The following is a 204,590-nucleotide window of genomic DNA, read 5'->3' on the forward strand; positions in this document are numbered from 1 at the left end:
AATCACCTTGTAAGCGTTCAACATTTTGACCAGAGATTCCGCGTTGTAAAATAGGCATTTGAGACATTTTGATTTCTCCTTGTGAGTTATATTTGTTAATAGCGGTAGTAGTTTGAGAATTATGCAATCTATTAAGAGTAAAAACTGAAAATCAAGTGAGAGATTTTTCAGTTTTCATGACAAGCGGGTTGATATTATCAACCCGCTTTTAGGGGAAAATTTAGGTTAAGCTAAAGTAGCGCCTAACTGTCTTCCGGTTTGGGGGCCGACTACTCCATCTACTGTTAAATTGTGGTCTTGTTGAAATTTTTTGACTGCATTTTCAGTGACTTCATCAAATAAACCGTTGACGGGAATTTGATATCCTAATCTAGATAAATCACCTTGTAAGCGTTCAACATTTTGTCCAGAGATTCCGCGTTGTAAAATAGGCATTTGAGACATTTTGATTTCTCCTGGTGAGTTATATCTGTTAATAGCGGTAGCAGTTTGAGAATTATGCAGGGGATGAAGTGGAAATTTGCACAAGCAGAGAAATTACAGCAGATTTAATTTGAGTGAGGTAGACTCGTAGCGGGCAAGATGCCCGCACCACAAGAGCTATATGATTAATTTGTGTACCTTATATACCTGCACTCTGCTGTAATTTGTTGATGGTTGGTAGATCCCACTCCACATATAGGTTTGTTAAACCCCGGAATACCATTGTGGGGATATAGTTAAATTCTTGATTGGGTTGGAGTCGCAGATTTAGCAGCCTTTGAGACAGGGTTTCTAAAGCGATTCGCCCTTCTCGCAGCGCTAAGTTGGAACCGATACAGCGATGGACTCCGTAGCCAAACGCTAGATGGTTGGGTGTGGTGTGCTGGAATCGTTCAATTTCCAAGCGATCGCTTTCACTGTATTTGGCTGGATCGCGGTTAGCCGCAGCATACATCAAAAATATCCGCGTGCCTTTTGCTAGCTGCATTCCGGCTATTTCTACCTCTTGGGTAGTGGTGCGACTCATGGCGGGTACAGGCGCTTCATACCTGAGTATTTCTTCTAAAGCAACTGGTATCATTGAGGGGCGATCGCCTAAAACTTGCCATAATTGAGGACGTTCTAACAAGTGTTTTAAGGCATTGCCAATTAAATGGGAAGTTGTTTTATGTCCCGCTTGGATCAATCCCGTTAAAATTCTCACCAACTCTGGCATGGTTAAGTTAGAGGTGATGACATGACTAATCAAATCATCCCCTGGTGTTTTGCGTCGTTCCTCAATTAGTCCCGCCACAAAATACTGCATCGATACCATACTACGCGCACATTCTACCTGTTCATCTGGTGTCAGTGGCGATGAAATTAAGGCGTTCATGTCGTAGCACCACTTCTTAATCTCTGCCATCCTGTCTAAAGGAATACCGTACATGGTGAGGATGGCTTCTAAAGCTAGCGGGTAAGCAAATTGGGCGATGATGTCTGTGTTGCCATTATGGATAAAATCGTCTATTAATCGATTAGCGATCGCGCGAATGGAATCTTCCATTGCTTCCAACCTTTCGGGAGCAAACACTTTCATAAAAGGCGCACGCAAGCGTTTGTGTTCTTCGCCATCGCTATCCACTAAATCTCGCACTAAGGGGAAGCCTTGACGCAGCACTTCAAATACCTGGGGCGTAAATTCAACAATTGGACTCAGGGTATCCGCAGAAGAAAACCGATTTGGGTCTTTTAAAACGGCTATGATGTCATCATAACGAGTTAAAACATAGCCGTTTAATAAAGGGCTGAAAAATATCGGTTCCTCTTGTTGCGCACGTTGATAAAAAGCATAGGGATTGTCTAATTGTGGTTTAACAAAAGGTTGAAATTCTGCGCCCAAATGGGGACATTTTTTTGATTGTGTAGGATACTGTGCAGTCATACTTTTAATTAATTCGTAATTCGTAATTTGTAATTCGTAATTATTGGTGCAATACCACACCAAATTATTAAATTGCGTGCTTTTAGGGATTTCCAAAAAATAAATTACTACTACTTGTGGGGTGGGCGTCTCGCCCGCCCTTGGACATGGGCGGACAAGATGTCCACCCCACAAGAAAAATTGTATGTTTTTTTAGTTGGAAGTTCCTTATTTGAAGCCTTTACCAATGACAAATGACCAATGACAAATGACATTAACTTTGACAATCAATGGTGAAGGGGTTACCTTCTGGATCGGCACCTTCAGCAATTTGTAAACCTGGGGAAGGTGAACGAATTGGACTTAATTTGACACCGCGATCGCTTAGTTCTTTGTAAGCAATTTGAATATCGTTAACGTGAAATGCTAACTTGGGTCTATCTTTACCATGTTGGGCTGCTAAATTGCCGTGTAGTACCAAAGTACATTCGCCTGTGGCAAACTCTACCCATTGTTTATCACTGCGTCCAGGTATCGAGAGGGAGGATTTAACCTCAAGCCCTAAGCGATCGCGGTAAAATTGCACCTGTGTGTCTATATCTTTGACATAGAGGATGGTTTTGGTTAATCCTTTGATCAAACTCATCTCACACCCCCACAGATTTTGTAAAGGTCACAGGTAAATGGTTCGGCCCGTGAAAAATAATATTATTTGCCCAATCGATGTTTTCACTGGCGAGGCGGAGTTCCGGTAAACGGTTGAGCAAGACATTAATGGCAATTTGACCTTCGGCGCGGGCTAGGGTAGAACCAAGACAATAGTGAATCCCACCGCCAAAACCGCAATGCTTGATGTCTTCACGTTGGATATCAAAAACTTCGGGATTCTTGAACTGGGCGGGATCGCGGTTAGCAGAACCAAGCATTATACCAAGGCTGTCGCCCCGTTTAATTAATTGACCGCCGATTTCAATGTCTGCGTATGCCCAACGGGTAATCATTTGAATGGGGGTATCGTAGCGGATGATCTCTTCAATGGCGTTGGGTGCTAATTCGGGATGCGATCGCAATAATTTATAAGCTTGTGGGTTTTGCAGTAAAGCTATGACACCCTTGGCGATTAGGTTAACTGTGGTTTCATGTCCTGCGGTTAGCAGATGGGTACAAGTAGCAACAATTTCTTCATCTGTGAGTTTATCGCTTTCATCAGCAGCTTTGACTAAGTTAGAAATCAAATCTTCCTGGGGATTGGCGCGTCTGTCTGCAATGATGGGCTTGAAGTAGTCAATAAATTCTTGGCTGGCTTTTTCTGCTTTTTCGTAAACTTCTGGGGGTGGTTTCAAACGTGAGGCGCTAGCATTTTGTAAGGCGAGTGCCCATTGACGGAATAGCGGGTGATCGTGGGGATTAGCACCCAACATTGTCGCAATCACCATAATTGGCAGGGGAAAGGCGTATTCTTCCACCAAATCCATCTCACCACGGGCGTGAACTTTATCTAGCAGACTGTCTGCAATTTCATAGACTACTGGACGCAGATTTTCCACTACCTTGGGGGTGAATGCTTTGGCTACCAAGGATTTGAGCCTTGTGTGATCGGGTGGTTCCCGGAAAACTATCCACTTGCTCACCATTGTTAAGAAGGTCTGATAAGCTGTTGGCACCGGGGTAGTTTCTACGTCCTCACGTTTAATGAATTCCCGCCCAAATCTGCGGTCTTCCATAACTTTCATCACATCTTCGTAACGGAAGACGTACCAAGCACCAGATAAGTTAGGGTTTGAGGAAACTCCCCAATGCACTGGGTCTTGCTCTCTGTAAAGACGGTAATATGTATAGGGGTCTGAGGTGACTTTAGGCAGAAATGGATTTAATCTCTCTATGGTTGCAATAGTCATTTTTTGAATTTCCAAATAAATTTGTGGTAGTTAGAGGGCAGTCAACAGTCAACAGTCAACAGTCAACAATAGTTGCAATGGATACCGCAACTTAGATAACATTGCTGACATTTGCTCGCGTCCAGAATTGAAAGCCTTGGCTACAGAGGGTCTGGATTCTAGACGTTTGACGTAATTTCTTAGGTTGGGCAGATGTTGGTAGCTATAGAGCATACGTAGATAGGCGAGGGTAGGAGCTGCGGCACAATCAGCTAAGGAAAACTCTTCTCCCGCGAGCCATGTACGGTTTGCTAGTCGCTGATCGAGGAGTGCGATCGCACTTTCTAATAACCGCTTAGGTTTTACTAATTCCTTACCGCCTCTTTCTTGTTCTGGACGTTGGCTATCGGCAAATAACGCCTCTCTACCAGTGTTGATATATACATCAACTATGCGTTCCAGCATCCGCACTTCTAAACTTAATTGTTGGTCGAGGGGAATCAGACGGGGTAATTCGTGAAAGTAGTTGTCTAGGTATTCAATAATGACGCTAGCTTCAAAAATGACTTCATTATCATTAACCAGCGTAGGGATTTTACCAAAGGGGTTGACTTGCAGATAGCGATCGCGCGCTACGGGGTCAAATAGATTTACCGGAATTGGTATAAAGTCTGCACCTTTCTCATAGAGAGCAATTAAAACTCGCTGTGAGTAGGATGAAGCAGGAGCATAGTAAAGCTGCATATTTACAAACATCCTTGTTTACTTACTCTATTACTTAGCGGTAGGTAAAACAGGTTTATGCAATTTTGCTCCGCGTACTCGATCAATTAACATTCCCGCATCTGCTGGTAAAGCGTCTCCTCTCCAAGCGACATGTCCATCAGGACGCACTAAAACAAAGTTACGCTCATAAAGCTTGGCAATTTCTGGGTTATCGATTTGCTGGGTTGTCAACGGTACGTTTCTTTCTTGGCAAGCCTGTTCTAATTTTGCAACTTCTTGTGGCTGGGAGTCAAAAGACATCAGCACAAATCCATGACCAAATAAATCTAAGGTAGATAACCCCGGTTTTAACCAAGCGTGGGGTGCGCGACAACCAGGGTAAGTACTTTGCTCCCATTGAAAAGGATCGTTGCTGGGGGGTGTGCCATCGGGGATAATAATCGGGGATTCGTAGCAGAAACCAAAGTGAACCCCAGGCGCGTCAAACTCGCGTTTTACACCACTGCGTTCCATACCTTCCGCCATTTCCTGGCGAATCTGCGCCCCTGCGGGAGAGTCGGTCATGATAACTGGGGGAATACTGCGTTTTTGCGTGCGTTCTAAGTTAGCATTCGCCTGTTCTAAATTGCGGACAGCGATGGGACGGCGTTCGATTTCATAGGTGTCAAGTAAGCGATCGCCAGCCCAGCCTTTGATTGTAGCAGCCAGTTTCCAGCCTAAATCAACCGCATCAGCGATACCTGTGTTCATCCCAAAACCGCCAGAAGGTGAAAGTGTATGGGCGCTGTCACCCACAAAGAAGATATTTCCGGCGCGGAAATTATCTGCAACGCGATGGGTTAAACGCCAGGGTTGATTAGAAATAATTTCAAATGGGGTATCAATTGATATCGCTGCGCGGATTGCTTCTTCCGCATCCCGCACTTGACCGTCTGCTTGTGGCTTTAAAATCAGGCGATATAAAGAATGTCCATCTACTGCTCGTAGTGGTTCTTGGATGATGGGATTGACCAGAAAATAAACCATTGCATGGTTTTTTCCCATCTGCGCCGCTAATTCAGGTGCTTTAAAGACGACACTTTGAAAAATTTGGGTGGCGTGGAAGGTAGGCGCATCAACACCGCAGGCTTTACGTATAGGACTACGCGCCCCATCGCAAGCTACCATGTAACGAGCGTGGATAATCTCTGTGTCTCCTGTTTCTACGTTTTTCACTTGGGCAACGATACCTGCGTTTGTTTGCTCAAAGCTTTCTAAGGAAGACAAAAAGCGAATTGTTCCCTGAGGCTCTTTACCTAAGAAATTCTGAAATACTGGAGCAAACCAATCTTGGGGACATACTTGTTCTGGTTCTGGGGTATATTCAGGGAGAGTGCGATCGCGATAGGAGGGAAAATGAACTCGGTATATTTCATGACCGCCTACAGATGTTACCCAGGCAATATCTAGAGTATGATCGGCAGGCCAGCCAGCGTTACGTATTTGCTGGGAAATGCCCCAACGGCGGCAAAATTCCATTGATCGCGGCCCGACTGTGCTGACTTTGGGGTCGGTGACAATGCCGTCTGTTTGTTCGATGAGTAAGCAATTTATACCTTGATAGCGTAATTCTACTGCCATTGCTAGACCCACAGGGCCGCCGCCGACTATTAGCACATCAGTTTCAATGTTGTTGTTTTTCATAGGTTTTCCTAAGTTTTTGAGGGGTGAGATAACGAACCACGAAGGCGCGAAGTACACAAAGGAAGAGGAAAAGAAGTAAAATTGGCAACCTGCTTCGCCCGCGATTTCACTTGGCCTTTAACTAATACGGTTCAGTCATTCAGGTAATTTTTTTAATACCATTTCTCTGTAACGATGCACTTAATATTTATAAATGAACCGCCAAGTACGCCAAGAACGCCAAGAAAGAGAGAAGGAATCAGAAGAGTGCAAGTTTATAGAGAATTGGTATAAGGAACCGCAGAGACGCAGAGGGCACAGAGAGAAGAAAGGAAGTTTAAATCTTCGTTCGTTGATTAATGCAGTAAAGATTGGGGGTTATTCGCCAGGTTTTCAAAAAATTTGGCGTAGTAATCAAACATTTCATAGACTGTACTGTGAATAACTTCGCATTCTCTGGCTTTTTGCCCCAAGCGCTCAAATCTGCGGGAGATTGCATTCATTGCTACTTCGGGTACGGGGATGTAAGCGGGTGTGTCAATCTCAAAAGATGGGCCTGCGGTTTTACCTCGTTTACCAGAGGGCATACTCATTAATAATTCTCCTAGGGGACGCATCATCCCTGTCATGACATCAATTCCTGCATTCATTAATTTGGAACGCCGTAAACTACCTGTAGGCATGAAGCCAAAGTGCTGCACCATTAACTGCATCATGAGAAAATAGCTTTCGTTAAATATTTCCATGACGGCGCGGGTTTGGGGAACGGTAACGACATTACTGTTATAATCTCGCTGATTTAGGCAAGGATTACGCAAACTTGGGTAAGAAGGATTCCAAGCTCTTTTGCGTTCAGTTTTGGTGTCATTTATCTGTTCTTGCGCGAGCGCATCTGCCAAACGGCTGAATTGTTGATAGTGCGAGCGCTCAAATTTTGGTGATTTTTGCTCACATCCTTCTCCTTGTTCGACAATTAGATCTATGGCAAATAAGGCGCTATTGAGATCGTCTACTTGTAATTGGTAGTCTGGATGGGTTTTATTAAAATCGTCACGTAAAAATAAGCGATGTTCGCCACCTACACGCCCTTTTTTGACTACAAATAAATCGGGGATATTCTCTAGTCCTTGGCGAATCTGGCGATACAGTTCGCTTAAGGAACCATAACCATGTAAGCTGTCAATTGTGCGATCGCTTGATGCTGGTTCGTTAGCCAAGTTTTCTTCTAAGAAGTCGGGCATTTCTAAGCGCATAAAACGCTGTAGAGATGTAGGATTGAGTGGTTCTAGTGCTAGGTCTACATCAATGGGGAATCTTTGGTTAAGTTTACTAAAGTCGGGGACGGCTGGGTAAAAAGGTTCGCCAATCGCCATCAATATATTGTTAACCATCAAAAAGTGAATCATTTCCTCGCGGGAAATTTCGATTAATACTCCCCGCATTCCGTAATTCCGTACTTCTTTCCCATCACCACAGGCTAAATGTAGCTGTTCTTGTGTCCACAATCCCCGGCGTACATATTCTTCGCCTGTAACGTAGTTGGGGATGGAATATCCAGCATAGATATATTGCAGCATCACAGCTACTTCTAACTCGGCTGCTTGTTTTAAAGCACTTACCAATTCTGCGCGAGTTTGAATAGTGCGTTGGCTATGCTTTGGTTCGGGAATCGCTGGGGGAACATAACCGACTCGCTGCTGATTTTGCAGAAATTTCCGTAACAGTGTGGTTTTAGCTTGGGACATATCGCGGCTGGGTGGCATATAGTAGGTTTTATATTTGTTCTTCGGATCGGACATTTGCCACATTAATCGCGCATAGGTTTCGACTTTGCACTTGTCAGCCAGACTGAAGACATCTACTTTCATAAACGAGAAACATAACTCGTAGTAAGCCAGAACGTGTTTGTAAATCAGGTTAAAATCTACAGCTTCAGTGGGAATTTCATCTAAGTGCCAATCGTTACTTAATACGCGCACGGCAAAAAAGCCAGCACCTGACCAAAAGCCAAGTTTATTGTCATTGTCGTAAGCTATTTCCGCAGCATCTACGTGATTAATATCACCAGGAAACTCATCAGGTTGGGTAGATAGCAATACCTTTGCAGTTCCCGCGATCGCACCCCGTAGAGTCACCCAACCGCGCCCTGTAGCATCAGTAGAAATGACAGATTTAGGCGCAAAATCTCCTGGTTTCTCCCGCTTACCCGGCTTGAAATGGACAATTGCCATTTCTGAGGGGTGGGGAAAGTGGAAAGTGGAGTCTAAATTAGTGCGATCGCGCAGTTGGGGAAATGCTCTCGGATTATAGAACTGGCTGAGATAAACAGACTCAACCGCCGCCGGACATCCCCGCACAAAAGACCGTACCTCTAACTCAACTGCGTGGTCTTCACCAGTTTTTAAATTAGGATGTTCAATAAACAAACAAGCGTCATCTATCTGAAGATTGATTTCTTGTTCTTTAACGAGAATTTGCCGTTCTCCGTTAACATCTGTACCGATGATGCACAAACCTTGCTGTTCTATCTCATCGCGCAGATTCTCAAACAATTCCGCTAAAGGTACATCTACAATCCCACTTGTCAATTGATAGGCTGGAAGCTGATAAGTATCCTTCAATATCCGCCCAATCAGCCGTTGACTACCAACTGTACGCACCTCCAAATCGCCCAAGTCAAGCTTGCAACCAATCGCATGGGTAGGCCCTGGCCCTGGCTTGGCAGCACGCCCTACACAAGGTACTGCCGTTATCATGTTTAAACTAATACCTTGTGAACTTACTTGCAGCGTCAAATTAGAAAGCCCTCTTCCTTCCTCTCTGCCCTCTGCCTCCTGCACACTGAGCGAAGTCGAAGTGTGCCCTCTGCCTTCTTCATCAGAAATCAACAACCGCCCATGAGGATAACTACTGAGTTCATCTTTACACCACAACCCGATAGTTCCGTGCAGTTCCCAAAAACTTGGTGAATCCGGTTGCACTGGTGCGGACATATTGCTGATGCTAAACTGCACTACCAGTCCCAAAACATCATTGCGGTTCATCGCTTCCCGTAACATGGTTACCGTTGGTGACTGGGCGACTTCTTCACCCCATAACCAATCCTCAGCATCTTTGGGAATAGCAAACTGATAAACTGCTGCTCGTTTAAATTCCTGATTGAGGCAATGTTCTGGCAATTCGCGGATATAATCAAAGTTCTGCCACCGGGCTAACTGCATACCTGCGATAGGTGCAGAAAGCATATTTGGGACTTCGTGGGAAGCGCCTTGGCGACCAAAGGTCAACTGACCTAACATAATTGTGTTAGTCCAGTTAGAAGCTGGATCGCATTCAAAGAAACGGGCGCGGTTGAAAGTAGTTTTCACATAATCATTGTAATGACCCCACAAATCAACACTGCGTCCCACCACTGGATCTTGTCGATCAATTTTTCCAAACTCGCGCTGTGTGCTGACAATTTGTGCTTCTATCGAAAAATGACCGTTTCCGCCGAAATTCCAACCCGTAGCGCTGCTAAAAGCACCATTTTCATCTAATTGTCCTTCGGCGTTAAATCGCGTACCTAAGTTGTAGAGGTATTCGTGATACTCAGATACAGGGCGGTTAAGGTCAACAGGTTTACCATTCATGTAAACAGTATTGCTGCTAACATCTACTTGTCCGTTTTTGTGTCCTGTAGGCGCATGGATACGGGCGAAACCTTGGAAATGAAGCCGGGGAAAATCTAGAATACTCATTATTCAAAAACGCTTTGATGAATGACTTGAATAGAAAGTTACAAAATAAGGAAAGACTTTATAATTGCTGGCGAGTTTAAGCTTTAGAAGTTGTTAATTGCTGTAGAGACTTTTCGGTTTCGTTCTTCAAGGAGTACTTTGTTGCTGTGATCAAAGCAGGTTTGGAGGAAACGATATCATAAATTGCTTCCAGTGCAGACTCAATGGAACCTTGTAGCCAAGCGGGATATCGAGAACAATGTTCACCAGCAAAGAACAGAGTATTTTGGGGTCTAGCAGCTTCTAGATAATTGATGCTGTAGTTAGCTTCGTCGGACATATCATCCTTCCAGTGTACAGTGCAACCACCATCACTCCACTTGTAATTACCCCAGGCAATGGAAGCCACATCTGCAACCATACCCGATGATTGCAGTTCTGGATGAACTTGGCTGACAACGTTTTTAACATAGCTGTGACGTTGTTCTTCAGACATATTTCCTAAGCGATCGGCATCGTCACCGATAGTGTAGCTAGCTAACATTACACTACCACTATTGGGGTTAAAGTTTACAGAAGGATAATATGTTTGGCGCACACCGTCACCACTGAAGGAAGCACCACCATTAATACCTTGCTGTTGCCAAAAAGCTTCCTTTGTATGAAATGCAACTTTAGTTGCTGGGCAATATATTGTATTTTGAATCGAATCTAATTTTCTTTCATCGAATCCGCTTAACTCCATTTTCCGCAGGATAGAGAAAGGAATAGTACAGAGTACATAGTCACAACGGCGGGTGTATCTTTGTCCATTTTCTAACCAATCAATTTCTGTATAATCTTCATGGACGCGGATCGCAACGATTTGTTGATTGCACTTAATTGGCGCTTTAATCGATTGAACTAAACGTTGAATTAGTTGATCCATACCGCCTTTTAATTGCAATAAATCATGGCTAGTTTCCACTAAAATATCACTGAGGAACATATCAACGGCTTTGCTACAACGAGCGCGAAAACCAGGGTTGTCTTTAATAAAGGATTGCAGGTCAATATTTTCGCCGTCTTCGCTAAAATAAGGTTCTAAATCTAGCCGTTCCAACTCATCCATTAAGTGTGACTGCAAATCTTGTTCTAAGCTTTCACGCAAATTTCCAGGGGAGATAGTATCAACAATGGTTTTGAGCCAAGCAGCAAACAGTCGAGTTTTTTCACTGTAACGGCTATCAGTAAAAATTCCTTGATAGCGTTCTTGGAGAATGCGGGGTGCATCTTTCATGCGGAAAATTTTTCCTTGGATATTCATGAAAGCGTTTTGTTCTTCAAAGACTGTGACAAATTTGCACAGCTTGTCACTCAATCCCAATTTATGTACATAGTGTAGTGTGTGTTGATGTGCGCTAGGTATACGCATTGCTCCGAGTTCTGCATAGGGAGCATCAGGTTCATTACCAAAGCGGTGTGTCCAAATTCTACCGCCAATGCGTGGGCTAGCTTCCATAATATCGACTTCATGACCCATGCGTTCTAATTCATAAGCTGCAACTAAACCTGCAATTCCAGCACCCAGAATGGTGATGCGCTTACCTTTTTGAAAGTTGCTTAGTTGGCTCATTTCTAGAATTGTGGTGGTGTCCATTTTTCAATACCTCGTTAAAGTTTTAAGATGGGATAAGATTTAATAAGAAATATTGTGTTTTGGTTTAAAAAGCTGTCAATTAAGCTTGTGAGTTGCTTTACCGCAGCGTTTCAACCGCCTCTGTTATTTGATAGCGATCGCCTAATTTGGTTTATGCAATCCGCCAGAAAAAATCTGGAAAAACGCCTAAAATGCTTATGGGGTAAGCAATTTAGCTTATAGCTGGCAAATAGGTGCTAAGAGAAAGCCAGCAATGTTAATAAAAGTAAAGTAAACTCAAGCTCTCTGCGCTTGTACTTCTGCCTATATGCACAGAAAACTACTTAAACCACATCTATTTTGAGAACCATAGTTTTAAAAGTAGTGGGAGCATCTTGCTCCCTGGGCTTCTTCGCGGGCAAGATGCCCGCACTACTCCATGTTTCAAAATGGACGAGGTTGATATAACGTAGAGCGATCGCTTACTCCTGATTTTAGGAATGCATAACTTCTCTTCTCCTGCTGGTAGTGAAGAAATAGTTCACCATTGCAACACCCAGGAGACAGCAAAAAATGGTTCCCTTATCAAAAAAATTACCAAGTAAAGCTGCTAACAAAAAAATTGATAGTAATTTATTCCTAATAGTTTGTATATCTTTAATTGCCACAAGTGGCATATTTAGCATTAATCCTGTAGTGCCAAATATAGCTACAGGTCTTAATACTTCACCTCAAGAAATCGGGCTAATCATGACAGCTTTTTTATTACCTACTACATTAGGTAGCCCGATTGGCGGTGCTTTAGCTGACCGTTTTGGTAGAAAGAAAATTCTGATTCCTTCATTAATACTATTTGGAATTGGGGGAGTTTTATGTGCTTTAGCAACTAATTTCCGCAGCTTAGTAGAATGGCGATTCCTCACAGGGATTGGTGCTGCTAGTTTAGAGTCGGTAGAACTGACTATTATTAGTGATTTATATAGCGGTAAAATGCTTACTGCGGCAATGGGATTTAATTCGGCGATGATTGGCGTTGCTGCTACAATTTATCCTTTGATTGGTGGGGCATTAGCTGCTTTAAATTGGCGATATACATTTTTATTATCAGTATTAGCTTTGCCATTGGCATTATTAATTGGCACAAAATTACAGCTACCAACTCAACAAAAGACTACTGAAACTTTAGATTGGAAAAGCTATCTCAAAACTACGTGGATAAATCTCAAGAATCCGCAAGTTATTGGATTACTATTTACAGTATTTTCCATGTTCATCATTGAGTTAGGTGCTTTCTATATATATCTTCCAATCTACGCAGGTAAATTTTTAAATGCTGCTGGTGCCCAAATTGGATTACTTCTTTCTACTGACTCAATTGCTTTTGCTTTAGCCGCTTCACAACTGGGACTTTTAGTCCGTTGGTTTTCAGAAAAAACCTTAATTGTTGCTGGTTTTGTAATCGGTGCATTGTCGTTGTTGATGATTCCTGCAATTCATAACGTTTGGTTGTTGCTGATTCCCTGCGTTATCGCTGGTGCATCTCAAGCCTTGGTTTTACCACCTCTGCAATCAATGTTAGCCGCGATCGCTCCTGAAGGTTATCGGGCTGGATTTATGGCGCTGAATGTTACTGTTCAATCATTAGGAAGAGCATTAGGCCCTTTATTTGGCGGTATTACCTTCGCCGCTTGGGGAATCGCCGGAGTATTTTATGCCAATGTCGCGCTTTCTTTAATTACAGTTGTAGTGTTTAGTTTGCTCCTGAGAAAAAGCAACTCAAAACCCTCTAACCCCTAAATTTGTAAAATTGATAATTTCAGCTTCAAAGACATTTTACCCCACCCCTCAATCCCCTCCCCGTTTACGGGGAGGGGACGTTTTGCGTTAGCAAAGCTGGGGTGGGGTAAGGCGGATCGTGATGGTAAGTGAGAGAATTGGCTCATCTCTGTTCCTTGGCGTTCTTTGCGTTTTTGGCGGTTCGTTTATTAATATTAAGATTTTTTGTAGTGATGGCTCTCTAGCCCGCTTTCTTGATATTAGGGAGCAAGATGCTCCCACTACAAATTTATTTGGAGCAAAATTGAGATTCTCTCCTTTCACTGCATAAACTATCGCTACCTACTTCTATATAAATTTATCAAGCGAAAAACTATTCCAAAGCGTACAAATACATTAACCACAACCACAAATATTTTAGGAGAATAAGAAAATGATAGTAGTAATGAAAACCCACACCCCAGCCGCAGAAATTGAAAGTTTAATTCAAGAATTCCGCAGTTGGAATCTCACACCAGAAACCATTGAAAGTAACAACAAAGTAGTGATTGGTTTGGTAGGAGATACTGCTAGTCTAAATATCGAACAAGTTCAACAGCTAAGTCCTTTTGTTGAGCAGGTTTTACGAGTCAAGCATCCCTTTAAACGCGCTAGTTTAGAATTCCGTCATGGAGAATATAGCGAAGTAGCTGTACCAACTCCCAATGGAGTCGTAACTTTTGGTCAAAATCATCCTTTAGTAATTGTCGCTGGCCCCTGTTCTGTAGAAAATGAAGACATGATTGTGGAAATAGCGCAGGTAGTTAAAGCTACAGGTGCGCAATTCCTTAGAGGTGGAGCCTATAAACCGCGTACCTCTCCTTATGCTTTCCAAGGACATGGAGAAAGCGCCCTATCCCTGTTAGCAAAAGCCCGTGAAGTTACAGGTTTAGGAATTATTACCGAAGTTATGGATACAGCTGATTTGGAGAAAGTTGCAGAAGTTGCAGATGTAGTGCAAATCGGTGCGCGTAATATGCAGAATTTCTCCCTATTAAAGAAAGCTGGTGCTACAGGTAAACCAATTTTGCTCAAGCGGGGCTTGTCTGCAACCATTGAAGAATGGTTAATGGCGGCAGAATATATTTTAGCTAGTGGTAATCCTAATGTGATTTTGTGCGAACGTGGCATTCGCAGCTTTGACCAAAAATATACCAGAAATACTCTAGATTTATCTGTAATCCCTGTATTGCGCAAGTTAACCCATTTGCCAATCATGATTGACCCCAGCCATGCTACTGGCTACTCAGAATATGTTCCCACAATGGTCAAAGCTGCGATCGCAGCTGGTACAGATTCTTTAATGATTGAAACTCACCCCAACCCCAAAAAAGCATTGTCTGATGGGACTCAATCTCTCACTCCTGGGGAATTTGTGGAACTAATCCAGGAAATTACTCCCTTGGTACAATTCTTTGGTCGTGGTCATCAATCAGACTTGACAACAACATTTACTGCTAAAGTTCCTTCTACTGTCAATGCATAAATTCAATTGGTTGATGTCTATTTAATTTCAGCTAGTAAACATTAACCAGATTCAGGTGGCTGTTGATGGTATTGGAAGCGATCGCCACCTCTACCATCAATTAGCCAAATATTCCGTATTATTTTGTAAATAAAACTCGTCAGAGGTAAGCATTTATGTATTTTGAAACAGGTTCCTATACAACTCAAGGCGGTATATTTATCTCCCGTTCCGTCACTAATACTTCCATCCACACGGCAATTGAAGAAGTTTTGATGCGTCTCGATTCCCAACGGGGAGGATTACTGACAAGTAGCTATGAATACCCAGGTCGTTACAAACGTTGGGCTATGGGTTTTGTCAATCCACCCTTAGAAATTGCGACACGCGATCGCAGTTTTACAATTACCGCCCACAATGAGCGAGGTAAGGTACTGTTAGATTATTTAGCAGAACTTCTGCGCGATCGCCCATATCTTGAAACTGTCACTCAAGAAAATAATTGTATCATCGGCTCTGTTCAACCAACCCAAAGCTTATTTTCCGAAGAAGAACGCAGTAGACAACCATCTGTTTTCAGTGTGATTCGCGAGATATTATCTGCCTTCGACAGTCAGGAAGATGAACACTTAGGACTTTATGGTGCATTTGGCTATGACTTAGTTTTTCAATTTGAGCAAATGCAAAAGCGGCTGGAACGTTCCTCAGACCAAAGAGATTTGGTACTATATCTACCTGATGAATTATTTGTAGTTGACTACCATCTACAACAAGCATTTCGTTTGCAGTATGATTTCGTCACTAAAAATAGTAGCACCAGAGATTTACCCCGCAAAGGTGAAGTTATAGATTACCGAGGTCAGCGTTTGAGTGTAACTCAAAATTCCGACCATGCACCAGGTGAATATGAGCAACAGGTAACAAAAGCACTTGATTACTTCCGTCGTGGCGATTTATTTGAAGTTGTACCCAGTCAAAGCTTTTTTCAAGCCTGTGAAAAATCTCCCACCGAACTTTTCCGCACCCTCAAAGAAATTAATCCCAGTCCCTACGGATTTATCTTTAATTTAGGCGGAGAGTATATCATCGGCGCTTCTCCAGAAATGTTTGTCCGCGTAGATGGCAGACGTGTAGAAACTTGCCCCATCAGTGGTACAATACGCCGAGGAAAAGATGCAATTGATGATGCGGCACAAATCCAAAAGTTGCTAAATTCGCGCAAAGATGAATCTGAACTAACCATGTGTACCGATGTAGACCGCAACGATAAATCGCGGATTTGTGAACCGGGTTCAGTGCAAGTTATTGGTCGTCGCCAAATCGAATTGTACAGTCATCTAATCCATACAGTAGATCATGTAGAAGGTTTATTAAGACCAGAATTTGATGCTTTAGATGCATTTTTGACTCATTTGTGGGCAGTTACAGTCACAGGCGCACCAAAACGTTCCGCCATGCAGTTTTTGGAACAAAACGAACACAGTCCCAGACGTTGGTATGGTGGAGCTGTAGGATATTTAAGTTTCAAAGGCAATTTAAATACTGGCTTAATTCTCAGAACAATCCGACTGAAAGACTCAGTTGCACAAGTGCGAGTCGGTGCAACAGTTCTTTATGATTCAGAACCAGAAGCAGAAGCCCAAGAAACCTTGACAAAGGCGGCTGCACTTTTCCAAACACTTTTCCGAGTCAATTCCCAGAATGCAGATTTAGCCAAAACATCAAAACTTGAGGCGCAACCAGCAAATACAGCAGCAGGTAAGCGTGTTTTACTAATTGATTATGAAGACTCATTTGTTCATACCTTAGCCAACTACATCCGTCAAACTGGTGCTACAGTCACAACACTAAGACATGGTTTTGCAGAATCAGTCTTTGATACCGAAAAACCAGACTTGGTTGTCTTATCTCCCGGCCCTGGTAAACCCAGTGATTTTGGCATTGCAGAGACAATTCAAACTTGCAAAAAGCGACACATTCCTTTATTTGGCGTATGTTTGGGATTACAGGGAATTGTCGAAGCCCACGGCGGAAAATTAGGAATTCTCGATTATCCTCAACATGGTAAAGTATCTCGTGTTTCGGTTGTAGATCGAGATTCTGTAACTTTTAAAAAGTTACCAGAATCCTTTGCAGTTGGTCGATATCACTCCTTATATGCATTACCCCAATACCTACCTTCAGAACTAAAAATTACAGCCATGTCCGAAGATGGCGTAATTATGGGCATTGAGCATAAATCCCTACCAATTGCCGCCGTGCAATTCCATCCAGAATCCATCATGACTTTAGCAGGAGGCGTTGGTTTAGAAATGATTAAAAATGTAGTTTTTGCATTTACAAATTTACCTGCTTTCTCAGTTGTGGCAAATTAAAAACTACAGAATTTACACACTTATACCAATTCTCTGTGAACTTGAGCTTAATCATTACTCTTTTTTACTTGGCGTACTTGGCGTACTTGGCGGTTCGTTTCATCAATAAAAAGCTCATCTTCATAGAGAATTAGTATTAGATCCCCCAACCGACTTAAAAAAGGCGGCTAGGGGGATATAGGTCAATACGGTTCAGTTAGGACTAAAACACTGTTATCACGGTCAATTTTTTAATGAACCGCCAAGACGCCAAGGACGCAGAGAGAAGAAGAAATAGAAGGAAGTATTGCTTAACTGAACTGTATTGGGATATAGCTTTCACACTGCCATGCATAAGTACTTATACTAAGTTGCTATCAAAAATAGTATATAGTATCTGTCATTGCGACCAGAACGCAGTAGAGGGAAGCAATCTCATTAATCTCAAGCTACTACAACAGACCGCAACTTAGTATTAATCAAATAATCCTCCAAGCAAAATGCTAAATTATCATTCTCAACCCACACAAACAACTACAAAATATAGCAACTCGCGTCATATTCTCGATGAAATTGTTGAGTATAAACAACAAGAAGTTGCCCAAAGAAAGGAAAAATTACCTTTAGCAGATTTAAAACTTAAGCTAAATTTTGCACCTAATCCGCGAGATTTCCGCAACGCCCTCAGAGAAAATTCTCGTAAACCTAGCATCATTGCAGAAGTCAAGAAAGCCTCACCTAGTAAAGGTGTGATTCGTGCTGACTTTGAGCCTGTAAAAATAGCCCAAGCATATGAGCAAGGTGGTGCGAGTTGTATCTCTGTTTTGACCGATGAAAAATTTTTCCAGGGCAGTTTTGAAAACTTGCGGATTATTAGAAATAATGTCTCACGGCCACTACTTTGCAAAGAGTTTATTATAGACCCTTATCAAATTTATCTAGCAAGAGTTAATGGAGCAGATGCTATATTACTAATTGCGGCAATTCTATCAAATGAAACTCTGAAATATTTTCTACAAATTGCTCGTGATTTAGGCATGGTTGCCTTAATAGAAGTACATACTTTAGCAGAGCTTGACCGAGTATTAGAGTTAGATAATGTGGAATTAATTGGCATTAATAACCGCAATTTGCAAGATTTTAGCCTTGATTTAAAAACAACTCAACATCTGTTAGAAGAACGGCGACAGCAGTTAAGCAGCTTAGATATTACAGTTGTCAGTGAATCAGGTTTATACACATCTGCTGATTTAAATTTTGTTGCCCAAGCCGGTGCTGAAGCTGTGTTGATTGGCGAATCTTTAGTTAAGCAAGCTGATTTAGTCCAAGCTATTAAGCAACTCTTGATAAATTAATAATAGAAGCAAGGCAGAAGGCATAATTGGGAGCATCCAAAATGTGTAAATTTATTTTTTGTAGTCATGGCTCTCTAGGGCGCTGATTTGACATTAGGGAGCAAGATGCTCCCACTACAAATTTATCGCGCTCTTGCTATCAGTTGTAGGGGCGGGTTTACAGATATCCTCCTTAATTAAGGATGATCTAAATAAACCCGCCCCTACATATAAAACAGAACTTACGCAAAAATTGCCAAAAAGCTTAATTTATTGAACCGCCAAGACGCCAAGAACGCCTTCGCGTAGCGTCTCCCCTTGGGAGAAGAATTCGTAGAGTGTGCGTAAGTCCTATAAAACTCCACCCATCAAGGGAAGGAGTTTTATATTTACTTCTGCCTCCTGCCATCTGCCTCCTACCTTCTTCTCAAATTCTGCATTTTTTATTCTTCCTTTCCCCTATATAAAAATAGTTAACCTTTACTTACTAGTTACTCAATATGACATCTATTTCTCAACAATTTGAAGTTTTACGTGCAAAAAATCAATGTGCTTTGATTCCTTTTTTAACAGCTGGCGATCCTGATTTAGAAAATACAGCTGAAGCCCTAAGAGTTTTAGATGCAAGCGGTGCAGATTTTATTGAATTAGGAGTTCCTTATTCCGATCCGTTGGCTGACGGGCCGATTATTCAAGCGGCTGCTACCCGCGCCCTAAAACAAGGAACTCGTTTGATTCATGTTTTAGAAATGGTACAGTCAGTGACTCGTAGTTTGCGATCGCCTATTATCCTCTTTACTTACTACAACCCTATTTTAAATATGGGTGTGCAATCATTCCTTGAGCGGGTTGCAATCTCTGGGGTTAAGGGGTTAGTTGTACCCGATTTACCTCTAGAAGAGGCAGGTAAATTACTACAAATTGCCGATTCTGTGGGAGTTGAAGTCACATTGTTAGTCACTCCTAATAGTTCGCCAGAACGCATTCAAGCGATCGCGCAGCAATCCCAAGGATTTATTTACCTAGTGAGTGTCACAGGTGTGACAGGTATACGTCAAGAGGTACAAACTCGTGTTAAAGATGTAATTAATCAAATCCGTAATGTCACAGATAAACCAATTGGCGTTGGATTTGGTATTTCTAGCCCAGAACAAGCCCTGCAACTAAAAGAATGGGGTGCAGATGCAGTCATAGTTGGTAGTGCCTTTGTACAAAGATTGTCAGATAATACACCTTACCGAGGTTTACGCGCTATTCGCGATTTCTGTAGCGATTTGAAAGTATCTATAGGGGCTAGAGGCTAGTGGCTAGGGATTAGGAAAACAAAAATCTATTACCCAACCTTTTAACAGTCAACCGTCAACCGTCAACCGTCAACAATTAACGAGATTAATCATGTTAACCAACACACAAAACACTAATATTTCTACTTCACAACTCAACAAGCAACCTGATGCTTTAGGTCGCTTTGGTCAATTCGGTGGTAAGTATGTTCCAGAAACATTAATGCCTGCATTAAGCGAGTTAGAATCAGCGTTTTACAAGTATCGTGATGATGTGAATTTCCAAACTGAACTGCAAAATCTCCTCCGTGATTATGTAGGACGCGCAACCCCTCTTTACTTTGCAGAACGCTTAACTCAGCACTACGCCCGTCCAGATGGCAGCAACCCGCAAATTTACTTAAAGCGTGAAGATTTAAATCACACAGGCGCACACAAAATAAATAATGCTCTGGCGCAGGTTTTACTGGCAAAGCGCATGGGTAAAAAAAGAATTATTGCGGAAACAGGAGCCGGTCAACATGGTGTAGCAACGGCAACAGTCTGCGCTCGTTTTGGTCTGGAATGCGTGATTTATATGGGCATTCACGACATGGAACGACAAGCTTTAAATGTGTTTCGGATGCGCTTAATGGGTGCAGAAGTCCGTCCTGTGGTAGCGGGAACAGGAACCCTCAAAGACGCTACCTCGGAAGCAATTCGGGATTGGGTAACAAATGTGGAAACAACCCACTATATTCTCGGTTCAGTGGCTGGCCCCCATCCCTATCCGATGATGGTGCGAGAGTTTCAAGGGATAATTGGCAAGGAAACTCGCGCTCAAGCACAGGAAAAATGGGGCGGACTACCAGATATTCTCCTGGCTTGTGTAGGTGGAGGTTCCAATGCGATCGGGCTTTTCCATGAGTTTATCGATGAATCTTCTGTGCGCTTGATTGGTATTGAGGCGGCGGGTGAAGGTATTGATACTCAAAAACACGCAGCGACTCTCACAAAAGGACGAGTGGGAGTTTTACACGGTGCAATGAGTTACGTGTTGCAAGATGAGGATGGACAGATTATTGAGGCGCACTCAATCAGTGCGGGATTAGATTATCCTGGTGTCGGCCCAGAACACAGTTATTTGAAGGAAATTGGACGTGCTGAATACTACAGCATCAGCGATGCAGAGGCGCTGGCGGGATTTCAACGTCTATCCCAACTTGAAGGAATTATTCCGGCGCTGGAAACATCTCATGCGATCGCTTTTTTAGATCGGCTTTGTCCCCAACTCACTGGTAGTCCCCGCATTATTATCAACTGTTCCGGACGGGGTGACAAAGATGTGCAAACAGTTGCCAAATTTTTCCCCCCTGCATAAATCAATCATCATCTCCGCTAAATAGTCAATATAGGCGTTGCATCAATGCGGGATGAATTAACGGTTAAACCATGATTGAGCAACGCCTCAAGATCAATTACTTAGGAAGCTATCACAATGATTAACAATGATTTTCTCACAAATGATTGGCATGTAGTCGCAAGTTCTCAAGACTTGCAACCAGGAAAAATCCTCAAAGTTCGTCTGCTTGGTCAAGATGTGATACTTTGGCGTAATGGCAACCAAGCTGTGGCTTGGGAAGACAGATGTCCTCACCGGGGTGCTAGTCTCGCACGGGGATGGGTTGAGAACGATACTGTTGTTTGTCCTTATCACGGTCTTGCTTTCAACGGTGAAGGTAAATGTTCCCACGTTCCCGCTCATCCAGACCAACCACCACCAACCCGCTCTAAGGCTTGTATGAAAACATACCACATTCAAGAGCGTTATGGCATGATCTGGGTTTGTTTGGGGACACCACAGCAAGATGTTCCTGGCTTTGAAGAATGGGATGATCCAAACTATAACAAGTTCTTCTTTAATGCTGCTCTCTATCGTTCTAGCGCTCCCCGCGCTTTAGAAAACTTCATAGATGTCAACCACGTACCCTTTGTACACAATGGTACTTTAGGTAACCCAGAGTATGCAAAGACCAGTAGCTATAAAGTAGAGGTGAAAGAAGATGGTATTCACATCCACGAGGCTGGTGCTTGGCAAACTGATCTGAAAATGACTGGAGAGGGAAATACCGATCGCGCCAATTTCCATATCTTGCGTCCCTTGACTGTATGCTTGCGTCGGGGAACAGAATCTGAACGCATGATCATCTTTTTTACCGTCACTCCTACAGATGAAGAAGAGTGCTTTGCTTGGCGGTGGATGTTCTTAAATTATCCGGTTCCAGAGCAAGAATTTAAGGATTTCACCCAAACAATTATTCAACAAGATGTAGAAGCTGTAGAATCCCAAAAACCCCTACGTTTACCACTAGACTTGCAAGCGGAATATCATTTACCAAGCGATCGCGCTACTGTTACTTACCGCAAATGGCTCAAACATTTGAATGTAAATTTTGGCACCATCGCCGCATGATATCCCAGAAATTACACCAAATTAGAGCTAAGTAACAAGAAAATCTGTTCTTTTATGTTTTAATTTCTGTCTATCTCGTGTTAGCTAATTCGTGGTAAGATTTTCAGCTAAGTTTAATTGCATAAAAATGTCGCCTAAATGGAGACAATCAGCTACTGGTTTAACTATGTTTACCTGAGAGTTTTGCATTTAAAAAGCTTGACCAACTAAGTTTAAAAAATATCCAAGTCTAATTTTTAACGCTAAAAATAGCCAGGTGTGAGGGAAAATGCTGAAGAAAGTTGTTAATATCAAGACTGACCAAAAATTGCCGGGTAATATTGTCAAAAGTGTAAGTTCTTTAAGCTTATTACTGCTATTAACTTATCCAGCAAGGGCACAAAATGCACCAGAGTCTTTCCCAGAATTAGAAATAGCAGAAAGTACATCTGGAATGAGCCAAGTGACAAATGTCAGTCAGCTGAGTGATATTTTACCTACCGATTGGGCATTCACAGCATTGCAATCCTTGGTGGAACGCTATGGTTGCATAGCTGGATATCCTAATTCTACCTTTCGCGGGAATCGGGCTATGACCCGTTATGAGTTTGCAGCCGGACTCAATGCTTGCTTACAACGGGTGAATGAACTGATTGCAACAGCAACTACAGATTTGGTCAAAAAAGAAGACTTGGCGACTTTGCAAAAGCTACAGGAGGATTTTGGCGCTGAATTAGCAACTTTGCGCGGTCGGGTTGATACTCTAGAAGTACGTACAGCTGAATTAGAAGCCCATCAATTCTCCACAACTACCAAACTTGGTGGTCAGGTCATTATTTCTGTGAATACTGGGGGGTTTAGTGGCGATCGCATTATTGACCCTAATGGTCGAGTACTTGCTACCTCTAACCCCAATCCTACAGTATTGTATCGAGCCGGAATTGATTTAAACACCAGTTTCCACGGAACCGACTTACTAAAAATTCGTCTGGAAGGTGCAACTGGTGTGATAGACAATGGTCGTCCCGATGGTGGTAGAGACAATGCAGCCGGAGTCCTAGAGCCGTTTTTTGGTAGTGTTACCGACTACTCAGTCAAGCCGCCTACGGTGGGGACATTCGATATCGGCAGACTAGTTTACACTTTTAGACCCATTTCAGACCTTGCAGTTTCTATCGGCCCGGATATTCGCACCACGGATTATGTTGACCGTAACAGTTACGCTAATCTCAGCTTTTTGGACTTTAGCACTCAGGCGTTTGCAAATAATTATATCCTTTTCCCTGTTGACGGCCCTGCGGCTGGGGCTGCAATTGACTGGAAGCCAGGAAACGGAGCATTTGCGGTGCGGGCGTTATATGCTGCTGGAGACCCCGCTAACCCTGGTAGAAGCGGAGTAAATATCAGCACTGCAAGATTTACTCCCTTACTGTATCCCAGCGATTTTGCCCCCACTGCTCAGAGCGATCGCGGTTTATTTGGCGATACCTATCAAGGTACAGTGGAATTAGAATATTCACCCTCTAGGAATTTTGCCCTGCGCCTACAATACAGTGGTGGTGAAGTATTTGCTAAACGCTTTGATGTCATTGGGGCAAATGTGGAACTCACACTCAGCCAAAGGTTTGGTATTTTTGGACGCTACGGTTACGGTAGCTATAATGACACCGCCTTTGGGGACATTAAACCCAATTATTGGATGGCAGGGATTGCGGTACGAGATTTGTTTACACGGGGTGCTTTAGCTGGAATTGCCGTTGGTCAGCCATTTATTGTCAATCAAATTGGTGATTCTACTCAGACTAATTACGAGGCGTTTTATAATTACCCATTTAGCCGGAATATCCAAATTACACCCACAATTCAAGTAATTGATCATGCGGGGAATCAAGGAAGCAACGGCACAATTTTTACAGGCACACTCCGTACAGTCTTTTCTTTTTAGGAGTAAATGTCACAAGCACACATTTAGGAAATTCCAAATGAAAAAATGGCATTGCTGAATAAAGGGATGAAAATTCAAAATTTGATTTTTCAAACTCTTACTCTCTGCGCCTCTGCGCCTCTGCGTGAGACAAAAATCATCCCATCAATCAGCAACGCCGAAAAAATATTCCAATCATTAACAACTTACCAAACCCGCAACTCGTAGGGGCGAGGGTTACCCAGTGGTGTCAACTTAACGCAAAACCCAGCTACCGCAAGGAACTGAAGTTCCTTGCTAATAGCCAAAGTCATCTAAAGATGACTAGTGGTTCATCGCATTAATTCTGTGGGGTAAGTTTCTTCTTATTTTCTCTTCCTTTGTGTACTTCGTGTCTACCCTGCGGGAACGACTTCGTCGAATGCGGTTCGTTTTGTACCCCTCGAAATTTTTGCGACAGACTACTAGATATCCTCAAAATCTTGAGTCTACTTCAGTAGACTTTGGCTATTAGCCTTGGAATTCATTCCAAGGCGGGTGACTCGATCAAGGATAATTAGTAACGATACTCAATAGCTGTCACAAAGTTACCATCTACACAGATTTTTTTAACGCAGCCATTAAGTATTGCTCTTTTATCTTGAGGATTCAGTCCTTGCCAGTAATTTTTATTAGCAAAAGCCTTAATAATACGTTCTTTAGCAATCAACGATTCTCTAGATATATTATTAATTGTTCCCAGTGCGATCGCTATTTGTTCTTTGATGTCATTTTTAATTTGTTCTATTGCCGAACTTGGTGGTAAAATTTCTAAATTATTCAACGATGCCCGCAGAGTTTTCACTTCTGGCGGTTCTTCTATTATCGGTGGTTTATCTGCTTCTACCAAGTTAGCTAATCGTTCAGCTTCTTGTGATAATAAATCTGCCACTTGAATATCTAATTTTTTTGAAGAAATCATATCTTTATGATTACAATTACCAGCTTTATACAAGCGACACTGATAATAGTAAATAGCTTGCCCATGCTTATCTACTCGTTTTGCATGGCGCGTCATGGAACCTCCGCAATGAGCGCATTTAATTAAATTAGAAAATGGGTTAACTTCATTATCTTCTCTAGAAGCCCATCGATTATGACGATTACCGCGAATAATTTGTTTTATTTGTTCGTGTTCGGCACAGGTAATAATGGCTTCATCATCATGGGTTCCCCATTTTACCTTCCACTCATCAAAATGTTTGCGCTTTCCTTTAGATTTCACATAAGTATCAAAAGGCAAACCCCCTGCATAAACAGGATTAACTAATAATGCTTTTAAACCGGGAATTGACCATCTTAACCCAGACCAAGGATAACGCAAAGGGTGATTAGCTTTAGCTGGTATAAAGACAAATTTATCTAAGTCTTCATCGCTGATAATTCGTGTAGATTTTTCTGTTTTATTCCAATCAAAAGCTTTTGTTTCTATGCCAAAATCTGAGTGCAATTTACGCACCGTAGCTGCAACGGAACCGCATTCAAAAAAAGTATTAAAAATATATCTAGCTACATCTGATACAGTTAATTCTCTTCGCCCTGCTAACAAGCAAACGCAGGGAGAATTATCCCGTACATATTTATCGTTGTGGATGCGGTATCCTAATGGTGCAACGCGGTGACTTTTTCCTTGGGTAACTCGATGACGGCGTTCGCTTTTTAATCTCTCCGTTACCATTCTCACTTCAAATTTAGCAGCAGCGAGCAACATATCAATGGTTAATTCTCCACCCAAACTGTCTGGATCGACTCCTTGATCTAAAGCTATAAGCTTAATTCCCTTGGAGCGTAATACCTCTAACAATGAATAAAATAAACGGGATGATGAACCAATGCGATCGATGCGGGTAAATTGCAGAGATATTACCTTACCTTTTGCAGATGTCTTCAAGTCATTAATTAATTGTTGTAACCCTTCCCTAACTTCCGTTGTCCGTGACTGAATATCCCAGTAAACTTTGGCACATCCAGCATTTTGCAAGCGTTCTATTTGTTTACGCAACGCACCTTTATCTGTTTGCTGCTCCTCACCGCTAACCCTTGCGTAACCCCAACTTTCCATAACAGCGCATAGACACAACCTTTATTATATTTGATAGTGAATACTTCTATTCTCAGAAATTCTCTGAGCAGTTACAAAAGCGTCAACCCCAGGTGAACTATGAGGGATAAAATATAAAGGATGAAGTATTGAATCTAGAATTCCACGGAAAAATAAGGCAGAGATGCTCAAACTGCCTGTGAAAGACTAGCTTGATACTTCACCTTTCTCCCTTCATCTTTCATCTTTGATAATTCATAATTCCTAAATTAAAGCCAATGCAAAGCAACTGCATTTATCTCGATAATAATGCCACTACAAAGGTAGATCCAGAAGTTGTAGAGCTGATATTGCCCTACTTAACGGAATATTACGGCAATCCCTCTAGTATGCATACCTTTGGCGGACAACTAGCCAAAGCCGTGAAAACAGCAAGAGAACAACTTGCAGCCCTTCTGGGAGCAGATGAGTCAGAAATTGTCTACACTAGTTGCGGTACTGAAGGTGATAATGCAGCAATTCGCGCTGCACTGTTGGCACAACCAGACAAACGCCACATTATTACAACTCAAGTTGAACACCCAGCAGTACTGAATGTCTGCAAACAATTAGAAACCCAAGGTTACAGTGTTACCTATCTTTCAGTAAATCGTCAGGGACAATTGGATCTCAATGAGCTAGAAGCTTCCTTGACAGGTAACACAGCTTTGGTAACCACGATGTATGCCAATAACGAAACTGGCGTGGTTTTCCCCATCGAGCAAATTGGCTTACGTGCCAAAGAATATGGCGCTTTATTTCACGTTGATGCGGTGCAAGCAGTGGGCAAAATCCCCCTGAATATGAAGAATAGCACCGTAGATATGCTGACTCTTTCTGGTCATAAAATACATGCACCTAAAGGTATCGGTGCTTTGTATATAAGACGCGGTGTGAGATTCCGTCCCTTCTTAATTGGTGGACATCAAGAACGCGGGCGGCGTGCCGGAACAGAGAACGTTCCAGGGATTGTTGCTCTCGGTAAAGCTGCCGAACTGGAAATGTTACATTTAGAAGAAGCGACTAAGAGAGAAAGAAGGCTGCGCGATCGCCTAGAACAAACCTTACTCGCTCAAATCCCTGACTGTGAAGTTAACGGCGATACAACACAGAGATTGCCCAACACCACCAACATTGGCTTCAAATACATTGAAGGCGAAGCCATTCTGCTACTACTCAACAAATACGGTATCTGTGCCTCATCCGGTTCAGCTTGTACATCTGGCTCTTTGGAACCTTCCCACGTATTGCGGGCAATGGGCTTACCCTACACCACTTTACATGGTTCCATCCGCTTTAGCCTCTGTCGCTACACCACAGAAGCCGAAATCGATCAAGTAATTGCGGTTATGCCAGAAATTGTCGAACGTTTGCGTGCCCTTTCACCCTTCAAAAATGATGAAGCTGGCTGGCTGCAAGCGCAAGAACAAACATTGGCTCATCGTTAGAGGCTAGGGATTAGGGATTAGGGAAGGGAGACAATTAACTGTTAACTGTTGACTGTTGACTGTTGCCCCATGCCCCATGCCCCATGCCCAATGCCCCATTCCAAAATCCAAACTCTAAAATCCTAAATCGGCTATGTGGGACTACACAGATAAAGTATTAGAATTGTTTTACAATCCCAAGAATCAGGGAGTCATCGAAGAAGCTGAAGAAACTGGGGTGAAGGTAGCGACTGGGGAAGTAGGTAGCATTGCTTGTGGTGATGCTTTAAGACTACACCTGAAAGTTGAAGTCGCTAGCGATAAGATTCTTGATGCCCGCTTTCAAACCTTTGGCTGCACAAGTGCGATCGCATCTTCCAGCGCTTTAACCGAAATGATTAAGGGTTTAACTTTAGATGAAGCCCTCAATGTATCGAATAAAGACATTGCAGAATATCTGGGCGGATTGCCAGAAGCAAAAATGCACTGCTCTGTCATGGGACAAGAAGCCCTAGAAGCAGCTATATATAACTATCGTGGCATTCCCTTGGCGGCTCATGATGACGATGATGAAGGCGCATTAATTTGTAGCTGCTTTGGTATCAGCGAATCCAGAATTCGGCGCGTGATTTTGGAAAATAACCTCACTGATGCGGAACAGGTAACAAATTATGTGAAAGCTGGTGGCGGATGCGGTTCCTGTTTGGCGAATATTGATGATATTATTAAAGAAGTTCAGCAAGAAGCCGCAACACCTGCAATCAACAACTACGGCGTGAAAGTTGCAACCGATATTGCTACTGGTAAACAATCACAACTCGGACTCACAAATGTGCAGAAAATTGCACTGATTCAAAAGGTCTTAGATGAAGAAGTCAGACCCGTTCTGATTGCTGATGGTGGAGATGTTGAACTTTACGATGTTGACGGCGATCGCGTCAAGGTTCTGCTTCAAGGAGCATGTGGTTCTTGTTCTAGCAGCACAGCAACTCTCAAAATTGCCATAGAAGCCAGATTGCAGGATCGTGTCAGCAAGAACCTGATAGTTGAAGCCGTCGAGCCACTGCTATAAAGCTTTACGCACCACACAAATACACCTAATGTGCAAGACTCAAAGAAACAGAAAGTAGGATTTGACCGAGACAATTCACTTCGCATCAATGAATTAAATCCTACCCACAACAGACAGCTTAAGCACATAGGCAAGTATTCAACGCCTAATTGCGATTTCCATAATCCAACTCGCTTCAAAGGAATGAGGATATGAGCGCACTGTACGAAAAAATTGGTGGACAAGCCACTCTCGATAAAGTAGTTGCAGATTTGCACAAACGCATCCAAGCAGACAGCAGCGTGAATACTTTCTTCGCTAAGACAGATATGGCGAAGCAACGCGGTCACTTTGTTGCATTCGTAGCTCAGTTACTGGAAGGGCCCAAGCAATATGCAGGCCGCCCAATGGACAAAACCCATACTGGTATGAACATCCAGCCCCAACACTTTGATGTGGTTGCTAAACACCTCAGTGATGCAATGGCAGCCAATGGAGTATCTGCTGATGATATCAGCGCTGCAATGGCTCGCGTCTCCAATGTCAAAGGCGCTATTTTGAACAAGTAATTTGGACTTGATGATTGATTGTTGACGAAGAGATTCAGTCAAGTTCTACCAGGTGTTTCTATCTGAATCATAAGTATTTGTAAAGTGCGTAATTACCTTTGTTAATAGTCATTTCATGGCTATTAACAAAGAATAAAAGAAAAAAAATTTAATTTGACCGAGGAACATAGTACATGTCTTTACAACCGATAGTTTTTGCTGTGGAGCGATCGCCCCCGGCGACGTTCTACACAAACTCACTCCGAGCTTCAACGGGCGTGAGACCCAACAGACCAAAGCAAAAGACCCACCAACCAACCAATTGCAGGAAACACGAACCATGACTGACGAAAATATTAGACAGATAGCTTTCTACGGTAAAGGTGGTATCGGTAAATCTACCACCTCCCAAAACACCCTTGCAGCTATGGCAGAAATGGGTCAGCGCATCATGATTGTGGGTTGTGACCCTAAGGCTGACTCCACCCGTTTGATGCTCCATGCTAAAGCTCAAACCACAGTTCTTCACTTGGCTGCTGAACGTGGTGCAGTTGAAGACTTGGAACTCGAAGAAGTAATGCTGACCGGTTTCCGTGGTGTTAAGTGCGTAGAATCTGGTGGTCCAGAACCCGGTGTAGGTTGTGCCGGTCGTGGTATCATCACCGCTATTAACTTCTTGGAAGAAAACGGTGCTTACCAAGACCTAGACTTCGTATCTTACGACGTATTAGGTGACGTTGTATGCGGTGGTTTCGCTATGCCTATTCGTGAAGGTAAAGCACAAGAAATCTACATCGTTACATCTGGTGAAATGATGGCGATGTACGCTGCTAACAACATCGCTCGCGGTATTTTGAAATATGCTCACTCTGGTGGTGTGCGCTTGGGTGGTTTGATTTGTAACAGCCGTAAAACTGACCGGGAACACGAACTTATCGAAACCTTGGCAAAACGGTTGAACACCCAAATGATTCACTTCGTACCTCGCGACAACATCGTTCAACACGCTGAATTGCGTCGGATGACTGTTAACGAGTACGCTCCTGACAGCAACCAGTCTCAAGAATACCGCGCATTAGCTAAGAAGATCATCAACAACACCAACCTCACCATTCCAACACCAATCGAAATGGATGAATTAGAAGCACTGTTGATCGAATACGGTATCCTTGACGACGATTCTAAGCACGCAGATATCATCGGTAAGCCCGCAGAAGCTTCCGCTAAGTAAGCTCAGTAAGCAAAGTTTTAGGAAAAGGGAATACCTACATCACTTCCCTTTTACCTTTGATCTAATTTCTATCCCCCACGGGGACGAAGAGTCCCCAACCCCATAGGGGAAATCCCCTACCCTGACTATCCCGGTTCCTTAGGAGCAAGAGAGACTAGAAATGACTCCTCCAGAAAACAAGAATATCGTTGACGAAAGAAAAGAACTAATTAAAGAAGTTCTCCAAGCCTATCCCGAAAAAGCAGCTAAAAAACGGGAAAAGCACTTAAATGTATACGAAGAAGGTAAGTCTGACTGCGGCGTTAAGTCTAACATCAAATCTTTACCTGGTGTAATGACCGCTCGTGGTTGTGCTTATGCAGGTTCAAAAGGTGTGGTTTGGGGCCCTATTAAGGACATGATCCACATCAGCCACGGGCCTGTAGGTTGCGGTTACTGGTCTTGGTCTGGTCGTCGTAACTACTACATTGGTACAACTGGTGTTGATACCTTTGGTACCATGCACTTCACCTCCGACTTCCAAGAAAGAGACATCGTTTTCGGTGGTGACAAAAAACTCTTAAAGTTGATTCAAGAACTAGAAGTACTGTTCCCCCTCAGCCGTGGTGTTTCTATTCAATCTGAATGTCCCATCGGTTTGATTGGGGATGACATCGAAGCCGTAGCTAAGAAAGCAGCTAAAGAAATCAACAAGCCTGTTATTCCTGTACGTTGCGAAGGCTTCCGTGGTGTGTCTCAGTCTTTGGGTCACCACATCGCTAACGACCAAATTCGTGACTGGGTATTCCCCAGAGCCGACCAAGCCAAGAAAGACGGTACACTGCCTTTCGATTCTACTCCTTATGACGTAGCTATTATTGGTGACTACAACATCGGTGGTGATGCTTGGGCTAGCCGGATTCTGTTAGAAGAATTAGGCTTGCGTGTAGTTGCTCAGTGGTCTGGTGACGGCGCGTTATGATTAACAAGAACGCCGTGCAAACCAAGCCAAAACACTCAAGGATTGCGGGCGCGATCGCATAACTAATAATATTAATGATGATTTTTAACGAGTTTGCAGGGCAGACACACACTTTTAGCCGATACCTGGGCGACCCAATTTCCAACAATGTGGCGGAGTATAACGCATTAAGTGAAAAAATCAGGTTTGTTATTCCGGTTTCACAACGTTGCTAATTTTCGATAAATTATTGAATGTACTCACAATTACAGTCATGCATATTGAAAAGCTGCACATTCAAAATTTTAGAGGATTGCAGGAAATTATCCTAAACTTTCCTCAAAGCAACGAATCGGTATTTATTGGTATAAACGGTGCAGGCAAGTCTTCGATTTTAGATTGTATGGCGATAATGTTAGCTCAATTTGTAGCTAGACTCCGCAATAGTAAAAAATTAGAAGTGAGGTTTACAGAAAATGATATAAATGTTAATTCTAATTCTACTGATAATACTATAACAATTTTAACAGGACAGGGAGAAAAGTTATCTTGGAAGATGCTGCAAGAACGTGTATATACACAAGATAAAAGTAACTATGATGATATTACTTATTATATTAAACGCCTACAAGAGAATTTAAAATCTCATCCTGATTTCAATTTACCAGTAATGGTTTATTATCAAACCCATAGAATGGTTTTGAAAAATCCGTATACTTTTAAAAATAAGGGCAGCCAGAAAACTAAGAAAGAACTGTATCATCAATTGTATGCTTACGAAAAAGCTTTTTCTACAGGGGTCAACGACTTCCAGGATTTTTTTGATTGGTTTAAAGAAGAGGAAGATTATGAAAATGAAATTAGATTAAGAGATAATCGTAATTATAGAAACCCTAAATTAGAGATTGTCAGAAGAGCTATTACAAATTTCTTAGAGAGATTTTCTAGCAGTCATTTTTCGGATTTACGAGTAGTAAGGTCAACAACAAACCGAGATTTTTATTCTGACCAAGTTCCCAGTCAACCTTCATTGACTATTACAAAAAATCGTCAAGATTTAAGGTTAGAGCAACTATCTGATGGTGAAAAGATGTTATTAATGATAGTCACCGACTTAGCAAGGCGATTGGCAATTGCTAACCCAAGTTCTAATGATGCGTTATCAGGAGAAGGAATAGTTTTAATTGATGAAATAGACTTGCATTTACATCCCCAGTGGCAGAGGACTGTAATTCGCAGTTTGACACAAACATTTCCTAATTGTCAATTTATTGTGACTACTCATTCGCCGCAGGTATTGAGTGGAGTCAGAAGAGAAAATGTATTTATTTTAGAAAATTCTCAGTTAGTCGAGAATACACCCTATACCTATGGCAAAGATAGTAACTCAATTTTATATGAATTAATGAATGTAAAAGAAAGACCAAATGAAGTACAACAGCAGATAAATCACTGTTTTCAATTAATAGATGATGGTCGCTTAGAAGCAGCTAAATCGGCTTTAAAGGAATTATCTAATTTACTTGGTGAGAATGATTCAGAAGTAGTTCGTGCTAATACACTTATTGGTTTTTTAGAAGATTAGATAATTACAAATATGAAGCGTATTATCAAGGGTAGGGAACCTCAATCATTACTTGAGCATCGCCTTAAATCTTTTGCTGATTATGATAATTATTCTGAAAAAGATGAATTACGCGAATCTTTACTAACCGAGCAAGGACATATTTGCTGCTATTGTATGCAACGTATTAGTGCTGACAGAATGAAAATTGAACATTGGCAATCACAAGATGAATATGAAGAACTTCAATTAGATTACAATAATTTGCTTGGTGCTTGTGAAGGTGGTCAAGGTTCGCCAAGTCACTTGCAACATTGTGATACAAAGAAGGGTAATACAGAAATTACTATTAATCCTCTTGATAATCATAGAAATTGTGAAGATTTAATTAAATATTTAGGTAATGGAAAAATTGCTTCTGATGATGTGACTATAAATAATGATTTAAATCAAGTTTTAAATCTCAATATGCAAACTTTAGTTAATAATAGGAAAGAAGTTTTAGAACTTGTACTTAAACAGCTAAAAAGTCAATATCCCAAGGGAGATTGGACAGAAGCAATTTTAAATAGAAAAATTCAACAGTGGAGTGATAGACAAAATGACGGTAAATATAAACCTTATTGTCAAATAGTTATTTATCATTTAAGAAAGAAATTATCTAGTATAAGTCGGCGGAAGTAAAATAACCATGATCGGTAGCCCAAAAGCTTAAAATCAACATTTTTCACATGGAATTAAGTTGATAAATTATTGTATTAAGCTCTAAGCAAAAGTGCAGCAAGAGAAACTTTCAAGCTTGTAGGCTTGATACCTTCCGAAGCAATTAAATTTAAAATATCAGTATCTTGTACTAGGCTAACAACAAAGGTAGCATCATCTAGTTTTGATTTCTCTCCATCTGTATATTCGCGTAGAAGTTTTTGTACACCCTTAGTTTCTTTCCAGGTATTTAATTTTTTGAAAGTATTCCTAACGTTTGTCCTATCCAGTCCTGAAGGGAAACTATCAAGCATACTAACTCGGCGTTGGATGCGAGTAATCCGTTCTGAGGTAATATTAATATTTTCTAATGTTTCAGGTTGTGCTAGTTCCGCAGAACGTTGTTTTTTAAGAGTTACTAGCTGGTTATAAAGTTTTTGTAGTTCTGACAGTAGATATTTACTAGAAAATACGTCTCCTGCTTCTGGAGTTTTAAAGGCGTTTGCTATGGCTAGTCCATATCCATCTCGTTCTCCTGTTTGGTCATTCCAGTAAACAGTTTGTTTTTGTTGGGGAATTGGTTCGCCATTCGGGCCAAAATATTCCACAGTTAAGGCTACTAATCCTGTAGGTTCGGATTTTTCTCCTGTACGCCGTCCCAAAGCAATGGGTTTGGCTTGATAATCTTCTCCCAGTTTTTCAATTAATTTGCTGAGTTCTTCGCTATGCAGGATTTCGTTTTGGGTGTAAAGGTCGCGGTTAGTTTCCTGTTTTTGATAAGTTTCTTCTTGCAGGTTTCCTTGTTCCATACGTCTAGCTTTAACTAGGCTGTTAAGAAAATCAATGTATCCTGGGAGAACTTCATCATCAAATAGGGTATCGCCGTAAATAGAAGCGCCTAGTGTATCGACACTAGAAATACTGGGTATTTCTCCATCTGCACTCACAATATCTCCTACGAGTTTTTTATTCAGGTTGCTTAAACGGCTGGCTTGTCTTAATAGTTGGCTTTCGCTGTTGGCATAGTAAATAGAAATATTCTGACATTTGTGTTGTTTAGGTCTATCAATGCGACCAATCCGTTGCTCTAAAATCATGGGATTCCAGGGGAGGTCGATGTTGATTAAATAATCTGCATCTTGAAGATTTTGACCAACTGAGAGGGTTTCTGAACCGATTAGAATGGCAATTTCTTCTTCTTGGTTTGGTCTTTCTGTAGCATTTTTACAAGTAGCTGCTGGGGCAAATAACCGAAATATTTGTTGTCGCTTTAAACCAGTTTTTTGGCTGCTTCCTCGAAGGATATTGTAAGGAGTAACTTGCAGTTGTTGCTCGGAATTATTGGGATAATATCTTTTAGTAGAACCAATAGCCATACCGATACCTTTAGTTGCTATTTCTACATCAGCAGCCATGTAACGGTAATAGTCAATTACTGTATCTGAGAAGGTGGAAATTAGCAGTACTTTATGACCCAGGCTAACTAATTGGCGTACTTTTTGGGTAACTTGTTCTCGTTTATGGTCTTTGACAAATTCATCTGCTAACAAATTTTGAATCTGTTGTAATTGATTTAAATCGCCCGCACAATCAGCCAGCATTCTGTTATGAATAGCTTGAGCTTCTTGAGAATTATTGCGGAGGGCATCGGTAGCAATATCTATGGAACGACGCAGTTGTTGCCGTTTTTGTTGTTGTTCTGCGCTATTTTCTTCGTTTTCATCCTCCTCTTCTTCTTCATAATCTTCATCCCAAATTTCACGGTCATCTATGTCTAAAAAATCAATATCAATTTTCTTGTCTGATTCAAAACCGTAGTGCAATAATAGAAATTCCTTTAAGCCATCTGCGTCGGGGGAAACAGCTTCTAACTGTTCTTGCATTTTGCGAATGCGATCGCCAAAATTTTTGATTGTGCGGCGCAAAGCGTACATACTGGATTCAGCCCGTTGCAGGAAAAAGCGGCGTTGGTTGCGTAACAGGCTGCGTTGTTCTACTCTGCCGCGTAGGTAACGAATTGGATCTGCAAAGGGAATAAATAAACTGGTTTCAAATTGGGTAAATATCTGATCAAGGGCTTGTTCAGTGCTGGTTTCAAATTCTACAGGTAACCATTCTGCTACCCGCTTGGCATATAAATTGAGGTCGGGGGTGGCATCTCGCAGCATCTGTCGGGTGCGCTGGAGAAATAGTTCTCGGTAGGTGCGGCGAAAAATATCAGTATCGTCAGTAAAGTTTTCTACTCCTGTTTCCCGGTTTTGGAACCACAAGGCGACTTCTGGGGGAAAACCTAAATCGTTAAAACCTTGTGGACGACTGAGAAAGGGGGAAAGGATGTTATAAATATCTTCTCTGCGGTTATTCCAAGGGGTAGCTGTGAGGAGTAAAAAATAACGTTGTCGTTTGGCTTTGAGGTCTTTTTCTCGAATTTCTAAACAGATTTTGTGGATGCGGTTTTTGTAGTTGCGGATGCCTTCGTGTGCTTCGTCAATAATTACTAAATCAGCGCCACCGTAGCGATTAAAGTCCGCTAGGAAGTTATTTCCTTTGCGGCTCATCAGGTTTTTGTTGTACAACTCATAATCACCACTGTTAAAGCCCAATTCAGCCATTTCTCTTTCCCAGTTGGGGAACAGTTTTTTGGCAGCAATGATAGCAATTCTGGCTTGACTGTGTTGTTCTCGATATAACCGAGTCACGGCGGCTGCTAACCGTGTTTTCCCTAATCCCACGGCATCTGCACAAACGGTAACACCAAAATCCTGCATTACCCTTAAACAGTGTTGCGCTCCAGATTTTTGATGTTCAAACAGGGTTTCTTGGTTAACGAATTGGTCAAGTTGGTCGCTGCGTTCTACACGGAACTGGCGGGGGCGCTGTTGCGCTAACCAGTATAAAAAGTCTTCGGGAGTGCCGTTTTGTCCTTGGAGAATTATTTCTACAGACTGCTGAAAACCAGCAATTTCTGTAAAATCGGGTATTGTTTGAGATGAAGTAACGGTAACGGGTTTATTGGGTGTGGTGTTATAAATCCCAGTACTGGTTTTAACTTTAAATTCCTTGAGGGGAGTCGGTGGGTGGTCAGGGTCTACTTCTACTTGACCAATGATGCGTTCTGGCTGCTGGCTGGTGATGATGACTTTGACCAATTCATCATCAGGGACGGTGATATCTTCTACTTTGTCTAAATTTTGACCAGATATTTCTACTGGGGTGGTTTCTCCAGGGGGAATTTCATCAGGGGTAATGGACTCAATAACGGGTTGGCGAAGCTTGGTGCGGCGTTCTTTTTCTAGTAGTACCTGTTGCAAAAACTCTGGGGATAAGTCAAAGCTGGTGCTTTGTTGCCATTCGGTGTCAAACTGTTGGATACTTTCGCTAATGGTTTCCGCATCCATATTTGATTCCCAAGAGTAAAGAAATGTCACGCTTTCGGCGTTGCGGGAATGGGCGGCGCGGGTAAAGTTATCTGAACCTTCGTGGAGGATGTGGTTATCGAGTATGTCGCTAAGGATACCTGTTTTTTTGTGGTAAATGGCGTGAGTGGGTTCCATTTTTACCAGCTTGATGTAGAGGAACCCCAGGCGGACTAACTCTGCTAAGATTTCTGTACCTGTAAAGGCGTTTTCTTCTAACCCTTGGAGAAATTCTGCTAAGGTGCGATGGGCAAACTGGATGCGGTAGTTGGGGTCATGTAGTTTTTCTAACTCAGCAATATCTGTTTGTTTAGTAAAACCTTGCCAGTCCATGAGCAGGCGAATTTGACCTTCTGTTTGCACAATGGCAGCAAGGGGTTCTTGATATAGCTTGAGAATACCACTGTCAAAGTATGCGGTGGAGCGGCGGTAAATTTGGCTACGTTCTAAAATGTTGCTGATGAAAGTATTGTATTTATCTAGTTCCGCAGGTAGGTTAAATTTGCGACGGCGACCTTTGATTTCTTGGAAGCTACCTGCGAGTAAAGTTTTTTCTTTGGTGACGCTTTCTTGGTTGAGGAATTTTTCAATTATCCTGAGGCGGCTGGTTCTCAAGAGGGCGACACTAGGTAAATCTCCGGCTATGCGGGGAGTATATTCAAATACTTTTGCTTTTTTAAGGTCAATCCGTAGCAGTTTGTGAGTGGCGTTTTTACCGCCGATACCCAAGAAGGAAACGATGTTATGTAAGAAATTGTCAGCATCACGGTGCTTGAAGATAAGCCAATATTGATTGTCAACGCCTTTGATGGGGCTACCCTGAACCAGGAAATAGGGACGTTGTTTGCGAATTAATTCTTGGATGACGGCTTCTAGCACGGTGATAGCTTAATATACGATATATTGTTTCCTCACTTTTCACTTTACCCCTTGATTGGGAAAATAGAAGCTGTTTGAAATACTGACAGCAGATGGTGTGACTACTCAATCGGGAAGCCAGGTATGGCTTCGTCAATTTGTGCCATTAGTTCTATGGTTTCTTTTAGTGCTACAACTATGCGTTGATAGTGTTGAATGTCTTCATTGCTTAATTGTCTACCTTGGCGATCTTTGAGCCATTTTTGACATACTTGATAACCGCCTACGTAGAAGTTCCAGATATTTTCTGGAATTCCAGTAAATTTGTCTCCTTTTTTGTTGATTACTACTTCGTTTTGGTTAATAAATTGAGGATATCTTGCATCAACTAGGCGATTACCTGTATTTTCTATAAATTCAGTAATTAAATTATTTAATTTGTGTGATTTCATTAAATGTAATACTACTAATTCTTCGCCATAAGTTGCTAGTTGGCGGAAAAGTTTATCATCACTGGTGAGAGGTACACGGGGAAAGTCTATTTTGAGGAATTCAGCGTAGCGGGTGCGGTAGGTTGGGGAATGGAAAATGGCGTAGATGTAATAAAAGATGGCTTCTGGTGTGGGGGTATAGCCGAGTTTTGAGGTGATGGTGTTGAGAAATTCGGGGGAAAGATTGGGGCGAGTAGGTTCTTCTAATTCTTTTGGGTTGTTTGGGTTGGGGTGGAGGTAGAGAGGAAAGTGAAAACTATTATTTGATGTTTTTGGAGACATTAAAATTTTTTCTGATATAAGGTTAGTGACTTGTATATGGGCAAATTGTTCACCCTTAGTCATTCTGCTTGTAAGAAGAGCAATATTATCTACTAACATATGTCGCATTACATCACCACGCGGAGTACAGTGAAAGCCCCTTGATTTTCCCGTGTAGTAAGTATAGCGAACATCAAAAGGACGATATAAAATTGGAACTATTTTGTTTTCATCTATATCCGTTCTACGGATATCAGCTTGAGCAAAATTTACTTTCCAGTCTCTTTTATCTTCACCTAATTTATATTTATCTCGTGCATTCTCAACTGGAATATTTACAAAATCTTGAACTATAGTAAACATATCTTTTGAATTCCACTGAATAGCAAAATGGTCGCGTGCGGTAACAATTCCTGTGGAATTTAAAGGAAATATATCTGTTATCTTCCATCCTAATTCGTACTCTACTCGTAAGTCTATATCCTGAGGTACAAAAAGGTAAAAAGGTGAATTACAGTTCAGTGTCTTCCATTGAGTTGTAGTAATATTATTTTGAGAAAGCCAATAGTACTTTCCACCAGAAAGTAAAGCTCCATTTGCTGTATTTTCGTATTCTTTGCGTGTACCCCATAAATGGTTATGAAATATCTTGTTATCTATTTTTTTTATGGGGTTTTTGATGTATATACTTATAGAAACTCCTTGTTGAATATCAAAAATATTTTTATCCACTGAACCGTCTGGTGCGCTATTTTCTTTTTTACTATTACCATGTCAGATCTAAAATATAAATACTATTAAAAGTTTCTTTTAAACTTTGACGCATACCTCTACAGGTTGCATTATCTAGATAGCTATGATTAGAAATAAAGGATAAAATTCCATATCCTGTCTGTTCAATGCGCCATTGTGCAAACCTAATAAACTTAATGTAATCATCTTGTAAACTTCTTGGGTTATGTTCTCTTAGTGATTGACCATCTACTTTATAATAATCCTTAACTAAATTACTAATCCATTCACCTGTATTTTTTGATTCATAAGAATAGGGAGGATTACCAATCACAACCATAATTTTCTTCGCCTTTTTGATTTCTAAAGCAGCTTCTCCTTCGGCTGCAATGAACTCCTCAAAAGGTATCTCTGGCTTATTGGGCAAGGTTTGCTCTAAAGAGTTTGTTAAATATACTTGTAAGCGTTTTGTATCAAAAATATAACCAGTCTCTTCTAAGAAAAGCCCTAATTTAAGATGAGCAATAGCATAGGGAGCCATTAACAACTCAAAACCAAATATTCTTGGCAACAAACGTTCGCTTACATAACCCGACCACGACTTATCAACTAACCCCTCTGTCAACGCATTTGGTGACTCTTGAAACCGTTGATAAATTAACTGACAAATCCATAATAAAAATGTACCTGTTCCACAAGCTGGGTCAAGAATCATTACCTCTGGATCAGCAAAACCCAATGGTTTATTAAACTTATCTTTCAACAACTCATCAACCGACCGCACCATATATGAAACCACAGGTTCCGGTGTATAGTAAACTCCTAGAAGCTCTCGAAGTTGAGGTTTATACGCTGCTAAAAAATCCTCATAAAACCGAATAACAATATCTTCGCGGTTCATCTTCTGCCGAAAATCTAACAGAATCGCATCCATTTTTGCAGCCCGCAGAATACTAAACACTTCCGAAATTGCATTGATTAATTCTTCTCCTAACTCTGACTCTTCACGCTGCGATACATCCTCAAATAAACGGCGCAAAAACGGGTTAGTTTCGGGTAAGTATTGCCAAGCATCCTCTCGATCAAAATAAGTTTCCTTATCTTGAGCTTGCCTTTCATCTTTTACATAACTAAATACCCTAGCTGTAAATAACGCATAGGAAATTGTCTGGGCATAAATATCCGCAAAACTATAATCTTTTTCTTTATTCGATGTTAGTTTTAGAGTAGGCAATAACTCCCGTTTAAAACTTACAAACAGCTTGCGTAAATATCCGTCCTCATTTTCTGCGTTATAAACCTGGGGAATTGCTTTTTCTATGCGACGGGTAACTTTGGCAAGTTCTCGCGCCAATTCTTGAGATGTTTCCGCAGCTTCGTAAAATACCCACTCCACTAAGGGAATTAAATCTGATGCTTTAATAGCTATGGGTAGTAGTCCTTGTTCTAAACGGCTCAAACGTCCTAGTAGTTCTTGCTCATTCCAAGCAAAAGTCTGGATTTGTCGTTGGCGTAGTCCCCCTTCTGTAGGTAATATTAACGCTACCCTGCCTGTGCGCTCTTGTTCAGGTAGAAGTATATACATCACAGGTTTATCTGGGTTAACTCTGCTAAGGTAATGCTCATAAATTCCTGGTGGTTGCTCTTTTGATGTCAAAAATGTAACAATTTGTTGCTGCGTCGCTTCATTCAGTTCTGGGTAAAAACCCACAGCAATGGGTAGGGTATCTGCTGCTTGCAACTTATCCGCACCAGGACGCAAATACCAAAACCGCGAACCTTCCGGATCACGTTGCTTGACTGGGTATGCTAACATCCGCCGCAACGCCTCGATGCGATTTGACTCTGTACCAGTCATGACGGCTTGCAGCTGTTCGATGTTAGGCATAATAAGTATAAATCCTTAATAACTTTTTAAATTAACTAACGGTGTCTGGGCAATTTTAACTATTTTGGGGTGAAGATAGCAAAATGGTTAGGGCGCTCGTGTTAAAAAAAGTTGACTTTTTTTAATTACAAACCTTGGAAAATATTTTCTAAGGTGAATGCTCCTATTTCTTGTTTTGGGGTAGGGCGATGCCTACGGCAACCTTGCAGAACGCTAGCTGTAGTAAGTGGGCGATCGCCTTTGTTATTTACCACTTGGCGCGTCCTAGACCGGAATCCAGGGATTTGTATAAAGCCTTCGCAGATATACCTATTGAGGAATTGCAAAAATAGTCAAAGCACCGTTACATTCGATGCGGGGCGATCGCCTAACTGTGGTGATGCCGTCATTCTCAGCTTCCGTCGTCGCTATCTGATCGCTAGTATGTGGACATGAACCTGAGAAAAATTTTTCTAGGGTCAGACGATTGCCCCTCAGTGCTGTCAGCTTAACTGTGCGATCGCGTACTCGCGTGCCGCAGGTATCGTCCCTAGTTCTGAGGGTCAACCTGTGTGAGTTGTAGTGTTCTATTCATTATTTGCTGAAAAAATCTGTTGAGCAGTTAAATTCAACTCTGGAAATGTAGGTGATTCTATGCGGTCTGTACCTCTAAATTGCTTGCCTTGATATTCACCCTCATCACTTAAAGAGTAAATTGTGATTGTTGGCTGTTTGGGGTTGCCTATTAACACCTTACTACCCAAAGCTAAATAATCCACAATCCAATATTCTTTTATACCCATTTCTTCATAATCGGCAAACTTTTTGTGATAATCATCACGCCAGTTAGTACTAACTACTTCAACCACTAATGGTATTGATTCTGGTTGAGTTAAGATAGACTCTTCTTGCCAGCGGGGTTCGTTTCCTAAATTGGATAGATTCATTACAAGAATATCTGGGAAGTATCCAGATTGTTTATTTTCAGCCTGTACTAGTGCCTTATTCGATATACCATACTTAAGCTTAAGACTGTGACATTCGACCATTATAATCATTACTAAAAAAGCAATAATTTCTTCATGCTTTCCTTTTGGTTGTGGCATTTGAATAATTGCTCCATCATACAATTCATAGTGAATATTTTCTGGTTGTGTTTTTAAAAATTCTACAAATTCATCGAATGTGACTAGTTTTTGTATTGCTTGAGTCATTTGGGCAAACCTCCAGCTTCTAATATTTTGGCGATTGATTCAGCATCGAAACAGTTTAAAAAGCATACGCTTTGACATTCGATGCGGGGCGGTTGTCCTGCGTTGGTCATAATACCTCCTATCCAATTTCAAACTCAATGATTTGACTGACAGACTTTAGCCCAAAGTATTTTGCCAGAGCGACCAGCGTTGAACTGTCAATTCTAGAAACCTGATTCCTGTACAACCTGCCAATAGTGCCAGGAGATAGCCCTGTTTCTTCGGCAAGTCGAAGCTGGCTGATTCCTTGTGAATCCATTAAATCTTTGATTTTGCAATGCACTGTTAAATCGTTCTTCATTTTCAATACTTGAAGCTTGTATATTAATAAAGTAACTCACTAGTAGATTAACTCATCAGTATATCCGATTAATACGCCTTTCTCTTATAAGATATCTGTTACTTCCTTACTAATCTATTAGTGGATTAGTAGGCTACAGTAGAGAGGTCAGGTAAACAACGTCAATCAACGCAAAACGCCAAGACGGATTTCCTTAAGAGGGTTGTTGCAAGGGCTGTTACCTACACCACAGGTTATTCACTAACCACGCACATCTGCATTAAGTGATCGCACATCTGCGATCGCTGTGGTGTTTTGTGCCTGAACCTTGAAAACTGAATTACGTAATTTAACGAAAGCAAGTTGTTTCAGATTTGTTTCATAACCTGTTTCATGTTGCGTGTTTCAACGGTTGTATCAGTGTTTCAGGGTCGTGAAACAGAATGAAACGCCATTAAGCGCGTGAAACATGAAGCGTGAAACGGCGCTTTAAAAGCATTAAGCAAGTACTTAATTCAGATAAATAACGTAAACGAAGGAGGTAATTTTGAGCGAGTCTAATGGACTAGCCACGATTGAATCTATAGATGATTTGATAAACGTTGGCGACGCGGCGGTACTTGAGGATGCGCCACAACAAAAGCGTACCAGAGGTAAGAATCAGAAGCGGGTCAAAGTGTCGCGCTTGAAGATTGATGCAGGCAATGGTCGCATTAAGTTTCTAGCAGATGGTTATTTCGATGCCATTCGGTCTGTCATCTCGCAGGTTTCTAGCCCACAGAGTATGCTTGGGGCATTCGATTGGGACAGTAAAAGTTGGCTGGTTGGTGCAGATGCTGAGATTATCAACAATTCAAAGCAGCGCATTGAAGTTGGGACAACGCCTGGAGCGAAAGTCAAATATTTTCCGCACATGGTTCTGGGCGCGATCGCATCCCATCCAACTTTTCTAGATGGAGCAACAAGATTTAATGGCGATCGCACACGTAAGCACTTATCAATTGATATTGATTGCTTGGCTCTGGCTCGTGGTGAGGAACTGTTCAACAATCTCCAGAAAGTCAAAGAGTTCTCAAAGGATGGCATCACTTATCAGACGGAATGGCGGTACTTTATAGCTCATCCTGAAGGTTACGGCGGCGCGATCGCAGCCCACAAACTGATAAAGGAGAAAGACCCAAAAACCAGACAGTTTTACATATTGGACATTGGCAACGGCACAATCACCCTGACACCCTATAACTGCTTTGGCAGTAAACCATTAGCGGGTATACCACGCTCTGGCAGTGGCGGCGGTGTGATTGCAATTGTTGATAAGTTCTCTGAAACTGCCAACACGGGTGACCATGAAACCATCTATCTTGACCAGCTACGCAAAGCCCTAGAACGCTCCAAAGTTGTTGGAGATAAATACCAAGCAATTGTGGCAGGCTCTCGCAACGACTTGGGTGCTAGTCTAGCGACCGCATTACAGGACTGGAAAGACAAGCATCCAGCCACCAGGAAAGTACTTAGAGAGGTTGATGATGTTTTGCTAGATGGTGATTATGTCTTCTGCTGCGGCGGAGGCTTTGAAATACCGCCCATAGAGGACTTTGTTAAGTCGCAGTTCCCTAATAGCGATCGCCTGATTGTATTACCAAACCCTGGAACCATTAGCTTACTTGGATTAAAGGAGGAAAACTCATGAAAGCAGAACGAATTTCTTACCATGTCCCTGGTGATTTAGTACCAATTATTCGGGCGCTTGCAGACCGCGATGGTACACCACCTAGTAAATGGTTGGGCGAACTCATCCGCAAGGAAGTCAGACAACAACGCCAGAAGCTAGTTAACGTTACGTTACGGCAACCGGAGGCAAGTCATGGGAATTGATAGAGCATTGTATTTAGACCAGGCTTCTAGAGCGGATGCGCTCAATACACTCTTAGCGATCGCAGAGCAGTTACAAAGCTTCAAATCCCACTATCCGCAAGTATTCCGGTATCTGTGCGAAGCGGGAAGAGAGGGTGCTGATTTTACCCTAGCAGACGCATCTAACGCATTGGCTTGGGCTTCTAACTTCTTGGAGAAAGGTAAATAATGCGGCAACTAATTTTCGTTTACGACCACTCAGAGCTATCGCAGCACAAGGTTTATCAAATCAACGGGACACTCTACCGCTATACGGGCAAGTGTCCTTGGGCAAGAATAGACCACCCTCAATGGTGCTTTGAACCACTAGCAGGGCAGCGCAAAAACATGACTTTGAAACTCAACCAGACCAAAGTTAAGCGGGTTATCTATGAAGTACCGGGGATGGTTGCAAGTCGCAAAGCTGAAGTGGTAGGCGAGGCGATTCAGCAAAGTTTGTTTTAAGGGGCAGCGATCGCCAAGTTGTCAGAAAAAGCGATCGCACCCATAGGTTGCATCTACGCCGCACGTAAATACACAACATATTGGATTTTAACAATGTCTAAACCAGTTGGATTTTTTAGTTTGTCTGCGGACAACAAGTTAATTGCAGAGATGACTGAGACTTGGGGCGAGGATTTATCCGGGATGGCTGAGAATGATTGCCTCTGGTTAATTGGTCGTATTGCCCATGAACTTTGGCTTGGCAGCGATTCTAACGAACCAATAACCGAGAATGCAGAAGCGGTAGTGGATAGGTTGCACGAGCTTAAGTCTTGGGAAAAAGTAGCGCTGATTCGGGCGCTGATTCAAGAAGCATAGGAGTTAATGTGAGCAGAACGGACAAATATATTGCTCCATTCCTTGCTGGCGGGGCGGGGATGCTTTTTTTGGTATCCCCTCTATTCATCAATCTGGGCTACAAGATGCCAGCTTACATGGCATCTCAGGAACTACAGAGCCAGCAGGAACGAGAAAGGCAAGAGCTAGCTGAACGAAAAAAGACCAGCGACAAACTCTCACAGACGGGGTTAGTACGGACTGGGGCGACGTTGACCCTAAGCGACTATCTAGACGACCCGGTGAGGCTCCCACGACTCAAAAAAACAACACTAAACCGATACGCCACAAAGCAGGCATGGGTTTACGATGCCGCCGACTTTTGTATTGGTCGGATTGTTAAAGGGCGGTTTATCTCGAAGTACACATCACAGACAGCTTGTAAGGACGCACCTAACGATGGCAATTAAGAAACCAGAATCACCAAAACAGTCAGAGTCAGAGCAAGCGCCGTCAGCATCAAAAGGTAGAAAGACATTATTAGAAACGCTAGTGGACTGGACGCTCAAGGTCGCACTATTCCCTTTTAGCTTGGTGACAATTATCTTCCATCAGATGCTTACACCTGGGGCGACGGGCAGCACATTTCTAGGGAAATTGATGTTTATATTCCTTGTAGTACTTTCATCTGATGGGTATTGGCAAATTCTATTCCAAGGCTCCCCTTTATTTCCCTGGTATGAGAACCAGTGGACTGGTTGGGGCTGGTTGCCTGGGATGGCTCTGAGCCTGACTCCGCCCAGCTTTTCGGCACACGCGGGACTACTCGCAAACCCATTGTTTTACATCTGCGTCGGGATTTCGTTTGTTATCCAAAGCTTTCAATCGGCAGCATTCAATGGCTCAAAGTTCGCTAACGCAGACAAGAAGGTAATCGGTCTTATCGCCGTCGCCCTCTGGACGTTTGACTTTATTTTGACGATCGCCTCTCGTAACCCTTGGGGATTTGAAGACCCAGGCGTTGTCCTTCAATGCATTATGTTTAACGTTTTCACTATCTTCTGCGCGGAACTAGGGCGCTGGGGTGAAAAGGTTCTCTCAGGCAAATAAAGCGCGGTTCATAACCTGAGAAAAATTTTTCTCAGGTTGAAGTCAAAAGGCAAATATAGCGATCGCGGGTCGCATCTACCACACCCCACAACCACCTACTAGTCTGTCAATTTTGTTTTGAGGAATTTTTGGTAGTGCGGGCATCTTGCCCGCGTGAGCGAGACGCTCACACGACTGTCCCTCATTTCAACCCTGACAGACTACTACCTTAAAAAACGTATGCAAAATAATAATAACAATCGCCCAGTAAAACTGATAACACGCGAAACCGCAGCCATTATCAGCCAGTATCCTGAAATTGAATTCTTAGAAGCCGGACACACAGCAGAATGGTTGGCTGAGAGAAAAGACCAATTACTCGAACTCGCCCATGAAGAAAAAATAGGCAGTAGCCTAGCTAAGACCGCAGGGATTGCCACTGTAATCGTTGGCGCAATCTTTCACGCAACATCACCCCTTGCCCCAGTTGGCTTGTTATTGGGTGCTACAGGTTACATTTGGGCGCAAATCCAAGATACATCCAGTACTGGGACTTTTAACCCTTTCCCATTTATCCGAGGCGGACTGCTTAATGTGGTAGGCAGTATGGGAAATTCTGAGGCAAGAAAAGAATTCCTTGATGGTTACGACGAATTTGAGCAGTTAAAGCTGTATTTGCACCCTGCGGAAAGGCAAGAATACATCATGCTGCGAGAATGCATGACAACGATTACAGAGTGTCTAAACCAGCTTGAATCAGGTAAGCGGTTTTACGCCTACCGATGGCTGAAAGAGCAATACAGCCTACATGGTAAATTTCCTGCCTTTGAGACAACACAGAGCCATGTTGCTCAGGTGCAATACGTTAGCAGCAAGATTGACCATGAGAGAGTAATTCAGATTGAATCGGCAGGACAGCCTGCGATGCCTCCGGCAACCTTGCGGAACGCCCCACTACCCCAAGCTGAGATTACAGAGCCAATCCAGCAACAGCTATCGCCTGTTTCTATCAACCGCGAACTACCGCTAGACCAAAGAGCAAAAGCAGTGGTCAATCGCTTGATTGAGGGCGGCTTCAAGATTGATGAGTGCTTAGGCTCTCAGGTTGTGGTTATTTGTGGTACTCAGCGCGGCGGTAAAGGTACTCTAGCCGCAATCCTAGCCACACTATCAAAAGCACTAGATTCTAGCCTTGATACTCAATATTTCACGGCGGGCGTTGATGTTTACCCGTTTGCCTGCAACCTCACATCTGCTTTGAGTTTCCCTAACAGAGACTCAGACGCAGCTGATAAGTCGGTAGCTGATGAGTTGTTGCTGTTTCTCAGGAAGTTAGATGGGGCTGAACCATACACCAATCAGAACCTACTTTTGGTCATTGATGAAGCCACTCGGTTACTTTCACTCCTAGAGGAAGGCGATCGCACTTGGGCAATTCAATATTTACTCAACCGCTTTGCTAAGTGCGGGGGCACGCTAATCCTTGTCCTTCACGCCTCTAACCTATCCTCTATAGCAGGCAAAGCGACGGCGGGACTGGCTGACACTTTTAAGCAGTCAGTTAGCTTTATTGGCTGTGTAGCCCAATCCGTGAAGGTTTCAGGACTGAGAAAGATTAATGTTGCCAGTGGTGCTTACTTCAAGGCTAATCCTAATAACTTTGGTGAGCCTGTCGCCGGCGGGGAGTTGGGGGTGATGCCAGAATGGTTGAAGACTGAGAATCACCCAGGAAATGGTCAGCCAGACCCAGCGCGATCGCTTCTAGGCTTATTCCCGGAGTTGGTACAACAGCACAAAGCCGCACCCAATTCGGTGATTAACCAACTGGAGGGCTATTTCTCCCTCGCACCCCATGAAGACATCGAACCCCAGGAAGCGGTGGTTGTGGATTTTGAGCAAATTATGTTGATCATCAAGGGTGCTGTTAGCTTTCCTGTCACATTTGATGCAATCAGAAACTCGCGGAAGTGGGGGAAAGAAAAGCCAAGTGTTCGTTATCTGCGCGAAGCCTTAGCCGCCCTGGTGCAAGCAGAAAAGCTGGTTGGTAACGAAAAGGATGGCTATGCGCTCACTCATTGACTAAATCTGCGATCGCATTCAACCCTAGAAAAAATTTTCCAGGGTCGCCGCATCGAAATGTGACTAAATCTGCGATCGCATTCAACCTGAGAAAAAATTTTCCAAGGTCGCAATTTTAGCGATGCCTCCGGCAACCTTGCAGAACGCCCCGCATCGAAATCAGCGTTGAATTTAACCTTAGTAAACCTTAGAAAAATTTTTCTCAGTCCGCAATTTTGAAAACACTTATTAGGAGTTTTTACTACATCATAATGAAAATATATAAGCCGTATTTCACAAGAGTTTCGGGTTTTATAAAAATCCTTTCAAAATCCAATTTTTTGTTTATTGTTTACTCAAGGCTGTCGCCGTGATGTAAGCGAATAAGTAGCGTTTTTTGGAAAAACTATTGCTTTATTCATTGCGAATGTGCTTAGCTATATAAGTAGTATTTTCTACTAACAAAGATACGCTTCAGTTAGCGCGATCACTAAAAAAAAAGGGGCTTCACATCACTGCTAAAGCCCAACAAAAACAAAAAATCATATCAATTTTAACAGAAATATGGGATTGCTCAACGCCTTACGGCATCACAGGTTTAACGAGTTCCATATGTAACCAAGGCTTTGGCAGTGATGTGACTCTCCTTATCTTTCCCTTAAGGAGATCAAAATGACTTCTACACAGAATTATAGTGAATATTACCAAAAAGCGCAATATCTGATTTCAGGATTGGATCATCTTCCTAAAGATTGGGCATTAACCCCAGTGAATGGCAGCAAGCGCCCGTATCGATCCAACTGGCAGAGTGAGAAGCCATTGTCTAGGGAGGCGATCGCTCACAAAATCCAGGATGGGGATTACGAAGATTTTGAAGACAAAAAAACTGGGCAGATAAAGCAGCACTTTTGCAAGGCTAAGGGTTATGGCATCCGCACAGGTGAGATATCGGGAGGGATTTTAGCCATCGATGTGGATGGTCAAAATGCCGAACCGATACTGTTAGAGCTAGCATCGGGAGATCTGCCAGATACAGTAACTTTTAGCTCTGGCAAGCCTGGACGGAGACAAATGCTTTACTATGTTCCACCCCAATATTGGGGTGTAGTAAAACCTTTTAAGCTGCCTACAGGAATCAAGGGCGAAGACGGCAAAGAAGAGCAACTTGAATTTCGCTGGAACGGACAGCAAAGTGTACTACCGCCATCAGTACACCCGGAAACTGGGCAATATCATTGGGTGCGATCGCCACAAGAAATTGGAATTGCCAACTGCCCGATGTGGTTACTCGATCTAATGATTGAGCGTCATCAAGCAGCGAATACACCCAGAGTTGCCGCACCCACGCCAACACAAGCACAGGCTATTACTGGAAGCCCACCATTAGAGATATACCTGGGTAGAGACGATCGCAGTTTAGTAGAAAGCGGAACAGGCAACGGCGCTCGTAATGATGCAGCCCAGAAACTTAGCCTGAATTTAGTAGCCACTGCCCGACGGCTAGACGAATTGAGTCTCCCCTATAGCGGCACACCCCGACAGCTATACGACGATTTTTGCTCCCGATGCACCCCACCTCTTGGATCTGATGTTCGCGGCGAAGCTCTTGGGTGGTGGAAAAATGCTGAGGCGATCGCCAAACACCCATCTTTGGATGATGAAAAGTTGCTCTGTTGCTACGAAGCATGGTTAAAGAAGCAGCAGCCGCGCTTATCTCAGAAGGCTAGCAATCAGTTGAATGACCAACCATTAGAAAATACCGCAGATGAAGCCCAACGATTAACTTTGGATGTAAAGCGTTGGAACGCAGAACAAGACCCAGCCAGACGAGCCACCATTCTAAGAGAGTTGAGAAAACAGGGCTATGCTCGGAACGAAGTACAGGAAATAGCCTCCTATTTGGACAGAGGAACCCGAACAGCACAGGCAAAATTACTAACCCCGGAAGAGTTTATGAATTTTGTCCCCGATGGACTAACCTGGTTATTCCCCGGTTTATTACCTGCAAGCGGCGTAACGGTGCTTGGTGGCTCTCCTGGCGCAGGTAAATCACTACTCGCATACGACTGTGCAGCAGCTTTTTTATTTGGTGAATCGTTCTTGGGTGAGGAACCCGCCAAAACAGGGAAAGTTTTATTTGCTCTGTCTGACGAGCCAGAAACGTTTGTCCAGGACAAACTAATTAATCGAGGTTTCTATGCGAGTAAAAACTGGCGAATTCTACATAACTGGGATGAAAGCCAGTGGTTGGCTTTTGAAATGGCCTTAGAAGATTTTCACCCCGACCTGGTAGTTATTGATTCCTTTGCCTCTATTCATCGCAACCAATCTTTTGATGAAAACTCCAGCCAAGCAAAATTAACCATTATGAAGCTGGACGATACCCTAAGACGGTATAACGCTGCTGGCTTGCTAATTCACCACTCCAACAAGAACAAGGAGCAGAAAGGTGTTGACAAGTTGCGTGGCTCTACTGCGATCGCAGCTGCTGCAAGTATGGTTTGGTTGCTTACGGGCGAACCTCAAGCAGAAGTAAAACAGTTCAGCACCCCAAAGGTACGAGGAACCGCGCCCGTTAACTTCAATATCTCTCTAGCCTCGGAGACAGGTAGATATAAATTAGTTTCTGGCAATGAAGAGATGGAAACAACCAAGCCCGTTATCCAAAGGCTTAAGGCTTACTTTGAAAGGATTGGGTGCGATCGCAGGCTTGAAGTAGAAGAAATTCAAGATGCTATTGGTGGTAGCAGGGATTCACTTTGGAAAGCATTATCCAGGTTGTGTACTCAGGGAGTGCTGGTCAAAGCTCCAAGTAAATCAGACCCACGTCGTAAAGTTTACTATTTATCGCATAACTATACTGTGGCTAAAAAGAGTACCCCCCTTCTCCCCCCTACCAACGATCTAAGCTTGTCCAGTATATTGGCTGAAACCCTTACTGGGCAAGGTTTAGATATACTGGACAAAAAACTGGACAACTTTTCTGAGAATACCCCTCAAAATGAGCCTCAAATCCATGCACAGCATAAAACACAGCCATTATACTGGACAAATTCTCAAAATCACCAAGAAGAAAGCTTGTCCAGTATAATGGCTGAAATCGAAGCGCAGCAAAGCATAGAGCAAAAACACTGGACAAAAACACTGGACAGCGAAAATGAGCTTGTCCAGTGTGTCAAAACCATACAGGATAATGCCTCCAACAAAAACACTGGACAAATACCCCAGATAGAGGGGGGGGGAGGGGTTGTCCAGTATTTCTGAGGAGGTGATTCAAAACACTGGTACGGAAGAGATAGAACTAGGCTTGCTTAGAGGGTGCGATGTTGTTTTTAAGGTAGGCGATCGCGTGACGATATCCGACCGCTATCATACCCGCTTCAATCAAATAGGAGAAGTCAGCAAAGTGGTATCAGATGAACTGTTTCGAGTCGCCTGGACAGATGGATGCGACAACCTCTACGAACTTGGCAAACTATCCGCGATCTAGCTGATACAGAAAAATTTTGATTTTTGATTAACCTTGAAATATCGCTTCAGGAGAGAAAAATGTCTAGGGAAGAATTTTTAAAGCGTCTGAGAAAGCTGGCGATCGCCTACTATGACCTTCACCATCCAAATTCTATAGATGCAACGTTGCCCGAATCATCCACAAATACCACCTCAACGAATGACCTGAATGCTTGTTGTAAATCGCCATCATCAAGCGAATCCCAGAAAGTTGCCTGAGAATATGACCAGGCTAGTTTAAGCCTGTCAGTGTCGATTGCAAGGGCAGATTTTAGCCGTATTTCCTCGGCTTCTATCTGGCTTTGGATGTCCCGCACAGCTGCGACAATGGCAGGATTATTTGAGTTAAGTGCCTCAAGTCCTGCTAGTTGGTGCTTGAGGTCGATCAATGCTTCCGACTCTTCTGGGCTGCGATCGCTTACATTAGATTGCTCGGTAATTTCCTTTGACTTTTGGGTGATTCGTTCTATCACCTGTTTAGTTAAGGTAGTTAACCTTGCGTTGGTTTTGTTTGGACAAAAATGAACGTTTTGAGCGTGCCTAGCACATCTTATCCAGTGTGTTTCCCCAGATTTGTATCTGGAGATAACGCGATACATTCCGCCGCCACAGTGGGTACACCGCAACAAACCTTTCAACGGGTAATCCTTCTCTTTCTTAAGAGATAATCGCGGTTTGGTTTTGGCATTGCGCTTAATTTGGCTGACTTCTACCTCGGTTGCGATCGCTTGATGAGTGTTGCGGGTGATTTGGGGTGGACGGGGATTGCGAGGATTACGGCGATATTCCATCTCTGTGAAATATCGCGTATGACCGAGGATTGCAGGATTGTTTACCCAATGGCGCAGCCCCGAAAGGGAAAATTCGATGCCATACTCCTCAAAAAGTAGCTTCGACACCGCCCCATAGCTGTACCCCTCTAGCAGCAAATCGACTATCTTCCTAGCTATGGAGAAGTTGACTTCATGCGGTTCTAGTTTGTGATCGCTGTTGAGCTTGTACCCAAAACAAGCTTTCTGCAACTTGCCTTGCGATCTAAAATAATTCATCCCGTGTCGGGTGCGTTCCGACAACAGCCGACTTTCAAAGTCCGCTAATGATGCCATCTGGCTTGCGGAAAACCGCCCAAACGATGAACTAACATCAATGGGTGCGTCTAGAATCCGCAGTGTGATTCCACATTCAGTGAACAGTTGAATAGTCCTCATTACGTCGATATCACTGCGTCCCAACCTGTCAATACGGGTGATAATGACTTCTCTGACCTTCGCCTCTTGAATCAACTTCAAAAGCTTGTTGAATTCCTTTCTTTTGCTTGAACGCCCAGACTCCACATCCACCAACACCACTTCAGCGCCAGCGTCCTCTAGTCGCTTTACTTGCTGCTTCAATGCGTCATACTCTAGTGATTGTTCCACTGTGGACACGCGGGCATAACCGTAAATCATAGCGATCGCATTCAAGCACAACCGTTAATCATACCTCACCTTCGTGGTCTGGTGATGGCACCATCAACGAAATGATGCTGACACCAAACGTAAAAATTAACCTCATCCACTGCTACCGGTCGATGAACTACATCAGCCGTCACATGGAAGAGAAGTATGGTATTCCCTGGTTAGAATACAACTTCTTTGGGCCTACTAAGATTGCTGAATCCTTACGGGAAATCGCTTCTAAGTTTGACTCTAAGATTCAAGAAAACGCTGAGAAGATCATCGCTAAGTACCAGCCCACAATGGATGCGATTATTAAGAAATATCGCCCCCGTTTGGAAGGTAAGACCGTCGCTATGATGGTTGGTGGTCTACGTCCTCGCCACGTTGTACCCGCTTTCTACGACCTAGGTATGAAGATGATTGGTACTGGTTATGAGTTCGCTCATAACGACGACTACAAACGTACCACTCACTACATTGACAACGGCACCATCGTTTATGACGACGTTACCGCTTACGAATTTGAAGAGTTTGTTAAAGCACTCAAGCCAGATTTGATTGCTTCTGGTGTGAAAGAGAAGTACGTTTTCCAAAAGATGGGTCTTCCTTTCCGTCAAATGCACTCTTGGGATTACTCCGAACCTAGCAATTGTCCTTAGGACTCTCGATTCTAACAGGTTTTTTAGCGGTGAGAGAAAAAAGTGTCTATTTCTAGCCTAAATTTAATTTACAGCGTTATCTACTAACAACCTTTTTTGATGCTTGAGACAATATAACCCTTATTCTGTCTGGTTTTGAGATTTTGGCTGGCATGAGTTTTAAATTAAAACTGTTAATTTAAAAACTAATTTAAATGACATTTTTTAGATTAAATAGTATCGAATTATTTTTATAATATATGATAAATCAGTAAGGCATTTTAGTAAGATTAAGGAGCAATAGTTTTGGTTAAGAAAGTTACTATCACTATTGATGATGACATTCTTGCTTTTATAGACCGCAAGGCTGCGTCAGTTGGAGATACGCCTAACCGCAGCAGCTATATAAACTCTGTTTTAGCAAAACACCGTCGTACTGTTTTGGAAGCAGAAATGATCGCAGCGCTCAAAGAAGATGCCAAAAATCCTGAATATCAAGCAGAGATAGCAGCTTGGGATTCTGTTGCGGGAGATGGTATTGAATAATGCCAAACGGTATTTTAGCTTATCGACGCGGGGAAATTCGCTGGGTAAAACTTGATCCTACAGTGGGTGCAGAAGCTCAAAAAACACGTTCTTGTCTAATAGTTCAAAATGATGTAATGAATCAATATGGTTCTTTAACTATTGTGATGCCATTTCGACCGGGAACGAAAAATGCTCCTTATGTAGTAAACGTTAAAGCTACAACAAACAATGGTTTAGACCAAGACCGTTATATTGATGTTGCACAAATTCGCAGTGTTGACAATAGTCGGGTATTGGGGTTGATCGGAATTTTGGAAAATGAATATTGGGAAATAATTCGTGCGGCGTTAGATATAGTCTTGAATTTTGAATGAAACGTGTTTGCTTTCGCCAATAATGTTGAAGATATCATTGCTCTCATGCAAAAAGAGTTTTGAAAAAGGTCGTCATATTTCAGGCATTATGTGAAATGCGATCGCTAAGTAAATTTAGTGATCGCTCTTAGAACTTGCAATCCTACCATGTTTTTTTGCGGTGGGAGAAAAAGCGTCTATTTCTAGCCTAAATTTAATTTATAGCGTTATCTACTCACAACCTTTTTTGATGATTGAGACGATATAACCCTTATTCTGTCAGGTTTTGAGATTTGGCTGGCATGAGTTTCAAATTAACACTGTTAAGTTAAAAACTAATTTCAATAACATTTTTTAGATTAAAATTATAGAGCGCCCTGCCTAGAAATACCTTTTATCCAAAACTTTTTTTGTACTCCATTTGTAAAGGTAAGCAGCAGAAATTAACCAAAGCCAAGAAAATCTTAGAAGAAAAATATCATATGTTAGTCTTGGTGTTCTTAAATCCGAAAGGGTTTGCTTATAACTGGTAATAAAAAATATATAGATTGCAAAAATCACTACAATTGGTAAAATTGATAGCACAAGTATACCAAAATCTCTAATAACTAGAGTTTTAAATTTTGGTAGACAAAGCCATTGTGGTGGATTTGACCATAGAAGATTAAGCAAAAATTTATATGCTTTTGTAAGGATTAAAAACCATATTAGAGCAAATAATAATGCAATTACAGAAGCTATAAAGAAGAAAATTACACCATCACTACCTGTGAAGGCTAGAAGACCACCTAGAATAGAGTAGCGCCAGAATTCAAATGCAACAGCTACAGTTGCACCAAAGTATGCTGGTATTGCTAATTTAATAGCCATCATCCATGATCTTGGATAAGGTAGCCAAGCAGGAAACCAATTTTGATTGTTCATAAGCTAAATTCCAGTTTTAAGTTTTCGATAGAATTGATAATTTTTATTGTGCTTAAGTTTGGATAGGTGTCATTTGTACAAAGTATTTACTTCTGTTTAATGATCTATATCTATAGTCTTAAACTTGGATTATGTGTATATCAACATCTCTTGTATAACTTTGCATTTGTTTTCTAGCATCGAAACTTATACGGAAAACTCACGCATTTAGCATAATTAGAATTATCAGTATCTATAACTAGATACAAAAAATTTAGGATTAGATATTAGCTACTTATTTTCGCCTATGGTAAAACAGCCAATAAAACCAAATACACTCAGCGAAAATTTATTGTTTCATTTGCATATTTCAGAGATTATGAGAAATGCGATCGCTAAATTTCAGGTTGGTGTTATTTAAGTTACGAATCCCTAATCTCAACGGCTCAAGGGATTTTTATTCTGCGCTACTGAAATGATAGTTTGCTGAATTCTCTTTAACCTTGTTTCTGGACGTTTAGCACTCTCAATCCACGAAAGAATATTTTTCTTGGATGATTTACTCAAAGCTTCAAAATACTGACTGGCTGTTTCATTAGCTGTTAATGCTAGTTTTAAATCTGCGGGAATTGTTAATGCTTCAATCGCATCTAAGCTGCTCCATGAACCATTTTCTTTTGCAGCTTCAATCTTTTTTAGTCCTGCTTCAGTCATCAAATTTTGGGTGATGAGTTCTTCGATATATTGCTTGTTTAATTTTGACCAAACACTTTTTGGTTTACGGGGTGTAAATATTTGCATATAACGTTCTGTATCTATAGTTTTGACTTTACTATCAATCCAGCCAAAACATAAGGCTTCTTTTACGGCTTCGCTATATTTAACGCTTGGTTTGCCACTTTTGACTTTGTAGTATATCAGCCACACACCTATAGAACTATGATGATTTCTCTGTAACCATTCTCGCCATTCTTGACGGTCTTTGGCATAAACGGTTTCTAGTTGATTATCAAATGTTGCCATAGCGGAAAATTTAAAATAATTATATATGTATTATATTATTTTCAGTAATTTGGCGATCGCACTCAAAAAATGATTGAATTGCCTTGCTGCCGAATTCGATCGTAATCAGCTAAATTTGGCTTGTACGTAACAGTTCGGCATAGGCTATCGCTGTATCTTTCATATATTGGTATTCTTCTTTAATTTTTTTGTACTGATTATCAATAGCCCAGCCATTATCGGGAAGTAAATGTGGATCGTAGCCAGCAATTTGTCTACCAATCAACATTTCTCTAATAAATCCTATGTAAACTTGTTGTAATTCTTCAGCTTTATCTAGCAAACTTTCAATTTGAGATAATGCCCTTTGATACATTCCCTGTTGACTTGCATAAAACTCTGAAGTTGCTACTAAATCCAGCAATTCGTTGGTTTTAATCCACTGCTTTTTTAAATTTAAAATTTCTGGCTCAACAAAGTTAAGATGTTCTTTGATTAAAAAGGCTATTTCTTGTGCTGCTTTAAGGTTAACTCTACCTTGAGCATCTATTTTTTCTAAAGTTGGCATACGGATAGATGCAAGATTATGCCAAGAGTAAATGTACTCAATGCCATCTGATGTCAGTTTTGGAAAAACAACTCTAATTCTCTGCTTTTCATTTACATCAAAAAAAATACCTAATTTACCTAAAGGTAAGTTGGGATAACGAGCATTTGCGCCATCAACTTCTACAACTAAATTACTTTGAATTTGGGCTATCTTTTTCTGGGAATAGAAGAAAATCCAATATCTTACTGCTAAAAGCAATATAATAAAAATTATAATCAATTCCACGTTTGTAACCACTATCAACAGTTTTACTTAAAGTCTAGCATTTTACATTGCTTAAACTTAGTAGCTGGAAAAAATATGTATAATATCTATTATTGACTCATCAGCTTGAGGAATTGCACATCCATAAGCGGGTACTTCTGGATTACGTCTAGATGAAGATTAACTAGTGAAACTTAGGGGTAGCAGGTTTCTCTCATCTGACAAAGATGCTCAAATTGCCTTGATGAGAAATGCGATCGCATAAATATGCATCAACATAAAGTGTGATAATAAACTTTTTATGAACCTTCGTTAAATTGTTCCTGATTGTTAAGACTTATAAGCTCTAAATGGGAAGACTGAAATTTAATAGCAACTCTCATAACACTATTCGAGATTCAACTTCCCGTCATGCAAACTCCATATTCCTCAGAACTGGCAATTCAACCACTCCACCAAGAAAATATTAACCTGAAACTGATTGTAGAAGGGATTGCATCCCAGGTTGGGGAAGCTTTCTTCCAAGCTTGTGCCCATTACTTAGCTGAAGTATTACAAATTCAGTATGCATTGATTGCAGAGTTTGTTGATGAGACTCAGCCACGCGCTAAAGTTTTGGCATTTTGGACAGGAGAAAACTTTGGCCCCAATTTTGAATACGATTTGGCGGGAACTCCTTGTGGTGTTCTTTATGAACAAGGTTTGCAGATTTATCCTCAATGCATCCAACAAGCGTTTCCAGAAGATGCAGACTTAGTTATGTTGAATGCTGAGAGCTATTTAGGTGTTCCGATTTTAAATCCTGAAGGAAAGCCTCTCGGACATATTGCAGGTTTGCATACTAAACCATTGGAACGCAGTTACGAAGAACAAGAATCGATTTTAAAAATCTTTGCGGCGCGTTCAGCAGCAGAAATTGAGCGACAGCTAGCAGAAAACGCTCTGAAACGACAAAATATTTACTTGCAACAAACTCTCAAAGAGTTGAAAAAAACCCAAGCACAACTAATTCAAGCAGAAAGAATGTCTAGTTTGGGACATCTGGTTGCAGGTATTGCTCATGAAATCAATAATCCTATTGGTTTTATTTATAGCAATATTGCTCATACTAAAGACTCTATCAATATTTTGTTAGAACTAATTGAGGAGTATCAATCAGAATATCCTCATCCATCTAGCACACTGCAAGCAAAAATTGAAGAGGCGGAAATAGACTATTTAAAGAAAGATGTTTCCAAGATGCTAAATTCTATGGAAGCAGGAAGCGATCGCATTCGCAATATTGTCTTGAGTTTACGCAATTTCTCTCGGTTGGATGAATCTAGCAAGAAAGCGATAGATATACATGAAGGCATAGAAAGTACTTTATTAATTTTGCAACATCGATTACAAGCTAATCAGAATTTTCCGCCAATTCAGGTGATTAAAGAATATCAACCACTTCCCGAAGTTAACTGCTATGCAAGTCAACTTAATCAAGTATTGATGAATATTTTGAATAATGCTATTGATGCTTTACGTTCTGATTCTCACCCCATTAACCAGCCAATGATTCATATTAAAACGGAGTTGTTTGTTGAAAATAGTGCTGTGAGAATTTCGATTATTGATAATGGTATAGGTATGGATGAAGCAACATTAGCTCACATTTTCGATCCATTTTTTAGCACAAAACCTGTAGGTTCTGGTACTGGGTTAGGACTTTCTATCAGCTATCAAATCATAGTTGAGCAACATGGGGGAAAATTAAATTGTCTTTCTACACCGGGAGCAGGTGCTAAATTTCAGATTGAAATACCGATGCAATTGTCTTAAGCATTTAGCTATACCTTTGTTGCTTGTTGCATTCACAAATATTAGGGGCATACATTTATACATCTATATGCCCCTATAGCAATCCTAAATCATTTATGAAATTTGCTAACTCTCAGTTTTTTCTCTGAACCTTGGCGTACTTGGCGTCTTGGCGGTTCATCAAAAAAATATTTTCACAACTCAGATAGGATTGCTATATCAGCCTATCTATCACAAATATGATACTTTTTTCGGTAGCGCTTCAGCCTAAATAGAGAGGGATTGCCAAATCATTTTCAATATAATTTTGCAGACATTGAAATTATGTAGGCAATCTTTTGCAGATAGTTTGTGATTAAACTGACAGCTTTTAATATTAAAGTCTTAGCAGCAGTATTCATGGTCATGGATCATGTTTACTCTGTGTTATTGCCAAATTTAGTCATCTTGCACTATATTGGGCGCTTGAGTTTTCCTCTGTTTGCATGGCTGGTGGCTGAAGGCGAAAAACACACCCGAAATATATACCGCTATGGTAGTAGGTTGTTGATTGCAGCTATCATCTCTCAACCAATCTATATTATTCTTTTTAGAAAGTCATTCCTCAATATTCTGTTTACGCTGCTGATTGGATTAATAATGTTGCGTCTAGTTAGGCGTTATCCGCGATTATTGCAGCAAGTTCCTGTGGTGGGATTATGTGCATTGATCGCGGAAATTTTCCGTTGTGAATATGGAGCATACGGAATTGGTGTCATTTTCTTAATGTCTCTCACCGATAAACTCAAGCCCACAATATGGGCGCTTTACTGGTGTATTCTGCATTTTGTTGCATTCGTCGCTTCTGGGAATTCTCTGGCGCAAAATTTGGCAATTTTTGCAGGTATTATTGTCTTTGAATTCAATGGTAAGCAAGGGCTAAGGGCTAGATGGTTTTATGCATTCTACCCAGGACATTTATTGATATTAGGTTTAATTAGACATTTTATATTTTCTACATAGAAATAATTCTATATACAGGATATTGCAGGTAAATTAGGTAGGCGCTTCGGGGCATGGCAGTGCCAGTGCCCCTACAATCAACGATAATCTGTACTCAACTCTCAACTAAATTAATTTGGCAACATTACGGCCATTGCTTTCTCTAATGCTTTGGGATCTTGGAGTAATTGGGCTGCCATTTGCAGAGAGTAAAGTAGTGATATTTTTGGCGTTTAATCTGGATAAGCTAAACCAGTACGAGGATCGCGGATATATAATCCTAGTGTTAAACTGCGAATTACTTCATCCCAAATTGGTGTTAATTCTTCTGCTTGATCTGCCCAATAATCGAATGTAATTAAACATTGAATATTTGAGCCTAAACCAATACAAGTCCGGGAAAAAGCGTCTCTGGGTTCGGCTTGGGTATCGATAAATTTAATTTCCGTCCAAACAATTTTTGCAGTTTGGCGCTTGACGGTAATAATTTCTCCCCTTTCAATGACGTTGCGGCTGTCATCTTCCATGATTTTGCGCAAGGTGGCTTTGAGAGGAAACATACTCCAATCATTAGGCGGGAGTTGATTAAAAGATACTTCTAGACAGCAATCATCATTAGGTGGTTTTTTGTCCATGAACTTGAAAGATTTTTCTTGTGGCTCAAAAACCCAATTTTGGGGTACATTGAAGCGAACAGCGCCGCGATTGGCTACAAAGATTTTGTAGCCTGATGGCGATTCCCAACGATGATCGGGTTTGAGTTCAAGGGTTTCTTTAATCCACTGGAGATTGCTTTTCTTGCGCTTTGTCATAGGAAGTTTGCATATCTGCTCAAGACGGCGATCGCTCATTTTGATTATGGTATCAAATCCTCAGCTATTCCGCTTTGAAACTAGCCAGAGGAAATTTAGCGGCTGAATTTCTTACTTTTGGATAGATGACATCTCGAACTTCTGGATGAGACCAAGTGTTTTTGATTTGTGCGACCTTACATAGGTAAGCATAAAGACTCAAGATTAATAAACAAAGAACTATGCCCGATCAAACATTTAGAAAAAACATTCCAGAAGTTGACCCGACAGAGATTGAAGATGCTCGCACTGCGATCGCGGATGGAAATCGCTCGTTCCTAGAGAAAGTGATGGTGAGAAGCGGATTTGCGGATCTTTATGATGCTAGAGACTTTAGCGAAGTCGTATTTCGCGTGATGCGGGACTTGATGACAACAGAAGCCAGCGATCGCGTAGAATCTGAATTGCACACAGAAGCAGTACCTACAGATGAGAAAGCACTCCAGTTTGAAGTAGCTGAACTATGGAAAGATACTAATCCTATTGTGGGATTTTTAAGCCGGGTTCGTCCACCTTGGCAAGGCCCTGGTATCTTCAAAATAGATTCCGATCGCTTTTTATTCCGAGTTGCTAATGAAAGCGGAATGCCGCGAACAGTTGAGCGAGAGCAAGCAGTAAAAGCAGTATTTTCGGCAACTAAAGACGAACTTTCCCCAGAACGAATTGAGGAAATTGCTAGCTGGTTACCCGATCGCATCCGTGAACTTTGGGAACAAGCTTAATTAGCAGTAGGCAAAATGAAGTCTGTTTGTAGATGCGATCGCAAACATAAAACGTATTTTAGGTAAATGCAGTACGCTGTAAGGGTATGGCAGTGCCCATTTGTGTCAACTTAAGCTAAAAATATCCTCTGTCTGAGCTTTGTCACCCGCCTGAGAATGAATTCTCAGGCTAATAACCCAAGTCTACTGAAGTAGACTCAAGTTTTTGAGGATATTTAGTCATCTTGAGATGACTTTGACTATTAGCAAGGAACTTCAGTTCCTTGCGGTAGACGGGTTTCACGTTAATTTGACACCAATGGGCAGTTCCATGCCTCTACAATCAACGATAATCTGTACTGTTTTATTTCTCTTGAAGATGTTTGCGGAAAAACCCTGTCAACTCTCGCCAAGCATCTTCAGCCGCTACGGGATTGTAGGAATAACGCTCATTACAGAAAAACCCATGATCGGCGTCAGGATATACTTTAATACTGTATTCTTTACCGAGTTCTTGTAACCGAGACTCAACTTGCTGGATGCGATCGCTCGGAATAAATGGATCGACACCGCCAAAAAATAAGTAAATTGGCACTGTAATATTTTTTGCTTCTACCAACCACTCATCAAGAACCATACCGTAAAAAGGAGCCGCCGCCGCAATCTCTGATGATAAATAACAAGCGGTGAAAAAACTCAAACCCCCACCTAAGCAAAAGCCAGTCATGCCAACCTTATCGGGATACACATCAGCGAGTGATTTTACATAAGTCAACGCTGCTTGTATATCTTCTTTCATGGGTTTACCAAAATCGAGACGATACATCATCGCCATTGCTGACTCAACTTCATCGTAAGCAAATTTGTTATTAGGTAACTCCCGATAGTACAAATCTGGCGCGAGAACTACGTAACCTTCTTTGGCGATTCGCATTGCTATGTCGCGAATGTGCGATGTTAAACCAAATGCTTCCATTAACAAAATAACGGCTGGCTGGCGTTTACCTTCAGCATGGGTACAGAACCAAGCCGGCATTTCTCCGGTGGGTGTAGGAATTATTACTTCGGTTTGTTCGATTTGCACCTGATTACCTCTGCTGCGGTGAGAACAGTTAGGGAATGTATCTATTGTGACTGTTTTTATAGAGAAGTGCGATCGCCTTAACACTTCACAAGCATCATCTAGATTGCTATCTAACCTAACTTATTCCCAGTCTTCATACTTTAAACTATCGATCCGACTAAATTCACGGGTATTGTGGGTGACAAGAATTAGGTCATTTGCTAAAGCGATCGCCGCAATTAGTAAATCATTTCCCCCAATTGGAGTACCCAAAGTATTTAGACGAGCGCGAATATCTCCAGCTATTTTTGCAGCTTGAAGATCCAATGGTAAAACAGCAAATTCTGCAAAGAAATTTTCTAGATGAGTGATATTTCTATTAACATTTGCACTTTTGTAAGCGCCATAATACAGTTCACTATAAACAACAGTACACAGGTAAATATCTTGAGCCGGAATTGAGAGAAGTTTCTGGGTAACAGGTGAATTTGCTGAATTGAGAATTTGGATACATGCATTAGTATCTAGGAGGTAGGCCATTGAATTTCCTCCCGTTCCTCAAAAGCAAGCTGCTCTGGACGTTCAAGTGGTTCACCTTCCCAACTACCTACTACTTCAGCAACAAACCTGTGCGAGTATCCTAATTCTTGGGGTGTTTTGCTTGCAGACTGTGAGGCTTCTTGAATCACAGGTTGAAAGACAATCACCACATCTAACTCTTGGTTAACAATTTCTGGCGGTAGCTGAACTTGTAGAATTCCGTCATTACCAATATATGTCCTAACCTTAATACTTTCCATAATCCGATCTGCTAACCAGAACCTGATATTCCTATGATATCTAAGCATTGTCAGCAAGTGAAGTGCGATCGCTCTTTTGTAAAAATGCGATCGCACTCCTCATTTTCATAGAAATCAGTATCTATTCAATCACCAACTCTGTAGAGCGTAGGGTGTGTTGTCGCGCAGCGCAACGCACCGCATTAATCATCAACATTTAGCTTTCCCAATTAAAACTGCATTAAATATGGGCACCCTAAAAACATACTTCACCCCTCACAACCATGCCCAACTACCGCAGATGTAAAATTTCCGGTGGTACTTACTTTATCACCCAAGTTACCTACCAACGCCAACCCTGGCTTTGCTCCGATACGGGACGTAATGCTCTCCGCACCGCCCTTCAACATGTTCGGCAGAATTACCCATTATCCATTGATGCCTTTGTTCTCTTACCAGATCACTTTCATACCTTATGGACTCTACCAGCAGGAGATAGTAACATATCAATGCGAATGCTGTTGATCAAACGCTTTGTTACCAAATATTACGGACATCAGTTAGGACTTGATTTTGCTATCTCCCGTTCACGAGAAAAGCGCAAAGAAAGCAACCTATGGCAACGCCGTTTCTGGGAGCATCACATAAGAGATGATGGTGATTTTGCTAATCATTGCGATTATATTCATTACAATCCTGTAAAGCACCAGCTTTGTGAGTCACCTCAACAATGGGCATTTTCAAGCATTCACCGTTTTATCCAGCAGCAAATTTACCCCTTAGATTGGGGTAGCAGTGGTGAGATTCAGCTTGCGTCGGATATTTGGGATGTTTGAGATAATGGGGTGGTGCGTTGCGCTACGCGACAACACACCCTACGTAAGAAATGCGATCGCACTATAGTTTTACAACGTAGATAACACACAGAGTAATAGCATGATGCCCTACATTCAAAGCACGCTCCATCTCTTCAGTAGAAGAGGACAAGGAACTATAATATTCAGGCTTTGGTACTAAATGCCGATGATGGTGAATGACTCTAAAGTAATCTGGTGCGCGTTCTTGATCTTTTTCTCGACCTTTAGGAAATGGAACTTTATTTTCTAATTCGTAATCACTCCAATTAATTTGTAAGGTTGTTTCGATGGCAGGAACTTCACCGTAAAATCTTCCCCAACCTCCATAGCCAGATGGTGGATGATTATATTGTTTTAGATACTCCATGAATTGTTTTTCATCATCTACTAGTGCAATCTGGCATAAAACAGACATAATTTCACCTTTTTACTATAGTTTAATGTAGGGTGTGTTGTCGCGTAGCGCAACGCACCGCCTCAATTTTATCAACACATTTAACTCCGCTTATAAACTAACTCCATCTTCAACTTCTCAATTTCCAACTTCAATTTTTCATTCTCCATCTTTAACTTTGCATTCTCTTCTCTAATCAATTCAACTTCATCCCGTTTACTCAAAGCTTGATTAATAGCCAACTTCCGCATATCCAGCGAGAACCAACGCTGATAAGTTTGGGTATGCACTTGTACACTATGCCCTAAATTATCTGCCGCCGCTTTAATTGGTATGCCTAAAATATGCGCTCTAATTGCCCATGCATGGCGTAAATCGTAGGGCTTAAAATCTAAGCCAATTTTCCGAAACCACCAACTAACTCTTTGGGTTAAAGCTGTGATTTCTGCATGGTTATTTTTATCTTTTTTACTAATCGCCGTTGCCAGCATTTCTAAATACTTTGGGTTTCTTAAATCAAATTCTGCAATCCATTGTTTATGTAAAGGTAAAGCTTGCCTTTCCCCAGTCTTACAATCTTTATGGACTTTCCAGCTTAAATCTATATTTTCTTGACTCAACCACCAATCAATATCAGGATTAATAAATAATTCTCGCGGACGTAAACCAAAAACTGCTAACATACCATAAGCCCAGCGCCAAAGCTGCCAGCTATCTTTCACATCTTGGTTTACTTGATTACCTCTAGTATGCAGATACTCTGCAAACTTGGCAATTCCTGTGGCTATTTCCCCATCTGTGGGTATGTTGCGAGAATTGCGATCGGGCATTTTAGAATATTTAGATAAATCAATTTCGATTTTAAATGTTTGGCAAAATGCCGCTATAGCTCTAGCTGCATTATATTTAGCCCATTCTTTCTCAATTTTTTCAATGGCATTTATCAAATTTTCCGCCGTGGCGATATCTTGAGAATCAGTAAATCTTTGTGTTCTTGAAAAGTAATAAAAAAATGTATGCTCGCTTTTAGTAGTGCGTTTATGAGTTTTAAAATACTCATCTTCAAATTTAGCTAATAATTTTCCTACAGTTTGAAAATCTTTTTTAATCGCCTCAGTACCTAAATATTTATCATTCCATTCAAAAGTTTTGCGAGCAATTAATTTACCTAATTCATAAGCTTCTTCTTCCGCCGTTTTTAATCCATCTAAGTTGGCGGGAATATTTAAACTAATATTATATTGCTTTCTCCCAGTGCCATTTTTATCTGTATCCCCCGGTTTAATTGGTAACGTCGCCCGTAATTGCAGACTTCCATTAGATTCGCGAATTGTTACCTTTGTCTTTGCAGACTTCAAACGCAGATTTACCTTCTCTAACTCTTGCAAGACTTTTGTTCTCATGTGTTCTCTTTGCTGCTGTGCTTGCAGACTTGAGCCGAAAAAACTGCCATCGGTAGACGAAACTGGCTCTAAGTCAGCAAAAGCTTGTTGATATTTGTCTTGACCCTCTGAATTTTAGATTTTAAATTTTGGATTTTGGATTATTCCTTGTTTCAAGCACCCGTGGACGAAACAAATCTAAAATCCTCAATCTCAAATCCTCAAGCTGCAACCCAAGAGTGGCTGCATTCAATCTAAAATCTAAAATCCAAAATCTAAAATTGTTTGACCCTGGTTATGCATTGCGGTATCTTTAGCCTAGATTTAGCCTAAAAATAAATGTGTTCTGGGCGAACAATGTTTGAAACTGACATTGATTGCAGCGAACATTAGGCTACTGAAAGTCATTGAAGCATAAAAAGGATTACTCCGGCCCTTATCACGGTTATGACGGATTTGCTATCTTCGCTCGTGATATGGATTTGGCACTCAACAGCCCAACCTGGGGTTTAATTGGTGCTCCTTGGAGCAAGAAAGCTGGAGCTAAGGCTAAAGCTACCGTTTAAGGACATGGAATCGAGAGATTAACAGGGGCCTGGGGCTTAAAACCCCAGGGGGGAATTGGGAATCCAAGATTCAAAACTAAAAATTAAAATGGAAATTTTGGTTTTGCATTTTGAGTTTTGATTAATATTCCCGCTCCCCACCTGCAACTCTCGTGACTCAATCCGCTAGAAATCCTCATCTTTGACCAGTCAGTCACGAATTCAGTCAGCTTGGAGATCCAGAAATGCCTCAGAATCCAGATAAAATTCAAGACCACGTAGAGCTATTCCACCAACCGGAGTACAAACAACTTTTCCAAAACAAGAAAGAGTTTGAAAACGGTCACGATCCCGCAGAAGTAGAAAGAGTTGCGGAATGGACAAAAAGCTGGGATTATCGTGAAAAGAACTTCGCTCGTGAAGCTTTAACAGTTAACCCTGCTAAAGGTTGCCAACCTTTAGGCGCTATGTTCGCTGCGGTTGGTTTTGAAGGTACTTTACCTTTCGTTCAAGGTTCTCAAGGTTGCGTGGCTTACTTCCGTACCCACTTAACCCGTCACTACAAAGAACCATTCTCTGGTGTGTCTTCTTCCATGACTGAAGATGCAGCCGTGTTCGGTGGTTTGCAAAACATGATTGATGGCTTGGCAAACTCTTACACTCTGTACAAGCCCAAGATGATTGCAGTCTGCACCACCTGTATGGCTGAGGTTATCGGGGATGACTTACAAGCGTTTATTAACAACGCTAAGAGCGCTGGTTCAGTTCCTCAAGATTTCCCAGTTCCTTACGCTCACACTCCTAGCTTTGTTGGTTCCCACATCACTGGTTACGACAACATGATGAAGGGAATTCTCTCTACCTTAACCGCAGGTAAGAAGAAATCCACCAGCAATGGCAAAATCAACTTCATCTCTGGTTTTGACACCTACGTTGGTAACCTCCGGGAAGTAAAACGTATTGCTTCTCTGTTCGGTATCGACTACACCATTCTTTCTGACAACAGCGATTATTTGGATGCACCTAACACTGGTGAATTCGATATGTACCCAGGTGGTACTAAGTTAGAAGATGCAGCAGATGCAATTAACGCTAAGGCTACAGTTGTGCTGCAAGCTCATTCTACTCCTAAGACCCGTGATTACATCGCTAAAGAATGGAAGCAAGATGTAGTTGTTTCTCGTCCTTGGGGCATTAAAGCTACTGATGAGTTCCTAATCAAACTCAGCGAACTGACTGGTAAACCCATTCCTGAAGAGCTAGAAATCGAACGCGGTCGTGCAGTTGATGCTATGACTGACTCCCATGCTTGGGTTCACGGTAAGCGCTTCGCTATCTACGGCGATCCTGATTTGGTTTACAGTGTTGTTGGCTTCATGTTGGAATTGGGTGCTGAACCCGTTCACATTTTGGTTCACAACTCCAACGATGTATTTGAAAAAGAACTGCAAGCATTGCTAGATTCTAGCCCCTTCGGTAAGGAAGCTAAAATTTGGGCAGGTAAAGACTTGTGGCACTTACGTTCTCTAATGCGTTGGCTATCAGGCTAATTATAAGTTATGAGGCGCGATCGCAATTAGCGTCACAAAATCTAGTAACAAGTATTATTTATAACATTTTAACTTCAGCTTTAACCTAAGCGACTTGCATATCTTCTTGAATCAGCATATCTTCAAAGGCGCTCATAACTCTGGTGTGAAACCGTTGACGGTGTTTGAGTTTCCACACAGGTTGGACAATTTCTAATTTGTTATGACATTTTTTTTGTCTGTTAATAATTTGTACGGCGTGTAAGGTTCCTAATTGTAATTCTTTTTTCACCATTGATTCGGGAATTGCGGCTGCACCTACGCCGCTTTCAACCACAGATTTTACCATTTCGCTAGTATTGAGGTTGAGGACAACATCTAAGTTACTGGGTTCAATTCCCCAACTTTCTAAGGCGTGATGAAATATTTGCTGTGCGCCGGAACCAGACTCGCGCATTACCCAACCGGTATTAAATAATTCCTCTAGATAAACTTCATTACGCCCATACCAAGGGTGAGATTTACCGATAACAATTTGCAGGCGATCGCGTCCTATTTCTGCTTTCTCTAAAGATTGCTGTAATGATGGTTTAATATCTCCCGTAACTAAACCTAAATCATAGATACCAACAGCAGTTCCTTCACAAATTTCTTCCGCATTACCTAACTTACAATTAATAAAAATACCAGGATATAATTGCTTAAATTGACTAATTTTTTCTGGTAGCCAATAGTTGCCAACAGTGAGGCTTGCACCTATTTTTAACTCTCCACGTTGTAAATTATTTAACTCTTTTAAGCCGCGTTTGGTTAACTCTACATGGTCAAGAATCTTTTGCGCTTCACGCTGTAATAATTTACCTGCATCTGTGATTTCTATATGACGGCCAATGCGATGAAATAACCGCACACCATATTCTGTCTCTAAGCTTTGGATCGCCGCACTCACTGCTGGCTGAGTAATGTAAAGTGTTTCCGCAGCACGAGTAAAGTGCAACATTTCCGCTACGGCTAAAAAAATTCGCAACTGTTCCAGCGTCATTGGGGCTATGTGCAGCTTGGTTAGTTTTTTAATTACCTGAAAAGCATTATACGCTAAATTTAGCGGATAACTGTAGTTAGTTGTATATGTTCGTGATATGGTTATTATGGTTATATGTATGAGCTGCACAACCATAAATTCAGTCTATGAATTTAACAAAAAAGACTGTTTGCTTTGAATTGGAAGGAGTTATAGACTGAAACTATGCTTATACACAAGATTTAAACGCAATTTTCAATGTGAGGTGTTATACAGCGAGTAGGGTAACTCCGAAAAATAAATTATTCCGCTTCAAGTTGTTGACTGTTAACTGTTGACTGTTGACTGTTATCAGGGAATATTTTTTACTGGGAAGTCCGTAGGCGCATTTTAGCCAGTTAGTTGAAGATTTAAATGTGATGAAGACAGAAGCAAAAGAATTGGCACAAAAGATTGTAGAAAAAAAGAAATATAGATCGGATAGGGTGCGGGATCATTTGGCAAATGAACGTACTTATTTAGCCTGGATGCGAAGTGGGATTGCGCTCATGGGTTTTGGGGTGTTAATTGTCCGCTTGCGGATTATTCGTCCGCCTTTAGCACCGCAACCGCCTGGTAGTGGTTGGAAGTTGGGTTTAGCCTTTGCGTTGGTTGGCGTGTTAACAGTGTTACTTTCAACTCAGCATTATTTCGCAGTTCGTCGCGATATTGACGAGGATACTTATCAACCTCCAGACCGTTGGATATTGCTTGCTAGCTTGGCTGTAGTTCTTCTCGGTGGTGGTGTACTCTATTATGTGTTCACTGTGCCTCTAGATTATTTGAATAGTTTTATACTGGAGTGATGGATTTTATTGATCGTTAACTCTACAGACAATTTATGCTTTTACTTTTTTTGCTCCCTGTGGCTGCGCTGAGGGAGCAAATTTTGCTTTTGGCGAGACATCAATATACAGCAGATTTCAGGTAAATGAGGTACGCGCTTCGGGGCATGGCAGTGCCAGTGCCCCTACAATCAACGATATAATCTGTACTTCACCAACTGGCAATCTGCTGTATTCTAGAGGGCAAGGTAATGCCCATTGGTGTCAACTTCAGATAAAAATAGCCTCTGTACAAGCGTCACCCGCCTTGGAATGAATTCCAAGGCTAATAGCCAAAGTCTACTGAAGTAGACTCAAGATTTTGAGGATATTTAGTCATCTTGAGATGACTTTGGCTATTAGCAAGGAACTGAAGTTCCTTGTGGTAAACGGGGTTCACGCTAAGTTTATCGCATTCTTTTTTTCAAATTTGTATAAATACTATTTGTCTATCGGATTACAGTGGTTTAGTACTTGCGGTTTTGCGATGGATGTGACATACTCAAAAAAATAAGCCCATTAATCGACCGATTTACCGTATTTTAAAATCAAGCTTTTAGTTGGAGATGCTATCAGCACCTCTATTGATTGTGGTGTAAGGAATTAATTATGCTCAAAGATGCACAAGGACTGATTGTCACGACAGATTCAGCCAAAGCGATCGCGGCTATTAATAATTTTATCGAGCAAGCGCTTGGCTATGGCAGAGATGCAGAAACAGCGATTTTGCAAGCTATTGCAGCCGATCCCACTTGTGCATTAGCTCACGCTTATGCAGCAGCTTATTATTTGAGTCAAGAAAATAGTCAAGCTTGGAAGCAAGCACAACCATATCTGCAAGCTGCACAACAATATTTAGCTCAGACAACGACGAGAGAAAAGTTATATGTGCAGGCTATTTTAGCTTGGGCAAATCAGCAGATTGATGTGGCGATCGCAATTCACGAAGAAATCACTGATAAATTTCCCCGCGATTTAATCTCGGTACAACAGGGACAATATCATTATTTTTACATAGGCGATAAAGATAAATTATTACAAATTGCGCAGAAGGTTTTACCAAGTAATTTAGAACAGCATTATTTATATGGGATGGTGGCGTTTGGTTTAGAACAATGTCACCAACTGGATGCAGCAGAAAAAATAGCGCGTCAAGCGATCGCTCTTAATAAATACGATCCTTGGGCGCATCATGCGATCGCTCATGTAATGGAAACTCAGGGAAGAGTTAATGAGGGTATAGCTTGGATGGAGGCTTTTGCAGATACCTGGGAAAACTGCAACTCTATGCTTTACACTCATAACTGGTGGCATATTGCACTGTATTATTTAGAGCAAAAAAACTACCAAAAAGTACTTAAGCTTTACGATACTCATATTTGGGAACGTGCAAACAAACAATCGCCTAAAGACCAAGTAGGGGCAATTTCATTGTTATTGCGTTTAGAATTACGCCGGGTAAATGTGAGCGATCGCTGGCAAGATATGAGTAATTATCTTGACAACCGCATTGGCGAACATGCATTACCATTTCAAGACTTGCATTATGTCTACGCCTTTGCCAAAGCTGGATATCATCAACGAGCAAATCAGATGTTAGAGAGTATGCAACACCATGCTTTGACTATCAATCCTTTCCTCCGAAGAGGTTGGTTAGAGGTAGCAATCCCCGCAGCTAGAGGAATGGTAGCTCATGCTCAAGGTGATTTCTATAGAACAGTTGTAGAACTCAAGCCTGTATTGTCGCGCCTCCAGGAAATTGGCGGTAGTCATGCACAGCGAGTATTGTTTGAGCAAGTTTATCAAGATGCTCTATTTTTGGCACAACAGCAGAATCGGATTTACGGGATTACAGCTTAATGGAAAGTAACAAAATTTACATGCTTTTGGTCTATCGCATTACAGCTATTTTCAGGTAAATAGACCACGCTGTAGGGGCACGGCACCGACAATCTTTTGGTACATACAATAATTTGACTAGTGCCGTGCCCCTACGACAGATCTGGTTTAAATAGGTGAAAACTGCTGTAATTTTGAAGGTTAAAAAACGAACCGCAAAGACACTAAGGGCACAAAGGAAGAGAAATCAAGAAGAGTTCACCGCATATACAGCGTATTTCAGGTAAATGAGGTACACAGGTAGGGGCATGTCAGTGCCATGCCCTTACAATTATCTATACTTCCAGCGTGAAATTTTATATTTAAGACAAGCTTACACAAGCGCGGGTACGGTAAATTTGGTTAAGTATTTGATAATCTTCTAATTCAACCGCAGCAAAACGCTTAACTCCAAATTCTGCCATGATTGCTTGCAACTCTGCATCAGGTTGGAGTAATGCTAACCGCATTTGTTCAATTACAGCAATACCTAAACGCTGTGCTACTACTAACGGTGGCATAGGAGAAGGGCCTAAAACATCCACCACACGCAAATGCTGTGATAATTCCGGAGAATTTTCTAATTCCTGTTCTAATACCACGCTGTCAATCGCTGCACAATCTGCTAATCCCTCTACTACCCAGCGAATTGAACGCTGATGAAAGCCAGATTGTATAGTCTTACCAAAGAAATTTTCCGGATCTGTTTCTTGAAGTAAGCGATGACAGAGTAAATTGTAACCACTGTTAGAACCTGCATCGTTATAGCAAAATGTTTTACCCGATAAATCTGCAAACTTCTGGATATGACTACGAGCGTTGACAATCACATCTGCATAGTAAATCGGCAAGTTGTGATAGCGTGATGATGTCATCACAGGTGCAACTAATGTCTGCAATTGGTGAGAGACTATTTGACTATAGCGAATTAGTGGTAAGCCACAAATAAAAGCTAGGTCTATTTGGTCTTGAAATAACTTTGGATCTTCTAAGGGATCGATTTGGCTTTGCTGTAGTTGGGTTTCTAGTGGTAAAATCCGACTTAAATAAGCTGCGATCGCTTGATAAAATCCGAACCAATTAGGCGCTAGGTAAGATACAATTCGTAACCTTTTATCTATATTCATTTTTTTCGACAACAGGATGATGCTGAGATAATTGGGTTAACTTCTTAGCAGAAACATAGATGTATAAAAAACCCAAACTGCCAAAGGTTAGCATCATCATACCCAAAACTGTTGTATACCCTTTAGTATGCCACCATAGCCTTTGTAACAAGGCTGCGATCGCTAGTGGTTTCTTTGAGAATAAAGGGCGATTTACTGTTTGATTGTCTGGGATACTGATGTTTTGGGCTAATGCCATTTCGCTGTCTTCCTTGAATGCAAAAATAAAATACTCTAAGTCGATAGATTTAATGTACATTATAAACTATATCAGCCCAATGCCAGAATTCAAAATTCCCTAATTCGAGTAAGCTAAGGCTGAAAATTCCCTGTAACAATCCCAAAAGCCCTATGACTCGTAGTAAAACCCTGCATCTATCCAACGAACTTTATGAGTATCTGTTGTCTATTTCTTTGCGCGAACCAGAATTACTCTTCAAGCTGCGGGAAGAGACAGCGCGTCATCCCAGAGCAAATATGCAGGTAGCGCCGGAACAAGGACAGTTTCTCGGTTTTTTAGTTAAGCTGATTGGCGCAAAGAAAACTCTGGAGTTAGGAGTTTTCACAGGTTATAGTTCTTTAAGCGTTGCTTTGGCGTTACCAGCTGACGGTAAAATCATTGCTTGTGATGTGAGTGAAGAATTTACCGATATTGCTCGGCGTTATTGGCAAGCAGCTGGTGTAGTAGATAAAATCGACCTGCGATTAGCTCCAGCGACGGAGACTTTGGATAAATTATTATCAGCAGGTGAAGCAGAAACCTTTGATTTTGCCTTTATTGATGCCGATAAGGAAAACTATTATGCTTATTACGAAAGAGTGTTACAGTTAATTAGACCAGGTGGATTAATTGCTGTTGATAACGTACTCTGGTCTGGACGAGCAGCAAACGCAGATGTGCAAGACTCTGCTACTAATGCGATTCGAGAGTTTAATCAAAAACTGCATCAAGATGAGCGGATAGATTTAAGCTTGATTTCCATAGCCGATGGATTGACTTTAGCAATTAAGCGTTGATGAATCATGACAAATAAATTAGACGGCAAAGTTGCAATTATTACCGGGGCTTCTTCCGGTATTGGCGAAGCTACAGCCATAGCGCTTGCAAATGAAGGTGCAACAGTGGTATTGGCGGCGCGTAGAGGCGATCGCTTAAATGCACTGGCAGAAAAAATTGCTACCACTGGTGGTAAAGCTCTACCCATTATTACTGATGTTACAGATGAAGCTCAAGTACAGAATTTAGTCCACAAGACAAAAACAGAATTTGGGCGGATAGATATCCTGGTGAATAATGCAGGGATTGCGGCTGTCGGTGCTATTGATGGGGGAAATACCGCAGATTGGAAGGATATGATTAATCTCAATTTATTGGGATTGCTTTATGTTACCCATGCCGTCTTACCAATTTTAAAAGCTCAAGGTGCGGGGCATATCGTAAATATTTCATCGGTAGCTGGGCGCACGGCAAGAGCGGGAGTTGGTGTATATAACGCTACTAAATGGGGCGTGAACGGTTTTTCAGAAGCCTTGCGCCAAGAAGTTTACCAGGATAATATCCGCGTAACCATTATTGAACCTGGTTTAGTGAATACGGAAATTAACGATCGCATTTCCGATCCTATAGCCAAACAAAACATCGAAGAACGCCGTCGTTCGCTGACGCCTTTAGAAAGTGAAGATATTGCGGCCGCGATCGCTTATGCTGTGACACAACCGCCACGTGTCAACGTGAATGAGATTCTGATTCGCCCAACATTGCAATATTGGTAAATTTTTCAGTAATAAAGGAAAAAGGAAATTTTACTTACTAGTAATTCCTAATTCCTTTTTGGATTTTTTTAACTGCTTCCACACTGTTTTAATCTGCTCGTAAGCTTCCTCTGGTGAAAGTTTACCGTTGGTTTCGAGGCTGGAGATATAACCAACTTTGTGTGAAAATTCTTGGAGATTGGCATTAAATACCAAATTCTCTGGTTTTACTTGCCCATAGTAACGGCTACGAGGATAGGTAAATTTATCTTTGTTGATGCGGTTTGATTCTGTCATGGGATGTACTTAGTATTAATCTCGACGGAAAAATAGTAGCAAGTCTTAAATTTCCTGACATTGCTACTTTCACTAAATGAGGTAGTACAGTTGAGTATTGAGTAATCAGTGAATTTCCCGGCACCGACAATCTTTTGGTACATACAATAATTTTACTGGTGCCGTGCCCCTATTACTACGACAGATGTGGTTCAAATAGGTGAAAACGACTGTAAGTTAAAAATACCTCTGTCTTAGCTTTGTCGCCCGCCTTTCGACTTCGCTCAAGGCTCATAGTCCAAGTCTACTGAAGTAGACTCAAGATTTTGAGGATATTTAGTCATCTTGAGATGACTTTGGCTATGAGCAAGGAACTTCAGTTCCTTGCGGTAAGCGGGTTTCACGTTAAGTTGACACCAATGGGCATTGCCATGCCCTCCATAATATATTGATGTGTCGCTTTAGTCCGCAAATCAGGAGTGAAATCCTGACTACAAAATTGCCTGATGCGCGATCGCCTGAGGTGGTTTGTAGCTCAATAAAGACTCCTGAAATTCTTCTCTACTTATGGCTGATTGCTCTTGCGTTTGTCTGGCTGCTGCTTCGGCTTCTGTTTCGTAATAGCGCATCTCACCTATGGCACTACGGGTTTGAATGCTTTGGGTACGGGGAATGCGGCGCTGTTCGTAGTTAGTTAAGGCTGCTGGTAAACTCGATGCTTGAGATAAGGAGTATGCTAGTTCATAAGCATCTTCAAACGTGCTATTTGCGCCTTGTCCTAAAGCCGGAGCCATTGGATGAGCTGCATCACCTAATAAGGTGACTCTTCCTTGACTCCAGGAATTAATTGGTAACCGATCGCAAATCGGCCCTTCTAAAATTCGCTCTGCTGGTGTGGCTTCGACTAATGCGCGTAATGATTCTCCCCAATCGGTTATGTAAGAGAGAATCCGTGATTTTACAGCAGCTGGATTTTCCGAAAGACTATTATCTAATGATAAGCGACGATACAACCAGGCAATATGACCGTCACCAACATTTAACAGGTACATAAAATCTCGATTCCCTTTAACAAAACCGAGTTCGCTGGGATTTAGCACCTGTTGATTGCATTTAATCACAGCACGCCAAGACATGCTTTCTAAATAGCGTGGTTTGCCATCTTGAATTAAAACTTCGCGAATGACAGAATTGATGCCATCAGCACCAATCAATAAGTCTGCACTTACCACAGAACCATTATCAAAATATATTTCTACGCCACTGTCATTTTGTTGAAAACCAAGACAACGATGATTAAGATGAATGATATCAGCTGGTAATTGAGAAGCAAGCACTTGCTGTAAACGCCACCACCATACAGTTACTAATGGCTGACCGTATTTATCTTGATACCTGCTGGCTGGATTAGTGCGAATTGTTTCCCCTTGGTTGTTTTTCAAAACGGTTGTAATTACTTCACAGCCTGAATCTTTAATTAATGTGACGAGTTCAGGTGCGATCGCTTGGAGAAAGTTCAAGCCATTGGGAAGTAAACCCAATCCACCGCCTACAGGACGGAAATCTTGTGCTTTTTCGTATACTTGGACGTTGTACCCTAATTTGCGGAGTGCTACAGCTACAGCTAATCCCCCAAGCCCAGCACCAATAATTGCAACTTTTTGCACCAGTGGTTTTGATGTTTGCTCAAGCTGAGTTTTTTCTTGTGCGCTTGCAGGTGGATGCATAATTTATTTCCGTACCTTTGCTAAAACAAGATATTTCTCTGACTCTAATCATTTGTTGTATTCTAGAGCAACTGACAACTGTACAGATGTGATTAATTGCGTCTGTGATAACTGACACGAAGAGATAATCTGCATGAGTGGGTGCTATACATATCTACTGTCGTTTAATTCCACCGTTAACGTCATGATATGGGGGTTTGTATGCGAGTAAATGCGATCGCCATGACTTTGGTAATGTCACTGGCTGGGGCGCAGGTTGTCTATGGGCAAAATCCTGACATCACCAGTGAAGCCTTTATGAAGGCGGCGCTAGTGGTAAGAGCATTTGATTACTTTGCTAGCCAATGTCAGCAAGGTAGCGGCTTTACTGCTGGAGATGCGGCTAAAGTTCAAGCTTGGGAAAAAGCCAACGGTGTCGCCCAAATCCGCGCGCGTTTACCGGAATTCGATAAATACCCTACTCAAAAACAACAACTAGACACAGCTTTAGAAGCAATTATTAAACCAGTTACCAGTCAACGCGCCAATGTAGATGTTTGTACTATAGCTGTATCCCTGTCACAATTACCCGATGCTCAATTTGCTAAGGTATCGCCGCAAATCATCTCAGCAGGAAGTAAACCACCGAAAACGCCGAAAAAAGCTCCGCAACAAGCTGCGAAAAAACCTGAAGCTGTTACTTCCTCAGGAGATAACGAAATTGTTAAGCAGATTGATAGCTTTGGCTTCAATTCCCGGACAAAAATGGGTATTGGTGGCTTTTTAACTACTGATATTTATCCTGTAGTGCTATTTCGTAACGGTGAGGCTTTAACTAATGTGGAAGGGCTAGCTTTTAGCGGTGGAATTGCAGCCCACAAACGTGCTAACCCAGATGAATGGACTCGTTGGCGGCGTCAAGGTGGCAAAATAGAACTAGCAAACAAAGGCGAGTGGAAAGCTTTACCTTTTTCTAAGACATATCCTAAATTACCAGATAATTTCAAACTTAACGGCTTATTTCGCTCACTTTCCGGTACAGGAAACGTAGCGATTGGCGGTAGTGATTCCGTGGTAGCATGGCAACAATATCGCTTTTTCCCCGATGGACGAGTGATACGCGGTCAAGGTGCAGGTGCAAGTAACGAATCAGTTGCTATCAACAGTGTCGCACCAAATCAGCGCGGTACTTATCGCGTTCAGGGGTTAACACTGTACATTACTTACGATGATAAATCTAGCGAGCGGCGCATTCTCATTACAGATCCGCAAGATCCCAAGAGTGTGATTTGGCTGGATGGGGTTAGCTATGTACAACGCAAGCAGTGATTCAATTTTGGATTTTAGATTTTGGATTTTGGATTCACCCCATGTATTAATAATCTATGGATGTGTCGCCAAAATTATTTGAATTTTTGAAGCGATCGCAATACTGCTCGGTTAAGCTCAAAAACCTTAACCCGCGTAGGTTGGGGAGCCACTGCGTTGGACGGGTTTCCCGGCTTGAAGCAAGTGGCGTTTGAGGAACGAAACCCAACATTTGGGTAGCTCTGTTGGGTTTCGCAGAGCCTCAACCCAACCTACAATTTTCCTTAACCGAGCAGTATTGGAAGCGATCGCATTTTCCCTGACGGAAATGAAAACTTGCTTTAAATCTATTCCCCTCACGGGGATGGAAAATGAACTATATAGGTAAGGGCACAATATATTGTGCCCTTAATGTACTCAGCAGTTTTTACAACCCATACTGTTTAAACCAAGCTTGCAAGCGGTTCCAACCGTCTTTTGCTTCTTTTTCGCGGTAGGAAGGGCGATAATCTGCATAAAAGGCATGGGGTGCATCGGGGTAGACGATAATTTGCGATTTGCTACTGCTAGACTTTAAGCGATCGCGCATTTGCTCTACTGTATCTAAAGTAATGCCTGTATCCTTACCGCCATACAATCCGAGTACGGGAACTGTTAGCTTTGCAGCAATATCTACAGGATGCTGAGGTTGCAGTTCTGTTGCATTACCTACTAGTCTGCCATACCAAGCTACACCAGCTTTTACTTGGGGATTATGTGCTGCATATAACCAAGTAATTCGCCCACCCCAGCAAAAACCCGTAATTCCCACTCTCTGGGCGTTTCCCTGAGCAGATTTTGCCGCCCAAGCTACAGTGGCATCTAAATCAGATAGTACCTGAACATCGGGGACTTTGGCTACTATCGGGCGAATTTCGTCAATATTGCTTAATTTTGACACATCACCCTGACGGACAAATAATTCAGGTGCGATCGCTAAATATCCCAACTTAGCAAAGCGGCGGGTAATATCTTGAATATGCTCGTGTACGCCAAAGATTTCTTGAATCACCAGCACAATCGGGAAATTCTCCCCTGTTGCTGGCTGCGCTCTATAAGCGGGAATTTCTCCATCTGCTACAGGAATTTTCACCGCACCTGCGACTAATCCTTGAGAATCGGTGGTGATGACTTTCGCTGTCACAGGCTGTACTGCTAACGCAAAGCCTGTAGCAAGGCTAGCAGTTGCGATAAAGTTGCGACGTGTTATTTCTTTGATCATCTTTATGCCTTCAGCTATCCAGGTTTGATTTTATGATGTCAGGGGTAGAAACTAGGGCTAAGTGTTAGGGATGAGCAGCTAGTCAAGGTGATGTTTCACAGTTTTGTGCTGTTGAAACAAATACAACCTTGCTTAGTTACACTAACTATTAGTTTTACATAAATTTACATATTCAGATATAGCTCAGATATACGTCAAAATTTTGAGCCTACTTTAGTAGACTTGAGCTTTGGCTGTGAAAATTCATTCTCAGGGGTTTCTAAGCTACAAAATTTTAATTATTGTGGTAATAATATTGAGAAGCGCTTTGTTGCGGTGATAAAAGTTTATCTATAGATTCTTCCTTCAGAGAAAAATACCCGATCGAAGCAAAATCTTGTAGCGCGATCGCTTTTCCACAAACTGCACTTTCAGCGTAGATACTTAGGGGTATACCCCCACCACAGTGAAGGCGACAAACAATAAAAGCTATTAAATGAACAAAATTAAGCGGGCTTAAGCTTAATTTAAGTGAGAAATTTCCTGTTGTCTTTGAATGCGTAACATTTGCAGGTTGTAGATACAATCATCAACTAGCCTGTCATCATGCAAATTTTCAGCAATTTTGTTTAAATAATATTCAATTTCTAAAACATATAAGCCATTCGCTGAATATTTGAGCCTTTCACGCATCAAATCTACCCATAATACTGTTTCTTGTTGTTTTTTACTCATAAAATGTTTCTCTTTTATTTAGCCAATAGATTGTTGACTACTAATTTCATAAATTAAATAATATCTGCTGCTTCAGTAAAAGGTGTACGTATTTTTACCATAAAAAATTATTAAAGTGTATAATCTATTTAAACATATCTTGGCTAAAAGCGCTTTTAAATTGCTAATGTGTTTTTTATTAAAATATTTGTTAACAAAAAATTAAGATATAAAAAAGATATGTGATTGATTTAAAAATTTAAAAAATCATGAGTAACGCAGAGCATAACCCTGCTATATCCATAGGAATTGTCATATTTCCTAATATAACGCAGTTAGATTTTACCGGGCCTTATGAAGTTTTTGCGAAATTACCAAATACAAAGTTATACCTACTAGCAGAAACTCTAGAACCAATCCCAAGCGATCGCGGTTTGAGATTTTTACCTGACACAACCTTTGCGCAATCCCCACATGTGGATGTGTTATTTATCCCTGGCGGGCCGGGTATTGATGCCAAACTAGAAGTTTTATACCAATTAAAAAAAAGAATACAACAGTAGGGGCATGGCAGTGCCATACCCCTATGTGTGTACCTCATTTACCTGAAATATGCTGTATCATCCCAGTTTGTCATTGGTCAATCAAAATACCATTCCAAATGCCACAAAAGCCTAGAAAATAAGTCTTTTGACTTTTGACTTTTAACTTTTGACTTTTAACTTTCACTCTAGTAGAAGGTTGATGATCGTAAACCAGAAGGCAAAGCCTAAAAGCAGCATCCCAAAAAGCTTATATCTTCCCCACGGGTAGCCGTACAAGTCGTCATAGTAATGAATAAAAGTTTCTGGCATGGCTAGCAGTTCATCGGCTAGCTGTTTTATTTTTCTAATCATTTTCAAACCATTCCGGGTGTTTATCTTTGTACCATCGCTGACAACCAGCCCACCACTTATAAGCACACCACCAACCATGATCTTTAATGTTGCGGTCAACTTCTAGGCAATCTTCATGCACGGTGTAAGGCAATGGTTCAGCTAATGCATATCCCCAACAGGCCCAATACCAAGCCCATTTTTTAGGCTTGCAGAACTTATTAAAGGTTACTTCTAAAGATTCCTCGTACCTTGTCCACGGCATAGGCTGGGCTTCATAAAATCCCCTAGATTCCCATGTTTGTTGCTCCCAGTGGAAGCCGTAGAAATTAACAGAGATACCCCTAGAACTGCTGGTTAGTGGTAGCACTTCAGCTTGTACTTGTGAATTAGGGTCATGCCAGCCAAAAACGCGATCGCTTTCATCGTAGAGACTGCCAACTGTGAGGCGATTAATCCATAGTTCAAGCCGGCTGTTATCTAAATGTACCAGCCGGAAGAATCGCACAATATTTAATGCTGTTTCTCTGGTGGTTTCAACCCCATACTTTTTACCCCATTCGTTAAGCTTGCGGGTGATAGTTCCCTTGAGCGCTGATAATTTTCTCATGGGTAAACTGCCGTTGATGTAGTTATCAAGCATAGTGGTAAATTTCTCAATTTCAGCATCGGGTATCATTTCACCAACTCCCGAAACAATAATCTTGCAGCATTAGCTGCAACTTTCATCCTCACCAGCTTGACCGGGCGACCGGCTGCTTTTTCTTTGTCGAGCAGTTCCCCCAATTTTTCACCAATCGAATTATTCAAGCGCGATCGCTTCACCTCAATTCTGGTAAATACCCACTGCCAGAAAGCTTTACGGCATAGGTCGCTACCGCCAATAATTTTAGATTTTTTCATGTCCCCGGATGACTCCGAACTGGGAGCCAACCCTAAAGCTTTTTGAAATCGCCGTAATGATAAATGCCGTTTGGTAGGCTTTTTGGAATTCCTTCCCGGTCGGATTCTGACTTCCGGCTGACCATCAATATCTAGGAAGGCTTCCATCGGGTAAATTTGGCTTAAAATAATCGCCTCAAGTCGCAAGCCGAAACCAAAACGCGCAAATGCAGCACGATAACGGTTAAACCGTGCATCTTCAAGCAATACCCGCAACTCTTCCTCAATGTTGAATTCTTCAGTTTGTAGATCACAAATCCTTGCGGCGTGGTGGCGAACTGTTGCAGTTATCCCCAGCCCCGCAGTCATCTTGTAAAGCAAATCATATTTTTTTGACTCGCGTAAACCTGCAAGCCAACCCCACAGCAAGGGCACATCACCAGATGCACCGCGAACTGAATTTACTAGTGCAACTTCTGGAAACTGCCACGCTAAATCCTGGCGCAAGCGGTTGATGATTGGCGACTGCACCCGGTTAAGGTGTGACAAGCGTAATACAAGTTCCCGAATCCTGACAATTGTTTCATCCCTGATTTGTACAAATCGTTTGGGATTGTTGAAATATTCCAGGTAGTAGCAAGCCAGTGCTAACGCATCCGCATCGTCATCTTTATCAGGTAATGCCAGATGCGCAGCGCGGTATGATCGTAATTCTTTATGCCCAACTAAACGCACTTCTACGCCTGCACGGGCTAGGTGAGTACCCCATAATTTAGAATAATTATTTCCCGTTGGTTCCATGACGGCGACATCTGCACCCAGTTCTAGCAACTGCTTAATTCCGGCAACAGTAGCGGGAATTTTTAAAAACTGATATTCGTAATAGAACTGGCGTACATCATCCGGTATTTCTGTTAATAGACATGCCGAAACCGAGGACTTGCTAATATCAAGCCCTAACACTTTAATCATTGCGTTTCCTCTAGGTGGTCGATTATCCCTAATGTCAATGCCTGCGAATCACCCGTAAGCCCTAACAGCTTTCTTCACTCTCAAGGCAATGCCGCAGGCTGCAACCTGCGGCGACATAGGGAGGATACAGGATATTTGGCAGTAACCGAGCTTATGAAAGTTAGAAAGCCTAAAAGCTTGATTCTCAGTGAAAGCCCTAAGTTGCTGCTGATATCTGGCGATTTGATTTGGACTCAGACCGCGACGCGATCGCAACGCGCGATCGCGTTTCGCCAGTGAGTTAGGCTGGCTCATCAGGCGTCGGATTCCTCCGAGTAATAATCAGAAAGATCCTCTTCCATAATTTGTTCTAGTTCGTTTAAAGCAGGCTCTAAAATTTCTCTGAGTTTTTCATCAATTTGGCTGTCTGCTTTTTCAACTTTGGCTATCAGGTTTAAACCCCTATCCATTTGACTTTTAATAGCCAGCAGTGAATTCCAAATTTGGTAGTAGTCCCACGATGGATCGGGTTGGGGAATGTTTTCTAAATTAGTCATGGTTAAAACGGGATTTCACTGTCAATTGAAACGCCATGCTTGGAAAGAAAAGCTTTTGCTTTTTCCCAATTATCTTTAGCTATGGCTAAGTTATGGGTTACGGTTCTTAAATCAGACTCCGCTTGATATTTTTCGTTGTTGAGTCGCTCGATTTTCTTTTGTAAATCATCAGCTCTTAGCCCTAGCTGACTATCTACAAAAGCGGCTGCAAGCTCCATCACTTCACGCGGATCATCTTCAGGTTCTACTATTAACTCAACTTTTGCACTTTTCCCTCCTTCGTTGTACAGCTTGACTGAGCGCTCATAAGTTATGGTGTTAAATTTCATAGCCAAAATGTGATAATTTTTACTTTGTGCAGAAATCAAATATCTGATTTAAGAAATGCGATCGCGTTTCCTTCCTTCTCAACGCGATCGCATTTTGATTAATTCCCGAATTCCCTCCTCAGCCGTTGCAAAAGCTGTACCCCGTCGTCATAGCGCTTCCCGGTGTAACCCAACAGTTCAGTGACGATCGCGCTGTCCGATTTGTCAGCCCCAAAACGCTGAATCATCCGCCAAATTAGCCGCGATTCCGTTGGGCTAGAATCCCCGAAACCCTCATCAGAAGCGGGTTTTGGCGATTGTTTTGGCGGTTTTTCAGTCGCGATCGCGTTTTGCGTCGATGGTTGCAGCATGGTTGAACCATAACGCTGTGTAGCTGCTTTCATGTCCCGGTATGGGGGCAGTCTAAGCGGTTGGTCATCAAGTAAAGCGTGAGACTTGTCGAGTTTTAACCACTCAACAAGCTGGTTATTTTTCAAGCTTTTTGCATGGGCTTGAGCTTTTTTACCAAGCCTGATTCTAAAGAAAGCGTCGGCTAAATCGCTTTTACCCTCAAGTCCCCAGGCTGCAACCCGGTCGTACTGAGAAAGTAGTACAGTGAAGCGTTTCGCCTTTCTTCCCCTCCTGGCGTGACGTTCTAACCATTCGCCGGCGCTGGGAACTTTTGCGGCGAGTTCTGGGTATTCTTCGGCGATGATTACTCGCTCAGTACCCAACAAAGCACCGTCTCCTTTCTCGGTTCTGAGCTTGAGTTGATTGCTTAAATCTTCCAAATCGAAAGCCATGCCTTGTTCAATCGCTGGCCAGTCTTCACCTTTGCCGATGACCTCAAGCCCCTGCCAATCTTCCGGCGTACCTTCGCACTCGTATACTTTGACACTTCCGCCTACGGTATAGGCTAGATATTGCGCTAGAGTTGACTTTCCCGTGCCCATTTCACCAATGATCATCACCTGCTTACCTTCGATAGCTGCGATGATATCGGTGATGATTTCCAACGGTTCCTCGATGACAGTGGCGCTTGCTTCAATAATTTGGGTCATGGGTACACCTGCATAAGGTAAAGCATCGTAGACTTTGAGCAGGTGTTTCACTCCAGACTCAAACCAATCACATAAAACTACCCCTAGCTTCAGGGCGTTTCGGCTAACAACTACGGAAAAAATTGCAGTTGAGAAAATAACTCGACCAATTCCCCAAGCACAGTAACGCATTAGCGTCTTGGCATTGGGTAGCTTCATTTCTACCCAGGTTGCAGTTGTGGCAGTTTTGGGAGCGCTGGGGACTTTCACCTCAATCCAGTCATTGCCGACCATGCCCATATTCCACCTCAATTTTTAAGTAAAACGGTTCATTGGCTGGTTTAAACAGAGCAATAGTGGCGAAAATTAGCGAGAGCGAGAGCAAGAGCAGTATTAGAATTTGGTTCATTCGCCCCGCTCCCGTCGTGCCTTCCAAGTTTCAGGGTATGTTTTGCGGCTGAGTTCTTTTGCTGCTTGCTGTACTTCTGGCGGCTGCTTTTTAAGTTCTTCACTGATAGCTTTTGCAGCTTCTAGCCACAGGTTTTTATCTTCATTCATCCGCCAATCCTCCGGTACATGAAGGAGTTAGAGGCGAAACCCTCACCAGCTACTAGTTCTTCCTCTGGGGTATCGGCGATGATGTCAGCCCAGCCGGTTTGGTCATTGTTGCGAATGTTGCTTTCGGCAATTTTCCCCAGTCCGGGACGGGCTGATTCAAATTCGCTGATAACTTTTTGTTCTTTGGGTGTTAACTGTCTGGCGTTAGTCATGGTACATTTTTATTCAAAGTTATTGATTGTCCTTGTCGGTTCTGGATTGAACAAGGGTATTGGTAATTTGCGAGATGCGAAAGCAGCGCCCGGAACCAACCATTAAGACTTTGCGATCCGACAATCGCACAGCCTTAGAGCGCGAAACTTTTAGCATTGGAAAGGAGCCGTCAGCAGCCAAGCTGAAGGCTTCATAGTTTTCTAGCGATGACCACTCAACGGGGGTTCTATCTACAAGTCCACTAAAAGCGACTGTAGACATATCACTGGCAGACAATGCACTGGGTAAAGATGGTAAATGACGCTTTGGTTTGTCGGTTTTACCCCTAGTATTGCTGTTGTTAGAACTGTCTTTGGTGCCATTTCTTGGCGTGTCTGTTATATCCATAGTCTGCTTATGCTGTTGCTTTGCTTGGGTCTTAAGGGGTCTTAAGGCTCATTTTTGTTGAGCCTGAAAATCTTGAAAGGCTTTATGTGCTTAAGTTTCGGTTGATTACCTCTGTTAAAATCGACTTGATTGAACGCGATCGCACTTTGGTATTCTGTGCAGTCGCTTTTTATTGGTCATTTCCAGGAGCATTGAACATGACAGAATCCTCGAAAATCTCATCTGCTAATTGCGCCGCTAAATAAAGCTGTTCTTCTTCAGAAAGCGCATCAGTAGAGAGAATAAGGTTCAAAGGGATATCGCTAAATCCCATTTCCTTGTGCTGATAAGCAATGCTAGTTTGCTCACGTGCCGCTAGGTAGATGAGGGTTTGAAATCCCAAAACCTGAGAGTGTTCAAGTTTTTGGGCAAATTCCAAAATATCAGCGCCGGCGCTTGGTATCTGGTCTATTAGTTGTTGCTGGATGTCAGCAATGTTTTGTTTGGTGAGTTTAATGATTTCGTTGGTCATTGGTCATTGGTTATTAGTTATTGGTCATTCACTCGCTAGCAGGTCTTTCCACTACAGGCTGCTATCTCTGGCGGGTTTGGAGTGAAGCGCCAGCGTACCTCTGGCGCAAAAAAGGTGCATTTTAAATGGTATTAGCGTTGTAAATGGACTTTATACGTCTAACTTTTCCTCCATCTAAGGTTTACGGTTGCCTTGCTCCCACTCGCTAGCAGGTCTTTGCATTGTCCAGGCTGCTATCTCTGGCGGGTTTGGTGTTGGGTGTTGGGCTGCATCAGGTCGGGTAACGGTGCAACGTGCAAGAACGTTGCAAGGTTTTGTCATACACAACTAGTCAATGGTTTTGTACAACAAAATTATTCCGTAATACAATATGTTGGGGATGACGTTGTGGTTTTAAAGTTAGATGGCAAGGCCGAAGAAACTAGCGGAAGACGCGATGATAGTCTCAGTTCGCATGAGCCGAGAGGACTGGGAGAATTTCGAGGTTGTGGCTCAAGCAATGGGCTACAGCAAAGCGGATGTACTCAGGATGGTAGTGCAAGGCAAAATCCCCCTAGGGCACATGCCCTCAAACGAAATCCGACTTCTGGGAAAATCCTCCAGCGTCTCAAACTAATTGAGGCTAAATACTCTGGCTATGTTGACAACCATCAGAAACAGCTTGAGGCGCAATTACAGGAAACCAAAAGTCATAAATTAGAACTTGCACAAGAGATAGCCGAATTAGAGCAAGATATTTACAACCTAATTTCAGACTCTTCTGTTAAAGAATAAGCCGTCACGCGCAAGGTGTGACGGCTTTCTATTGGGCATTAACAAGTAGTTAATAGCCTGATTCCTAGTGTTCAGAAATATTAAAAAGTCCTCGATTTCAAGGACTTTGACGACCAAATCATAGGAGATATTATGACACAAAACATAGCTAAAAACATTAACCTTGAGGTGGAAAAATGACTCAAGGTATCTATCAATTCCCCTCTGAACAATTAAATTTTCAGCCAACTAACGACCGTTTACCGCCATGCAACATAGAAGCAGAAGAAGTATTATTAGGTGGTATATTATTAGACCCAAACGCTATTTACCTCATAAAGGATAGATTAAGACCAGAACACTTTTATATCAGTGCCCATAAAGACATCTATCAAGCTTGTTTAAGGCTTTGTAAGAATGATAGACCAACTGATTTATTGACTGTTACTAACTGGTTGCAAGACCATGACATTCTTACCCGGATAGGCGGTAGAAATAAGCTTGCTACTGTAGTAGATAGAACAGTTAGCGCAGTTAACATAGATAGTTTAGCCGCTTTAATAATTGAAAAAGCTGTTCTCCGCGACTTAATTCGCACAGGTAATGAAATCATCAAACTAGGCTATTCTACCGAGTTAGAATTGCCTGAAATTCGCTCAATAGCAGGGGAAAAGATACGCTCAGTTATTGAGATGCCAATTGCCCCTAGTAAAGATGATTACCAACAATGGAAACACGATAGATTACTTGATGAACTAACCACAATTTATACAACTTGTACACAACCGTCTTTAAAACTATTAAAACTTAAAGACCTGGCTAACGAACATCATTTATCAATCAATTTCCTAGAACTTTTATACCTTAAAAGTCTCACCGCACAGTGTACGAAATTACTCACTTACAAGGAGTTGAAAGAATTAGCAGGTTCCACGGTTAGGGAATGGTTACTTAATGGCTTAGTTCCCAAAGCAACAACTATTTTGTTAGCGGCTGATGGCGGTATAGGTAAAACCAAACTTACCTATGGAATTGGCAAAGTAATCATCCAAGGTACTCAGTTTGGTAAATTCACCGCCACAGGTGAAAAGCGCAAGATTCTTTACTATCAAGGAGATGAAAGCCCCGGCGACATGGTGCAAGCCCTGGAGTCACTAGGCTACTCAGAAGATGATATTGATAAGCATGTTCGCGTTCGCTTTGGCTGGAGCGCTGAGAATATGCCAGTGCTAATCCAGGACTTGAAAGAATTTCAACCAGACTTTGTTGTTATCGACTCGCTATCAACTGCTAACAAATACTCGGTTTACCAAGAATCACAAATGGAATACGCTCGCCCCATTTTGGAGATGACCGGGCTAGCAATCCAGTACAACACCACATTTTTAATTATTCACCACACCAATCGGGAAGGTGGAGTACGCGGGACAACTGCCATCAGAAACGCGGTTAGCGAAGTCTGGACATTAGCCAAAGACAACAGCCAGTCAGCCACACCTTATGACCGGCTACTGACAATCGACAAATCACGATCGCGTTCCTCCGGTAAAAAATACCGCCTGATGTTCAACCCTGAAGACCTCAGTTTCACATTCCTGGGAGAAGACGTTGATCAGTTTGTCGCCTCAGAGCAGTCAGCCAAAGACGCGCTTTTAGATTTCTTCAAAGCTAACCGCAATGTCAAGTACACATCTAAGGAATTAGCTCACCGGCTAGGTTACTCAGACGGACACACTCGCAGCAGCTTGTCCGCTTTGTCCGCAGATGGGCTTATCAGCGCCGAGCGTCGCCTCGGTCACGCAACCAACTATTATCTAGCTTGGGAGAATGGCAACGATCACCCCGACGATCACCCCAGTAATCGACTTGAAATCCTTGCCAGGACTGAAACAGAAGCTAATTCTGCACCCTGTATCATAGAAAACTCGATCACCCTCGATCACCCCACGATCACCCCCGACGATCACCCCATCGACCTAGACGCAGCAAGCGATACAGCCGAAGGTGATCGTCTAAGTACAGAAAAAACGCTTTTTGAAAAAGTTGAGCCAGAAAAAAATAATCTGAATTTTCCACCTTCAGCCGATCACCTTCGCCCAGAACCCTCACCAGATAACAACTCTAGGGGTGATCGCGGGGGTGATCGTGAGGTGATCGTGCAGTCGCCACCTACAACCGACGAACTACCCATGATTGAAGAAAAAGCTGCTTACTGGAGTAAGTCTTTGGGATGCAAAGTAGAGATTTTTAATATTGTTGATGCTTTAGGCACTGTAGGCGCGAAAGCAGGGAAACGTTGGGTAACTCTAAACTTTGCGGACTTAAGATGCTGTGAAGAATCCCCTAGACACAATTTCTCTGTCACGGATCAAGTAGTCATTCTCTGTGGAAAACATCAAGATAAACTCGCTGTTATCTCCTCGATTGGTTCTGCTGGCATCTTTTTAAATTGCGAAGGGAAGTTGATCAAGAAGGCTTTCTTCCCACATCAGCTAGCCAAGATGTAAAAGTCCGGCATTATAACCCAGCACTTTGCTTGTCGCAAATTGCGTGATAAGCTTCGGCCGAATATGGTCTGGTACAGGAATGAGGATTTTTGTACTCCCATCAGTCGGCTGGGTTGTCTGGTGATTCCCCAGCCTTCCCCAAACCCAGTACATCAGGCTTATCTTTCACCAATTGCCTAAACTTCCGCAACTCATCCCAGGCACGGGTGTTAATGTCGAGTTCTTTCGAGTGCTGGTTTGGGTGGTGCTTGGTACGCTTGTACTCAATGTATTTTTCTATGACTTCAAGAATTAAGGAAGCATCCCCCGCTCGCTGAGGGACATCCACTAACTTGTCATTAGGTGCATCTATGGATTTAGCATACTCCATTACCTTAAATTCTAAGGCAATGGGAATTCTGACTAGTTTAGTTTTTCCACTGTTCCAACCAGATGACCAGCTTGTTTTTCTACGTCCACCCTTGCTCATGTCGATGCCTCTATTGCCTGTTACAAGGCAATAATACAAGGCTCTATTGCCTGTTACAAGGCAAAAAAAATGCGATCGCGTTTCTTGGGAATCAATCAGGGTGCATCAGCAAGAAGTGCGATCGCGGCAGTTGAAATTTGAGCTTTGCGTTATGGGTCAATCCTAATCGATGCTTGGTAGATTTCCTCGACTTCATCCCATGCCAAGTTAGCTAAATTTTCTAAGGCCATGGCCAAATCAAAGGGATGATCGTATTCTCCAGCCTGGAGCCGACCAAAGAAAATTTCAATTTGTAGAAAAAGTAATTTGGCGTTCATAAAGTCGCGATCGCCCCCCTCACCTCATCAATATCAATGTCAATGTAAGGGTCAAGCCCTTTGTTATCCCGATGTCCAGTGATTTTGCGAATCACCGATTTATCAAGTCCATTTTTCCGCAGCTTGTTTACCAGACTCCGGCGGGTAGTGTGAGTTGATATCCCCTTAGTCCCCATGCCCGCCCGGTCAGATGCTCGCTTGAGTATGTCATAAGCATTTCGCCAGGTGATCGGCTTGGTTCCACACCGCGAAGGAAAAAGCCAGACACTATTATCAGGTTCAAAATTAGCCAGCGATTCTCTCAGGTTCTCATGTACCGGGATTTCCACCGTATCCGCAGTTCCATCTGGTCGATGCTTGCGGATAATTCCCGGAAAAACCAGAGTTTGCTTGGGATGTCCCTTTTCGTCGTAAACATCGCTGACCTTCAGCTGAATGAGTGCCCCCCATCGCTCGCCAGTGTACCAGGCCAAATCCAACAGTAATTTATATTTATCCGTCCGGACTTGTTTACGAATTTTTACGAAATCACTATCAGAAATAACCGCAGCTTTTCCGCGTCTGTTATTTTTAGGCATAAGAACTAGGATTTTGATGTTCCGCTTTTACCTAAAAAGAAGGTGAAAGCGGAATTTTGTAAAAATTGGATATTAATAAATATCTGCTCAATCCTAATCGGGGCAATACTTACACGCCATCAGCGTATATACCACTTCTACATAAAACTGGAAGATTGCATATATTTTGAATGCTGCATAAAACGGAGGAAAGTAATTAAAAATTCTCCCCGCTATGACAGCTTTAAATATTTCTACTCACATTCCCAGCCAAATCGATACATTAGAAAAATTGGTAGTTTGGGGCAGTCTTGCATTAGCGAATATCAACCCTGATTTGACAGCTATCGAAGGAGTAGGATACACAGAGCGCGTCTCACAAGCTGGCATCTTTTACGTCCAGGCTGACAACAAATACCGCGCATTACTTCGCAATTCTATTCAAATGTCGCCTGATTATTTAGCTGGCGGCGCGAAATTGTGGACATACGCTCAACCGCTAAGTAATACAGCTATTCCGGCTATCTTCATTGCAAACTAATGACTGAGTTTGAAAGTCCTCAGTTTCGCTCAAACAATTGGTCACAGGCTGATTTGGCTCAAAGCCTCGCCACACAGCGCCCTGTGTCAGCCCAGCCGATTAACATTCCTTTAGGGAGACTTCCGCCAAATCCAGGCGGCCCGCCACGCATGAGCGAACTTGAGCGTTCCGTCGCGCTCCAGGAGCAAGCGTCCAGAGATGCTGAATTTAAAGCCCAGCGTCAAAAAGAACAAGCCAGGATGGAGGAGGTTTACAAGCGTGAGCAGGCTCAACGGGACGCTTTAAGAAACCGCACCCCATCGGCTGAACCGCCAACGCCCAGAATTACCGATCGCAATCCGTCCTGGGAACAGCCCACGCCGACAACAAAATTACCAACTCAACCGGGAACCCCAAACCCTGCCAGCCTTCCACCAACTACGAACACAAGCGGCGCTAGACCATCGGCTAAAACTTCACCCACTGCACACCCAGCGCCGGCGGTACTAGTTAAAGAGCTACCACCCCCAATTGCAAAACCTCCTACCAGTTTTCCTAGTTCACTGCCCAAACCAGCAGCCGGAATTTATGGCGGCGCTGCCATTGGTGCGGGAATCGATGCAGGATTTAGGATCATTGCCGGTCAACCCCCCGCGCAAGTGGGATTTGGTGCAGGCGGTAGCTTTGCGGGTAGTGTCGCAGGTGCATTAGTTGGTTCCGCTTTTGGCCCGGCTGGTACTTTTGTTGGTGGTCTTATCGGTGGTTATGTTGGTGGTCTTATTGGCGATGCAATTTATAATGCTGCATTCCCACCACCTGCAACCCTACCGCAACAAGGATACTCCGGCAAGGTTGAACCAAATTACGGTATTAGTCCTGTTGGCTATCAAATTTTTTATTCGGTGACTAATGCTAATGGAGCAACGCAAGATTTATATGCTCATGTTTGGGGGCCACTAGGAGCAATCACGATTATTGGTAATTCTGTTTTTATAAAATGTCACGGGCCATACCTTCAAGGAAATCCAGCCGAATTTAAGCCAAACCAGGAGGATTTTTTACTCTACGGTGGTGGAGCTAATATCGTCGATTTTCAATTAACCAAAATTCAACGGCTCGACGGCTTAACCGACCCAACCGGACAACCTCAACCCATACCCTCAGATAATCGTAGCCCTAATTCTTACTTTCACCCAGGTAACCAAACATACTCACCCCCACGAGCCGAACCCCAAAGCAAACCAAACCCAGCCCCTAATAATTACGGTGTTGGCGGGATTAGTCCTGGCGGAAGTCCCAGAGGCGATCGCTATGACTGGATGCCGCATGGATTCCCCGCCCCCAGCCAAAACCCAAACCCTAATACAACGCCTAGTAATTTAGGTGGTGAGATGCCTGGAACTAGCCCCAGTCCATCGCCAAACCCCAGTGGCAGCCCATCATCTAGCGGCAATCCAGGCCCAAGCCCTAACGGTGGCGATCAGTCATTCCCATCCGCCAAGCCTGGAAACTTTGGCGACAGCAATGCGCAGCCGGTGCCATTGGGTAGCGGTGGCACGATCACGATCAGCGGCCCGGCAGCAAAAACACCAAGCGGATTACCTGAAACGAGAAAGAAGGAACCAACATCAGACGGGAATTCACCAGCGCCAAAAAATCAAGACCCAACAAAACCAATTGCCCAAATACCACCATTAATCATCCCTGGCGCATCAACGCCAAAACCACTCAGTAAGGATGAAACTAAAACGGCAGTTTGTGAATTAACCGCGCCTGATGCCTGCTTGGGTCAACCATTAAATAATATTCAAAATACAAACCAGTCAAATAGTAACAAGCTTGATTTATTAAATGCTTCTTTAAATAGCCTGGATTTAGCGGGACTTGCGAAACTAAATGCTGATTTAGCAGAAATTAAAGCAAGATTGATGAAAGTCGATATTACAACGACGACAAACTTAGCCGTGACTGAAGTTGTTGATGTAAAAATGGGAGGAAAACTAAAAAATGGACTAAGTGGAGCTTTGCTAGCTGTCACCAACAATCAAATTACGCATACGATTATCAACTACATCACGCTTGTTGCAACTTTTCATAATGCAATGATGTTGTCAAACAACATTGCACAAACACTATTTGGGGCGATAGATAACGTATTAAAGTTTATGGGCATTACGGTCAGCGATGCTAATGGAGAACCAAGCAACATCGGTAGTCAAGTAAATGAATGGTCAGCCAACTTTTTTAAAAGTTTGTTTGGCGCTGAAAATTATACCGCCATGACAGAAACTTTCGCAAAAGCTAACAGAATCTATCAAGCAACCGCTAATTTGTTAAATAGCATTCAATCAATTGGGCATTCAATTCTCGGTGCATTAGAAGTTGTTGGTTCTTGGGTTGCCAGTATCGGGAACGCTTTACGTAAGTTTGGTGAAGTTGCTGACAATGCTTATCGATGGATGAACCCAACACCCAATTTCCAGAACAAATTCTTTACTACCTTAGAAAATGTTGAAAATGTTGTTTCTCAAATAGAATCAGTGACATCTGAAGTTTTGAGTGTTCAAGAAACTGTTGCGCAAATAGGCGAACAAAAAGAGCAATTTATCAAAGCATTGGGTGAAGAAGAAAGTTCAAAACAAGGAGCCGAACCGCCAGAAGCAGCAAAAGTAAAAGCTAACGCCGACGCTTCAAAACGAGTCAGTGCCACAGGCTTACAAATTTCTGATACTGACAAGGAGGCTGATGACTAATGGCATTACCTGAAGGCTTCAGCGAATGGGAAAACCTTCAAGATTTAGTAAGGCTAGAGCATAACAAATCAGTCCGAGCATTTTTTAAAAACCAACCTGATGATGATATCTCCACACCCAAAAGGAGACTAAAGCATACTTGTTTAATGAAAGATACCGACACAGCCACAATGACATTAATGCGCATGTGGCTATTTGAGGTAACAGTAGGGCGATTGCAAAGCGTGCAGACTCCGGTATATGGTATCCCTTGGTTTGATGTGCAATCTGAACGCACATTTAAACCACAAATAAAACTATATTTTCTAGAGCCTTATAATTTCAGCATTCACGATAATGGAACACCACAAGCTGAAGGTGAAATTACTTTCAGACTGATGGATGAAACTAGCGAAACTATCAATAGAACCAAGGCAGAATTATTAGCTAGAAATATTAAAAATGTATTCGCTACACCTATCTTTACCTGGAATAAAGGCAAGTTCAAATTTACCTACACAGATAAAAATCGCGGCTATGAATTGAAGTTATTAGTAACTAATAAAGCTGAAGGCGAACGAATTACAAAAGCAGTGCTTGACGTTCAAAACCACCCATTTGACCGCGATTATGTTCAATACATCGACAATGATCGCGTTTATTCAACAAACCCCGGTACTCATCGCGTTTACGGTCGTACAGTCAAGAAATTTGTAAGAAGGCGAACGGCTGATGTTAAATTCCGATACGCTCAGTTACTCATTTGGGGACAGCAAAACCCCATTAACTTGGTATCTACCAGTGGAACCCGCCTCAAAAGTGTAATCGAGCGGGTTTAATCCCAAACGCGAACAAAATTTGACGGACAACATATATGTTATCCGGCTACAAAAATTGATGTCTAACCCTTGCTAGAACTGAATTACAAGAATCTCATTTAATCACTTCATAAAATATATGGGACGCAAAAAAAGCGTTAAAGAGCTTGAACTTCAATTGCAGTACGCACGCAACAAAGCGGCGTATACTCGACCACAAAGGGAAGAAAACGCGACAACCCAACGTAGACCCAAGACACCCGTAAAATATGCGGTTCTTTCCCCGCTTGCTGAAGCTGATTCAGCTTTTACTATTCAAGCCTCTGCGGCTGGGTTGCAATTTTTCGGTGGTATTACGGCGCTAGGATTAGCCGCCGCAGGGACAGATCCAGCAAAGCCAAGAGGATTTTACCCAGCGATGATCAAAGCGATGGTTTCTGATTCGTCCCCTACATTACTTCGGGCGACAGCTTCTAAACGTCCTTACATGCGATATGCTCGCGGTAGTCGTGACAGTAACGTTCAAAATACCTTCTCTGCTCCTGTTACGGCAGATACTCCATCCAACTTAGACACAAGAGTTAAGGGATTGTTTACGGCAATCAAGCCTAACCTTGGAGGTAATTACGGTAGAGCTTGGTTTGAAGCAGAAATTTACCCATTATCTACTAGCGGCTAATAATGGACATTTCAACCCCCGTCATTTGGTATCCCGGACAGTCTGAGGCAGAATTTAAGGCTGAACTTGATTTAATGCTATTTCGAGCTAGAGCCACCAGCGACATGCTCAACGGCACATTAGACACTGATGTTTTCCTAGATATTCTTGACGGTCAAGGTTTTGATGTTTTTGACTTGGCTGAGAATTGCTGGACAATCCCCCTGGTAGCATGACCATCAATTTAAACCTGACTGGTGTCGGGGTTTGGGAGCTTACTTACTTTCAAAGGCACGTAGGCGATGCTTTAAATCGTCGCTTGCGTCGCCCGTTTATCGAATTTATCGAGCTACCCTACCTCACCGACAAACATATTTTTTTAGTCGGTGCATCTTACCTTGATAAACCGCCCACATGGTCAAGGGCTGGTTATTTATACCAACAAGTTGACGGAATTCATGTTGATGACACCGTTGTTTTTGAGGGATTGGGGCGAGTTCCTACAACCGAAATTGACAATAGCCGATTTTTAATCCGGCTCAATACGGTGCAGTTAATCAGGTTCCCTGTGGTCAGTGAAACCTTTAGATTACGTTTTGAGCCGCTTCCTTGGATTCCTCAGATTACCCTTGCAGTTTGGGAGTATGTAGGCGAAGAAATCGATTCCACTGAAGAATTAATTCAGTCTGTTAGAGCGAAACTAGAAACTATTGAATTCAAAATTGATAACTTATGACATCTTTTAGCTACTCAGCACTAAGCGAAAAACTCGCAGCCGGTTCTATTGAATTTGTAGGAAATAACCAAGTAAAGCTGAATTTAAATCAGGTGACTGGTGATAATTTAACATTAGAATCATCTGTTGTTGAAGGTACGGTTAAATTCTTGACTGGATTAGCTAATTTAACCGAACAAATTAACGCTGTCTTGGTAGAACAAAACATGCCAGCAATTCAGTTTGTCACTCAGTCATTAACCGGAACACCAGCACAACCTGAATATGAATTTACTGTGAGAGTTAGCGTTAATACTGCTCAGTTCATCGAAAATCTTAAAGACCCTACTGAATAATGATTAACAACGTTTCTAGTATTGAATCTGCACCAAGTTTTAATACTTGCATCAATGCAGATAAATCATTAACTAAAGATGTAGCAGCAATCGTAATTAACGCAAACCCGGCTAGACGCTATGCAGCTTTTATTAATAATTCCAATGTTGATATTACCTTGATTCTTGGGGAGAGTAATCAAGGCAGTATTGGTAAAGGTATTGTTTTAAAACCTCGTGGGGGTAGCTACGAAATTGACGCCAATAATCTTTATGTGGGTAGAGTTTGCGCTATCTCTGCGGCGGCTGTCAAATTATCTTATGTGGAGTGTAGTTAATGGGGCTTTATAATCCTTCTGTCTCAACGGTTGTTGAATCAACTAGTTCTACTTCAACTCCCACCAGTGTTAATAGTTCCGCTTCCAGTGTGACAATTTTAGAAGCTAATGTTACTAGAAAAGGTGCGACAATTTGGAATAACAGTACTGCCACTTTATATATTGAATTTGGCGCGACTGCTTCAGCCAGTGCTTTTACTGCTAAATTGTTGGCTGGTGGATATTACGAAGTGCCATTTAATTACACTGGTGTAATTAGCGGGATTTGGTCAGCCGCTAATGGTGCAGCATTGGTAAGGGAGCTAACATAATGCCATTGTTTAATAACTCGATATCGTCAAACAAAATAATTCATTTAGTAGATTCTCGCCCCAGTGGAACAAATGGAGGCGGAACAGCTAGCGGTTGGAACGATAGAGTTATTAATAGCATTAGAAAAGATGATACTGGACTAGTCACGTTAAGCAATAATCAATTTGTATTGCCTGCGGGTAATTATTCGATAAGTGCTGTAGCTAGTTTTTATAAAAGCTACGAAACAAAGTTAAGGCTTTTTAATAATACAGATTCTTCGACGCTTTTAGTAGGACTAAATTCTTACATAGGAAATTTAGATAGCGGATTAATTGCATTGCTTGATGGTGTTTTTGAAATAACAGCGAATCAATCTTTGTCGATTCAATACCGAGCCAATAATACCAATATGGCCACTATCGGGGTTGGCGCAGCCGCAGGCTTTGGCGTTGAAGAAATTTATCTAAGCGCTAGTTTGCAAAAGCTAGATTGATTTTATGAATATTCAAACATCTATATCTCTCATAGCCTTATTACTGGCGATTGGGGGAAATATTACTTGGCTTTTCTTTACTTACGGGAACTCAGAAAAGCGTAAACTGGCAGCCGAGCGCGATTTCAATCACTTACGCAACAATCAGCAAAGCATTTCAGATGGCATTGCTCATGGCTTTGATGACATTGAGCATAAGCTAGACGCGATCGCTCGTGACTTGCTGGAAATCAGAATTTGGATCATGCGTAACGTCAAGCAGCCAGAATAATTTTTTAGCAACTCGATGCGAAAGAATTTGCGATTGCAATTAGCAGCGCTACCCACATCATGCCGATACCTACCCAAAAAGTCCAGTGCTGATTCATTTGTATGTTGTGTTTGTTTGAACCAGTCTAACTGTTCTGGGGATTCTCAGTAGCGTTACTATTGGTTTTCCGGTTCGGGTAATTGTCCATAATCTGGCATATTATCGCCTAGTTGGCGGATGGCTGGGTATTGGTATGCAATTATTGCTGCTAAAAAGACAAAAAACCCAACTATGACAAATAGTAGCCCAATACCGCGACCAGGCCCAGAACCAATTAACTGTCCCACTAATTCTCTCGACCAAGGGCCATTAAAAGCCATCAATGGCTCGAATACATAGTCAGCCAGAGGGCCTGCAAAAATCGCCGCTAGGGGAACAGCAGATCCGGATATAGCACCTATCAATGCAAAGACTCTTCCTTGGACATGTTCCTCCACTTTTGTCTGGAAGATAACTTGTATACTCGCACTAATAAAAGGTGAAGTCAGGAAGAACAATAAAGTAGCGATCGCCATTTGGATGATGGAGGGGCGAAACCCAGCCAGCGCAATCCACAACCCACTCAAGGACATCGCAATCAAAATTGGGTTAATTAAGTTCTGCCAATTATGCTTCCAACTGCTGATCGCAATACCCCCCACAATCATACCAATACCGCTCATAAAGGTGATTTTTCCTAAGTCAGCTGGCGTAGACACACAAAGTATCAGGGGATAAACCAATACACTCACGAATCCAACTAAGAATTGGTAAATAGTAAAGAGAATCAAAAAGCTTGATAGTCCGGGACGCTCTAACAAATAAGTCCAACCATAGACCATTTTTTGCCAGAATGAGACAGCAGGAGCATCTCGATCGACATCAGCAGTCTGACTAATTTCACCAAATCGCACCAACAGCAGGGTAACAATAGCAACCAGTAATGTTGACAAGTTGATCGAGAGAATCCCTTTGATTCCCACAATTTCTAACATAGTTCCAGCAATTAACGGTGAGATGATTTGCTGAATACCGATGCCTAGTTGCAACATACCACTGACTCGTGGTAAATCTTCTGGTGCGACTAAAGAGGTTATAGAAGCCTTATAGGCAGGTGCATGGAAAGTACTAATAATAGATATCAAAATATTGTTGAGGTAGATTTGCCAAATTTCCAGCTTCCCTATGCTGACTATCAATATCAGACTTAGGGTACACATTCCTGTACAAATATGACTAATAATCATTGTCCAGCGACGATCCCAAAGATCTACCAATGTTCCGGCTATGGGGGAAATCAAGATCGTCGGAATTGTCAAACTAATTGTCAGGAAAGCGAATTGGGTAGCAGAGCCAGTTTGCTTAAATACTGAGATATCTAAAGCAAACCCAGTCATCCATAACCCAATCATGGCAAATAGTTGTCCTAACCAAATAAATGAAAAAATACGCATTTTTTCTCTAAATTTAGAATTTTAACGTCAACTTGTATTATATTGATACTTGCTTAGTCAATCCTGGTATTACTACTTAATTTATAGCAATGCAGATAACTCAAATAATCATACCTTGGTCGGTATATAAGAATGAAGCGGGCGATCGCTTATTTAGGATAATCGAGTATTCTTAAATACAATTGTCATTTTTATTATAGGTCATATAGTAGCATTCATGGGGCTGGAATTTGAGGCTTTGACTTTTTCCTTGGGCAATCTCCACAGCAGGATATATAGAAAAAAGTTATATAAATCCTGCAAATTAGACAAATTTAGACAATATCCAAATGAATCGATTTAACTGCAAAGCAGTCCAACAGTTTTGGGCGATCGCTAAACTTTATTGGTTAAGTAGCGAAAAATTTAATGTATTAGCTTTGTTCACAATACTGGGAGTACTATTATTCGCTAATACCCAGGTTAAGGTGTTATTAAATACTATCCAGGGAGATTTAATTTCTGCCCTGGCTGCTCAAGATCGTACTAGATTTTGGCAAGGAATACTAATGGCCTTTGGGGGGATTATCTTCTTTGGCTTCCTCAACTCTGGTTATAGCTATTTGCGGGAGAGAATAGGACTTTATTGGCGAAAATGGCTCACCCATTATTTACTCAATCAATATTTCCGCGATCGCAATTTTTACGACCTCAGTAACTTCCACAAAGATATTGATAACCCAGACCAACGGATTGCTGAAGATGTCGCTAATTTCTGCCAACAATCTATGCAGTTTTTAGTTAATATTATTGAATCTATATTTGTGGTTTTGGCTTTTAGCATCATTCTTTGGTCTATTTCAGCTAATTTAGTTATAGCTCTGGTTATCTATTCCATATTAGCCTACACAATTACTATTGTTCTTTATGGCAGAAAATTAACCCAATTAAATATTGAACAGCTAAAAAAAGAAGCTAACTTTCGTTTTGGTTTAATCCGCATTAGAGAAAATGCCGAATCTATTGCCTTTTATAATGGCGTCTCCCAAGAATCTCATAAAATTAAATTTCTCTTTGCGCAGGTATATAGAAATTTTCAGAGGTTGATATTATGGTCAGAAATCTACTTAAATATCTTTAAAAATCAATTTGGTTATCTGACTTTAATTATTCCTGCCTTGATTTTAGGCAACCAAATTATCTCTGGAGAAATTGAAGTAGGAAAAGTTACAGAAGCAAGCGGTGCTTTTGGACAAGTAGCTTTTTCTGTCAATTTGATTATGTATCAGTTTGAAAAATTCACTAAATTTGCTGCTTCCATTAACCGTCTCTATGTATTTTCGGAATATTTTAATCAGCCCATAAAACAAATAGATGGTACCAGAAATATTGATATAGTTAACGACAGTCGTTTAGCTTTTGAAAACCTGACAGTCCAGACACCTAATTATCAAAAAAATCTGGTGAAAAATCTCTCTTTATCCCTAGAACCAGGCCAGGGATTATTAATTATGGGAGATAGCGGTTGTGGAAAAAGTTCTTTATTGCGTGCTTTAGCTGGTTTATGGAATTCGGGAACTGGTGTAATTGTCCGTCCTAAATTAGAAGAAATGCTGTTTTTACCCCAGCGTCCTTACATGATTTTAGGGACTTTACGGGAGCAGTTAATTTATCCTAACGACCAGATTGATATCAGCGATCAAGAATTGGAGAAAGTTCTTTCTCTAGTCAATTTATCAGACTTAGGAACCAGATTTGGTGGTTTGGATGTAGAGCAAGATTGGAGTGATATTTTATCTTTGGGAGAACAACAAAGGCTAGCCTTTGCGCGGTTGTTAGTTACCAAACCTAAATATGCTATTTTAGACGAAGCTACGAGTGCTTTAGATGTCAACAACGAAGAACATCTTTATAGTCTTTTAGTAGATACAGGGACAACTTTTATTAGTGTTGGTCATCGTCCTAGTCTTCAGAAATATCATCAAGTAATTTTCAATCTTTAACTAATCAAAATAGCAAGGTATTTTTATGGGGCGCGTAATTTTTATGAACGTTTCAGCAGCAGGACATGTAATTCCTACCTTGGGATTGATGACTGAATTGATTAATCGAGGCGAAGAGGTAATTTATTATGAAGCTCCGCCTTTTCAGCAAGAAATAGAGAATTTGGGAGCCTCTTTTCGTTGCTATCCGCCAATAAATCCGGAAACAGCGCCACCAGCTGAAAATGAAATGTCTTTAGTACCTTCCCTGACTTGGTGCGCTCACCAAATGCTCCCAGCACTTTTAGAATCAGTGGCTGCTGAAAAGCCAGATTACATTATTCATGACTCCCTCTGTCTCTGGGGAAGATTGGTGGCGCAATTACTGCATATTCCTGCTGTTAATTCTATTGCTACGGCTGCTTTTACTCCCCAAACTTTCTATGAATGTCAATGGTTAAGAAAGAAACTCCCAGTGTTTTTAAAACAGGCGGCTGCGGGGATGAAACACTATCGCCAATATCAAAGAAAACTTCGAGAAACTTATGGTGTACCGCCAATAAAATTTGTGGATACATTTACGAATATTGAACCACTCAACATTTGTTATTTACCGCCAGAATTACAACCTTATAGCGATAAATTTGACGAACGGTTTCATTTTGTTGGCCCTTGTAATCCGGTGCGCGCTAGGGAATATGATTTCCCTTTAGAAAAATTGCAAAAAGACAAGCTCATCTTAATTTCCTTTGGCAATATTCATGACCCTGGTTTACCATTTTACCGCAGTTGTATTCAGGCTTTTGGTAACACCGATGCTCAGGTAATTATGGTATTAAGTCCGGCTATGGATATCACGCTTTTAGGCGATATTCCCGACAACTTTATCATTCGACCTACAGGTACTGTTCCGCAATTACAAATTTTAGAGCGTGCTAGTTTATTTATTATGCATGGAGCCGGTGGTGGAACTAGGGAAGCTGCTTGGTATTCAGTACCAATGATTGCAGTTCCACAAACTTATGAGCAAGAAATTATTTCCCGGCGGATTGAAGAGCAGGGTGCAGGAATTATGATGATGTTAGAAGATGTAACTGTGAAAAATTTACAACAGACAGCACAGCAAATTTTTAATGATAATTCTTTCCGCGTTAATAGTGGTCGTTTGGGTGATGCTTGTCGTGCTGCTGGTGGAGTTAAACGCGCAGTGGATGAAATTTGGCGATATGTGTATGAAACGAACTCTTGACAGTAATTAGAATATCTGTGTTAGAGGATGCTTTAAAACTTTTGACTGTGGGATATACAAGTGTGATATCCTATCTTAATCAACATTTTTTAAAGTGTAAACTATATAATATCTTGAAAAATTGGGAATTTTCTCATGAGTTTGGTAATGGGGATTGTCACTACAAGTAAACCAAAAAATATTAAATAATTAACATAATCAGGATAAGCTTGTTCGGGAAACAAGCGAATAATTATCAATATAAAGAATATATGTAAACAATAAATACCCAAAGAGAAATCAGATATTAATTTAATTATCCAAGGAGGTGAAGATGTGATTTTGAAAGAGATTAAAGTAATTAACCAAGAACAAAGAACTAAAGATACTCTAGAATAAATTGGTAACCCTTCTTTGTTAGCAACACCCCATCCCCATATTATCGGCTGGTTGAAATATTGCCACTCAATGAATAAAAAAGAGAAATATAAAGTTATTAAAGACCAGATTTGTGGATTATTAAGATTGTAATTAGAGTCGATTGGCTTTTGTGATAAAGATTTACTAATTAAGAAAGAAGAAAATATGTAAGGTATAAAATTAAGAGGATTAAACACCACAGTTAACCCAGAAAATTCTTCACCAAGTGATATTTGGATTAAAGGTAAAACAAAAACAATTGTACAAGAGAATATTAAAAACACATAAGATATTACTTCAGAATTTATTTGATTGTCTTTTTGATTGCTTTCTAGGTAAGAAACAAATAACTCTGCTAAAGCAGTTAGGAAAAATAATGAAAAGAAAAAATAAAAACTTGCTGAATTTCCATCGGTTAAAATAAAGACTAGAAGATTATGAATACTGATTTGACTATTGATTACATCTTTAATAGAAATAAAATATTTTTTATGAAAATCCAATGTCAAAGAAAATAGCTGAGAAAATAAACCCCAAAAAATATAAAGTTTAAACAGTTTCAACAAGCTTTTTTTATAAAAATAATCTGGCTGTTTTTCTCTCTTCAAAAAAAACAAAATCAAAGATATTTGAAAAAACAGGGGAACAGCTAAATCAAATAAGTTAAAAATCAGCAAGCTATGTATTCTTTGATATTGATCAAATATACAACTTATGTTGCTATGTAATGCAATTACAAAAAGACAACTTATAGCTCTTAGATAATCAAAAGCGTGAATTTTTTCTAAATTGGTGTTAGATGAGTTCATAAAACTAGGACTGATGCTGATAATTTCCCTCGAAGAAGGGGTGAGGGAATGTCAAACCTTACCTGTGAGTAAAGAGCGAAAGAACCAGTAGGGTTCTACAACTATACCGAATAACACTCTAATTATCTGGTCTTTCTTAGGCAACCAGGAAGTAGTCATGTGGTGTATAGTATAAGTCTCTATAAAATCCTCCATAGTGATAGAGGATGAAATAGCGTATGGCATCAAGATGTTGAATGTCATGGGGATAAGCATCAAATATGGGAAGAAACCAGGAATAATTTGACTCCATAAATTCTCTAGCTTTGGCTTCATCCCAAAATTGGTGTTCCCAATGAGGATGATTTTGCAAAACTGTTTGATGATAACAACGATATTTTTCAGGTACTACTACTTTTACCTGTGCAAGATAAAATTACCATTAACTACTTCAAGGTGAAAGTTATTAAACCCCTGCAAAATTCTTAATAGTATGCCAAATCAGACGAGGTATCTGTGATACCAATCGTCTTCCATTTGGTTTCAAATACTCTTTAAAATTAGTTTTCCACCAGAAGTTAATAGCAATATTTAGCTGATCGAGAGAGTAAACTTGGTGCCACCAAAAAGCTGGAATAAAAAGCATTTCACCAGGCTCCAGCATACAGTCTATGTATTTTGCTTTTTGAAATTTAGGAAATTTATCTCTGTCAATTTGGTCAATATTTAATTGGCTCATGTGTGGTATTTTTGAATGTGCGGGAAAAGGATATAGTAGAGAAGTTTGTTTTGGTTCAAACAGCAAAACCCGCTTTCGACCACGCAACTGACATAAAAAGTTTTCTGACATATCATAATGTAATGGTGATATATTACCACCAGTACCTATCCACAGATTTGCAATAATGAATAATTTTTGCTCAATATAATCTGGAACTTCAATATCTGGAAGTAGTTCGGGAAAGCTGGTCTTAATTGAACTTTGCTGGAGATAATAGTATTCGTTTGTTGTTTTTTTTTGGACAATCCAATCTGTGAAATCAGTAAATTTCATTTTTTTACTAGTTATAGTAAATTGAGCTTGTGGATCAAAAGTAAATATTTTATTTGGGGAAATATTGACATTAATTTCTTTATTACCTACAAGATTATTTAAATAATCAACTGACCATAAAGAATATGATTTCCAATCAGTTAATTTGCCAGTAATAATCACTGGTTTTCTTGAAGAAAAAATTTTTTTCCTAAACTCATATACTGTAGGTTTATGAATACGTTCAATTTGATTGATTGATTTTGTATCAAAATTATGTTGTACATTTATAGCCATAATTTTTACCTGTAAGTAGGTATGTATTCTACTCGATAAGTATTGAATTTAATAACTTTAACTTTTTATTAAAGTAATATTCTTTTTGATAAAATGCACATAAAATAATTAAAGCACACCTTTGAGCAAAGAGCGAAAGAACCAGTAGGGTTCGACAATTACACCAAATAAAACTCTAATTATTTGGTCTTTTTTGGGCAACCAAGAAGTAGTCATGTGGTGTATGGTATAAGTTTCTGAGTTAGGTTGACTTTTGAAGATTTTACCGTTAAGTTCCATTGGTGCGCCTGGTTCAAAAATGTATCCTGGACACACAAGTACAGTTGAATTTTTATCAAAGTTACCAGCGACTACGCAATCATTTAACATAATCGGCCCGGTGCTGTAGCCCACATACAAGGGCATGGTTTTATTATCTAAATTATGTTGACGTTTTTCTAATTCTGCAAATACTTTCAACCATAGGGGATGGTTGGGGACACTACCCATAATCGCATTACTAAATCCCACCAATTTGGATAATACTAATTCAAAATCTGCTAATAAATCATCCAGAGGTTTGAGACATTCAACATCCATATCAAGATAAAATCCGCCATAGTGATAGAGGATAAAATAACGGATAGCATCACGACGTTGAATATCATGGGGATAAGCATCAAATATAGGAAGAAACCAGGAATAATTTGATTCCATAAATTTTCTGGCTTTGGCTTCATCCCAAAATTGATATTCCCAATGCTGATGATTTTGCAAAACTGTTTGCTGATAACGACGGTAATTTTTGGGGATTGCGGCTTCTCCTAGAAAAAAAATCTGATGGATGATTTTGGGAATTTTGCTCATGGTTTGGTGATGGGTAATTGGGAATGGGGAATTAATTCCCTATTCCCTGGTTAGCAGTTGTTTACTTTGATGATTCTTGCATTGCTTGGCGGAGGCTTAAAGGACGCATATCAGTCCAGACTTCTTCGATATAGGCTAAACATTCGGTTTTAGTACCTTCTTTGCCTACTGCTTTCCATCCTAATGGTAATTCTTGTTTCCATTGCGGCCAAATTGAATATTGTTCTTCATGATTGACGACTACAAGATATATAGTTTCGTCGTTTTGTTCGTTGTTAGCCATGATTTTTTAGTCTCCTTTATAGGTTTACAAACGGTAATTTTAATTAACTAAAATGCCGTCATCACTTAAGTTTACAGAACGGCGTTGACGAGTTGCTTTGCGGATTTCGCTGGTGGTTTGCACCTTTGGCGAACTGCCTAGTAAAAGCGCGATCGCTTCTGGGGTACGATGGGTGAATAGTTGCGGTAGGGGAAATTCGCTGTCATAGGTTTGACGCAGACGGATGGCTAGTTGTGTGACTAACAGGGAATCTCCGCCAATTTCAAAGAAGTCATCGTTGACTCCTACCCGTTCTAAGTTTAATAAACTCGCCATTAATCCACAAATGGTGGCTTCTTGGTCGGTTCTGGGTGCAATGTAAGGTTTACTGCTTGCATTCCCATTGGGTAATGGTAAGGCTTTTTGGTCTAGTTTACCGTTTACCGTTAAGGGAATGGTTGCTAGTGGCACAAAGGCGGCGGGAATCATATAATCTGGAAGTTTGCTTTTTAAATACTCTGGTAATACCGTTGTCAAATCTGACTCTGTGTTAGAGGTAAAATAAGCAACTATTTTTTTATCCCCATTAGGAAATTTACGCAAGAGGACAAAGGCTTCTTTGACTTGGGGGTGAGTGTTGAGAACGGTGCTAATTTCCCCAGTTTCGATGCGGAAACCGCGTATTTTCACTTGTCGGTCGGCGCGTCCGAGATATTCTAGTTCACCGTCTGGGAGACGCCGCCCTATGTCACCACTGCGGTATAGACGGCTACCTAAAGTTTTAGCAAAGGGGTCAGGAATAAATCTTTCTGCACTCAGACGAGGTTGATGGAGATAACCCCGCGTCACTCCCGCACCACCAATATAGATTTCCCCAGGAGTTCCCACGGGGGTTGGTTCTAGATTCTCATCTAATATATATAGATGTAAATCGGGGATGGGTTGACCGATAACGCTTCCGCGATTGGCGCTGATATCTGTCTGGGTAATCGGTCTATAGGTGACGTGAACGGTGGTTTCGGTGATACCGTACATATTAATCAATTTTGGTTGTGCGTCGCCATATAACTCAAACCAAGGTTGTAGGCTTGATAGTTCTAAGGCTTCTCCTCCAAAGATTACGTAGCGTAAAGGTAGTTTTAGCTGCTCTTGACTCGCTGCTTGAATTAATTGTCGGAAGGCTGATGGTGTTTGATTTAATACGGTGACTTGCTGATTTTCCAGTAGTTGTAAAAAGTCTTTTGGTGAGCGACTTGTCCAGTAGGGGACTACAACTACTCGGCCACCATATAATAAAGCTCCCCACAGTTCCCACACAGAAAAGTCAAACGCATAGGAGTGGAATAAAGTCCATACATCTTCGCTGTTAAATGCAAACCAAGATTCCGTGGCTTTGAGCAGCCGCATCACATTTGCGTGGGTGACAATACAGCCTTTGGGTTTGCCTGTGGAACCACTTGTATAAATTACATAGGCGGGATGTTCTGGTAATATCTGCACTACTAAAGCATCGGCGCTGTAATTTTCTAGTTGGGTGGCAATATTTTCCAGAATGATGATTTTGGTATCAGATTGGGGAATCTGGGATATTACTGATTGCTCGGTTAAGAGTAAAACAACGCCGCTATCTTGTAAGAGAAATTCTATGCGATCGCTTGGGTAACTGGGGTCAATGGGAACGTAAGCACCGCCGGCTTTGAGGATGGCTAAAATGGCAACGATTAATTGTTCGGAACGCTCTAAACACAGTCCTACTAAGCTTTCTGCACCTACACCTTGACTTTGGAGGTAATGGGCGAGACGATTGGCGCGGGTTTCTAATTCGCCAAAGGTGAGGGTGGTTTCTTGCCAAACCAGGGCGATTTTATCTGTATATTCTGCTACTGCTTGGCTAAAGGCAGAGATGAGGGTATCACCAGAGGGGAAGGTAGCAGGATTGCTGTTAGCAGCTTGGAGTAAGTTTTGCCGTTCTGTGGATGAAAGGAGCGATCGCCTGTGGTAAGGTGTGTGGGGATGGGTGGCGACATCTGTCAAAGCGGCTTGATAATATTGGCTATATTGCTCAACCTGTGCAGCCGTAAACTGTTCCACATCATAAATTAAATTCAATTGCAAAGCGCTGCTTCCGGGAACTAAACAAAATTCTACCAAGAAGGGAAAGTCTGTTTCTTCAAAAATATCAACGTTCTGAACTGATATTTGCGGTAAATTCAGCAACCCTTCGTATACGTGGAAATGCACATAGTTAAATCCGACTTCAAACAAGGGACGCTTATCAATCAAGCGTTGCATTTCGGCTAGGGGAAAGTTGCGATGAGGAAGCATGTCACTTTCCGCACGGAATACTGATTGAATTAATTCTAGCCAGGTTCCCGATGTTAAATCCATGCGGAAGGGAATGGTATTGACGAATAATCCTAACAAGTTTTGGCTGTCGAGGGTTTCCAATCTTCCATTGCTGACGTTACCAGTAACAACTTCTTTTTGTCCAGTTATAAAGGAGATAACGCGCAAATGCACGGCTAAAAGTGCTGTTTTTAGAGGAACGCCAGCTTTTTTGGCTAATTGGCGAATTTTATCGCTTAATTGTGCGTCTATATTAATAGACAAGCGCTTTAGTTGACGTTGTCGAGAAGTTGTCTGGGATTTCTGGATATTCAGACGGGGGAGGGTGGTAACTTCTAAATTACTCAGATATTGTTGCCAAAATTCTCGCATTTGTGGAGATGCGATCGCTTGTTGTTCTTGGGCGATAAAATCTTTGTAATTAATCTCCGGTATTGTCAAAGTCGGCAGGGTTTCTGAGCCTAAATACTGCACATAACGCTGTAACAGTTGGGTTAACAACGTCGCGACACTCCAACCATCGAGAATCACATGGTGAAAACTAAAGCTAAAGCTGAGTTCAGCATCAGCGAGTCGGTGAATTTGGAACCGGAATAAGGGGGGTTTGGTAATATCAAAGGCGCGATTTTTTTCTGATTCAATCCATTCTGCCACTTTTTGACGGGCGTTTGCTGCCAAATTCCGCAAATCGACAATCGTTAAAGGTAATTCTACTTGGGTGTGAACAATTTGGATCGGAGTGCTGTATCCTGTCCAATGGAAGGAAGTCCGCAATACTGGATGAGCATCACAAATATCCGCGATCGCTTTTTTCCAGGCTACTTCAGAATATCTCAGATGTAAATCAAAGGTGAAAATTTGATGGAAAATTGCCGATTCGGGATGCATTTCTGTGTGATAAAGCATTCCTGCCTGTAAACTCGAAAGGGGATAAGCATCGGCTGCATCTTTTGGTAAGCTTTGTCTATCTGCTGCTGATAGTAAGTTAACTGTCGGATTGTCACTAATATTAGTATGAGATACAGCAACTACTGCTTTTTTCGTAGCTAATTGACGCACCGTCGCTGATTCATAAAGTTCTCGCGCCGAAATTGCAAAACCGGCTTTTTTAGCTTTGGCGATGACTTGTAAAGCTAAAATAGAATCGCCACCAATATCAAAGAAATTATCGTCAATCCCGACTTTTTCTATCCCCAAAGTAGCAGCGACAATTGCACATAAAGTTTCTTCATCGGCGTTACGGGCGGCTATATAATTTTCTTCTACCCTTAATAAATTCCAATCTGGAGCGGGTAAGGCTTTATTGTCAATTTTCCCGTTAACATTGAGGGGGAAAGCATCTAAACTCACATAAGCTGCGGGTATCATGTAATCAGGTAGCTTAGTTTTTAAATGCTGACGCAATTCATTAGCTGTGGGGTTAGTTTCCCCAGGAACATAATAAGCAACTAAGCGATTTTCGGCTTCCCATTCATCAGTGACAATCACCGCTTCCCGCACTTGAGAATGGGATGTTAGCGCTGCTTGAATTTCTCCTAATTCAATCCGAAACCCGCGAATTTTAACTTGTTGATCTATCCTTCCTAAATATTCTAAATCGCCGTTGCCTAATCTCCGCCCTAAATCACCACTACGGTAAATTCTTCCACTACCAAAAGGATTAGCTAAAAACCTTTCTGCTGTTAATGCGGGACGATTTAAATAACCGCTAGTCACTCCAGCACCAGCTACGTAAATTTCTCCTGGTAAACCATCAGCAACTGGTTGTAATTTGTCATCAAGTAAATATATCTGTAAGTCAGGAATTTCTCTACCGATAACACTAGCATTTCCTGTCAAATCTTGGAGAGAAATCGGGCGATAAGTTACATGAACGGTAGTTTCTGTAATCCCGTACATATTAATTAAACGCGGGTTTTTATCGCCGTACTTTTCTAACCAAGGACGTAAAGTGGGAAAATCTAAAGCTTCACCACCAAAAATGATATAACGTAACGCCAATTTTCCTACACTCGCTTCATCCGCGCGAATTAGTTGATAGAAAGCGGAAGGAGTTTGATTGAGAACAGTTACCCGTTCGGTGGTGAGGAATTCGCGGAAACTTTCTGGCGTTCTGCTTAACCAGAAAGGTACAATAATTACCTTACCGCCGTAAAGTAAAGCACCCCACAATTCCCACACAGAAAAGTCAAAAGCAAAGGAGTGAAACAGCGTCCAAATATCTTTGTCGTTAAAGCCAAACCAAGGTTCTGTGGAACGCATTAACCGGATGGCGTTTCTATGGGTGACGATACAACCTTTAGGCGTACCAGTGGAACCGCTAGTGTAAATAATATAAGCAGGAAATTCCGGTTTAATGACAACTTCTGGCGCTGTATCTGGTTGATTAATTAGTTCCTGTTCTAGAGATGGAAGAGTGAAACCTAAAATTTCTTTGTTGGTTAATGCTGATAAAATTCCTGGTTCAGCAATCAATGCAGAAATTCCGCTATCTTCGAGAATTAATTGCAGACGGGTAGCGGGAGAGTGAGGATCTATAGGTACATAAGCTGCACCTATTTTCAGAATTCCTAAAATAGCAATTACTATATTTTCTGAACGTTCTAAACATATCCCTACGCGCGTTCCCGGTTGAACTCCTTGACTGATTAAATAATTCGCCAAGCGGTTGGCTTTGCTATTTAATTCAGCATAGGTGAGGGTATTTTTATTAAATTTAACTGCTGGGTTTTCTGGATATGTAGCGGCGGTAGTTGCAAAGGCTGAAACTAATGTTTCATCGCTGGAAATATCCAGATAATTTTCTGGTTGAATAATGTTATAATCATTATTTTCTTGCGATTTAGCAACCAGACTAGAAATTGGCTTTTCTAATCTTTCTATGGCAGTAGTAAACAAATTTTGAAAATCTGTCACTATATTGCTGACTGTTTCAGCATCTAAATAGGAAAGATTATAATCAAAATCGATTTTAATATCGCTGTTTTCGGCGTATTCCCGGACATAAATAATCAGTGGGACTTTTTGTTGTCCACTGTACAAAGGTACGCAGCTTGTTTGACTATCAGCAAAACATTCGTTGTAATCGTGTCTTTCGTAGGATAAATAAACTTCAAATAAATGTTCTTTACTATTTAATTGTAAACCTGCTAGCCGCTTCATTTCTCCTAGAGGGAAGCGTTGGTGGCGATAATCTTGACGCAATAAAGAACGGATATTATCTAATAGTTGGTGAACTGTTTCATGGCTATTTACTGGTACGCGGAAAGGAATCGTACTGACAAATAAGCCAATAGCATCCTTAAAGCTTTTCTTATTGCGATTGAGGAGAGATAAACCCACAGTTAAATCTGGCTTTTGGTAGCGTTTAGTTAAACAAACGGCGATTAAGCCTAAGATAAAATGAAACGCATTCGATTGGATTGATTGACATAAAGTATTTACCCGATTATACTGCTCGCGAGGAATATAAATTGCTTGGCGATCGCCTGTTAATCCTGCGGCTTTAATTTGGGGGAAAACTTGGGGAGAAATACCAGCTAGACGCTGTTTCCAATAATCGCGATCGCGCGGATAATTTCGTGATATTAAATACTCTGATTCTTCCTGAAGATATTCAGTTAAATAACAATCTTGTTCGGTTTGGGTATCAACTCCATCGTGAATAATTTGGTTGTAAGTTTTAATTACTTCCCGGAAAAAGATAGAAGTTCCCCAACCATCGGTAATTGCATGATGATATTTCGCAAAAATGATATGTTTTTGGTTACTGGTGCGAATTAATTGAAAATCCACCAGTGGGTTATGTTCGCCAAAGCTAAAAGGTTGAGTAAATTCTTTATTTATATAATCTTCAGCAGCTTTTTCGCTGTTTTCATAACTAGAGAAATCAACTAATTTTACTGCTGCGTCATTGTGCGGGGCAATAATTTGTAAAGGCTTTCCTTCTAATTCGTAAATTCGCGTCCGTAAACCGGGATGACAGCGAATTACCTGATTCATGGCATAATTAAAAATTTCAATATCAAATGCACCCAAAACTGTTACAGTCGCACCGATATTCAAATGGGAACCTTCCAACCACATCATTTGGTCAATATAGATTTCCCGTTGGTTTATAGATAAGGGTAATATACTATTCACTGGTGAAAAATTCCTGAAATAAATTAACTTGATTGCTGATAAAAATCAGGTAAATTTGCTATTTTGTACTGCTGATACTAATTCTCTAGGAAGTTGAGCTTATTTATTAGACTTCTTGGATAAATATTTTGGCGTTGTTCAGTATTCATTTGAAAATCTCACGCAGAGGAGGCAGCGCGTTGCGGGGGTTCCCCCCGTTATAGCGACTGCCGTTACGCAGAGACGCAGAGAAGAACGCGGAAATTAGGAGTTTTTCAAGAGGGTTAATAAAAAGCTCATCTTCATAGAGAACTGGTATTAATTGAATGTATCGTCAACTCACAATAACCTGCCTAAAACAAATGTTAACGGTGGTAGTTTAATGCGGATACCACCTTCTACAATATTTAACACTCCACCCGCAGTAGTGAGGAGCATATCTACACCAGAAAAATCGCCATACCAATTAGGAATTTTAAACGCTTCTTCACATACTAGGTTTTTACCTAAATTCATCGCCACTAGCAGTGGTTTAGCATGATTGCGATCGTGAATTAGTACACACCATAATCCATGATGTCTAGAGCATAATAAGGTGCGGGTTCCATGTTGAATTAGGGGATTTTGGTTCCTAATTGCGGCTAGTTGTTTAATGAGAATAAAAGTTGGATGATTTTTATTATATGGGGCAAAATTTTTGCGGTTAATGGGGCCAAATTGCCAAACACAAGCAGGGTTTTCAAACATATCTTCTCGCACATAGCAATCATGACCAATCCATTCGCCTGTATCTGGTTTTTGATGCAACCCTAAAGCACCAGAAAATTCTTGCTCTGTTCCTTGATAAATAGATGGTATTTGCGGCCCTAAAATCAAGCAGGCTAATCCAAAATGTAGGCGAATTCTCGCTTCATCGGGATTTTCTAGCCGACTCCAAAATTGATGGAAAATTCTCGTTGTGTCCTGATTATCCAGGAACATAATATTATTTTGCCAACCAGCATGATATGATTGTAATGGTGCGAGAAAGCCACAAAAATAATCTGCTAATCCGCCTAAACAACTACCATCATTGAAGGAATGTTTGATGGCATAGTAGGTAGGATAATCAATTAAATTGGTGAATTTGGCGTTATTGTATTCGATGACTTCTTCATGAGTACTTCCTGCATGTTCAGCTATTTGTAAAAACTGCTTTTTCCCTAAATAACTAGCATATCTTGATATTTCTGCCACACAAGGCTCCCAAAAATCCAGACCAATGTGACGGGCTGAATCGTAACGAAAACCATCAATATCTGTTTCTGCAATCCAATATTTGAGGTGTTGAATTAATAATTCACGGACATAACTTGTTTCAGTGCGCCAATCTTCCAGAAAACCAAATAGTCTTTGATTGACCATATCGGTGTATTCTGGCCCGTGGAACAGACAGGTATTGCGTGCTTCTATGGGATAAGGCATGACCGCAGAATCATCGCCTTGTACATACTTAAACTCACCCCCCACCGGGCCGCCATACTCTTCCCAATTGATACTATCTGCAAGATGATTGTTAACAACGTCTAAAATGACAGCAATATCCGATTCATGAGCTTTTTTCACCAGTTCCCGCAGACATTCAATGGTACCTAGACGCGGATCGACCATTAACAAATGAATGGGATGATAGCCATGATAGCCGTCGGGCGCATTCACATAGACAGGGCTGAGAATAATAGCGCGAATTCCCAATGATTTTATATAATCTATCTGCTCAATCACACCGCGAATTGTCCCACCATGACTTGCATAGGGTGATGTGGGATCGTAGTTAACTGCACTCATCCCCGCACGACTGTTATCTGCTGCGCGTGCAAATCGATCGATGATGATCGAGTAAAATAAACGCGCTCCCCAATCATTAGGACTAGATGTCATGGCTAACTTAGGTTTAGGCCCGTAAAGAGGCCGATCGCTCGCATAGCCCAAAAACTCAGAGGGGATTTCCGCCATTGAACGGGGTGCTTCATCGCAGACAAATAAAAACTGCGATCGCTCGCTGGTATGTTCAGTACCATTAATATCTACATAACCTAATCTGTAGCGATAACCTCCCCCATTGATGATTTGGGGGAGGTTGACTGAGAATATTTTGTAGCCGTTTTCGTTGACGCTTTCAGTTTCTGTATTGATGCGATCTACATCGCAATATCCTTGACCATCATTTAACTCATAGATTATCTGACCATAATCAGGATTTTTAGATAAGTGAACGCCAAATTTAATCGAGATTTTTTCGTTAGTTTTAAACACCCAATTATAAGGGGCAATTGTCGGGTCTAGATGTACTTCACAGTATTCATCAAAATAGCGCATATGGCATTCCTATGAGTTAAAGATGGTACGCTGGTAAACAATTTATTTTCAGTGAAGTTATTAATATTGAGGTTGCTGATTAATAGTATGGATTTAATTTATTGTTTGGCAGAAAAATTGTTAATGCTTTTTTTGCACACATAATTAAATACCATTTTTTTACTGAATTTCGCTACAAAATTGTCTATTTTAGACTTATACAAATGCCAGAAATCACCAATAATTATCAGCAATTTTTGGGTTGCAAAGTATCATTATTCATTTTTATTAGCAACCACAACCATATCAATTAAATGCATTTTCTTTAAAGTTTCATTTTGATTCACTTGGTGTTCTATATCTAATATCTCGGCGACACTTTCTATTGGTTTGATTGGTCTATAGAGACGGGCTTGAATTTGGGGATATTCAATATATGTACCGACATTCATAGTTTTATGAGTATAAAATTCAGAATGGTAGGCTTCCCATTGCTTGATAGCAAATAGCGGTTGATTAGGAAGTTGATAATATGCTGATTCTGATTTGAATTCTTCGGGGAATGTCTCTTGCAAGCTGGGATTAAATGGATTAGCCAGGATGGTTTGTAACAGATCAAAAGGTAGATAACGAATGCCTAAGCCTGCATTAGGGCCACCTTGACAAATTTCGGCAAATTCTGACCGTGTAATCAGAATATTTTGATGATCGAACTCCTTTGTGAGACGAACGTGATAGAGAGTAGGAGATTTGCAAGCAAATATTACTAAAGAGCCATTGGGTTTGAGAAAGTTATAAAAAGCAGCAATACTTTCTTGAATAATGTCTAAAGAAATATGCTCAAAAATGTGGGAGCAAACGATGAGGTCAAATTTTCCATATTGCCCAATTGCGGGACTTTGCATAACATCATTCAAAAGATGGACTTTATCACTTTTGACTGGTGATGTATAGGCTGCTTGCAGTAAATTCTCATATTCTTGAGTTTGCCAAAAACCGTCATCTTTTAATTTTTCTAATAATTCTTCATCTGAGTTAAGTAGACAATTGGCTACCACAGAAGCGTGCAAAAATCTCTTGCGATCGGGTTCAACTAAAACAATCTTTTTAGCTTGCCAAAACCGAGGCAGTAATCTTCCTAGTCCACATCCAGCATCAAGAATGACTGCATCAGGGGTAATCAAGTCTTGAATATTGTTAGCCCAAACTTCCCGATCTCTAGTTTTCCAAGCTTGATGAGCTATATCTGTCACCCACTGGTAGGGATCAACTGTGTCGTAGACTGTAGCAGTAACTTTTGCCATGATATATACCTCTATTAAACTCAAAGGAAATTAAAACAAAACAGCTGGCAATTCTACTAGGAAAAACGTAGTTGAAACAAATGCATCAGATACTCTAAATATTGTCGCCAAGTAACCTTACTTGCTCCTTCTTGACGTTCAACAAAAACATAGCCGACTTCAGCGATTTGATTGATTGCACCTCGCTTTAGTACTTCAATCAAAATTTTGTAGCCAAGGGGATTCATTAACTTTTGCGCGATCGCATCTCGACGCACTAAGAAATAACCACTCATGGGATCACAAACACGGCTGAGAACACTGGGTAAAATCAGCAATCCCAAAAATTGTGCCCCCCGTGACAAAAACCGCCGATGTATTTGCCAATCACTGGTTCCACCGCCGGGAACATGACGACTAGCAACAGCTAAATCTGCATCTTGGGCGATCGCGTCTAATAGCTTGAGTAACACCTCTGGCGGATGTTGTAAATCACCATCAATTACCCCTAGTATTTGCCCATTAGCTACCTGCCAACCTCGAATTACCGCCGTAGACAAGCCTCGTTCTTCCTGACGACGCATCACACGCAGGTAAGGATAATCTCTGGTTAGTTGCTGGGCAATTTCCCAAGTGCGATCGGGACTGTCATCATCAATCACAATCAATTCGTAATTATTTGGTAAGGCTTCATCAAGCAAATAGCTCAACACATGAACCACTGCCAAGATGTTCTTACTTTCGTTATAGGTGGGGATAATTAGCGAGAGATAAACTGGCTCATGGCTTTGTGTAATTTCGGAAAATAAAGGAATTTTCAGTGCGCCTGTAGGCACTGGTATCAGAGCTTTCGGTTTATTAGCAATCATGATTCAGTTGTTTATTTAATTTGCCAGTTCCACCTCAAATTGATGCCAAAATTCCAGAATGTAACACAAATAATTGCTACTAATTTTGCCATATATTCATTCATTGTAAATTTATTAACTAAAAAATTTACAATTGCCACATTTACTAGCATACCCACTAAACAAATTAGGTTGAATTTGGCAAATCTTTGGAGTTTTTGAGTAACTAAATTTTTTGGCGTTGAGACATCGCCAAACGTCCACCTATCGTTCCAGATAAAATTATTGATGATTGCTAACTCTGTGGAAATCATTGCACCTGTAATTAAAGATAAACCTAATAAACCATGCAGAAAATAAAACCCTCCTAAATCTATAAATACGCCACTAAAACCCACGATAGCGAAACGCATCAGCCGACTAATCAACACCCATAAACGAGGTAAACTCAGTGGGTTCATGAGTTCATAAATTTCGCCATTATTCATGACAATTATTTTCGCCTGTCATTATCACTCCATCAAAAATAACATTTGTGCTATCCAAGATATTGCTTATAACTACTCAATTTTTGCAAATTCCCACAAACCTCCTGGTGGCGGATTCAATACTCTGATTACTTTTAAATCATATTGCTTATCCTGCTCTATTTGATGAAATAAACTACTATTGTTGTACATAAAAACAATCTGATTATCATCTTGCTTAATGGGTAGCATATCATCATCAGCCCTTGGCAACAAAAGAAGTTTTGGTAAATAATTACTTAAGGCTAAGATTGCTCCTAAATTAATAGGACTGTTATTAGTTACCAATAAAGGTTTATCTAATTTTTTAATGAATTCAGATGTTTCTTTAATCAATGTGCTGCTCGATTGTATCCACCAATTACTAGTCTGAAAAAAACTGACATCAGAAATCAAACCGCCTATTAATAATACCACGATCATCAATTGGCTAATTTTCTGCATCCAAGTTTTTTCTTGAAAAATGTAGAAAGCTACAACATAAGCTACAAGAATTTCTAGGCTGATACATAAAGGTAACTGGTAGCGAATTTGAATCGAGCGGATACCGCCAGTAAATAGGTCAGATGCAATCAATAACATACCAGGAATCAGACCTAATAAAAAAACTAGTATGACTGGTTTATTCAGAGAATTCCTGAAAAATAAATATACTAGATAAGTGATTAAAATTAAACTAAATATTAATTCAGAGATAGTATAAATTACAGGCCCTTCCAGTTCCAAGCTACTCGACAATCCTAGAGATAAACTTAAATTAATATCGAAAAATGTCCGGGTCAATCGAATCAGAAAAATACTGATTAGCTCAAAAGGATTATTTATCCATTTGATTGCATACCCTGAAGTTAACGATATTGCTGTGTGAAGATGATTTATAATCACATTCAGCCAGGGCAAAAAGATTAAAAAAGCGACAATCGTCGCTAGAAGATAATTGATTAGGGTTTTGTGGAAGCGAAACCGTTGGTGAATAATTATATAAATACCATGAGCTATCATTATCAAAATTGTGAATAAATGACTGTATAAACCCAAGGCTAATGTCAGGCTATAAATAGCCCAATTAGTTTTATTTTCTTTTCTGATAGCTCGCAACAAAGCTGCACTAGATACTATAAGTTCTAACATCCATAAACTGTATTGACGGGCTTCTTGAGCAAAGTAAAGCTGCAAGGGAGAAACAGCAATTAAAGCCATCGCCACCCATCCCACAATTGCCGAATCAAACAATTCTAAACACAGCCAATATATACTAGGAAATATTAAGATACTGATAATTGCTGATAAACTTCTCACCCCAGTAGGTGAATCTCCAAATACTTGCGCCCATAATCTCACCAAGACGTAATATAGAGGAGGATGTTGGGGGTCTGAGGTAATTAAGTAATTGACTGTATCAGCCACACCCCGCTCTGGATTGATGTGTTGATATTTGCTAAATGTAGTAATAGAAATTGTGCCTTTACTATCAGCAGCTTCCTGTTGTAACTCGGCTACTGTGTATCCAGAGATTGCTACAGATGTCCAATTTTCATCACCGCAATAGATTTTTTGTCCTAAATTGGTAAAGCGAAAGAAAATGCTTAATCCAATGAGGATTATTACTAAAATTTTTAACCAAGTTGGCGGACTGGTTTTGATGACTAATTGCGGTTGGTTCATTTTCGGCTTTTGAGATTCATTTGTTTCTAGACACTAACGGTTTTTTTTGAAGCGATCGCTATGCAGTCTTTCTTCCACCAGTGTTACGCGCACGGGAATTTTGTAAGACTCTAGTTTGTCTTGACAAAATGCTCGTAGTCTGGTGCGAAAATCCCGCAAGGATTCATCTGTAGTCAGTCGAATCTTAGCAGTAACTATATTTCCAGTAATCGAATTTGCTTCACCCTTGACGGACACTTCTAAAACACCTTCCATCCCTTGTACAACACTCTCCACCTCTGCTGGATAGACTTTCTGTCCACCAACGTTAATTAATTCGGATTTACGTCCGAGGATTCTCAGCCACTCACCGTCAACTTCCACTACATCTCCAGTCATGTACCAACCATCTAAAGTAAAAGGCGCTGGAGCGTTCAAGTAGCCTAGCATGGCACTTTTGGCTTTAATTTCCAGCATTCCGTTAACGATGCGGGTTTCATATCCTTCCCCACCTACCTTGAACCAAAGAGAATCAGACGATCGCGATTTTGAGCGCATGATACCGAGTTCGGTGAGTCCGTAGGTTTGATGAAAGCGGATGTGGGGAAAAAGCTGGTTTAAGCTGTTGAGGACGCTTTGTGGCATGACTTCTGTTCCATAGGTAACAATTTCTAAGGAAGACAGATCGTATTGCTGATGGACACCACTCAAAAGCAGGAGTGTGAGAAAGGTGGGTGAGGTAGGTAGTAGCTGTACTCGATGCTTGGCGATCGCAGCTGCTACGGTTTCTGGAGAGCGATCCAAGGGGATAACAGCACATCCTCCATTGGCCAGAACATGCAACAGGGTATTGATCCCGCCAATATGGTCAAATAGTAAAAATAGCAGTGTCCTCTGTGCAGGTCGTAGAGTTTGGAACTTTTCTTGGATCAAGACAAAATCATGGATGGCAGCTTTGCTCTTACCTGTAGAACCGGAGCTGAAAATGATCAATCCTGGATGTTGGCGATCGCGCAATTGACACAGTAGCTGATGTGTGGCTTGAGTTCCCGTTTGTTCAATCTTCACATCATCTTCTGCATCTATTTTGACGATCCATTCTACTTCCGCTATTTGGCGCAACTCAGCTCGACTTGTTTTCATCTCTGCTGTTAATAGTGCTACCACGCAATTACGTTGAAGTAACGATAATAACAAGGCAACAGCATTGGGTGAAAAATCTGCTTCCAAGGCGACAACTGCACCTTTGGGTATCATTTGTTCCTCTAAACTTTCCTGCCAAAATTTGACTAGTTCTCTCAGTTCACCATACAACAGTGAGCGATCGCGCCAGATCAGTGCCTCAGCATCTTTACTTTGATCAAACCTCTCTAGCAGAAATTCGATAGCCATTAGACACCCCCGCAGACAGTAGCATTATTAATACAATTGACTATATAATTAGTTAATGTGCCTACAGTAGCCAATGGATTGGTGCTGCTTGGCGTAATTTCGGTAATTGTGTTAGTTAAATTAATTGTGATGCCTAACTCTACCTCAACATCTTGCTCAATCGTTACGAGCAATGAGGTAAGTCCCAATGAATCAATAAATCCACCCCCTGCTAGAATATTAGCAGCCTGACCTTGTTCAATTTGGATACGACCCCAACCTTGTGCAGTTACTTCTGCAATACAGGCTAGGACAATCTCCTGAACAGCTTCCTTGAGATCAGCGCGTTCTTGCATTTAAGATTTCCCTCACTTTGGATTTGCTTAACCAATCCTGGATTTGACAGTGGAACTCGTGTTCACGCTTAATCGTCCCAGCCAAAAAATTGATAAATTTCTGAATTTGCTCATCTTTGACGGCAGATTTTTTGCGGACAAGAGTGAGAAATATTCTATAAACCTCTTCCCATAAATCAATGATCGCTAGCATTTGATCAACAATTTCTGAGAGAGGAAAATTGAATTGTTGATTCATATCATCGAGCAAATCGCGAAGACAATAGCGACTCCAACGCATATCAAAGAGACATTTTCCCAAGGATTGGGGAATTTCTCCTGTAGTGGAGTAGTAGGAACTAAAAGCTTCATAGATATAATTGCTCAGAGCCACACCTGACAAATAAATCCTACCGGGTCTAGTTCTTGTCCGTCCTTCCAAAAAGGCATTATTGACCCGATTCAGGATATTAATTGCTATACGATCTAGCTTTTCGTTTTGATAATTGGCGGCAAATGTGACGTTGATCATACCGTAGCTAACAAGCATGGAAAAGCCTCTAGCTTTAGTAAATACCTCAAACTGGATATTACCGCGCCAAAATTCTGCTAATGATTCCAGGGAAATAGTACCAAAAAATTTGTTTGGTATAGGGTCATAAAGTAAAACTTCGTCACCTCCTATTCCAATCACAGATATATAGTGATCGGCAATCTGAAAATTACCACCTAAAGCCGAAGTATTGCGAGGTTGGAGATAATTGGGATTGTGGAAGTCTGGACTGTATGGCAGTTCGTAGGTAGTTCCAGAAATAATTACGGGTTCATTACGTTGGATACGGTTGCTGATTTGAGCCAGTCCTTCCTCAACAGAAGATACACTTGCGATCGTTAACTCAAATAAGTCCATTTCCTGTTTAAATAGCTTCTCCCTACTAATGATGACTGGATTCGGCACTACATCAGCCGTTTCTACACTAAAGACAGGAACACTCCAAAACTCGGAATTAGCTACGATACTGAGCATACTTTTACCAGTCTTTTGACACAAATGCAAATCCACTAACGGGTAGTGACACTGGTAATAAGGAGGAACTTCCAGCCTCAGTTCTGATGTAAGGGTGATTTGCTCCATATCATTTTTTCTACTTTGATACAATCTTCAAGTTACCAACTAAAACTTAGACCAGCGTTCAATTTTATACTCTATTTCTGTATTATCCTGTGCTTGTAACAACCGCAGTGGTATCGGTGAACCGTCTTTTTGTCGCTCAAAGTTACGCATCCCACAGCTAAAAACATCTCTTAAGGCGAAACCTCGTGGTAAAGTATATTTGCCTTCATAAGTATTTACACTGCTTCGCTGTAAAGGTAATGTGCCAAAATATATCTGCTCAACCTCTGGGGTATGTTCTGGAACATGGGCGCGTAGGTGAACTTGCACTTGATCGGGAAGACTGGATACCACTGTGTAACTCCGTGATGTTTCTAACCCTTGAGAAAAGAAAAAGACTTTGTTAGTACCTAGAGAAAGTCCAGTCATTCGGTTCCCCTGTTCTACAGTAATCATCTCTGGTGGCTCAACATAGTAATTACCAGTGAGAGCGGTGCATCGCAAGCCGGTGTCATACTCCACAATGGGATTAACTGTTAATGGTTTGCTTCCTAGCCCTAGAATGTTCTCACCTTGTAGTTCTAAGGAAACTGGCTGACCTTTTTTACCAAAAAAAAGTAGCAGTGGGTTCTTTAGACGGTTACGCCAGTAGGTTTCATGATGAGCTGCATCGGGTTCCAGGTAGTAAAAAAGCTCCGTGTTAGGCACAAAACCTTCAGTTAACAATACATCAACCAATTCTTTCACAGCAAAGGTATGAATTCCTTCGGCATCGCCAACATCAATCCAGAGCATAAACTCTGGTTTACGCATCGGCCAGGAATACAACCAAGTATTAGTATCAATGCTACGGACAGCAGGTGAGATCATCCCTACTTTGCCAAAAACATCGGGGTTGCGTTCTGCAATGTTATAGCTGACAGTTGCACCAGAACAAGCGCCGATCATAGCAGTGTGAGAGCGATCGCTTAAAGTTCTAAAATTTCTATCTATAAACGGCTTCACCTCTTGGACAATAAAGCTTTCGTAGGTATTACCTGTCAGTGGTTGATTTTTATAGAAGCCTCCATAGTGCCAGTAATCAGATACTACAGTAGCAGGGTCAGCCCCAATCCCGACAACAATCATTTCATCAATTAAATCAGCATCAAGTAGCTGCTCAATTGTTTCATGCACCCGCCAAGATTCACCATCTAATTTTTGTGGTTCAAACAGGTGCTGTCCATAGTGCATATAAAGGACAGGATAACGCTGTGTAGAATTATCTGTATAACTGGGGGGTAGATAGAGATATAACTTGCGGTTACCAGCTAAAATCTTTGATTGTAATGCAATTTTTTCTATCTTTCCTCTAGTTGCTTTTTTAATGTTTTGCTGACAGTATATGTTCATAAATCATTGATAATTTCTTGATTATTAATTATTACTTCTGGATTAGTCACTTCATTAATATTATTCCAGGCAAAATAACTGTACAAACTGATAGATACCACTAACATCAGCAGACCTGCTATAATCATTAAAAAACCAATTCCTCTACCGGAACCTGTTTCAATTAATTTGCCAATACTATTAGCAAGAATGCCATCAGGTTCTAGCATCGGTTCTAAAATTTTGTCTGTGAGTGGACTAGCACCGAGATTACCAAAAGCGGCTGCTAAACCTGTGACAGTATAGAATAGTCCTAACGCTCTTCCTTGAACGCTAGGGTTCAGGCTATTTTGCCAAATTGTATTATTAATACTGAGAATAATCGGCAGGGTAAAAAACGATATAGTTATCCCCAATGTGATGATGGGAATAGAGGGTTTTATCCCAGCAATTATTAAACCTAAGCCATTTAAAGCCGCAAATATAAATAGAGAAGAAAGATATTTTTTTCCTCCTCCCCAAATACTCATAAACATACTACCAGCCGCCATCCCACAACCAGCAATTGACATGACGCTGCCAAATGTTGTGGCGGTAGAAAAGGATAATATCAAGGGATTAATCAAAACTGTAATCATGCCATTCACAAAAGAATTAATGCTCATGAATGCCATGATAATCATTAAAAATAGCCGGGAAGAAATGTTTTCCCAGCCGTAAATAATGTCCTTAATAATAGCAGTCAATCCTCTGGTTGATAGTACGCTAGGTTCTGGTTGAGGAATATCAATGATTAATAATGTCACCAGTCCAATAAAATAGCTACAAAAATCAATTAGTAACAAGCCTTGGAGTTGGAAATTAACAATGATTAAACCTGCTAAAACTGGTGCAGCTAATTGTCCTACTGCGGAACTAAAAAGTATCAAACCATTGGCTCTTCCCATTTGATTACTAGGAACCATCATCGGTAAAGCGGCGGCTTTGGCTGTCATTTGAAAAGAACCGCAGACTGAGGTGAAAAATGCAGCTACATAGGTATGCCAGAGTTGTAAATTATCAGTTAGTAGCAGTAAGGCAAGTGATAATGTAACTAGAGATGCACCGATTTCACTAAAAATAATTGTCCATTTGCGGTTCCATTTATCTACTAATGCACCCACAAAGGGAGTGATTAATACACCAGGTAAGGTAGTAAAAAATAAAACCAAGCTTAACTGGGCTACGGCGTGGGTATTTTGATAAACCCAGATACTCAAGCCAAATCCTGTTAGGCGCGTACCAATTTCCGATAGGGACTGTCCGAGCCAGAAAAGAGTAAAGGTGCGGAGTTCACGAATTAATTCAACTAGTTGATTTACATATTTCATGATGCTGATTTGGTGTTAATTTATCAGACCAAGCGGCAACGATCTCGGAAAATATATATTCTAAGTTTTTAGTTATAGACCAATTAGGATAATGATTTTTGATTTTGTCTAAGTTACTATAATAACATTTGTGATCCCCTTGCCTGTGTTCATCTCTATACACAAAAATCATTTTTTTATTCGTCAGGGAAGATACAATATCAAATGCTTCTAAAATTGAACAGGTATTATCTTTACCACCTCCTAAGTTATAAACCTCTCCGCAGCGAGGTGACTTGATAAATTCATCTATCAAACGGGCTACATCAAAAGAATGAATGTTATCTCTTACTTGCTTACCTTGATAGCCAAATATTTGATAAGTGCGACCTTCTAAGTTACATTTGACTAAATAGCTGAGAAAGCCGTGTAATTCTACGCCAGAATGATTAGGCCCGGTTAAACAGCCACCGCGCAAGCAGCAAGTTTGTAGCCCAAAATAACGCCCATATTCTTGCACCATAATATCCGCAGCAACTTTAGAAGCACCAAAAACAGAATGTTTTGATTGGTCAATGGAAAAGGATTCTGGTATACCATGCTGATAGGTAGGTTCGGCATAATCCCACCGGGTTGCTAACTCGATCATGGGGATTTGATTGGGCGCATCTCCATATACTTTATTGGTAGACATATGGATAAAAGGCGCTTCTGGAGCAAATTGACGAGTCGCTTCTAAAAGATTAAGCGTTCCTACAGCATTGGTTTCAAAATCATCAAAGGGAATTGAAGCGGCTAAATCGTGGCTGGGTTGGGCTGCTGTATGCACGATCGCATCTGGTTTGAGGCTATAAATTATGTCTAAAATTGCGGCGCGATCGCGTATATCTATTTCGTGATGTACAAAGCCTTTAATTTGCGATTCTAAGCGTTTTTGATTCCAGCGTGTATCGCCTTGCGCGCCAAAAAAAACTGCTCTTTGGTTATTATCAATACCATGAATAAACCAACCTTGATTAGCAAAATATTGGCAAACTTCCGAACCGATTAATCCTGATGATCCAGTAACAAGTAATTTTTTCATTTTTGTCATTTGTCAGTGGTCAGTGGTCAGTGGTCAGTGGTCATTTGTCATTTGTCATTTGTCATTTGTCGTTATTTTCCCAAATAATTAGGTGGATGTTTATATTAAATGGGGATTTATTAGTTAGCTATTCATCTGAACAGTCAACCGTCAACCGTCAACCGTCAACCCTATTTTCTAGCTAAACTATTAATTAAGCTTTCGCTTGGCTTCTAGAAGTTTGGCTTTTTCTTCTGGTGTCATTTGTTTTAGGCGTAAAAAGGCTTTAGCGATTTTTTCAGTACGTCCTGATTCCGGTTCTTTTACTAATAGAAGTTGTGCCATTTTTTCAATTGTTACCGTGTCAAAAAGTTCGCGTAATTCCAAATCAATTAAGAAGATTTTTCTGATGCGTGCATGAACTTGCGCCGCTAACAGAGAATGTCCGCCGAGTTGGAAAAAGTTGTCTGTGACTCCGACTTTCTCAACTGGTAAAATTTCTTGCCAAATATAGGTTAATGCTTCTTCAATGGGATTTCTTGGTGCTAGATATTCTTGGCGATAATCTGATTGATTTGGTAATGGTAATGCACGCCGATCGATTTTATTATTCGGTGTTAAAGGCATGGCATCCAGAAATACCCAGGCGGCAGGTAACATATAATCGGGTAGTTTTGCTAAGATATGCGATCGCAGATTTTCTTCAGTCGGTGCTGCGATTTCTGATTTCACAACTAAATAGGCAACTAGTGTTTTACCGACAGTATCATCAATGGCTTGGACAATAGCTTGCGCGATCGCTGGATGAGTTTCTAAAATGGTTTCGATTTCGCCTAATTCGATGCGATAACCGCGAATTTTGACTTGGTAATCGCTGCGTCCCAAAAATTCAATTTCACCATTTCCTAGCCAGCGCGCTAAATCACCGGTACGATATAGTCTCTCACCTGGGTTTGTAGCAAAAGGATTGGGGACAAATCTATCTGCGGTTAAATCTGGTCTTTGGCGATAACCCCTTGCTAATCCAATTCCGCCAATGAACAATTCACCGACAATCCCTTGAGGAACGGGATTACCAGCCTTATCTAAAATATAAATTGAGGTGTTATCAATTGCCCGACCAATAGAAAGCGCATCTTCTGGTTGCTGAATTTGCTTAACGGTAGACCAAATTGTGGTTTCTGTCGGCCCGTAAACATTCCACAGTTCCACCTGCGATTTGAGAAGAGTAGCTGCTAACTCTACGGGTATGGCTTCCCCACCGCAGAGAATGCAGAAATTATCCTGTGGTTCCCAACCTGCCGTTAACAGTAATCGCCAAGTGCTAGGGGTGGCTTGCATGATGGTGGCTTGGGATGTTTGCAATAGTTGAGCTAGCTTAAAGCCATCTTTGGTGGTTTCTTTGTCAGCGATGACTAATTTAGCACCAGTAATTAAAGGTAAGAATAACTCTAATCCGGCAATGTCAAAGGAGATTGTAGTTACTGCTACTAGGGTATCCGCAGATGTCAGGTTGAGTTTGGCTTGGAAACTGAGGAGGAAATTGACTACAGATTCATGGTGAATTTGTACTCCCTTGGGTTTGCCAGTGGAACCGGAAGTATAGATAACATAGGCTAAATGATTGTTATCCACAACCGCCAGAGGCGCTGTATCTGGTTGGGAAGATAGATCATCTAACAACAAAACTTTTGCTGATGAATCTGGTATTTGAGTAGCAATTTTAGCTTCGGTAATAATTGCCGTTACCCCACTGTCTGCCAGCATCCAAGAAAGGCGATCGCGGGGGAAGGTAGGATCTAGTGGTAGGTATGCTGCACCTGCTTTCATAATACCTAACAGGGCGACGGGCAAACCTGCATGACGTTCTAAACATACCGCTACCAAAGTTTCCCGCGTTATGCCTAGTTGCAATAGTGCATTGGCGACTTGGTTAGATTGGCGTTCTATATCTGCGTAGGTGAGGTCAGGAAAAATTGCGATCGCATCGGGAGTTTGAGCGGCTTGTTGGCTGAATAATTGATGTATGGGGGTAATCGGTAGTTGGGAATGGGTGATTGGCTGGGGTAAATTACCAATTTCGGCGTTGCTGATTGGTGGGATGATTTTTGTCTCACGCAGAGGCGCAGAGGCGCAGAGAGTAAGAGTTTGAGAAATCAAATTTTTAATTTTCATCCCTTTATTCAGCAATGCCGCAATTTCCTGTGGAGACAATAAGCCAATGTCACCGATAAATTGGGGATTTGCTGTGGCAATACTGGTTAATATCTGCGCAAAATTCTGTATGATTTGTTGCCTTTCTTCCTTGCTGCCGATGTCCTGTCCAAAAGCAATTTTTAGCGTTAAGTCATCTCCTGGTAAGGCGTAAAGGCTGATGGGGTAATGATTTTTCTCTAGAGATTCTACAGAATGAATTGCCAATTCCCCTGGATGATTACGCAGACTTTCGGAGACTGGGTAATTTTCATATACCACAATCGATGCAAATAACGGTTCTCCCCTGGGAATGTCACTCCAGGCTTGAATATCTACTAAGCGAGTGAAAGAATATTGATTGATTGCTGATAAGCGATCGCGTAGTGAGTTTAACCATTGTCCAAAAGGTGTGGCTGCATCTAATTTCAGGCGCAAGGGTAGGGTATTAATAAATAAACCCACCATTTCTGCAAAGCCGGATAATTCAGTGGCGCGTCCTGACACGGTGACACCAAAAATTACTTCCTCGCTACCGCTATATCGACTCAACAGAATACCCCAAGCTGCTTGAATTAAAGTGCTTAATGTTACTTGCTGTTTTTGGGCAAAGGTTTTGAGTTGGCTGTAAATTTCTTGGGGGATGGCGGTTTGTAAGGTTTGGTAATCTTCGCTTGAGTTGTTTTTTATACCTAAATTTGTGGCTTCTCGAACACCGCTTAATTCTTCTCGCCAGAAAGAGACTGCGGAACGAGAATCTTGTTTTTGTAACCAAGCGATAAAATCGCGGTAAATCGGCGGTTGGGGTAAAGTTGGAGGTTGAGTATTAGCTTGGTAAAATGCGATCGCATCTTGAAAAACTAGCGGTAATGACCAGCCATCTAACAACAAATGATGGTGAGTCCACAAGAAACGCCATTTTTCTGTTTCGGTTCTCACTAAAGTCATCCGCATCAGTGGCGCTGTTTCTGGCGATATCTTTTGTTGGCGGTCTGTTTTGACTAATAATGACCATTTCTCGGCTATTTCTTCAGCATTAAATTCACACCAATCTGCATAAACAAAAGGTAAATTTACATGGCGGTGAATGCGCTGTAATGGTCGGGGTAAATCTTGCCAAACAAAGGAAGCGCGTAAACTTTGATGGCGGTTAATACAAGCTTCCCAAGCATTTTTAAAAGTGTCAACATCGAGAATTCCTGCTATTTCCCCACTCACCTGTTGTAGGTAAACATCTTTATCTGATTCGTAATTGCTATGGAAAAGTATTCCCTCTTGCACAGGGGACAGAGGATAAATATCTTCGACATCGATATTTCCGGCTAAAGCTATAGTTAATTGTTCTCCATTGATTCCAGCTAGGGGAAAATCTGCGGGGGTAAAACTATATGCTTGCTGGCGGCTATTTGCTAACAGTAGCTGTAAATGCTTGGCGAAACTATCTGCTAAATGATGTATCGTTGCTTCTCGATGCAAGGCTTTGCTAAAACCAAAACGGATTTGTAATTTTCCGTTAGCAATTAAACTAGTAATTTCTAGTTGAAAAGCACGCCGATTTTCTGGGTGTCGGGATAGTCCTACATCTTCAGTCGCTGGGGTAAAGGGTGCAGTTGGGGAAATATTTTCATCAAACTGTCCCAAATAATTAAATAGGATACCTTCAGGAATTGGTGGTAAAGTAAAGGCGAATTCTGGGTTTTGTGTCAGGATACCGTATGCAAAGCCATTATTGGGTAAGTTCCGCAACTGTTGTTTAATGCTGGCTAAGTTCGCGAAAATATCGCCTTTGTTTTCTAATTTGACGGGGAAGAGAGATGTAAACCAGCCGACAGCATCAGAAATATCAATTGCGGTAAAATCGCTTTCTCTACCGTGACTTTCGAGGGCAATTAAGATGTTTGCTTCTCCTGTCCATTCTGTAACTGCTGATAGTAAAGCAGTCAAAAGAACTTCTTGAATTCTGACTTTGTGGGTGCGGGGTAATTCATACAACAGGCTTGCAGTTTCTTCTTGACTGAAATTGCACTCTATTTGACTAGCAGAAATTTCTGTGTTGTTGGCGATGTTATCGGGAAAGTCTACAGGAAGTTGCGGATTATCAATATATTGCTGTTTCCAGAAATTAACTTCTTCTTCCCATGTCGAATTTTCTGTTAGATGATGTAGGTGTTGAGTCCACTGTGGGAAGCCGATGCTATGGCTAGCTAAGGAAATTTCTTGTTGTTGTTGTAAAGCATTACAAGCTGTAGCTAAATCTTGTAAAATGACGCGCCAGGAAATACCGTCAACGATGAGGTGATGAATAATTAGTAATAGCTTATCGCTGGTATGTTCATCAGTTTGGAAATAAACAGCAGAAAATAGAGGCCCGGTAGCTAAATTTAGTTGAGCTTGAAATTGGTTGGCTGTGGTTTGCAGTTGGGTTGATAATTCTGTTGGCGTAACAGCAGTAAAATCAACAATATTAAAATTTAAAATTCGGCTATCATCGTCTAACTTTTGTATCCATCCGGTTGCAGTTTGCTGGAAGCGCAGACGGAAAGCTGGGTGAATTTTGGCAAGATAATTTAAAGCAGTTTCACATTGGCTGGCATTAATTTCTGATTTGATATCTAAAAGTATTGCCTGATTCCAATGTTCGGGATGGGGTAAGTTTTGGTTGAAGAACCATTTTTGAATGGGAGTAAGGGGGATTTCGCTACCTACAGGCAAAGTTAAAGCATTGGGAATTTTATTTGATGTTTTTACCTGTGCTGCTAACGCCTCAATTTGGGGGTTTTTAAACAAATCTTGGGGCGTAAAATAAAAACCTGCATCCCGTGCTTTGGCAATAATTTGTAAAGCGAGAATTGAGTCTCCGCCTAATTCAAAAAAGTTATCAGCAATCCCTACTTGAGATACTTGTAATACTTGCTGCCAAAGTTGAGTTAGTATCTCTTCAATTTCCGTGCGTGGGGCGATATATTGTTGATGGGTAACAATATTTTCTTCATCAGGAATTGGTAAAGCGTTGAGATTAATTTTGCCATTGGGTAGCAAAGGCCAAACATCAAGACTAACAAACAGCGAAGGCATCATATAATCGGGGAGTAACTCCGATAAATGCGATCGCAATAATGTTTGCCAATTTGTGGGAGGTGTTTGCAGTTGTAAATATGCAACTAGTCGTTGGGGTTTATCGTTAATTGCAATAGCTTTCGTGACAGCGCGCACTACCCAAGCAGGTTGTTCCAAAGCGGCGACAACTTCCCCTGTTTCGATGCGGAAACCCCGGATTTTCACCTGTTGATCGACACGTCCCAAGAACTCGATTCTACCATCAGGTAAATAACGCGCGCGATCGCCTGTGCGATACATCCGACTACCAGGATTTTCTGCAAAGGGGTCGGGTATAAAGCGTTCGGCGGTGATTCCTGGTGCATAGGCGTATCCCCTAGCTAATTGATAACCAGCAATATATAATTCTCCCGGCGTGCCAATGGGTACAGGCTGCATCAGGGAATTTAGGATATATAAATCTGCATGATTGACTGGTTGACCGATGGGAATCGTATCAGTAATTTCATTTAGTTGACATTGGTGAAATGCTACATCAATTGTTGTTTCCGCCGGGCCGTAAAGATTCACCAAAGGAATCGCTAAAAGTTGTGCAAACTCATCCCAAACCCGTTTTTTCAGTGCTTCACCACCACTAAAAACTAACCGCAGAGATGAACATTCAGCAAATCCCGGTTCGCCTAACAGCATTTCTAACAGACTCGGCACCAATTGTAGCAGAGTCACTTTTTCTTGTTGAATAGTATTGACCAAATACGCCGGGTCTTGATGACCTCCCGGTTGCGCCATTACCAACTTAGCACCCACCATCAAAGGAGTCCAAAATTCCCACACAGAAGCATCAAAACTAAATGGTGTTTTTTGCAAAACGACATCCTGAGAAGTTACGCCAAAGGTTGCTAAAAACCAAGCTTGATGATGTGCTAAAGCCTGATGGGAAATGGTAATTCCTTTTGGTCTTCCTGTGGAACCAGAAGTGAAGATAATATATGCCAGATTTTCATTGAAAACAGCAATTTCTAAATTTGCAACAGATTGAACTGCAATTTTTTCTTGATAAATATCAACACAGATAATTTGACAATTATCAGCTACGAAATCAGAGAAAATTGCTAAATCAGAACGAGATAACAGCAGTTTAATTTGCGCATCTGCTAACATTGACTGAACCCGCGCCAATGGGTAATGGGGGTCAATGGGGACATAACAACCACCAGCTTTGAGAACCGCCAACATAGCACAAACCATGTCAAAGGAACGTTCTAAACAAATACCTACAGGTTGTTCTGCACTAATACCCCATTCAAGTAAGAATCTTGCTAGTTGATTCGCCTTTTGGTTGAGTTGGCTATATGTCCAACTTTCTCCATCACAAATAACTGCGATCGCCTCCGGATTTGCTGCTGCTTGTTGAGCTACAATTTCATGTACTGGGGTAACTGCTAATGGGTAATTTTCTCCCCATCTCCCTTGGACTGAGCGAAGTCGAAGTCCCATTTCTCCGTGAGGATTAGCAATTAAAGCATTGATACTATTTTGATAGTAATTACCAATATTTAAGATTTGCGCCTCTGCAAATTCTTGGCGGTCGTATGTAATATTAAAGGAAATATTGTCACCACCGACTTCTTCATTCCAAGTTACAGCCAAAGGAATACTCGATTCATCCAAAGATTCGGCTTTAATTAACTCCACATCTCGCCAATTGAGCAAGCCTTGATAAACGTGGAAATGGACAAAATTAAAGGATGTTTCATAGAGACTTTGCGACCGATGTAAACGCTGAATTTCTGCCAAAGGAAAGCGACGATAAGGCATTAATTCTTGTTCAGCTTGCCAAGTTTGTTTAATTAAGTCAACCCAAGAACCGCGCGGTAATGATAAGCGTAACGGTATTGTATTTAAGAATAGACCTAAAACGCGATCGCTATCAGTTTCTGTAGGTCTACCATTACTTACCAAACCTGTGACAATTTCGCTTTCTCCAGAGTAAACACTGAGAACTTGCAGATGAACCGCTAGCAATAATGTTTTTAAAGGTACGCCTAACTGCTTGGCTAAGACTTTTACAGCTTGAGAAATATTGGCGGGTAAAGTAATATCAAATTTACCCATTCTTGACCCTGCATAAACCACACCCGGCCAGCGCGGAAGTTGAGTCAAGGGAATTTCTGCTAGTTGATTTTGCCAAAATTCGCGCTGTTTAACATCAGCTAAAGCCTGCTGTTCTAAAGCGATAAAGCGAGAATATTCTAAAGCTGGTGCTGGGGGAAGTGCAGGTATACCCCTATTCATCAGATGGAGATATAAGCCTGTGAATTCTGATAAGAAATTGGCTAAACTCCAGCCATCCATGATGGCATGATGTAAAGTAAAACTGGCTTGTATCACGTTTTCATCCAGCAGATGAATATGAAAACGTATCAATGGCGCTTGTTTATAATCAAAGCGATTTGCCCGTTCTTGAATAATAAATTCTTGGATATAATCATCCTGTGCTGTTGCTGATAAAGCTGTTAAATCGGTAAAAATGATTTGGCTGTGTACTTCTTGAAAAACCACTTGAATTGGCTGAGAGAATTCTGCTAAATAAAATGCTGTTCTTAAAACTCGATGTCTGGCGAACATTTGGTTATAAGCAGCTTCCCAAATGCCTAAATCAAAAGGTATACGAATCCGAAAACTAAAAACATCATGGTAAGTTGTCGAAGCTTCCGAATATTCACCATGAAATAACATCCCGGCTTGGAGTTGTCCCACAGGATAAGCATCTTCAGCCCCATCTGCTAATTTTTCTCGGTCTTGGGGTGCAATTAAAGCAAAAGGTTGGATATCAAGATGCTGATTATCTGTGGCTGTAGCTGTTGTTAAAAATTCTGCTAAATCTGATAGTGTTGGATGAGCAAAAATTTGCTCTAATTTTAAGTTTAATCCCTGGGTTTGGGCGAGGGAAACTACGCGAATACTGCGGATAGAATCGCCACCCAAGACAAAATAATTATCAAATCTACCTACCTGATTTACCCCTAAGACTTGTTGCCAGATATTAGCTAAAATTTCCTCTGTTTCTGTAGCGGGAGGAACAAAAGCAACTGCGAGATTTTCTCTATTTATTTCTGGCTTGGGTAAAGCTTTTCTATCGACTTTACCGTTAGGTGTGAGGGGAAATTTATCTAAATAAACAATCTGCGCAGGTACCATGTAATCAGGTAGTTGCTGTTGCAAATAATTTCGCAGAGTTTCAATTGTCGGTTGCTGTCCAGGGATACAAACTATATAAGCAATCAACCGCTTTTGATTGGTTTCTGTATCAACATCTACTACAATTATGGCTTCTTGAACTTGGGGAAACTGAGAAATCGCCGTTTCAATTTCGCCAATTTCGATGCGGAAGCCACGAATTTTTACTTGGTCATCTATGCGTCCAAGATATTCTAAATCGCCGTGAGGAAGAAAGCGACCTAAATCGCCGGTACGATATAAACGCGATGGATATTTTCCGGAAATATCTGCAAAATAATCCTGTACAAATCTTTGTGCGGTTAATTCCGGTCGATTCAGATAACCACGCGCCACCCCTGCGCCACCAACATACATTTCCCCAATTACTCCGGTGGGGAGAGGATTTCCATCAGGGTCAAGGATATATAGTTGTAAATCAGGGATGGGTTGACCAATTAAACTACCAGATGCATTGTTTATATCTTCTTGATTAATTGGTCTATAGGTGACATGGACGGTAGTTTCTGTAATTCCGTACATATTCACTAAGCGGGTTTGCTGTTCCCCATAACGTTCAAACCAAGGACGCAGACTGGGGAGGTTTAAAGCTTCGCCGCCAAAAATAATGTAACGTAAACGAGAAAGGTTACAGTTAATCTCTCTACAAGCTAGTAATTGTGCAAAAGCTGAGGGAGTTTGATTGAGGACGGTGACTTTTTCAGCTTGCAGTAATTGTAGGAAAGTTTGCGGGTTACGGCTAACGCAATAAGGAACGATAACTAACCTTCCGCCATAAAGTAACGCACCCCAAATTTCCCAAACAGAAAAATCAAAGGCGAAGGAATGAAAAAATGTCCAAACATCCTGTTGATTAAATGCAAACCAATGTTGGGTACTGCGAAATAGACGAGTAACGTTATGTTGGGTAACTAATACACCTTTGGGTTTACCTGTGGAACCAGATGTATAAATAATATAAGCGCCTGATTCTGGGTTAAGATTTTCTATTATTAAGGGCGCGTTGCTTTCAGTTAAATATGGTGCATCTACTGCATCTAAACATATTTTCTGGGTCGATTCTGGAAGCTGAGAACTAATAGCAGTTGTGGTGAGAATTAATTCGGCTTCACAATCAGATATAGTAAATTCTATTCTGTCACGGGGATAAGCTGGGTCTATGGGAACATATACGCCACCCACTTTCACTACACCCAGCATAGCAATAATTAATTCTGGAGAACGTTCCAGACAAATTACCACTCGTTTATCTGTAGTAATCCCTTGTTTTTGTAAATATCGAGCGATGCGATTAGACTTTTCATCTAATTCTTGATATGTAAAATTTTCTTGTTCAAAAGTCAGCGCAATTTGTTCGGGATATTTGCTGACAATTTCTGCAAAGATTTCTTGGAGAGTTGCTTTAGGTTCTAATTGCTGCGGTTTGACTTTTGGTAAGCGATAACCGGGGGGAAGTAAGGATAAAGACTGTAGAGAGGCTTGAGGGTTATTTGCCATATTAATCAGCAAATTAGCAAATTGCTCAAGCAGTAATTCCATAGTTACTGCATCAAACCGAGATGCATTGTAACTTAATTTCAGAGATAGCCCATCCCCAGGAACTACCACTAAAGTTAAAGGATAATGGGTGGTTTCAAAAAAGAAAGATTCGGAAACATTCAACCCGAAATCAGCAGCTTTTAAAGATTTATCAACAGGAAAGTTTTCAAAAGCTAGCAAACTTTCAAACATTGGTTGTCCGCGCGGAACATCACTCCAGCCTTGAATATCTGACAGGCTGGAATGTTCAAATTGACGAATGAAAGCGGCGCGAGATTGCAGGTTTTGTAACCAAGTATCAAGGGTTTCTGTACCAGAAATGATCACACGAAATGGTAAGGTATTGATAAAGGGGCCAATCATCCCTTCTACCCCTGGTAATTCTGGGGGTCTTCCGGCTACTGTAATGCCATAAACTATGTCTTGATTGCGGCTATAACGGTTAAGTAAGATTGCCCAAGCACCTTGAATAACTGTGTTCAGGGTAACGCTACAATTTTGAGCTAATTTTTGTAATAATGCTGTAACTTCTGGCGATAGTAACTGTTGAATTTCTCCACTAATAAAAGCATTACTATGCTTGGTTTTAGACATCATTAATAGGGGCGTTGCACTAGCAAATCCCGCCATATATTCTCGCCAAAATGTTTCACCATCTTGGGGGTTTTTCTGTTTTAACAAAGCTATAAAATCACCATAAGGACGGATATTTGGTAGAGATATGTCGATATTTTCTTTAGCTGCTTTGTGCAACATTAAGAATTCGCGTAGGAGGATCGGCCATGACCAACCATCTAAAATTATATGGTGGTGACTCCAAACTAAATGCCAGGATTCTTCCCCTAGACGAATTAAGGTTACCCGCATCAATGGCGGACGATTTAAAATAAAGCCTTGTTTTTTATCTGTTTCAAGAAATTCAGCGAGGCGGGTTTTTTGGGCTGAGTTACTCAGTCCGCGCCAATCTTGTTCAGCAATATTAAATACCAGATTCCGAAAGACGATTTGTACTGGTTCGGTTTGTCCTTTGGTAACAATAGCAGTTCTTAAAATTGGATGTCTATCTACTAGGGTTTGCCATGCTTGGCGGACTGCAATTACAGAAACTTTACCTTCTAACCGACAATGAAATTGCTCGAAATAAACGCCTGATTCTGGTTCATAGAGGGAATGAAATAATAACCCTTTTTGTAGCGGTGTCAGGGGAAAAATATTCTCAATTTTATCTTTAAGTTGCATATCATTATCCTTTAGTGAAGGAAATAAAAGTTACTCTAAGTCGTCTAAAATGGCATCTAATTCGGTTTCTGATAATTCCACTAAATTAAAATCGCTAGCACTATAAAATGCTGCGTTGGTAGATGTAGAATCTGTGAGATAGGCACGCAGATTTTTTTGATAAATTTCGGCGATCGCCTGGATAGTTTGTTGATAATGTATATTACGGCTATAAGACCAATCTATTTGCAATTGTTCGGCTTGAATCCGCGCATTAATTTCTAAAATATGGGGACGTTGTTGTTTAGCAAATAATCCTGTTCCTAATGATACATTACTAATATTGAATAAACCATTGCTTTTACCTATGCTATCTGTCTGTCCGAGATAATTGAAACTAATATCGGGTTTTTGGGCGTTAATTAAGGTTGGTTCTTGACGCAGATAACGTAATATGCCAAAACTAATACCATGATGGGGAATAGTTCTGATTTGGGTTTTTATTTCTTTGAGTAACAAATCTGGTTCTGCATTAACAGTAGGTTGTTTGAGCAAAATTGGATATAAAGATGTAAACCAGCCAACTGTACGAGAAAGGTCTAATTTTTCAATAATTTCTTCTCTCCCATGTCCTTCTAAATCGAGTAGCCAAGCATCAGATTGATAAGCCTCGGTGAGAGTTTTAAGTAATGCAGCTAGCATGATTTCTGGGACGCTAGCATGATAGTTTGTAGTTGCTTGTTTGAGTAAGAAATTTGTTTCGGCTGGGGTAAATTGGCAAGATATCACAACTGTACTATCTACTGTGTTGCTATCCGGGTTGACTGGATAATCAACTGGTAATTTCCCTACAGGAGTTGATAGAATATTTTGCCAAAAGGGAATATCTTGGATAATTTCGGTTGAGTTAGCCAAGTTTTGCAACGATGTAGTCCATTGTCGATAGGAGGATGTTTTGGGAGGTAGGGAAATAGGCTGTTTTGCGATCGCTTGTTGATAAGCTTGATTTAAATCTGCAAGCAGAATCCGCCAGGATACTCCGTCTACCACCAAATGATGTGCGAAAAGTATCAGGACGTTGCCATATGCAGCAAGGTTTGTGGCATATAGCACCCGTAGTAAGGGAGATTGCTCTAATTGAAAACTTCCGTGTTGAGCTTCGACAATTGCTGCAAACGCTTCTGACTGTGTATCTGGTAGATGGTTACTAAAATCTGCAATTTGCAAGTCCAGATTAATGGACTCTGTATAATATTGTTCCCATTGTCCCAGATTTTCCGTAAATGTCAACCGGAAAACATCATGATGCTGCACTAGAGATTGTAAAGCTAGATTTAGCGCCTCTATATTTAAGGTTTCATCAATACTCAAGGCTACAGCTTGGTTCCAGTGGTGGGGATGGGGGAATTTTTGCGCAAAAAACCAATGTTGAATCGGCGATAGAGGAACTACTCCCGTTAATGGTTCGATAACTGCTACTTGCTGTTGTATGGGTTTCGCCCTAGCTGCGATTCGAGAGAGAGTTTGGGCTTCAAAAATGTCTTTGGGGCTAATCTCCCAACCCACGGCGCGGGCGCGAGATACTATTTGCAAGCTAATTATCGAGTCTCCCCCTAACTCAAAGAAATTATCTTGGGGATTTACCGTTTCTAATCCCAGAACTTCGAGCCAAATTTGGGCAAATATCTCTTCTGTTTCCGTTTTGGGTATAGCTGGAGTGGTGATTAATTCTGGTGCGGGTAGGGCTTGGCGATCAATTTTACCATTGGGGGTGAGAGGCCAAGCTGTGAGTAACACTACCCCATTAGGAACCATATAAGCTGGTAAGACTGTGGTTAAATAATCTCGTAATTCGTTGCTGGTGGGTGGGTTTTCTGCAGGGATGAGGGCGTAAGCTATGAGGCGTTTGCGCCCTGGTAAGTCTTGACGCACCATGACTACTGCACTATCTACCTTGGGGTGTTTGGTTAAAGCAGCTTCGATTTCGCCTAATTCAATCCGATAACCGTTGAGTTTGACTTGAGAATCTTGGCGTCCTAAAAAGCGGATGTTTCCTTGTAAATCATATACGCCGCGATCGCCTGTTTTGTAAAGTCGCGCCCCCGGTTGGCTAGCAAAGGGATGGGGAATAAAGGCGGCGGCGGTTAAATCGGCGCGATGTAAGTAACCCCGTGCCAAACTGATACCGCCAATATAAATTTCTCCGGTGACACCAGGGGCGACTGGTTGCAAAAATGAGTCTAGCAGGTAAATTTCCACATTGGCGATCGCTTTACCTATACTTGGTTCGCCTAGTAACTGGGTACAATTCATTAAGCTGGCGCACACCGTCGCTTCTGTGGGGCCATAAGCGTTAAAGCAGCTGCGGTTTTCTGTTCCCCAACGCCGGAATAAATCCCCTGAAGCTGCTTCCCCAGCCATAATTAAGGTTTGCAATTGGGGTAAATCTGTTGGTGCAATAGCAGCTACCAGGGAGGGGGGAAGGGTAATATGGGTGATGTTTGCAGCAGTTAATTTTGCCCACAATGCAGGCGATGGGGTGCGGTTGGCGGCGTCTTGCAGATATAAACTAGCGCCGCTACCCAAAGCCATAAATATTTCGGAAATCGCCGCATCAAAATTTAAAGAAGCAAATTGATAAACCCGACTCGCAGCTGTGACTCCAAAACTCTCAGTTTGCGCTTGTACGAGATTTTGTATCCCTGCGTGAGTGACGAGAACGCCTTTAGGTTTTCCTGTGGAACCAGATGTATATATAATGTAGGCGAGATTTTCTGGTCTAACTTTTAAGTTAGGACGAGTAGCACCCTCTGGGATAGTGAGCGAAGTCGAACTATCATTTAACAAGATAACTCGCACATCTTCAGCAAATAATCCCGATGGCGGCGTTTCATTGCTGAGAATCACAGTAGTTTGGCTATTTTCTACCATAAATTGCGATCGCGCTTTTGGATAGGAGCGATCAAGGGGGAGAAACGCCGCACCTGCTTTCAACACGGCTAAGAGGGCAATAATATAGTCAATTGAAGGGTCAAAATATAACCCGACAATCGACTCATAGCCAATACCTGCATTAATTAGAGTAGCTGCTAATTGATTGGCTCGTTGTTCTAATTCACCATAGGTAATTGTCTTGTCGTCAGCAACTAACGCCACTGCTTGAGGATGTAAATCCGCTTGAACTTCAAATAACTGGTGTGCTGTGCGGAAATCTCCCCAATGAATAAGATTACCTTTAGCTGTGTGAATAATGCGATCGCGTTCTGGCTGTGATATACCTGCAATTTCCCCTAACACCTGATTTGGGTGTTGTGCTAGGTTTAGCATCAGATTGCGCAGGCGTTCTAACAAAATATTTGCGGCTGTGGCTGACAAAAATTCTGTTTGGTAGTTGAGTTTTAATAACAGTCCGCCATCGGGTATTACGCCTACTGTTAACGGGTAATTAGTTCTTTCATAAAACTCGATGTCATCAACTTGAAAATCTTGACGCTGTTCTTTTAAACTTTGGTCAACGGGGTAATTTTCAAAGACTAAAATACTCTCAAATAATGATTCACCCGCCGCTAAAGAAATTTGTTTTTGAATATCTGTGAGTTTACTATATTCATATTCCCGCATCTGTACGTGATGCTGTTGAATATTTTCTAGCCAATTCGCCACAGTTACAGATGCATTCAACCGGACTCGCATCGGTAAGGTATTAATAAATAACCCTACCATATTTTCAACTTCTACCAGTTCTGGCGGTCTTCCAGAAACAGTTACCCCAAATACTACATCCTCACCTGCACCATGTTTTTGCAAACATAATGCCCAAGCACCTTGGGCAATAGTATTGATGGTTAATCTTTGGCTTTGTGCCATCTTTTGCAATTGAGCAAATTCAGATGCATTTAGGCGTAATTCGACTTCCGCATAAGCAGGTAAATTTGTGCTTAATTCTGTTGTTTCTAATTGCCAAGATAGACGAGTTGGTGTAGAAATTCCCGCCAATGTTGAGCGCCAAAATTCCTGAGCTTCATGCAGATTGCGCTGTTGTAACCACTGAATATAATAGCGATAAGGGGGAATTGGTGGTAAGGAATGGGGAACTTGTTGACAAGTTGATTGATAAATATCCAGTACTTCTTTAAATATGACTGGTAGCGACCAACCATCAAGAATAATGTGATGATGACTCCATACCCATTGCCAGGTATAATTATCGAAGCGCATCATCATAAACCGCATTAAAGTCGGCTGACTCAAATCAAATCCAATTTGGCGATCGCTAATTAAATATCCTTGTAATTTATCTTTTTGTTGTAGCGTTGATAAATTCCGCCAATCTTGTTCTATAATCGAAAATTCTCCAGCTTTACTGACAATTTGTAAAGGCTGGTCTTGGTTATCCCAAATAAACGCACTGCGCAGCGTGGGATGTCGTTCTACAACTGTTTGCCAAGCAAAGTTAAAATTATCGATATCAAATTTACCGCTAATTTTACCTGTAACCTGTTCAAAATAAATCCCATCTTCCAGGTTATAAATACTGTGGAATAACATTCCCTCCTGTAAAGGCGACAGGGGATAAATATCTTCTAAATTAGGATATTGAGCTTGGAGAATATCTAATTTAGCTTGCTCAATTCGCACCAAGGGAAAATCTGATGGTGTATATCCACCCACACCAATTGCTTGACAATGGCTGAGGATTTCTCTGAGATTTTCATGAAAACATTCCGCCCATGCAGCAATTGTTATTTCTTGGTGTAAGTTAGCACTATATAACCAATCAACGCGCAATTCTCCGGCAACCACAATACTATTAATATCAATAATATGTGGGCGTAAGCCTTGAGCGTCCCTTGTCGGTTCTATATCTTCATTTAATAAGCGGAATAACTGATTTTTACCGCTTTCATTGCGTACTTGACCCAAATAATTAAAACTGATTTGCCCTGTAGTTGGCAATGTTTCTTGATTAATATATCTTAATAAACCATAGCCAAAACCCCGTCGAGGAACAGCACGGAATTGTTCTTTAACAGTTTTAATTAAGTTCTCAATCTCTAAATTACTCTTAGCTAATTCCAACCGCAGAGGATACAGGGTAGTAAACCAACCCAAAGTCCGTGTAATATCTAAATCTGCCGATAATTCTTCCCTACCATGCCCTTCCATCATAATTTGCAGGGTGGAATTTTGGGTAATTTGGCTCAAGGTTTGCGCTAAAGCTGCGAGTAATAATTCTTGGGGTTGGGTGCGATAAGCTTTATTTGCTTGGGTAAGAAATTGCTGGGTTTGTTCTTTGGTTAATTGCAGAGAAACTTTTTTAACAGATGCTTCTACATTTTCGCTAACAGATGAGGGAAAATCTAGAGGTAATTTCGCCGTTTCTCCTGTGACAGTCTCCAGCCAAAATTGTCTTTCTGCTTCTATTGTGGTGGATTGCGCAAAATTGTTTAAAAATTGACTCCACTGTTGAAAAGATGTAGTAATTGGTGAGAGTTCATTCCCACTAATGACTTCAACTAAATCTTGTAATAAAATCCGCCAAGAAACGCCATCAACAATTAAGTGATGGATAACTATTAATAACCGGGGTTGGCGATGTTCTCCCAAATTAAACCACATTGCACCAGCTAAAGGCCCGTCATGCAAATTTAAAGATTTTTGCAGACGTTCCCCAGCTAATTGCATCGCCGCATTTTGTGCTAATTCTGTGTAAGACGATAAATCAATTACTTCCCAAGAAAAAGCGGCATGTTTATCGGTGTAAAATTGCCGCCAACTATCATTTTCTTCTGTAAATCGTAATCGAAAACTATCGTGATGGGAGGAAATAATTTGAATAGCTGCGGCGACTGTTTCCGGTTGTAACGATTGGTTAACTTCTAAAAGAATAGCTTGATTCCAATGGTGCGGGTTAGGAAGATTCAGGTCAAAAAACCATTTTTGAATCGGAGTTAGCAGCACCTCACCTACAGCTTTACTAGCAGCTAAAGCTGGGGCGTACATCATTTGTGCTACCCTAGCTAGGCGTTGCACTGTTTGTTCTTGAAAGATTTCTTTAGGGGTTAATATCCAACCTTGGCGGCGAATTTCTGTAACGACTTTCAAAGCCAAGATAGAATCACCACCTAAATCAAAGAAATTATCTTCAATTCCTATCCCATCTAAACCTAAAACTTTCTGCCAAACGTAACAAATTACCTTTTCTGCATCAGTTTGTGGCGGTGTAAATTTACGTTTAGTCGCGGCTTGATTCCAATCGGGAATCGGTAAAGCTTGCCGATTAATTTTACCTTGAGCCGTTAAGGGCATAGCATCAATAAACATGAATGCCGCCGGGATCATATAATCAGGCAATTGCTGTTTTAATGCTGTCCTTAACTCATTTTGATCGGTTTGTTCCTTGGCTACTACATAAGCTACTAAACGCTTATCTTCTGAAGTTGGAGAATAAACAATAACCGTAGCTTCTGCGACTTGGGGAAGTGCGGTTAAAGCTGCTGCAATTTCTCCTAATTCAATGCGAAAACCGCGTACTTTTACTTGTAAATCCCGTCTTCCTAAATATTCAATATCGCCATTAGATAACCTTCTGGCTAAATCTCCAGTACGATAGAGTCTCGCACCTGGTTCTTGGCTGTAGGGGTTGGGAATAAATCTTTGTGCGGTGAGTGTCGGACGGTTAAGATATCCTCTAGAGACACCCATCCCACCTACATAAATTTCACCGGCAACGCCCACAGGTGCAGGTTCTAGGGCATCATCTAATATATATATAGATAAATCGGGGATTTGCACGCCAATAACGCTACCGCGATTTTGCTCAATATCCTCTTTGAATATCGGACGATAGGTAACATGTACGGTGGTTTCTGTAATTCCGTACATATTAATTAAACGCGGTGAGTTATCCCCATATTTGGCTATCCAAGGTTTGAGGCTTTGTAATTCTAATGCTTCCCCACCAAAAATAATTGCCCGTAAGCTTAATTTATCTGCAAATTCTCCATCAACGCGGATCAGTTGACGAAAAGCTGATGGCGTTTGATTGAGGATGGTAACGCTTTCTTGTTGTAACAATTGGCGAAAAGCTTCGGGAGAACGACTGGCTAAATAGGGAACTACAACTAGTTTCCCTCCATATAATAAAGCTCCCCAAATTTCCCACACAGAAAAGTCAAAAGCGAAAGAATGAAATAACGTCCAAACGTCGTTTTCATTAAAGTCAAACCATGCTTGTGTATTCCCCATCAATCTGACTACATTGTGATGGGTGACTAAACAGCCTTTGGGTTGTCCGGTGGAACCACTGGTGTAAATAATATACGCTGCTTGTTGGGGAATAATTTCTGCATTTACGGTAATATCTGCGGTCAATTTTATGTTGTCAATGACCAAGATTTCCCCTAAATTAACTGGTAGCTGAGACAGTAAATTTTCTGTGGTTAATATCAGGCTAATACCACTATCTTCAGCGATGAAACTTAGCCTTTCTAGGGGATATTGGGGATCTAAAGGTACATAAGTCCCGCCAGCTTTTAAAACTGCTAGTAACGAAATTACTAACGCTGCACTGCGTTCTTGAAAAATCCCTACTCTTGTTTCTCTCCCGACGCCTTTTTGTTGTAAAATCGCCGCTAATTGCTGAGAACGTTCATCTAGTTGCTGATAAGTTAATTGTTCTTCAGCGCTGCTAATAGCAATGTTATCGGGATATTTACGGGCGCTATGAATAAACAGTTCAACTAAGTTTGTCGGTTGCCATTTAGCAGTTTCTTTACTTGCACCTAAAACTAAAAGTTCTTGACGTTCCGCGTTTGTTAACATCGGTAAAGCGTTAATGTTAACATCCGGGCGATTCACAACATTAATTAACAGTTGTTGATAATGCGTTAATAACCTTTGGGCTGTTTCTGAGGCGAACAAGTCGGTGTTATATTCCAGTGCAACTTGCCATCCCGATTCAAAGGGTTCTAACATCAAACTCAAATCAAACTTAGCACCACCATTATCTATATATATAGGTGTCGCCGTTAGTCCTGGTAATTGAATTTCGCCGATGGGTGCATTTTGTAAGACGAAGAGAGTTTGAAAAATCGGCGAACGGCTAGGATCTCGTTGAATTTGCAGTTTCTCTATTAATAGTTCTAAAGGCACATCTTGATTAGCGTAAGCTGCTACACAAGTTTGGCGGATGCTGCGGAGAAATTCCCTAAATGTGGGTTGCCCGGAAAGGTCACCACGTAAAGCTATACTGTTAACGAAACAACCGATGAGATGAGCAATTTCACTCTGTTGGCGATTAGCGATCGCACTGCCAACAATAATATCAGTTTGACCAGAATAACGAAATAATAAAACTTGATAAACTGCTAATGCCACCATAAAAAAGGTAGCACCTTCGGCTTTTCCTAATGCTTCTAACGCAGATGTGAGAGATGGTGACAGAGGTTCTCGCAACACTGCACCAGAAAAAGTTTGAGTAGCTGGACGTAGTTTATCTAAAGGTAAATCTAAAATTGGTAAAGGTGCTACAAGGTTATTTGACCAATTAGTTAATTGTTGTTGAATAGGCTGGGTTTTTAACCAATTTAATTGCCATTCAGCATAATCTCCATATTGAATTGGCAATTCTGGTAAAGCGACTTTTTTACCAGTAACAAATGCACGATAAAATTCTGTTAATTCTTGAACAAATATACCCAAAGACCAACCATCACTAATAATATGATGCAAATTCACTAACAGAATATGCTCTTGTGGGGATATCTCATATAAAACTACCCTCATCAATGGCCCGGTGACAAGGTTGAAGGGAATTTGCGCTTCCGTTTCTAAAATACTGTGAATATTATCTGCTGGTAAATCGAGAATCTTTGGCTCTAAAAAAAATTCCTGTTCGCTGTGGATTAGTTGAACAGGTTCACCATTTTCTATCGCAAAAGTTGTCCTGAGAATCTCATGGCGATCAATAATTTGCCTACAGGATTTCTCTAAAGCTACTTGCTCAAGATTACCAACTAAGCGTAAAGCAATCGGAATATTATAGGCAATATTGCCAGGATTTAAGATTTCCTGATACCATATCTGCCTTTGCGCTAAAGACAGAGGCAATACATAAACTTCCATAGATTCCAGTATATTTAATTACTTGGAGACTGATTCGGTTTGAGATAAAATCTTTAACCAATACTCTTCATCAATTTCTTGATTACTGGTTAATGGTTCATTAATGGTAGATGCAGGTCTGGTAAAGTCTATTAATAAGACAATTCTTGTTTGCTCGGATTTATTCCAAGCTTCATGTTCAAATGTATCATCAAAAATTAAGCATTTACCTTCCTGCCAACTTCGAGTTTCTTTATCTACCCTAATTGCACAGTTATCGGGCACAATTACCCCCAAGTGACAGCGCAGTACAGCTTGAGTTGCGCCAAAATGCGGCCCGATATAAGTACCAGGAGCTAAAGAAGAAAACCCTGCTGTGAGCATACCAGGGATTCCTTCCACTAACTTCGTTGTTTCTGGACATAATCGACAATTTTCGGCGATTTTTTGCCCAAAGGCATAAAGTCCAAAAACTTCCCAGCCTTGGTTGTAAATATTTTTTTCTGGCCAATCAATAAAGTTTTTAGGTTGTAACTGCTCTAATTCTTGACGCACAGTTAACCAATTGGCCTCTAAAGCTGTTGCAAATTCAAAGTCACTAGCTGGAAAAAACATTATTTTATTAAATAAATTACTAAAGTGTGTTGTTGAATTTTTTATGAATTTGGAATTGATCGTGAGCAGTATATCATGCTTTCAAGCTGATGTATAAAGTAAATCTTGCGTTACAAAAATTTTTGCTCGCCAGCTATGCTAGAATTTCGTCACAACTAACACCTGATTTTGCAAGCTTTTCATGTGACATATATTGTTGATGGTACAAATGTATTAACAACAATATGTATCACCGTTTACAATTAACATCAAAAATTCTCAATTTGCAATTGCTAGCAATTTAAAAAATTAATATGAAACTAGAAAATGTGAGTGCGATCGTTACTGGTTCTGCTAGTGGAATTGGTCGTTGTATCGCTTTAGAATTAGCGCGTGTAGGCGCACAAGTTATAGGTGGCGATTTGGATGTGGATGGCTTGAAAGAACTAGAAACAGAAAGTCTAGAACTACCAGGAAAAATTTATGGAATTCATTTAGATGTAGCTAATGAAACTTCGGTAAAAGATTTTATTACCCAAGCTTTTGAAAAGATTGAAAATATTAATACATTAGTAAATAATGCTGGTATTCTCCGTGATGGGTTACTAGTTACACGCGATGAAGAAGGTTGGCTACGGAAATTACCCACAGCCCAATGGAAGCGAGTGATTGATGTCAACTTAACCGGTGCTTTTTTGATGGCGCGAGAATTTGCAGCTGCGGCGATAGAGAGAAACATTAACCCCAGTTTGATTGTCAATATTTCCTCTGTTACCAGATCGGGTAATCCCGGACAGTCGAATTATAGTGCTTCTAAGGCAGGACTAGATGCAGATACACGCACATGGGCTTTAGAGTTAGCGCCTTTTGGATTTCGGGTAGCAGGTATCGCCCCAGGATTAACTAATACTCCCATTCTCAGCCGGGTATCTCCTGAAGCTTTAGCCCAAATGACAGCAGAAATACCACTAGGGCGCATAGCTGAACCTTATGAAATCTGGCAAGCTATGCGTTTTATTATTGAATGTGACTATTTTACTGGTAGCGTCATTGATGTAGATGGTGGTGCGCGATTTTAATCTGCAAAAAGAATCTCAAAAAATTGGATATTTCCCCAGTAATTATGATTGTGCTTGACAAAAATATGAATACAGGGAGAATATTAATGATGTTAATATAAAGCTGGAAAAAAATATCTTTTCCGGCGATTTTGATAGATATTAGGAAAGTGTAATAGCTCCTCCGATAAAACTTAGGACTTACGCAACCTCTACGAATTTTTCTCCCAAGGGGAGACGCTGCGCGTTGGCGGAAGCCTCTCGCAGAAAAGGCAGTGCAATAAATTAAGGTTTCTGGTAATTTTTGCCTAAGTCCTGAAACTAATTGAGTTAGATGGTAAGTGAGTTTTATATGCCAAAAGTTAGTATTATCACTCCCTGTTACAATGCTGAAAAATTTATTGGTAAAGCCATAGAAAGTGTGCGTAGTCAAAGCTTTACTGATTGGGAATATATTATTGTAGATGATGGCAGTACCGATAATTCTGCTGAAGTAATTGCATCATATACGGCGATAGAACCAAGATTACAGTTAATCAGACAGTCTAATAGTGGTATGGCTGTGACACGAAACAATGGTTTTCAAGCTAGTTCCCGTGAATCTGAATATATATTGTTTTTTGATGCTGATGATTGTCTAGAACCACAGATGTTGGAGGTAATGGTGAAATATCTCAACCAGTATCCTCAAGTTGGTGTTACTTACTGTGATTTCTATAATATCGACGAAAATGATCAGCCGATCAATACAGTTTATTGTCCGAGATTAGTTCCCTCTTTATTCGGTTTAAAAACCTTACCCTATGATACTCCTGAAACACCTTTAGTAGCTATTGCTGCTGGCTTAGGCGGAGGACTAGACGGACGTTGTGTTTTTCGTCGTCGTATATATGAACAAACATCTGGATGGGATGAACAATTGGGGAGGAATGGTGGACACATCCTGGACATTTTAGCTCAATGTGCCTTAGTAAGCGAAATACATTTTATTCCCCATAAATTACATCAGTATCGCCTACATAATACTAGTCAACTACATAGAACCGGCAATTTTAAAGAGCAGGCTCAACAAGTTCTGAATAAGTGGAAAGAGGGGAAATGGTTGACGCCAGATCAAAAAGCTAAAGTAGCGGAAGTTATTTGGTTCTATGAAAAAAGGTTAATTCCTTTTGTGAATATATTATCAGTCAATAGCTTAATCAGAACTGGGCAGATATTACCAGCTTTTAAATTGTGTTTTCAAGCTGCCCAAAGGTATTTTATGTCATTTTTAACTCGCCCAATTTAGGATAAATATATTAGATATTTTTATGATGAACTATTCAGATATTAACGATATTGAACTTTTAGAATTATTGCTAGAAGCAGATGGAATCAAACAGGATACAGAACAGTTTCTGATTCCTCGTCGCAGTCTTCAGGAAGCGCCATTATCTTTCCAACAAAGGCGTTTATGGTTTTTATATGAATTAGAACCGACATCTTCGGCTTATAATATTTGTTCTGTATTCAGTCTGCAAGGGTTACTCAATGTTGAGGCTTTACAGCAAGCTTTTCGCGAATTGCAACAAAGACATGAAAGCTTGCGTACCACATTTACGAATATTGATGGCGAAGCTAGACAAATAATTCACCCCAATTATCTTACAGAAATTAGTTTAGAAGATTGGAGCGATGCCTGCGGCGACCAAAGGTATCGCTCTCTTACAGAAACTGAACCAGAAATTTCTCATATAGGACGTTCGGAAGCTGATTATACTTTTGATTTAGCCACAGGGCCTCTCATTCGTGCGCGACTTTTTCGCCTGACACCACAGCGATATATTCTCACCCTCACCCTACATCATATTATTGCTGATGCTTGGTCTATTGGTGTAATTTTACAAGAACTTGCTATTTTGTATCAACTGGCAATTCGAGGAGATAAAACCGGAATTGCCGAGTTAAAAATTCAATATGCAGACTATGCTGTATGGCAACAAGAAAAATTCAATCCTTTAACTTTAGCCAATAGCCTGAATTATTGGGAAAAACAATTATCAGAATTACCTGTATTGCAATTCCCTATTGATTTTTCTCGTCCTCGTTTACAAACATTTCGCGGCGATTTAGTCAAATTTGAATTACCAAATTCTCTCAGCAAAAACCTGCGCACCTTCAGTCAAAAATCAGGTGCGACTTTGTTTATGACGCTGATGGCTGGGTTTCAAGCGCTGTTGTCTCGTTACACGGGACAAGAGGATATACCCGTAGGAACTTCTATCGCTAATCGTCCGGGATTTGATGCGGAAAAACTCATTGGTTTTTTCGTCAATATGTTAGTTATTCGTACTGATTTAAGCGATGCACCAAGTTTTCGCACTCTAGTAAATCGAGTCAGAACAACGGTTTTAGAAGCTTTTGAACATACAGAAGTTCCTTTTGAAACCTTAGTTGAACGCCTCAATATTGAACGCGATACTAGTCGTAATCCTTTATTTCAAATTGCCTTTACTTTATTAAATGCACCTAAACCAAATTTTGGCATAGATGATTTAGAAATTTCTATATTAGCTAATCAAGAAGCAGCGCGTTTCGATTTAGAATTATTTATTACTGAAAGCGCAGATAGTTTACATGGGGTTTTCTCCTATAATATTGATTTATTCAAACGAGAAACAGTAGAAAGATTTGCTCGTCATTTTTGTCAACTGCTCGAAAGTTTAGTGACGCAACCAGATACACCTGTAAGTCGGTTATCTTTCTTGCTTCCAGAAGAATTAGCGCCATTAGTACCCGTTCAACCACAGCAAACTTTTTCTGTCACATCTTGTTTACATGAAGTTTTTAGTCAACAGGTAAAATCACGTCCGCAGCAAACAGCGCTGATTTTTGAAAAAACAAATCTTACCTATGAACAATTAAATCATCGCGCCAATCAATTAGCCCATCATTTAATTAATCTTGGTGTCAAACCAGAATCGCGGGTAGGGTTGTGGTTGTCTCGTTCTTTAGATTTATTGGTGGCTATTTTAGCTATCTTGAAAGCTGGGGGTGTGTACGTTCCCTTCGATCCTGACTATCCAAGCGATCGCATTGCTTATATGCTGGAAGATAGTCAAGTGGCAGTTTTGCTTACCCATAGCCAGTTTCAAGCACAAATTCCCCCCCACCAAGCCACAACTATCTTTATCGATAACTGCGAGGTTGAACTAGCAACACAACCAACCACCGCACCAGAGGTTTTAGTTCATCCCGATAACGCTGCTTACATTATTTACACCAGTGGTTCCACAGGAAAACCGAAAGGAGTAGTCGTTACCCATCGTCATGTTGTGCGGTTAATGTTGGCGACGGAAAAATGGTTTAAATTTAACCCTAAAGATATTTGGACTCTGTTTCATTCCTGCGCCTTTGATTTCTCTGTTTGGGAAATTTGGGGCGCTCTTTTTTTTGGTGGTACTTTAATTATTGTACCTTATTTAGTCAGTCGTTCTCCAGAAGAATTTTATAATTTACTTTGCGATCGCAAAGTCACAGTTTTAAACCAAACTCCCTCAGCTTTTCGCCAATTAATGCAAGCTGAAGCATCACTGGGGAGAGAAGGAGAATTAGAATTACGCTATGTGATATTTGGTGGGGAAGCTCTGGATTTAGCCAGCTTAGAACCTTGGTTTGAACGCCACGATGAAGAGTTTCCTTTGCTAGTAAATATGTATGGGATTACGGAAACTACAGTTCATGTTACTTACCGTCCTATTCGGTTACGGGATGTTAAACAACGTCGGGGAAGTTTAATTGGTAAACCCATTCCTGACCTTTCTTTATATATTTTAGATCGTCATTGTCAACCCGTGCCTATTGGTGTTGTTGGGGAAATGTATGTTGGTGGTGCGGGTGTGACTCGCGGTTATTTTCACCGTCCCCAATTAACCGCCGAACGGATGATTCCCAATCCTTTTAATCATACAAAATTAGAACGTCTGTATAAAACTGGTGATTTAGCTCGCTTCCTGGATAACGGTGAAATTGAATATATCGGACGCAACGATCATCAAGTCAAAATTCGGGGTTTTCGCATAGAATTAGGCGAAATTGCAGCAGTAATTAAACGTCATCCAGGGGTAAAAGATGTTTTAGTGATAGTCCGGGAAACGAGCCAGGAAGATATGAGAATAGCCGCTTATATCGTGGCGAAGAATCAAGTTTGCCAACAAGATTTAACCAAAGAACAAACCCAAGAATGGCAATATACTTTTAACGAAACTTATCAGGGTGGTGACACAGAAACCGATCCAGCATTTAATATTGTCGGTTGGAATAGTAGTTACGATAACCAACCGATTCCCGCCGTGCAAATGCGTCAATGGTTAGATAATACCCTGGAGCGAATCCAAGCACTGCAACCTCAAAGGGTATTAGAAATTGGTTGTGGTACAGGAATGATTTTGTTGAATATCGCACCGCAAGTTGAGGCTTATTGGGGAACTGATTTTTCTCAAGCAGCGATTAACCGCTTAACAAATATTCTCCAAAATCAATCTTTATCTCACGTGCGCTTGTTCTCTAGAGAAGCGATTAATTTTGCAGATATTCCCACTGCTTACTTTGATACAATTATTATTAACTCTGTTGCTCAATATTTCCCATCACTGGAATATTTACAGCAAGTAATTGCTGGGGCTTTACAATTATTAGCACCGGGCGGTAGTTTATTTATTGGGGATAACCGCAGCTTACCGCTGCTCAATTATTTCCATAGCAGCATTGGCTTGTTTCAAGCAGCAGATAATATAGATAGAGAGAATTTTAAAATTCAAGTTAATCGCCTAGCAGCAGCCGAAAGCGAGTTAGTCATCGATCCTAGTTTCTTTGTTAATTTAACTCAAGCTTTCCCCGATGTCGCCGCAGTTGAAGTTCATCTCAAAGCCGAAAATAATCATAATGAATTAACCAAATATCGTTATGATGCGATTTTGCACAAATCAGGCGCAGAACAAGGTGATATTGTTGAAGCTGTTTGGCAAGATTGGGAAACTGCAAATCTCCACTTAGATGATTTACGAGATAAAATTAGCGCAGTAGGTGCAATTGGTTGGCGTGGTATTCCCAATGCACGGTTAATTAAAGATGCAGCTATTTGGCAATGGTTGCAAGGTAATAATAGTAATATTAGTAGTCAGAATATTGGAGAATTACGCGAATTTATTCATCAACTCGATTTAGCATCAGCAATTGATCCAGTAGATTTATATACTCTGGCGCAAGCAATCGGTTGTGAAGTAACTATCAGCTATTCTCCAGATTTAAATCATGAATATTTTGATGTTTGTTTCTACCCGAAAACAAACGATAAACGCCGTTCGCCAGTCATGCCAATTAGTCATAAAATAGGACATCAAGTTGCTAATTATTACGCCATTAATCCTCTGAAAGCACGTTTGGCGAAAACCTTAATTTCTCAATTAAAAGCACAGGCGCGGGAAGAATTACCAGAATATATGCGTCCCGCTTCTTTTGTATTGCTAGAAAGCTTTCCCCTGACTCCCAGTGGGAAGCTAGATAGACGCGCCTTACCAGCACCGGATAGAGAACAAGAAATTACCAGAGAATCTTTTGTTCAACCGACAACACCCACCCAAACAAAACTATGTCACATTTGGAGTGATGTTTTGGGAATTGAACAAATTGGTATCGCTGATGATTTCTTTCATTTAGGAGGACATTCACTATTAGCAACTAAATTAGTTTCGCGAATTCGGGAAGAATTTAATTTAGCTTTACCATTGCGGACAGTTTTTGAATATTCCACCATTGCAGGTTTAGCAACAGAAATTGAACGCCTAGCTGAAAATACTAATATTAGTAATGCAGCTTTAGATATTATCCCTCAAATTAGCGATCGCCAAAATTTCCCCCTTTCTTTCTCGCAATCTCGACTGTGGTTTTTAGATTTATTAGAACCCAATAATCCCGCTTACAACATCGCCGTAGCATTTCGCTTAGATGGAAAGTTAAATCGCCCAGCCTTACAGCAGAGTTTACAAACTATAATTCAACGCCACGAAGTATTACGCACCACTTTTGAAAGTGTAGATGGTGTTCCCATTCAAGTTATTCACCCTGCTTATTCAGTCCCCTTAATCGTCACCGAACTACAGCCAACAGAACAACTTCAAGAATTAATTAGCCAAGCCATTACCACTCCCTTCAATCTGCGCAGTCTACCTTTACTTCGCGTTCATCTCTATCAATTAGCCGCAGATGTTCATGTTTTTGTTTTAGTCATCCATCATATTATTGCTGATGGTTGGTCGCTGGGATTAATGATTGAGGAATTATCCTTATCTTATACAGCATTTTGTCGCCAAGAAACAGCCAAATTACAGCCTCTACCTATACAATATGCAGATTTTGCCCATTGGCAACGCACAACTTTTGAGCAAACCCAACTACCAGCACAACTAGCTTACTGGAAACAAAAACTCACTGGGAAAATAGAGGTTTTAGAATTACCTACAGATTATCCCCGTCCAGCGATCGCGCGTTATCAAGGCAGTGCAGTATCCTTTACAATCAATAGGGAAACATCCACAGCATTACAAAAGTTATGCGAATCTCAAGGTGCTACTTTATTCATGGGTTTATTAGGGGTATTTAGCACCCTATTAATGCGTTATTCCGGAAAAACAGATTTATTAATTGGGACACCAATTGCTAACCGCAACCGCAAACAAGTTGAATCATTAATTGGCTTTTTTGTCAATACTTTAGTAATTAACACTAACTTAAGCGGCAATCCTGATTTTATCAATTTACTATTACGCATTAAAGAAGAAACCCTAGAAGCTTACGCTTATCAAGATGTACCTTTTGAAAGAATAGTTGAAGAAATTCAGCCAGAAAGAAATCTCAGTCATCATCCCTTATTCCAGGTGATGTTTGTCTTGCAAAATGCACCAATGGGTAAACTAGAATTACCCGATTTACAATTAACTCCCTGGGAAACAGAACAGGTAACAGCAAAGTTTGATTTAACTTTGTTGATGACAGAAACAGAACAAGGAATTCAAGGACAATGGGAATATAGAAGCGATTTATTTGAAGTCACAACCATTAAGAGGATGGTAGGACATTTCCAAACTTTGCTGGAAGCTATTGTAGCTAATCCCCAACAGTGCATTACTGCACTACCTCTATTAACATCAACTGAGCAAAATCAGCTATTAGTAAATTGGCAAAATAATCAAGTTGATTATCCTCAAGATATATCTCTCCATCAATTATTTGAAATTCAGGTCAAGAAAACACCGGATGCAATAGCAGTATTATTTGAAAATCAATATTTAACTTATGACGAGTTAAATCAACGCGCCAATCAATTAGCCAATTACCTCCAAAATTTAGGAGTTAAACCAGAGGTAGTAGTAGGCATTTGTCTTGAACGCTCTCTAGAAATGGTAGTAGGATTATTAGGGATTTTGAAAGCTGGTGGTGCTTATCTTCCCATCGATTCAGCTTATCCCCAAGAACGCATCAATTTCATGTTAGCAGATGGGCAGATATCTATATTATTAACCCAAGAACAACTACTAGCAAAATTGAACCTGCAAAATCATGCACAGATGATTTGTTTAGATAGAGACTGGGAAATTATTGCTCAACAAAGTATAGATAACCCAGTTAGCGGGACAATAGCAGATAATTTAGCATATATCATTTATACGTCTGGTTCTACAGGTAAGCCTAAGGGGGTGATGATTAATCACCGTGCTATTTGCAATCACATGTTATGGATGCAAACAACCTTTGCTTTCCAAGAAACAGACATAGTAATACAAAAAACTCCCTTTAGTTTTGATGCTTCAATTTGGGAGTTTTACGCACCTTTATTAGTGGGTGGAAAGTTAATCATTGCTAAACCTGGCGGTCATCAAGATGTTAGTTATTTGCTGGAAGTTATCAACCAACAACAAGTAACTATTGTGCAACTTGTGCCATCATTGCTGCAAATGCTTTTAGAACAAGAGGGAATTGAAAAATGTAATTCTCTTAAACATATCTTCTGCGGTGGTGAAACTTTATCTTTAGTACTGCAAAAAAAATTATTGAGCCGACTAAATGTGAATCTGTATAATCTTTATGGCCCAACTGAGGCTTGTATTGATGCTACTTTCTGGACTTGTCAAGCCGAAATAAATCAAAAGAATGTCCCTATAGGTAGAGCAATTCACAATACAAAAACTTATATTCTTGATTCTAATTTGCAACCAGTACCGATTGGTATTCCTGGAGAATTACACATCGGCGGTGCTGGACTAGCCAGGGGATATTTCAACCGTCCAGAATTGACTGCTGACAAATTTATTGCTAACCCTTTCAATTCTGTAAAATCAGAGCGTCTGTATAAAACAGGTGACTTAGTTCGCTATCTTCCCGACGGTAATATTGAATTTTTAGGACGCATTGATAACCAAGTTAAAATTCGCGGTTTCCGCATTGAACTAGGAGAAATTGAAGAAATATTAAATCAGCATACAGATGTAGTTAATGCAGTGCTAATTACTAATGTAGATGCAGTAGGAAGTCAAAATTTAGTTGCATACATTGTCCCTGCGACTGAGCAACTTACCTCAGTAAATCAGCTACGGACTTTCCTAAAGGAAAAACTGCCAGATTACATGGTGCCAGCTAACTTTGTCATTATAGATTCTTTACCTTTAACACCTAATGGCAAGGTTGATAGAAAAGCCCTAGCTTCACTGAATCTAAAAACAAATATCCCAGCCAACAACCAAATTTTACCAAGAACGCCATTAGAATATAAATTAGTAGAAATTTGGGAAGAAATTCTCCAAGTTAACCCTATTGGCGTCACTGAAAATTTCTTTGATTTAGGCGGCCATTCTTTATTAGCGATTCGGTTAATCGCAGCAATTGAAAACCGCTTAGATTGTAATCTACCTGTTGTTGCTTTATTCCGAGAAGGTACAATTGAGAAGATAGCAGCCTTAATAGAGCAAGAGCGGACAACCAGCGATTTAGATGTTTTAGTTCCTCTCCAAACCAAGGGAAATTTACCTCCCTTATTTCTCATGCATCAAGCCGGTGGTTATGCTCTTTCCTACTCTTTACTGGCGCAAACTTTAGGTCAAGAACGCCCAGTTTATGGACTACAAGCACACGGTTTAGATGGGAAACAACCGCCGTTAGCAACTGTCGAAGCAATGGCTGCTAGTTACATCAAAGCGATTCGCGCCATCCAACCTTCTGGCCCTTATTTATTAGGCGGTCATTCTTTGGGAGGATTAATTGCATTTGAAATTACGTCTCAACTAGAAGCTATGGGTGAACAGGTAGAAAATCTACTAATTATTGATACCCATCCCCCATTACCGACATTAGAAATTGAAACTTCTTTAGAAGATGATGCGGCTATTCTTTGCTTCATTGTTGAGCAAATAGCCATTCATTTCAACACAAATATCAATATTTCCTACGAAGAATTATCCAGCCGCAACCAAGCCGAACAATTTCAATATGTACTGCAAATTTTACAGCAATCTGAACTTGTTCCCCCGGATTCAGGAGTAAATTTAATTACTGGGTTAATTAACGTTTACAAAGCTAATGTACAAGCAAGTCTGCGTTATCAACCGCAAACTATTAAAACTGCTATTTCACTGTTTAAAACTGCATCATTGGCAGAGCAATTTCCTGATGATCCTACTGTAGGTTGGGCGAATTTAACCCAGGAGCAGGTGTCTGTTTGTTCTTTACCTGGCGAACATCAAACGATTTTGAAAAATCCGCATCTGCAAAAATTGGCAGCAGAAATTACAGCAGTTTTAAGTAGGTTGCGTTGCTGAGTGAGAATATGAATTTAGTCTCACGCAGAGGCGCAGAGGTAAGCCAGTGCGTTGGGCGGCTCTACCGACTTGAAGCAACTGGCGCGCAGAGAGTAAGAGTTTAAAACAAGTGCAGTCAGCTTTTTCTCGCACGACTGACATATTGACCGTGAATATTCACCATATAGGGAACTATGTATGTCAGCGCTGCAGAAATCCAGCGTTCTCTACTTATTTGGCCTTTGATAGTCGCCGCTCCGTGATTGAGTGTAAACCAATACGGTTCAGTTAAGGATAAATGTAGGTTGGGTTGAACGAAGTGAAACCCAACAAATCGCCGAAAATGTTGGGTTTCGTTCCTCAACCCAACCTACGTAGTTTATGGTTTTTGGCGCTAACTGAACTGTATTGGAGTATAAACAAGATAGAACCTACAACTATAGCAGTCTTAAATGCTGTAGGCATCAAATCTTTATCTACAAGACTCAAACAATATTCTCTTAAAGCTTTCATCCGCTAATTATTTATTGAGTGAACTACCTACACCCATTTAGTTTGCATATTAAATTTTATCAGTCTCTTATGGCGTAGGTATCTTGTCTACTTTGATAAGGGACTTCCAAATAAAAAAATATACAACTATTTATTGTGGGGTGGGCGTCTCGCCCGCCCATAGTCAAAGGCGGGCAAGATGCCCACCCCACAAGATTGGATAATTTATTTCTTGGAAGTCCCTAATACAATTTAAATTTGCCTACGTAACTGCCTAATCTTTTAATACTCTCTTCTGTCCTCCACAGATGAGTCAATCTTATATCATAAATGACATCTGCTCTAGGATTAATACTCAGAGTTTAGCTAGTACTTTTATCTTTGGTAAACAATGTAAATCATCGATTAATATAATCTAAACTTATTAAAAGCATTTTTATTTTGCTAAATTTAATAATTTGCTAATTTAGCTGCTTAAAAGCTGCTAAATTATCGATTTTGATTAACTTTAATGAAAAAATAATTTAAAAGTATTTACTTAATATAAGTACATTTTCATAAAAGTGTTGCTGATTAAATGATAAATTATTGCGTAAATATAACACTGTCAAAGGAGATTATCAAAAGAAAAGCCAATATTTAGACCTTAATGCCAATATTCCCATTTGGAAAATCGTGCGGTCTAGTTCTGCTGCTCCGACTTTCTTTCCTCCCTTTTCTGTTTACAGTTAAGGTTCCCAAAGATAATTATCATTCTTCAGAAGAATTTATCGACAAAGAATGCGAGTTTATAGATGGTGGAGTAGGTACATACAATAATTCATCGTTGCGGTTGTTTCTCGAAGCAGTTCAAACTGATTATGGTACTGCTTGGCCATCGGGAGCAGATAAGCTTTTGCTCGTTTCTATTGGTACAGGATATAGTTACGCTGACATAGAGTTTGGCGAAGCGAAAAAGAAAAATAATGCTCAATGGGCTGGATATGTAGCCAACGATTTAATGTATGAAGCAAATTTGCAACAAAATCAACTTGTGAAGTTAATTAGCAAGCAGATATCTATGAATAATTCTAAGCTTACGAAAGATAGAGATTCATATAAAATTGTACCCGAAAACCAGGAATTAATGACCTACTGCCGTTTTACAACCTCTATGACAGTAGAGCGATTTAAATCCTTAACAGAAGCACAAAAGTTGCAACTCAAAGATGAAAATGGTAATCCAATTCCGGCTGATGCAATTACAAATGATCTTGTCAATAAGTTAGAAAAAATGGATTGTGTAGACCAGATGGATAACTTGAGTGCTATCGGTCAAGCAATTGCTAACGAGCAGTTCGATATCAAATTATTTCAAGGGTTCTTAGAGCAGAATTCTACTCAACCACAGCCTTCAGTATCTCTGAATTAATCTTTGTCATACGCGCCGATTACTGGATTATATGGTGGATAACTTTCCATACACATTAATAAAATAGGTGTTGCTAAATTGGTTAATGAATTGTCGGTAATTTGAACTCCAAATTCATCCATATTTATGCGACAATACAGTTCAGTTAGTGCCAAAAATCTTAATCTGTGTAGGTTGGGTTGAGGAACGAAACCCAACATTTCCATCGGTTTGTTGGGTTTCACTTCGTTCAACCCAACCTACAATTATCCTTAACTGAACCGTATTGATTTATGCGATGCCAGAAAATATTTGTTTTCGCCATTGAGTTAGTTTAATGGCGATTTTTTTATCCAAAATTAAATCATACATCCAGATATTCTAGGGGGCATGGCAATGCCATGCCCCTACACATTTGTTACATTTTTCTAGATTGGTATTACTATATTTTTTACTAACAATGTGTGTGGATATTGCCTAGCGTAATTGATTGCTTTAATACATGATGTATTTGGTGTCATTTTTTTAGCGATCGCTCTTCGTAATCAGCATAAATACCTCTGCCTTTATAGCGGTTTTTATCATTAATTAATCTGGCAAATTTTAATACATAAAAAAAGCTTACGGCTAACAGATTTTTTTAATTTCTTCGCTATGTTTAAGGTAATGATGGAGCCGCTACAAATGACACGATATGAAACACTCGCTGAATTGGTCGCCCGCACTGTGATTGAATTTGAGCAACGGGAACTAGAACGTCAAAATGCTCAGGTGCATCAGGTAAAGCCAGAGAAAAAAGTTACTAAGCAGCGTAAATCGAAAAAAGTTGCTTAGTGTAAATATAGTAGTTCAACTCCTGTTACTAGGTTGCCATCTACCACGATTTTTTTGATACATCCTTTAAGTAAAGTTTGTTTATCTTCTGGTTCTAATTGTTGCCAATATCTGTCATTAGAGAAGGCAGAAATAATCCGTTCTTTAGCGATTAAATATTGTTTCGATGTGTTATTTGTCATTGCTAAAGCTGTGGCTATTTGCATTCTCATATCTTCTTTGGCTTTTTCAATGGCGGGGTTTGATGGTAATGCTTCTAAGGTGTTTAAAGAAGTACGGAGTGTTTTAATTTCTGCTGATTCTTCAGTATTATCAACTTTTTGTTCTACTAATCCTGCTAACTTTTCTGCTTCGCGAACTAGATGATGAATTACTTGTTTTTCTAATTCATCGGAAGCAATCATGCGTCCGTTTTGACAAGCATTAGTTCGGTAAAAACTACATTGATAATGATGGCGAATAAAACCTTGGCGTTTTACTAATTTTTTGCACTGACGGCTATAAGCAGCACCACAATGAGCGCATTTGACTAAGTTGGCAAATGGGTTAATATGTTTTTGTTCGGTAGCCCAGCGATTATTGCGATTCTCTCGGATTGTGGCTTTGATACGTTCGTGTTCTTCGCGGGTAATAATCGCTTCTTCTTCATGGGTTCCCCAGGTGACTTCCCATTCATCGAAGGGTTTGCGGTGTCCTTTGGGACGAACCATAATATTGTACAGTGTTCCCCCTGCATAGATAGGGTTAACCAGTATCGAGCGTAACCCAGAAACAGACCATTTCAAGCCGGTGTGGGGATAACGCAGATTTAATGCGCCGCTACGGGATTTATTGATATTTTCTAGCAGGATTTCCTCATTTTCTGTGAGGATATTTATTTTGCTATCTGTGGCTTTGGGGACTGCGTTGGCTTGAATCCCGAAAGTATCGTGAAGGACTTTTACGGTTTGGGAGACTGTACCGACTGTAAAAAAGGTATCAAAGACAAATCGCATTAATTGCGATCGCGTAAATTCTCGCTTACCAGCAAGCAAGCAAACGCAAGGACGTTCATCGCGTTTGTACTTATCATCCTCCACAATATACCCCAATGGGGCATTCCAGTGAGGTTTTTTATTTTCTTTGCGGGTGTCGCGTTCTTTTTTGACTCGCATCGCCAGCATTTTCACCTCATACTTTGATGCTGCTAGTCTGACATCAATAGTTAACTCACCACCAATACTTGATAAATCAAATGGTTCATCTAGGGCGGATGGTTGTATACCTTTCTTTTTTAACGCATCCATCAATCGATAAAATGTCATTGATGAAGATGTTAACCGGTCGATGCGAATAAATAACAGCTTGGCTACTTTCCCCGGTGCAGATGCATTAATATCTTCAATTAACTGTAACAGTCCTTTGCGGCGATCGCTCGTCCGGCTTTCTACGTCATAATATATCTGCGTTGCACCAGCATCCCGCAATCGTCGCATCTGCTTAATTAACGCGCCTTTATCTTCTGCTTGTTCATCTGTGGAAACCCGCGCATAACCCCAAACATCCATATATCAAACCTTTGCAGCGTTAGTTTAATTTTACCTGATAGTCAGCGCATTAGTTCTCTGTTGTTCACCGAACCAGTTGATTTGTTAATCGGTAACTCCTACGGTAAGTACCTATGGCGCGATTGCAAGGTACCCTTAGTCAGAATCGGCTATCCTATCATGGATCGTCACCACTTGCACCGCTACAGCACCATCGGTTACCAAGGTGTAATTAACCTCCTCAACTGGGTTGTTAATACAATCTTCGAGGACATCGATCAACGTACTAACATTCCTTCTAAGACCGATATTTCCTACGACTTAGTTCGTTAGAAATTACAGTCACTCGCGGCATATTTTAAAAGTAAAAAGTAACAAGAAATATCTTTTACTTTTTACTTTTTCCTGTAACTGAGGTATTGATTATGGCAAGTATAACTCACAATCACCCTCATCCTCATCCAAATTACCATCCACCTAACTATAAAGGCTCTGGTTCTTTTGATATTCTTAAGCCTTTGCGTCGTCTGGTAGATGGTATTAAAGTAAAGAATGCTAATTTTGCTCATTTAATTTGTCGCGTCATTCCCTGCTGTTGCCCGTTTGAGCGCGACATTAATTTATTTGGGCATACTTATCATATTCCAGCACTGTGCAAATTTAATCCTTTGTATGACGAGGTAATTAGTTTGCGTTTGCGGGCTTTATCTTTTCTGAGCGATGAATGTGGCGAGGATGTGACGCAATACATTTGTTAGACCTGAGACATTAATCAATACCCATTACCTATTACCATTTAGTCATTAGTCAGAGACGCGATGAATCGCGTCTGTACAGTTGTCATTAGTTATTAGTTATTAGTTATTCAAAGTACAACGACGAATGACAACAGACAATACTCAGATAATAATTCACACCAATTCTACTAAATTCAGCAATATCTTAATTTTGAATTTTGAATTTTGAATTTTGAATTGGTACCCACCTGCCATCCAGCAAGAGAAGAGAGATGAAAATCACCCAAGGCAAAATCAACGAGCTGCTTAGTGAGTCAGGATGCGAACATAATCAGCACAAACAGAGCGAAAAGAAAAATAAATCTTGTACCCAACAGGCACAACCGGGAGCAGCTCAAGGCGGTTGCGCGTTTGATGGGGCGATGATTGCTCTGGTACCCATTACGGATGCTGCTCATTTAGTCCACGGGCCGATCGCCTGCGCTGGTAATTCCTGGGGTAGTCGTGGTAGTCTCTCTTCAGGCCCCATGCTTTACAAAACGGGGTTTACCACTGACTTAACTGAAAATGATGTCATCTTTGGTGGCGAGAAGAAACTCTATAAAGCGATCGCGGAAATACATAAACGCTATAATCCAGCAGCTATCTTTGTTTACGCTACCTGCGTCACCGCTTTGATTGGCGATGATATGGATGCTGTATGCAAAACTGCGGCGGAAAAATTAGGAACTCCCGTGATTCCGGTGATTGCTCCCGGATTTATTGGCAGTAAAAACCTGGGTAACCGCTTTGGTGGCGAAGCTTTGTTGGAATATGTAGTAGGTACAGCAGAACCATAGCACTTACAACAACACCTTTTATGATATGATTTTGGGACTGATTTAGATAAATTCCCATGAGAGTTTACGGTTACGCCCGCGTGAGTACGCAAGAACAAGCTGAGGAGTTTGACGCATTAAATCAGCAAATAGCGAGATTAAAAGCGGCGGGTGCAACGGAAGTTTTAATAGATATAGAATCGGGACGCAATGATGGGAGAAAACAGTATAACGAGTTGCTGAAGTTGGCGCAGCACAATCAAGTTGAGGAGATTATTATCACTCGTGTGGATCGCTTAGGGCGCAGTGTAATTGCGATTCATAAAGCGATTGATATTTTCGTTAAGCATAACGTCAATCTGCGGATATTGGATGCACCGGTTGACCCAAATTCGCCCTTTGGCTGGTTTAGTATTAATCAAATGTCTGGTTTGGCGGAATTTGAATCGCGGCTGTTATCTCAGAGGATTAAGCATGGTAATAATTATTTTCGCCAGCAATTAAAGTATTGTGTACCGCCCTTTGGCTATAGTAAAGACGAAAATCAGCGATTAACGCCGAATTATCAGATTCACGAGAAATCGGGGAAAACTTATTTTGAGCTAGCGAAGATAATTATTGATTTAACGCTGTCGATGCGATCGCTTAAGGATGTCTGCAATTATATTTACCAGGAATATGAGGTAGTGTTTAGCGTCGCCGGGTTGCGCGATTGGGTGAAAAATCCCGCATTACAGGGACATACAGCTTATTTTGTCAAAAAAAAGCCAGGTGTAAATCGGGAACCTATTATTAACTTCAACACTCACCCGGCTTTAATTACCGCAGATACTGTAGCTGCAATTCAAAATAAGTTATTAGCAAATAAAAAGTATCGCAGTTCCGCCACATCTACCCGTGGTGAATATCCACTGGCAGGTTTAATTAAATGCGTTCATTGTGGCGGAAGTATGTATCGCAACTTTTCCCGCCATAAAACCAAAGTTGAGTATATACGCTGTGTTAACTACAACAAACCAGGTAAGTATCATTGCGATAATTCTAAATGTACGCGATTGCGGGAAATCATCGCCCAGACGATCGCGGCTTTATGTGACAATGCACCCAATTTAATTAACTATTTACAAAGCCAGTCAACCACAATGGAGGTAATCAACACCAAAGAAATTGAAAACTTAACCAACGAATTATCTGTTCTGCGGGGGTTACGCAGTTCTAACCCAAATATCATTGAAGCGATCGCCAAAATTGAGGTAACAATTAGCACCCTATCAACGCCCACAAGAATAGTTGATAAGGATGCTTTTGAGAATGCTAAACGGAAAATTGCGATCGCATCTCAGGCGACATTTTGGGAATCTTTGGATGATTCTGAATTGCGATCGGCTTTAGCTGAGTTTGTCGAGAAAGTTGAAGTAGATTCATCAGGAGCGATCGCGCCTAAGTTTAAATTACCATTAACCCTATCTTCAATGCGTCCGTAGGTGTTAACAAATTCTTCCGGAGACATATCTCCAACATTCAAGTCCCCGTAGTATCTTGCATAAGCTTCCAGTAATTTATCCTCAATCATTTTTAGGACTTTTTGAGAATGTGTTGAAGTCATAAAACATTCTGTAGCGCTATTTTTAGCTTATTTGTTATACAGAATTTTTCTGTTAATAGCGAACGACTTAAGAATATTAACAATTCAAAATTCAAAATTCAAAATTAAAGAAGATTTCAGTATATGTAGGGTGTGTTGTCGCGTAGCGCAACGCACCAATGTGTCATAATAATTAGAGGTGCGCTAGTCTACCACCATACAAATCATATATTCAAAACTTACGTAAAGGTCATGAATAACTTATACTAATTATATGTGAAGTTGCGCTATATCGCCCTCACCCTAGAAGGGTGGGGCTAAACAAACAAAGCCCACATAAGTGGGCTAATTAAGCGCATATTCATTGATAAATGGTATTAAACCCTGACAAATAACTAATGACAAATGACGAATGACAAATGACAACTTATAATTCTCCCTGAATAATTTGCGTCAATTCATTACGGCTGCGATTTGCTTCGTTCCAAAAAGCAAACCAAAATATAATCAACATTAATATCGGCATTCCTAAAAATATTATTGGCATTCCGTTAGGCATAGAACCTAACAAACTGATAGGAATTGCTGCACTATACCAAAAGAAAAACCAAAATCCTAAAAACGCCATGACGAAAGGATGTAGGCTCATTTTTATATGTACTTCTGTTTGATAAGATGATTCGACTTGAAAGCGTCCTTTAATGACTGGTAAAAACGAGTTGCGATAGTGAATAATCCGCGTAATTTGAAAACCTTGCTCAGAAACAGTTCCTTGATAAGGTGCGTGTTCTCTAGAGAATCTATATAATTTCGGTGCTTCAACTTTTGCATTTAATCGTTGCAAAACCACAGATAGTGGTTGAGGTACGACAATCGTAAAGCTATCGTAGGGTAGTGAACTACCTACACTCCCCTGACGGGTGAGTGTAGGCTTCCCAAATCATTGGGGATTGCCTCAGACTTGGTGGATTTTTTACGTCCAGAAGTCTTTGGTCTTACATCCCCTCCTTGGGCAGAAGTGCTAGTTCCTAACACTCTTACGAGTTCGCCAGTTACTTCACTTGGGGAAACCCCAAGACCGTACTGGCTCACCAAAAGTCGCAAAGCTTCATGTTTTATGTTGATCGCAGCATTGATGTCTCTATCATGCTGCTTTTGGCAGTGTGATTAAGACTGATAAATAAATTTAAAAAACCCTGAGTTTTGCCTCAGGGTTTCGGTCTATCGCAAGATTTACTAAATGCTAGCTTTAAATGTGGTTGCCAGCGATGATTTATATCAATTATTATGGATAAATCTCCGGTAGTTATATAGGGTAAAACTACCCAATTACTACCCAGTTACTACCCAATTTTTCTGATGTAACGCTTTAGTAAAGCCTTGATATTTTCAGTAATATTACTAAACATAGATTTACATGCTTTGTCACAACACTCGACAGTTATAAAATAGCCACTCTGCGATCTCTGCGTACTCTGCGGTTTAAAACTATTTAATTGAACCACAGAGACGCAGAGGACACGGAGATTCAGAAGTTTTAAGAACAACAATATTTATCGTGATTGCGATCGCTCTTTTTAACCCTCTTTAATCACTTTCACCAAATAAAAATCTCAAACCGCTTATTTTTCAAGGCTTTTACCAATGTAGCTGTAGGTTGGGTTGAGGAACGAAACCCAACGCGAAAACTTTGGTATTGTTGGGTTTCACTCCGTTCAACCCAACCTACATTTATTTTTCTTTTCCTTGAGCGTTAGTCATTTCTTGTTTAGCCAATGTATTGTTTTAATCCCCTTGCGGGGTAATTGGTTGCGGAAACTTCGAGGTGCATGAGGTGAGCGATCGCCTCAAGTTCGAGTTTCAATCCCCTTGCGGGGTAATTGGTTGCGGAAACTTGGCGTGGGGTGAAAGTTTGTGAGAGGCGATCGCCTGTTTCAATCCCCTTGCGGGGTAATTGGTTGCGGAAACTTAGAAGCCGCTAGGGAAGAAATCGGTCAACGTTAGTTTCAATCCCCTTGCGGGGTAATTGGTTGCGGAAACCTTGGCTAGATTCATCTAATCAAAGCTCTTTGATTTGTTTCAATCCCCTTGCGGGGTAATTGGTTGCGGAAACTCCCGTTGTTCCTATTGAACCCGCGCCAGTAGTGGGTTTCAATCCCCTTGCGGGGTAATTGGTTGCGGAAACAATAAGCTGCAAACCAGAACCAGGGGGAATAACAAGTTTCAATCCCCTTGCGGGGTAATTGGTTGCGGAAACTAAACCGTGTTTATCGCACTGAACGCGGAATTATTGTTTCAATCCCCTTGCGGGGTAATTGGTTGCGGAAACACCACAGCGATAAGCTTGTCCAGTACGCATATCGCTAGTTTCAATCCCCTTGCGGGGTAATTGGTTGCGGAAACTATCTTAAAAATCATCCACACCCGCCCCAGGATGAGCGTTTCAATCCCCTTGCGGGGTAATTGGTTGCGGAAACTGCTGGGTATTGAAACCTAACCACAGCAAGCATCCTGAGAAGCATTTTGGCAGATCGAAAATTTTAATCGTTTTCAGCCTACCTTATTGCAAATAATTTGCATCTTCTCCAATTCTCGAAACGCTGTAACTATTTACTTGTCAAGGTTCTGGCGATTTTGGCAGAACCTATAGGGTTTTTGCCCCCGCTTCGATTTGCCAAACATCAAGTTAATACATTCATCATAATACTACTGACATATCTTGTCTAGCCTGTTTGACGAATTTATCCAAAGCCTAGCTTAACTTAAAAGTACAACTTGACGGTTAACATAATTGTAGTGGCGTGCTACGCTACTACGTATCTTTTCCACAATCAGATAATAGCCATAATTGTGATGATAGCTACAAAAAAGACACTGATGACAGCCGTTTTATTTTTTAGCTCTTGCTTGCTTGTATCGGAAACTAAAGCAATTGCAGATATGGGCGTTTTTCCGCAAGAACAAAGAGAAATACCCGTAAGCGGATATTTTTTGAATGAGGCACAGCGTAGATGTAATAATGGCAACAATAACTTCTGCAATAGAATCCAACATCTAACAAACGAGCAACAACAGCACATTCGTCAACAAGAAAACGCCAGAAATATTCCTTATATTAGCCTTTGTCAGCTTAACAAACCGCAATTACACCCATTGCCATCCCAGCCGCAAATATCGCAAATAACGCAAATACCATGCTTACCAAAATAATCACAGCTTTTTTACCTGATTAAACATTAAGCTTGTGGGCATAGGAAAACCACCAATGCCCAATGCCCAATGCCCAATGCCCCTAACTATGTTTATTCTGACACATCTTCGAGGCTAGCAATAGTACTTTTACGGACGCGATCGCGCTTGCGCACACCACCAGCCATTGCATACTCTTCACTATCTTTGCCATATTTCACAGCAACCCCCAGCAGCATCCTTTCACACAAAGCACTCAAGGTTTTTTCTAGTCTTTTAATCTCCATTCTCATACCATGAATCCTAGCCAGATTAGTGTTATGAGTCATCAGCTTATTACCTAAATCATCAATTTGTTGACGCAGATTTTCCAAGCTCAGAGAATTACCAAAATCGAGATTGGCGTCAATTGTTTGAAGTCCCCATACTCTGAGTTGAGCTTTTTTGAGAATGCGAGATGAACGGCTTTGACGCATATATGTACTCCTAATGAATATTCTTGTGTTAGCTTGTCTTAAACAAGCCGGATTTTGGCTCAGGGAAAATCACATAAATTTCATTTTTTTCACGAAATTTAGGTAAATAACTCTGTAATTATACGTAAAATAAAGTTATCTAAAAACAATTGATTGAGTAATTGCGATCGCTCTTCTGTAATCCCAACCTCACCCCACAAAGGTGGGATTGGTAACGATAGCCCAAGGCTTACAGCCTGCGGGCGTTATTTTTAGTCCTTCAACTGCATAACTCTTCATTTCCCAGAAGTATATGTAATGGAAACACCGATAAACTCAGCAGCAACATATTCAGCAAATTCTTATGTCCGGACAAAATTTATTTAATGTAACAAAAAAAACTCAAAACATCCTCAGATGCTCAATCAGCACAGCAATAGCATTAGGACTATTAGTAAGTATACCCACACAACTAAAGGCACAAGCCCAACTGCCACTATCAGCACAACAATCAGCAGCCTTAGCCGAAGCTGAAGAACTAAATCAACAAGCAGTAAAATTGTATCGTCAAGGCAAATATGGTGAAGCCATCCCCCTTGCAGAAAAAGCCTTAGCAATTCGAGAGAAGATATTAGGTAAAGAACATCCACTAGTCGCACAAGGCTTAAACAACTTAGCAGCACTTTACCAGTCACAGGGAAATAATGCCAAAGCCGAATCCCTTTATCTGCGTTCCCTCGCAATTCAGGAGAAAGTACTGGGTACAGAACATCCCAAATTAGCTAATAGTCTCAACAATTTAGCAGCACTTTACCGAGAACAGGGGAATTATGCCAAAGCCGAACCGCTTTACCTCCGCTCTCTAGCAATTTACGAGAAAGTAGGTGTTAAAGAACATCCCGATTTAGCTAATAGCCTCAACAATTTAGCAGAACTTTACCGAGAACAGGGAAATTATGCCAAAGCCGAACCGCTTTACCTCCGCTCTCTGGCTATGTATGAGAAATTACTGGGTAAAGAACATCCCAATGTCGCAATTAGCTTGAACAATTTAGCTCTACTGTACCAGTCACAGGGGAATTATGCCAAAGCTGAACCGCTTTACCTCCGCTCTCTGGCTATGTATGAGAAATTACTGGGTAAAGAACATCCCAATTTAGCAACTAGCCTCAACAATTTAGCAGAACTTTATCGCTTACAGGGTAGTTATGCGAAAGCCGAACCGCTTTACCTCCGTTCTCTGGCTATTTTCGAGAAAGTACTGGGTAAAGAACATGCCTATGTTGCACTTAGCTTAAACAATTTAGCTCTAATTTACAGATTACAAGGGAAATATGCCAAAGCCGAACCCTTATACCTCCGCTCTCTGACTATTTTAGAAAAAGTCGTAGGTAAAGAACATCCCGATGTCGCACTCAGTTTAAACAATTTGGCAGAATTCTATCGCTTACAGGGAAGTTATACCAAAGCCGAACCGCTTTATCTGCGTTCTCTAGCCATTCGGGAGAAGACACTGGGTAAAGAACATCCCGATGTCGCCCAAAGCTTGAACAACTTAGCAGAATTTTATCGATTACAGGGAAATTATACCAAAGCCGAACCGCTTTATCTGCGTTCTCTAGCCATTCGGGAGAAGACACTGGGTAAAGAACATCCCAATGTCGCCACTAGCTTGAATAATTTAGCAGGTTTTTATTGGACGCAAGGTGATATCAATCGCACTACCGATTTTCTCACTCGCGGATTGGCAATTGAAGAACAAAATTTACAACTCATCTATGCTGTAGGTTCGGAACAAAGAAAACAAAACTACGCTCAACAGTTTAGTGTAACGACTGACGCTGTTGTTGCTCTAGCGCTGCAACAATCTACTAAAAACCCTACATTAGCCAAACTCGCCCTGACTACTGTACTGCGGCGTAAAGGAAGGGTACTAGATGCAATGACTGACACAGTGCAGACATTACGCAGCCAGTTAGCAAACAACCCCCAAACCAAAAAGCTGTTTGATGATTGGTTGAACGTGCAGCAAGAATTAGCTGCTCTAGTATACCGCGGCCAGGGGCAAGAGAAGTTTGCAGTTTATCAAGCCCAAATTAGACAACTAGAAGCCGAAAAAGAACGCCTAGAAGAACAAGTCAGTGCTAAAAGCGCCGAATTTCGCCAAGCCACTCAACCAGTAGAATTAGCCGCCATCCAAGCTCAAATTCCCCCAGATGCAGCTATGGTAGAAATTGTCCAATATCAGCCATACAATCCCAAAGCGAAACAAGACAGCGAAAAATGGGGTAAACCTCGTTATGCAGCAGTAGTGTTACGTGCTGCGGGGGAGCCGAAGTGGGTTGATTTGGGTGATGCTGCAACTATCGATCAATCTGTTGCTAATTTCCGTCAAGTTTTGGTTTATGCTCCCGCATCCAGTCAAGAAAGTAACAATAATTCCCCAGAACGGGGGGGAATTATACCCGAAGCAGTGGATGGCAAAACTTCTGTATCCCGCCTGCAAACAGCCGCCCGCGCCTTATATGAGCACGTTATGGCTCCCATTCGTCCCCTGTTAGGCGATGCGCGTCACCTGTTGCTTTCACCAGATGGACAGTTAAACTTGATACCTTTTGAAGCCCTAAAGGATGAGCAAAATCAATATCTCGTCCAACGTTACGCTTTCTCTTACCTCACCACTGGGCGAGACTTACTCAACTTGCAAACTACAGCCAAAGCCGCCGCAAATCCTGTAGTCTTGGCAGATATCGACTACGAACAACAAGATACCACCGTTGCAGCAGTTGCAGCTAAATCCCGTAGTTCGTCAAATCAACGTTCTATTGACTTTGCTAATTTAACAGTTAGCCGATTGACAGCAACTTTAGCCGAAGGACAACAAATTCAAAAAATTATTCCTCAGACAAATATTTTATTAGGAAAACAAGCCACAGAAGCAGCTATTAAACAATTAAACGCACCCAGAATTTTACATTTAGCTACTCACGGCTTTTTCTTACCAGATAAAACAGTACCAACCCGAAACAATAATGTTAATCAGCAATTAGAAACAGCCCCAGCTTTGAATTTAGAAAATCCCTTATTACGTTCTGGTTTAGCTTTGGCTGGTTTTAATAACCGTCAACAAAAAAATGATACAGAAGATGGCGTACTGACAGCTTTAGAAGTTGCAGGTTTAAATTTACGGGGTACAGAATTAGTAGTTTTATCTGCTTGTGAAACTGGGCTTGGTGATGTGAAAATAGGCGGCGGTGTTTACGGCTTGCGGCGTGCTTTGGTAATTGCAGGTTCTCAAAGTCAACTGCTAAGTTTATGGCAAGTAGCTGATGATGGGACTAAAGATTTAATGGTGAAATATTATGAGAAATTACAAACGGGTAAGGGTAGACATGAAGCGTTGCGCGAGGTGCAATTAGAGTTACTCAATAATCCCCAATATCAACATCCTTATTATTGGGCGAGTTTTATTCCTGCTGGTAATTGGCGTGCTATGAAGTAAGAATTATTCATAGGGGTATAAGAGGATGTTTTAAAAGTCCTGTCGTTGGTAGCAAAAAGTTTTAGATCCCCCTAAATCCACGCCACTTGCTTCAAGTCGGGAAACCCGCCCAACGCAGTGGCTCCCCTTAAAAAGGGGGACTTTGATTGTATTTCCCCCTTTTTAAGGGGGGTAGGGGGGATCGATTAGTATGAAGATACAGCCAAAAACTTTTCAAACAACCTCTAAGGCTGTACTCAGGGTGCGTTGACTGAGCGCAGCCGCAGGGCGATATTTTTTGCATACAGCGAATTACAAGTTGGTGAGATACAGATAATCGTTGATTGTAGGGGCATTGGCACTGCCATGCCCCAAAGCGCTGTATCTGTGGAAATGCGATCGCCTGTCTTGCTTTTCCTCTACCGCAGAGATAAACTCGTATAAATTACTGCTCAAGCTAATTGCAACTATCAAAGCAATTTTAAATTTTTTGTGTTGTACCAAGCGTTGCTGTGAACCGGAATATACAACACCTTATGATATTAACTTAATCGGCGAGTACAACATCGCCGGCGAAATGTGGGGAGTAACGCCACTGTTGGAAAAATTGGGTATCCGCGTCTTATCAAAAATCACAGGTGATGCTCGTTATCAAGAAATAACACACGCTCACCGCGCCAAGCTAAATGTGATGATTTGCTCGCGTGCATTGCTGAACATGGCGAGAAAAATGGAGGAACGTTACGGCATTCCTTACATTGAAGAGTCTTTTTACGGCATCGATGACATGAACCGTTGTCTGCGAAATATTGCCGCTAAATTGGGAGATCCCGATTTACAAGAGCGTACAGAAAAGCTGATTGCTGAAGAAACAGCCGCTTTAGATATCGCTCTGGCTCCCTATCGCGCCCGTCTCAAAGGCAAGCGCGTTGTCTTATATACAGGCGGTGTTAAAAGTTGGTCAATTATTTCCGCAGCTAAAGACTTGGGTATCGAAGTAGTCGCCACCAGCACCCGCAAGAGTACTGAAGAAGACAAAGCAAAAATTCGGAAATTACTCGGCACAGAAGGCATTATGCTAGAAAAAGGCAATGCCAAAGAATTGCTGCAACTGGTAAAAGATACCAACGCCGACATGTTAATTGCTGGGGGACGTAACCAATATACCGCCCTCAAAGCCCGGATTCCCTTCCTCGATATTAACCAAGAACGTCACCATCCCTATGCAGGTTATGTAGGCATGGTAGAAATGGCACGGGAATTGTATGAAGCTCTCTACAGCCCAATTTGGGAACAAATTCGCAAGCCCGCACCTTGGGATGTGGTTGAGACATCTACTGTGCTGACTGAAGTATTGGAAGGGTAAAAAGGCAAGGGAGACAAGGAGGACAAGGGAGACAAGGAGGACAAAGTAAGTAGAAAATGCTGCCCCCTGCCCCCTGCCCCCTGCCCAATGCCCAATGCCCCATGCCCAATGCCCCCTGCCCCATGCCCCATGCCCCTACTAAAACTTGGTATTATTAAATGGCGATCGTTACTACTCCCAACAAACCAGTTACAGTTAATCCGCTAAAGCAAAGTCAAGCTTTGGGTGCATCTCTAGCTTTTTTGGGATTAAAGGGGATGATTCCCTTATTTCACGGTTCTCAAGGTTGTACTGCTTTTGCCAAAGTTGTATTAGTGCGGCATTTTCGGGAAGCAATTCCCCTAGCAACTACAGCCATGACCGAAGTAACTACCATCTTAGGTGGTGAGGAAAACGTCGAACAAGCAATTCTCACCTTGGTAGAAAAATCCCAGCCGGAAATTATCGGTTTATGTAGCACAGGGTTAACGGAAACTCGCGGCGATGACATCGAACGTTTCCTTAAAGAAATTCGCGATCGCCATCCAGAATTAGATAAGCTACCGATTATATTTGCACCCACACCCGATTTTAAAGGTGCTTTGCAAGATGGCTATGCAGTAGCAGTAGAAAGCATCGTTAGAGAAATTCCCCGCCCTTGTGCTACTAAAATTGAACAAGTCACCATCTTGGCGGGTTCATCTTTTACACCAGGGGACATCCAAGAAATTAAAGAAATGGTAACTAGCTTTGGCTTAGTTCCCATTGTTGTCCCCGACTTAAGCGTTTCCTTAGATGGACATTTAGAAGATTCCTACAGCGCCATTACAGCTAGCGGGACAACATTAGCTCAACTCCGGGAAGTAGGCGGTTCCGCCTTCACCATCGCCTTGGGTGAAAGTATGCGCGGTGCAGCGCGGATTCTCCAAGACAGATTTGGGATTCCCTATGAAGTCTTTGGACAACTCACAGGCTTAGAACCTGTAGATGAGTTTCTTCACGCTTTAGCAGTTCTTAGCGGTAACAGCGTCCCGGAAAAATATCGTCGCCAGCGTCGCCAATTGCAAGACGCAATGTTAGATACTCACTTTTATTTTGGTGCCAAACGAGTATCCTTAGCTTTAGAACCAGATTTATTGTGGTCAACAGTTCATTTTCTGCAATCGATGGGAGCGCAAATTCATGGGGCGGTGACAACTACGCGATCGCCTTTATTAGAAAAACTCCCCATCAAAAGCGTCACCATTGGCGATTTAGAAGACTTTGAGGAACTAGCCACAGGCTCAGACTTGTTAATTGGCAATTCTAACGTGGTTGCGATCGCTAAACGTCTATCCATTCCCCTCTATCGCCTCGGCATCCCCATTTACGATCGCCTTGGTAACGGTCAGTTTACCAAAGTCGGCTACCGAGGCACAATGGAAGCTCTATTTGGCATGGGCAACCTGTTTTTAGAAGCAGAAGAAGAGAGAGTAAAAAACTTCCACGGAGATTGGTAATAGTTAAGAGTCAATAGTCAATAGTCAATGGTCAATGGTCAATAGTTGATATGTACGACATTGAACTTTTAACTCTTGTACAGACGCGATTCATCGCGTCTCTGATATCTGACAAAGGACAAATAAAATGAAAATTGCCTTTACGACAAGTGACCGAATTCATGTTAATGCTCACTTCGGATGGGCAAGACAAATTGAGGTTTATGAAGTCTCAGACGAAGGATCTACATTTGTTGAGACATTAACCTTTGACGGCGACCTCAAAGAAGATGGTAACGAAGATAAAATCACCCCAAAACTAGAAGCGCTAGGTGATTGCACCATTGTTTATGTATTAGCAATTGGTGGTAGCGCTGCTGCTCGTTTAATCAAAAAAGGTGTCACCCCAATTAAAGCGCGATCGGAAGAAGAAGAAATCGCCGAAGTATTAACTAAATTAGTGCAAACACTCAAAGGTAACCCCCCACCTTGGTTGCGGAAAGCATTAAAGCAGAAAGACACAAGCTTTGCCGATGAATTAGAGAATGAAGCAACAGTATGACCTTAGATAATAGCGTTAACGGTACCGCCAGCACTACCGTATCCAACTCACCATTCCTGAAGACAATCGTCCAACAAATCCGGGGTCAAGATACCTATGGAACCTATCGGAATTGGGCAGATGATTTAATTCTTAAACCTTACGTAGTTAGCAAACAAAAGAAACGGGAAATCCCCCTAGATGGTGAAGTAGACCCCCTCACCAAAGCCCGAATTATGGCATTTTATCGAGCCGTAGCCGCTTGTATTGAAAAAGAAACCGGTTTAATTTCCCAAGTCGTAGTTGACTTAAGCCATGAGGGATTTGGCTGGGTACTGGTATTTTCCGGTCGCCTTTTGTTAGTAGCCAGAACCTTAAGAGATGCTCATCGCTTTGGCTTTGATTCCTTAGAAAAAGTCGCCGAAGAAGGAGCCAAGCTAATAGAAAAAGGCATCGATTTAGCAAAACGCTTCCCCGAAGTTGGCAAGCTTTAATTAATTAGTCAATAGTCAGTGGTCAATGGTCAATAGTCGATGGTCAATAATATCAAATTTTGAATTTTTGAATTTTTGACTTTGGACTTTTGACTTTGGACTCTTGACTCTTGACTTTGGACTTTGGATTCTTGACAAATGACGACAACCGAAGAACTACAAGGCAAAATCAGAAGGCTCAATAGTAAAGCAGGTCAAATGAAAATGGATCTGCATGACTTAGCAGAGGGATTACCCACCGACTTTGAGAAATTAATGGATGTGGCTGCTGAAACTTACGCCATCTATCGCGAGTTAGATGAACTTAAGCAACAGCTTAAAAAAATGGAGAAAGGTTAATGAGCCAGAATATTGATGACTTTAAAAAGCTCGTAGATGCAGAGGAATTCTTTCAATTCTTTAACCTGCCCTACGACCAAAATTTTGTGAATGTTAACCGTTTACATATTCTCAAAAAATTCTCCCAATTCATGAGAGAAGTTGATGAGAATTCTCCTGATTTAACACCAGAAGAAAAACTCGCACAATACGCCATAGCCTTGCAAAAAGCTGCCGACGTATTTGTCGAATCCACACCCCAAGAACAAAAGCTGTTTAAGGTGTTTAACGACAAGCAAAAAAATGTAGTCAAGCTGACAGAAATCACTTCTGATTAGGAGGTAAAAAGTGGTAAACCTGACGCCTACCGAATTAGAACGCTATAGTCGCCAAATGATGCTCCCTAATTTTGGCGAATTAGCTCAGAAGCGCCTGAAGTCAGCGACGGTTCTGGTTACAGGTGTGGGGGGATTAGGCGGTACGGCGGCGCTTTACCTAGCTGTAGCGGGCGTTGGGCGACTAATCTTAGTCCGGGGTGGTGACCTGCGGCTCGATGATATGAATCGTCAGATTCTCATGACTCACGATTGGGTCGGTCAGCCAAGGGTATTCAAAGCGAAAGAAACTTTGGAAGGAATTAATCCTGATGTCCAAATCGAAGCAATTCACGATTACATCACCCCAGAAAATGTAGATGAGTTGGTACAGTCTGCTGATATGGCTCTTGACTGCGCCCACAATTTTACCGAACGTAATTTGTTGAATGCAGCTTGTGTGCGTTGGCGTAAGCCGATGGTGGAAGCAGCAATGGACGGAATGGAGGCTTACCTGACAACCATTATTCCTGGTGTGACTCCTTGCTTGTCCTGTTTGTTCCCAGAAAAACCTGATTGGGATCGGCGTGGCTTTTCAGTTTTGGGGGCTGTTTCGGGAACCCTGGCTTGTCTCACAGCACTAGAAGCGGTCAAGTTGATTACCGGGTTTAGTCAACCGTTACTGTCACAACTGTTGACAATCGACCTCAATCGGATGGAATTTGCCAAACGACGTTCTCAACGCGATCGCGCTTGTCCAGTTTGTGGAAATAGTGCCCCCTGGAGATACGCACAATCAGGTTCAATGGAACCCACCAGTAATTTCACAAAATAATCAGCTTATTTGCGTCACAATTGCCTATCTCTTCGTTCCCACCTGAATTAGTTGTTTGGATTCTGCCCATTCAAATAACTAAATTATCAAGGAAAAATATGCAATTAGCACGCCTAACAGCTTAAAAAACCCCACCTGTAATCAAAACCACTATCGCGACATATCAGGAGATGTGATGACTGTTACGTTAACAGAAAAAGCTGAATTTCGTCTGCGGGCGTTCTTAGTCGGTTCTGCTCCCGACTCCAATAGTGCAACTAAAGGCGTTCGCATCTCTGTAAAAGATGGTGGTTGCAGTGGCTATGAGTATGGTATCGAAATTACTAGCAAGCCACAACCAGACGATTTAGTAATTCAGCAAGGTAAAGTACTACTTTACGTTGATGCAAACAGCGCACCGTTATTAGAAGGCGTCGTCATCGATTTTATTGATGGGGTGATGGATAGCGGTTTTAAGTTTACTAACCCCAATGCAACCGATACCTGTGGTTGTGGTAAGTCCTTTAAAGCCGGTGATTGTTCGCCTAACGGTGTACCTTGCAGCTAATAATGTTTCAGATTTAATCAACACATTAAAACTGCTTTGCGGAATTCAAAAAACAGGGTGAAAAAATTGAATTCTGCCTAGCAGTAATACTGTCAAATCTGTCACAAAATCGCTCCGCGTAGCTGCATCAAAAGTAGAACCCCCAATCTGGGAATTAAACCTAATTGTAGAAAGTTTGAGGAGAATCGGAAAATGGCTACCTACCAAGTTAGATTGATCAACAAAAAAGAAGATCTCGACACCACAATTGAGATTGATGAAGATACAACCATCCTCGAAGGAGCAGCAGAAAACGGTATTGAACTACCCTTCTCTTGCCACTCTGGCTCTTGCTCTAGCTGTGTTGGTAAGGTTGTCGAAGGTGAAGTAGATCAATCCGATCAAATCTTCTTAGATGACGAGCAAATGTCTAAGGGATTTGCTTTACTTTGTGTTACATACCCTCGTTCTAACTGCACAATTAAAACCCACCAAGAACCATATCTTGTATAAAGTTTCTCAAGTGTAGTTATTGCTTGAATCTAGGATGAAGGATGAAAAGTATCTTTATCTTAGGTTCAAGCAAGCTATTTTAATTGAGGTGATATATTTCATGTTTACCCCCTTTACTGTTCAGGGTTGTTCCTTAGAATTAATGCAACCTGGAGAACAAGGAATAATCGCTGATTTTAAAATTACCCATGAGCAGGAATTAATAGAAATCGGTCTAGCGCCTGGAAATATTATTACTCTAAAAGCCAAAAATCCTATATTTCAAATAGAAGTTAATAATACAATTATCTCAATAGACAAAGAAATTGCCCGAAAAATTTATGTCCGTTTAAACATGTAGGGTGTGTTGTCGCGCAGCGCAACGCACCGCTTACCATCAAACATTAAAGGTGCGTTAGCCTACGGCATAACACACCCTACTGAAAAAATTTTTTACTATAAATTAATCCACAGCAATTAATACATCGGATGCCTTAATAACAGCATAAGCTGCTTTACCTTCGGCTAATCCGAGTTTGTCGGCTGAGGATTTTGTAATTATTGCAACTACTTCTATTCCCGGTGCTAATTCTAAAGTTACTTCACTATTTACAGAGCCAGCAACAACTTTTTTCACAGTAGCTTTTAAAGAATTACGAGCGCTAATTTCCATTCTTTGACACCTTATTTGAATTTTGTATCCAGGATAACCTTAGCAAATAAAAATAGTCAGCAGACAAATCTTTAATTTTTTTTTAATAAGATTATTAGCTGTAAGGTGCATAGATATATTGCAATAATCAAAAATTAACTATATATACTATGACCTAATAGTCAATCCTGATTCATGCTTATATTCAGCATGAATACAGAATTTAATGATTGTTTTTATGGAAAAATGAGCTATTTATTGTTAATCAATATCTTCCTATTGAAATTGAGCTTACTTAAATATCATATTTTCCAAAATAAAAAGTTCAGGCTAATACTTCTTAGCGTTTTTTAACCCTTTTATTGATGAAATATCTGGGGATCTTTATAAAGCATTCATAATTCCAGCTTATGAGAGTGATACTATATAAGTAAGCTAAATTGTTGCCAGTCAACCAGACTTCAGCAAAAGCGATTACAGACTTAACTCAGACATTCCCAACTTAATGCTGGTTAAGTTCAAAGATGAGGCAGATAATCTGAGATCTTCAAGAGAAGTCAGAGGGGAAAATGCGTAAATCTTCTGTCTCCTAATAACCAGAGTACTTAAGTGATGAAATAGCAAATGTTTCTTCCACGGAATGTCTTACTTCCGTAACCACTTTTTCATGTGACTTATTCATTTTCTGATTATTTAATTTGATGTTGAATAAGTTAGCTCGATGAAATGCAGTTTGGGAAAAATTGCAGCAGTTTAGAATTAATTCCCTGACTTGCAAAACAAATTTAAGGAGCCAGAATCATGAAAGCTAAACAAATTATGACTCAAAATGTAGCTACTATTCGCGGTTCCGCAACTGTAGCAGAAGCAGTCAAATTAATGCGGCTCAAAGAATTACGGGCGTTGATTGTTGAACCTCGTCACAGTGGTGATGCTTACGGCATTGTTACCGAGACTGATATTGTAAGTAAGGTTGTTGCTTATGGCAAAGATCCAGAAACAATGCATGTCTACGAAGTCATGAGCAAACCCTGCATTGTGGTTAATCCAGACCTAGATGTAGAATATGTAGCGCGGTTATTTGCTAATACTGGTGTATGGCGTGCGCCCGTTATCCAAGGTGAATTACTTGGCATTATTTCTGTCACAGATATTATTACCAAAGGCGACTTTGTCGAAAAACCAAAATTAAAATTTGTGCAGAAAGAACTTCATAAAGCTATCTCAAATGCTCGTTCTGTTGCGGCTAACTATGGCGCAGATTCTAAACGAGCTGAGGAAGCTTGGGATTTAGTAGACGAACTAGAAGCTGAAGCTGGTTATTATGGCTCGCCTAAACCAGAGAAAAAAGCCAGACAGCTATTCTCTGAAGGTAGAGAATATGTGACTGTCGGTTAATTGATTTGTCTGGTGAGATGCATTGCATTGTTGAAAGCATCAATTTTCTCATCGCATAACTCATAACCTTGCTAATTCTCTAACTCTTGTTAGCTTTCTCTCTCCTAAATCAAAGTTGCAAAACTGAGATAGTTTGGATAGATACCGGGTTGGGTAATGCAACTATTACATACTGACTAAATTGGTGCTTTGTACCAATCAGCAATGGTTCGTGATTCTGAAGTATTTACTGTTAATTGTTGTGGTCTAACAGTTAACAGTAAACATCCATTCTTCATAGTTTAATGGGTCTCATAGCATTTCTTTAACGTGGTGGGTAATGCCCACCATTACCTTTTTTTTGAATTGCTATGACAGATAATCCTGGGGAGATGAATCGGGAGAAGGAAAGTTTATGAGTGAAAGAAATCAGCAAAGTTTGAGTCAAACAACTAGTAAATGGTTGAGAGAAAAATGTTATAGTCCTGATGACTTAAATCAAGCTGGTGAAAATGGCGATACAGCTTTGATGAAAGCTACCAGAGAGGGACTTTACGCGGTAGTTGAAGAATTGATTGCTTTAGGTGCAGATGTTAACGCCAGAAACAATGACGGTAATAATGCTTTGTGGTTTGCTTGTTTTGGCAACTACTTCGATTTAATTAATTTGTTGCTAGCTGCCAACATCAATATTGATAACCAAAATGATAATGGGGCTACTGTTTTGATGTATGGGGCATCAGCAGGCAAGACAGAAGTAGTTAAATTGTTGTTACATCATCATCCTAACATAAATTTAAAAAACTTAGACGATTTTAAGGCAATTGATTTTGCGAGTAATGTAGAAGTCTTAAGGATTCTCAAAAATGCCTCAAAGTAAGCTGTCAGAGTCAGATTATCATCAAGCAACAAAGCATTCTTACTTATCGGTGCAGCTCGATCCAAATTATGTTGATGCGTCAACTCAACCTGCGGCTTTTAAATTTTACCCAAAGTTTTATAGACGAGTGAAATTAAATCTCAATAATCCTAATCACTCATTTATTAACTTAACGAGTACTGTTACTCTAGAAAAAATGTATAAGGATGGAATACAAAAACTGCGCGTTAATCCATCTGCTGGGGCTTTATATCCAACTGAGGTTTATGTTCAGATTCGCGGTATTGAAGGAATTGTGAATGGGATATATCATTTAGAAGTTGAGAATAATTGTCTAACTCTCATCTATGAATTAATAGATGATGGGCTAGAGAATTATGTGATACCGGGAAAATGTATTAATGGATTCATTTTTTTAATTAGTTGTGTTTATTATAGGTCTAGCTGGAAATATAAAGACAGGAGCCTGAGATATTGTTGGCTTGATAGCGGACACCATTTAGGTGCAATTGCTGCTTCAGCCTACATTCACGACAAAGAGATACAGTTAATTTTCGATTTTGATAAACTCGCTCTCAATGCAGCTTTAGGGTTTGAGAATAAAGAGTTTGTTAGCGCTTGTGCGATTTCGGGGACGATACAAGAAAAGAAAATCAGACATTTAAGGTTGCAAGTTCCTTTTGTCTGTGGCACTGATTATTTTGAAGCCAATGAGTTTATAGAATCAGGCTATCAAAAAACATCTCTCCAGAAAAGTCGCCAACAAAAATTAGTGCATCCCCAATTTAACTTTGATAAGGATAAATTCTTTCAGACTGTTTGGATGAGACGCTCAAGTAGACGATTTTATCAACAGTCGATTTCTCAAGAAAATTATTGGCGGATATTGCAACATATTACTCTGCCAATACCTTCTGAAAATTTTGAGGAAATAGAAGTTTATTCTGTTGTGCATCAAGTCAGGGGAATGACGCCAGGATTATACAAGGGAAAGCATCTCATCAAGGCGGGCAATTTTAGGGAAAAAACAGGTTACTTGTGCATCAATCAAGCGATCGCCAAAGACAGCGCAGTAACTTTATTTTTTGTGTCCGACTATATAAATTACCAAACAGCTATGCAAATAGCTGGTTTTTTAGGGCAAAGAGTTTATCTTGTTAGCAATTTTTGGGGTATTCATTGTAGTGGGATTGGTGCTTTCTATGATGATGAAACCCAAGAGTTCTTGGAAACTAACAAAGATGTACTCTATGCAATGGCAATTGGTACATAATTAAGGAACTCAACAGCAATGACTAAAGAAATTTTCTCTCCACAAGATGATTCTCATCCAATGCAGCTAACTTCAGCAGATATTATTCTCCGTCAGCAACTAGAATATTCGATTAGCAGATACTTTTATGAAGCCTGCGATCGCACTATTCAAAACCTGTTATCTAGCTGTCGTTGGTATATGACTACCCACGCTACTGTTATGGTACTAGTCATCGAATGTACCGATCCTGTCACCAACTGGCGCGTTTTACAAAAAATCGTCCCAATGGCGGCTATTCTTAACCCCATCGTCAGCAGCGCTAAAATTCGCGTTTGTCCTCCCGAAAGCCAAGGTATACCTTTTGAAATGCGGGTAGATGAATTGTCTGTTTATCGTGATTTAGCCGGCTAGTACCACTGGATTGGAAGTCAACAGTCAACAGTCAACAGTCAACAGTCAACAGCCAACAATCTGTCTGATGGTTGCAGCTACCTCTTCAAAAACTAGTTCCGCAGAATGTTTCACCGCAGGACTTAATTCTAATCCTAAATCTAGATTTGCTGCTTCGATGAGGTACACTGTCACCTCTTCGGGAAAGTCATTGTGAAAGATTTTCCGTCCGGCGGCTAAAGCATTATCCCAACGAAAATCATGCAAGTTATAACTAGGTTCCGGTAAAGCTTCTAATTCTTTTCCTGGAACCTTAAATACTGCGCCTGGTTCGGAAGCTGTCGAACTAGCATCAATAATAATTAGCTGTTTGCTTCCTCTGGCTTGAAACATCACTTCCATCCCGGCTGTTCCACAGTCGTAAATTCGCACGTTGGGATGAGGATTTGCGGCTAGATATTGTTGTAGGCGTTGGGCAATAATTACGCCTACAGCGTCATCGCTGCGATTGAGATTACCACAACCAATAATAGTTAGCATTGTTATGGATGGCTTTTAGGGGCACAACCGATTGTGTCCCTAATGTTTATTATATCTGAAAATTAGTTATTTACAAACTAAAACTCTACACCATGTTTTTTGGCAATTTGAGTTAGTTGCTCGCATTGTTTTTGTGCTGCTTCTAACAATAAAGCCTTGGCTTGGTCAGGGGTAGTACCGTCTTTAGGTACTAAGTATTTGACATAAATAGAAACAAAATCAGTTAAAGCTGCTACGCCAGATAAATTATGTTCGTCGGCTTCTTTACCCGCGATCGCAGCTACCAAACCCGCTTTAATTGGGTCTGGTTTGACTTTCATAAACTGGTCAATCAGCTTGGAAATATATTCTTGTGGTGGTAAGTTTTGTAACTTACTTGTATCAGGAGTAAAGTTAAATCCTGCTGTTTTTGCCTGTTCTAAAACACACCATTCTGTAAACTCTTGCAGGGCGATATCGGGAAGGCGAGGGAGATATTTATGTAGCGCAATATCAGACACAAGCTTACCTTATAGATTTCAATTTTTTGCAGTGAATTAAGGCAAGCCTAACGCAATGTGTAGAGCAGTTTTAGTGTGTTAGGCTACGGCTATTGCATAATTTAGTTTCGGCTTCACTCAGAGAGCCGAGATAGCTGCAACGCCGGGAAATTAAGGCTCTTAACGATTATCCTACATAGGTTTGGTAATTTGTTACTTTATTGTAGGTAACACTGTTATGGGTAAGGGTTTTCAGAGCTTATTTCCGTTCTAGCCCTGATCTAGGCTCAACCTCAAATTAGCGGTTGCTCAACTGTTCAGATATAACAGTTGGGGTGCGGAATGTAAGTTAGATTTATTCACTGTCAATTACAAGAATAGTTTGCAGGTATGTGAATCTGTTCATTGCCCAAAATGGAGGCATAAGGAATAAACCATGTCCATAGAACATTTCGACGTTGTGATTGTCGGAGCAGGACTTTCCGGAATCGGCACAGCTTATCAGCTACAGAGCAAGTGCCCAGGAAAAAGCTACATGATTCTGGAAGGAAGGGACTCTATGGGTGGAACCTGGGATCTCTTCCGCTATCCAGGCATCCGCTCTGATAGCGATATGTATACACTCGGCTATAACTTCAAGCCGTGGAAAGAAGCGAAAGTTATCGCCGATGGACCGTCAATCCTCAAATATCTGCAGGAGACTGCCACAGAAAACGGTATCGATAAACATATCCGCTATGGTTATCTCGTCAAGAAAGCTACTTGGTCAAGCACCAATTCCACATGGACGATTGAAACTCAACGCAAGGGTACAGATGAGACCGTCTGCTTCAAGAGCAATCTCCTTCTGATGTGTTCTGGCTACTACAGCTATGAGGGTGGCTACACCCCCGAATTCAAAGGTCGCGATCGCTTCGAGGGCAAGATAATTCATCCACAAAAATGGGACAAGAGTCTCGATTATCGCGGTAAAAAGGTGGTAGTCATCGGTTCTGGAGCAACCGCAATCACCTTGGTACCAGAAATGTCTAAAGATGCAGAACATGTAGTGATGCTGCAACGTTCACCAACTTATCTTGTTTCACGCTCCGACGAGGATGCAATTGCCAACTTTCTGAGGAAGTTTTTGCCTGCCAAACTGACCTATCTCATCATGCGTTTGAAGTACATCGCGCTTCAACAAATTACTTATCAGACTATGCGTGCTAACCCGGAGATGAGCAAGCAGAAACTGATCGACATGGTGCGTCAAGAACTTGGTGCTGACTATGATGTTGAAACACATTTTACTCCGCGCTACAATCCTTGGGATCAACGTCTGTGCCTAGTGGCAAACAGCGACCTGTTCCAGGCAATTAAGTTAGGTAAGGCATCGGTTGTCACCGATAATATAGATACTTTCACTGAAAAGGGTATCCTTCTAAAATCGGGTCAGGAACTGGAAGCCGATATTATTGTTACGGCAACAGGACTCAATCTCCTTGTACTTGGTGGTGTAAAATTTGAGGTTGATGGTCAGCCAGTTGACTTCTCAAATACTTATGTTTACAAAGGCATGATGTATTCCAATGTACCAAACCTTGTTTCGGTCTTTGGCTACATCAATGCCTCCTGGACTCTACGTGCCGACCTCATAGGGGAATATATTTGCCGTATCATCAATCACATGGATAAGACTGGCTCTTCTCAATGTACACCACGTCTGCGGGATGAAGAGCAGAACATAACGGCACGTCCCTTGGTTGAGAATTTCTCCTCTGGCTACATACAAAGGGTGATACACTTGTTGCCGAAGCAAGGCGATCGCGAACCCTGGATTGGAGCGCAAAGCTACAAACGTGACAAGAAAATGGTTCGTTGTGAGGCGATTGAAGACGGTGTGCTGGTATTCAGTTCTGCCCCAGAAATTCAGAAGCATTCGTGATTGATGAGAAAACTTATATTTTGCACCTGGTTGAAAAACCGGGTTTCTTGAGAATTACTAATCATCAAAACCTTAATTTTGGGTTGAGAAAATCAGTTTTTTAGGTCTTGTTGAGAATGGTGCAAGATTTGAGCGCCCAACTAGCCGCGCCTGCTAAGGAAAGCCAAGTTCTTACAGCAATTTTCAGGTAAATAGACCACACTGTAGGGGCACGGCACCAGTAAGATTATTGTATACGAGAAGATTGTAGATGCCGTGCCCCTACTACGATTGTGGTTCAAATGCATGAAAACTGCTGTAATTTTGGATAAAGTCGAGCTAACTAACTCTATAGAAAGAGCTAATTCTTTTGACAAGTAATCAAGTTGTAACCTCTGTCTCAGGTGAGTTTTAGCTGATGAGCCTGATGCAGTAAAAATAGAATGCTAAATCTAAAGGAGATTGTATTCTATGCAACTAAATTATTTTACCAAAAAGCTCTCTACTGTGGGTCGTTGGCTAGCTACAACTCTATTTTGCTTGTCAGCATTCGCTGTTGTTTGGCATGGTGGATTTTTGGCGAATACCGCAGCAATGGCTAATCCGATTGTAATTGCATCTGCTGATGCAGGCGATCGCATTCAAAACAAAGCTAGTGAAGATGCAGGACGCGCGAAGAATTTTATCCGCGATGCAGCAGATAAAGTTGAAGAAACTGCAAATAAAAATGCTCGTAAAGTTGAACGCGCCACCGATAACGATGGTAGTTTTGTAGAGCGCAAAGCCAAAAGAGACAGAGCGACAATTGAACGCAGAGCAGAAGAAGACGCAGCACGCACTCAAAAAGCTGTAGACAACACTAAGAATGCTGTTGAACGTGCTGTAGACAGCGTTAAAGATGCTTTTGGTCAATAGAGCATAAGTAGCAATTTCTACTGTCAATGTACATTGGTTCTTAATCAGGAATCGATGTACATTGTGGGCGAATATTATGAATTAGCTGCTTATCGGTTACTTTGGGGATCGTAAGGATGTAAGAGCGATCGCTTTGAGATTGTATAAAATACAACTATGTTATATAAAGCGATCGCACAATATATAAAAGTCACCTTGTGATTGTTTATTTATTGATAAATGGGCACAATATAAGCAAGTATTTTTACAAAGCTTGTTCATGAAACCTGTTTTCAGTAAAGGTCAAATAATTAGATGGATAGACAACCGGGGGTTTGGTTTCATACAACCTAGCGATGGTAGTAAAGAAGTCTTTATTCACATCAGCGCATTTAAGAATGTTAATCATCGTCCCCAAGTAGGAGATTTGATTCAATATGAACTAGTAGTTGATAAAAACGGTAAACTAAGTGCCTGTAAGGCTTCTATTCAAGGGGGAACACCAACACCTATAGTTAATTCCTCATATTCTCGTAAACCAACAAAGTCTAAAACCAAACTGCTCAAGAGGCTAGTCAAGAAATTTTCACCATTAGTATTCAAGACTTTGCTGTTATCTTTACTACCTGTGTTGGGTTCTATTTTTCTTCTCATCAAAGCTAGCAACCCAATTCCGCTCCTGATTTATCTTCTCATGAGTTTAATTACCTTTGCTCTATATGCTGACGATAAATCTCGTGCAAAACAAGGAAAATGGCGAGTATCAGAAAATACTTTGCATATATGTGAAACTGCGGGCGGATGGTTAGGTGGGTTTGTGGCGCAACAGATACTACGTCATAAGACAAGCAAAGTTTCCTATCAAGTTGTGTTTTGGCTGATAGCAGGTGTTCATATTGTATTTTGGTTATATTGGCTGTTGAATATGACAATGTAAGGCGATCGCTGTTTGGTGATATCGACAAGGCAAAATTATCACAACACAGTTGATTAGCAGATGAATCATGCAATTTTCCTTTTGGTTTTCTCGACTTTTTCCCCTACCATTTATTCTTGTAGGCGGACTGGTACTGTGGATAGGTGGGCAAAATCTCTACAATGGCAAAAGTAGTGAAACCTGGCCACAAGTTTCCGGTCAAATTATGGAATCATCTGTAACTAGCAGCAAAGGTTCAGGTAGTCAGAGAACTTATCGCGCTAAGGTGCGCTATCGGTTTATAGTTCAGGATAAAGCATATATAGGCGATCGCATCACCTATAAAAGAAATGATTCCGGTGGCTCATCTGTTGCCGAGGCATTAGTCAAGCGTTATCCTCAAGGTAAGCTGGTGACTGTTTACTACAAGCCAGATAATCCCAGTCAAAGCGTTTTAGAACCAGGCTTAACCCTAGATGCATTTTGGGTACCGGGTATCGGATTTTTATTTTTTGGTGTGGGTTGCGTCATGGCTGTGATGCTACCTAAAATGATGCAGGATGTGTAAATTTGCATCAACAGCAATTTTTTGGCGATCGCTCTCAGCAGATGAGCGAAGAAATTCCCATTCAAAAAATACCCTAATGCCAGAAGCACGGCATCAATTAGATATTTTCTTGAAAGAAAATCTATTTTTGCCGTGTTCCTACTTGCAGAATAATTGATTGTCTGGAGTCCCCTAAGCAGTCCGAAAACGTGCCAGTTCTTCGCCAGTCTTCGCATCATGGGCGTGAACTGTACACACCAAACAAGAATCAAACGATCGCGCTACGTGACCTACTTCTACAGGATCTTTCGGATCGTAAATTGGCGTACCAATTAAAGCTTCCTCAATTGGGCCTCTTGCACCTTCACCATCACGGGGGCCGACGTTCCAAGTAGTTGGTGCAATCACTTGGTAGTTCTTAATCTTACCACCCTCTACTTCTACCCAGTGGCTTAAACAACCTCTAGCAGCTTCCGTTGCACCCCAACCTCTACCATCTTTCTCTTTCGGTCTAATATACCAGGGGTCGTTTAATTTGAATTCCCTTAAGCAATGTTCAGCTTGGCGATACAGTTTCACCAGTTCGTGAACTCTGGCTAACTGACGCACATGGATACTAGCACCACCCATTTGTTTGAATACATCGAGGATAAACCCATCTTGGTGTTGCCAAGGTTCGCCATGCTTACCACCTGCTACCAATTGGCGTGATAAAGCACCAACTTCTAAACGTCCAAAGTCTTGGTGACGCACAGAAGTAGACCAAGAATAGGCATTATCAAAGTCTTTGGTATTCTTCTGAATCGGATTTGTAGTGCGATCGAAGGGGTGAATATCTGCTGTACCCTCATCATACCAAGAGTGAGTAGTATTCTCACGGGTAAAGGTATGATCCATCAAGGTGTGAGTATTAGTAAAACTGTCATACACTCCACTTTTCATAATCATCGCAGCGTTGCGCCCTTCAATTGTCGGGTTTTGGTATTTGTCCTCATGGGGTAAATATCCCCACGTAACATATTTACCCACACCAGCACCATATCGATCCAGACCAATATCCAAACCCATGCGCCAATATAAACCCAAGTCCGAATCCCGATGCTTGCGGTCTTCGTCTAGCCAGTTCATAAAGTCGTCATAAGTCTGAATTTCTTCATAACGTTCTAGAGAACAACCTAACCATACAGGTTCTAACCAGTTGGTGCGGAAATATTCTAACAACGACCAAGCGCGAGTAATATCAGTCAGGGTGGGGGCGCACATCACACCACCAGGCACCATATAACTGCTGTGGTAACTGGTGATATGCTGAAAATGTTCATGAGTAACTTGTTGTGTAAAGTGATTTTGCTCGACAAGAACATTTTATTTTCACCATTTCAGCTTATAAATAAGGGAATATTTAGGGAATGAGCGAGCAAAATCAAAATCAGGGTAATTGCAATCGCCAAAATTTAAAATCAAAGACATATCCCATATCTACAGATGAGTATGCAAACGCAGAATCAAGGGATTTGTTCGCCGATATATTTGCAGATTTTGAGCCGCACAGCACCACAGACGGTAGCTACAGGGGAACAATGGCGAAAATTAAAGCAACAGAACTACAGTATCAAGCAGTTTTTGAGCAGAAGTTAGTCGAAGCTAATAGTAATTTAAAAAGGGATAGAATTAGAGTTAGCATTAAACAAACTGGCAATTCTCTTCAGTTACGAGCTACCCTACCGTTAAAACCAGGCGATCGCAGCGTAGGTAAAGAAAAAAAGCAGTATGACTTGTCTCTAGGGATACCAGCAAATTTAGAGGGATTAAAAACTGCAATTGAAGAAAGTTACGAGTTGGGTAAATTAATCGCCCGCCATACTTTCCAGTGGAATGAGAAGTATTTAGGAATTAAATCGAGAGAAAAGCAAGAAATAAAAACTATTGGGGAATTATTAGATATATTTGCCGAAAAATATTATCAAAACCGACAGCAGACTATCACCAGTCAAAATACTTTTGCTAACTATCTATCTGTAATTAAAAGAAACTTTCCTTTAAGCACTTTAGCCACAAAAAATAATTTTGAGGAAATTATCAATTCATTTCAGGGAAATAAAAAAAATGAACTAATAGCCGTAACTTCTGTTTTTATTAAAACCTTTCAGTTGGGATTTACACTTGATGTCACACGAGATAATGTCACCCCAGCCCATCGAGAAATTCCCGACGATGATAAAATAATATCTTCTTTTCACCTATTTGAAAAATTCGCCCTCAACCGCAAAAATACAAACATCAGTGATGAAATCGACACTTGGGAAATGTGGCGTTGGATATATGGAATGTTAGCAACCTTTGGCTTAAGACCAAGGGAACTATTTGTAGAACCTGATATTAATTGGTGGATATCTCCCCAAAATATAGACCATACTTGGAAAGTCAATAAAAATACAAAAACTGGATATCGAGAAGTTATACCTTTTGTCCCAGAATGGATAGAATTATTTGATTTATATAATCCCAAACCATTAAATATTTTAGAAAAAAAGGTGACAAAAATTGCATCTGTGCAAAATATTAATTGGATGCGCAGAGATATATCCAGATGGTTTAGAAAAGTGGGAATTGAGTTTCAACCCTACGATTTGCGTCATGCTTGCGCGATTCGAGCGCATCTTCAGGGAATACCCATCAAAGCCGCAGCAGACAATTTAGGTCATACTGTTGATGAACATACAAAAACCTATCAAAGATGGTTTGGGATTGAAAACCGGAAAAAAGCCTTTGGTGAGGTAATTAGTCAAAAGTCGTTAATTGAATTGCAGAAAAATGAAATATTGGCGCTACGAATGGAGAATGAAAGGTTGAGCTTGGAAGTTGAAAGGTTGAAATTATAGGAGAATGTTTAACAATAAAATATCCAAATCAGGACATAAAAAATAAATTTTCCTGATCATATTCAATGAAATGATTATGATGATGGGTATATTAGTATTTAGAAAAAAAATATACAGAATATTTTCGTATAATAAATAATTGTGCGTAAAGTAGACGAAGTCGGAGAGGGTAAATGATAAATTTTGATGTTAGCGATATTAGGGCTATGACAAAGATGCTTGCACAAACAGCAGACTTTGAAAGCTTCTTTATTTTTTACTATGACGAAACAAATAATATTAGAAAATTTTATCTACGGGAAACTGATTTTAATTACTCGTTTACTTCAAATTTTATTTTAGGTGGTTTAGTTTATGAAGGGGTTCAGCCCGACATTAAACTTTTATTTAAGAAGCTTAACTTGCAAAGTAACATTAAAGAAGTAAAACTTAAGCATATTGCTAAAGGTGAATTTATTGACTGTATGAAGTCCGAAAAGCTGAACTGTTTTTTGACTTATCTTCTGGATAGTAACTTATACATCCATTATTCAAGCCTAAACATTCTTTACTGGTCTATTGTCGATATCGTTGATTCTGCAATTGTGAACTCAGAAGTTGCAATGCAGTTAGATCCAAGGTTTTCAAATTACCTAAAGAATGATCTGTATAAACTTGTGAAGCTCGAAATCGAGTCAGTGGTCGAGCTATTTTACAGATTTGAATATCCCAATGTCAAAAAGGAGTCAATTTTAGCATTCGTTGAAGAGCTAACTTCAATATTCGATGAATATATTGATAAAGAAGAATTTCACTTTGGATTGGAGAGCCTCAGGCAAATCCTCAAAGAAGCAAAAAAGAAGAACTCGCTTCCGTTTATAATGGATGAAGAAGACTACATTTTGTTAAATAATTTTTCACAATTTTATTTAAGACCTATTTACTTATTTAAGAATTCAAGCCACATTTTTGATAATGAGGTGGCTATTGCAGAAATTCTTGCGGGCTACAAAATTGTTGATAGTGGTGAAGAAATCAGAAACTATTCTTTTGCTGATTCGCAAAGTGATTTACTTATTCAAGCTTCAGATATTTTTGTTGGTTTGATGGGCAAGTTTACTAATTATATAAACACTAGTTCAAGCGAGAAAATAGCAAATGATTTTGATTCATTATCTGAGAAACAATTGAATAGTATTGATTTGTTTCTAGATTTGATAGACAAATCTCACAAAAAGAATATTGCTTTTTTGCATTCAATAGATAGTTATGAAGAATTGACAAAAATGAGCTTGATACGTGAAATTAGAAGTAAAAATACGCAGAATAAATAGTGCGATCGCCAATCTTGTAGGCTGCGTTCCCGATGACAACTCATAATTACTCAGCCGATATATTCCTCTTAACGCACCGAGATTATGGACTTTAAGCAAGCGATCGCAGTCTAGAGGAGTGAGATTTGCTGTTAAACATCTTTGAGAAAAGCGATCGCTCAATATCCAAACAAACAAATCAATCAATCAAAATACTCACGCCCGAATCACAGTAATCCGACGCTGATTTTCCGTCAGCACAACCTGAGTCGATAAACGTTCTTCCATTGGGAGGGCATTTTTCCGCCTGTCAAACACAAATAACCAACCAAAATCCAACCCTAAACGCCCTAAATAGGATTCCAATTGCTCAATTCCCTCAGTTTGGGGATCGCGCTTTTTCTCCCGCCATACCTTTAACTCAATACCTAAAGTTACATCTTTGTAACGCAGACATAAATCCATTCTGTCACTACCAATTGCATATTCCCTCTCCAGGGTTCCACCACCGTTAACAACACGATGCAAAAAAGCCATTAAGACGATGTGGGGGGCGATTTCATGGTAAACAGCGCTACCAAGTAATGGTTCTCCATGCTGTCGCCAAAACTTGAGAAATGCTTGTAGCAATGCATCTATATTTAACTCTCCTTTTGGGGTTAACCAACTGGGACTAATATGAGGTAAACTATCCTGGGTTCCTTGCACTAAAACGCGGGGAATTACTTCGCGATAAATTGGGTTAGCAATAACTAGTCCCCCCGCAGGATCGCGTCGCAATAACCCTAAATCGATTAAATATTGGCGATCGTCGGCTGGGGTATCGGGTAATGCTTGTCCTGATAAAATGGGTTCAATAATATCTTTAACTCGTTTCTCCCTAAGTTTTTCAGCTAAAGAATCAAGATGAGTATCTTGACGAGCAATTAATATTTCCTTGGCTTGTAAAATATGCTCTTTTGTAATAGCAATACTTCTATCTTTCACCATTTTTTCCACAACTTCTTTAGCCAGAGCATTAACTAACCAAGGTTGTCCCTGAGTTAAATCAAAGGCTGTTGCTGTGGCTTCTAAAGTAAAAATTTGTCCTGTTTCTTCTGTATGTTGTTGATATAGTTCTTGCACCTCTGCCGCATTAAAATTTCTCAGGGTAATTGAACTGACTTTAATATTAAAAGGGCTGGATGTATTTAATCTGTCACTACCACCCGATGCAACCTTGTAATCTCGCACATCCCGCAAACCGATTAATCCTACAGAAGAGGGGAAATTTTCTGGACGATTGGGAAAACCATCTCGTAATTGCCGTAAAACTGAAATTAGTGTTTGGTCTTGTAAAGAGTCAATTTCATCAATAAATACTACCAAAGGTCGGGGGCAAGACTGTGCCCAAGCCTGGAAAAAAGTCCTAATTCTGCGTCCTGGTTCTTCTTTTTGCCCTTGTGTGAGAACTGGTGCTTGCAATTCATTGGGTAATCGGATCGCAATTGTATCGTACCAAGTTCCCAAAATTGCTAATTCTGCTGCACTGGGGTCATGATTAAATGCGCTTCCCACCTCTACCGATACCATTACTGCTGCATAACGTCCTGTTGCGGTAAGTTGCTGCGCTAGAGCTAACATTGCTGTGGTTTTCCCCGTTTGTCGCGGTGCATGAACCACAAAATAACTTTCTTGTTGAATCAGAATTTCCCAGTCAGGGAGACGACTGGTAGGGGATAGCATATAGTTTTTGTCAGCTTGACAAGGGCCTGCAATGTTGAACCAGCGAGACATGGGATTTTGGCAGTTGGCGGACACTTTGAGTTTAGACGATTTTCGGGTTGGGGCAAGGTAGGAAGGGCTAACTGATTTGCGTATAATTCTCCAAGGAAATGGTGATGATGCTTGATATATTGGGATTTGAGAAAAGCGATCGCTTAATTGACAAACAAAGTAATTAATACCTGAATACTTAGAATAAAATGTAAATTTTAATACTAAAATATTCATATTTACGTATTTAAATTGAGAAAAATCCGGCTTTTTACTTCAAGGTAAGGAAAATAATTATACTTACAGCATATTTTAGGTCAATGAGGTACGCGCTTTGGGGCATGGCAGTGCCAGTGCCCCTACAATCAACGGTAATCTGTACCTCACTAACTGGTAATGTGCTGTAACTACTTGTTTTGGACTTTTTTAACTGCGTAGACGCAAAGCGACTTGCGCTAGACATCGCTAATTTAGGGTTAGGGAAAAATTAGGTAATATCTGAAGAAAATTAAATAACTTTTAGCAGAGAAAAATAAATTGATTTGCTGCTGGCGATCTTTACTTATGGCGTAGCTGATAGCCTAATTTAAGGAAAAGCCAGGGAATGATTACACCTATCTTGGTAAATCCTGACTAGATAAGCAATTCCTCAATTTATTTCCATATAACTGCTGTGGGGCCATTGACCGCCTAATAATGCATAAATTTCTACAGGTTTAGCGGCAATAGTCACGCCGAGTTCGTAAGATGTACCAGTAAACGCCCCAAAGCGTCTAGTGGCTTCTTCATAGAAGCGACTGCTGCGATATTTTCTATGGGTTAAGTCAATGGCGTATAGTGCGTAAAAATGGCGAGGGATACTTTGAATTGTTTCGACAATTTGCCCTAAATTCCTTGCCAAAATCGCGTTGCGCGGGACTTCTGTACCCCAGGCGGTGTCTAATGCCCATGATGCACAAGTCAAGTGCGAACCACCGCAGATACCACAGATGCGAGGTGTGACGATTAATCCTGCTTGGGGGTCTTTACCGCGTAGAATCACTTCAAATCCCCGGAAGAGTTCCGCATGAGTCCAAGCATTGACTACATACCCATCTTCTATATCTACTCGGACATCTAAATCGCCCTCGACTCTACCGACAGGCGATATATCTAATGTTTGAATTGTCATATTTGTCAGTTGTTAGTTGTTAGTTGTCAGTTGTTAATTGGTAATTGGTAGCTGTCAGTTGTCATTTGCCACTGACCACTGACTACTGACCACTGACTAAATCGTGAAAATATCTTCGTCTGCCCAAGATGGTGCGATGTCTTTGGCTACCATCGTGAGTATGGCATAGTCTTTGGGTTTAACTCCTGGTGGTAATTCTTTGGGAACTCCCATGATTGTTTGTGTTTTAAATACGGTTCCTGGCTGCAAATCAAAGAAGGGAAATTCTGGTTCAGTGCAACCTAAACAAGGCATACCGGCGCGGGTTTTGGAAGAGACGCGATTCCAGAGGATGCGGTTGCAAGAGGAATGGGTCATAGGGCCGCGACAACCTAAGTCGTAGAATAGACAGCCTTTGCGCTGACCAAAGTCAACAGTAGATGCTTTGTAAGCAAAGTGGACGTTACGAGTACAACCGATTTGGGTGTAGCTTTTAAAGAAGGTTTGCGGACGATTGAGTTCGTCTAAGGTGATGTCTCCTAATCTTCCAGTAGCGATCGCAACTAAAATTTGGCTAATCCAGTCGGGATGGGAGGGACATCCAGGAATGTTAATTACAGGTAAACCAGATCTAGTGCGGAAGTCTTTACCTAAAAATCCGCCCTCTTCCCGCTTGAGAAATTGCAACCCTTGAGAATCGCTGGGGTTGGGTGACATGGCAGGAATTCCGCCCCATGTAGCACAGTCGCCCACAGCTACAATAAAACTGGCAACTTGGGCGAGTTCTGTTAACCAATCTTTCATGGGGCGATCGGCAAAGCGGTTCCATTCACACTTGGGTTAAGTCTATGATGCTTGTATAGCAAAGGTTTTACTACTATATATTAATGACGCGCCTAAAGTAGTGCCTATTTTTTTCTATAACGGCAAAACTAACTCGAGAGGTGAGACTAAAGGCTTAATTACGAATGGTACTCCTCAAAGTCACCCTTCGGTACTTTAATCACCATATCCTCAAATGGATTGTCCTCAATCATCTGAGATTTCACAGCCCAATTACAACAAGCAGAAAATTGAGTCAGGATTTTTTTGACAGATAACGGAGTTTTATTCGCAATTAACCAATCTCGAATTGCGATCGCTTGATCCAAAGTCTTCATCGGGAGATGCACATTAATACAACGGTAGATTTTCTTGTAAGAGTATTCCAAGTAAAAAAATGCCCAATTGTCATTGCGTAAAGCCTTCTCTACAAGAGGCTGCGCCAACGGCATAGCTTCTTCGGCAGGAGAGGCTGCGCCAACGCTTAACGCGGAGCGTCTCGTAGAGAGGAGGAACGACGTTCGCGCAGTGTCTCGTCGCTTGCGCGTCTCCCAAGGGGAGAAGAGAAGCGCTCGCCGTACTACCTTGGGGTCAATGAGGTAATTTTCAATCTCTTTCCTCTCCCAGTACCAACCCAACGATATCTGCTTACCCCCGTCCGTAATGTACCAGTTTCTGAGATTACCACTTGGTAGAGAATCGTCATCATCAAAATCCCTGTAATAATACTTCGAGTTCGATTTGCGGCGCTTTCCAACGTTGGTAGCGTCCGGGATATTCCCCAACCAATCGAAATCAGCGACTCGTTGAATTTGACGGGTTGCCAGTGCCAAGGAAAGTGCGTAGACGCGAAGCGGCTTGTCTCTGACATCACCTGGAGTAAAGTTGTCTTTCCAGTACCATTATCCCCCAACACCAAAAAGCGGTTGCTGATTGTGTTGAGAGTTTGATTTTTAAAAGATACTTCAATGCGGTCTAAACGCTTGAAGTTGTTGATCCGGATAGACTCAACTTTCATAGAAAACCAAAAGCAGGGTTTTTGTAATAGGTTGCAGCAGTTTTAACCCAAAGTAACCTATCAAAAGTGTTTTAAATATTTCAATACAGACAAATGCTGGCTACTTAAAGCCAACTTTGAAGAAGAATACATCCGTCAGAATCAAGACGCTCGTTCCGACGCACCAGAAGCTATGCCGTTGGCTTTAAGCTGCGCTATCAGTCGGAGATTCAAAACCGCAACTGATTGTTCGCTTTTAGCGTCTCTATGAGGGAGAAGTCAAGTACCAACCCAAAATCACTTCAGTAAATCTGCTCGCTGGCAGTGAGAAGTTTCACAAAAACCTGGAATCGTCCAAGGGTGATGGTGTGATTTCTCCCCCAACCTGCGCTCAAATCACCCGACTATTATCCAACTGAGCGATTTGTCAACTGATCTGGAAGTATTTGTGTCTTCTAAGTTCTATAGGATTCTTAGCCATGTTCTCCCGTCCAGCCACAGGATCAGAAATCCCATATAAAATCTACTAAAATACTTAATTAGGACTTAATTTAATACGAAATTAAATATTTGATTGTATGATTAACCTCGAAAATATTCACCCACTTACAGATTTCAAGCGCAACGTCAAACAGTTCATCGAACAAATTAAGACAACAAAATCCCCACTGGTACTTACCGTTAACGGTAGAGCAGAGATTGTCATCCAAGATGCAAGTAGTTTTCAGGAGATGATGCAGCGCTTAGAAACTTTGGAAACTGAAGTACACAAACTCAAATTAGAAGCATTGCAGCGCGATATTGCTTTGGGTGTAGAACAGTTACAGAATGGGCAGTTTAGGGAATACGATGACGAGTCTTTACCAAGTTTGCTGCAAACCATTAAAGAGCGAGGACAACGCAAACTCAATCGAGACCAAGGTTAATTAATCGTTACAAAATCTCCCAACTCGCAGAGCAAGACTTGGAGGATATTTGGGTGTATCTTACTCAAAATAATCAAATTGTGGCAGACAAGCAGATTATAAATATTTTAAACCGTTTACCAATGTTAGCTCGGTTCCCAGATATGGGACAAATGCGAGATGATTTAGGCTCGAAACTCAGGAGTTTTCCTGTAAAGCCTTATACTGTGTTTTATATCAAGCTTGATGATGGTATTGAAGTAGTTAGGATTTTCCATCAGTCAAGGGATATCGAACGCGTATTTTCCGAGTAAAATATTCTTCCACCACTATGCAAGCGATGTTCAAGAGCATCGCTTGTTAAATAATGTTTGCTCAACTATCCTCGTTACCCCCGCTTGAAATAGTCTATTTGTATAGTGCAAAGGGATGTTTACCGAGATGGCAAAAAAGAGTCAAAATAATTCTCAGGGTAATATCAAACCAAAAACCTCTCTTGCTTCCCGCATCTTTGAGGCACTCACCGAAACGGAAATTTCCCAGCTACTCGATGAATTATTTACCGTTTTATCCGATGAACAGGAATTGACTGTTTTTGCCAAACTCCAACCGGATACCAAATCAACTTTAACTCAAATTATCGCTTCATCTCAAACAGTCGAACCGGAAAAAACAGCCAAAACACAGCCTACTTCCCTCGCAAAATTATCCCAAACTTGGTCGCAATTATGGCGAGAATGGAATCAGATTATTTGGGAAGCATCCCAGGAAGAGGGGAAGTACATAGCCCAAGAGGAACGCTGGAAAGAACCTTATTTTGATAATTATACTTTTGTTGAAGATTTGGAAGCGATCGCCAAAAAAATGAAGCCATTGGTAAAAACAGCTTTTGAGAATCGCTTTAGTAATGACGATGGTTTTGCTATCAGTTTATTAGAAGCAGAAAACGAAATTTCCGATGGTATACCTGACTGGATGGAAATTCATGACGGGATTCATTTAGAAGGAGCCATAACTCATTGTTTGTTGGAGTGGGAATGGTTGTTGGCACAGGAGCAAGGACAAGATGGGTTTAAATTCGCTCAACATATCCAGGAATGGTCAGAAAAATTTGTCCACATCAGCTTAGATGGTGATGCTGTTATCGATTTCTGTTCTGATTTACCCGATGTGCAAAAACAGTTGATTTTCGCGGGGATGACAGCTAATAAAGAGAATTCCTTATGGAAGCGTCACCTGGAAAATACTCATTCCCATTGGCACATGTTTTACATGGAAACAATGCGTTTATTTGCAACACCGGAGATATATTGGTTGCGTCCTTCTCCCCCCGTTTCCGTTGCTAACATTACGGGAACGAGTTCCCGAAAATCTGCGATCGCTGTATCTTTGGCTGTGAGGGACATATCTCCGCGAAATTGACTGTGTTCGATTTTACTCGCTTTTAAGGATTCCGATAGATAGGTTTGGGTGGCAAGATTATTGACAAATACTAATGTTTTCTGTGTCGATTTTTTTAATAAGTCAACCAACATTCTGGTTTTCTCAAATTGTTTGATGCTGTTCGCTTGTTTTTGCAGTAATCGAATTTGGGAATCTTCTAAACGTTCCGATAATTTTTCCAGGGAATTAACCAATGCTACTGGACTCGAACCCGCACTCATGAGGAGGTTATTTCGAGTTAGTTTATCGATGGTTTTTTGTTGGGATGATGTGCGTAAATATTGATTCAGGGCTTGATATAATTCCTTCTCGGTTACTGTGGGTTGGACGGTAATTGTGGAAGCGAAACGTTTTGGTAGTTTCACATCGACAACCGAACGGGTATTTCTCACCATGACTTCCCGCATCAATTTTCGTAATTTCTCTGGATTTTTAGGAACTCTCACATCTTTTGAACCCACATATTCCCGTTTAAATTGGGCTCCTGTTTTTAATAATCCCGGTTTGAGTAAAGTCAGCAAATTAAATAATTCCACCAAATTATAAACTTTTCTTGCAGTTCCTGTTACCATTGGGAGACGAGGGTGGCAGGAGTTAAAATTAACAACGACTTGATTTGATTTCTCAGTAAATACTCTTTACAAATCATCGCCGCTTCAATGGTTTTTCCTAAACCCAACTCATCCGAGAGCATTGCCCGACCACCAAACTGCTTGATGACTTTTTTAGCAGTTTTTATTTGATACCAGTGTTTATCGATGTTAGCGAGTTCCGGCAAACAAACTAATTGGTCGTAGTCAGCCAATATGGACAGATTGAATAGGGATAACCTGGCTTCATAGCTGTCTAGGGAACTAAACTGGCGATTTTTGAGGGCTACGCTGGCTTCTTAATCCTCAAATTTAAACGAATAACTATCAGTCATTGGCAAATGTCTGGACAGTAATTTCTATTTATTTTGTCAGAGAATCTGGGGTGGCAATTATTTTTGATACAAGACTTTAACGGAGGTGATCGCTCGTTACCAACTTTGATATTTTCCACATCAAGCAACCCAGTAGTCCCGCAATTTTGTTTTCCTGACTGTTGCCCCATTAAGTGAAAAATTAGCAAATCAACCGACGCTTCAAGGGTTTGTAAGTCCAGCAAATGCCTAAACACAAAGCAAGTTGTCCCCGGACATCGCAAAATAATCGTTGTTCGCGTAACGTCTGCAAAGGAGAAACTTTGCTGTTCTTCCAAATGCGCCAATACCTGAGAAGCAATGGCATAACCAAGCAAAGGTGGAACGCTATTCCCTATAGCCTTGTGAGCAGCCAGCTTACTTGTACCAAAATCGAACCAATCAGGAAAACTGTGCAACCTCGCAGCCTCACGAACCGTTATCACCCGTGCATGTTGATAATGGATAGGACGCGCTGCTGTTCGATTCCCACTTCCAGCACGTAATGTCGGGGACAACCCCGAAACTGACAAACGATAAGCCCACGTCGTCGGTTCTTTCTCCCCAGGAATAGTATCACCATATTTCTGTTGAGTAGCTGGAGTATGTGCTGTTGCCTGACATCCGCTAATGGTATTCGGGGAGTTTGAAACGTAAGGGAAGATTTTGTCCAAATATTCAGCATATTCGCCCTTTTGAGTCAGTTCCCAGGTGTCAGTTTGCGAATTGATAGGAATGTGGGTTAAATCAGCGAGCGCCTCTCCCACGCTAAACTTTTTATCACTCTCAGTAGGCGTAATAACCTCACCAAACTTTGACCCTACCCAAATTGCTCGTTGTCGTTTTTGGGGTACACCATAATCTGATGCTGTGAGCAACCATTTGGATAGGATGTAGTGTTCTCCTATAAGAGCGATCGCATTACCAGTAATCTCAGAAAACTTCTTCCATTCAATCGCAGGAACATTCTCCATCACGAACATTGTCGGATTGAGATCGACGACCAAATTGATGAATTTTATAACTAATTGACTGCGATCATCGTCGGGGTTTTGCTTGCCAGTAACACTAAAACCTTGACAAGGTGGTCCGCCAATTACTGCGGTAATTTCCCCATCCCAATCTGGATATTTATTTTGAATAAGTTCCCTAATTTCTGCTGCGGAAATATCCCCAATATCTCGACATAAAACTAACGTGTTGGGGAAATTCAGTCTATATAATTCTAAAACTTTAGGATTATTATCGATGGAAACTGCTACTTCAAATCCAGCAGATTCAAACCCCAGGTCTAATCCGCCAATTCCACAAAATAAACTAACTACTAAGTCCTTATTTATTGACATCATAATTAAGTCAAATAAGTAAGATTTTATGTGCTTCTATCTATTTTAGAATCATTTCACACTTGTGCTACTATCATTAGTTATTTGAATAGATAAAAATATTTTATATTTTTAATTTAAATCTAGTTTAGATATTATCAGTTCCAGCTACGGGATGGCGATTAGATGATTACAGCAATACTTGGAATTACACAGTAGTTTTTGATTATCCACAAGGCTTTTGCGAAGAATTTATTAAAGTTAATAAATCACAACTGTCAATTCCTCATCAAAGAAAATTCCTTAACTGCTGGTATCTATTGCCAGCAGTTTCATTTTACGGCTCACGCCTTTGGAAGTGTGAAGTTTGTAAAATCAGGAATTTTCAAACATGAAAACACCACATCAAATAGAAGCCGAACTCAACCAATTTACCGGTTCAACTACTCTCTACAAACACTGGCTCGGCTTGAAATATACAGAAGGTATCAAATACTTAGCCGAAGAAACAAGCAGCTACTGGCTATTGGATGCAATTTTCTCACACCAAACGAAACAATTTCTCTCCAATCCTAACTTAAGAGAATTTCAAATCTGGCATTTACGAGTTGAGAATAATTCTGGCATTTTGACTTGTGAGTGGGATACAAAGCAAGAAGTATTACGCCAAGAAATCGAATACACGGATTTTTTGCTCGGTCACATAAAACTGTATTTGGTAGAAACAATTCTCATGCTCCCCAGTGAATATTAAGCCGCATCAAAGTTGTGAATATTGAGGGAATAATTATGGTACAAGCAATTAGCAAAGAGCAAATATTTGTCACAAATATAGAACAATTCATGACGAAGGCTGACTCTCCGGGTTCGCCAGTCCACTCGGCGGCAGAGCCGCATGTGTGGCTGGACTCACAAATTGATCAAAACCTACTATTCAGGTGTTAGCGAAGAAAATCACGTTCGAGAGATTATGCAAGACCTGCAAAATTTGGCATCAGATACAGATTTGCGGCAGTTGAAAATCGATTATCTGGATTATCAGGAACGAGCCGATTTATTAGCCGATGATGATTACGCATGGTTTTAATAAGGCTAACGCCAGTAGAAAAATGAAGAATTCAGGACATTTTAATTATGGCGACACGTAAACAATCAGCGACTAATTTCCAAACAATAGATAACTCGGTTTTAGGCGAATATGCGGTTAGCGATTATTCCGAACGGTTATATTCCAAAGTCTACTATTCGATTCGTTCTCTGTGTGGGTTAGTTGAAATTATGGTTGCTGCTGAGTCTGCTGTATGACAGTAGCAGGAGTTAATTTTCTCAGTTCTGGCAAGACTCCCAAAAACAACGAACCTGCCAGAATTAGAATTAAGGGGTTAGCTTTGGACAGATTTAACCACCAACGCCAATCCTTGAAGTTTGGCAACTGCGTCAGCCGAAAATTCCAAAACTGGAAATTCCCAAAACCAATTCGTACTTGATTGCCGGGAAGCCATTCTTCTTCAGTATTTACGAATACTACTTGTATACGGGGATTTTGCTCAACCATTGAAGCTGTCTTCAGTGCTGATGGCTGTTCACGAGCATCGGGCGTGAGAAAGCCCATGACGATGAGCCTGTGTGTATTATTTAGTCCGTAAAGGTTGAGTTGCCCCACAGCTTGATAAATAGTATTGCGATCAAGGTACTTTTTGCACTCGATAATCGCTCCACCCTGCCAATTAGTGACAATATCAGCTCTGCCACCATTGGCAGAAACTTCCAATTGAGTTTGAAATCCACGTTCTTTTAAGCGATCGCTAATATATTTTTGTAAGTCACTTTCGCGCCAATAGGCAGG

171 protein-coding genes, 8 pseudogenes and 1 CRISPR repeat array (1 of these 180 only partly in view) are annotated in these 204,590 nt (G+C 40.9%); of the genes and pseudogenes, 93 read left to right on the forward strand and 86 right to left on the reverse strand.

Annotated features, from left to right (window positions below):
- The 9 genes from AACW45_RS30790 to AACW45_RS30830 all read right to left on the reverse strand — a co-directional run.
- A protein-coding gene (locus AACW45_RS30790) for a peptidoglycan-binding domain-containing protein (RefSeq protein ID WP_190629716.1) crosses the window boundary here: on the reverse strand, positions 1 to 67 show its start. It extends 152 nt beyond the left edge of the window; 67 of the gene's 219 nt are visible here — the first part of the coding sequence; it begins with the start codon at positions 65 to 67; its stop codon lies beyond the left edge, outside the window.
- A 158-nt stretch (positions 68 to 225) separates the two neighbouring features.
- Positions 226 to 444 (reverse strand): peptidoglycan-binding domain-containing protein, encoded by a 219-nt coding sequence (locus AACW45_RS30795; RefSeq protein ID WP_190549258.1) that lies wholly within the window; start codon positions 442 to 444, stop codon positions 226 to 228.
- A gap of 178 nt (positions 445 to 622) precedes the next feature.
- Positions 623 to 1,906, reverse strand: coding sequence for a cytochrome P450 (locus AACW45_RS30800; protein ID WP_190629718.1), 1,284 nt, complete (start codon positions 1,904 to 1,906; stop codon positions 623 to 625).
- Between the two features lie 253 nt (positions 1,907 to 2,159).
- Complete coding sequence (locus AACW45_RS30805) at positions 2,160 to 2,531, reverse strand: VOC family protein (RefSeq protein ID WP_190629720.1); 372 nt, start codon at positions 2,529 to 2,531, stop codon at positions 2,160 to 2,162.
- 1 nt (position 2,532) lies between these two features.
- Positions 2,533 to 3,783, reverse strand: coding sequence for a cytochrome P450 (locus tag AACW45_RS30810; RefSeq protein ID WP_190629722.1), 1,251 nt, complete (start codon positions 3,781 to 3,783; stop codon positions 2,533 to 2,535).
- Positions 3,784 to 3,831: 48 nt separating this feature from the next.
- A complete protein-coding gene (locus AACW45_RS30815; RefSeq protein WP_190629724.1) occupies positions 3,832 to 4,506 on the reverse strand; it encodes a glutathione S-transferase family protein in 675 nt (224 codons plus the stop codon).
- 30 nt (positions 4,507 to 4,536) lie between these two features.
- The gene (locus tag AACW45_RS30820) at positions 4,537 to 6,171 is read right to left on the reverse strand and encodes an FAD-dependent monooxygenase (RefSeq protein ID WP_190629726.1); all 1,635 of its coding nucleotides are present in this window, start codon (positions 6,169 to 6,171) and stop codon (positions 4,537 to 4,539) included.
- A gap of 335 nt (positions 6,172 to 6,506) precedes the next feature.
- Positions 6,507 to 9,890: a ferritin-like domain-containing protein gene (locus AACW45_RS30825; RefSeq protein WP_190629728.1), complete on the reverse strand. Its 3,384-nt coding sequence runs from the start codon at positions 9,888 to 9,890 to the stop codon at positions 6,507 to 6,509.
- A gap of 76 nt (positions 9,891 to 9,966) precedes the next feature.
- Positions 9,967 to 11,508, reverse strand: coding sequence for a flavin monoamine oxidase family protein (locus tag AACW45_RS30830; protein ID WP_190629731.1), 1,542 nt, complete (start codon positions 11,506 to 11,508; stop codon positions 9,967 to 9,969).
- A gap of 87 nt (positions 11,509 to 11,595) precedes the next feature.
- On the opposite strand from AACW45_RS30830, the gene AACW45_RS30835 reads away from it, so the two are divergent.
- The 9 genes from AACW45_RS30835 (at position 11,596) to AACW45_RS30875 (ending at position 24,114) form a co-directional block, all read left to right on the forward strand.
- Positions 11,596 to 11,730, forward strand: a complete 135-nt coding sequence (locus AACW45_RS30835) for a hypothetical protein (RefSeq protein WP_277880231.1) — start codon at positions 11,596 to 11,598, stop codon at positions 11,728 to 11,730.
- Positions 11,731 to 12,060: 330 nt separating this feature from the next.
- Positions 12,061 to 13,284 carry an MFS transporter gene (locus AACW45_RS30840; RefSeq protein WP_190629733.1) on the forward strand — a complete coding sequence of 408 codons (1,224 nt, stop codon included), beginning with the start codon at positions 12,061 to 12,063 and terminating at the stop codon, positions 13,282 to 13,284.
- 412 nt (positions 13,285 to 13,696) lie between these two features.
- Positions 13,697 to 14,788: a 3-deoxy-7-phosphoheptulonate synthase gene (gene aroF / locus AACW45_RS30845; RefSeq protein WP_190629735.1), complete on the forward strand. Its 1,092-nt coding sequence runs from the start codon at positions 13,697 to 13,699 to the stop codon at positions 14,786 to 14,788.
- A 155-nt stretch (positions 14,789 to 14,943) separates the two neighbouring features.
- Positions 14,944 to 17,142 (forward strand): anthranilate synthase, encoded by a 2,199-nt coding sequence (locus AACW45_RS30850; RefSeq protein WP_190629738.1) that lies wholly within the window; start codon positions 14,944 to 14,946, stop codon positions 17,140 to 17,142.
- A 479-nt stretch (positions 17,143 to 17,621) separates the two neighbouring features.
- Positions 17,622 to 18,476 carry an indole-3-glycerol phosphate synthase TrpC gene (trpC, locus tag AACW45_RS30855; protein WP_190629740.1) on the forward strand — a complete coding sequence of 285 codons (855 nt, stop codon included), beginning with the start codon at positions 17,622 to 17,624 and terminating at the stop codon, positions 18,474 to 18,476.
- Positions 18,477 to 18,955: 479 nt separating this feature from the next.
- Positions 18,956 to 19,759 (forward strand): tryptophan synthase subunit alpha, encoded by an 804-nt coding sequence (gene trpA / locus AACW45_RS30860; protein WP_190629742.1) that lies wholly within the window; start codon positions 18,956 to 18,958, stop codon positions 19,757 to 19,759.
- Positions 19,760 to 19,850: 91 nt separating this feature from the next.
- A complete protein-coding gene (gene trpB / locus AACW45_RS30865) occupies positions 19,851 to 21,098 on the forward strand; it encodes a tryptophan synthase subunit beta (protein ID WP_190629744.1) in 1,248 nt (415 codons plus the stop codon).
- Between the two features lie 117 nt (positions 21,099 to 21,215).
- Positions 21,216 to 22,190 (forward strand): aromatic ring-hydroxylating dioxygenase subunit alpha, encoded by a 975-nt coding sequence (locus AACW45_RS30870; protein WP_190629745.1) that lies wholly within the window; start codon positions 21,216 to 21,218, stop codon positions 22,188 to 22,190.
- A 268-nt stretch (positions 22,191 to 22,458) separates the two neighbouring features.
- On the forward strand, positions 22,459 to 24,114 hold the full coding sequence (locus AACW45_RS30875; RefSeq protein WP_190629748.1) for an iron uptake porin: 1,656 nt from the start codon (positions 22,459 to 22,461) through the stop codon (positions 24,112 to 24,114).
- Between the two features lie 535 nt (positions 24,115 to 24,649).
- Here the strand turns inward: AACW45_RS30875 and xisF (AACW45_RS30880) are convergent.
- Positions 24,650 to 26,194, reverse strand: a complete 1,545-nt coding sequence (xisF, locus tag AACW45_RS30880) for a fdxN element excision recombinase XisF (protein WP_190629750.1) — start codon at positions 26,192 to 26,194, stop codon at positions 24,650 to 24,652.
- Positions 26,195 to 26,451: 257 nt separating this feature from the next.
- On the opposite strand from xisF (AACW45_RS30880), the gene nifS reads away from it, so the two are divergent.
- The 7 genes and pseudogenes from nifS (at position 26,452) to AACW45_RS30915 (ending at position 33,657) form a co-directional block, all read left to right on the forward strand.
- Complete coding sequence (gene nifS / locus AACW45_RS30885) at positions 26,452 to 27,660, forward strand: cysteine desulfurase NifS (RefSeq protein WP_190629752.1); 1,209 nt, start codon at positions 26,452 to 26,454, stop codon at positions 27,658 to 27,660.
- Positions 27,661 to 27,793: 133 nt separating this feature from the next.
- Entirely contained in the window at positions 27,794 to 28,711 is a 918-nt protein-coding gene (gene nifU / locus AACW45_RS30890; RefSeq protein ID WP_190549293.1) for a Fe-S cluster assembly protein NifU, read from the forward strand.
- Positions 28,712 to 28,902: 191 nt separating this feature from the next.
- A complete protein-coding gene (locus tag AACW45_RS30895) occupies positions 28,903 to 29,259 on the forward strand; it encodes a group I truncated hemoglobin (RefSeq protein WP_096647181.1) in 357 nt (118 codons plus the stop codon).
- Between the two features lie 319 nt (positions 29,260 to 29,578).
- The gene (gene nifH, locus AACW45_RS30900; protein ID WP_096580147.1) at positions 29,579 to 30,469 is read left to right on the forward strand and encodes a nitrogenase iron protein; all 891 of its coding nucleotides are present in this window, start codon (positions 29,579 to 29,581) and stop codon (positions 30,467 to 30,469) included.
- A gap of 160 nt (positions 30,470 to 30,629) precedes the next feature.
- Positions 30,630 to 31,427, forward strand: a pseudogene (locus AACW45_RS30905) (nitrogenase component 1); the annotation flags it as partial.
- Between the two features lie 232 nt (positions 31,428 to 31,659).
- Positions 31,660 to 32,994: an AAA family ATPase gene (locus AACW45_RS30910; RefSeq protein WP_339385109.1), complete on the forward strand. Its 1,335-nt coding sequence runs from the start codon at positions 31,660 to 31,662 to the stop codon at positions 32,992 to 32,994.
- 12 nt (positions 32,995 to 33,006) lie between these two features.
- Positions 33,007 to 33,657 (forward strand): retron system putative HNH endonuclease, encoded by a 651-nt coding sequence (locus tag AACW45_RS30915; RefSeq protein ID WP_190629757.1) that lies wholly within the window; start codon positions 33,007 to 33,009, stop codon positions 33,655 to 33,657.
- A gap of 74 nt (positions 33,658 to 33,731) precedes the next feature.
- Here the strand turns inward: AACW45_RS30915 and AACW45_RS30920 are convergent, their stop codons facing one another.
- The 7 genes from AACW45_RS30920 to AACW45_RS30950 form a co-directional block, all read right to left on the reverse strand.
- Positions 33,732 to 37,970 (reverse strand): helicase-related protein, encoded by a 4,239-nt coding sequence (locus AACW45_RS30920; RefSeq protein ID WP_190629759.1) that lies wholly within the window; start codon positions 37,968 to 37,970, stop codon positions 33,732 to 33,734.
- Positions 37,971 to 38,071: 101 nt separating this feature from the next.
- A complete protein-coding gene (locus tag AACW45_RS30925) occupies positions 38,072 to 39,433 on the reverse strand; it encodes a type ISP restriction/modification enzyme (protein ID WP_313933738.1) in 1,362 nt (453 codons plus the stop codon).
- A 34-nt stretch (positions 39,434 to 39,467) separates the two neighbouring features.
- On the reverse strand, positions 39,468 to 41,321 hold the full coding sequence (locus AACW45_RS30930; RefSeq protein WP_242045584.1) for an N-6 DNA methylase: 1,854 nt from the start codon (positions 41,319 to 41,321) through the stop codon (positions 39,468 to 39,470).
- Between the two features lie 125 nt (positions 41,322 to 41,446).
- Positions 41,447 to 41,575: a hypothetical protein gene (locus tag AACW45_RS30935; protein ID WP_277880232.1), complete on the reverse strand. Its 129-nt coding sequence runs from the start codon at positions 41,573 to 41,575 to the stop codon at positions 41,447 to 41,449.
- A gap of 55 nt (positions 41,576 to 41,630) precedes the next feature.
- Complete coding sequence (locus AACW45_RS30940; RefSeq protein ID WP_190629761.1) at positions 41,631 to 41,867, reverse strand: hypothetical protein; 237 nt, start codon at positions 41,865 to 41,867, stop codon at positions 41,631 to 41,633.
- 20 nt (positions 41,868 to 41,887) lie between these two features.
- Positions 41,888 to 42,514 (reverse strand): Uma2 family endonuclease, encoded by a 627-nt coding sequence (locus tag AACW45_RS30945; RefSeq protein WP_190629763.1) that lies wholly within the window; start codon positions 42,512 to 42,514, stop codon positions 41,888 to 41,890.
- Between the two features lie 118 nt (positions 42,515 to 42,632).
- On the reverse strand, positions 42,633 to 42,854 hold the full coding sequence (locus AACW45_RS30950) for a helix-turn-helix domain-containing protein (protein ID WP_096727525.1): 222 nt from the start codon (positions 42,852 to 42,854) through the stop codon (positions 42,633 to 42,635).
- Positions 42,855 to 43,380: 526 nt separating this feature from the next.
- On the opposite strand from AACW45_RS30950, the gene AACW45_RS30955 reads away from it, so the two are divergent.
- The 9 genes from AACW45_RS30955 to AACW45_RS30995 all read left to right on the forward strand — a co-directional run bounded on the left by AACW45_RS30955 (position 43,381) and on the right by AACW45_RS30995 (position 52,143).
- The gene (locus AACW45_RS30955; protein ID WP_190629765.1) at positions 43,381 to 44,523 is read left to right on the forward strand and encodes a hypothetical protein; all 1,143 of its coding nucleotides are present in this window, start codon (positions 43,381 to 43,383) and stop codon (positions 44,521 to 44,523) included.
- Positions 44,520 to 44,708, forward strand: coding sequence for a hypothetical protein (locus AACW45_RS30960; protein WP_190629767.1), 189 nt, complete (start codon positions 44,520 to 44,522; stop codon positions 44,706 to 44,708). The genes AACW45_RS30955 and AACW45_RS30960 overlap by 4 nt, the downstream gene beginning before the upstream one ends.
- Positions 44,698 to 44,916 carry a hypothetical protein gene (locus tag AACW45_RS30965; RefSeq protein WP_190629769.1) on the forward strand — a complete coding sequence of 73 codons (219 nt, stop codon included), beginning with the start codon at positions 44,698 to 44,700 and terminating at the stop codon, positions 44,914 to 44,916. Before AACW45_RS30960 ends, AACW45_RS30965 begins: the two co-directional genes overlap by 11 nt.
- Positions 44,916 to 45,191, forward strand: coding sequence for a hypothetical protein (locus tag AACW45_RS30970; protein ID WP_199330992.1), 276 nt, complete (start codon positions 44,916 to 44,918; stop codon positions 45,189 to 45,191). Before AACW45_RS30965 ends, AACW45_RS30970 begins: the two co-directional genes overlap by 1 nt.
- A gap of 93 nt (positions 45,192 to 45,284) precedes the next feature.
- Positions 45,285 to 45,548, forward strand: a complete 264-nt coding sequence (locus AACW45_RS30975; protein WP_190629772.1) for a hypothetical protein — start codon at positions 45,285 to 45,287, stop codon at positions 45,546 to 45,548.
- A 417-nt stretch (positions 45,549 to 45,965) separates the two neighbouring features.
- Positions 45,966 to 46,616 carry a hypothetical protein gene (locus tag AACW45_RS30980; protein ID WP_190629774.1) on the forward strand — a complete coding sequence of 217 codons (651 nt, stop codon included), beginning with the start codon at positions 45,966 to 45,968 and terminating at the stop codon, positions 46,614 to 46,616.
- Positions 46,617 to 46,835: 219 nt separating this feature from the next.
- Positions 46,836 to 48,674, forward strand: a complete 1,839-nt coding sequence (locus AACW45_RS30985; RefSeq protein WP_190629775.1) for a hypothetical protein — start codon at positions 46,836 to 46,838, stop codon at positions 48,672 to 48,674.
- Positions 48,675 to 49,325: 651 nt separating this feature from the next.
- A complete protein-coding gene (locus AACW45_RS30990; protein WP_190629777.1) occupies positions 49,326 to 51,917 on the forward strand; it encodes a bifunctional DNA primase/polymerase in 2,592 nt (863 codons plus the stop codon).
- Entirely contained in the window at positions 51,901 to 52,143 is a 243-nt protein-coding gene (locus AACW45_RS30995; protein ID WP_190629779.1) for a hypothetical protein, read from the forward strand. The genes AACW45_RS30990 and AACW45_RS30995 overlap by 17 nt, the downstream gene beginning before the upstream one ends.
- 118 nt (positions 52,144 to 52,261) lie before the next feature.
- Here the strand turns inward: AACW45_RS30995 and xisF (AACW45_RS31000) are convergent, their stop codons facing one another.
- Entirely contained in the window at positions 52,262 to 53,611 is a 1,350-nt protein-coding gene (gene xisF / locus AACW45_RS31000; RefSeq protein WP_190629781.1) for a fdxN element excision recombinase XisF, read from the reverse strand.
- Between the two features lie 44 nt (positions 53,612 to 53,655).
- Between xisF (AACW45_RS31000) and AACW45_RS31005 the strand changes: the two are divergent.
- The 3 genes and pseudogenes from AACW45_RS31005 to AACW45_RS31015 all read left to right on the forward strand — a co-directional run.
- A pseudogene (locus AACW45_RS31005) lies at positions 53,656 to 54,322 on the forward strand (nitrogenase component 1); the annotation flags it as partial.
- 224 nt (positions 54,323 to 54,546) lie between these two features.
- Complete coding sequence (mazE, locus tag AACW45_RS31010; protein WP_190629782.1) at positions 54,547 to 54,786, forward strand: type II toxin-antitoxin system MazE family antitoxin; 240 nt, start codon at positions 54,547 to 54,549, stop codon at positions 54,784 to 54,786.
- Positions 54,786 to 55,142, forward strand: coding sequence for a type II toxin-antitoxin system PemK/MazF family toxin (locus AACW45_RS31015; RefSeq protein WP_190629785.1), 357 nt, complete (start codon positions 54,786 to 54,788; stop codon positions 55,140 to 55,142). The genes mazE and AACW45_RS31015 overlap by 1 nt, the downstream gene beginning before the upstream one ends.
- Before the next feature lie 360 nt (positions 55,143 to 55,502).
- Here the strand turns inward: AACW45_RS31015 and AACW45_RS31020 are convergent, their stop codons facing one another.
- From AACW45_RS31020 to AACW45_RS31030, 3 genes are all read right to left on the reverse strand, one after another.
- On the reverse strand, positions 55,503 to 56,045 hold the full coding sequence (locus tag AACW45_RS31020) for a hypothetical protein (protein ID WP_190629787.1): 543 nt from the start codon (positions 56,043 to 56,045) through the stop codon (positions 55,503 to 55,505).
- A 417-nt stretch (positions 56,046 to 56,462) separates the two neighbouring features.
- Positions 56,463 to 57,047 carry a YdeI/OmpD-associated family protein gene (locus tag AACW45_RS31025; protein ID WP_190629789.1) on the reverse strand — a complete coding sequence of 195 codons (585 nt, stop codon included), beginning with the start codon at positions 57,045 to 57,047 and terminating at the stop codon, positions 56,463 to 56,465.
- Positions 57,048 to 57,156: 109 nt separating this feature from the next.
- Positions 57,157 to 57,834, reverse strand: a complete 678-nt coding sequence (locus AACW45_RS31030; protein ID WP_190629791.1) for a hypothetical protein — start codon at positions 57,832 to 57,834, stop codon at positions 57,157 to 57,159.
- A gap of 417 nt (positions 57,835 to 58,251) precedes the next feature.
- Between AACW45_RS31030 and AACW45_RS31035 the strand changes: the two genes are divergently transcribed.
- Positions 58,252 to 59,655, forward strand: coding sequence for a sensor histidine kinase (locus tag AACW45_RS31035; RefSeq protein ID WP_190629793.1), 1,404 nt, complete (start codon positions 58,252 to 58,254; stop codon positions 59,653 to 59,655).
- A 330-nt stretch (positions 59,656 to 59,985) separates the two neighbouring features.
- Positions 59,986 to 60,636 carry a TraX family protein gene (locus tag AACW45_RS31040; RefSeq protein ID WP_190629795.1) on the forward strand — a complete coding sequence of 217 codons (651 nt, stop codon included), beginning with the start codon at positions 59,986 to 59,988 and terminating at the stop codon, positions 60,634 to 60,636.
- 212 nt (positions 60,637 to 60,848) lie between these two features.
- Here AACW45_RS31040 and AACW45_RS31045 read toward each other — a convergent pair whose 3' ends face one another.
- Positions 60,849 to 61,427 carry a hypothetical protein gene (locus tag AACW45_RS31045; protein ID WP_190629798.1) on the reverse strand — a complete coding sequence of 193 codons (579 nt, stop codon included), beginning with the start codon at positions 61,425 to 61,427 and terminating at the stop codon, positions 60,849 to 60,851.
- Positions 61,428 to 61,648: 221 nt separating this feature from the next.
- On the opposite strand from AACW45_RS31045, the gene AACW45_RS31050 reads away from it, so the two are divergent.
- Complete coding sequence (locus AACW45_RS31050) at positions 61,649 to 62,188, forward strand: DUF2267 domain-containing protein (RefSeq protein WP_190629801.1); 540 nt, start codon at positions 61,649 to 61,651, stop codon at positions 62,186 to 62,188.
- Positions 62,189 to 62,531: 343 nt separating this feature from the next.
- On the opposite strand, the gene AACW45_RS31055 is transcribed toward AACW45_RS31050, so the two are convergent.
- From AACW45_RS31055 to AACW45_RS31065, 3 genes are all read right to left on the reverse strand, one after another.
- Entirely contained in the window at positions 62,532 to 63,251 is a 720-nt protein-coding gene (locus AACW45_RS31055; protein WP_190629803.1) for a dienelactone hydrolase family protein, read from the reverse strand.
- A 120-nt stretch (positions 63,252 to 63,371) separates the two neighbouring features.
- Complete coding sequence (vapC, locus tag AACW45_RS31060) at positions 63,372 to 63,770, reverse strand: type II toxin-antitoxin system tRNA(fMet)-specific endonuclease VapC (RefSeq protein ID WP_190629806.1); 399 nt, start codon at positions 63,768 to 63,770, stop codon at positions 63,372 to 63,374.
- Positions 63,755 to 64,030, reverse strand: a complete 276-nt coding sequence (locus tag AACW45_RS31065; protein ID WP_190629808.1) for a hypothetical protein — start codon at positions 64,028 to 64,030, stop codon at positions 63,755 to 63,757. Before AACW45_RS31065 ends, vapC begins: the two co-directional genes overlap by 16 nt.
- A gap of 47 nt (positions 64,031 to 64,077) precedes the next feature.
- Between AACW45_RS31065 and AACW45_RS31070 the strand changes: the two genes are divergently transcribed.
- Positions 64,078 to 64,230 carry a hypothetical protein gene (locus AACW45_RS31070; RefSeq protein ID WP_190629810.1) on the forward strand — a complete coding sequence of 51 codons (153 nt, stop codon included), beginning with the start codon at positions 64,078 to 64,080 and terminating at the stop codon, positions 64,228 to 64,230.
- A 63-nt stretch (positions 64,231 to 64,293) separates the two neighbouring features.
- Complete coding sequence (locus AACW45_RS31075) at positions 64,294 to 64,845, forward strand: REP-associated tyrosine transposase (protein ID WP_190629812.1); 552 nt, start codon at positions 64,294 to 64,296, stop codon at positions 64,843 to 64,845.
- Positions 64,846 to 64,906: 61 nt separating this feature from the next.
- Here AACW45_RS31075 and AACW45_RS31080 read toward each other — a convergent pair whose 3' ends face one another.
- Both AACW45_RS31080 and AACW45_RS31085 read right to left on the reverse strand, forming a co-directional pair.
- A complete protein-coding gene (locus AACW45_RS31080) occupies positions 64,907 to 65,281 on the reverse strand; it encodes a hypothetical protein (protein ID WP_190629814.1) in 375 nt (124 codons plus the stop codon).
- Positions 65,282 to 65,361: 80 nt separating this feature from the next.
- Positions 65,362 to 66,663, reverse strand: coding sequence for a site-specific integrase (locus tag AACW45_RS31085; protein WP_190629816.1), 1,302 nt, complete (start codon positions 66,661 to 66,663; stop codon positions 65,362 to 65,364).
- 386 nt (positions 66,664 to 67,049) lie between these two features.
- On the opposite strand from AACW45_RS31085, the gene AACW45_RS31090 reads away from it, so the two are divergent.
- Together AACW45_RS31090 and nifK are read left to right on the forward strand one after the other, a co-directional pair.
- A complete protein-coding gene (locus AACW45_RS31090) occupies positions 67,050 to 67,208 on the forward strand; it encodes a hypothetical protein (protein ID WP_190538597.1) in 159 nt (52 codons plus the stop codon).
- 224 nt (positions 67,209 to 67,432) lie between these two features.
- Positions 67,433 to 68,737, forward strand: coding sequence for a nitrogenase molybdenum-iron protein subunit beta (nifK, locus tag AACW45_RS31095; protein ID WP_096647163.1), 1,305 nt, complete (start codon positions 67,433 to 67,435; stop codon positions 68,735 to 68,737).
- An 85-nt stretch (positions 68,738 to 68,822) separates the two neighbouring features.
- On the opposite strand, the gene AACW45_RS31100 is transcribed toward nifK, so the two are convergent.
- Positions 68,823 to 69,758, reverse strand: coding sequence for a LysR substrate-binding domain-containing protein (locus tag AACW45_RS31100; protein ID WP_190629818.1), 936 nt, complete (start codon positions 69,756 to 69,758; stop codon positions 68,823 to 68,825).
- A 398-nt stretch (positions 69,759 to 70,156) separates the two neighbouring features.
- Here AACW45_RS31100 and AACW45_RS31105 point away from each other — a divergent pair, with 398 nt between their 5' ends.
- Complete coding sequence (locus tag AACW45_RS31105) at positions 70,157 to 70,582, forward strand: YidH family protein (RefSeq protein ID WP_096647161.1); 426 nt, start codon at positions 70,157 to 70,159, stop codon at positions 70,580 to 70,582.
- Positions 70,583 to 71,209: 627 nt separating this feature from the next.
- Positions 71,210 to 72,460: a tetratricopeptide repeat protein gene (locus AACW45_RS31110; RefSeq protein WP_190629820.1), complete on the forward strand. Its 1,251-nt coding sequence runs from the start codon at positions 71,210 to 71,212 to the stop codon at positions 72,458 to 72,460.
- 341 nt (positions 72,461 to 72,801) lie between these two features.
- Here AACW45_RS31110 and AACW45_RS31115 read toward each other — a convergent pair whose 3' ends face one another.
- Positions 72,802 to 73,605 carry a phosphate/phosphite/phosphonate ABC transporter substrate-binding protein gene (locus AACW45_RS31115; RefSeq protein ID WP_190629822.1) on the reverse strand — a complete coding sequence of 268 codons (804 nt, stop codon included), beginning with the start codon at positions 73,603 to 73,605 and terminating at the stop codon, positions 72,802 to 72,804.
- Positions 73,592 to 73,843, reverse strand: a complete 252-nt coding sequence (locus AACW45_RS31120; protein WP_190629824.1) for a hypothetical protein — start codon at positions 73,841 to 73,843, stop codon at positions 73,592 to 73,594. The genes AACW45_RS31115 and AACW45_RS31120 overlap by 14 nt, the downstream gene beginning before the upstream one ends.
- 152 nt (positions 73,844 to 73,995) lie before the next feature.
- Here AACW45_RS31120 and AACW45_RS31125 point away from each other — a divergent pair, with 152 nt between their 5' ends.
- Positions 73,996 to 74,661 (forward strand): class I SAM-dependent methyltransferase, encoded by a 666-nt coding sequence (locus AACW45_RS31125; protein WP_190629826.1) that lies wholly within the window; start codon positions 73,996 to 73,998, stop codon positions 74,659 to 74,661.
- Between the two features lie 6 nt (positions 74,662 to 74,667).
- A complete protein-coding gene (locus AACW45_RS31130) occupies positions 74,668 to 75,417 on the forward strand; it encodes an SDR family NAD(P)-dependent oxidoreductase (RefSeq protein WP_190629828.1) in 750 nt (249 codons plus the stop codon).
- Positions 75,418 to 75,447: 30 nt separating this feature from the next.
- Here AACW45_RS31130 and AACW45_RS31135 read toward each other — a convergent pair whose 3' ends face one another.
- Both AACW45_RS31135 and AACW45_RS31140 read right to left on the reverse strand, forming a co-directional pair.
- Positions 75,448 to 75,693, reverse strand: coding sequence for a DUF7219 family protein (locus AACW45_RS31135; protein ID WP_190538486.1), 246 nt, complete (start codon positions 75,691 to 75,693; stop codon positions 75,448 to 75,450).
- Positions 75,694 to 76,163: 470 nt separating this feature from the next.
- On the reverse strand, positions 76,164 to 77,399 hold the full coding sequence (locus AACW45_RS31140; protein WP_190629831.1) for an FAD-dependent oxidoreductase: 1,236 nt from the start codon (positions 77,397 to 77,399) through the stop codon (positions 76,164 to 76,166).
- 201 nt (positions 77,400 to 77,600) lie between these two features.
- Between AACW45_RS31140 and AACW45_RS31145 the strand changes: the two genes are divergently transcribed.
- Both AACW45_RS31145 and AACW45_RS31150 read left to right on the forward strand, forming a co-directional pair.
- Positions 77,601 to 78,707: a hypothetical protein gene (locus tag AACW45_RS31145; protein ID WP_190630012.1), complete on the forward strand. Its 1,107-nt coding sequence runs from the start codon at positions 77,601 to 77,603 to the stop codon at positions 78,705 to 78,707.
- Positions 78,708 to 78,897: 190 nt separating this feature from the next.
- On the forward strand, positions 78,898 to 79,074 hold the full coding sequence (locus AACW45_RS31150; protein WP_190629832.1) for a hypothetical protein: 177 nt from the start codon (positions 78,898 to 78,900) through the stop codon (positions 79,072 to 79,074).
- A 39-nt stretch (positions 79,075 to 79,113) separates the two neighbouring features.
- Here AACW45_RS31150 and AACW45_RS31155 read toward each other — a convergent pair whose 3' ends face one another.
- The gene (locus tag AACW45_RS31155) at positions 79,114 to 79,944 is read right to left on the reverse strand and encodes a dienelactone hydrolase family protein (RefSeq protein ID WP_190630014.1); all 831 of its coding nucleotides are present in this window, start codon (positions 79,942 to 79,944) and stop codon (positions 79,114 to 79,116) included.
- Between the two features lie 504 nt (positions 79,945 to 80,448).
- The gene (locus AACW45_RS31160) at positions 80,449 to 80,661 is read right to left on the reverse strand and encodes a hypothetical protein (RefSeq protein ID WP_190629835.1); all 213 of its coding nucleotides are present in this window, start codon (positions 80,659 to 80,661) and stop codon (positions 80,449 to 80,451) included.
- A gap of 248 nt (positions 80,662 to 80,909) precedes the next feature.
- On the opposite strand from AACW45_RS31160, the gene AACW45_RS31165 reads away from it, so the two are divergent.
- Positions 80,910 to 81,203, forward strand: coding sequence for a DJ-1/PfpI family protein (locus AACW45_RS31165; protein WP_190629837.1), 294 nt, complete (start codon positions 80,910 to 80,912; stop codon positions 81,201 to 81,203).
- A 325-nt stretch (positions 81,204 to 81,528) separates the two neighbouring features.
- On the opposite strand, the gene AACW45_RS31170 is transcribed toward AACW45_RS31165, so the two are convergent.
- The 11 genes from AACW45_RS31170 to AACW45_RS31220 all read right to left on the reverse strand — a co-directional run bounded on the left by AACW45_RS31170 (position 81,529) and on the right by AACW45_RS31220 (position 87,243).
- Entirely contained in the window at positions 81,529 to 82,194 is a 666-nt protein-coding gene (locus tag AACW45_RS31170; protein WP_190629839.1) for a hypothetical protein, read from the reverse strand.
- Entirely contained in the window at positions 82,191 to 83,369 is a 1,179-nt protein-coding gene (locus AACW45_RS31175) for an IS110 family transposase (protein WP_190629841.1), read from the reverse strand. The genes AACW45_RS31170 and AACW45_RS31175 overlap by 4 nt, the downstream gene beginning before the upstream one ends.
- 48 nt (positions 83,370 to 83,417) lie before the next feature.
- Entirely contained in the window at positions 83,418 to 83,663 is a 246-nt protein-coding gene (locus AACW45_RS31180) for a hypothetical protein (RefSeq protein ID WP_190629851.1), read from the reverse strand.
- The gene (locus AACW45_RS31185; RefSeq protein WP_190629853.1) at positions 83,663 to 83,905 is read right to left on the reverse strand and encodes a hypothetical protein; all 243 of its coding nucleotides are present in this window, start codon (positions 83,903 to 83,905) and stop codon (positions 83,663 to 83,665) included. The genes AACW45_RS31180 and AACW45_RS31185 overlap by 1 nt, the downstream gene beginning before the upstream one ends.
- Positions 83,906 to 83,907: 2 nt before the next feature.
- The gene (locus AACW45_RS31190; protein ID WP_190629856.1) at positions 83,908 to 84,273 is read right to left on the reverse strand and encodes a hypothetical protein; all 366 of its coding nucleotides are present in this window, start codon (positions 84,271 to 84,273) and stop codon (positions 83,908 to 83,910) included.
- Between the two features lie 59 nt (positions 84,274 to 84,332).
- Positions 84,333 to 85,547 (reverse strand): ATP-binding protein, encoded by a 1,215-nt coding sequence (locus tag AACW45_RS31195; protein ID WP_190629858.1) that lies wholly within the window; start codon positions 85,545 to 85,547, stop codon positions 84,333 to 84,335.
- A 111-nt stretch (positions 85,548 to 85,658) separates the two neighbouring features.
- The gene (locus AACW45_RS31200) at positions 85,659 to 85,811 is read right to left on the reverse strand and encodes a hypothetical protein (protein ID WP_190629860.1); all 153 of its coding nucleotides are present in this window, start codon (positions 85,809 to 85,811) and stop codon (positions 85,659 to 85,661) included.
- A complete protein-coding gene (locus AACW45_RS31205; RefSeq protein ID WP_190629862.1) occupies positions 85,808 to 86,023 on the reverse strand; it encodes a hypothetical protein in 216 nt (71 codons plus the stop codon). The genes AACW45_RS31200 and AACW45_RS31205 overlap by 4 nt, the downstream gene beginning before the upstream one ends.
- 19 nt (positions 86,024 to 86,042) lie before the next feature.
- A complete protein-coding gene (locus tag AACW45_RS31210; RefSeq protein ID WP_190629863.1) occupies positions 86,043 to 86,411 on the reverse strand; it encodes a hypothetical protein in 369 nt (122 codons plus the stop codon).
- Positions 86,412 to 86,580: 169 nt separating this feature from the next.
- Positions 86,581 to 86,922: a hypothetical protein gene (locus AACW45_RS31215; RefSeq protein WP_190629866.1), complete on the reverse strand. Its 342-nt coding sequence runs from the start codon at positions 86,920 to 86,922 to the stop codon at positions 86,581 to 86,583.
- A 174-nt stretch (positions 86,923 to 87,096) separates the two neighbouring features.
- Positions 87,097 to 87,243, reverse strand: a complete 147-nt coding sequence (locus AACW45_RS31220; protein WP_190629867.1) for a hypothetical protein — start codon at positions 87,241 to 87,243, stop codon at positions 87,097 to 87,099.
- A gap of 66 nt (positions 87,244 to 87,309) precedes the next feature.
- Between AACW45_RS31220 and AACW45_RS31225 the strand changes: the two genes are divergently transcribed.
- Together AACW45_RS31225 and AACW45_RS31230 are read left to right on the forward strand one after the other, a co-directional pair.
- Positions 87,310 to 87,696 carry a hypothetical protein gene (locus tag AACW45_RS31225; RefSeq protein ID WP_190629869.1) on the forward strand — a complete coding sequence of 129 codons (387 nt, stop codon included), beginning with the start codon at positions 87,310 to 87,312 and terminating at the stop codon, positions 87,694 to 87,696.
- Positions 87,697 to 87,872: 176 nt separating this feature from the next.
- Positions 87,873 to 90,182, forward strand: coding sequence for a DnaB-like helicase N-terminal domain-containing protein (locus AACW45_RS31230; RefSeq protein WP_190629871.1), 2,310 nt, complete (start codon positions 87,873 to 87,875; stop codon positions 90,180 to 90,182).
- Between the two features lie 100 nt (positions 90,183 to 90,282).
- Here the strand turns inward: AACW45_RS31230 and AACW45_RS31235 are convergent, their stop codons facing one another.
- The 3 genes from AACW45_RS31235 to AACW45_RS31245 form a co-directional block, all read right to left on the reverse strand.
- On the reverse strand, positions 90,283 to 90,651 hold the full coding sequence (locus AACW45_RS31235; protein ID WP_190629873.1) for a hypothetical protein: 369 nt from the start codon (positions 90,649 to 90,651) through the stop codon (positions 90,283 to 90,285).
- A gap of 149 nt (positions 90,652 to 90,800) precedes the next feature.
- Positions 90,801 to 90,968: a hypothetical protein gene (locus AACW45_RS31240; RefSeq protein WP_190629875.1), complete on the reverse strand. Its 168-nt coding sequence runs from the start codon at positions 90,966 to 90,968 to the stop codon at positions 90,801 to 90,803.
- Positions 90,965 to 91,546, reverse strand: coding sequence for a tyrosine-type recombinase/integrase (locus tag AACW45_RS31245; protein ID WP_190629877.1), 582 nt, complete (start codon positions 91,544 to 91,546; stop codon positions 90,965 to 90,967). The genes AACW45_RS31240 and AACW45_RS31245 overlap by 4 nt, the downstream gene beginning before the upstream one ends.
- Before the next feature lie 214 nt (positions 91,547 to 91,760).
- On the opposite strand from AACW45_RS31245, the gene AACW45_RS31250 reads away from it, so the two are divergent.
- From AACW45_RS31250 to AACW45_RS31300, 11 genes are all read left to right on the forward strand, one after another.
- Positions 91,761 to 92,066, forward strand: a complete 306-nt coding sequence (locus AACW45_RS31250; RefSeq protein ID WP_190629878.1) for a glucose-6-phosphate dehydrogenase — start codon at positions 91,761 to 91,763, stop codon at positions 92,064 to 92,066.
- Entirely contained in the window at positions 92,066 to 94,798 is a 2,733-nt protein-coding gene (locus AACW45_RS31255; RefSeq protein ID WP_190629882.1) for a hypothetical protein, read from the forward strand. The genes AACW45_RS31250 and AACW45_RS31255 overlap by 1 nt, the downstream gene beginning before the upstream one ends.
- A complete protein-coding gene (locus tag AACW45_RS31260) occupies positions 94,798 to 95,616 on the forward strand; it encodes a hypothetical protein (RefSeq protein ID WP_190629884.1) in 819 nt (272 codons plus the stop codon). The genes AACW45_RS31255 and AACW45_RS31260 overlap by 1 nt, the downstream gene beginning before the upstream one ends.
- Positions 95,617 to 95,734: 118 nt before the next feature.
- Entirely contained in the window at positions 95,735 to 96,274 is a 540-nt protein-coding gene (locus AACW45_RS31265; protein WP_190629885.1) for a hypothetical protein, read from the forward strand.
- A 2-nt stretch (positions 96,275 to 96,276) separates the two neighbouring features.
- Positions 96,277 to 96,489 carry a hypothetical protein gene (locus AACW45_RS31270; RefSeq protein WP_190629887.1) on the forward strand — a complete coding sequence of 71 codons (213 nt, stop codon included), beginning with the start codon at positions 96,277 to 96,279 and terminating at the stop codon, positions 96,487 to 96,489.
- Entirely contained in the window at positions 96,486 to 96,989 is a 504-nt protein-coding gene (locus tag AACW45_RS31275; RefSeq protein WP_190629889.1) for a hypothetical protein, read from the forward strand. The genes AACW45_RS31270 and AACW45_RS31275 overlap by 4 nt, the downstream gene beginning before the upstream one ends.
- Entirely contained in the window at positions 96,986 to 97,324 is a 339-nt protein-coding gene (locus AACW45_RS31280) for a hypothetical protein (RefSeq protein WP_190629891.1), read from the forward strand. Before AACW45_RS31275 ends, AACW45_RS31280 begins: the two co-directional genes overlap by 4 nt.
- Positions 97,324 to 97,641, forward strand: coding sequence for a hypothetical protein (locus AACW45_RS31285; RefSeq protein ID WP_190629893.1), 318 nt, complete (start codon positions 97,324 to 97,326; stop codon positions 97,639 to 97,641). Before AACW45_RS31280 ends, AACW45_RS31285 begins: the two co-directional genes overlap by 1 nt.
- On the forward strand, positions 97,641 to 97,952 hold the full coding sequence (locus tag AACW45_RS31290; protein WP_190629896.1) for a hypothetical protein: 312 nt from the start codon (positions 97,641 to 97,643) through the stop codon (positions 97,950 to 97,952). Before AACW45_RS31285 ends, AACW45_RS31290 begins: the two co-directional genes overlap by 1 nt.
- Positions 97,952 to 98,428 (forward strand): hypothetical protein, encoded by a 477-nt coding sequence (locus tag AACW45_RS31295; RefSeq protein WP_190629898.1) that lies wholly within the window; start codon positions 97,952 to 97,954, stop codon positions 98,426 to 98,428. Before AACW45_RS31290 ends, AACW45_RS31295 begins: the two co-directional genes overlap by 1 nt.
- Positions 98,429 to 98,432: 4 nt before the next feature.
- Positions 98,433 to 98,699 (forward strand): hypothetical protein, encoded by a 267-nt coding sequence (locus AACW45_RS31300; protein WP_190629900.1) that lies wholly within the window; start codon positions 98,433 to 98,435, stop codon positions 98,697 to 98,699.
- 155 nt (positions 98,700 to 98,854) lie between these two features.
- On the opposite strand, the gene AACW45_RS31305 is transcribed toward AACW45_RS31300, so the two are convergent.
- Positions 98,855 to 100,171: an MFS transporter gene (locus AACW45_RS31305; RefSeq protein WP_190629902.1), complete on the reverse strand. Its 1,317-nt coding sequence runs from the start codon at positions 100,169 to 100,171 to the stop codon at positions 98,855 to 98,857.
- A gap of 329 nt (positions 100,172 to 100,500) precedes the next feature.
- On the opposite strand from AACW45_RS31305, the gene AACW45_RS31310 reads away from it, so the two are divergent.
- Together AACW45_RS31310 and AACW45_RS31315 are read left to right on the forward strand one after the other, a co-directional pair.
- Positions 100,501 to 102,153, forward strand: a complete 1,653-nt coding sequence (locus AACW45_RS31310) for an ABC transporter ATP-binding protein/permease (protein ID WP_190629905.1) — start codon at positions 100,501 to 100,503, stop codon at positions 102,151 to 102,153.
- A gap of 43 nt (positions 102,154 to 102,196) precedes the next feature.
- Positions 102,197 to 103,381 carry a macrolide family glycosyltransferase gene (locus tag AACW45_RS31315; protein ID WP_242045586.1) on the forward strand — a complete coding sequence of 395 codons (1,185 nt, stop codon included), beginning with the start codon at positions 102,197 to 102,199 and terminating at the stop codon, positions 103,379 to 103,381.
- Between the two features lie 101 nt (positions 103,382 to 103,482).
- On the opposite strand, the gene AACW45_RS31320 is transcribed toward AACW45_RS31315, so the two are convergent.
- The 20 genes and pseudogenes from AACW45_RS31320 to AACW45_RS31415 form a co-directional block, all read right to left on the reverse strand.
- On the reverse strand, positions 103,483 to 104,589 hold the full coding sequence (locus AACW45_RS31320; RefSeq protein ID WP_190629910.1) for an acyltransferase family protein: 1,107 nt from the start codon (positions 104,587 to 104,589) through the stop codon (positions 103,483 to 103,485).
- A gap of 136 nt (positions 104,590 to 104,725) precedes the next feature.
- Positions 104,726 to 104,941: a glycosyltransferase gene (locus tag AACW45_RS31325; protein ID WP_242045587.1), complete on the reverse strand. Its 216-nt coding sequence runs from the start codon at positions 104,939 to 104,941 to the stop codon at positions 104,726 to 104,728.
- A gap of 93 nt (positions 104,942 to 105,034) precedes the next feature.
- Positions 105,035 to 105,898, reverse strand: coding sequence for a cupin-like domain-containing protein (locus AACW45_RS31330; protein WP_190629912.1), 864 nt, complete (start codon positions 105,896 to 105,898; stop codon positions 105,035 to 105,037).
- A 108-nt stretch (positions 105,899 to 106,006) separates the two neighbouring features.
- Entirely contained in the window at positions 106,007 to 106,744 is a 738-nt protein-coding gene (locus tag AACW45_RS31335) for a glycosyltransferase family 32 protein (RefSeq protein WP_190629913.1), read from the reverse strand.
- A gap of 61 nt (positions 106,745 to 106,805) precedes the next feature.
- Positions 106,806 to 107,027, reverse strand: coding sequence for an MbtH family protein (locus tag AACW45_RS31340; protein ID WP_096647142.1), 222 nt, complete (start codon positions 107,025 to 107,027; stop codon positions 106,806 to 106,808).
- A gap of 39 nt (positions 107,028 to 107,066) precedes the next feature.
- Positions 107,067 to 113,495, reverse strand: a complete 6,429-nt coding sequence (locus AACW45_RS31345; RefSeq protein WP_190629916.1) for a non-ribosomal peptide synthetase — start codon at positions 113,493 to 113,495, stop codon at positions 107,067 to 107,069.
- 318 nt (positions 113,496 to 113,813) lie between these two features.
- Positions 113,814 to 115,832 carry an alpha-amylase family glycosyl hydrolase gene (locus AACW45_RS31350; protein ID WP_190629919.1) on the reverse strand — a complete coding sequence of 673 codons (2,019 nt, stop codon included), beginning with the start codon at positions 115,830 to 115,832 and terminating at the stop codon, positions 113,814 to 113,816.
- Between the two features lie 254 nt (positions 115,833 to 116,086).
- The gene (locus AACW45_RS31355) at positions 116,087 to 117,115 is read right to left on the reverse strand and encodes a class I SAM-dependent methyltransferase (RefSeq protein WP_190629922.1); all 1,029 of its coding nucleotides are present in this window, start codon (positions 117,113 to 117,115) and stop codon (positions 116,087 to 116,089) included.
- Positions 117,116 to 117,174: 59 nt separating this feature from the next.
- Positions 117,175 to 117,963: pseudogene (locus AACW45_RS31360) on the reverse strand (polyprenol monophosphomannose synthase); the annotation flags it as partial.
- 11 nt (positions 117,964 to 117,974) lie between these two features.
- Positions 117,975 to 118,430, reverse strand: coding sequence for a GtrA family protein (locus tag AACW45_RS31365; RefSeq protein ID WP_190629926.1), 456 nt, complete (start codon positions 118,428 to 118,430; stop codon positions 117,975 to 117,977).
- A gap of 72 nt (positions 118,431 to 118,502) precedes the next feature.
- Complete coding sequence (locus AACW45_RS31370; protein WP_190629928.1) at positions 118,503 to 120,134, reverse strand: glycosyltransferase family 39 protein; 1,632 nt, start codon at positions 120,132 to 120,134, stop codon at positions 118,503 to 118,505.
- 33 nt (positions 120,135 to 120,167) lie between these two features.
- Entirely contained in the window at positions 120,168 to 121,505 is a 1,338-nt protein-coding gene (locus AACW45_RS31375; protein ID WP_190629930.1) for an ANL family adenylate-forming protein, read from the reverse strand.
- Positions 121,505 to 121,840, reverse strand: a complete 336-nt coding sequence (locus tag AACW45_RS31380; RefSeq protein ID WP_190629932.1) for an acyl carrier protein — start codon at positions 121,838 to 121,840, stop codon at positions 121,505 to 121,507. The genes AACW45_RS31375 and AACW45_RS31380 overlap by 1 nt, the downstream gene beginning before the upstream one ends.
- Positions 121,824 to 122,954 carry a hypothetical protein gene (locus tag AACW45_RS31385; RefSeq protein WP_190629934.1) on the reverse strand — a complete coding sequence of 377 codons (1,131 nt, stop codon included), beginning with the start codon at positions 122,952 to 122,954 and terminating at the stop codon, positions 121,824 to 121,826. Before AACW45_RS31385 ends, AACW45_RS31380 begins: the two co-directional genes overlap by 17 nt.
- 39 nt (positions 122,955 to 122,993) lie before the next feature.
- Entirely contained in the window at positions 122,994 to 124,325 is a 1,332-nt protein-coding gene (locus AACW45_RS31390; protein WP_190629936.1) for an alpha/beta hydrolase, read from the reverse strand.
- The gene (locus tag AACW45_RS31395; RefSeq protein ID WP_190629937.1) at positions 124,322 to 125,674 is read right to left on the reverse strand and encodes an MFS transporter; all 1,353 of its coding nucleotides are present in this window, start codon (positions 125,672 to 125,674) and stop codon (positions 124,322 to 124,324) included. Before AACW45_RS31395 ends, AACW45_RS31390 begins: the two co-directional genes overlap by 4 nt.
- Complete coding sequence (locus AACW45_RS31400) at positions 125,649 to 126,737, reverse strand: NAD-dependent epimerase/dehydratase family protein (RefSeq protein ID WP_190630016.1); 1,089 nt, start codon at positions 126,735 to 126,737, stop codon at positions 125,649 to 125,651. Before AACW45_RS31400 ends, AACW45_RS31395 begins: the two co-directional genes overlap by 26 nt.
- Before the next feature lie 189 nt (positions 126,738 to 126,926).
- Positions 126,927 to 137,984 carry a non-ribosomal peptide synthetase gene (locus AACW45_RS31405; protein ID WP_242045588.1) on the reverse strand — a complete coding sequence of 3,686 codons (11,058 nt, stop codon included), beginning with the start codon at positions 137,982 to 137,984 and terminating at the stop codon, positions 126,927 to 126,929.
- A 30-nt stretch (positions 137,985 to 138,014) separates the two neighbouring features.
- Positions 138,015 to 147,089 (reverse strand): non-ribosomal peptide synthetase, encoded by a 9,075-nt coding sequence (locus tag AACW45_RS31410; RefSeq protein ID WP_190629939.1) that lies wholly within the window; start codon positions 147,087 to 147,089, stop codon positions 138,015 to 138,017.
- 18 nt (positions 147,090 to 147,107) lie between these two features.
- A complete protein-coding gene (locus AACW45_RS31415) occupies positions 147,108 to 147,683 on the reverse strand; it encodes an aspartyl/asparaginyl beta-hydroxylase domain-containing protein (protein ID WP_190629940.1) in 576 nt (191 codons plus the stop codon).
- 293 nt (positions 147,684 to 147,976) lie between these two features.
- Here AACW45_RS31415 and AACW45_RS31420 point away from each other — a divergent pair, with 293 nt between their 5' ends.
- The 3 genes from AACW45_RS31420 to AACW45_RS31430 all read left to right on the forward strand — a co-directional run bounded on the left by AACW45_RS31420 (position 147,977) and on the right by AACW45_RS31430 (position 158,568).
- The gene (locus AACW45_RS31420) at positions 147,977 to 148,741 is read left to right on the forward strand and encodes an SDR family oxidoreductase (protein ID WP_190629942.1); all 765 of its coding nucleotides are present in this window, start codon (positions 147,977 to 147,979) and stop codon (positions 148,739 to 148,741) included.
- A gap of 331 nt (positions 148,742 to 149,072) precedes the next feature.
- A complete protein-coding gene (locus tag AACW45_RS31425; protein WP_190629944.1) occupies positions 149,073 to 150,008 on the forward strand; it encodes a glycosyltransferase family 2 protein in 936 nt (311 codons plus the stop codon).
- 22 nt (positions 150,009 to 150,030) lie between these two features.
- A complete protein-coding gene (locus AACW45_RS31430; protein WP_190629946.1) occupies positions 150,031 to 158,568 on the forward strand; it encodes a non-ribosomal peptide synthetase in 8,538 nt (2,845 codons plus the stop codon).
- Positions 158,569 to 158,683: 115 nt separating this feature from the next.
- Here the strand turns inward: AACW45_RS31430 and nrtS are convergent, their stop codons facing one another.
- Entirely contained in the window at positions 158,684 to 158,911 is a 228-nt protein-coding gene (gene nrtS, locus AACW45_RS31435; RefSeq protein WP_190629948.1) for a nitrate/nitrite transporter NrtS, read from the reverse strand.
- Here nrtS and AACW45_RS31440 point away from each other — a divergent pair.
- The 3 genes from AACW45_RS31440 (at position 158,867) to AACW45_RS31450 (ending at position 161,263) form a co-directional block, all read left to right on the forward strand.
- Positions 158,867 to 159,067, forward strand: coding sequence for a hypothetical protein (locus AACW45_RS31440; RefSeq protein ID WP_190630029.1), 201 nt, complete (start codon positions 158,867 to 158,869; stop codon positions 159,065 to 159,067). The two genes, nrtS and AACW45_RS31440, sit on opposite strands and share 45 nt — an antisense overlap.
- Before the next feature lie 621 nt (positions 159,068 to 159,688).
- The gene (locus AACW45_RS31445; protein ID WP_190629950.1) at positions 159,689 to 160,450 is read left to right on the forward strand and encodes a hypothetical protein; all 762 of its coding nucleotides are present in this window, start codon (positions 159,689 to 159,691) and stop codon (positions 160,448 to 160,450) included.
- Between the two features lie 663 nt (positions 160,451 to 161,113).
- Positions 161,114 to 161,263 (forward strand): hypothetical protein, encoded by a 150-nt coding sequence (locus AACW45_RS31450; RefSeq protein ID WP_190629952.1) that lies wholly within the window; start codon positions 161,114 to 161,116, stop codon positions 161,261 to 161,263.
- Here AACW45_RS31450 and xisF (AACW45_RS31455) read toward each other — a convergent pair.
- Positions 161,260 to 162,810, reverse strand: a complete 1,551-nt coding sequence (gene xisF / locus AACW45_RS31455) for a fdxN element excision recombinase XisF (RefSeq protein ID WP_190629954.1) — start codon at positions 162,808 to 162,810, stop codon at positions 161,260 to 161,262. The two genes, AACW45_RS31450 and xisF (AACW45_RS31455), sit on opposite strands and share 4 nt — an antisense overlap.
- Positions 162,811 to 162,846: 36 nt before the next feature.
- On the opposite strand from xisF (AACW45_RS31455), the pseudogene AACW45_RS31460 reads away from it, so the two are divergent.
- The 4 genes and pseudogenes from AACW45_RS31460 to xisF (AACW45_RS31475) form a co-directional block, all read left to right on the forward strand.
- Positions 162,847 to 163,122 (forward strand): annotated as a pseudogene (locus AACW45_RS31460) (nitrogenase component 1); the annotation flags it as partial.
- A 92-nt stretch (positions 163,123 to 163,214) separates the two neighbouring features.
- Positions 163,215 to 163,547, forward strand: a complete 333-nt coding sequence (locus AACW45_RS31465; RefSeq protein ID WP_190550886.1) for a Mo-dependent nitrogenase C-terminal domain-containing protein — start codon at positions 163,215 to 163,217, stop codon at positions 163,545 to 163,547.
- Between the two features lie 251 nt (positions 163,548 to 163,798).
- Positions 163,799 to 164,362 (forward strand): annotated as a pseudogene (locus AACW45_RS31470) (nitrogenase component 1); the annotation flags it as partial.
- Positions 164,363 to 164,421: 59 nt separating this feature from the next.
- Positions 164,422 to 165,828 carry a fdxN element excision recombinase XisF gene (xisF, locus tag AACW45_RS31475; RefSeq protein ID WP_190629956.1) on the forward strand — a complete coding sequence of 469 codons (1,407 nt, stop codon included), beginning with the start codon at positions 164,422 to 164,424 and terminating at the stop codon, positions 165,826 to 165,828.
- A 528-nt stretch (positions 165,829 to 166,356) separates the two neighbouring features.
- On the opposite strand, the gene AACW45_RS31480 is transcribed toward xisF (AACW45_RS31475), so the two are convergent.
- Entirely contained in the window at positions 166,357 to 166,779 is a 423-nt protein-coding gene (locus AACW45_RS31480; protein WP_313933739.1) for a hypothetical protein, read from the reverse strand.
- 932 nt (positions 166,780 to 167,711) lie between these two features.
- Positions 167,712 to 168,406: direct repeats of the CRISPR family, unit length 37 nt; unit sequence GTTTCAATCCCCTTGCGGGGTAATTGGTTGCGGAAAC.
- A gap of 376 nt (positions 168,407 to 168,782) precedes the next feature.
- On the opposite strand from AACW45_RS31480, the gene AACW45_RS31490 reads away from it, so the two are divergent.
- Complete coding sequence (locus AACW45_RS31490) at positions 168,783 to 169,139, forward strand: hypothetical protein (protein ID WP_190629957.1); 357 nt, start codon at positions 168,783 to 168,785, stop codon at positions 169,137 to 169,139.
- A gap of 92 nt (positions 169,140 to 169,231) precedes the next feature.
- Here AACW45_RS31490 and AACW45_RS31495 read toward each other — a convergent pair whose 3' ends face one another.
- Positions 169,232 to 169,594, reverse strand: coding sequence for a hypothetical protein (locus AACW45_RS31495; protein WP_190629959.1), 363 nt, complete (start codon positions 169,592 to 169,594; stop codon positions 169,232 to 169,234).
- 343 nt (positions 169,595 to 169,937) lie between these two features.
- On the opposite strand from AACW45_RS31495, the gene AACW45_RS31500 reads away from it, so the two are divergent.
- The 11 genes from AACW45_RS31500 (at position 169,938) to AACW45_RS31550 (ending at position 179,758) form a co-directional block, all read left to right on the forward strand.
- Entirely contained in the window at positions 169,938 to 173,075 is a 3,138-nt protein-coding gene (locus AACW45_RS31500; protein ID WP_190629960.1) for a CHAT domain-containing tetratricopeptide repeat protein, read from the forward strand.
- Positions 173,076 to 173,514: 439 nt separating this feature from the next.
- A complete protein-coding gene (locus tag AACW45_RS31505) occupies positions 173,515 to 174,420 on the forward strand; it encodes a nitrogenase component 1 (protein WP_373462072.1) in 906 nt (301 codons plus the stop codon).
- A gap of 164 nt (positions 174,421 to 174,584) precedes the next feature.
- Positions 174,585 to 175,898 (forward strand): nitrogenase iron-molybdenum cofactor biosynthesis protein NifN, encoded by a 1,314-nt coding sequence (nifN, locus tag AACW45_RS31510; RefSeq protein ID WP_313933741.1) that lies wholly within the window; start codon positions 174,585 to 174,587, stop codon positions 175,896 to 175,898.
- 127 nt (positions 175,899 to 176,025) lie between these two features.
- Positions 176,026 to 176,439 (forward strand): nitrogen fixation protein NifX, encoded by a 414-nt coding sequence (nifX, locus tag AACW45_RS31515; protein ID WP_190629964.1) that lies wholly within the window; start codon positions 176,026 to 176,028, stop codon positions 176,437 to 176,439.
- Positions 176,436 to 176,912: a NifX-associated nitrogen fixation protein gene (locus tag AACW45_RS31520; protein ID WP_190629966.1), complete on the forward strand. Its 477-nt coding sequence runs from the start codon at positions 176,436 to 176,438 to the stop codon at positions 176,910 to 176,912. The genes nifX and AACW45_RS31520 overlap by 4 nt, the downstream gene beginning before the upstream one ends.
- A gap of 138 nt (positions 176,913 to 177,050) precedes the next feature.
- Positions 177,051 to 177,251, forward strand: coding sequence for a CCE_0567 family metalloprotein (locus AACW45_RS31525; RefSeq protein WP_190629969.1), 201 nt, complete (start codon positions 177,051 to 177,053; stop codon positions 177,249 to 177,251).
- Positions 177,251 to 177,568 (forward strand): nitrogenase-stabilizing/protective protein NifW, encoded by a 318-nt coding sequence (nifW, locus tag AACW45_RS31530; protein WP_190629970.1) that lies wholly within the window; start codon positions 177,251 to 177,253, stop codon positions 177,566 to 177,568. Before AACW45_RS31525 ends, nifW begins: the two co-directional genes overlap by 1 nt.
- Positions 177,569 to 177,578: 10 nt before the next feature.
- Positions 177,579 to 178,379: a HesA/MoeB/ThiF family protein gene (locus AACW45_RS31535; protein ID WP_190550863.1), complete on the forward strand. Its 801-nt coding sequence runs from the start codon at positions 177,579 to 177,581 to the stop codon at positions 178,377 to 178,379.
- Positions 178,380 to 178,554: 175 nt separating this feature from the next.
- Positions 178,555 to 178,926, forward strand: coding sequence for a HesB/IscA family protein (locus AACW45_RS31540; RefSeq protein WP_096647078.1), 372 nt, complete (start codon positions 178,555 to 178,557; stop codon positions 178,924 to 178,926).
- A gap of 192 nt (positions 178,927 to 179,118) precedes the next feature.
- A complete protein-coding gene (locus tag AACW45_RS31545) occupies positions 179,119 to 179,418 on the forward strand; it encodes a 2Fe-2S iron-sulfur cluster-binding protein (protein WP_190550861.1) in 300 nt (99 codons plus the stop codon).
- A 34-nt stretch (positions 179,419 to 179,452) separates the two neighbouring features.
- On the forward strand, positions 179,453 to 179,758 hold the full coding sequence (locus AACW45_RS31550; protein ID WP_206758864.1) for a FeoA family protein: 306 nt from the start codon (positions 179,453 to 179,455) through the stop codon (positions 179,756 to 179,758).
- A gap of 102 nt (positions 179,759 to 179,860) precedes the next feature.
- Here the strand turns inward: AACW45_RS31550 and AACW45_RS31555 are convergent, their stop codons facing one another.
- Positions 179,861 to 180,070 carry a TOBE domain-containing protein gene (locus AACW45_RS31555; protein WP_096647076.1) on the reverse strand — a complete coding sequence of 70 codons (210 nt, stop codon included), beginning with the start codon at positions 180,068 to 180,070 and terminating at the stop codon, positions 179,861 to 179,863.
- Between the two features lie 780 nt (positions 180,071 to 180,850).
- On the opposite strand from AACW45_RS31555, the gene AACW45_RS31560 reads away from it, so the two are divergent.
- The 4 genes from AACW45_RS31560 to AACW45_RS31575 all read left to right on the forward strand — a co-directional run bounded on the left by AACW45_RS31560 (position 180,851) and on the right by AACW45_RS31575 (position 183,972).
- Positions 180,851 to 181,447, forward strand: a complete 597-nt coding sequence (locus AACW45_RS31560; RefSeq protein ID WP_190550855.1) for a CBS domain-containing protein — start codon at positions 180,851 to 180,853, stop codon at positions 181,445 to 181,447.
- A gap of 394 nt (positions 181,448 to 181,841) precedes the next feature.
- On the forward strand, positions 181,842 to 182,306 hold the full coding sequence (locus tag AACW45_RS31565) for an ankyrin repeat domain-containing protein (RefSeq protein WP_190629972.1): 465 nt from the start codon (positions 181,842 to 181,844) through the stop codon (positions 182,304 to 182,306).
- Positions 182,293 to 183,579, forward strand: coding sequence for a SagB/ThcOx family dehydrogenase (locus tag AACW45_RS31570; RefSeq protein ID WP_190629975.1), 1,287 nt, complete (start codon positions 182,293 to 182,295; stop codon positions 183,577 to 183,579). Before AACW45_RS31565 ends, AACW45_RS31570 begins: the two co-directional genes overlap by 14 nt.
- An 18-nt stretch (positions 183,580 to 183,597) precedes the next feature.
- Entirely contained in the window at positions 183,598 to 183,972 is a 375-nt protein-coding gene (locus tag AACW45_RS31575) for a hypothetical protein (protein WP_190629977.1), read from the forward strand.
- Between the two features lie 45 nt (positions 183,973 to 184,017).
- Here the strand turns inward: AACW45_RS31575 and AACW45_RS31580 are convergent, their stop codons facing one another.
- Together AACW45_RS31580 and AACW45_RS31585 are read right to left on the reverse strand one after the other, a co-directional pair.
- Positions 184,018 to 184,491 carry a hydrogenase maturation protease gene (locus AACW45_RS31580; protein WP_190629979.1) on the reverse strand — a complete coding sequence of 158 codons (474 nt, stop codon included), beginning with the start codon at positions 184,489 to 184,491 and terminating at the stop codon, positions 184,018 to 184,020.
- 77 nt (positions 184,492 to 184,568) lie between these two features.
- Positions 184,569 to 184,991, reverse strand: a complete 423-nt coding sequence (locus AACW45_RS31585) for a hypothetical protein (RefSeq protein WP_190629982.1) — start codon at positions 184,989 to 184,991, stop codon at positions 184,569 to 184,571.
- A gap of 415 nt (positions 184,992 to 185,406) precedes the next feature.
- Between AACW45_RS31585 and AACW45_RS31590 the strand changes: the two genes are divergently transcribed.
- From AACW45_RS31590 to AACW45_RS31605, 4 genes are all read left to right on the forward strand, one after another.
- A complete protein-coding gene (locus AACW45_RS31590) occupies positions 185,407 to 186,894 on the forward strand; it encodes a flavin-containing monooxygenase (RefSeq protein WP_190629984.1) in 1,488 nt (495 codons plus the stop codon).
- Between the two features lie 450 nt (positions 186,895 to 187,344).
- Positions 187,345 to 187,788, forward strand: coding sequence for a hypothetical protein (locus AACW45_RS31595; protein ID WP_190629986.1), 444 nt, complete (start codon positions 187,345 to 187,347; stop codon positions 187,786 to 187,788).
- A 259-nt stretch (positions 187,789 to 188,047) separates the two neighbouring features.
- Positions 188,048 to 188,704: a DUF1294 domain-containing protein gene (locus AACW45_RS31600; RefSeq protein WP_190629988.1), complete on the forward strand. Its 657-nt coding sequence runs from the start codon at positions 188,048 to 188,050 to the stop codon at positions 188,702 to 188,704.
- A gap of 67 nt (positions 188,705 to 188,771) precedes the next feature.
- Complete coding sequence (locus AACW45_RS31605) at positions 188,772 to 189,251, forward strand: DUF3592 domain-containing protein (RefSeq protein WP_190629990.1); 480 nt, start codon at positions 188,772 to 188,774, stop codon at positions 189,249 to 189,251.
- A gap of 171 nt (positions 189,252 to 189,422) precedes the next feature.
- Here AACW45_RS31605 and AACW45_RS31610 read toward each other — a convergent pair.
- Positions 189,423 to 190,523 (reverse strand): annotated as a pseudogene (locus AACW45_RS31610) (nickel-dependent hydrogenase large subunit); the annotation flags it as partial.
- 116 nt (positions 190,524 to 190,639) lie between these two features.
- Here AACW45_RS31610 and AACW45_RS31615 point away from each other — a divergent pair.
- Both AACW45_RS31615 and AACW45_RS31620 read left to right on the forward strand, forming a co-directional pair.
- Positions 190,640 to 192,112, forward strand: coding sequence for a site-specific integrase (locus AACW45_RS31615; protein WP_190629992.1), 1,473 nt, complete (start codon positions 190,640 to 190,642; stop codon positions 192,110 to 192,112).
- A gap of 173 nt (positions 192,113 to 192,285) precedes the next feature.
- Positions 192,286 to 193,425, forward strand: a complete 1,140-nt coding sequence (locus AACW45_RS31620) for a DUF3800 domain-containing protein (protein ID WP_242045589.1) — start codon at positions 192,286 to 192,288, stop codon at positions 193,423 to 193,425.
- 195 nt (positions 193,426 to 193,620) lie between these two features.
- Here AACW45_RS31620 and AACW45_RS31625 read toward each other — a convergent pair whose 3' ends face one another.
- From AACW45_RS31625 to AACW45_RS31645, 5 genes and pseudogenes are all read right to left on the reverse strand, one after another.
- Entirely contained in the window at positions 193,621 to 195,180 is a 1,560-nt protein-coding gene (locus AACW45_RS31625; RefSeq protein ID WP_190630025.1) for an AAA-like domain-containing protein, read from the reverse strand.
- A gap of 640 nt (positions 195,181 to 195,820) precedes the next feature.
- Positions 195,821 to 196,330 (reverse strand): annotated as a pseudogene (locus AACW45_RS31630) (nickel-dependent hydrogenase large subunit); the annotation flags it as partial.
- Between the two features lie 96 nt (positions 196,331 to 196,426).
- Positions 196,427 to 197,140 (reverse strand): annotated as a pseudogene (locus AACW45_RS31635) (hydrogenase); the annotation flags it as partial.
- Between the two features lie 131 nt (positions 197,141 to 197,271).
- A complete protein-coding gene (locus AACW45_RS31640; protein WP_190629995.1) occupies positions 197,272 to 197,583 on the reverse strand; it encodes a hypothetical protein in 312 nt (103 codons plus the stop codon).
- 128 nt (positions 197,584 to 197,711) lie between these two features.
- Positions 197,712 to 198,149: an AAA family ATPase gene (locus AACW45_RS31645; RefSeq protein ID WP_242045590.1), complete on the reverse strand. Its 438-nt coding sequence runs from the start codon at positions 198,147 to 198,149 to the stop codon at positions 197,712 to 197,714.
- Positions 198,150 to 198,706: 557 nt separating this feature from the next.
- Between AACW45_RS31645 and AACW45_RS31650 the strand changes: the two genes are divergently transcribed.
- Together AACW45_RS31650 and AACW45_RS31655 are read left to right on the forward strand one after the other, a co-directional pair.
- Complete coding sequence (locus AACW45_RS31650; protein ID WP_190629997.1) at positions 198,707 to 199,054, forward strand: type II toxin-antitoxin system Phd/YefM family antitoxin; 348 nt, start codon at positions 198,707 to 198,709, stop codon at positions 199,052 to 199,054.
- 14 nt (positions 199,055 to 199,068) lie between these two features.
- Positions 199,069 to 199,347, forward strand: coding sequence for a type II toxin-antitoxin system RelE/ParE family toxin (locus AACW45_RS31655; RefSeq protein WP_313933742.1), 279 nt, complete (start codon positions 199,069 to 199,071; stop codon positions 199,345 to 199,347).
- Positions 199,348 to 200,301: 954 nt separating this feature from the next.
- Here AACW45_RS31655 and AACW45_RS31660 read toward each other — a convergent pair.
- From AACW45_RS31660 to AACW45_RS31670, 3 genes are all read right to left on the reverse strand, one after another.
- Positions 200,302 to 201,048, reverse strand: coding sequence for an SNF2-related protein (locus AACW45_RS31660; RefSeq protein WP_242045591.1), 747 nt, complete (start codon positions 201,046 to 201,048; stop codon positions 200,302 to 200,304).
- On the reverse strand, positions 201,042 to 201,281 hold the full coding sequence (locus AACW45_RS31665) for an SNF2-related protein (RefSeq protein ID WP_242045592.1): 240 nt from the start codon (positions 201,279 to 201,281) through the stop codon (positions 201,042 to 201,044). The genes AACW45_RS31660 and AACW45_RS31665 overlap by 7 nt, the downstream gene beginning before the upstream one ends.
- 116 nt (positions 201,282 to 201,397) lie before the next feature.
- Positions 201,398 to 202,765, reverse strand: a complete 1,368-nt coding sequence (locus AACW45_RS31670; RefSeq protein WP_242045593.1) for a DNA cytosine methyltransferase — start codon at positions 202,763 to 202,765, stop codon at positions 201,398 to 201,400.
- Between the two features lie 370 nt (positions 202,766 to 203,135).
- Here AACW45_RS31670 and AACW45_RS31675 point away from each other — a divergent pair, with 370 nt between their 5' ends.
- A complete protein-coding gene (locus tag AACW45_RS31675; protein WP_190630001.1) occupies positions 203,136 to 203,498 on the forward strand; it encodes a DUF6876 family protein in 363 nt (120 codons plus the stop codon).
- 380 nt (positions 203,499 to 203,878) lie between these two features.
- Positions 203,879 to 204,049 carry a hypothetical protein gene (locus AACW45_RS31680; protein WP_190630032.1) on the forward strand — a complete coding sequence of 57 codons (171 nt, stop codon included), beginning with the start codon at positions 203,879 to 203,881 and terminating at the stop codon, positions 204,047 to 204,049.
- Here the strand turns inward: AACW45_RS31680 and AACW45_RS31685 are convergent.
- Positions 204,021 to 204,590, reverse strand: a 570-nt coding sequence (locus AACW45_RS31685; RefSeq protein WP_190630003.1) for a hypothetical protein, incomplete at its 5' end; no start/stop codon positions are given. The genes AACW45_RS31680 and AACW45_RS31685 overlap by 29 nt on opposite strands.

This window comes from Calothrix sp. FACHB-168 (assembly GCF_963889195.1).
In the GTDB taxonomy this organism is placed as follows: domain Bacteria; phylum Cyanobacteriota; class Cyanobacteriia; order Cyanobacteriales; family Nostocaceae; genus Aulosira; species Aulosira anomala_A.

Bases quoted from the DNA above. Each gene is read 5' to 3' on its own strand.
- AACW45_RS30795 (WP_190549258.1), bottom strand. From the start codon at position 444: ATGTCTCAAATGCCTATTTTACAACGCGGAATCTCTGGACAAAATGTT.
- AACW45_RS30800 (WP_190629718.1), bottom strand. From the start codon at position 1,906: ATGACTGCACAGTATCCTACACAATCAAAAAAATGTCCCCATTTGGGC.
- AACW45_RS30805 (WP_190629720.1), bottom strand. From the start codon at position 2,531: ATGAGTTTGATCAAAGGATTAACCAAAACCATCCTCTATGTCAAAGAT.
- AACW45_RS30810 (WP_190629722.1), bottom strand. From the start codon at position 3,783: ATGACTATTGCAACCATAGAGAGATTAAATCCATTTCTGCCTAAAGTC.
- AACW45_RS30815 (WP_190629724.1), bottom strand. From the start codon at position 4,506: ATGCAGCTTTACTATGCTCCTGCTTCATCCTACTCACAGCGAGTTTTA.
- AACW45_RS30820 (WP_190629726.1), bottom strand. From the start codon at position 6,171: ATGAAAAACAACAACATTGAAACTGATGTGCTAATAGTCGGCGGCGGC.
- AACW45_RS30825 (WP_190629728.1), bottom strand. From the start codon at position 9,890: ATGAGTATTCTAGATTTTCCCCGGCTTCATTTCCAAGGTTTCGCCCGT.
- AACW45_RS30830 (WP_190629731.1), bottom strand. From the start codon at position 11,508: ATGGACACCACCACAATTCTAGAAATGAGCCAACTAAGCAACTTTCAA.
- AACW45_RS30840 (WP_190629733.1), top strand. From the start codon at position 12,061: ATGGTTCCCTTATCAAAAAAATTACCAAGTAAAGCTGCTAACAAAAAA.
- aroF (WP_190629735.1), top strand. From the start codon at position 13,697: ATGATAGTAGTAATGAAAACCCACACCCCAGCCGCAGAAATTGAAAGT.
- AACW45_RS30850 (WP_190629738.1), top strand. From the start codon at position 14,944: ATGTATTTTGAAACAGGTTCCTATACAACTCAAGGCGGTATATTTATC.
- trpC (WP_190629740.1), top strand. From the start codon at position 17,622: ATGCTAAATTATCATTCTCAACCCACACAAACAACTACAAAATATAGC.
- trpA (WP_190629742.1), top strand. From the start codon at position 18,956: ATGACATCTATTTCTCAACAATTTGAAGTTTTACGTGCAAAAAATCAA.
- trpB (WP_190629744.1), top strand. From the start codon at position 19,851: ATGTTAACCAACACACAAAACACTAATATTTCTACTTCACAACTCAAC.
- AACW45_RS30870 (WP_190629745.1), top strand. From the start codon at position 21,216: ATGATTAACAATGATTTTCTCACAAATGATTGGCATGTAGTCGCAAGT.
- AACW45_RS30875 (WP_190629748.1), top strand. From the start codon at position 22,459: ATGCTGAAGAAAGTTGTTAATATCAAGACTGACCAAAAATTGCCGGGT.
- xisF (WP_190629750.1), bottom strand. From the start codon at position 26,194: ATGGAAAGTTGGGGTTACGCAAGGGTTAGCGGTGAGGAGCAGCAAACA.
- nifS (WP_190629752.1), top strand. From the start codon at position 26,452: ATGCAAAGCAACTGCATTTATCTCGATAATAATGCCACTACAAAGGTA.
- nifU (WP_190549293.1), top strand. From the start codon at position 27,794: ATGTGGGACTACACAGATAAAGTATTAGAATTGTTTTACAATCCCAAG.
- AACW45_RS30895 (WP_096647181.1), top strand. From the start codon at position 28,903: ATGAGCGCACTGTACGAAAAAATTGGTGGACAAGCCACTCTCGATAAA.
- nifH (WP_096580147.1), top strand. From the start codon at position 29,579: ATGACTGACGAAAATATTAGACAGATAGCTTTCTACGGTAAAGGTGGT.
- AACW45_RS30915 (WP_190629757.1), top strand. From the start codon at position 33,007: ATGAAGCGTATTATCAAGGGTAGGGAACCTCAATCATTACTTGAGCAT.
- AACW45_RS30930 (WP_242045584.1), bottom strand. From the start codon at position 41,321: ATGCCTAACATCGAACAGCTGCAAGCCGTCATGACTGGTACAGAGTCA.
- AACW45_RS30945 (WP_190629763.1), bottom strand. From the start codon at position 42,514: ATGACTCAAGCAATACAAAAACTAGTCACATTCGATGAATTTGTAGAA.
- AACW45_RS30950 (WP_096727525.1), bottom strand. From the start codon at position 42,854: ATGAAGAACGATTTAACAGTGCATTGCAAAATCAAAGATTTAATGGAT.
- AACW45_RS30960 (WP_190629767.1), top strand. From the start codon at position 44,520: ATGAAAGCAGAACGAATTTCTTACCATGTCCCTGGTGATTTAGTACCA.
- AACW45_RS30965 (WP_190629769.1), top strand. From the start codon at position 44,698: ATGGGAATTGATAGAGCATTGTATTTAGACCAGGCTTCTAGAGCGGAT.
- AACW45_RS30970 (WP_199330992.1), top strand. From the start codon at position 44,916: ATGCGGCAACTAATTTTCGTTTACGACCACTCAGAGCTATCGCAGCAC.
- AACW45_RS30975 (WP_190629772.1), top strand. From the start codon at position 45,285: ATGTCTAAACCAGTTGGATTTTTTAGTTTGTCTGCGGACAACAAGTTA.
- AACW45_RS30980 (WP_190629774.1), top strand. From the start codon at position 45,966: ATGGCAATTAAGAAACCAGAATCACCAAAACAGTCAGAGTCAGAGCAA.
- AACW45_RS30985 (WP_190629775.1), top strand. From the start codon at position 46,836: ATGCAAAATAATAATAACAATCGCCCAGTAAAACTGATAACACGCGAA.
- AACW45_RS30990 (WP_190629777.1), top strand. From the start codon at position 49,326: ATGACTTCTACACAGAATTATAGTGAATATTACCAAAAAGCGCAATAT.
- xisF (WP_190629781.1), bottom strand. From the start codon at position 53,611: ATGATTTACGGTTATGCCCGCGTGTCCACAGTGGAACAATCACTAGAG.
- AACW45_RS31015 (WP_190629785.1), top strand. From the start codon at position 54,786: ATGCCAAACGGTATTTTAGCTTATCGACGCGGGGAAATTCGCTGGGTA.
- AACW45_RS31020 (WP_190629787.1), bottom strand. From the start codon at position 56,045: ATGAACAATCAAAATTGGTTTCCTGCTTGGCTACCTTATCCAAGATCA.
- AACW45_RS31025 (WP_190629789.1), bottom strand. From the start codon at position 57,047: ATGGCAACATTTGATAATCAACTAGAAACCGTTTATGCCAAAGACCGT.
- AACW45_RS31035 (WP_190629793.1), top strand. From the start codon at position 58,252: ATGCAAACTCCATATTCCTCAGAACTGGCAATTCAACCACTCCACCAA.
- AACW45_RS31045 (WP_190629798.1), bottom strand. From the start codon at position 61,427: ATGACAAAGCGCAAGAAAAGCAATCTCCAGTGGATTAAAGAAACCCTT.
- AACW45_RS31050 (WP_190629801.1), top strand. From the start codon at position 61,649: ATGCCCGATCAAACATTTAGAAAAAACATTCCAGAAGTTGACCCGACA.
- vapC (WP_190629806.1), bottom strand. From the start codon at position 63,770: ATGGCCTACCTCCTAGATACTAATGCATGTATCCAAATTCTCAATTCA.
- AACW45_RS31065 (WP_190629808.1), bottom strand. From the start codon at position 64,030: ATGGAAAGTATTAAGGTTAGGACATATATTGGTAATGACGGAATTCTA.
- AACW45_RS31075 (WP_190629812.1), top strand. From the start codon at position 64,294: ATGCCCAACTACCGCAGATGTAAAATTTCCGGTGGTACTTACTTTATC.
- AACW45_RS31080 (WP_190629814.1), bottom strand. From the start codon at position 65,281: ATGTCTGTTTTATGCCAGATTGCACTAGTAGATGATGAAAAACAATTC.
- AACW45_RS31085 (WP_190629816.1), bottom strand. From the start codon at position 66,663: ATGAGAACAAAAGTCTTGCAAGAGTTAGAGAAGGTAAATCTGCGTTTG.
- nifK (WP_096647163.1), top strand. From the start codon at position 67,433: ATGCCTCAGAATCCAGATAAAATTCAAGACCACGTAGAGCTATTCCAC.
- AACW45_RS31100 (WP_190629818.1), bottom strand. From the start codon at position 69,758: ATGACGCTGGAACAGTTGCGAATTTTTTTAGCCGTAGCGGAAATGTTG.
- AACW45_RS31105 (WP_096647161.1), top strand. From the start codon at position 70,157: ATGAAGACAGAAGCAAAAGAATTGGCACAAAAGATTGTAGAAAAAAAG.
- AACW45_RS31110 (WP_190629820.1), top strand. From the start codon at position 71,210: ATGCTCAAAGATGCACAAGGACTGATTGTCACGACAGATTCAGCCAAA.
- AACW45_RS31115 (WP_190629822.1), bottom strand. From the start codon at position 73,605: ATGAATATAGATAAAAGGTTACGAATTGTATCTTACCTAGCGCCTAAT.
- AACW45_RS31120 (WP_190629824.1), bottom strand. From the start codon at position 73,843: ATGGCATTAGCCCAAAACATCAGTATCCCAGACAATCAAACAGTAAAT.
- AACW45_RS31125 (WP_190629826.1), top strand. From the start codon at position 73,996: ATGACTCGTAGTAAAACCCTGCATCTATCCAACGAACTTTATGAGTAT.
- AACW45_RS31130 (WP_190629828.1), top strand. From the start codon at position 74,668: ATGACAAATAAATTAGACGGCAAAGTTGCAATTATTACCGGGGCTTCT.
- AACW45_RS31135 (WP_190538486.1), bottom strand. From the start codon at position 75,693: ATGACAGAATCAAACCGCATCAACAAAGATAAATTTACCTATCCTCGT.
- AACW45_RS31140 (WP_190629831.1), bottom strand. From the start codon at position 77,399: ATGCATCCACCTGCAAGCGCACAAGAAAAAACTCAGCTTGAGCAAACA.
- AACW45_RS31145 (WP_190630012.1), top strand. From the start codon at position 77,601: ATGCGAGTAAATGCGATCGCCATGACTTTGGTAATGTCACTGGCTGGG.
- AACW45_RS31160 (WP_190629835.1), bottom strand. From the start codon at position 80,661: ATGAGTAAAAAACAACAAGAAACAGTATTATGGGTAGATTTGATGCGT.
- AACW45_RS31165 (WP_190629837.1), top strand. From the start codon at position 80,910: ATGAGTAACGCAGAGCATAACCCTGCTATATCCATAGGAATTGTCATA.
- AACW45_RS31170 (WP_190629839.1), bottom strand. From the start codon at position 82,194: ATGATACCCGATGCTGAAATTGAGAAATTTACCACTATGCTTGATAAC.
- AACW45_RS31175 (WP_190629841.1), bottom strand. From the start codon at position 83,369: ATGATTAAAGTGTTAGGGCTTGATATTAGCAAGTCCTCGGTTTCGGCA.
- AACW45_RS31180 (WP_190629851.1), bottom strand. From the start codon at position 83,663: ATGAGCCAGCCTAACTCACTGGCGAAACGCGATCGCGCGTTGCGATCG.
- AACW45_RS31185 (WP_190629853.1), bottom strand. From the start codon at position 83,905: ATGACTAATTTAGAAAACATTCCCCAACCCGATCCATCGTGGGACTAC.
- AACW45_RS31195 (WP_190629858.1), bottom strand. From the start codon at position 85,547: ATGGTCGGCAATGACTGGATTGAGGTGAAAGTCCCCAGCGCTCCCAAA.
- AACW45_RS31200 (WP_190629860.1), bottom strand. From the start codon at position 85,811: ATGAATGAAGATAAAAACCTGTGGCTAGAAGCTGCAAAAGCTATCAGT.
- AACW45_RS31205 (WP_190629862.1), bottom strand. From the start codon at position 86,023: ATGACTAACGCCAGACAGTTAACACCCAAAGAACAAAAAGTTATCAGC.
- AACW45_RS31210 (WP_190629863.1), bottom strand. From the start codon at position 86,411: ATGGATATAACAGACACGCCAAGAAATGGCACCAAAGACAGTTCTAAC.
- AACW45_RS31215 (WP_190629866.1), bottom strand. From the start codon at position 86,922: ATGACCAACGAAATCATTAAACTCACCAAACAAAACATTGCTGACATC.
- AACW45_RS31220 (WP_190629867.1), bottom strand. From the start codon at position 87,243: ATGACAAAACCTTGCAACGTTCTTGCACGTTGCACCGTTACCCGACCT.
- AACW45_RS31230 (WP_190629871.1), top strand. From the start codon at position 87,873: ATGACTCAAGGTATCTATCAATTCCCCTCTGAACAATTAAATTTTCAG.
- AACW45_RS31235 (WP_190629873.1), bottom strand. From the start codon at position 90,651: ATGAGCAAGGGTGGACGTAGAAAAACAAGCTGGTCATCTGGTTGGAAC.
- AACW45_RS31240 (WP_190629875.1), bottom strand. From the start codon at position 90,968: ATGAACGCCAAATTACTTTTTCTACAAATTGAAATTTTCTTTGGTCGG.
- AACW45_RS31245 (WP_190629877.1), bottom strand. From the start codon at position 91,546: ATGCCTAAAAATAACAGACGCGGAAAAGCTGCGGTTATTTCTGATAGT.
- AACW45_RS31250 (WP_190629878.1), top strand. From the start codon at position 91,761: ATGACAGCTTTAAATATTTCTACTCACATTCCCAGCCAAATCGATACA.
- AACW45_RS31255 (WP_190629882.1), top strand. From the start codon at position 92,066: ATGACTGAGTTTGAAAGTCCTCAGTTTCGCTCAAACAATTGGTCACAG.
- AACW45_RS31260 (WP_190629884.1), top strand. From the start codon at position 94,798: ATGGCATTACCTGAAGGCTTCAGCGAATGGGAAAACCTTCAAGATTTA.
- AACW45_RS31265 (WP_190629885.1), top strand. From the start codon at position 95,735: ATGGGACGCAAAAAAAGCGTTAAAGAGCTTGAACTTCAATTGCAGTAC.
- AACW45_RS31270 (WP_190629887.1), top strand. From the start codon at position 96,277: ATGGACATTTCAACCCCCGTCATTTGGTATCCCGGACAGTCTGAGGCA.
- AACW45_RS31275 (WP_190629889.1), top strand. From the start codon at position 96,486: ATGACCATCAATTTAAACCTGACTGGTGTCGGGGTTTGGGAGCTTACT.
- AACW45_RS31280 (WP_190629891.1), top strand. From the start codon at position 96,986: ATGACATCTTTTAGCTACTCAGCACTAAGCGAAAAACTCGCAGCCGGT.
- AACW45_RS31285 (WP_190629893.1), top strand. From the start codon at position 97,324: ATGATTAACAACGTTTCTAGTATTGAATCTGCACCAAGTTTTAATACT.
- AACW45_RS31290 (WP_190629896.1), top strand. From the start codon at position 97,641: ATGGGGCTTTATAATCCTTCTGTCTCAACGGTTGTTGAATCAACTAGT.
- AACW45_RS31295 (WP_190629898.1), top strand. From the start codon at position 97,952: ATGCCATTGTTTAATAACTCGATATCGTCAAACAAAATAATTCATTTA.
- AACW45_RS31300 (WP_190629900.1), top strand. From the start codon at position 98,433: ATGAATATTCAAACATCTATATCTCTCATAGCCTTATTACTGGCGATT.
- AACW45_RS31305 (WP_190629902.1), bottom strand. From the start codon at position 100,171: ATGCGTATTTTTTCATTTATTTGGTTAGGACAACTATTTGCCATGATT.
- AACW45_RS31310 (WP_190629905.1), top strand. From the start codon at position 100,501: ATGAATCGATTTAACTGCAAAGCAGTCCAACAGTTTTGGGCGATCGCT.
- AACW45_RS31315 (WP_242045586.1), top strand. From the start codon at position 102,197: ATGAACGTTTCAGCAGCAGGACATGTAATTCCTACCTTGGGATTGATG.
- AACW45_RS31320 (WP_190629910.1), bottom strand. From the start codon at position 104,589: ATGAACTCATCTAACACCAATTTAGAAAAAATTCACGCTTTTGATTAT.
- AACW45_RS31330 (WP_190629912.1), bottom strand. From the start codon at position 105,898: ATGGCTATAAATGTACAACATAATTTTGATACAAAATCAATCAATCAA.
- AACW45_RS31335 (WP_190629913.1), bottom strand. From the start codon at position 106,744: ATGAGCAAAATTCCCAAAATCATCCATCAGATTTTTTTTCTAGGAGAA.
- AACW45_RS31340 (WP_096647142.1), bottom strand. From the start codon at position 107,027: ATGGCTAACAACGAACAAAACGACGAAACTATATATCTTGTAGTCGTC.
- AACW45_RS31350 (WP_190629919.1), bottom strand. From the start codon at position 115,832: ATGCGCTATTTTGATGAATACTGTGAAGTACATCTAGACCCGACAATT.
- AACW45_RS31355 (WP_190629922.1), bottom strand. From the start codon at position 117,115: ATGGCAAAAGTTACTGCTACAGTCTACGACACAGTTGATCCCTACCAG.
- AACW45_RS31365 (WP_190629926.1), bottom strand. From the start codon at position 118,430: ATGAATAATGGCGAAATTTATGAACTCATGAACCCACTGAGTTTACCT.
- AACW45_RS31370 (WP_190629928.1), bottom strand. From the start codon at position 120,134: ATGAACCAACCGCAATTAGTCATCAAAACCAGTCCGCCAACTTGGTTA.
- AACW45_RS31375 (WP_190629930.1), bottom strand. From the start codon at position 121,505: ATGGCTATCGAATTTCTGCTAGAGAGGTTTGATCAAAGTAAAGATGCT.
- AACW45_RS31380 (WP_190629932.1), bottom strand. From the start codon at position 121,840: ATGCAAGAACGCGCTGATCTCAAGGAAGCTGTTCAGGAGATTGTCCTA.
- AACW45_RS31385 (WP_190629934.1), bottom strand. From the start codon at position 122,954: ATGGAGCAAATCACCCTTACATCAGAACTGAGGCTGGAAGTTCCTCCT.
- AACW45_RS31390 (WP_190629936.1), bottom strand. From the start codon at position 124,325: ATGAACATATACTGTCAGCAAAACATTAAAAAAGCAACTAGAGGAAAG.
- AACW45_RS31395 (WP_190629937.1), bottom strand. From the start codon at position 125,674: ATGAAATATGTAAATCAACTAGTTGAATTAATTCGTGAACTCCGCACC.
- AACW45_RS31400 (WP_190630016.1), bottom strand. From the start codon at position 126,737: ATGAAAAAATTACTTGTTACTGGATCATCAGGATTAATCGGTTCGGAA.
- AACW45_RS31405 (WP_242045588.1), bottom strand. From the start codon at position 137,984: ATGCAACTTAAAGATAAAATTGAGAATATTTTTCCCCTGACACCGCTA.
- AACW45_RS31410 (WP_190629939.1), bottom strand. From the start codon at position 147,089: ATGGAAGTTTATGTATTGCCTCTGTCTTTAGCGCAAAGGCAGATATGG.
- AACW45_RS31415 (WP_190629940.1), bottom strand. From the start codon at position 147,683: ATGTTTTTTCCAGCTAGTGACTTTGAATTTGCAACAGCTTTAGAGGCC.
- AACW45_RS31420 (WP_190629942.1), top strand. From the start codon at position 147,977: ATGAAACTAGAAAATGTGAGTGCGATCGTTACTGGTTCTGCTAGTGGA.
- AACW45_RS31425 (WP_190629944.1), top strand. From the start codon at position 149,073: ATGCCAAAAGTTAGTATTATCACTCCCTGTTACAATGCTGAAAAATTT.
- AACW45_RS31430 (WP_190629946.1), top strand. From the start codon at position 150,031: ATGATGAACTATTCAGATATTAACGATATTGAACTTTTAGAATTATTG.
- AACW45_RS31445 (WP_190629950.1), top strand. From the start codon at position 159,689: ATGCCAATATTCCCATTTGGAAAATCGTGCGGTCTAGTTCTGCTGCTC.
- AACW45_RS31450 (WP_190629952.1), top strand. From the start codon at position 161,114: ATGACACGATATGAAACACTCGCTGAATTGGTCGCCCGCACTGTGATT.
- xisF (WP_190629954.1), bottom strand. From the start codon at position 162,810: ATGGATGTTTGGGGTTATGCGCGGGTTTCCACAGATGAACAAGCAGAA.
- AACW45_RS31465 (WP_190550886.1), top strand. From the start codon at position 163,215: ATGGCAAGTATAACTCACAATCACCCTCATCCTCATCCAAATTACCAT.
- xisF (WP_190629956.1), top strand. From the start codon at position 164,422: ATGAGAGTTTACGGTTACGCCCGCGTGAGTACGCAAGAACAAGCTGAG.
- AACW45_RS31490 (WP_190629957.1), top strand. From the start codon at position 168,783: ATGATAGCTACAAAAAAGACACTGATGACAGCCGTTTTATTTTTTAGC.
- AACW45_RS31495 (WP_190629959.1), bottom strand. From the start codon at position 169,594: ATGCGTCAAAGCCGTTCATCTCGCATTCTCAAAAAAGCTCAACTCAGA.
- AACW45_RS31500 (WP_190629960.1), top strand. From the start codon at position 169,938: ATGTCCGGACAAAATTTATTTAATGTAACAAAAAAAACTCAAAACATC.
- nifX (WP_190629964.1), top strand. From the start codon at position 176,026: ATGAAAATTGCCTTTACGACAAGTGACCGAATTCATGTTAATGCTCAC.
- AACW45_RS31520 (WP_190629966.1), top strand. From the start codon at position 176,436: ATGACCTTAGATAATAGCGTTAACGGTACCGCCAGCACTACCGTATCC.
- AACW45_RS31525 (WP_190629969.1), top strand. From the start codon at position 177,051: ATGACGACAACCGAAGAACTACAAGGCAAAATCAGAAGGCTCAATAGT.
- nifW (WP_190629970.1), top strand. From the start codon at position 177,251: ATGAGCCAGAATATTGATGACTTTAAAAAGCTCGTAGATGCAGAGGAA.
- AACW45_RS31540 (WP_096647078.1), top strand. From the start codon at position 178,555: ATGACTGTTACGTTAACAGAAAAAGCTGAATTTCGTCTGCGGGCGTTC.
- AACW45_RS31545 (WP_190550861.1), top strand. From the start codon at position 179,119: ATGGCTACCTACCAAGTTAGATTGATCAACAAAAAAGAAGATCTCGAC.
- AACW45_RS31550 (WP_206758864.1), top strand. From the start codon at position 179,453: ATGAAGGATGAAAAGTATCTTTATCTTAGGTTCAAGCAAGCTATTTTA.
- AACW45_RS31555 (WP_096647076.1), bottom strand. From the start codon at position 180,070: ATGGAAATTAGCGCTCGTAATTCTTTAAAAGCTACTGTGAAAAAAGTT.
- AACW45_RS31560 (WP_190550855.1), top strand. From the start codon at position 180,851: ATGAAAGCTAAACAAATTATGACTCAAAATGTAGCTACTATTCGCGGT.
- AACW45_RS31565 (WP_190629972.1), top strand. From the start codon at position 181,842: ATGAGTGAAAGAAATCAGCAAAGTTTGAGTCAAACAACTAGTAAATGG.
- AACW45_RS31570 (WP_190629975.1), top strand. From the start codon at position 182,293: ATGCCTCAAAGTAAGCTGTCAGAGTCAGATTATCATCAAGCAACAAAG.
- AACW45_RS31575 (WP_190629977.1), top strand. From the start codon at position 183,598: ATGACTAAAGAAATTTTCTCTCCACAAGATGATTCTCATCCAATGCAG.
- AACW45_RS31580 (WP_190629979.1), bottom strand. From the start codon at position 184,491: ATGCTAACTATTATTGGTTGTGGTAATCTCAATCGCAGCGATGACGCT.
- AACW45_RS31590 (WP_190629984.1), top strand. From the start codon at position 185,407: ATGTCCATAGAACATTTCGACGTTGTGATTGTCGGAGCAGGACTTTCC.
- AACW45_RS31595 (WP_190629986.1), top strand. From the start codon at position 187,345: ATGCAACTAAATTATTTTACCAAAAAGCTCTCTACTGTGGGTCGTTGG.
- AACW45_RS31600 (WP_190629988.1), top strand. From the start codon at position 188,048: ATGAAACCTGTTTTCAGTAAAGGTCAAATAATTAGATGGATAGACAAC.
- AACW45_RS31605 (WP_190629990.1), top strand. From the start codon at position 188,772: ATGCAATTTTCCTTTTGGTTTTCTCGACTTTTTCCCCTACCATTTATT.
- AACW45_RS31615 (WP_190629992.1), top strand. From the start codon at position 190,640: ATGAGCGAGCAAAATCAAAATCAGGGTAATTGCAATCGCCAAAATTTA.
- AACW45_RS31620 (WP_242045589.1), top strand. From the start codon at position 192,286: ATGATAAATTTTGATGTTAGCGATATTAGGGCTATGACAAAGATGCTT.
- AACW45_RS31625 (WP_190630025.1), bottom strand. From the start codon at position 195,180: ATGTCTCGCTGGTTCAACATTGCAGGCCCTTGTCAAGCTGACAAAAAC.
- AACW45_RS31640 (WP_190629995.1), bottom strand. From the start codon at position 197,583: ATGCCGTTGGCGCAGCCTCTTGTAGAGAAGGCTTTACGCAATGACAAT.
- AACW45_RS31645 (WP_242045590.1), bottom strand. From the start codon at position 198,149: ATGAAAGTTGAGTCTATCCGGATCAACAACTTCAAGCGTTTAGACCGC.
- AACW45_RS31650 (WP_190629997.1), top strand. From the start codon at position 198,707: ATGATTAACCTCGAAAATATTCACCCACTTACAGATTTCAAGCGCAAC.
- AACW45_RS31660 (WP_242045591.1), bottom strand. From the start codon at position 201,048: ATGGTAACAGGAACTGCAAGAAAAGTTTATAATTTGGTGGAATTATTT.
- AACW45_RS31670 (WP_242045593.1), bottom strand. From the start codon at position 202,765: ATGTCAATAAATAAGGACTTAGTAGTTAGTTTATTTTGTGGAATTGGC.
- AACW45_RS31675 (WP_190630001.1), top strand. From the start codon at position 203,136: ATGAAAACACCACATCAAATAGAAGCCGAACTCAACCAATTTACCGGT.
- AACW45_RS31680 (WP_190630032.1), top strand. From the start codon at position 203,879: ATGGCGACACGTAAACAATCAGCGACTAATTTCCAAACAATAGATAAC.